213 protein-coding genes, 3 rRNA genes and 1 pseudogene (1 of these 217 running past the window's edge) are annotated in these 225582 nt (G+C 70.6%); 77 read left to right on the top strand and 140 right to left on the bottom strand.

Annotated features, from left to right (window positions below; all coding sequences use genetic code 11):
• The 8 genes in view from MDN94_RS10665 to MDN94_RS10630 are tightly spaced (at most 2 nt apart) and all read right to left on the bottom strand, a layout consistent with a single transcriptional unit that may run on beyond the window.
• Window positions 1–435: the 5' portion of an NADH-quinone oxidoreductase subunit 5 family protein gene (locus MDN94_RS10665; RefSeq protein WP_482725617.1), read on the bottom strand. 1566 nt of this gene lie to the left of the window's left edge; the window shows 435 of its 2001 coding nt (coding positions 1–435); it begins with the start codon at window positions 433–435; the stop codon falls past the left edge of the window.
• The gene (gene nuoK / locus MDN94_RS10660) at window positions 432–806 is read right to left on the bottom strand and encodes an NADH-quinone oxidoreductase subunit NuoK (protein WP_482725616.1); all 375 of its coding nucleotides are present in this window, start codon (window positions 804–806) and stop codon (window positions 432–434) included. The genes MDN94_RS10665 and nuoK (MDN94_RS10660) overlap by 4 nt, the downstream gene beginning before the upstream one ends.
• The gene (locus MDN94_RS10655; RefSeq protein ID WP_482725615.1) at window positions 806–1450 is read right to left on the bottom strand and encodes an NADH-quinone oxidoreductase subunit J family protein; all 645 of its coding nucleotides are present in this window, start codon (window positions 1448–1450) and stop codon (window positions 806–808) included. The genes nuoK (MDN94_RS10660) and MDN94_RS10655 overlap by 1 nt, the downstream gene beginning before the upstream one ends.
• Complete coding sequence (locus MDN94_RS10650) at window positions 1447–2094, bottom strand: NuoI/complex I 23 kDa subunit family protein (protein WP_482725614.1); 648 nt, start codon at window positions 2092–2094, stop codon at window positions 1447–1449. Before MDN94_RS10650 ends, MDN94_RS10655 begins: the two co-directional genes overlap by 4 nt.
• 2 nt (window positions 2095–2096) lie before the next feature.
• Window positions 2097–3062, bottom strand: coding sequence for a complex I subunit 1/NuoH family protein (locus MDN94_RS10645; RefSeq protein WP_482725613.1), 966 nt, complete (start codon window positions 3060–3062; stop codon window positions 2097–2099).
• Window positions 3059–4345 (bottom strand): NADH-quinone oxidoreductase subunit C, encoded by a 1287-nt coding sequence (locus tag MDN94_RS10640; RefSeq protein ID WP_482725612.1) that lies wholly within the window; start codon window positions 4343–4345, stop codon window positions 3059–3061. The genes MDN94_RS10645 and MDN94_RS10640 overlap by 4 nt, the downstream gene beginning before the upstream one ends.
• Complete coding sequence (locus MDN94_RS10635; RefSeq protein WP_482725611.1) at window positions 4342–5058, bottom strand: NADH-quinone oxidoreductase subunit B; 717 nt, start codon at window positions 5056–5058, stop codon at window positions 4342–4344. The genes MDN94_RS10640 and MDN94_RS10635 overlap by 4 nt, the downstream gene beginning before the upstream one ends.
• Window positions 5049–5447 (bottom strand): NADH-quinone oxidoreductase subunit A, encoded by a 399-nt coding sequence (locus MDN94_RS10630; RefSeq protein WP_482727053.1) that lies wholly within the window; start codon window positions 5445–5447, stop codon window positions 5049–5051. The genes MDN94_RS10635 and MDN94_RS10630 overlap by 10 nt, the downstream gene beginning before the upstream one ends.
• Before the next feature lie 297 nt (window positions 5448–5744).
• Here MDN94_RS10630 and MDN94_RS10625 point away from each other — a divergent pair, with 297 nt between their 5' ends.
• From MDN94_RS10625 to MDN94_RS10605, 5 genes are all read left to right on the top strand, one after another.
• Window positions 5745–6944 (top strand): sensor histidine kinase, encoded by a 1200-nt coding sequence (locus tag MDN94_RS10625; RefSeq protein ID WP_482725610.1) that lies wholly within the window; start codon window positions 5745–5747, stop codon window positions 6942–6944.
• Window positions 6945–7407: 463 nt separating this feature from the next.
• Window positions 7408–8739 (top strand): sensor histidine kinase, encoded by a 1332-nt coding sequence (locus MDN94_RS10620; RefSeq protein ID WP_482727052.1) that lies wholly within the window; start codon window positions 7408–7410, stop codon window positions 8737–8739.
• 226 nt (window positions 8740–8965) lie between these two features.
• Complete coding sequence (locus MDN94_RS10615; RefSeq protein ID WP_482727051.1) at window positions 8966–9625, top strand: response regulator; 660 nt, start codon at window positions 8966–8968, stop codon at window positions 9623–9625.
• Between the two features lie 270 nt (window positions 9626–9895).
• Window positions 9896–11842, top strand: a complete 1947-nt coding sequence (locus MDN94_RS10610; protein ID WP_482725609.1) for a 2-oxoacid:acceptor oxidoreductase subunit alpha — start codon at window positions 9896–9898, stop codon at window positions 11840–11842.
• Window positions 11835–12884 carry a 2-oxoacid:ferredoxin oxidoreductase subunit beta gene (locus MDN94_RS10605; RefSeq protein WP_482725608.1) on the top strand — a complete coding sequence of 350 codons (1050 nt, stop codon included), beginning with the start codon at window positions 11835–11837 and terminating at the stop codon, window positions 12882–12884. Before MDN94_RS10610 ends, MDN94_RS10605 begins: the two co-directional genes overlap by 8 nt.
• Window positions 12885–12896: 12 nt before the next feature.
• Here MDN94_RS10605 and MDN94_RS10600 read toward each other — a convergent pair whose 3' ends face one another.
• Window positions 12897–13298, bottom strand: a complete 402-nt coding sequence (locus tag MDN94_RS10600; RefSeq protein WP_482725607.1) for a winged helix-turn-helix transcriptional regulator — start codon at window positions 13296–13298, stop codon at window positions 12897–12899.
• 95 nt (window positions 13299–13393) lie between these two features.
• Between MDN94_RS10600 and MDN94_RS10595 the strand changes: the two genes are divergently transcribed.
• From MDN94_RS10595 to MDN94_RS10585, 3 genes are all read left to right on the top strand, one after another.
• Window positions 13394–14254 (top strand): SDR family oxidoreductase, encoded by an 861-nt coding sequence (locus tag MDN94_RS10595; RefSeq protein ID WP_482725606.1) that lies wholly within the window; start codon window positions 13394–13396, stop codon window positions 14252–14254.
• A 112-nt stretch (window positions 14255–14366) separates the two neighbouring features.
• Window positions 14367–15365, top strand: coding sequence for an EamA family transporter RarD (rarD, locus tag MDN94_RS10590; RefSeq protein ID WP_482725605.1), 999 nt, complete (start codon window positions 14367–14369; stop codon window positions 15363–15365).
• A gap of 190 nt (window positions 15366–15555) precedes the next feature.
• Window positions 15556–16467, top strand: coding sequence for a mechanosensitive ion channel family protein (locus MDN94_RS10585; RefSeq protein WP_482725604.1), 912 nt, complete (start codon window positions 15556–15558; stop codon window positions 16465–16467).
• Between the two features lie 298 nt (window positions 16468–16765).
• Here MDN94_RS10585 and MDN94_RS10580 read toward each other — a convergent pair whose 3' ends face one another.
• A complete protein-coding gene (locus MDN94_RS10580; protein WP_482725603.1) occupies window positions 16766–17119 on the bottom strand; it encodes a DUF6401 family natural product biosynthesis protein in 354 nt (117 codons plus the stop codon).
• Window positions 17120–17207: 88 nt separating this feature from the next.
• A complete protein-coding gene (locus MDN94_RS10575) occupies window positions 17208–17819 on the bottom strand; it encodes a CGNR zinc finger domain-containing protein (RefSeq protein WP_482725602.1) in 612 nt (203 codons plus the stop codon).
• 22 nt (window positions 17820–17841) lie between these two features.
• Here MDN94_RS10575 and MDN94_RS10570 point away from each other — a divergent pair, with 22 nt between their 5' ends.
• Window positions 17842–18291: a VOC family protein gene (locus tag MDN94_RS10570; RefSeq protein ID WP_482725601.1), complete on the top strand. Its 450-nt coding sequence runs from the start codon at window positions 17842–17844 to the stop codon at window positions 18289–18291.
• A 227-nt stretch (window positions 18292–18518) separates the two neighbouring features.
• Window positions 18519–19835: a M28 family metallopeptidase gene (locus MDN94_RS10565; protein ID WP_482725600.1), complete on the top strand. Its 1317-nt coding sequence runs from the start codon at window positions 18519–18521 to the stop codon at window positions 19833–19835.
• A gap of 102 nt (window positions 19836–19937) precedes the next feature.
• Here MDN94_RS10565 and MDN94_RS10560 read toward each other — a convergent pair whose 3' ends face one another.
• The 4 genes from MDN94_RS10560 to MDN94_RS10545 form a co-directional block, all read right to left on the bottom strand.
• Entirely contained in the window at window positions 19938–20894 is a 957-nt protein-coding gene (locus MDN94_RS10560; protein ID WP_482725599.1) for an ABC transporter permease, read from the bottom strand.
• Window positions 20881–21819, bottom strand: coding sequence for an ABC transporter ATP-binding protein (locus MDN94_RS10555; protein ID WP_482725598.1), 939 nt, complete (start codon window positions 21817–21819; stop codon window positions 20881–20883). Before MDN94_RS10555 ends, MDN94_RS10560 begins: the two co-directional genes overlap by 14 nt.
• Window positions 21820–21955: 136 nt before the next feature.
• The gene (locus MDN94_RS10550; RefSeq protein ID WP_482725597.1) at window positions 21956–23191 is read right to left on the bottom strand and encodes a LolA family protein; all 1236 of its coding nucleotides are present in this window, start codon (window positions 23189–23191) and stop codon (window positions 21956–21958) included.
• 163 nt (window positions 23192–23354) lie between these two features.
• Window positions 23355–24365, bottom strand: coding sequence for a polyprenyl synthetase family protein (locus MDN94_RS10545; RefSeq protein WP_482725596.1), 1011 nt, complete (start codon window positions 24363–24365; stop codon window positions 23355–23357).
• A 207-nt stretch (window positions 24366–24572) separates the two neighbouring features.
• Between MDN94_RS10545 and MDN94_RS10540 the strand changes: the two genes are divergently transcribed.
• Together MDN94_RS10540 and fahA are read left to right on the top strand one after the other, a co-directional pair.
• A complete protein-coding gene (locus MDN94_RS10540; RefSeq protein WP_482725595.1) occupies window positions 24573–26624 on the top strand; it encodes a CocE/NonD family hydrolase in 2052 nt (683 codons plus the stop codon).
• Between the two features lie 83 nt (window positions 26625–26707).
• Entirely contained in the window at window positions 26708–27940 is a 1233-nt protein-coding gene (fahA, locus tag MDN94_RS10535; protein ID WP_482725594.1) for a fumarylacetoacetase, read from the top strand.
• 92 nt (window positions 27941–28032) lie between these two features.
• Here the strand turns inward: fahA and MDN94_RS10530 are convergent, their stop codons facing one another.
• The 15 genes from MDN94_RS10530 to MDN94_RS10460 form a co-directional block, all read right to left on the bottom strand.
• Complete coding sequence (locus MDN94_RS10530; RefSeq protein WP_482725593.1) at window positions 28033–28335, bottom strand: hypothetical protein; 303 nt, start codon at window positions 28333–28335, stop codon at window positions 28033–28035.
• Between the two features lie 321 nt (window positions 28336–28656).
• Window positions 28657–30312 carry an NADH-quinone oxidoreductase subunit NuoN gene (nuoN, locus tag MDN94_RS10525; RefSeq protein ID WP_482725592.1) on the bottom strand — a complete coding sequence of 552 codons (1656 nt, stop codon included), beginning with the start codon at window positions 30310–30312 and terminating at the stop codon, window positions 28657–28659.
• The gene (locus MDN94_RS10520; protein WP_482725591.1) at window positions 30309–31880 is read right to left on the bottom strand and encodes an NADH-quinone oxidoreductase subunit M; all 1572 of its coding nucleotides are present in this window, start codon (window positions 31878–31880) and stop codon (window positions 30309–30311) included. Before MDN94_RS10520 ends, nuoN begins: the two co-directional genes overlap by 4 nt.
• A 1-nt stretch (window position 31881) precedes the next feature.
• Window positions 31882–33825, bottom strand: a complete 1944-nt coding sequence (nuoL, locus tag MDN94_RS10515) for an NADH-quinone oxidoreductase subunit L (RefSeq protein WP_482725590.1) — start codon at window positions 33823–33825, stop codon at window positions 31882–31884.
• Window positions 33826–33840: 15 nt separating this feature from the next.
• Window positions 33841–34140 carry an NADH-quinone oxidoreductase subunit NuoK gene (gene nuoK / locus MDN94_RS10510; protein WP_069927518.1) on the bottom strand — a complete coding sequence of 100 codons (300 nt, stop codon included), beginning with the start codon at window positions 34138–34140 and terminating at the stop codon, window positions 33841–33843.
• Window positions 34137–34976 carry an NADH-quinone oxidoreductase subunit J gene (locus tag MDN94_RS10505; protein ID WP_482725589.1) on the bottom strand — a complete coding sequence of 280 codons (840 nt, stop codon included), beginning with the start codon at window positions 34974–34976 and terminating at the stop codon, window positions 34137–34139. The genes nuoK (MDN94_RS10510) and MDN94_RS10505 overlap by 4 nt, the downstream gene beginning before the upstream one ends.
• Window positions 34973–35671 (bottom strand): NADH-quinone oxidoreductase subunit NuoI, encoded by a 699-nt coding sequence (gene nuoI, locus MDN94_RS10500; protein WP_482725588.1) that lies wholly within the window; start codon window positions 35669–35671, stop codon window positions 34973–34975. The genes MDN94_RS10505 and nuoI overlap by 4 nt, the downstream gene beginning before the upstream one ends.
• Window positions 35625–36986 carry an NADH-quinone oxidoreductase subunit NuoH gene (gene nuoH, locus MDN94_RS10495; RefSeq protein WP_482725587.1) on the bottom strand — a complete coding sequence of 454 codons (1362 nt, stop codon included), beginning with the start codon at window positions 36984–36986 and terminating at the stop codon, window positions 35625–35627. Before nuoH ends, nuoI begins: the two co-directional genes overlap by 47 nt.
• Window positions 36983–39469, bottom strand: coding sequence for an NADH-quinone oxidoreductase subunit G (locus MDN94_RS10490; RefSeq protein ID WP_482725586.1), 2487 nt, complete (start codon window positions 39467–39469; stop codon window positions 36983–36985). The genes nuoH and MDN94_RS10490 overlap by 4 nt, the downstream gene beginning before the upstream one ends.
• Window positions 39466–40842 (bottom strand): NADH-quinone oxidoreductase subunit NuoF, encoded by a 1377-nt coding sequence (nuoF, locus tag MDN94_RS10485; protein ID WP_482725585.1) that lies wholly within the window; start codon window positions 40840–40842, stop codon window positions 39466–39468. Before nuoF ends, MDN94_RS10490 begins: the two co-directional genes overlap by 4 nt.
• Window positions 40842–41672 carry an NADH-quinone oxidoreductase subunit NuoE gene (gene nuoE / locus MDN94_RS10480; protein WP_482725584.1) on the bottom strand — a complete coding sequence of 277 codons (831 nt, stop codon included), beginning with the start codon at window positions 41670–41672 and terminating at the stop codon, window positions 40842–40844. Before nuoE ends, nuoF begins: the two co-directional genes overlap by 1 nt.
• On the bottom strand, window positions 41669–42991 hold the full coding sequence (locus MDN94_RS10475) for an NADH-quinone oxidoreductase subunit D (RefSeq protein ID WP_482725583.1): 1323 nt from the start codon (window positions 42989–42991) through the stop codon (window positions 41669–41671). The genes nuoE and MDN94_RS10475 overlap by 4 nt, the downstream gene beginning before the upstream one ends.
• The gene (locus MDN94_RS10470; protein WP_441265682.1) at window positions 42988–43716 is read right to left on the bottom strand and encodes an NADH-quinone oxidoreductase subunit C; all 729 of its coding nucleotides are present in this window, start codon (window positions 43714–43716) and stop codon (window positions 42988–42990) included. Before MDN94_RS10470 ends, MDN94_RS10475 begins: the two co-directional genes overlap by 4 nt.
• Window positions 43713–44267 (bottom strand): NuoB/complex I 20 kDa subunit family protein, encoded by a 555-nt coding sequence (locus MDN94_RS10465; RefSeq protein WP_018528252.1) that lies wholly within the window; start codon window positions 44265–44267, stop codon window positions 43713–43715. Before MDN94_RS10465 ends, MDN94_RS10470 begins: the two co-directional genes overlap by 4 nt.
• Before the next feature lie 18 nt (window positions 44268–44285).
• On the bottom strand, window positions 44286–44645 hold the full coding sequence (locus MDN94_RS10460) for an NADH-quinone oxidoreductase subunit A (protein WP_003974383.1): 360 nt from the start codon (window positions 44643–44645) through the stop codon (window positions 44286–44288).
• A 700-nt stretch (window positions 44646–45345) separates the two neighbouring features.
• Between MDN94_RS10460 and MDN94_RS10455 the strand changes: the two genes are divergently transcribed.
• Entirely contained in the window at window positions 45346–46149 is an 804-nt protein-coding gene (locus MDN94_RS10455) for a C40 family peptidase (RefSeq protein WP_482725582.1), read from the top strand.
• A gap of 101 nt (window positions 46150–46250) precedes the next feature.
• Here the strand turns inward: MDN94_RS10455 and MDN94_RS10450 are convergent, their stop codons facing one another.
• Both MDN94_RS10450 and MDN94_RS10445 read right to left on the bottom strand, forming a co-directional pair.
• Complete coding sequence (locus MDN94_RS10450) at window positions 46251–46805, bottom strand: GNAT family N-acetyltransferase (RefSeq protein WP_482725581.1); 555 nt, start codon at window positions 46803–46805, stop codon at window positions 46251–46253.
• Entirely contained in the window at window positions 46802–48088 is a 1287-nt protein-coding gene (locus MDN94_RS10445; RefSeq protein ID WP_482725580.1) for a geranylgeranyl reductase family protein, read from the bottom strand. Before MDN94_RS10445 ends, MDN94_RS10450 begins: the two co-directional genes overlap by 4 nt.
• A gap of 122 nt (window positions 48089–48210) precedes the next feature.
• Between MDN94_RS10445 and MDN94_RS10440 the strand changes: the two genes are divergently transcribed.
• Window positions 48211–48741 (top strand): GNAT family N-acetyltransferase, encoded by a 531-nt coding sequence (locus MDN94_RS10440; RefSeq protein ID WP_482725579.1) that lies wholly within the window; start codon window positions 48211–48213, stop codon window positions 48739–48741.
• 57 nt (window positions 48742–48798) lie between these two features.
• On the opposite strand, the gene MDN94_RS10435 is transcribed toward MDN94_RS10440, so the two are convergent.
• From MDN94_RS10435 to MDN94_RS10420, 4 genes and pseudogenes are all read right to left on the bottom strand, one after another.
• Window positions 48799–51129, bottom strand: coding sequence for a hypothetical protein (locus MDN94_RS10435; protein WP_482727122.1), 2331 nt, complete (start codon window positions 51127–51129; stop codon window positions 48799–48801).
• Window positions 51130–51333: 204 nt separating this feature from the next.
• A pseudogene (locus MDN94_RS10430) lies at window positions 51334–51402 on the bottom strand (zinc-ribbon domain-containing protein); the annotation flags it as partial.
• A gap of 140 nt (window positions 51403–51542) precedes the next feature.
• Window positions 51543–52454, bottom strand: coding sequence for a glutaminase (locus MDN94_RS10425; RefSeq protein ID WP_482727050.1), 912 nt, complete (start codon window positions 52452–52454; stop codon window positions 51543–51545).
• A 31-nt stretch (window positions 52455–52485) separates the two neighbouring features.
• On the bottom strand, window positions 52486–53181 hold the full coding sequence (locus MDN94_RS10420) for a demethylmenaquinone methyltransferase (RefSeq protein ID WP_453455219.1): 696 nt from the start codon (window positions 53179–53181) through the stop codon (window positions 52486–52488).
• Between the two features lie 207 nt (window positions 53182–53388).
• Between MDN94_RS10420 and MDN94_RS10415 the strand changes: the two genes are divergently transcribed.
• Window positions 53389–53889, top strand: a complete 501-nt coding sequence (locus MDN94_RS10415; RefSeq protein ID WP_482725578.1) for a SigE family RNA polymerase sigma factor — start codon at window positions 53389–53391, stop codon at window positions 53887–53889.
• Window positions 53890–53897: 8 nt separating this feature from the next.
• Entirely contained in the window at window positions 53898–54749 is an 852-nt protein-coding gene (locus tag MDN94_RS10410; protein WP_482725577.1) for a hypothetical protein, read from the top strand.
• Between the two features lie 70 nt (window positions 54750–54819).
• Here MDN94_RS10410 and MDN94_RS10405 read toward each other — a convergent pair whose 3' ends face one another.
• The 4 genes from MDN94_RS10405 to MDN94_RS10390 all read right to left on the bottom strand — a co-directional run bounded on the left by MDN94_RS10405 (window position 54820) and on the right by MDN94_RS10390 (window position 59362).
• On the bottom strand, window positions 54820–55419 hold the full coding sequence (locus MDN94_RS10405; RefSeq protein ID WP_482725576.1) for a hypothetical protein: 600 nt from the start codon (window positions 55417–55419) through the stop codon (window positions 54820–54822).
• A 7-nt stretch (window positions 55420–55426) separates the two neighbouring features.
• Window positions 55427–56626 carry a cyclic dehypoxanthinyl futalosine synthase gene (gene mqnC, locus MDN94_RS10400; RefSeq protein WP_482725575.1) on the bottom strand — a complete coding sequence of 400 codons (1200 nt, stop codon included), beginning with the start codon at window positions 56624–56626 and terminating at the stop codon, window positions 55427–55429.
• A 75-nt stretch (window positions 56627–56701) separates the two neighbouring features.
• The gene (locus MDN94_RS10395; RefSeq protein ID WP_482725574.1) at window positions 56702–58399 is read right to left on the bottom strand and encodes a protein kinase domain-containing protein; all 1698 of its coding nucleotides are present in this window, start codon (window positions 58397–58399) and stop codon (window positions 56702–56704) included.
• Window positions 58400–58486: 87 nt separating this feature from the next.
• A complete protein-coding gene (locus MDN94_RS10390; protein ID WP_482725573.1) occupies window positions 58487–59362 on the bottom strand; it encodes a menaquinone biosynthetic enzyme MqnA/MqnD family protein in 876 nt (291 codons plus the stop codon).
• A gap of 294 nt (window positions 59363–59656) precedes the next feature.
• Between MDN94_RS10390 and MDN94_RS10385 the strand changes: the two genes are divergently transcribed.
• Together MDN94_RS10385 and MDN94_RS10380 are read left to right on the top strand one after the other, a co-directional pair.
• A complete protein-coding gene (locus MDN94_RS10385) occupies window positions 59657–59860 on the top strand; it encodes a cold-shock protein (RefSeq protein WP_003967102.1) in 204 nt (67 codons plus the stop codon).
• A gap of 296 nt (window positions 59861–60156) precedes the next feature.
• The gene (locus MDN94_RS10380) at window positions 60157–60582 is read left to right on the top strand and encodes a MaoC family dehydratase (RefSeq protein WP_482725572.1); all 426 of its coding nucleotides are present in this window, start codon (window positions 60157–60159) and stop codon (window positions 60580–60582) included.
• Here MDN94_RS10380 and MDN94_RS10375 read toward each other — a convergent pair.
• From MDN94_RS10375 to MDN94_RS10350, 6 genes are all read right to left on the bottom strand, one after another.
• Window positions 60551–61228: a TetR/AcrR family transcriptional regulator gene (locus MDN94_RS10375; RefSeq protein WP_482725571.1), complete on the bottom strand. Its 678-nt coding sequence runs from the start codon at window positions 61226–61228 to the stop codon at window positions 60551–60553. The genes MDN94_RS10380 and MDN94_RS10375 overlap by 32 nt on opposite strands.
• Before the next feature lie 439 nt (window positions 61229–61667).
• The gene (locus tag MDN94_RS10370; RefSeq protein WP_482725570.1) at window positions 61668–63041 is read right to left on the bottom strand and encodes a dicarboxylate/amino acid:cation symporter; all 1374 of its coding nucleotides are present in this window, start codon (window positions 63039–63041) and stop codon (window positions 61668–61670) included.
• A 296-nt stretch (window positions 63042–63337) separates the two neighbouring features.
• Entirely contained in the window at window positions 63338–63634 is a 297-nt protein-coding gene (locus MDN94_RS10365) for a DUF4229 domain-containing protein (RefSeq protein ID WP_307707720.1), read from the bottom strand.
• Between the two features lie 64 nt (window positions 63635–63698).
• Complete coding sequence (locus MDN94_RS10360) at window positions 63699–64223, bottom strand: GNAT family N-acetyltransferase (RefSeq protein WP_482725569.1); 525 nt, start codon at window positions 64221–64223, stop codon at window positions 63699–63701.
• Window positions 64224–64298: 75 nt separating this feature from the next.
• A complete protein-coding gene (mqnE, locus tag MDN94_RS10355) occupies window positions 64299–65462 on the bottom strand; it encodes an aminofutalosine synthase MqnE (RefSeq protein WP_482725568.1) in 1164 nt (387 codons plus the stop codon).
• Window positions 65463–65512: 50 nt separating this feature from the next.
• On the bottom strand, window positions 65513–65968 hold the full coding sequence (locus tag MDN94_RS10350; protein ID WP_005313883.1) for an Lrp/AsnC family transcriptional regulator: 456 nt from the start codon (window positions 65966–65968) through the stop codon (window positions 65513–65515).
• Between the two features lie 130 nt (window positions 65969–66098).
• On the opposite strand from MDN94_RS10350, the gene MDN94_RS10345 reads away from it, so the two are divergent.
• Window positions 66099–66245 (top strand): hypothetical protein, encoded by a 147-nt coding sequence (locus tag MDN94_RS10345; protein ID WP_482725567.1) that lies wholly within the window; start codon window positions 66099–66101, stop codon window positions 66243–66245.
• Here the strand turns inward: MDN94_RS10345 and MDN94_RS10340 are convergent.
• A complete protein-coding gene (locus MDN94_RS10340) occupies window positions 66242–66904 on the bottom strand; it encodes a UbiX family flavin prenyltransferase (protein ID WP_373465422.1) in 663 nt (220 codons plus the stop codon). The genes MDN94_RS10345 and MDN94_RS10340 overlap by 4 nt on opposite strands.
• A 110-nt stretch (window positions 66905–67014) precedes the next feature.
• On the opposite strand from MDN94_RS10340, the gene MDN94_RS10335 reads away from it, so the two are divergent.
• Window positions 67015–67605, top strand: a complete 591-nt coding sequence (locus MDN94_RS10335; protein ID WP_482725566.1) for a rhomboid family intramembrane serine protease — start codon at window positions 67015–67017, stop codon at window positions 67603–67605.
• Between the two features lie 13 nt (window positions 67606–67618).
• Here the strand turns inward: MDN94_RS10335 and mqnP are convergent, their stop codons facing one another.
• From mqnP to MDN94_RS10320, 3 genes are read right to left on the bottom strand one after another with little or no spacing between them, the layout of a single operon-like run.
• On the bottom strand, window positions 67619–68542 hold the full coding sequence (gene mqnP, locus MDN94_RS10330; RefSeq protein ID WP_482725565.1) for a menaquinone biosynthesis prenyltransferase MqnP: 924 nt from the start codon (window positions 68540–68542) through the stop codon (window positions 67619–67621).
• Window positions 68539–69012: a hypothetical protein gene (locus MDN94_RS10325; protein WP_482725564.1), complete on the bottom strand. Its 474-nt coding sequence runs from the start codon at window positions 69010–69012 to the stop codon at window positions 68539–68541. Before MDN94_RS10325 ends, mqnP begins: the two co-directional genes overlap by 4 nt.
• Window positions 69009–70460, bottom strand: a complete 1452-nt coding sequence (locus tag MDN94_RS10320; protein WP_482725563.1) for a menaquinone biosynthesis decarboxylase — start codon at window positions 70458–70460, stop codon at window positions 69009–69011. Before MDN94_RS10320 ends, MDN94_RS10325 begins: the two co-directional genes overlap by 4 nt.
• Before the next feature lie 90 nt (window positions 70461–70550).
• Between MDN94_RS10320 and MDN94_RS10315 the strand changes: the two genes are divergently transcribed.
• On the top strand, window positions 70551–70940 hold the full coding sequence (locus tag MDN94_RS10315; RefSeq protein WP_189467092.1) for a PLD nuclease N-terminal domain-containing protein: 390 nt from the start codon (window positions 70551–70553) through the stop codon (window positions 70938–70940).
• A gap of 1 nt (window position 70941) precedes the next feature.
• Entirely contained in the window at window positions 70942–71835 is an 894-nt protein-coding gene (locus MDN94_RS10310) for a LysR family transcriptional regulator (RefSeq protein WP_482725562.1), read from the top strand.
• Here MDN94_RS10310 and MDN94_RS10305 read toward each other — a convergent pair.
• Entirely contained in the window at window positions 71792–72751 is a 960-nt protein-coding gene (locus tag MDN94_RS10305; protein WP_482725561.1) for a DMT family transporter, read from the bottom strand. The genes MDN94_RS10310 and MDN94_RS10305 overlap by 44 nt on opposite strands.
• 108 nt (window positions 72752–72859) lie before the next feature.
• Here MDN94_RS10305 and MDN94_RS10300 point away from each other — a divergent pair, with 108 nt between their 5' ends.
• Window positions 72860–73309 (top strand): nucleoside deaminase, encoded by a 450-nt coding sequence (locus tag MDN94_RS10300; RefSeq protein ID WP_482725560.1) that lies wholly within the window; start codon window positions 72860–72862, stop codon window positions 73307–73309.
• Window positions 73310–73317: 8 nt separating this feature from the next.
• On the opposite strand, the gene MDN94_RS10295 is transcribed toward MDN94_RS10300, so the two are convergent.
• The 8 genes from MDN94_RS10295 to hemL form a co-directional block, all read right to left on the bottom strand.
• The gene (locus MDN94_RS10295; protein WP_482725559.1) at window positions 73318–73833 is read right to left on the bottom strand and encodes an SRPBCC domain-containing protein; all 516 of its coding nucleotides are present in this window, start codon (window positions 73831–73833) and stop codon (window positions 73318–73320) included.
• Between the two features lie 37 nt (window positions 73834–73870).
• The gene (gene ccsB / locus MDN94_RS10290; protein ID WP_482725558.1) at window positions 73871–74956 is read right to left on the bottom strand and encodes a c-type cytochrome biogenesis protein CcsB; all 1086 of its coding nucleotides are present in this window, start codon (window positions 74954–74956) and stop codon (window positions 73871–73873) included.
• The gene (gene resB / locus MDN94_RS10285; RefSeq protein ID WP_482725557.1) at window positions 74953–76626 is read right to left on the bottom strand and encodes a cytochrome c biogenesis protein ResB; all 1674 of its coding nucleotides are present in this window, start codon (window positions 76624–76626) and stop codon (window positions 74953–74955) included. The genes ccsB and resB overlap by 4 nt, the downstream gene beginning before the upstream one ends.
• Before the next feature lie 4 nt (window positions 76627–76630).
• Window positions 76631–77368 (bottom strand): cytochrome c biogenesis CcdA family protein, encoded by a 738-nt coding sequence (locus MDN94_RS10280; RefSeq protein WP_482727049.1) that lies wholly within the window; start codon window positions 77366–77368, stop codon window positions 76631–76633.
• Between the two features lie 31 nt (window positions 77369–77399).
• Window positions 77400–77999, bottom strand: coding sequence for a TlpA family protein disulfide reductase (locus MDN94_RS10275; protein ID WP_441265655.1), 600 nt, complete (start codon window positions 77997–77999; stop codon window positions 77400–77402).
• A gap of 68 nt (window positions 78000–78067) precedes the next feature.
• Window positions 78068–79315, bottom strand: coding sequence for a polysaccharide deacetylase family protein (locus MDN94_RS10270; RefSeq protein WP_482725556.1), 1248 nt, complete (start codon window positions 79313–79315; stop codon window positions 78068–78070).
• 149 nt (window positions 79316–79464) lie between these two features.
• Window positions 79465–80112, bottom strand: a complete 648-nt coding sequence (locus MDN94_RS10265; RefSeq protein ID WP_482727048.1) for a histidine phosphatase family protein — start codon at window positions 80110–80112, stop codon at window positions 79465–79467.
• A 146-nt stretch (window positions 80113–80258) separates the two neighbouring features.
• The gene (gene hemL / locus MDN94_RS10260; RefSeq protein WP_482725555.1) at window positions 80259–81575 is read right to left on the bottom strand and encodes a glutamate-1-semialdehyde 2,1-aminomutase; all 1317 of its coding nucleotides are present in this window, start codon (window positions 81573–81575) and stop codon (window positions 80259–80261) included.
• 116 nt (window positions 81576–81691) lie between these two features.
• Between hemL and MDN94_RS10255 the strand changes: the two genes are divergently transcribed.
• Window positions 81692–82246 carry a hypothetical protein gene (locus MDN94_RS10255; RefSeq protein WP_482725554.1) on the top strand — a complete coding sequence of 185 codons (555 nt, stop codon included), beginning with the start codon at window positions 81692–81694 and terminating at the stop codon, window positions 82244–82246.
• Window positions 82247–82393: 147 nt separating this feature from the next.
• Here the strand turns inward: MDN94_RS10255 and MDN94_RS10250 are convergent, their stop codons facing one another.
• Entirely contained in the window at window positions 82394–82972 is a 579-nt protein-coding gene (locus MDN94_RS10250; protein WP_482727047.1) for a DM13 domain-containing protein, read from the bottom strand.
• 471 nt (window positions 82973–83443) lie between these two features.
• On the bottom strand, window positions 83444–84025 hold the full coding sequence (locus MDN94_RS10245; RefSeq protein WP_482725553.1) for a TIGR03086 family metal-binding protein: 582 nt from the start codon (window positions 84023–84025) through the stop codon (window positions 83444–83446).
• Between the two features lie 96 nt (window positions 84026–84121).
• Here MDN94_RS10245 and MDN94_RS10240 point away from each other — a divergent pair, with 96 nt between their 5' ends.
• The 3 genes from MDN94_RS10240 (at window position 84122) to MDN94_RS10230 (ending at window position 86374) form a co-directional block, all read left to right on the top strand.
• Entirely contained in the window at window positions 84122–84973 is an 852-nt protein-coding gene (locus tag MDN94_RS10240; RefSeq protein WP_482725552.1) for a DUF6597 domain-containing transcriptional factor, read from the top strand.
• Between the two features lie 45 nt (window positions 84974–85018).
• Window positions 85019–85561, top strand: a complete 543-nt coding sequence (locus MDN94_RS10235) for a GNAT family N-acetyltransferase (RefSeq protein WP_482725551.1) — start codon at window positions 85019–85021, stop codon at window positions 85559–85561.
• Window positions 85562–85648: 87 nt separating this feature from the next.
• Window positions 85649–86374, top strand: coding sequence for a Mut7-C RNAse domain-containing protein (locus MDN94_RS10230; protein WP_482725550.1), 726 nt, complete (start codon window positions 85649–85651; stop codon window positions 86372–86374).
• Between the two features lie 116 nt (window positions 86375–86490).
• Here the strand turns inward: MDN94_RS10230 and MDN94_RS10225 are convergent, their stop codons facing one another.
• Window positions 86491–87111: a TetR/AcrR family transcriptional regulator gene (locus MDN94_RS10225; protein WP_482725549.1), complete on the bottom strand. Its 621-nt coding sequence runs from the start codon at window positions 87109–87111 to the stop codon at window positions 86491–86493.
• 153 nt (window positions 87112–87264) lie between these two features.
• Between MDN94_RS10225 and MDN94_RS10220 the strand changes: the two genes are divergently transcribed.
• Window positions 87265–88767, top strand: a complete 1503-nt coding sequence (locus MDN94_RS10220; RefSeq protein WP_482725548.1) for an FAD-dependent monooxygenase — start codon at window positions 87265–87267, stop codon at window positions 88765–88767.
• Window positions 88768–88791: 24 nt separating this feature from the next.
• On the opposite strand, the gene MDN94_RS10215 is transcribed toward MDN94_RS10220, so the two are convergent.
• Window positions 88792–88974, bottom strand: coding sequence for a hypothetical protein (locus tag MDN94_RS10215; RefSeq protein WP_482725547.1), 183 nt, complete (start codon window positions 88972–88974; stop codon window positions 88792–88794).
• A gap of 512 nt (window positions 88975–89486) precedes the next feature.
• Here MDN94_RS10215 and MDN94_RS10210 point away from each other — a divergent pair.
• Window positions 89487–90251 (top strand): SDR family oxidoreductase, encoded by a 765-nt coding sequence (locus MDN94_RS10210; RefSeq protein WP_482725546.1) that lies wholly within the window; start codon window positions 89487–89489, stop codon window positions 90249–90251.
• Entirely contained in the window at window positions 90248–90790 is a 543-nt protein-coding gene (locus tag MDN94_RS10205) for a GNAT family N-acetyltransferase (protein ID WP_482725545.1), read from the top strand. Before MDN94_RS10210 ends, MDN94_RS10205 begins: the two co-directional genes overlap by 4 nt.
• 66 nt (window positions 90791–90856) lie before the next feature.
• On the opposite strand, the gene MDN94_RS10200 is transcribed toward MDN94_RS10205, so the two are convergent.
• Window positions 90857–92050: an RtcB family protein gene (locus MDN94_RS10200; RefSeq protein WP_482725544.1), complete on the bottom strand. Its 1194-nt coding sequence runs from the start codon at window positions 92048–92050 to the stop codon at window positions 90857–90859.
• A 184-nt stretch (window positions 92051–92234) separates the two neighbouring features.
• Here MDN94_RS10200 and MDN94_RS10195 point away from each other — a divergent pair, with 184 nt between their 5' ends.
• The 3 genes from MDN94_RS10195 (at window position 92235) to MDN94_RS10185 (ending at window position 95558) form a co-directional block, all read left to right on the top strand.
• Window positions 92235–93086, top strand: coding sequence for a DUF3558 domain-containing protein (locus MDN94_RS10195; protein ID WP_482725543.1), 852 nt, complete (start codon window positions 92235–92237; stop codon window positions 93084–93086).
• 222 nt (window positions 93087–93308) lie between these two features.
• Window positions 93309–94025 carry a DUF3558 domain-containing protein gene (locus MDN94_RS10190; RefSeq protein ID WP_482725542.1) on the top strand — a complete coding sequence of 239 codons (717 nt, stop codon included), beginning with the start codon at window positions 93309–93311 and terminating at the stop codon, window positions 94023–94025.
• Window positions 94026–94157: 132 nt separating this feature from the next.
• On the top strand, window positions 94158–95558 hold the full coding sequence (locus MDN94_RS10185) for a DUF2637 domain-containing protein (RefSeq protein ID WP_482725541.1): 1401 nt from the start codon (window positions 94158–94160) through the stop codon (window positions 95556–95558).
• A 72-nt stretch (window positions 95559–95630) separates the two neighbouring features.
• On the opposite strand, the gene MDN94_RS10180 is transcribed toward MDN94_RS10185, so the two are convergent.
• Window positions 95631–95828: a hypothetical protein gene (locus MDN94_RS10180; protein ID WP_482725540.1), complete on the bottom strand. Its 198-nt coding sequence runs from the start codon at window positions 95826–95828 to the stop codon at window positions 95631–95633.
• 130 nt (window positions 95829–95958) lie between these two features.
• Window positions 95959–97692, bottom strand: coding sequence for a lysine--tRNA ligase (lysS, locus tag MDN94_RS10175; protein ID WP_482727046.1), 1734 nt, complete (start codon window positions 97690–97692; stop codon window positions 95959–95961).
• Window positions 97693–97892: 200 nt separating this feature from the next.
• Here lysS and argS point away from each other — a divergent pair, with 200 nt between their 5' ends.
• A complete protein-coding gene (gene argS, locus MDN94_RS10170) occupies window positions 97893–99656 on the top strand; it encodes an arginine--tRNA ligase (RefSeq protein WP_482725539.1) in 1764 nt (587 codons plus the stop codon).
• A 30-nt stretch (window positions 99657–99686) separates the two neighbouring features.
• Here argS and MDN94_RS10165 read toward each other — a convergent pair whose 3' ends face one another.
• Window positions 99687–101078, bottom strand: a complete 1392-nt coding sequence (locus MDN94_RS10165; RefSeq protein WP_482725538.1) for a helix-turn-helix domain-containing protein — start codon at window positions 101076–101078, stop codon at window positions 99687–99689.
• A gap of 205 nt (window positions 101079–101283) precedes the next feature.
• Here MDN94_RS10165 and MDN94_RS10160 point away from each other — a divergent pair, with 205 nt between their 5' ends.
• Window positions 101284–102036, top strand: coding sequence for a DUF4232 domain-containing protein (locus tag MDN94_RS10160; protein WP_482725537.1), 753 nt, complete (start codon window positions 101284–101286; stop codon window positions 102034–102036).
• Window positions 102037–102096: 60 nt separating this feature from the next.
• Here MDN94_RS10160 and MDN94_RS10155 read toward each other — a convergent pair whose 3' ends face one another.
• Window positions 102097–102369, bottom strand: coding sequence for a DUF1876 domain-containing protein (locus MDN94_RS10155; RefSeq protein ID WP_441265632.1), 273 nt, complete (start codon window positions 102367–102369; stop codon window positions 102097–102099).
• A 203-nt stretch (window positions 102370–102572) separates the two neighbouring features.
• Between MDN94_RS10155 and MDN94_RS10150 the strand changes: the two genes are divergently transcribed.
• The 3 genes from MDN94_RS10150 to MDN94_RS10140 all read left to right on the top strand — a co-directional run bounded on the left by MDN94_RS10150 (window position 102573) and on the right by MDN94_RS10140 (window position 108104).
• Window positions 102573–104078 (top strand): carboxylesterase/lipase family protein, encoded by a 1506-nt coding sequence (locus MDN94_RS10150; protein ID WP_482725536.1) that lies wholly within the window; start codon window positions 102573–102575, stop codon window positions 104076–104078.
• Window positions 104079–104257: 179 nt separating this feature from the next.
• Window positions 104258–105127, top strand: coding sequence for a glycoside hydrolase family 19 protein (locus MDN94_RS10145; protein ID WP_482727045.1), 870 nt, complete (start codon window positions 104258–104260; stop codon window positions 105125–105127).
• A gap of 247 nt (window positions 105128–105374) precedes the next feature.
• Window positions 105375–108104 carry an alpha/beta hydrolase family protein gene (locus MDN94_RS10140; RefSeq protein ID WP_482725535.1) on the top strand — a complete coding sequence of 910 codons (2730 nt, stop codon included), beginning with the start codon at window positions 105375–105377 and terminating at the stop codon, window positions 108102–108104.
• A 10-nt stretch (window positions 108105–108114) separates the two neighbouring features.
• On the opposite strand, the gene MDN94_RS10135 is transcribed toward MDN94_RS10140, so the two are convergent.
• Entirely contained in the window at window positions 108115–108513 is a 399-nt protein-coding gene (locus MDN94_RS10135) for an ATP-binding protein (RefSeq protein ID WP_482725534.1), read from the bottom strand.
• Between the two features lie 152 nt (window positions 108514–108665).
• Between MDN94_RS10135 and MDN94_RS10130 the strand changes: the two genes are divergently transcribed.
• Window positions 108666–109451: a helix-turn-helix domain-containing protein gene (locus tag MDN94_RS10130; RefSeq protein ID WP_482725533.1), complete on the top strand. Its 786-nt coding sequence runs from the start codon at window positions 108666–108668 to the stop codon at window positions 109449–109451.
• The gene (locus MDN94_RS10125; RefSeq protein WP_482725532.1) at window positions 109448–109684 is read left to right on the top strand and encodes a DUF397 domain-containing protein; all 237 of its coding nucleotides are present in this window, start codon (window positions 109448–109450) and stop codon (window positions 109682–109684) included. The genes MDN94_RS10130 and MDN94_RS10125 overlap by 4 nt, the downstream gene beginning before the upstream one ends.
• Here MDN94_RS10125 and hemB read toward each other — a convergent pair.
• From hemB to MDN94_RS10090, 7 genes are all read right to left on the bottom strand, one after another.
• Window positions 109668–110669 (bottom strand): porphobilinogen synthase, encoded by a 1002-nt coding sequence (gene hemB / locus MDN94_RS10120; protein ID WP_482725531.1) that lies wholly within the window; start codon window positions 110667–110669, stop codon window positions 109668–109670. The genes MDN94_RS10125 and hemB overlap by 17 nt on opposite strands.
• Before the next feature lie 63 nt (window positions 110670–110732).
• Complete coding sequence (locus MDN94_RS10115) at window positions 110733–111587, bottom strand: class I SAM-dependent methyltransferase (RefSeq protein ID WP_482725530.1); 855 nt, start codon at window positions 111585–111587, stop codon at window positions 110733–110735.
• 83 nt (window positions 111588–111670) lie between these two features.
• Window positions 111671–113338, bottom strand: coding sequence for a bifunctional uroporphyrinogen-III C-methyltransferase/uroporphyrinogen-III synthase (locus tag MDN94_RS10110; protein WP_482725529.1), 1668 nt, complete (start codon window positions 113336–113338; stop codon window positions 111671–111673).
• Window positions 113335–114294, bottom strand: coding sequence for a hydroxymethylbilane synthase (gene hemC / locus MDN94_RS10105; RefSeq protein ID WP_482725528.1), 960 nt, complete (start codon window positions 114292–114294; stop codon window positions 113335–113337). The genes MDN94_RS10110 and hemC overlap by 4 nt, the downstream gene beginning before the upstream one ends.
• Window positions 114291–116012, bottom strand: coding sequence for a glutamyl-tRNA reductase (locus tag MDN94_RS10100; protein ID WP_482725527.1), 1722 nt, complete (start codon window positions 116010–116012; stop codon window positions 114291–114293). The genes hemC and MDN94_RS10100 overlap by 4 nt, the downstream gene beginning before the upstream one ends.
• Window positions 116009–116734: a redox-sensing transcriptional repressor Rex gene (locus MDN94_RS10095; RefSeq protein WP_159688926.1), complete on the bottom strand. Its 726-nt coding sequence runs from the start codon at window positions 116732–116734 to the stop codon at window positions 116009–116011. The genes MDN94_RS10100 and MDN94_RS10095 overlap by 4 nt, the downstream gene beginning before the upstream one ends.
• A gap of 360 nt (window positions 116735–117094) precedes the next feature.
• Window positions 117095–117370: a glutaredoxin family protein gene (locus tag MDN94_RS10090; protein ID WP_482725526.1), complete on the bottom strand. Its 276-nt coding sequence runs from the start codon at window positions 117368–117370 to the stop codon at window positions 117095–117097.
• A gap of 104 nt (window positions 117371–117474) precedes the next feature.
• Here MDN94_RS10090 and MDN94_RS10085 point away from each other — a divergent pair, with 104 nt between their 5' ends.
• The 3 genes from MDN94_RS10085 to MDN94_RS10075 all read left to right on the top strand — a co-directional run bounded on the left by MDN94_RS10085 (window position 117475) and on the right by MDN94_RS10075 (window position 121134).
• A complete protein-coding gene (locus tag MDN94_RS10085) occupies window positions 117475–118416 on the top strand; it encodes an HAD family hydrolase (protein WP_482725525.1) in 942 nt (313 codons plus the stop codon).
• 410 nt (window positions 118417–118826) lie between these two features.
• Window positions 118827–119675: an ECF subfamily RNA polymerase sigma factor, BldN family gene (locus MDN94_RS10080; RefSeq protein WP_482725524.1), complete on the top strand. Its 849-nt coding sequence runs from the start codon at window positions 118827–118829 to the stop codon at window positions 119673–119675.
• Window positions 119676–119937: 262 nt separating this feature from the next.
• The gene (locus MDN94_RS10075; RefSeq protein WP_482725523.1) at window positions 119938–121134 is read left to right on the top strand and encodes a DUF5667 domain-containing protein; all 1197 of its coding nucleotides are present in this window, start codon (window positions 119938–119940) and stop codon (window positions 121132–121134) included.
• A 135-nt stretch (window positions 121135–121269) separates the two neighbouring features.
• Here MDN94_RS10075 and MDN94_RS10070 read toward each other — a convergent pair whose 3' ends face one another.
• The 11 genes from MDN94_RS10070 to MDN94_RS10020 form a co-directional block, all read right to left on the bottom strand.
• On the bottom strand, window positions 121270–122448 hold the full coding sequence (locus MDN94_RS10070; RefSeq protein WP_482725522.1) for a lysophospholipid acyltransferase family protein: 1179 nt from the start codon (window positions 122446–122448) through the stop codon (window positions 121270–121272).
• Between the two features lie 15 nt (window positions 122449–122463).
• Entirely contained in the window at window positions 122464–123570 is a 1107-nt protein-coding gene (locus MDN94_RS10065; RefSeq protein WP_482725521.1) for an NAD-dependent epimerase/dehydratase family protein, read from the bottom strand.
• 199 nt (window positions 123571–123769) lie between these two features.
• Complete coding sequence (locus MDN94_RS10060; protein ID WP_003948845.1) at window positions 123770–123868, bottom strand: 30S ribosomal protein bS22; 99 nt, start codon at window positions 123866–123868, stop codon at window positions 123770–123772.
• 122 nt (window positions 123869–123990) lie between these two features.
• Window positions 123991–124203: a helix-turn-helix domain-containing protein gene (locus MDN94_RS10055; protein WP_482725520.1), complete on the bottom strand. Its 213-nt coding sequence runs from the start codon at window positions 124201–124203 to the stop codon at window positions 123991–123993.
• Between the two features lie 128 nt (window positions 124204–124331).
• Window positions 124332–125135, bottom strand: coding sequence for a phosphatase (locus MDN94_RS10050; RefSeq protein WP_482725519.1), 804 nt, complete (start codon window positions 125133–125135; stop codon window positions 124332–124334).
• Window positions 125136–125232: 97 nt separating this feature from the next.
• A complete protein-coding gene (locus MDN94_RS10045; protein WP_482725518.1) occupies window positions 125233–126411 on the bottom strand; it encodes an acetoin utilization protein AcuC in 1179 nt (392 codons plus the stop codon).
• The gene (locus MDN94_RS10040) at window positions 126362–127603 is read right to left on the bottom strand and encodes an MFS transporter (RefSeq protein WP_482725517.1); all 1242 of its coding nucleotides are present in this window, start codon (window positions 127601–127603) and stop codon (window positions 126362–126364) included. The genes MDN94_RS10045 and MDN94_RS10040 overlap by 50 nt, the downstream gene beginning before the upstream one ends.
• Window positions 127604–127721: 118 nt before the next feature.
• On the bottom strand, window positions 127722–128366 hold the full coding sequence (locus tag MDN94_RS10035) for an HAD family hydrolase (RefSeq protein ID WP_482725516.1): 645 nt from the start codon (window positions 128364–128366) through the stop codon (window positions 127722–127724).
• 72 nt (window positions 128367–128438) lie between these two features.
• Window positions 128439–128555, bottom strand: a 5S ribosomal RNA gene (gene rrf, locus MDN94_RS10030).
• Between the two features lie 75 nt (window positions 128556–128630).
• Window positions 128631–131755: ribosomal RNA gene (locus MDN94_RS10025) — 23S ribosomal RNA — on the bottom strand.
• A 280-nt stretch (window positions 131756–132035) separates the two neighbouring features.
• A 16S ribosomal RNA gene (locus MDN94_RS10020) occupies window positions 132036–133563 on the bottom strand.
• The 16S, 23S and 5S rRNA genes sit together here, the layout of an rRNA operon.
• An 821-nt stretch (window positions 133564–134384) precedes the next feature.
• Here MDN94_RS10020 and trpS point away from each other — a divergent pair.
• Window positions 134385–135383 carry a tryptophan--tRNA ligase gene (trpS, locus tag MDN94_RS10015; RefSeq protein ID WP_482725515.1) on the top strand — a complete coding sequence of 333 codons (999 nt, stop codon included), beginning with the start codon at window positions 134385–134387 and terminating at the stop codon, window positions 135381–135383.
• A 34-nt stretch (window positions 135384–135417) separates the two neighbouring features.
• On the opposite strand, the gene proC is transcribed toward trpS, so the two are convergent.
• From proC to MDN94_RS09990, 5 genes are all read right to left on the bottom strand, one after another.
• On the bottom strand, window positions 135418–136227 hold the full coding sequence (gene proC / locus MDN94_RS10010; protein ID WP_482725514.1) for a pyrroline-5-carboxylate reductase: 810 nt from the start codon (window positions 136225–136227) through the stop codon (window positions 135418–135420).
• 112 nt (window positions 136228–136339) lie between these two features.
• Complete coding sequence (locus MDN94_RS10005) at window positions 136340–137125, bottom strand: ABC transporter permease (RefSeq protein WP_482725513.1); 786 nt, start codon at window positions 137123–137125, stop codon at window positions 136340–136342.
• Window positions 137122–137889: an ABC transporter ATP-binding protein gene (locus tag MDN94_RS10000; RefSeq protein WP_482725512.1), complete on the bottom strand. Its 768-nt coding sequence runs from the start codon at window positions 137887–137889 to the stop codon at window positions 137122–137124. The genes MDN94_RS10005 and MDN94_RS10000 overlap by 4 nt, the downstream gene beginning before the upstream one ends.
• A gap of 96 nt (window positions 137890–137985) precedes the next feature.
• Window positions 137986–138501, bottom strand: a complete 516-nt coding sequence (locus tag MDN94_RS09995) for a hypothetical protein (RefSeq protein WP_482725511.1) — start codon at window positions 138499–138501, stop codon at window positions 137986–137988.
• A 32-nt stretch (window positions 138502–138533) separates the two neighbouring features.
• On the bottom strand, window positions 138534–138872 hold the full coding sequence (locus MDN94_RS09990; protein WP_482725510.1) for a peptidase: 339 nt from the start codon (window positions 138870–138872) through the stop codon (window positions 138534–138536).
• Window positions 138873–139003: 131 nt separating this feature from the next.
• Between MDN94_RS09990 and MDN94_RS09985 the strand changes: the two genes are divergently transcribed.
• Window positions 139004–141178: a protein kinase domain-containing protein gene (locus tag MDN94_RS09985; RefSeq protein WP_482727044.1), complete on the top strand. Its 2175-nt coding sequence runs from the start codon at window positions 139004–139006 to the stop codon at window positions 141176–141178.
• A 33-nt stretch (window positions 141179–141211) separates the two neighbouring features.
• Here the strand turns inward: MDN94_RS09985 and ilvD are convergent, their stop codons facing one another.
• The 4 genes from ilvD to MDN94_RS09965 all read right to left on the bottom strand — a co-directional run bounded on the left by ilvD (window position 141212) and on the right by MDN94_RS09965 (window position 145555).
• Window positions 141212–143062, bottom strand: coding sequence for a dihydroxy-acid dehydratase (ilvD, locus tag MDN94_RS09980; protein WP_482725509.1), 1851 nt, complete (start codon window positions 143060–143062; stop codon window positions 141212–141214).
• A gap of 93 nt (window positions 143063–143155) precedes the next feature.
• Window positions 143156–143785, bottom strand: a complete 630-nt coding sequence (locus MDN94_RS09975) for a TetR/AcrR family transcriptional regulator (RefSeq protein WP_482725508.1) — start codon at window positions 143783–143785, stop codon at window positions 143156–143158.
• Complete coding sequence (locus MDN94_RS09970) at window positions 143782–144600, bottom strand: sugar phosphate isomerase/epimerase family protein (RefSeq protein ID WP_482725507.1); 819 nt, start codon at window positions 144598–144600, stop codon at window positions 143782–143784. Before MDN94_RS09970 ends, MDN94_RS09975 begins: the two co-directional genes overlap by 4 nt.
• 22 nt (window positions 144601–144622) lie before the next feature.
• A complete protein-coding gene (locus MDN94_RS09965; RefSeq protein WP_482725506.1) occupies window positions 144623–145555 on the bottom strand; it encodes a Ppx/GppA family phosphatase in 933 nt (310 codons plus the stop codon).
• A gap of 40 nt (window positions 145556–145595) precedes the next feature.
• Here MDN94_RS09965 and MDN94_RS09960 point away from each other — a divergent pair, with 40 nt between their 5' ends.
• Entirely contained in the window at window positions 145596–146402 is an 807-nt protein-coding gene (locus MDN94_RS09960) for a DUF3109 family protein (protein ID WP_482725505.1), read from the top strand.
• Window positions 146403–146507: 105 nt separating this feature from the next.
• Here the strand turns inward: MDN94_RS09960 and MDN94_RS09955 are convergent, their stop codons facing one another.
• Entirely contained in the window at window positions 146508–148208 is a 1701-nt protein-coding gene (locus tag MDN94_RS09955) for a BACON domain-containing protein (protein WP_482725504.1), read from the bottom strand.
• Between the two features lie 172 nt (window positions 148209–148380).
• Here MDN94_RS09955 and radA point away from each other — a divergent pair, with 172 nt between their 5' ends.
• Together radA and disA are read left to right on the top strand one after the other, a co-directional pair.
• On the top strand, window positions 148381–149823 hold the full coding sequence (gene radA / locus MDN94_RS09950; RefSeq protein WP_441263682.1) for a DNA repair protein RadA: 1443 nt from the start codon (window positions 148381–148383) through the stop codon (window positions 149821–149823).
• Between the two features lie 44 nt (window positions 149824–149867).
• Complete coding sequence (disA, locus tag MDN94_RS09945; protein ID WP_005314096.1) at window positions 149868–150992, top strand: DNA integrity scanning diadenylate cyclase DisA; 1125 nt, start codon at window positions 149868–149870, stop codon at window positions 150990–150992.
• Window positions 150993–151064: 72 nt separating this feature from the next.
• Here disA and MDN94_RS09940 read toward each other — a convergent pair whose 3' ends face one another.
• Window positions 151065–151901, bottom strand: a complete 837-nt coding sequence (locus MDN94_RS09940; RefSeq protein WP_482725503.1) for a hypothetical protein — start codon at window positions 151899–151901, stop codon at window positions 151065–151067.
• Between the two features lie 175 nt (window positions 151902–152076).
• On the opposite strand from MDN94_RS09940, the gene MDN94_RS09935 reads away from it, so the two are divergent.
• The 6 genes from MDN94_RS09935 (at window position 152077) to cseC (ending at window position 157441) form a co-directional block, all read left to right on the top strand.
• A complete protein-coding gene (locus tag MDN94_RS09935) occupies window positions 152077–152730 on the top strand; it encodes a phosphatase PAP2 family protein (RefSeq protein WP_482725502.1) in 654 nt (217 codons plus the stop codon).
• Between the two features lie 215 nt (window positions 152731–152945).
• Window positions 152946–153860, top strand: a complete 915-nt coding sequence (locus tag MDN94_RS09930; protein ID WP_482725501.1) for an HhH-GPD family protein — start codon at window positions 152946–152948, stop codon at window positions 153858–153860.
• Window positions 153861–154062: 202 nt separating this feature from the next.
• Entirely contained in the window at window positions 154063–154635 is a 573-nt protein-coding gene (locus MDN94_RS09925; RefSeq protein ID WP_453466886.1) for a SigE family RNA polymerase sigma factor, read from the top strand.
• On the top strand, window positions 154623–155288 hold the full coding sequence (locus MDN94_RS09920; RefSeq protein ID WP_482725500.1) for a hypothetical protein: 666 nt from the start codon (window positions 154623–154625) through the stop codon (window positions 155286–155288). The genes MDN94_RS09925 and MDN94_RS09920 overlap by 13 nt, the downstream gene beginning before the upstream one ends.
• A gap of 20 nt (window positions 155289–155308) precedes the next feature.
• Window positions 155309–156013 (top strand): two-component system response regulator CseB, encoded by a 705-nt coding sequence (gene cseB / locus MDN94_RS09915; protein ID WP_482725499.1) that lies wholly within the window; start codon window positions 155309–155311, stop codon window positions 156011–156013.
• Window positions 156014–156064: 51 nt separating this feature from the next.
• Window positions 156065–157441 (top strand): two-component system sensor histidine kinase CseC, encoded by a 1377-nt coding sequence (gene cseC / locus MDN94_RS09910; protein ID WP_482725498.1) that lies wholly within the window; start codon window positions 156065–156067, stop codon window positions 157439–157441.
• Window positions 157442–157539: 98 nt separating this feature from the next.
• Here cseC and MDN94_RS09905 read toward each other — a convergent pair whose 3' ends face one another.
• Complete coding sequence (locus MDN94_RS09905) at window positions 157540–158217, bottom strand: M23 family metallopeptidase (RefSeq protein ID WP_482725497.1); 678 nt, start codon at window positions 158215–158217, stop codon at window positions 157540–157542.
• 564 nt (window positions 158218–158781) lie between these two features.
• Here MDN94_RS09905 and dacB (MDN94_RS09900) point away from each other — a divergent pair.
• Window positions 158782–160380, top strand: coding sequence for a D-alanyl-D-alanine carboxypeptidase/D-alanyl-D-alanine endopeptidase (dacB, locus tag MDN94_RS09900; RefSeq protein ID WP_482725496.1), 1599 nt, complete (start codon window positions 158782–158784; stop codon window positions 160378–160380).
• An 800-nt stretch (window positions 160381–161180) separates the two neighbouring features.
• Here the strand turns inward: dacB (MDN94_RS09900) and MDN94_RS09895 are convergent.
• A complete protein-coding gene (locus MDN94_RS09895) occupies window positions 161181–163706 on the bottom strand; it encodes an ATP-dependent Clp protease ATP-binding subunit (RefSeq protein WP_441263672.1) in 2526 nt (841 codons plus the stop codon).
• A 431-nt stretch (window positions 163707–164137) separates the two neighbouring features.
• Here MDN94_RS09895 and MDN94_RS09890 point away from each other — a divergent pair, with 431 nt between their 5' ends.
• Entirely contained in the window at window positions 164138–164704 is a 567-nt protein-coding gene (locus MDN94_RS09890) for an SCO3374 family protein (protein ID WP_482725495.1), read from the top strand.
• Here MDN94_RS09890 and MDN94_RS09885 read toward each other — a convergent pair.
• The 11 genes from MDN94_RS09885 to MDN94_RS09835 all read right to left on the bottom strand — a co-directional run bounded on the left by MDN94_RS09885 (window position 164683) and on the right by MDN94_RS09835 (window position 174334).
• Window positions 164683–165018 carry a histone-like nucleoid-structuring protein Lsr2 gene (locus tag MDN94_RS09885; protein ID WP_005314111.1) on the bottom strand — a complete coding sequence of 112 codons (336 nt, stop codon included), beginning with the start codon at window positions 165016–165018 and terminating at the stop codon, window positions 164683–164685. The genes MDN94_RS09890 and MDN94_RS09885 overlap by 22 nt on opposite strands.
• 145 nt (window positions 165019–165163) lie before the next feature.
• Window positions 165164–165691 carry an amino-acid N-acetyltransferase gene (locus tag MDN94_RS09880; protein ID WP_005314113.1) on the bottom strand — a complete coding sequence of 176 codons (528 nt, stop codon included), beginning with the start codon at window positions 165689–165691 and terminating at the stop codon, window positions 165164–165166.
• Between the two features lie 10 nt (window positions 165692–165701).
• Complete coding sequence (locus tag MDN94_RS09875; RefSeq protein ID WP_005314115.1) at window positions 165702–166097, bottom strand: BlaI/MecI/CopY family transcriptional regulator; 396 nt, start codon at window positions 166095–166097, stop codon at window positions 165702–165704.
• A 104-nt stretch (window positions 166098–166201) separates the two neighbouring features.
• Window positions 166202–166375: a hypothetical protein gene (locus tag MDN94_RS09870; protein ID WP_482725494.1), complete on the bottom strand. Its 174-nt coding sequence runs from the start codon at window positions 166373–166375 to the stop codon at window positions 166202–166204.
• A 14-nt stretch (window positions 166376–166389) separates the two neighbouring features.
• Entirely contained in the window at window positions 166390–166977 is a 588-nt protein-coding gene (locus tag MDN94_RS09865; RefSeq protein ID WP_441263719.1) for a hypothetical protein, read from the bottom strand.
• Between the two features lie 172 nt (window positions 166978–167149).
• Window positions 167150–168745, bottom strand: a complete 1596-nt coding sequence (locus tag MDN94_RS09860; RefSeq protein WP_482725493.1) for a hypothetical protein — start codon at window positions 168743–168745, stop codon at window positions 167150–167152.
• Window positions 168746–168857: 112 nt separating this feature from the next.
• On the bottom strand, window positions 168858–169655 hold the full coding sequence (locus MDN94_RS09855) for a type III pantothenate kinase (RefSeq protein WP_441263669.1): 798 nt from the start codon (window positions 169653–169655) through the stop codon (window positions 168858–168860).
• The gene (gene nadC, locus MDN94_RS09850) at window positions 169655–170659 is read right to left on the bottom strand and encodes a carboxylating nicotinate-nucleotide diphosphorylase (RefSeq protein WP_441263668.1); all 1005 of its coding nucleotides are present in this window, start codon (window positions 170657–170659) and stop codon (window positions 169655–169657) included. The genes MDN94_RS09855 and nadC overlap by 1 nt, the downstream gene beginning before the upstream one ends.
• Window positions 170660–170661: 2 nt before the next feature.
• Complete coding sequence (locus MDN94_RS09845) at window positions 170662–172374, bottom strand: L-aspartate oxidase (RefSeq protein WP_482725492.1); 1713 nt, start codon at window positions 172372–172374, stop codon at window positions 170662–170664.
• Window positions 172371–173417, bottom strand: coding sequence for a pantoate--beta-alanine ligase (gene panC / locus MDN94_RS09840; protein ID WP_482725491.1), 1047 nt, complete (start codon window positions 173415–173417; stop codon window positions 172371–172373). Before panC ends, MDN94_RS09845 begins: the two co-directional genes overlap by 4 nt.
• Window positions 173414–174334, bottom strand: coding sequence for a Rossmann-like and DUF2520 domain-containing protein (locus tag MDN94_RS09835; protein ID WP_482725490.1), 921 nt, complete (start codon window positions 174332–174334; stop codon window positions 173414–173416). The genes panC and MDN94_RS09835 overlap by 4 nt, the downstream gene beginning before the upstream one ends.
• A gap of 207 nt (window positions 174335–174541) precedes the next feature.
• On the opposite strand from MDN94_RS09835, the gene MDN94_RS09830 reads away from it, so the two are divergent.
• Window positions 174542–175693 (top strand): threonine aldolase family protein, encoded by a 1152-nt coding sequence (locus tag MDN94_RS09830; RefSeq protein ID WP_482727043.1) that lies wholly within the window; start codon window positions 174542–174544, stop codon window positions 175691–175693.
• 150 nt (window positions 175694–175843) lie between these two features.
• On the opposite strand, the gene MDN94_RS09825 is transcribed toward MDN94_RS09830, so the two are convergent.
• A complete protein-coding gene (locus MDN94_RS09825) occupies window positions 175844–176518 on the bottom strand; it encodes a response regulator (protein ID WP_482725489.1) in 675 nt (224 codons plus the stop codon).
• Window positions 176519–176547: 29 nt separating this feature from the next.
• Entirely contained in the window at window positions 176548–177747 is a 1200-nt protein-coding gene (locus MDN94_RS09820; protein WP_482725488.1) for a sensor histidine kinase, read from the bottom strand.
• 87 nt (window positions 177748–177834) lie between these two features.
• Between MDN94_RS09820 and MDN94_RS09815 the strand changes: the two genes are divergently transcribed.
• Both MDN94_RS09815 and MDN94_RS09810 read left to right on the top strand, forming a co-directional pair.
• Window positions 177835–178827 carry an SAM-dependent methyltransferase gene (locus MDN94_RS09815; protein ID WP_482727042.1) on the top strand — a complete coding sequence of 331 codons (993 nt, stop codon included), beginning with the start codon at window positions 177835–177837 and terminating at the stop codon, window positions 178825–178827.
• The gene (locus MDN94_RS09810; protein WP_482725487.1) at window positions 178824–179966 is read left to right on the top strand and encodes an NADH-quinone oxidoreductase subunit D; all 1143 of its coding nucleotides are present in this window, start codon (window positions 178824–178826) and stop codon (window positions 179964–179966) included. Before MDN94_RS09815 ends, MDN94_RS09810 begins: the two co-directional genes overlap by 4 nt.
• A gap of 11 nt (window positions 179967–179977) precedes the next feature.
• On the opposite strand, the gene MDN94_RS09805 is transcribed toward MDN94_RS09810, so the two are convergent.
• The 4 genes from MDN94_RS09805 to MDN94_RS09790 all read right to left on the bottom strand — a co-directional run bounded on the left by MDN94_RS09805 (window position 179978) and on the right by MDN94_RS09790 (window position 183588).
• Entirely contained in the window at window positions 179978–181069 is a 1092-nt protein-coding gene (locus MDN94_RS09805) for a hypothetical protein (RefSeq protein ID WP_482725486.1), read from the bottom strand.
• An 83-nt stretch (window positions 181070–181152) separates the two neighbouring features.
• Entirely contained in the window at window positions 181153–182130 is a 978-nt protein-coding gene (locus MDN94_RS09800; RefSeq protein ID WP_482725485.1) for an ABC transporter substrate-binding protein, read from the bottom strand.
• A 64-nt stretch (window positions 182131–182194) separates the two neighbouring features.
• Complete coding sequence (locus MDN94_RS09795) at window positions 182195–182875, bottom strand: ABC transporter permease (protein WP_482725484.1); 681 nt, start codon at window positions 182873–182875, stop codon at window positions 182195–182197.
• Entirely contained in the window at window positions 182872–183588 is a 717-nt protein-coding gene (locus MDN94_RS09790) for an ABC transporter permease (RefSeq protein ID WP_482725483.1), read from the bottom strand. Before MDN94_RS09790 ends, MDN94_RS09795 begins: the two co-directional genes overlap by 4 nt.
• A 129-nt stretch (window positions 183589–183717) precedes the next feature.
• Here MDN94_RS09790 and MDN94_RS09785 point away from each other — a divergent pair, with 129 nt between their 5' ends.
• Complete coding sequence (locus tag MDN94_RS09785; RefSeq protein ID WP_482725482.1) at window positions 183718–184890, top strand: ABC transporter ATP-binding protein; 1173 nt, start codon at window positions 183718–183720, stop codon at window positions 184888–184890.
• Here MDN94_RS09785 and MDN94_RS09780 read toward each other — a convergent pair.
• Entirely contained in the window at window positions 184877–185986 is a 1110-nt protein-coding gene (locus MDN94_RS09780) for an alpha/beta hydrolase (RefSeq protein WP_482725481.1), read from the bottom strand. The two genes, MDN94_RS09785 and MDN94_RS09780, sit on opposite strands and share 14 nt — an antisense overlap.
• Window positions 185987–186130: 144 nt before the next feature.
• Between MDN94_RS09780 and MDN94_RS09775 the strand changes: the two genes are divergently transcribed.
• From MDN94_RS09775 to MDN94_RS09750, 6 genes are all read left to right on the top strand, one after another.
• Window positions 186131–187966 (top strand): phosphatidylglycerol lysyltransferase domain-containing protein, encoded by a 1836-nt coding sequence (locus MDN94_RS09775; protein ID WP_482725480.1) that lies wholly within the window; start codon window positions 186131–186133, stop codon window positions 187964–187966.
• 162 nt (window positions 187967–188128) lie between these two features.
• Window positions 188129–188986, top strand: a complete 858-nt coding sequence (gene folP, locus MDN94_RS09770) for a dihydropteroate synthase (protein WP_482725479.1) — start codon at window positions 188129–188131, stop codon at window positions 188984–188986.
• Window positions 188983–189429: a nuclear transport factor 2 family protein gene (locus tag MDN94_RS09765; RefSeq protein ID WP_159689081.1), complete on the top strand. Its 447-nt coding sequence runs from the start codon at window positions 188983–188985 to the stop codon at window positions 189427–189429. Before folP ends, MDN94_RS09765 begins: the two co-directional genes overlap by 4 nt.
• A 191-nt stretch (window positions 189430–189620) precedes the next feature.
• The gene (gene folB, locus MDN94_RS09760; protein ID WP_482725478.1) at window positions 189621–189980 is read left to right on the top strand and encodes a dihydroneopterin aldolase; all 360 of its coding nucleotides are present in this window, start codon (window positions 189621–189623) and stop codon (window positions 189978–189980) included.
• Window positions 189977–190576 carry a 2-amino-4-hydroxy-6-hydroxymethyldihydropteridine diphosphokinase gene (gene folK / locus MDN94_RS09755; protein WP_482725477.1) on the top strand — a complete coding sequence of 200 codons (600 nt, stop codon included), beginning with the start codon at window positions 189977–189979 and terminating at the stop codon, window positions 190574–190576. The genes folB and folK overlap by 4 nt, the downstream gene beginning before the upstream one ends.
• Window positions 190577–190652: 76 nt before the next feature.
• Window positions 190653–191141, top strand: a complete 489-nt coding sequence (locus MDN94_RS09750) for a DUF3180 domain-containing protein (protein ID WP_482725476.1) — start codon at window positions 190653–190655, stop codon at window positions 191139–191141.
• A gap of 47 nt (window positions 191142–191188) precedes the next feature.
• On the opposite strand, the gene MDN94_RS09745 is transcribed toward MDN94_RS09750, so the two are convergent.
• From MDN94_RS09745 to dacB (MDN94_RS09715), 7 genes are all read right to left on the bottom strand, one after another.
• Complete coding sequence (locus tag MDN94_RS09745; RefSeq protein WP_482725475.1) at window positions 191189–192184, bottom strand: aldo/keto reductase; 996 nt, start codon at window positions 192182–192184, stop codon at window positions 191189–191191.
• Window positions 192185–192261: 77 nt separating this feature from the next.
• Complete coding sequence (gene folE, locus MDN94_RS09740; RefSeq protein ID WP_441263651.1) at window positions 192262–192867, bottom strand: GTP cyclohydrolase I FolE; 606 nt, start codon at window positions 192865–192867, stop codon at window positions 192262–192264.
• Between the two features lie 118 nt (window positions 192868–192985).
• Window positions 192986–195028: an ATP-dependent zinc metalloprotease FtsH gene (gene ftsH / locus MDN94_RS09735; protein WP_482725474.1), complete on the bottom strand. Its 2043-nt coding sequence runs from the start codon at window positions 195026–195028 to the stop codon at window positions 192986–192988.
• Window positions 195029–195190: 162 nt separating this feature from the next.
• Window positions 195191–195730 carry a hypoxanthine phosphoribosyltransferase gene (gene hpt, locus MDN94_RS09730; protein ID WP_159689106.1) on the bottom strand — a complete coding sequence of 180 codons (540 nt, stop codon included), beginning with the start codon at window positions 195728–195730 and terminating at the stop codon, window positions 195191–195193.
• Window positions 195731–195768: 38 nt separating this feature from the next.
• On the bottom strand, window positions 195769–196812 hold the full coding sequence (gene tilS / locus MDN94_RS09725; protein ID WP_482725473.1) for a tRNA lysidine(34) synthetase TilS: 1044 nt from the start codon (window positions 196810–196812) through the stop codon (window positions 195769–195771).
• 237 nt (window positions 196813–197049) lie between these two features.
• Window positions 197050–198198, bottom strand: coding sequence for a zinc-dependent metalloprotease (locus tag MDN94_RS09720; RefSeq protein ID WP_482725472.1), 1149 nt, complete (start codon window positions 198196–198198; stop codon window positions 197050–197052).
• A gap of 85 nt (window positions 198199–198283) precedes the next feature.
• Window positions 198284–199726, bottom strand: coding sequence for a D-alanyl-D-alanine carboxypeptidase/D-alanyl-D-alanine endopeptidase (gene dacB, locus MDN94_RS09715; RefSeq protein ID WP_482725471.1), 1443 nt, complete (start codon window positions 199724–199726; stop codon window positions 198284–198286).
• A gap of 66 nt (window positions 199727–199792) precedes the next feature.
• Here dacB (MDN94_RS09715) and MDN94_RS09710 point away from each other — a divergent pair, with 66 nt between their 5' ends.
• Together MDN94_RS09710 and MDN94_RS09705 are read left to right on the top strand one after the other, a co-directional pair.
• Window positions 199793–200287 (top strand): inorganic diphosphatase, encoded by a 495-nt coding sequence (locus MDN94_RS09710; protein ID WP_005314187.1) that lies wholly within the window; start codon window positions 199793–199795, stop codon window positions 200285–200287.
• A 138-nt stretch (window positions 200288–200425) separates the two neighbouring features.
• Window positions 200426–202099, top strand: a complete 1674-nt coding sequence (locus MDN94_RS09705) for a threonine/serine exporter family protein (RefSeq protein WP_482725470.1) — start codon at window positions 200426–200428, stop codon at window positions 202097–202099.
• A gap of 23 nt (window positions 202100–202122) precedes the next feature.
• Here the strand turns inward: MDN94_RS09705 and MDN94_RS09700 are convergent, their stop codons facing one another.
• Window positions 202123–202824 (bottom strand): DedA family protein, encoded by a 702-nt coding sequence (locus MDN94_RS09700; protein ID WP_482725469.1) that lies wholly within the window; start codon window positions 202822–202824, stop codon window positions 202123–202125.
• A gap of 131 nt (window positions 202825–202955) precedes the next feature.
• Between MDN94_RS09700 and MDN94_RS09695 the strand changes: the two genes are divergently transcribed.
• Complete coding sequence (locus MDN94_RS09695; RefSeq protein WP_482725468.1) at window positions 202956–203321, top strand: YbjQ family protein; 366 nt, start codon at window positions 202956–202958, stop codon at window positions 203319–203321.
• Window positions 203322–203399: 78 nt separating this feature from the next.
• On the opposite strand, the gene MDN94_RS09690 is transcribed toward MDN94_RS09695, so the two are convergent.
• The gene (locus MDN94_RS09690; RefSeq protein WP_482725467.1) at window positions 203400–204158 is read right to left on the bottom strand and encodes a MerR family transcriptional regulator; all 759 of its coding nucleotides are present in this window, start codon (window positions 204156–204158) and stop codon (window positions 203400–203402) included.
• A gap of 84 nt (window positions 204159–204242) precedes the next feature.
• Here MDN94_RS09690 and gad point away from each other — a divergent pair, with 84 nt between their 5' ends.
• Window positions 204243–205667, top strand: coding sequence for a glutamate decarboxylase (gene gad / locus MDN94_RS09685; RefSeq protein ID WP_482725466.1), 1425 nt, complete (start codon window positions 204243–204245; stop codon window positions 205665–205667).
• Window positions 205668–205715: 48 nt separating this feature from the next.
• On the opposite strand, the gene MDN94_RS09680 is transcribed toward gad, so the two are convergent.
• The 6 genes from MDN94_RS09680 to MDN94_RS09655 all read right to left on the bottom strand — a co-directional run bounded on the left by MDN94_RS09680 (window position 205716) and on the right by MDN94_RS09655 (window position 211302).
• A complete protein-coding gene (locus MDN94_RS09680) occupies window positions 205716–206495 on the bottom strand; it encodes an ABC transporter permease (RefSeq protein ID WP_482725465.1) in 780 nt (259 codons plus the stop codon).
• Entirely contained in the window at window positions 206492–207421 is a 930-nt protein-coding gene (locus MDN94_RS09675; RefSeq protein WP_482725464.1) for an ATP-binding cassette domain-containing protein, read from the bottom strand. The genes MDN94_RS09680 and MDN94_RS09675 overlap by 4 nt, the downstream gene beginning before the upstream one ends.
• An 85-nt stretch (window positions 207422–207506) precedes the next feature.
• On the bottom strand, window positions 207507–208148 hold the full coding sequence (locus MDN94_RS09670) for a PadR family transcriptional regulator (protein WP_482725463.1): 642 nt from the start codon (window positions 208146–208148) through the stop codon (window positions 207507–207509).
• A gap of 44 nt (window positions 208149–208192) precedes the next feature.
• Entirely contained in the window at window positions 208193–208744 is a 552-nt protein-coding gene (locus MDN94_RS09665; protein ID WP_482725462.1) for a DinB family protein, read from the bottom strand.
• A 117-nt stretch (window positions 208745–208861) separates the two neighbouring features.
• Window positions 208862–210319: an aldehyde dehydrogenase family protein gene (locus MDN94_RS09660; protein WP_482725461.1), complete on the bottom strand. Its 1458-nt coding sequence runs from the start codon at window positions 210317–210319 to the stop codon at window positions 208862–208864.
• Between the two features lie 62 nt (window positions 210320–210381).
• On the bottom strand, window positions 210382–211302 hold the full coding sequence (locus MDN94_RS09655) for a helix-turn-helix domain-containing protein (RefSeq protein ID WP_356620710.1): 921 nt from the start codon (window positions 211300–211302) through the stop codon (window positions 210382–210384).
• Between the two features lie 315 nt (window positions 211303–211617).
• Between MDN94_RS09655 and MDN94_RS09650 the strand changes: the two genes are divergently transcribed.
• Window positions 211618–212130: an ATP-binding protein gene (locus MDN94_RS09650; protein WP_482725460.1), complete on the top strand. Its 513-nt coding sequence runs from the start codon at window positions 211618–211620 to the stop codon at window positions 212128–212130.
• A gap of 66 nt (window positions 212131–212196) precedes the next feature.
• Here the strand turns inward: MDN94_RS09650 and MDN94_RS09645 are convergent, their stop codons facing one another.
• The 4 genes from MDN94_RS09645 to rpmG all read right to left on the bottom strand — a co-directional run bounded on the left by MDN94_RS09645 (window position 212197) and on the right by rpmG (window position 214254).
• Window positions 212197–212439 carry a DUF397 domain-containing protein gene (locus MDN94_RS09645; RefSeq protein ID WP_005314214.1) on the bottom strand — a complete coding sequence of 81 codons (243 nt, stop codon included), beginning with the start codon at window positions 212437–212439 and terminating at the stop codon, window positions 212197–212199.
• A gap of 267 nt (window positions 212440–212706) precedes the next feature.
• A complete protein-coding gene (locus tag MDN94_RS09640) occupies window positions 212707–213843 on the bottom strand; it encodes a CobW family GTP-binding protein (protein ID WP_482725459.1) in 1137 nt (378 codons plus the stop codon).
• Window positions 213840–214088, bottom strand: coding sequence for a type B 50S ribosomal protein L31 (locus MDN94_RS09635; protein WP_482725458.1), 249 nt, complete (start codon window positions 214086–214088; stop codon window positions 213840–213842). Before MDN94_RS09635 ends, MDN94_RS09640 begins: the two co-directional genes overlap by 4 nt.
• A 1-nt stretch (window position 214089) precedes the next feature.
• Window positions 214090–214254, bottom strand: a complete 165-nt coding sequence (gene rpmG / locus MDN94_RS09630; protein ID WP_005314221.1) for a 50S ribosomal protein L33 — start codon at window positions 214252–214254, stop codon at window positions 214090–214092.
• Window positions 214255–214560: 306 nt separating this feature from the next.
• Here rpmG and MDN94_RS09625 point away from each other — a divergent pair, with 306 nt between their 5' ends.
• A complete protein-coding gene (locus MDN94_RS09625) occupies window positions 214561–215046 on the top strand; it encodes a hypothetical protein (protein WP_482725457.1) in 486 nt (161 codons plus the stop codon).
• A 61-nt stretch (window positions 215047–215107) separates the two neighbouring features.
• Here the strand turns inward: MDN94_RS09625 and MDN94_RS09620 are convergent, their stop codons facing one another.
• Entirely contained in the window at window positions 215108–217228 is a 2121-nt protein-coding gene (locus MDN94_RS09620) for an FUSC family protein (RefSeq protein ID WP_482725456.1), read from the bottom strand.
• A gap of 93 nt (window positions 217229–217321) precedes the next feature.
• Between MDN94_RS09620 and MDN94_RS09615 the strand changes: the two genes are divergently transcribed.
• Window positions 217322–217978 carry a hypothetical protein gene (locus MDN94_RS09615; RefSeq protein WP_482725455.1) on the top strand — a complete coding sequence of 219 codons (657 nt, stop codon included), beginning with the start codon at window positions 217322–217324 and terminating at the stop codon, window positions 217976–217978.
• A gap of 82 nt (window positions 217979–218060) precedes the next feature.
• On the opposite strand, the gene MDN94_RS09610 is transcribed toward MDN94_RS09615, so the two are convergent.
• Window positions 218061–219203 carry a DUF2786 domain-containing protein gene (locus MDN94_RS09610; protein ID WP_482725454.1) on the bottom strand — a complete coding sequence of 381 codons (1143 nt, stop codon included), beginning with the start codon at window positions 219201–219203 and terminating at the stop codon, window positions 218061–218063.
• Window positions 219204–219330: 127 nt separating this feature from the next.
• Here MDN94_RS09610 and MDN94_RS09605 point away from each other — a divergent pair, with 127 nt between their 5' ends.
• Together MDN94_RS09605 and MDN94_RS09600 are read left to right on the top strand one after the other, a co-directional pair.
• Window positions 219331–220056, top strand: coding sequence for an ABC transporter ATP-binding protein (locus tag MDN94_RS09605; RefSeq protein ID WP_482725453.1), 726 nt, complete (start codon window positions 219331–219333; stop codon window positions 220054–220056).
• Window positions 220050–222200, top strand: a complete 2151-nt coding sequence (locus MDN94_RS09600) for an FtsX-like permease family protein (protein ID WP_482725452.1) — start codon at window positions 220050–220052, stop codon at window positions 222198–222200. The genes MDN94_RS09605 and MDN94_RS09600 overlap by 7 nt, the downstream gene beginning before the upstream one ends.
• Before the next feature lie 136 nt (window positions 222201–222336).
• On the opposite strand, the gene MDN94_RS09595 is transcribed toward MDN94_RS09600, so the two are convergent.
• Window positions 222337–223038 (bottom strand): lipoprotein, encoded by a 702-nt coding sequence (locus MDN94_RS09595; RefSeq protein WP_482725451.1) that lies wholly within the window; start codon window positions 223036–223038, stop codon window positions 222337–222339.
• A gap of 113 nt (window positions 223039–223151) precedes the next feature.
• On the opposite strand from MDN94_RS09595, the gene MDN94_RS09590 reads away from it, so the two are divergent.
• Window positions 223152–223712: a sugar O-acetyltransferase gene (locus MDN94_RS09590; protein WP_482725450.1), complete on the top strand. Its 561-nt coding sequence runs from the start codon at window positions 223152–223154 to the stop codon at window positions 223710–223712.
• Between the two features lie 81 nt (window positions 223713–223793).
• Window positions 223794–225479 (top strand): bifunctional 3'-5' exonuclease/DNA polymerase, encoded by a 1686-nt coding sequence (locus tag MDN94_RS09585; RefSeq protein WP_482725449.1) that lies wholly within the window; start codon window positions 223794–223796, stop codon window positions 225477–225479.
• Window positions 225480–225582 lie beyond the last annotated feature (103 nt).

The raw sequence follows: 225582 nt of genomic DNA, 5'->3' as shown, positions 1-225582 counted from the left end.
CATGATCTCCCAGCCGACCAGCAGCACCATCAAGTCGCCGGAGTAGACGACGAGCAGCATGGCGGAGGTGAACAGCGAGACGAGGGCGGCGTACGAGGGGTAGCGGGGGTCGTCGCGGAGGTAGCCCGTCGAATAGATCTGCACGCAGGAGGCGACGACCCCGACGAGGATCGCGGCGAGCGCCGCGAAGCCGTCGATGTGAAGGGCGAGGTCGATCGGGACCGAGCCGGTCGGGGTGAGCTGCGTGGACGCGTCGATCGCCCTGCCGCCGTCCTGGCGCACGGCGACGACGACGGCCAGCACGGCCGCGGCGAGCGTCGGCAGGACGGCGAGCGGACGGACGAAGCCGGGCGCGGTGCGGCCGAGGAGCAGTCCGGCCGCGGCGCCCAGGAACGGAAGGAGGGGGACGAGGACGGCGAGGGTCGTGGTGGTCACGCGGTGGCCTCGGCCTTCTCCTCGCGGTCGGTGGATGTCTCGCCGGGCGAATCCGGCCCGTGCGCCCTCTCCGCGGTGTCACGCAGGCGGTCGACGTCGGAGCTGCCGCGGTTGCGGTAGACCATCAGCACGATCGCCAGTCCGATGCCGATCTCGGCGGCGGCGATGGCGATGATGAAGAGGGTGAGGGCCTGGCCGGCGTGCAGGGTGTCGCGGAGCCAGACGTCGAAGGCGACGAGGTTGAGGTTGACGGCGTTGAGCATCAGCTCGACGGACATCAGGACGAGGATCGCGTTGCGGCGGGCGAGCACCCCGTACAGCCCGATGCTGAAGAGGAGCACCGCTAGCACGGCTGGATAGGCGAGGTGCATCAGCTGTTCCCCTCTCGGGCCGGTCGGTCCGCACGGCCCGCCGGGGTCTCCTTGCCCCTGCCTGCGGTCGGGGCTGTCCGGGACGCCGGGACCGGGCCGGGCTCCTCATCGTTCTTGCGGGACAGGACGATCGCGCCGATGAGGGCGGCGAGCAGCAGTACGGACAGTGCCTCGAACGGCAGCACCCAGTGCCGGAAGAGGATCTCGCCGGAGACCTTCGTGGAGCCCTGGGCCGGTCCCTCCAGGTCGATCCAGGTGGTGCGGAAGGCATCGACCACGACCCACACGAGGGACACGGCGGCGACGGCGGCCACGCCCAGGGCGACCCACCGGTTGCCCGAGTCGGCGTCCGGTGAACGGCCGATGGGCGCCTTGGTGAGCATCAGTCCGAAGAGCAGGAGGACGACCACGGAACCGACATAGATCAGGACCTGCACCCAGGCGATGAACTCCGCGGTGAGCAGGAGGTACTCGACGGCGAGGCCGCCGAGCGCCACGACCAGCCAGAGGGCGGCGTGCACCAGTTGCCGGGTCGTGACGGTTATGACGGCCGCGCCGAGCGTGACCACGCCGACGAGCATGAAGGCGATCTCGACACCGGCGGGGGAAAGGAAACCGTGCGTCGCGGCTGCGGCGAACGTCATGCCGGACCTCCCTGGCCCGATGCCGGGCCGCTTTCGTCAGCGGGGCGGTCATCACCGGCCGGCCGAGCGCCGCCGGCGCCAGGCGGAGTGGCGGCGCCAGGCGGAGTGGCGGCATCCGCCTCCGCGGCCGCGAGCTTCTCCGCCGTCTTGCGGGCGGCGCCGATCTCCTTCGGTTCCTCTGCGCCCGGGTCGAGTGCCGGCGGTGCCGGCACGGTCCACATCCACTCGCGGAGCTTGTCGCGCTCGTGGGTGAGGTCGCGGATGTCCGTCTCCGCGTACTCGAACTCGGGCGACCAGAACAGCGCGTCGAAAGGACAGACCTCGATGCAGATACCGCAGTACATGCAAAGGGAGAAGTCGATGGCGAACCGGTCGAGGACGTTACGGCTGCGCTCGCGGCCACCGGGTACCGCGGCCGGCACTGTCTCCTTGTGGGAGTCGATGTAGATGCACCAGTCGGGGCACTCACGGGCGCAGAGCATGCAAACCGTGCAGTTCTCCTCGAACAGGCCGATGACGCCACGGGAGCGGGGCGGGAGTTCGGGCTGGACATCGGGGTACTGGGCGGTGACGGTCTTCTTCGTCATCGTCCGCAGGGTGACGGCCAAGCCCTTGGCGAGGCCGGATCCAGGGATGGGAGACACGTCTAGATCACCACCTTGACGATGCCGGTGAGGGCGATCTGGGCGAGAGCGAGCGGGATGAGGACCGTCCATGCGAGCTTCTGCAACTGGTCCTCACGCATACGGGGATACGTCACGCGCAGCCAGATGACGATGAACGCGAGCACGGCGGTCTTGAGCAGGGTCCACACCCAGCCGAGGCCGTCGGCGCCGAACGGACCGTGCCAGCCGCCCAGGAAGAGGACGGTGGTGAGCCCGCACAGCACGACGATGCCCGCGTACTCGGCAAGGAGGAACAACGCGAAACGAAGCCCGGTGTACTCGGTGTACGCGCCGAAGATGATCTCGGAGTCGGCGACGGGCATGTCGAAGGGCGGCCGCTGAAGCTCGGCGAGACCGGCGACGAAGAAGACGATGGCGCCCACGATCTGCCAGGGCAGCCACCACCACTCGAAGGCGTTGAGGATGCCGGGCAGCGACACCGTCCCGGCCGCCATGGCGACGGAGGCGGCGGTCAGGAGCATCGGCAGCTCGTACGCGAGCAGCTGGGCGGCGGTGCGCAGGCCGCCGAGCAGGGAGAACTTGTTGGCCGAGGCCCAGCCGGCCATGAGGGAGCCGAGCACACCGACGCCCATGACGGCGAGGACGAAGAAGATGCCGGCGTCGACGACGATCCCGACCGCGCCCTCGCTCGGGCCGATCGGGATCGCGACGAGGACGAGGAGGTAAGGCAGGAGCGCCACGGCGGGAGCGAGCTGGAAGACGCGGCGGTCCGCCTCCGCCGGCACCACGTCCTCCTTCTGCGCGAACTTCACACCGTCCGCGACGAGCTGGGCCCAGCCGTGGAACCCACCGGCGTACATGGGGCCGAGACGGCCCTGCATGTGGGCCATCACCTTGTGCTCGGTCTGTCCGATGACGAGGGGGAGGACGAGGAACACGGCGAAGACGACGATGAGCCGGAGGGCGACGTCGAGTGCGTCGTTCACGCGGGGTCGCCTCCGGCAGGTCGGTTCGCCTCGTCGTCGTCCGGTCCGTCGGCGGATCCGGGCGCGGGCGTGGCTGTGGATGGGGGTGTCGACGTTGGTGTGGGTTTGTCCGGTTCGGAGTCAGGTTCGGCTCCGGATCCGGGTTCCGCGTCGCGTTCGGCTCGCGCCTCGCGCGCGGGTCCAGCCCCGGGCTCGGGACCTGCTTCCGGCCCGGGGGCCGCTGCGGGCTCGGGTGCCGCGTCGCGCTCGGCTCGCGCCTCGGGCGCGGGCCCAGCCCCAGGGACGGCCCCGGGCTCGGGGGTCCTGTCCTTGCGGGCGGTCGGCTCGGTGCCGGTCTCCGTGTCCTCGAAGGCAGGGCGGGCGTGGTGCCACGGCGCGTCGGAGCTTCGGGAGCGCGGCGGCGTCGTGGACTCGGCCGGTTCGGTGGGCCGGGCCTCGTCCGTAGCGCCCGGTGCGCCCGACGCCTCCGGTGCCGTGGACGGCTCGTGTGCCTTGGTTTCCCCCGCCGTCGGCGTGGGCCTCGTGCCGGCCTGCGAGGCCGAGCCCTCGCTCGCACTGCGGGACCGCCGCGGGGCCGCCGCGGGCGTCTCGCCCTGCGAGGCCGAGCCCTCGCCGGCGGTGCGGGTGCGGCGCGGCGGACGCTCGCCCGCGGCCGCCGCGGCCGCGCCGGCGCGGGGTGTGCGGGCGGGTCGGGCGGGGGCGGGCGGGAGCTGGCCCTTGAGGGGGCCCCACTCGTTCGGGTCCGGGACACCCGGCGGCAGCATCTGGCGGCGCTTCGGCCCGCCGTGCTCGGACTCCCCCGGCTCCTTGGCGCCGGGCCAGGCCTTGGCGACCCGGGCGGCGAGCACGAAGTCCTTGCGCAACGGATGTCCCTCGAAGCCGTCCGGCAGCAGCAGTGGCGCCTGGTGCGGATGGCCGGTGAAGTCGACGCCGAACATCTCGTGCGTCTCGCGCTCGTGCCAGCTCGCGCCGGCGTAGACGTCGACGGCCGACGGCAGGGACGGGGAGCCGTGCGGAACGGTCGTGCGCACCAGCAGCCGGCGGACCGTACGGCCCTCCAGCGAGACGACGTGCGCGCAGATCCGGAATCCGGTGCCCGGCTCGTCGACGGCGCTGAGCCAGTCGAAGTAGGTGCAGCCCAGCTTGTCGCGGGCGATCTCCAGGGCAGCGATCCAGGAGCCGACGGGGACGTCGACGGTGAGCAGTTCGTAGGTCCGCTCGGCGGTCGCCTCCTCGCCGAAGATCTCGGTGACGGCGTCGGGGAGGCTGTCGTACAGGTTCACCGCTCCCCCTCCGGCCCGGATTCGGCGCCGGACCCGGCACTCCGGCCGGTCCCGGCCCCGGCAGGCGGCGGCGGCGGAGTGATCAGGCCGCTCCGCAGGGCCGTGGCGGAGGGACGGCCGGCGCCGGTCTTCTCCCGGCCGTGTCCGTAGCGTTCGTCGAGCGACTCGCGGGCGATCTTCTCCTGGAGCTTGAGGATGCCCTGGAGCAGCGCCTCGGGGCGTGGCGGACAGCCGGGCACGTAGACGTCGACGGGGATGATCTGGTCGACGCCCTTCGTCACGGAGTACGAGTCCCAGTACGGGCCACCGCAGTTCGAGCAGGCGCCGAAGGAGATGACGTACTTCGGCTCGGGCATCTGCTCGTACAGGCGCTTCACCGCGGGGGCCATCTTGTCGGTCACCGTGCCGGAGACGATCATCAGGTCCGCCTGGCGGGGGCCCGGCGCGAAGGGGATCACGCCGAGCCGGATGAAGTCGTGCCGGGCCATCGACGCGGCGATGAACTCGATGGCGCAGCAGGCCAGTCCGAAGTTGAAGACCCACAGGCTGTAGCGGCGTCCCCAGTTGAGGATCACCTTCATCGGTTCCGGGGCGAGGCGGGCGAGGGCTCCCAGTCGCCGGGGCTCCGGCAAGAGCTCCGGGGCCGGGACCGGAGTGGGGACCGGGCTCGAAGCCTGGTTCGACGTCTGGTTCGAGGTCGGGGTCACGTCCATGTCAGGACCCCCTTCTTCCATGCGTAGAGCAGTCCCACGGCCAGGAAGCCGAGGAAGATGAACATCTCCACGAGGGTCGTCGCGCCGTAGCCGTCGGCGGCGAACACCGTCGCCCACGGGAAGAGGAAGATCGAGTCGACCGCGAAGATCACGTACAGGAAGGCGTAGACGTAGTAGCGGACCTGGGTGTGCGCCCAGCCCTCGCCCACCGGGTCGACACCGCACTCGTAGGTCAGCAGCTTCTCGGGCGTCGGCACGACGGGGCGCAGCAGCCGGCCCGCGGTGAACGCGACAGCGACGAACAGCACGCCGATCAGCGCGAGCAGCCCTACGACGGAGTAGCTCCGGAAGTACTCCGTCGCGAGCACGACTCCGGTCGGTTCCGACACGTCCGTCCCCTCGCTCCCTGACCCGGTCGGCCTTGTCGGTGCGTTGTCGTCGTCGTTGCCACGTCGCTGCGTCGCCACGTCACGCTTCGGCACGCTTCGTTTCTTCGCTACGACTGTGCTTGTCACCGCTCCGACGATCACTACGCACGATCTGTACGCACGGGAGTCTAGGCCCTGCTAAAGAGAGCGTAAGCAGTCGTGTCACGCATTGGCCGGCCGCCGGGTGGGGTTATCCCTACTTCGCCCCACCCATGTACCCCATGGCGTACGGCGGTCCGGCCCGGCAGGCTTGCGCTCATGACCGCGAGCATCACCGCCCCCGACAACGACCGGCCGCCACCCGCGCGCTTCGCCTACGACCGCCACACGTGGAAGGAGATCGCGCATCTGCTCGCCAACCTGCCGATCGCGCTGCTCGGGTTCGTCTATGTGACGGTAACGGTCAGCGTCGGCGCCGGGCTCTCCGTGACGGTGATCGGCCTGCCTCTGCTGGCCCTCGGCCTCATGGGGGCCCGCGGCGTCGGCAAGGCGGAGCGGGCACGGGCCCGCGCGCTGCTCGGGGTACGGATCGACGAGCCGAGCCCACTGCCCGGTCCGGCGCACGGTGTGGGCGTGATCGCGTCCGTGTGGTCCCGTCTGAAGGACCCGGTGGCCTGGCGTTCGGTGCTGTACTCGTTCATCCGGCTGCCGTGGGGCGTCCTCACCTTCACGGTCATGGTGGTGGGCCTCTTCGTCCTGTGGCCCGTGCTCCCCTTCGTCGCGCGCGGGCTGTCCAACGCGGACCGGGCGATGGTGCGGGGACTGCTGTCGCCGTCCGACGAACTGGAACGGCGCATCGCCGAGTTGGAGTCGGACCGCGGAGTCGTCGTGGACACGGCCGCGGCGGACCTGCGCCGTATCGAACGGGACCTCCACGACGGCGCCCAGGCCCGGCTTGTCGCGCTCGCGATGGGGCTCGGCCTTGCCAAGGAGAAGCTCCTCGAGGACCCGGACGCCGCGGCCGCGATGGTGGACGAGGCACACGGCGAGGTGAAGCTCGCGCTGCAGGAACTGCGAGACCTGGCCCGGGGTATCCACCCCGCCGTACTGACCGACCGCGGCCTGGACGCGGCGCTCTCCTCGGTCGCGTCCCGGTGCACGGCGCCGGTGACGGTCACCGTCAACCTGGACGAGCGGCCGGCGGCCGCGATCGAGGGCATCGCCTACTTCACCGTCTCCGAGCTGCTGCAGAACGTCAGCAAGCACGCGGGCGCGACCCGCGCCTCCGTGGACGTGTGGCGGTCCGGGGAGCGCCTGTTGCTCCAGGTCATGGACGACGGCAAGGGCGGTGCCCGGCTCGACGGCGGTACCGGCATGGCCGGTCTCGCAGAACGGCTCGGCGCCGTGGACGGCCTCTTTGTCCTGGACTCGCCGCCGGGCGGTCCGACGACGGTCACGGCGGAGCTGCCGTGGCGTGTCAGGGAGGCGAGCGAGGCGCGCGGAGCGCGCACCCGCTGACGCTTCGTGGGGACACGAGGCGTCCCCGCGCAGCGGGCCGCGTCGTGCCCCCGCAGGCAGGCCGCTCCTGGCCTGCGGGGGACGCGTCGTCCCAGGGATCCCCACCGACCCCCTCCCCTGCCGGTCACTCACGGGCCGTCACAGCCGCCGAGCAGCGGTTGCGGCGGCCCGTCCTGGGCTCCGCGCCGCCCCCACCGTCGCCGGAGCCGAGAGGACGGGGTTCGGCGGTGTGGTGCGGCTCCGCGCCCCCGCCGACTCCCACCACCGGTGCCGGAGAGGATCGGGTGCCCGTCGGATGGGGGCTCCACGCCGCCCACCACCGGCGCCGGCGAGGACCGGCGTCGGCGGTACCGGTGGTGGGGAAAACCCCCGCCCAAGACGGATACCGCCCTCATGGTGCGGAACCGGCCGCCACAGCAGGCTTACGGGTATGACAGCCCGCTTCGCAGATCGGACGACTTCGATGGCCACGGACCACGGATACGGCTCTCCGGCGCGCCGGGACCATGTCCTCCCTCCCGTACTGCGCGCGCCCTTCGAGGGCCGTACCTGGCGCGAGTTCGGTTACCTCGTGCTGAACCTTCCGCTGGCGACCGCGGTCTTCGTGTTCGCGGTGACCATGACGTCGCTCGGCGCCGGGCTCCTCGTCACGTTCCTCGGCGTCCCCGTGTTCGCCGCCTCCCTCGCCGCCCTCCGCGGTTACGGAGCGCTGGAACGGACCCGCGCACGGGCCCTGCTCGATCTGGACGTGGCGGCGCCCGAGCCGGTGCTCAGCAGCGGGCGGGGACGCAAGAACGGCGTGGCCGCGTGGATCGGCGGCATCCTCAAGAGCGGCGTGTCCTGGCGCCACCTGCTCTACGCGTTCCTCCACTTCCCCTGGGCGGTCTTCGGCTTCTCGGTCTCCGTGACCCTTTGGGTGACCGGCTGGTCGCTGCTGCTCTACCCGCTGTGGCAGTGGGTCTTCCCGATGTGGGGCGGTGTCGACGGCCTTCAGCTGTACGGGGACGGGACGCACGACTTCTACCTCGACACGCCCCTGGAGATCGCCGCCACCAGCGTCGTCGGCCTGCTGTTCACGCTCATGACGCCGTGGGTCATGAGGGGCCTGACGAGCGTCGACCGCCTGATGGTGGCCGGGCTGCTCGGGCCGTCGCGGCTCGCGACCCGTGTCGTGGAGCTGGAGTCGGACCGTGGCGTTGTGGTGGACACCGCGGCGGCCGACCTCCGTCGTATCGAACGCGATCTTCACGACGGCGCGCAGGCCCGGCTCGTGGCGCTCGCGATGGATCTCGGCCTCGCGAAGGAGAAGCTGGCGGAGGACCCCGAGGCCGCGGCCCGGATGGTCGACGAGGCGCACGGCGAGGTGAAGGTGGCGCTCCAGGAGCTGCGGGATCTCGCCCGTGGGATCCACCCGGCGGTCCTGACGGACCGCGGTCTGGACGCCGCGCTCTCCGCCATCGCCTCACGCTGCGCCGTCCCCGTGGCGGTGGAGGTGGACCTGGACTCGCGGCCGGCGCCCGCGATAGAGGGCATCGCCTACTTCACCGTCTCCGAGCTGCTGCAGAACGTCAGCAAGCACGCGCGGGCAACCCGCGCCTCGGTGGACGTGTGGCGTTCTGAGGACCGGCTGATGCTCCAGGTCAGGGACGACGGCAGGGGTGGCGCCGGGCTGTCCGCGGGCAGCGGTCTCGCCGGGCTCTCGGAACGGCTGGGCGCCGTGGACGGCATCCTGGCGGTCGACTCCCCGACAGGCGGTCCGACCACGGTGACCGCGGAACTCCCCTGGCGCGGCTGACCCAGGAGCATCCGCTCCCCCGGAGCCCCCGCCCTGGCGGGGGCTCCGGGGCTGCCTGGGCCCCGCCCCCGCCCCGCCGTGGCAACCCCCTGCCCCACTTCTGCGTCCCCCGGTGCGGTGACCGGGAAAACGCGAGCCGGGCCCGAGGGCGCTCCGGTCCTGGGATGCTGGGACGGGCAGGGTGGGAAACACATCAACAGGGGGACACGGGACTGTGGAGGACAGCGTGCGGGTGGTCATCGCCGAGGATTCCGTACTGCTTCGGGAGGGCCTGACCCGGCTGCTGACCGACCGGGGACACGACGTGGTCGCCGGAGTGGGTGACGCGGAGGCCCTGATCAAGACGATCGATGAGTTGGCCGCGCAGGGCGCGCTGCCGGACGTCGTGGTCGCGGACGTCCGTATGCCCCCGACGCACACCGACGAGGGTGTGCGGGCGGCGGTGCAGCTGCGCCGCGACCATCCCGCGGTCGGGGTGCTGGTCCTGTCCCAGTACGTGGAGGAGCAGTACGCCACGGAACTGCTGGCCGGGAGCAGCCGGGGAGTGGGCTACCTGCTCAAGGACCGGGTAGCGGAAGTACGAGAGTTCGTCGATGCCGTGGTGCGGGTCGCGCAGGGCGGTACCGCCCTGGACCCGGAGGTCGTGGCGCAGCTGCTCGGCCGCAGCCGTAAGCAGGACGTGCTGGCCGGTCTCACCCCGCGTGAGCGTGAGGTGCTGGGTCTGATGGCCGAGGGCCGTACGAATTCGGCGGTCGCCAAGCAGCTCGTCGTGAGTGACGGGGCGGTGGAGAAGCATGTCAGCAACATTTTCCTGAAGCTCGGGCTCTCTCCCAGCGAGGGCGACCACCGGCGCGTACTGGCGGTGCTGACGTACCTCAATTCGTGACCGTCCGGCGGCCGGGGGATCCCGGCCCGCCGGCGCTCTGCCGGTCCTCGAGCGATGCGGTAGGCCGGGGGCCGGAGTATGAGGGGGGAGCGGCTTCCGGGAAGGCCGAGGGCAGGAAAGCATGACGAACCAGGGCGTCACGGCGTCACTACTGGGCGTCCGACATGCGAGCGGTCCGGGGAAGGCGACCCTTACGGTCGTAGGGTGGCCAGTGGGACGGCCGGTGGGCCGGTCGGGCCCGAGGAACCGCCTCGAGGGAGGTCCAGTTCAGTGACCAGCAAGGTCAGTAGCCCGGCCGAGCAGGCCGATGAGGTCAACGGGGCCGATGAGGCCCTCGTCGGTGAGCAGCGCAGGCGCGCCGGCGAAAAGGAGATCCGCCGTCTGGACCGGGTGATCATCCGTTTCGCGGGTGACTCCGGCGACGGCATGCAGCTCACGGGTGACAGGTTCACCTCGGAGACGGCGTCGTTCGGCAACGACCTCTCCACACTTCCCAATTTCCCCGCCGAGATCCGGGCGCCCGCCGGCACCCTGCCGGGCGTCTCCAGCTTCCAGCTTCACTTCGCAGACCACGACATCCTCACCCCCGGTGACGCACCGAACGTCCTGGTCGCCATGAACCCGGCGGCCCTGAAGGCGAACATCGCCGATGTGCCGCGCGGCGGCGAGATCATCGTCAACACCGACGAGTTCGCGAAGCGGGCCATGGCGAAGGTGGGCTACGAGACGTCGCCGCTGGAGGACGGGTCGCTCGACGGCTACAGCGTCCATCCGGTGCCGCTGACGACGCTGACGATCGAGGCCCTGAAGGACTTGGGGCTGTCCCGCAAGGAGGCCGAGCGCAGCAAGAACATGTTCGCGCTCGGGCTGCTGAGCTGGATGTACCACCGCCCCACGGAGGGTACGGAGAGCTTCCTACGGCAGAAGTTCGCCAAGAAGCCGAACATCGCCGAGGCGAACATCGCGGCGTTCCGGGCCGGCTGGAACTTCGGAGAGACCACGGAGGACTTCGCGGTCTCCTACGAGGTGGCCCCGGCGAGCACGGCGTTCCCGACGGGCACGTACCGCAACATCTCCGGGAACCTGGCCCTGTCGTACGGGCTGATCGCGGCGAGCAAGCAGGCGGACCTGCCGCTCTACCTGGGCTCCTACCCGATCACCCCCGCTTCCGACATCCTGCACGAGCTGTCGAAGCACAAGAACTTCGGCGTGCGCACCTTCCAGGCCGAGGACGAGATCGCCGGGATCGGGGCGGCGCTGGGCGCCGCGTTCGGCGGCTCTCTCGCCGTCACGACGACCTCCGGTCCCGGTGTGGCGCTCAAGTCGGAGACCATCGGGCTCGCGGTCTCGCTCGAGCTGCCGCTGCTGGTGGTGGACATCCAGCGTGGTGGTCCCTCGACCGGGCTGCCGACGAAGACGGAGCAGGCGGATCTGCTGCAGGCCATGTACGGGCGCAACGGTGAGGCACCGGTGCCTGTCGTCGCGCCGCGCACGCCCGCGGACTGCTTCGACGCGGCGCTGGACGCGGCCAGGATCGCGCTGACGTACCGGACGCCGGTGTTCCTGCTCTCCGACGGCTATCTCGCCAACGGCTCGGAGCCGTGGCGCATCCCGGAGGTGGACGAGCTGCCTGACCTGCGGGTGCAGTTCGCCACCGGACCCAACCACGAACTTGCCGACGGCACCGAGGTGTTCTGGCCCTACAAGCGCGACCCGCACACCTTGGCCCGCCCCTGGGCGGTGCCGGGCACCCCGGGACTGGAGCACCGTATCGGCGGCATCGAGAAGCAGGACGGCACCGGCAACATCTCGTACGACCCGGCCAACCACGACTTCATGGTCCGCACCCGCCAGGCCAAGATCGACGGCATCGAGGTCCCCGACCTCGACGTCGACGACCCCGACGGCGCGCGCACCCTCGTCCTGGGCTGGGGCTCCACCTACGGGCCGATCACGGCGGCGGTGCGCCGGCTGCGCACCACCGGCACCCCGATCGCCCAGGCGCATCTGCGCCACCTCAACCCGTTCCCGAAGAACCTCGGGACGGTGCTGAAGCAGTACGACAAGGTCGTCGTGCCCGAGATGAACCTCGGCCAGCTCGCCGGCCTCGTCCGGGCGAAGTACCTCGTCGACGCACGCTCGTTCAACCAGGTCAACGGCATGCCGTTCAAGGCGCAGCAGCTCGCCCACGTCCTCCAGGAGGCCATCAATGACTGAGGCGCTCTCGCTGGTACCCAAGGCCGAGGCCAAGCAGTCCATGAAGGACTTCAAGTCCGACCAGGAAGTGCGCTGGTGCCCCGGCTGCGGCGACTACGCCGTCCTCGCGGCCGTGCAGGGCTTCATGCCGGAACTGGGGCTGGCGAAGGAGAACATCGTCTTCGTCTCCGGCATCGGCTGCTCGTCACGTTTCCCGTACTACATGAACACCTACGGGATGCACTCCATCCATGGCCGCGCCCCCGCCATCGCCACCGGCCTGGCCTCGTCCCGCCGTGATCTGTCCGTCTGGGTGGTCACCGGCGACGGTGACGCGCTGTCCATCGGCGGCAACCACCTCATCCACGCCCTGCGCCGCAACGTCAACCTGAAGATCCTGCTGTTCAACAACCGGATCTACGGGCTCACCAAGGGCCAGTACAGCCCCACGTCGGAACTGGGCAAGATCACCAAGTCCACGCCGATGGGCTCCCTCGACGCCCCGTTCAACCCGGTGTCGCTGGCGATCGGCGCGGAGGCCTCGTTCGTGGCCCGCACCGTCGACTCCGACCGCAAGCACCTCACCGAGGTGCTGCGCCAGGCCGCGGACCATCAGGGCACGGCGCTGATCGAGATCTACCAGAACTGCAACATCTTCAACGACGGCGCCTTCGAAGTCCTCAAGGACAAGGAGCAGGCGCAGGAGGCGGTCATCCGGCTGGAGCACGGGCAGCCGATCCGTTTCGGCGCCGAGGGCGGCAAGGGCGTGGTCCGCAACCGTTCCACCGGCGACCTCGAGGTGGTGGCCGTCACCGCGGAGAACGAGGCGGACATCCTGGTCCACGACGCGCACGCGGCGTCCCCGACCACGGCGTTCGCGCTCTCGCGGCTCGCCGACGCGGACACGCTCCACCACACCCCGATCGGTGTGCTCCGCAGTGTTCGGCGCCCGGTCTACGACACGCTCATGGCCGAACAGCTCGACACGGCCGTCGAACAGCACGGCAAGGGTGACCTGGCCGCCCTGCTCACCGGCAACGACACCTGGACGGTCGTCGGCTGACGACCGTCGGTCTCACAGGGAGGCGGCGGCGCGTGCCTTCTCGTCGTCGTACGAGACGCGCGCCGCCTCCACGTCCGTCACCCGCCGCTCGCTCCAGCGGGCCAGCCCCCACACCTGGTCGGCGGCCTCCTTGCCGAGCGGGGTGAGCGAATAGTCCACGCGGGGCGGGATGACGGGCTTGGCGTCCCGGTGCACGAAGCCGTCGCGCTCGAGGGTCTGGAGGGTCTGGGCGAGCATCTTCTCGCTGACCCCGCCGATCTGCCTGCGCAGTTCGCTGAAGCGGTACGAGCGCTCCAGCAGCGCGGCCAGCACGAGGACTCCCCACCGGCTGGTGACGTGCTCGAGGATCAGCCGGGACGGGCACATCTCGCGGTTCACATCGGGGACGCGGAGCCGGTCATCACTTACAGCCATATCAGTACCTTACTTCAAAGTGGGTACTTACGAATAGTTAGTGGGTTCCCTAGGGTCGATCCGGAGCACGCCCCCGTGAAACGGAGAAACCCCGCATGAACATCGTCGTGACCGGTGCCACCGGAGCCCTCGGCCGTCTCGTCGTCGAAGAACTGCTCGCCACAGTCCCCGCGGACCGGGTCGCCGCCGTCGTCCGCGACAAGGAGAAAGGCGCGGACCTCGCCGACCGCGGGGTCGAGCTGCGCGTCGCCGACTACGACCAGCCGGCCACCCTCGACGGGGCTTTCCGCCCCGGCGATCGCGTCCTGCTCGTCTCCGGCAGCGACGTGGGGCGCCGGGTGCCGCAGCACACCGCGGTGATCGAGGCGGCGAAGGCGGCCGGCGTCGCCCAGCTCGCGTACACCGGCGTCCTCGGCGGGCCCGACGCGGACTTCGACCTGGCCGCCGAGCACCGGGCGACCGAGCAGCTGATCCTCGACTCCGGCGTCCCGTACACCTTCCTGCGCAACGGCTGGTACACGGAGAACTACACCGCCGCCCTCTCCTCGGTCCTGGAGCACGGGGCGGTCGTCGGCAGCGCCGGCGACGGCCGGATCGCCTCCGCCACGCGCGCCGACTACGCGGCCGCCGCCGCGGCCGTGCTGACCGGCGACGGACACCTGGGCCGGGCGTACGAGCTGAGCGGTGACACGGCATGGTCACTGACCGATTACGCGGCCGAACTGTCCCGGCAGACCGGCCGCACCATCACCTACAACGAGGTGCCGGCCGAGACCCATCTGTCGATTCTCACCGGGGCCGGGGTGCCGGAGCCGTTCGCCCGCATCCTCGTCGACGTCGACGCCGCCATCGCGCGCGGCCTTCTGGCACGGACCACCGGCGACCTGTCCCGGCTCGCCGGACGACCCACCACTCCGCTTGCCGACACGGTCTCGGCGGCACTGACCGGCGTCTGATCGGACCGACCCCCTCACCAAGATCCGTCATGACCGTATGGCGATACGCGCATGACATCCGCCCCTGCCGGGCGTACCTTCTTCGAGGGACGCGCGCACGGCGGGAGGGTCAGTGAAGTCGGACAAGGAACAGCGGGCAGGACTGCTGTACGGGATCGGTGCCTACGGGATGTGGGGCCTGGTCCCGCTCTTCTGGCCACTGCTCAAGCCGTCCGGCGCCATGGAGATCCTCGCCCACCGGATGGTCTGGTCCCTCGCCGTCGTGGGCATCGCCCTCCTGGCCCTCCGGCGGTGGGGCTGGATACGCGAACTGGTCCGGGAGCCGCGCAAGCTGGGGCTCATCGCCCTCGCCGCCGCGGTGATCACGGTCAACTGGGGCCTCTACATCTGGTCCGTGAACTCGGGCCATGTCGTCGAGGCCTCGCTCGGCTACTTCATCAACCCGCTGGTCACCATCGCCATGGGCGTGCTGCTCCTGAAGGAACGGCTCCGCCCCGCACAGTGGGCCGCGGTCGGCATCGGCCTCGCCGCGGTGCTGGTCCTGGCCATCGGCTACGGGCAGCCGCCATGGATCTCGCTGACACTCGCCTTCTCCTTCGCCACGTACGGACTCGTGAAGAAGAAGGTCAACATCGGCGGGCTGGAGTCACTGGCCGCCGAGACCGCCGTCCAGTTCCTGCCGGCGATGGCGTTCCTCGTCTGGCTGGGCACGGACGGCTCCGCGACCTTCGGCCTCCACGGCGCCGGGCACGCGGCGCTGCTCGCCGCGACCGGGCTGGTGACGGCCGTACCGCTGGTCTGCTTCGGCGCCGCGGCGATCCGGGTCCCCCTCTCCACGCTGGGGCTCCTCCAGTACCTGGCCCCGGTCTTCCAGTTCCTGCTGGGCATCCTCTACTTCCACGAGGCGATGCCGGCGGAGCGCTGGGCGGGCTTCGCCCTGGTGTGGCTGGCCCTGACCTGCCTGACCTGGGACGCGCTGCGCACCGCGCGCCGCAACAAGGCCGAAGCCCTGCGGCTGGCGGCGCAGGCGGCCGCCTCCGGCGCGGCGCCCGTCACCACCGGACATGCCGGCGCGGCCGCGGCCCGCGCCGCGGACGGTCCCGCCTCCTGATACGGACAGCGCTTTACACGCCCCGATCCCGTCATGCGGCCGGGCCACGCCCACCAGGGGCCAATAACCACTCGAACGGCTCAGCTCCCGCTCCCGGCGCAGGCCGGGACCTGCCGACCGGTGCTACCACCGGAAGTTCAGGCCCCGGTCGGACGGACCGCGGTAGTCCACAGAGCGGAGTGAGTGCGCCATGCAGCAACCCCTCGCGCTATCGGTCGACTTCGGCCAAGGCTTCAGCGACGCGTGGTCCGCCGTGGCCGAGTTCATCCCGAAGTTCATCGCTTTTCTGGCGATCCTGGTCGTCGGCTGGTTCATCGCCAAGGCGATGGCCAAGGTGGCCGACAAACTGCTGCGCAGGGTCGGCTTCGAGCGGATGTCGGAACGCAGCGGCCTCTCGAACACCCTCAGGAACTCGAACTACGACGCCACAGGGATCCTCAGCAAGATCCTCTACTACGCAATCCTGCTGGTCGCCCTGCAACTGGCTTTCGGGGTGTTCGGACCGAACCCGATCAGCAACATGATCAACGGGGCGGTTTCCTGGATCCCGAAGGCAATCGTCGCCTGTGTCATCGTCGTCGTGGCCATGGCCATCGCGCGTGCCGTCCGCGACATCGTCCAGGGCGCCCTGTCCGGCACCGCCTACGGTCGGACGCTCGGCACGATCGCCTGGGCATTCATCGTGTCGCTCGGGGTGATCGCCGCGCTCAGCCAGGCCCAGATCGCGACCTCCGTCACCGGTCCGGTGCTCTGGGCTGCGCTCGCCGCGATGGCGGGCATCCTGATCGTCGGCGTCGGCGGCGGCCTCATCGATCCGATGCGGCAGCGCTGGGAGCGGTGGCTCGCGACGGCGGAGGCCGAGTCGGGCCGCGCCAAGGACACCATCAGCGCTTACCAGCGCGGTCGGGCGGACGCCGCCGCGGGCCAGCCCGCGGGCGAGCGGCAGGCGGCGCGACCGGGCATGGGCGGCCAGGAGGCGGGCCGCCAGGGCAAGGGTCCCGACTTCGGGCGGGAGCCCGGCCCGGAGCAGCGGCGCGACCGGGGCCGCGGCCCGGACTCCGGTCCGCTGCCGCCGCTGGGCAACGGCCGCGACCCCATGTGACGGGCGCGGGACGAACCCGGGCGCTTCCTCGACGGCCACCGCCGCGAGGAAGCGCCCGCGGCACGTCCCGGCGGGTCACGCTCACGAATCCAGGCCCACCAGACCGGCTCCGGGACCAGCGCCCGGCAGGTCCGGCCGCCGCTGACGGCCGGCAGGCTCGCGGCCGGCCGCCTGGCCTGCCCGCGGCTCAGCCCCCGGCAGGTCCGACCCGCCGCACACGGCTCGGCCGGTCGTGCTCATCTCGTGGCCCGGCACGTCGCGCTCGGGGAATCAGCTGACCAGGGGATCCGCGAGCGGATCAGCCGGCCAGCAGGTCGTGCTCACGGATCAGCCAGCAGACGGCGGTGAGCCGCAGCGTCGCGAAGTCGTAGCCGACCGGTTCCGACCAGTCGATCTCCGCCAGCCAGTCGGTGAACCCCAGGACGTAGTCCGCGAGATCATCCCGCCGCACCATGCCGGCCGACTCCTCGCGGGGCGCCCCCCGGGGGCCGGGGACCAGCGGCACCAGGGCGTCTCGCACCGCCGCCGCGTGCTGGTCGACAGCAGCGACAAGCCCCGGTTCGAAGGAGAACTCCGAGAGCCGGGGCATGTATGCGGCGGCAACGCCGACCAGCGGGCAGCCGGGCGGCCCGCTGTGGGGCAGAGCGTCCATCCCTACACGTTAGACGCAGAGCGGTCGCCCAAAGACGTGACATCGGTCCCAGGACGCCCCTCGGGCCGACCGCCGCGGCGGCCGGCGTTCATCGGTCTTCCTCCGAGTGGCGGGCGCGGTGTGCCCGCACCTTGTTGCGGTTGCCGCAACGCTCCATCGCGCACCAACGGCGGCGTCCCGGCCGTGAGGTGTCGACGAAGACCAGCCGGCAGTCGTGCGATCCGCACTCACGGACCCGGTGCGCGTAGGGACCGGTGAAAAGGTCCACGGCGTCCCGGGCCACGGTGGAGAGCAACTGCCCGGCCGTCGCGTCCGGCGACCACTGTCTCGATCCGTCCGCGCCGATACGGGGCACGAGCGCGGGGGCCGCGGCCGCCGCGTTGACCACGGACACGTCGGCAGGGTCCATGTCGTCGCCGTGCGCCGTCGCGGCGGCCATGCCCCACACGGCGTTCCGCAGGGTGCGGGCGGCGGCCACCCCCGCGTCGTCCACGCTCAGGCGCAACTCCCCTGGCAGCCGGCAGGCCGCCACCCAGCGCAGCAGCGCGGCCGGGTCGTGCAGCACCTCGTAGACCGCGAGGCTGCCGGGGCCGCCGGTGGTGAGCAGTTCCAGGCACAGCGCGCCCGGGTCGAAGCGGAACGCGCCGCCGGAGGGGGGCTCCAGCAGCATGCCCGGCGTGTCCGTTGCCCTGTTCACCATGTAACCACTATAACTGGTTTCCATGACGCTGCATTGGAAGCTCGTGATCGACTCCACGGATCCGCACGCTCAGGCCGACTTCTGGGCGCAAGCCCTCGGCTACGTGGTCGAGGACCACAGCACGCTCATCGAGCAGCTCCTCGCGCAGGGAGCGGCACCGGCGGAGGCGACCCAGGAAACCCGCGGTCGCCGCGCGTGGCGCGATCTGGCCGCGGTCCGGCATCCGGACGACGAGCGCGACAAGGTGAGCGACGCCGGACTCGGCCGCCGTGTGCTGTTCCAGCGGGTGCCGGAGCCGAAGACGGTGAAGAACCGGGTCCACATCGATCTGCACTCCGCCCCGGGGGAGATGGAGGCGGAGACCGCGAGGCTGGAGTCGCTGGGGGCGACCGTGCTGCGCCGGGTGAACGAGCAGGGCGGGCAATGGGTGGTGATGAGCGACCCGGAGGGCAACGAGTTCTGCGTCCAGTGACCGTCCACCAGGTGTCCGGGGGCGGGCCCGTGCATGTCCGTTGAGCGAACGGCCATGACCGATTTCTGCCCTTGACGCGTTGTCAGATCGTCACTGAACATCAGCACGCACAACGCACAAGCACACGCATCGCGTTCGACAAGCACGCTCCAGCGCCCCGGGGACCGCCAACCCCGGGGCGTCACGCACGTTCCGTCCTGTCCCCGTACGGAATCCGGAGCCCCCACATGAAGCTCTCCGTTCCCAGATGTTCCGCCGTGGCCGCCGCGTTCGCCCTGGCAGGGCTGCTCGCATCCGGCGCGCCCACGGCGTCCGCCGCTCCCGCGGCCACGGTGTCCGCCCTCGCGGCACCCGACATACCGCTCGCCAACGTCAAGGCGCACCTGAACCGCCTCCAGACGATCGCCACCGAGAACGGCGGCAACCGGGCCCATGGCCGGGCCGGCTACAAGGCCTCCGTCGACTATGTGAAGGCCCAACTGGACGCTGCCGGATTCACCACCTCCGTCCAGCAGTTCAGCTACAACGGCACCACGGGCTACAACCTGATAGCCGACTGGCCCGGCGGTGACGTCAACCGCACTGTGATGGCCGGCGCGCACCTCGACTCCGTCAGCTCCGGCGCCGGCATCAACGACAACGGCTCCGGTTCCGCTGCCGTGTTGGAAGCCGCGCTCGCCGTCTCCCGCGCCCAGCTCCAGCCCGCGAAGCATCTGCGCTTCGGCTGGTGGGGAGCGGAGGAGCTGGGGCTGGTCGGCTCGAAGCACTACGTCAACAGCCTTCCGTCGACGGAGCGTTCGAAGATCTCCGGCTATCTGAACTTCGACATGATCGGCTCCCCGAACCCTGGCTACTTCGTCTACGACGACGACCCGACGATCGAGCAGACCTTCAAGAGCTATTTCGCGGGTCTCGGAGTCCCCACCGAGATCGAGACCGAGGGCGACGGCCGCTCGGACCACGCGTCGTTCAAGAACGTGGGCATACCGGTCGGCGGACTGTTCACCGGCGCGAGCCGCACGAAGACCAGCGCCCAGGCCCAGAAGTGGGGCGGCACGGCCGGTCAGGCCTTCGACCGCTGCTACCACTCCTCGTGCGACTCCCTGTCGAACATCAACGACACCGCACTGGACCGCAACAGCGACGCGGTCGCCCACGCGCTGTGGACGCTGTCCGCGGGAACGACGGAGCCTCCCGGCGAGCTGTACGAGAACACCACCGACGTCGCCGTCCCTGACGCCGGCGCCGCCGTCACGTCCACCGTGTCCGTCACCGGCCGCACCGGCAACGCGCCCGCCGCGCTCAAGGTCGGCGTGGACATCAAGCACACCTGGCGCGGCGACCTGGTCGTGGACCTGGTGGCACCCGACGGCACGGCCTACCGGTTGAAGAACTCGAGCGGCAGCGACTCCGCGGACAACGTCATCACCACCTACACCGTGGACGCGTCCACCGAGGCGGCCAACGGCGACTGGAAACTGCGCGTACAGGACGTCGCGCGCTACGACACCGGGTACATCGACAGCTGGAAACTGACCTTCTGACCCCGCCGTCGGCGGGCCGTCACCAGCGACCTGCCGCATGCGCGTGCCTCCGGCTTCCCGGGCACGCGCATGCGGTCGTCGTACGTCCGGCGCGTGCCGGGCTCAGGACGTGATGTCCCTAGAGGTGAAACGGGCCCACGCCGCCGAGCCGAACACCGCCGCGTACGCGGCCTGAAGGCCCAGGTTGCGCAGCACCCCGTCCCACAGGAACGGTTCGCGCATCAGGTCCGCGAAGGACATCCAGTGGTGCGTGAAGAGATACGGGTGGACGGCGTCCAGTTGCGGGACCGACTGAAGGATCTGAACGGTGATCAGCAGCCCCACCGTGGTCGCCATCGCCGAGATGCCGCTGCTCGTCAGCGTCGACACGAACAGGCCGATCGCTGCCAGTCCCACCAGCGATCCCGCGACGACCGCCGCGATCAGCACGGCCCGCCACAGTCCCTCCGCGAACGGGACGGGAACGCCCGAGATGGTCGTGACGTCGCCGACCGGGAAGAGCAACAGCCCCACAGCGAGCGCCGACAGAGCCACCGTCAGCGTGGCCGCCAGACAGAAGGCCATCACGGCGGCGAACTTGACGAGCAGCAGCCGGGCCCGTCCGGCGGGCGCCACCAGCAGGTACCGCAGGGTGCCGGCGCTCGCCTCGCCCGCGACCGCGTCTCCGGCGACGACCCCGACCGCCATCGGCAGGAAGAACGGCAGGGTCGCCGCCAGGGCCGCGAAGACCAGGAACAGCCCGTTGTTGGTGATCTGGGAGACGAAGGCGACCCCGGCGCCTCCGTCGGGAGCGCCACCGCCGCCCACCGCGCCGCCGTCGCTCGTCTCGATCTTCACGGCGACGCCGATGAGCACCGGCACGGCGGCCAGCACCCCCAGCAGGGCCAGGCTGCGCCAGCGGCCGAAGGTGAGCTTCAGCTCGGAACGGAACAGGCCCGGCCGGAGGAACAGGCGGGGTGGACGGAAGGGACGGGCCGCCGGAGAGCCCGGCGGCGCGGCGGCCGGGCTCTCCGGCGGCTCGGCCTTCTCCACCGTCTCGGCGGTCTCAGCCTGCGACATCGAAGCCCTCCCCGGTCAGTGCCACGAACGCGTCCTCCAGAGAGGCGCGTTCCACCCCGAAACCCCGTACCCGCACACCGCCGTGGACCAGTGCGGCGTTGAGCCCGGCCAGTTCCGCCTCGTCCGCCGGCCCTTCCGCCGTCACGCGCTCTCCCTCCCGGACCACACCGGCGATGCCGTGTTCCGTGAGGATCCGCGCCGCCTCCGCCGGGTCCGGCGTGAGGACGGCGAGCCGTCCTCTGGCCCCTGCCGCGAGCTCCGCCACCGGTCCCTGGGTGATCAGGCGTCCCTGGGCCATCACCGCCGCGTGGGTGCAGACCTGCTCGATCTCGTCCAGCAGGTGCGAGGAGAGGAAGACGGTGGTGCCGTCCGCGGCCAGTTCCCTCACCAGGGTGCGGATCTCCCGCATGCCCTGCGGATCCAGGCCGTTCGTCGGCTCGTCCAGCACCAGCAGCTTCCGCGGCCGGAGCAGCGCCGCGGCCAGGCCCAGGCGCTGCTTCATGCCGAGGGAGTAGGCCTTTGCCTTCTTGCCGGACGCCTGGGTCAGCCCCACGCGGCCCAGCGCGGACGCCACCCGTGCCTCGCGGGTACGGGGATCGGCGGCCGGATCGGCCGAGTCGTAGCGCAGCAGGTTGTCCCGGCCGCTGAGGAACCCGTACAGCGCCGGGCCCTCGATCAGTGCGCCGACGTGCGGAAGCACCGAGCCGGCCGAGCGGGGCATGGGCAGGCCGAGGACCGTGGCAGTGCCGGCAGTGGGCCCGATGAGGCCCATGAGCATGCGGATCGTGGTGGTCTTTCCCGAGCCGTTGGGCCCGAGGAAACCGAAGACGCTGCCTGCCGGCACGCTGAGATCGAGCCGGTCGACCGCCGGCCGGCCGCCCCGGTAGCGCTTGGTGAGCCCGCGTGTCTCGATGACGGCGGTCATCGACTCTCCCGTTCGTCCGTGTCCGCCCGGTCGGCCGTCCGCCCCGCCGCACGGTGCGTACGACGGGGCGGACGGCCGGGGTGATGCCTGCTGGTGTTCCGTACGGCGGCGGTACGCCGCCCGCCGGTACCTCCTGCTACTTGCCCTCGTTCGCGGCCTTCACCAGGGCGTCCTTGGTGACGGCACCGACGTAGACCGTGCCGTCGTCGGTCATCAGGGCGTTGACCAGGCGGGTCTTGAAGACCGTGCCGGAGCCGAACTTCCCTTCGACCTTGTCGCCGAGGGCGTCGAGGAACTGCTGTGCCTCGGCCGGGACATCGCCCTTCTCGTTCTTCGTCCCGCTGTCGCCTGGGCCGCCCGCGGGCCCTTCGATCTTGGCGATGGACGTCCAGCCCTCACCGATCACGTCGAGCCCGCCCATGTCCCCGAGGCCCTTGAACTCCTCGTGACCCTCGGGCGCGCGGGTGCCCTTGCCGTCCGCGTGCTCGTCGGCCTCGGTCACCTTGGCGCCCTTCGGCGGGGTGAAGTCGAAGGTGGAGGCGGCCGGCCGGGAGAAGTCGACCTTGGTGAAGCCCACGTCGACCACGGCCTTGCCACCGCTGCTCGGGTTGAGGGTGAACTTCAGCGGCACGCCGTTCTTCGCGTCCACCGCGATGACGATCGAGCCGACCGTCGAGCCCTCCTGCTTGGGCTTGACGACCAGCTTGTACGCGTCGCGCCCGGCGACCTGGGACGTGCCGTCGACGGTGACGGACGTGGTGTCGTCGGCGGCCTTCAGCACCTCGTCGGCGAGGTCCTTGGGGGTGGTGGGCAGGCCGTCCGGCGTCCGGCCGTCCTTGCCGTGCCCGCCTTCTCGGTGCCCGTCACCCTCGGCGTGGAAGACTTCGTTCGTGGCGCTGTCGTAGCCCCACACGTCGTCGCCGTTGTGGATGAGGCTGTACTCGGAGGAGTCCTCCAGGATGGACACCTTCTGCCGGTCGGGGCCGTCGGCCGCGATGCGCAGGGTGTGGGTGCCCGTGGCGAGCTCGGTCAGCTTGGCGTCGGGAGCCGCGGAGGAATCCTCGCCCTGACCGCCTGCGCCGGCGAGCGAACCGGCGAGACCGCCGAAGGACGGCAGCCCGAGGTCGGTATTGATCTTGACCGTGCCGGAGAGCTGCTGGGTCTCCGAAGCGGCCATCTTCTCGATGAGTTCCTGCGCGCTGATCTTCGGCAGATCGGGGTCACCGGAGGCAGCGAGCGCCGGGACGAGCCCGATGGTCGCGGCCGCCACACCGGCCACCGCGACCGGGACGAGGTAGCGGGCCGTCTTGCGACGCCCCGCCGCGAGGTCCTTGGCCTCTTCGGTGGTCCGTGTGCTGTCGTTCGGTGCCATGGTGTGCCCTACCTCCGTGGTTGGTCAGGGGTGGTGCTCTCCATATGACCAAATCGGCCGGACGGAAGCGTCAGACCGCGGGCGCAACTTCCTCTACCCCTCTGGGATGAGAAGGGGCCCCGGCAACTCACCCGTCCCGTAGGGGGTTCGGGGCGTGACCGGATCAACCGGCGCGGTGGACCACCGCGTCGCACAGCTCTTCCAGGGCGGCCTTGGCCGAGCAGTCCGGCAGCGGGGCGAGCAGCGCCCGCGCCTCCTGGGCGTACCGCACGGTGTCCTTGCGGGCCTGCTCGAGCGCGGGGTGCTCACGCAGCCGCCGCAGTGCTTCCGCGTGCCGGTCGTCGTCGGTCAGGTCGCTCTCGAGGAGCGCCACGAGCTCGAGATCCTCCGGCCGGCCGTCGGCGTCCGCCATGGCGCGCAGCCGCAGGACCGGCAGCGTGGGGACCCCTTCGCGCAGATCGGTGCCGGGTGTCTTGCCGGACTCGTGGGAGTCGGAGGCGATGTCGAGCACGTCGTCGGCGAGCTGGAAGGCGACACCGAGCCGCTCGCCGTACTGGGTGAGGGTGTCGACGACCCGCTCGTCGGCCCCGGCCATCATCGCGCCGAAGCGTACGGAGACGGCGACGAGCGAGCCCGTCTTGCCCGCCATGACGTCGAGGTAGTGGTCCACCGGGTCACGGCCGTCGCGGGGCCCCGCGGTCTCCAGGATCTGTCCCGTCACCAGCCGCTCGAACGCCTCCGCCTGGATGCGCACGGCCTCCGGGCCGAGGTCGGCCAGAATGTGGGAGGCCCGGGCGAAGAGGAAGTCGCCGGTGAGGACGGCCACCGAGTTGCCCCAGCGACTGTTCGCGCTGTCCACACCGCGCCGTACGTCCGCCTCGTCCATGACGTCGTCGTGGTAGAGCGTCGCGAGATGGGTGAGCTCGACGACCACGGCGGAGGGCACGATCCCCGGCGCGTACGGGTCGCCGAACTGGGACGCCAGCATCACGAGCAGCGGGCGGAAACGCTTGCCGCCGGCCCGCACCAGGTGCTGGGCGGCCTCCGTGATGAACGGGACCTCGCTCTTGGTGGCATCGAGCAGGCCCGCCTCGACGGCCGACAACCCGGTCCGGACATCGGCCTCAAGAGCCTGGTCCCGCACGCTCAGCCCGAACGGCTCGACGACGGTCACGAGGAGATCTCCTGTCTGATGACGATCACACGGATTGTCGATGTGTCGCTGGATTCACTCAAGTCAGCGTATCCGGTCGCCTTTCGATCACCATGAGCGCCTTCCCGCCACCCCCGGTATGTTCGCGATCGGACTCAATGGTAGGAAATGCACCATTTGACGGTTACCGTCGGACCGCCACTCCTCACGCGCCGCCGAGGTCCCGCCATGCGTATCCGCACCGACTTCCCGTACGAAACCGTCCACACGGATCTCCGCATCACGCTGCCCGGACCGCCGGGGATTCCCGAGGACTCCGCGGACGCCGGCGGGCCCGTCGATCTGTACGCGCGGGTGTGGCGGCCGGTCACCGAGGAGCCCGTGCCCGCGCTGCTCGAGTACGCGCCGCACCGGCTCACCGACGCGACGGTCGTCCGCGACGGTGAACGCCACCCCTGGTACGCGGGCCACGGCTACGCCTCCGTGCGGGTCGACGTACGCGGCCACGGGAACAGCGGCGGCGTCCCCGGCGGGGAGTACGACGCGGTCGAGCTCGCCGACGGCGTCGCGGTGATCGAGTGGCTGTCCCGGCAGCCGTGGTGCAGCGGCCGGGTCGGCATGTTCGGAATCGGCACGGGCGGCCGGAGTGCGCTGCGGATCGCGGCGCTCGCGCCAAAACCGCTGCGGGCGGTGGTGGTCGTGGACGCGAGCGACGACCCGTACGACAACGACGGCCTCTACGTCGGCGGCGCCGTCGCCGCCCAGGGGCTGCACTCGACGGCCGCGGGCAGGCTGGCGCTCGCGGCCCGGCCGCCCGACCCGCTCCACACGGGCGACGGATGGCTCGCGATGTGGCTCGCGCGGCTGGAGGCCCTCACCCCCGCGGCCCCGACCTGGCTGGCCCATCCGCTGCGCGACGAGTTCTGGCGCAGTGCCGGCGTCAGCGACGACACCGCGGCGGTCAGGGCCGCCGTGCTGGCCGTGAGCGGACTGCACACGCCGTATCGGGACACGGTCCTGCGGCTGGTCGGAGAACTCCCCGCGGACCGGGTGCGCGGACTGATCGGGCCGTGGCCGCACCAGTACCCGGACCGGAATTCCGATGAGGATCGCGGACAGGAGCATCCTCGACGGGGCCCGGCGATCGGCTTCCTCCAGGAGACGCTCCGGTGGTGGGACCACTGGCTCAAGGACAAGGACACCGGCGTGCTGTCGGAGCCGCTGCTGCGGTGCCGGCTCGCAACGGCCGACCCTGCGCGGGGCCACTGGACCGGGACGGACGCGTGGCCGCCGCCGCAGGTCACCGTCGTCCCGTACGCGCTCGGCGGCGGCCCCGTCGTCGTCGACTCGCCGCTCCGCACCGGGACGGACGCGGGGCGGTTCCTGCCGGTCGGCCACGACGGCGATCTGCCGCCGGACCAGCGCGAGGAGGACGCACGGTCGGTGTGCTTCGAGTTCCCCGCCGGAGACGACGCCCTCAGCGTGCTCGGCCGCCCCCGGGTCACCCTGCGGCTGCGCCCCGCCGCCGCGGGCGGGGTCGTCGTGGCGCGGCTCTGCGACGTCGCCCCCGACGGCCTCTCCACACTCGTCACCCGCGGGGCGCTGAACCTCGCCGCGCGCCGCGGACCGGAGCGCGCGGTGCCCTGGCCCGGCGGCACGGCGGAGGACGTGACGTTCGAGCTGTCCGCGGCCTGCCACGTCTTCGAGCCGGGGCACCGCATCCGGCTCGCCGTCTCCTCGGCGTACTGGCCGTGGATCTGGCCGCACCCGGTCCCCGGGGGCTTCACCCTCGACCCGGCGGGCTCCCGGCTCGACCTCCCGGTCCGGCGACGGCCCGGGGCACAGGAGCGGGATGAGACCGTCCGCTTCGCCGAGCCGGAGCACTCCGCGGCGCCCCCGGTCACCGTCCCGCAGACGCTGGACGAGCAGCAGCCGCGGCTGCTGCTCACCCGCGACGTGCCGGCCGGCCGCTGGATCGTCACGGCGACGCCCCACCGCGGCGGCACCCATGTGCACCCGGACGGCCTGGAGTACACGGAGGAGAGCCACGAGACGTACACGATCGAAGACGGCGACCCGCTGTCCGCCCGCGCCCGCGCCGAGTGGACGATCCGGCTGCACCGGCCGGAGGCTGCCTGGGACGTGCGCGTCGAGACGCGCTCCGGGATCAGCCGCGAGGGGGCCGGCTTCGTCACCTCCGACGAGCTGGTGTGCCGGTACGGCGACGAGATCGTCTTCCACCGCACCTGGGAGAAGCGCGTCTCCCGGCCGGCGGACTGAACCGGCTGCCCGGCGCGGTGCCATGACCGTGGGGCGGCCACGTAACGTGTCACCCACATCCGTGGAAAGCGAGGCAAGCACCGATGCCCGAGCAGAGCCCGCTCGATCTCGCCGAGGGCGATCCCTTCGGCCCGCACAACCTTCCGTACGGCGTCTTCACCACGGCCGGCGAACCCGACCGCAGGCGGCTCGGTGTCCGGATCGGGAACCACGTGCTCGACGTCGGCGCCGCCGCGCACGCGCTCGGCTCCCCCTATGCCGGACTGCTGGCCCGGCCGAGTCTCGACCCGCTGCTGGCGGCCGGGCGCACGACGTGGCGCGATGTGCGCAGGGCCGTCACCGCATGGGTCACCGTGCCGGCGCACCGGCCCGACATAGAGCCGCTGCTGCACCCCTTGGACGCCGTGACGATGCACCTCCCGTACGAGGTGGCGGACTACGTCGACTTCTACGCGAGCGAGCACCACGCCACCAACGTGGGCCGGATCTTCCGCCCCGACGGCGAGCCGCTGACGCCCAACTGGAAGCACTTGCCGATCGGTTACCACGGCAGGTCCGGCACGGTCGTGGTCTCCGGCACCGATGTCGTACGCCCCTCGGGGCAGCGCAAGGCGCCCACCGACCCCGCGCCCGTCCACGGGCCCTCCGTGAAGCTCGACATCGAGGCCGAGGTCGGCTTCCTCGTCGGTACGCCCTCGGAGCAGGGGAAGCCCGTGGCCCTCGCGGACTTCCGCGACCACGTCTTCGGCCTCTTCCTGCTCAACGACTGGTCGGCGCGCGACATCCAGGCCTGGGAGTACGTGCCGCTCGGCCCGTTCCTCGGCAAGTCCTTCGCAACGTCCGTCGCCGCCTGGGTGACCCCGTTGGAGGCACTGGACGCGGCCAGGACCGCCCCGCCCGCCCGTGACGTCGAGCTGCTGCCCTACCTCGACGACTCGGCGGAGGAGGAGCCGGGCGGCTTCGACGTACGGATCTCGGTGGCGATCAACGGCCAGGTCGTCGCGGAGCCGCCGTTCGACACCATGTACTGGACGGCCGCCCAGCAGTTGGCCCACATGACGGCCAACGGCGCCTCCCTTCGTACGGGCGACCTCTACGGCTCCGGCACCGTCAGCGGCCCCGAGGTGAACCAGCGCGGTTCGCTGCTCGAGCTCACCTGGAACGGCCGCGACGCTCTCGAACTGCCGGAAGGCAAGCGGACGTTCCTCGAGGACGGCGATGTAGTCACGCTGACTGCCTGGGCCCCGGGCCCGGACGGTGTACGGGTCGGGCTCGGAGAGGTCACCGGGCGGATCGTCCCCGCTCGCACGCCCTGACCCCTCCCCGTGGTGTCGAAGGCCCGGCCCCCCGCTCGGCGGTTTCGGGGGGACGCCGGGCCTTCGCCTGCTCCTGGGTGCCGCGCCCCGACTCAGCGGTCGAGGAGTCGGGAAAGGACGGAGAAGCAGGCGCCGATCAGCAGCAGACCGACGCCGGCGGCACGCCATCGCCGGTGCCCGCGCAGCAGGTCCCGAGCGCAGCCGGTGAGGGCGACGGCGGCTGCGGCGACACCGAGCACGCCGATCACGGCAGCGGTCCAGTACGCCCAGGAGTGCTCGCCCAGGAACCTGAGCAGCAGCATCGACGGTACGAGCAGCGCCAGCGGCCAGGTGCCGACGTCGTCCGTTCGTTCCGGCGCGCTCGCCGTCTCCGTCGTGGTGTTCTGGCCGTTCATGGCTCCCCCAGGAGTTCGCATCGGTCGGTCGTCGACAGTGCCGGACGTCCGGCACTTCCGCTGCGAGTCAACACGAAGTGACTCGTTCACACGTGCGCAGGGTGTTGATCCGTTTCTGCCCGTTACGCTGGAACGGGCCCGCGAGACTCCGTCCCATGGGAGCACCTTCCGCGACCGGCTGAAGGCCGACGTCCCGTTCCCCGTCGACCTCGATCTGACCGCGATCGTCCCGGAACGCGGACGGTCCCGCGAGCAGTAGGACACGCCGAAGGTCCGGCCTCTCCCCCGAGGAGACGCCGGACCTTCTCGCCGTGCCGTCCGTCAGCGGACGAACACGCCCGCCTGGCTCGCGAGATCCAGGAAGTACTGCGGTGCGAGACCGAGCGCCAGCGTGACCGCCACGCCGACCCCGATCGTCGTCATCGTCAGCGGCGACGGCACCGCCACCGTCGGGCCCTCCGGCTTCGGTTCGCTGAAGAACATCAGCACGATGACCCGGATGTAGAAGAACGCGGCGATCGCCGACGAGATCACACCGACCACGACCAGCACCCCGGCGCCGCCCTCCGCCGCAGCCTTGAAGACCGCGAACTTGCCCGCGAAACCGGAGGTCAGCGGGATGCCCGCGAAGGCCAGCAGGAACACCGCGAAGACGGCGGCCACCAGCGGCGAACGCCGCCCGAGCCCCGCCCACTTGGACAGGTGCGTGGCCTCGCCGCCCGCGTCGCGGACCAGGGTGACGACTGCGAACGCGCCGATCGTCACGAAGGAGTAGGCCAGCAGGTAGAAGAGGACGGACGAGATGCCCTCGGGAGTCGTGGCGATGACACCGGCGAGGATGAACCCGGCGTGCGCGATCGACGAGTACGCCAGCAGCCGCTTGATGTCGGTCTGCGTGATCGCGACGATCGCACCGCCGAGCATGGTGACGATGGCGATCGCCCACATGACCGGCTGCCAGTCCCAGGCGAGGCCCGGCAGCGCCACGTAGAGCAGCCGCAGCAGCGCGCCGAAGGCGGCGACCTTGGTGGCCGCCGCCATGAAGCCGGTGACCGGGGTGGGCGCACCCTGGTAGACGTCCGGCGTCCACATGTGGAACGGCACCGCGCCGACCTTGAACAGCAGGCCCATGAGGATCAGCGCGCCGCCGATCAGCAGCAGCGCGTCGTTGCCCATGGTGTCGGCGAGCGCCGGGTCGATGGTGCGCACGCTGCCCTCGACGACGTCCGCGATCCGGGCGTACGAGACGGAGCCCGCGTAGCCGTAGACCAAGGCGATACCGAAGAGCAGGAACGCGGAGGAGAACGCCCCCAGCAGGAAGTACTTCACCGCGGCCTCCTGCGACATGAGCCGCTTGCGGCGGGCCACGGCGCACAGGAGGTACAGCGGGAGGGAGAACACCTCGAGGGCGATGAACAGCGTCAGCAGATCGTTCGCGGCCGGGAAGACCAGCATGCCCGTGATCGCGAACAGCACGAGCGGGAACACCTCTGTGGTGGTGAACCCCGCCTTGACCGCGGCCTTCTCGTGCTCGCTGCCCGGTACGGCGGCGGCCTCCGCGGCGAACGAGTCGATGCGGTTGCCGTGCGCCGCCGGGTCGAGCCGGCGTTCGGCGAAGGTGAACACCGACACCAGCGAGGCCAGCAGGATGGTGCCCTGAAGGAACAGCGCCGGGCCGTCGACGGCGATGGCGCCCATCGCCGCGATCTGCTTCTCGGTGGTGCCGTAACCGCCGGCCGCGAGCCCGACGACCGCGGCGAAGGCGGCCGCGAGCGCGACGGTCGTGAGGAACAGCTGGGTGTAGTAGCGCGCCCTGCGCGGGACGAAGGCCTCCACCAGGATGCCCAGGACGGCCGCGCCGACGACGATCAGCACGGGCGCCAGTTGTGCGTACTCGATGTGGGGCGTGGGGATCTTGCCGAGGGGCTCGACCTCCGCCGCCGTTGTCCACAGGCTGTGGACAGCTGTAGCGCTCACTTGGCCGCCTCCACATCGGGCCGGGGGTCCTGCTTCTGTACGTCGGACATCGTGTGCTCCACGGCCGGGTTGATGATCTCCGTCAGCGGCTTCGGGAAGACACCGAGGAAGAGCAGCAGGGCGATCAGCGGTGCGACCACCGCCAGTTCACGCACCCTGAGGTCCGGCATCGCGCGCACCTCGGCCTTCACCGGACCGGTCATCGTCCGCTGGTAGAGGACCAGGGTGTAGAGCGCGGCGAGCACGATGCCGAAGGTCGCGATGATCCCGGCCACCGGATAGGCGGCGAACGTGCCCACGAGGACCAGGAATTCACTGACGAACGGCGCGAGTCCCGGCAGCGAGAGGGTGGCCAGGCCGCCGATCAGGAATGTGCCGGCGAGCACCGGGGCGACCTTCTGCACACCGCCGTAGTCGGCGATGAGCCGCGAGCCGCGCCGCGAGATCAGGAAGCCGGCCACCAGCATCAGCGCCGCCGTGGACAGGCCGTGGTTGACCATGTAGAGCGTCGCGCCGGACTGGCCCTGGCTGGTCATGGCGAAGATGCCGAGGATGATGAAGCCGAAGTGGGAGACCGACGCGTAGGCGATCAGGCGCTTGATGTCGCGCTGGCCGACCGCGAGCAGCGCGCCGTAGACGATGCTGACCAGCGCCAGCACGATGATCGCCGGGGTCGCCCACTTCGACGCCTCCGGGAAGAGCTGGAGGCAGAACCGCAGCATCGCGAAGGTGCCGACCTTGTCGACGACCGCCGTGATGAGCACGGCGACGGGAGCCGTCGCCTCGCCCATGGCGTTGGGCAGCCAGGTGTGCAGCGGCCACAGCGGCGCCTTGATCGCGAAGGCGAAGAAGAAGCCGAGGAACAGCAGCCGTTCGGTGGTGGTCGCCATCTCCAGCGAGCCGCTCGCCCTGGCCTCCGCGATCTCGGAGAGCGAGAAGCTGCCCGCGACCACGTACAGCCCGATGACGGCGGCGAGCATGATCAGGCCGCCGGCCAGGTTGTACAGCAGGAACTTGACCGCCGCGTACGACCGCTGCGCGGCGGCGTTCTCGTCGGTGCCGAAGTGGGCGCGGTCGCCGAAGCCGCCGATGAGGAAGTACATCGGGATGAGCATGGCTTCGAACAGGATGTAGAAGAGGAAGACGTCGGTGGCCTCGAAGGACAGGACCACCATCGCCTCGACCATGAGGATCAGGGCGAAGAAGCCCTGAGTGGGCCGCCAGCGTGACGACTTGTTCTCGAGAGGATCGGCGTCGTGCCAGCCCGCGAGGATGACGAACGGGATCAGCAGCGCGGTGAGCGCCACCATCACGACCCCGATGCCGTCCACACCGAGCTCGTAGCGGACGCCGAAGTCGGCGATCCAGGCGTGCGATTCGGTGAGCTGGTACCGGTCGCCGCCGGGCTCGAACCGTACGAGCACGATCGCGGCCATGACCAACGTGGCGAGCGAGAAGAGCAGGGCCACCCATTTGGCGGCGGTCCTGCGCGCGGCGGGGACGGCGGCGGTGACGATGGCGCCCACCGCCGGGAGCACCGCCGTGGCCGTCAGGATCGGGAAGGACATGTCAGACCGCCCTCATCAGCAGGGTCGCGGCGATCAGGATCGCCGTACCGCCGAACATCGAGACCGCGTAGCTGCGGGCGTAGCCGTTCTGCAGCTTGCGCAGCCGGCCGGAGAGCCCGCCGAACGAGGCGGCCGTGCCGTTCACCACTCCGTCGACCAGGCTGTGGTCGACGTAGACCAGGGACCGCGTGAGGTGCTCGCCGCCGCGGACCAGGACCACATGGTTGAAGTCGTCCTGGAGCAGGTCGCGGCGGGCGGCCCGGGTGAGCAGCGAGCCGCGCGGCGCGGTGACCGGCACGGGCCGGCGCCCGTACATCAGGTAGGCGATCAGAGCGCCGGCCAGCAGGACGACCATGGTCGCGGTCGTGATGGCCGGGACGCTGATCACCGGGTGCGGGTGCTCGAACTCGGTCACCGGGGCGAGCCAGTTGGCGAACCGGTCGCCGATGGAGAAGAACGCTCCCGCGAAGACCGACCCGAAGGCGAGCACGATCATGGGGATCGTCATCGACTTGGGCGACTCGTGCGGGTGCGGCATCTCGCCGGGGGTCACCTCGATGCCGGGCTCGACACTCGCGTCCTTGTCCGGGTCGGGCGCCGGCTGCCAGCGCTTCTCACCGAAGAAGGTCATGATCATCACGCGCGTCATGTAGAACGCGGTGATGCCCGCGCCGAGCAGCGCCACACCGCCGAAGATCCAGCCGCGGATCCCGTCGTCGTACGCGAACGCCGCCTCGATGATCTTGTCCTTGGACCAGAAGCCGGACAGGCCGGGGAAGCCGATGATCGCCAGGTAGCCGAGACCGAAGGTGACGAAGGTGATCGGCATGTACTTGCGCAGACCGCCGTACTTCCTCATGTCCACCTCGTCGTTCATGCCGTGCATGACCGAACCGGCCCCGAGGAAGAGCCCGGCCTTGAAGAAGCCGTGCGTCACCAGGTGCATGATCGCGAAGGCGTAGCCGATCGGGCCGAGGCCGGCCGCGAGGACCATGTAGCCGATCTGCGACATCGTGGAACCGGCCAGCGCCTTCTTGATGTCGTCCTTCGCGCAACCGACGATCGCACCGAAGAGGAGCGTGACCGCGCCGACGATGACGACGGCGAGCTGCGCGTCCGGGGCGGCGTTGAAGATCGCGCCGGAGCGGACGATGAGGTAGACACCGGCGGTGACCATGGTGGCCGCGTGGATAAGGGCGGAGACGGGGGTCGGGCCCTCCATCGCGTCCCCGAGCCAGGACTGCAGCGGCACCTGGGCCGACTTGCCGCACGCGGCGAGCAGCAGCATCAGGCCGATGGCCGTCAGCGTGCCCTCGCTGGTCTCCCCTGTCGCACCCAGCACCGGACCGAAGGCGAAGGTGCCGAAGGTGGTGAACATCAGCATGATCGCGATCGACAGGCCCATGTCGCCGACGCGGTTGACGAGGAATGCCTTCTTCGCCGCGGTCGCCGCGCTGGGCTTGTGCTGCCAGAAGCCGATGAGCAGGTAGGAGGCGAGACCGACGCCTTCCCAGCCGACGTACAGCAGAAGGTAGTTGTCGGCGACGACGAGCAGGAGCATCGCCGCGAGGAAGAGGTTGAGGTAGCCGAAGAAGCGGCGGCGCCGCTCGTCGTGCTCCATGTAACCGATCGAGTAGATGTGGATCAGGGTGCCCACACCGGTGATCAGCAGGACGAACGTCATCGACAGCTGGTCGAGCTGGAAGGCGATGTCCGCCTGGAAGCCCTCGACGGGGATCCAGCTGAACAGCTTCTGGTGCAGGGCCCGTTCCTCCGGACCCTTGCCCAGCATGTCGATGAACAGCACCGCGCCGACCACGAAGGACGCGGCGGCGAGCAGGGTGCCCAGCCAGTGGCCGGTCCGGTCGAGGCGGCGACCGCCGCACAGCAGGACCGCCGCTCCGAGCAGGGGCGCCGCGACGAGCAGCGCAATCAGGTTCTCCACGATTCTTCCGACCCCTTACAGCTTCATCAGGCTGGCGTCGTCGACCGAGGCCGAGTGGCGGGAGCGGAACAGCGACACGATGATCGCGAGCCCGACCACGACCTCCGCCGCGGCGACGACCATCGTGAAGAACGCGATGATCTGGCCGTCGAGATTGCCGTGCATACGGGAGAAGGCGACGAACGCGAGGTTGCAGGCGTTGAGCATGAGCTCGACGCACATGAACACCACGATCGCGTTCCGCCGGATCAGGACACCCGCCGCGCCGATGGTGAACAGCAGGGCGGCGAGATAGAGGTAGTTGACCGGATTCACCGTTTGGCCTCCTGTCCGTCCCGGTCCCGGGCGTCCCGGTCGCGTCCCAGGCGCTCCTCGGAGCGCTGCTCCAGGGCCTTGAGGTCGTCGAGCGCCTCCGTCGAGACGTCCCGGATCTGACCGCGGTCGCGCAGCGTCCTGTTGACCGTGAGCTCGGACGGGGAGCCGTCCGGCAGCAGACCGGCGATGTCCACCGCGTTGTGCCTGGCGTAGACGCCGGGCGCGGGCAGCGGAGGCAGATGCTTGCCCTCGCGGACGCGCTGCTCGGAGAGTTCGCGCTGCGTCCTGGCCCGCTCGGTGCGTTCCCGGTGGGTGAGCACCATCGCGCCGACGGCCGCGGTGATCAGCAGCGCGCCGGTGATCTCGAAGGCGAAGACGTACTTGGTGAAGATGAGCGCCGCGAGGCCCTCGACGTTCCCGCCGTGCGCGGAGTTGGCGGCGCCCAGTCCGTTGAAGTTCTTCAGGGAGGCGTTGCCGATGCCGGCGATCAGCAGGATGCCGAAGCCGAGGCCGCAGGCCGCGGCGAGCCAGCGCTGTCCCTTCAGCGTCTCCTTGAGCGAGTCGGCGGCCGTGACGCCGACCAGCATGACGACGAAGAGGAACAGCATCATGATCGCGCCGGTGTAGACGACGATCTGCACGACGCCCAGGAAGTACGCGCCGTTGGCCAGGTAGAACACCGCGAGGATGATCATCGTCCCGGCCAGGCACAGGGCGCTGTGCACGGCCCGCTTCATCAGGATCGTGCAGAGCGCCCCGATCACGGCGATCGTGCCGAGGACCCAGAACTGGACGGCCTCGCCGGTGGAGGTGACGGATGCGGCGAGCGTGTTCATGCGCCGATCACCTTCTTCGATGCGGGCTCGTCCTCGCCGAAGCTGGACTCGCCCTCCTGCGGCTGGTCCTTGGAGACGGCGGCCTGCTGGACCGTGCCGGGTGCGGCCTCGGTGACCAGGCCCCGGTAGTAGTCCTGCTCGTCCATGCCGGGGTAGATCGCGTGAGGCGAGTCGACCATGCCCTCCTCCAGACCCGCGAGCAGCTGCTCCTTGGTGTAGATGAGGTTCTCGCGGCTCGAGTCGGCGAGTTCGAACTCGTTCGTCATCGTCAGCGCGCGGGTCGGACAGGCCTCGATGCACAGACCGCACAGGATGCAGCGGGCGTAGTTGATCTGGTAGACGCGGCCGTACCGCTCACCCGGGGAGTAGCGCTCCTCCTCGGTGTTGTCCGCGCCCTCCACATAGATCGCGTCCGCCGGGCAGGCCCAGGCGCACAACTCGCACCCGACGCACTTCTCGAGTCCGTCCGGATGACGGTTGAGCTGGTGCCGGCCGTGGAAGCGCGGCGCCGTGACCTTCTGCTGCTCCGGGTACTGCTCGGTCAGCCGCTTCTTGAACATGGCCTTGAAGGTCACGCCGAAGCCGGCAACCGGATTCAGGAACGTGCTCTCGGATTCCTTGCCACCGGATTCCTTGCGCTGGGATTCCTCAGACACCGTCAGCCTCCTTTCCGTCCCGAGGACCATCACTGTCATTGGGGCCGCCACTGACGATCAGCTCACGCTCGTGCCGGGGCCGCCTGCGTGGCACCGGCGGCAACTCCTGGCCGGGCAGCGGCGGTACGGGGAAGCCGCCCGCCATCGGGTCGAAGGCCGCGGGCGGCGGCGCGGCCGCTTCCTCGGCCTTCTCCTTGCGGCCGCGGAACATGTCGGCGACGAGGGAGAGCAGCAGCACCGCGATCACAGCGCCGCCTACGTACAGCACGATCTGCTGGAAGTCGTAGTTCTCGTTGCGCAGCGCGCGCACGGTCGCCACCAGCATCAGCCAGACCACGGAGACCGGGATCAGGACCTTCCAGCCGAGCTTCATCAGCTGGTCGTAGCGGACCCGGGGAAGCGTGCCGCGCAGCCAGATGAAGAAGAACAGCAGCAGCTGCACCTTGAGGACGAACCAGAGCATCGGCCACCAGCCGTGGTTCGCCCCCTCCCAGAAGGTGGAGATCGGGTACGGCGCCCGCCAGCCGCCCAGGAAGAGCGTCACGGAGACGGCGGAGACGGTGACCATGTTGACGTACTCGGCCAGCATGAACATCGCGAACTTGATGGAGCTGTACTCGGTGTTGAAGCCGCCGACCAGGTCGCCCTCGGACTCCGGCATGTCGAACGGAGCGCGGTTGGTCTCACCGACCATCGTGACGACGTAGATGATGAAGGAGACCGGCAGCAGGATGATGAACCAGCGGTCGGCCTGAGCTTCCACGATCGCCGAGGTCGACATCGACCCGGAATAGAGGAAGACGGAGGCGAACGCCGCGCCCATCGCGATCTCGTACGAGATCATCTGCGCGCAGGAGCGCAGACCGCCGAGCAGCGGGTAGGTCGAACCGGAGGACCAGCCGGCGAGCACGATGCCGTAGATGCCGACGGAGGCGACCGCGAGGATGTAGAGCATCGCGATCGGCAGGTCGGTCAGCTGCATCGTGGTGCGCTGGCCGAAGATCGAGACCTCGTTGCCGGACGGGCCGAAGGGGATCACCGCGATCGCCATGAACGCGGGGATCGCGGCCACGATCGGCGCCAGGACATAGACGACCTTGTCGGCGCGCTTGACGATGACGTCTTCCTTCAGCATCAGCTTGATGCCGTCGGCGAGCGACTGGAGCATGCCCCAGGGGCCGTGCCTGTTCGGGCCGATGCGCAGCTGCATCCAGGCGACGACCTTGCGCTCCCACACGATGGAGAAGAGCACGGTCACCATCAGGAAGGCGAAGCAGAACACGGCCTTGATGAGGACGAGCCACCAGGGGTCGCGTCCGAACATCGACAGGTCTTCCAATGCCAGGACGGTCATGCCTCCACCTCCGTCGCGCCCGTCGCCGCCGCGATACGGACCAGCTCGCCGGGGCGGGCCCCGGTGTCCGTGGTGACGCCGCCGCCGACGGAGTTCACCGGCAGCCACACCACCCGGTCGGGCATCTCGCTCACCTGGAGCGGCAGCCGCACGGAGCCGGCCGGTCCGCAGACCTCCAGCTCGTCGCCGTCCTTGACGCCGGTCTCGGCCGCCGTGGCCGCCGACAGCCTGGCGACCGCGGCGTGCCGGGTGCCGGCCAGCGCCTCGTCGCCCTGCTGGAGCAGGCCCTGGTCGAGCAGGAGCCGGTGCCCGGCGAGGACCGCCTCGCCGGAGCCCGGCCTCGGCAGCGGTTCGGCGCTCTGCGCCGGCTCGGTGGCCCGGGGGCCGTCCCAGCTGCCGAGTCGGTCCAGTTCGGTGCGGACCGACCTGAGGTCCGGCAGGCCGAAGGGCACGTCGAGCGTGTCGGCCAGCATGTGCAGCACTCGTGCGTCGGTCGGCGCGAGGGTCCGGGTCATCTGCTCGGGCTTGAGCGCCGCCTCGAACATCCGGGCCCTGCCCTCCCAGTTGAGGAAGGTGCCGGGCTTCTCCACGACGGCCGCGACGGGGAAGACGACGTCCGCCCGCTCGGTGACCTCGCTGGGGCGCAGCTCCAGCGACACGAGGAACCCGACCGCGTCGAGCGCTTCTCGCGCCCGCGCCGGGTCGGGCAGGTCCGCGACCTCGACGCCCGCGACGAGCAGCGCGCCCAGTTCGCCGGTGGCAGCGGCCTCGATGATCTGGCCGGTGTCGCGGCCGTAGCGGTGCGGGAGTTCACGTACCCGCCACACCTCCGCGGTCTCCGTACGGGCCCGCGGGTCGGTCGCCGGGCGGCCGCCCGGCAGCAGCGACGGCAGCGCGCCCGCCTCGACGGCGCCCCGCTCTCCGGCGCGGCGCGGGATCCACACCAGCTGTGCGCCGGTAGCGGCCGAGGCGCGCACGGCGGCGCTGAGACCGCCGGGCACGGCCGCGAGCCGTTCGCCGACCACGATCACCGCGCCTTCGGCGCGCAGCGCCTGTGCCGCCTTCGCACCGGCCTCGTCGAGGCCGGTGCCCGAGGTGAGGGCGTTCAGCCACTCTGTCTCGGTGCCGGGGGCCGCGGGCAGCAGCGTCCCGCCCGTCTTCTCGAGGCCGCGCGTGGCGTGCGTGGCGAGGGAGAAGACGTGCTGTCCGTGCTTGCGGTGGGCCTTGCGCAGCCGCAGGAAGACGCCGGGGGCCTCCTCCTCCGACTCGAAGCCCGCGAGAAGCACCGCCGGGGCCTTCTCCAGCGACGTGTAGGTGACTCCGGTGCCGGACAGGTCCCTGCCCTGCCCCGCGACCCGCGCCGCGAGGAAGTCGGCCTCCTCCGCGGAGTGCGCCCGCGCACGGAAGTCGATGTCGTTGGTGTCGAGGGCGACCCGGGCGAACTTGGCGTACGCGTAGGCGTCCTCGACGGTCAGCCGGCCGCCGGTGAGGACACCGGTACGGCCCTTGACGAGACCGCGGGCCGCGGCCTCCAGCGCCTCCGGCCAGCTCGCCGGCTCCAGCACACCCTGCTCGTTGCGGACGAGCGGCGTGGTGAGCCGGTCACGCTGCTGGGCGTAGCGGAAGCCGAAGCGGCCCTTGTCGCACAGCCACTCCTCGTTGACCTCCGGGTCCTCCGCGGCGAGGCGCCGCATGACCTTGCCGCGGCGGTGGTCGGTGCGGGTGGCGCAGCCGCCCGCACAGTGCTCGCACACGCTCGGCGAGGACACCAGGTCGAAGGGGCGGGAGCGGAAGCGGTACGCGGCCGAGGTCAGCGCGCCCACCGGGCAGATCTGGATGGTGTTCCCGGAGAAGTACGACTCGAACGGGTCGCCCTCACCGGTGCCGACCTGCTGGAGCGCGCCGCGCTCCAGGAGCTCGATCATCGGGTCGCCCGCCACCTGGTTGGAGAAGCGGGTGCAGCGGGCGCAGAGCACGCACCGCTCACGGTCGAGCAGCACCTGCGTGGAGAGCGGGACCGGCTTCTCGAAGGTGCGCTTCTTGCCCTCGAACCGCGATTCGGCCTGGCCGTGCGAGACGGCCTGATTCTGAAGGGGGCACTCGCCGCCCTTGTCGCAGACCGGGCAGTCCAGCGGATGGTTGATCAGCAGCAGCTCCATCACGCCCTTCTGCGCCTTCTCGGCGACGGGCGAGGTGAGCTGCGACCTGACGACCATGCCGTCCGTGCAGGTGATGGTGCAGGAGGCCATCGGCTTGCGCTGGCCCTCCACCTCGACGATGCACTGGCGGCAGGCGCCGGCCGGGTCGAGGAGCGGGTGGTCGCAGAAGCGCGGGATCTCGATGCCGAGGAGTTCGGCGGCCCGGATGACCAGCGTCCCCTTGGGGACGGAGATCTCGATGCCGTCGATGGTCAGCGTCACGAGGTCCTCGGGCGGGACCGGGGCCTCGGAGCCCCCGGAGGGGGCAGACGTCGTGACCGTCATGCGTTCACCTCCATGTGCTTGTCCGCCCAGGCCGTCGACCTGGCAGGGTCGAAGGGGCAACCGCCCTGCGTGATGTGCTGCTCGTACTCGTCGCGGAAGTACTTGAGCGAGGAGAAGATCGGCGAGGCGGCGCCGTCGCCGAGGGCGCAGAACGACTTGCCGTTGATGTTGTCGGCGATGTCGTTGAGCTTGTCGAGGTCGGACATGAGGCCCTTCCCCGCCTCGATGTCGCGGAGCAACTGGACGAGCCAGTAAGTCCCTTCGCGGCAGGGCGTGCACTTGCCGCAGGACTCGTGGGCGTAGAACTCCGTCCAGCGGGTGACGGCCCGCACCACGCAGGTCGTCTCGTCGAAGCACTGGAGCGCCTTGGTGCCGAGCATCGAACCGGCGGCGCCCACGCCCTCGTAGTCCAGTGGTACGTCGAGGTGCTCGTCGGTGAACATCGGGGTCGACGAACCGCCGGGCGTCCAGAACTTCAGCCGGTGGCCGGGCCGCATCCCGCCGCTCATGTCGAGGAGCTGGCGCAGGGTGATGCCGAGCGGCGCCTCGTACTGGCCGGGGCTCGCGACATGACCGCTGAGCGAGTACAGCGTGAAGCCCGGGGACTTCTCGCTGCCCATGGACCTGAACCAGTCCTTGCCCTTGTGGAGGATCGCGGGAACCGAAGCGATGGACTCGACGTTGTTCACCACAGTGGGGCAGGCGTACAGGCCGGCGACCGCGGGGAAGGGGGGCCGCAGCCGGGGCTGGCCGCGGCGGCCTTCCAGGGAGTCCAGCAGCGCGGTCTCCTCACCGCAGATGTAGGCGCCCGCGCCCGCGTGCACGGTGAGTTCCAGGTCGAGGCCGCTGCCGAGGATGTTCTTGCCGAGGAATCCCGCCTCGTACGCCTCGCGCACGGCCTCGTGCAGCCGCCGCAGGACGGGGACGACCTCGCCGCGCAGGTAGATGAAGGCGTGGCTGGAGCGGATCGCGTAGCAGGCGATCACGATTCCCTCGATGAGGGAGTGCGGATTGGCGAAGAGAAGGGGGATGTCCTTGCAGGTGCCGGGCTCCGACTCGTCGGCGTTGACGACGAGATAGTGCGGCTTGCCGTCGCCCTGCGGGATGAACTGCCACTTCATACCGGTGGGGAAGCCGGCGCCGCCGCGGCCGCGCAGACCGGCGTCCTTGACGTACGCGATCAGGTCGTCGGGCGACATGGCGAGCGCCTTGCGCAGTCCCTCGTAGCCGTCGTGCCTGCGGTAGGTCGCGAGCGTCCACGACTGCGGATCGTCCCAGAAGGCCGACAGGACCGGGGAGAGGAGCTTTTCAGGGCTGCTCTCTCCCCCGACCTCCGGCCGGGAGCCGCCGTCGTACTCGGTGGACAAGGTCATCACTCACCCTCCGCGACAGGTCCGGCCGGGTTGTCCGGGTCGGATGCCGAAGTCTTCTGCGGTGCGTCGTGCGAGCTGAGGTGCTCGGATCCGGCCTGCGGACGGTCCTTCGGGTACTCGCCCCGCGGGTGGACCACGCGCGCCGGAGCGGCCTCGCCCTTGGCGAGCTTGAGCCCGACGAGCGACGCGGGCCCCGCGCCGCCGCCGGCCTCGACCGCGCCGGGCCGCTGGTCGGGGAAGCCGGCCAGGATGCGGGCCGTCTCCTTGTAGGTGCACAGCGGCGCGCCACGGGTGGGGACGACCTGCTCGCCGGCGCGCAGGTCGTCGACGAGCTGCTTGGCGGACTCGGGCGTCTGGTTGTCGAAGAACTCCCAGTTGACCATCACCACGGGGGCGAAGTCGCAGGCCGCGTTGCACTCGATGTGCTCGAGGGTGATCCTGCCGTCGTCGGTCGTCTCGTTGTTGCCGACGCCGAGGTGCTCCTTCAGCTCCTCGAAGATCGCGTCGCCGCCCATCACCGCGCAGAGCGTGTTGGTGCAGACGCCGACCTGGTAGTCGCCGGACGGCTTGCGCCGGTACATCGAGTAGAAGGTGGCGACCGCGGTCACCTCGGCCGTGGTCAGGTCCAGCATCTCGGCGCAGAAGCGCATGCCGGTGCGGGAGACATGACCCTCCTCCGACTGCACCAGGTGCAGCAGCGGCAGCAGGGCGGACCGGCTGCCGGGATAGCGGGCGATGACCTCCTTCGCGTCCGCCTCGAGCCGCGCGCGCACCTCGGCCGGATAGTCCGGGGCCGGCAGCTGCGGCATGCCCAGCGATACGTCCGTCATCGGTCGACGCCTCCCATCACGGGGTCGATGGACGCGACGGCGACGATGACGTCGGCCACCTGGCCGCCCTCGCACATGGCCGCCATGGCCTGCAGGTTGGTGAACGACGGGTCGCGGAAGTGGACCCGGAAGGGGCGGGTCCCGCCGTCGGAGACGACATGGACACCGAGTTCGCCCTTCGGTGACTCGACCGCGGCGTACGCCTGCCCGGCCGGCACCCTGAACCCCTCTGTCACCAGCTTGAAGTGGTGGATCAGGGCCTCCATCGAGGTGCCCATGATCTTCTTGATGTGGTCCAGGGAGTTGCCGAGACCGTCGGGACCGAGCGCGAGCTGCGCGGGCCAGGCGATCTTCTTGTCGGCGACCATCACCGGGCCCGGTTCGAGCCGGTCCAGGCACTGCTCGACGATCCGCAGCGACTGCCGCATCTCCTCGAGGCGGATGAGGAAGCGGCCGTATGAGTCGCAGGTGTCGGCGGTCGGTACGTCGAAGTCGTACGTCTCGTAGCCGCAGTACGGGTCGGTCTTGCGCAGGTCGTGGGCGAGGCCTGTCGAGCGCAGGATCGGTCCGGTCGCGCCGAGCGCCATGCAGCCGGTCAGGTCCAGGTACCCGACGTCCTGCATACGGGCCTTGAAGATCGGGTTGCCGGTGGCGAGCTTGTCGTACTCCGGCAGGTTCTTCTTCATCGTCTTCACGAACTCGCGGAGCTGGTCGATCGCGCCGGGGGGCAGGTCCTGCGCGAGTCCGCCGGGCCGGATGTACGCATGGTTCATGCGCAGGCCGGTGATCAGCTCGTAGATGTCGAGAATGAGTTCACGATCACGGAATCCGTAGATCATGATCGTGGTGGCGCCGAGCTCCATGCCTCCGGTGGCGATGCACACCAGGTGCGAGGAGAGGCGGTTGAGCTCCATCAGCAGGACGCGGATGACGGTCGCGCGGTCGGGGATCTGGTCCTCGATGCCGAGCAGCCGCTCCACGCCGAGGCAGTACGCCGTCTCGTTGAAGAACGGCGTCAGGTAGTCCATGCGCGTCACGAAGGTGGTGCCCTGCGTCCACGTCCGGTACTCGAGGTTCTTCTCGATGCCGGTGTGGAGGTAGCCGATGCCGCAGCGGGCCTCGGTGACCGTCTCGCCGTCGATCTCGAGGATCAGGCGGAGCACTCCGTGCGTGGAGGGGTGCTGCGGGCCCATGTTGACGACGATGCGCTCGTCGTCGGCCTTGGCTGCGGACCGGACGACCTCGTCCCAGTCGCCACCGGTGACCGTGTAGACGGGGCCTTCGGTGGTTTCGCGTGCGTGTGCAGACGGTGTAGTCACGAGTACGACCTCCGCTGGTCCGGAGCCGGGATCTGGGCGCCCTTGTACTCGACGGCGATGCCGCCGAGCGGATAGTCCTTGCGCTGCGGGAAGCCCTGCCAGTCGTCCGGCATCATGATCCGGGTGAGGGCGGGGTGGCCGTCGAAGACGAGCCCGAAGAAGTCGTAGGTCTCGCGCTCGTGCCAGTCGTTGGTGGGATAGACCGACACCAGTGACGGGACGTGCGGGTCACGGTCCGGGGCGGAGACCTCGAGCCGGATCAGCCGGCCGTGGGTCAGCGAGCGCAGGTGGTAGACGGCGTGCAGCTCCCGGCCCTTGTCCTCCAGGTAGTGCACGCCGCTGACCCCGGTGCAGAGCTCGAAGCGCAGCGCCGGGTCGTCACGCAGTGTCCTCGCCACGTGCAGCAGGTGTTCGCGCGCGATGTGGAAGGTCAGTTCGCCGCGGTCGACGACGGTCTTCTCGATGGCGTTCTCGGGGACGATGCCCTGCTCCTCGAGCGCGCCCTCGAGTTCGTCGGCCACCTCGTCGAACCAGCCGCCGTAGGGGCGGGTGGCCGGCCCGGGCAGCCGTACGGAGCGGACGAGCCCTCCGTAGCCGGACGTGTCCCCTCCGTTGTTGGCGCCGAACATGCCGCGCTGGACGCGGATCTCCTCGCCGTGCTCGCCGCGCTGGCCGGGAAGGTTCTGCGCGGAGAGGTCCTTCTCGGGATTCGGCTGGTCCGTCATCGCAGCAGCCCCTTCATCTCGATCGTCGGGAGCGCCTTGAGGGCCGCCTCCTCCGCCTCGCGGGCCGCTTCCTCCGCGTTCACACCGAGCTTGGAGCTCTGGATCTTTTGGTGGAGCTTGAGGATCGCGTCCATCAGCATCTCTGGGCGCGGGGGGCAACCGGGCAGATAGATGTCAACAGGGACAATATGATCAACACCCTGCACAATCGCGTAATTGTTGAACATTCCGCCCGACGATGCGCAAACACCCATGGAGATGACCCACTTGGGGTTGGGCATCTGGTCGTAGACCTGGCGCAGGACGGGCGCCATCTTCTGGCTCACCCGGCCGGCCACGATCATCAGGTCGGCCTGGCGCGGCGATCCGCGGAAGACCTCCATGCCGAAACGCGCCAGGTCGTACCGGCCGGCTCCGGTCGTCATCATCTCGATGGCGCAGCAGGCCAGACCGAACGTGGCGGGAAAGACGGATGACTTGCGCACCCAGCCCGCGGCCTGTTCGACGGTGGTCAGCAGGAAACCGCTCGGCAGCTTCTCTTCGAGTCCCATGGTGTGCCCCTCAGCCCCTCAGTCCCATTCCAGGCCGCCGCGCCGCCATACATACGCGTAGGCGACGAAGACGGTGAGCACGAAGAGCAGCATCTCCACGAGCCCGAAGATCCCCAGGGCGTCGAAGGTGACGGCCCAGGGATAGAGGAAGACGATCTCGATGTCGAAAATGATGAAGAGCATCGCCGTCAGGTAGTACTTGATCGGAAAGCGTCCGCCTCCGGCGGGCGTAGGTGTGGGCTCGATGCCGCACTCGTACGCTTCGAGCTTTGCCCGGTTGTACCGCTTGGGGCCGATAAGCGTGGCCATGACCACGGAGAAGATCGCAAACCCTGCCCCGAGGGCGCCGAGCACAAGGATGGGCGCGTAAGCATTCACCCTCCCCGCTCCTTCCAGTCGTCCTTGACCGTTGGACCGCACCCGGGCGATCACTCGCCGCCTCGAAGGCCGTGCCGAAGATCGTGCACATGTGAGGCAGTTCACAAGCCCGGAACCCGCATCCTATGCCTGTCGGTCTGTGATCTGCGACACGGGGTCGGGCATCGAGTTTGTGATCTCCACCACCCGACGAAGGATCATGAAGCCGGATGAGCAGTGATCTTCGTACGCGAAGCTCCCGGGTGATCACCAGACGTGACATCTGGAGCCGTTACCGCTGGTCGGAGGCGGGGTGCCCTATCAAGCCGAGGCGGGTGCACGCAAATTCGAGATGGACCGCATCGGGTGATATTGGACCGCCGGGTCACTCGGCAGTGGGATCGGGCGGATCACGGTGGACGGGAGTGCCGACCCACGGCCTCCCGAGCCTGCGGACGTTGACCATTCTGTGACCTGCGCCACTCATTCAAGAGTTCAACAAAAGCGGGCTTGGCCAACGATGCGGAGGGGTGGTAAGCCCACGGCAATTCGGACCTTTTACGGAAAGCCCATGATCACAGCTGTGATCACCTCTGACCGGTTTGCCCGTTACGGCGTCAATAAGGTTCCATGCCCGGCGGATTCACAGGTTCCGGTCGTAACTGTGGCGCAACACACGTTTCTTGAAGGGAACCGTCCCGCCCTGATAGCGGTTGTACTCATGTCCCACACCGCTCACATACCCAGCCACCGGAAGCCCCGCCGCAGCGCCTCGAAAATGGCGATACGGGCCGGAGTTGCCGGTGGCTTCCTCAGCACCATCGCGGTGGCCGGTGCTGCCGGGCCGGCGAACGCCGAGCCGGTGACCGAGACCATCGAGATGCCCTTGCTCACCGCCGACTCCCTGGCTGCGGTCGCCCAGTCCGCCGAGGCCACCCAGCAGGTCGCCCTCGACCTCGAGCTCCAGGCGCAGCTGCAGGCCCAGGAAGAGGCCGCCGCCGCCAAGGCCGCGAAGGCCGCCGAGAAGGCCAAGGCCGAGGCGGACCGCGCGGCCGAGGCCAAGGAGAAGGAAGAGGCGCGCAAGCGCGCCGAGGCCGCCGCCCAGGAGCGCGCGTCCCGCACCTCCGAGCGCACCACGCTCTCGGCCTCCGCCTCCACCGGCACCGCCACGGGCAGCGCCGCCACCGTGGTCGCCTTCCTCAAGGCACAGCTCGGCGACGCGTACATCATGGGCGCCACCGGCCCCAACGCCTGGGACTGCTCCAGCCTGGTCCAGGCCGCGTACCGCACCGTCGGCATCGACCTGCCGCGTGTCTCCCAGGACCAGTCGCTGGCCGGCACGCAGGTCGGCACCTCCAACCTTCAGGTGGGCGACATCCTCTACTGGGGCGGCGCCGGTTCCGCCTACCACACGGGCGTCTACATCGGTGACGGCCAGTACCTGGACGCCGCGAACCCGAGCAAGGGCGTCGTCATCCAGGATCTGTCCGGCTACCCGGCGAGCGGCGCGGTTCGCGTGCTCTGACGTTCCCTCAGTGCCTGGAAGGGCCGTCGTTCCCCGCGGGGAGCGGCGGCCCTTCGACGTGCCGGACGGGGCCGCCGCCGGTGACGCGGCCGGCACGGCCGTCAGGCGGGCGGGGCGTCGTGCAGGATGCGCTGGAACAGCCGGTGGTCGCGCCACCGGCCGTCGATGTGCAGATAGCGCGGCGCCATGCCGATGGGTTCGAAGCCGCACCGCTCGAGCACGCGCTGCGAACGCACGTTGTCCACCAGTGTCGTCGCCTCGATCCGGTGCAGGCCGAGCTCGCCCGCCGCGATGCCGCACACCGCCTCCACGGCCGCCGTCGCCAGCCCCCTGCCCTGCCGGTCGGCCGCCGTCCAGTAGCCGAGGTAGGCGCTGCAGAAAGGGCCGAGGGTGATGCCGGAGAGCGTGATCGTCCCCACGACGCGCCCGTCACCGGCGACGAGCAGCCAGGGCGCCGTGCGGCCGGCCTCGTACTCACGGAGCCGTTCGGCGAGCCGGACGGCCTGCCCCTCGACCGTGAAGAAGCCTTCGTCGCGGCGCGGCTCCCAGGGGGCCAGGTGCTCCCGGTTGTCCACGTACGCCGCGCACAGCGCCTCCGCGTCGGCGGGCGTCGCCGTCCGCAGCACCGTGCCATCGGACAGCACCGCGGTACTCACGCCTTCGGGGCCACCTTCGACAGGCCGTTGATGATGCGGTCCATCGCGTCGCCGCCCGACGGGTCGGTCAGGTTCGCCAGCATCTTCAGGGTGAACTTCATCAGCAGCGGGTGGGTCAGACCACGCTGCGTCGCGATCTTCATGACCTTCGGGTTGCCGATCAGCTTCACGAACGCGCGGCCGAGGGTGTAGTAGCCGCCGTAGGTGTCCTTGAGGACCTTCGGGTAGCGGTGCAGCGCCAGTTCGCGCTGGGCCGGGGTCTGCCGGGCGTGTGCCTGGACGATGACATCGGCCGCGATCTGGCCGGACTCCATCGCGTAGGCGATGCCCTCGCCGTTGAACGGGTTGACCAGACCGCCCGCGTCGCCGACCAGCAGCAGGCCCTTGGTGTAGTGCGGCTGGCGGTTGAACGCCATCGGCAGGGCCGCGCCGCGGATCGGGCCCGTCATGTTCTCTTCTGTGTAGCCCCAGTCCTCCGGCATGGAGGCGCACCAGGCCTTCAGGACCTCGCGCCAGTCCAGTTCCTTGAAGGACGCCGAGGTGTTCAGTACGCCGAGGCCGACGTTGGACGTGCCGTCGCCCATGCCGAAGATCCAGCCGTAGCCGGGCAGCAGCCGGTCCTCGCCCGGACCGCGCCGGTCCCACAGCTCCAGCCACGACTCGAGGTAGTCGTCGTCGTGACGCGGTGAGGTGAAGTAGGTACGGACCGCCACGCCCATCGGGCGGTCCTCGCGGCGGTGCAGGCCCATCGCGAGCGAGATCCGGGAGGAGTTTCCGTCGGCGGCGACCACCAGCGGGGCGTGGAAGGTGACCGGGGTCTTGTCCTCGCCGAGCTTGGCGTGCACGCCGGTGATCCGGCCGGTGCGGTCGTCGATGACGGGGGCGCCGACGTTGCAGCGCTCGTACAGCCGCGCGCCCGCCTTCTGGGCCTGGCGGGCCAGCTGCTCGTCGAAGTCGTCGCGCTTGCGCACCAGCCCGTAGTCCGGGTACGAGGCGAGGTCGGGCCAGTCGAGCTGGAGACGCACACCGCCGCCGATGATCCGCAGGCCCTTGTTCCGCAGCCAGCCCGCCTCTTCGGAGATGTCGATCCCCATGGAGACGAGCTGCTTGGTGGCACGGGGGGTGAGGCCGTCGCCGCAGACCTTCTCGCGGGGGAAGGCGGTCTTCTCCAGCAGCAGCACGTCCAGCCCGGCCTTGGCCAGGTAGTACGCGGTGGTGGAGCCGGCCGGGCCCGCCCCGACGACGATCACATCGGCAGTGTGCTCGGTGAGGGCTTCGGTCACGGCGGCTTCTCCCGAGTATTCGATGGGGCATTCCGATATTTGCGTACCGAACGGCACAGGACCTGTGCAGTCTTGTGCAGTCTAAGGTGGCGTACCGATCAACCGACCGAAGGGCTCCGTCTATGAGCAGCAGGCCGCTTCCCGTCATACAGCTGCGGGTGCCCACGGACGAGGACGCCGTCATCTGGCACCGGGTCTTCGACGACCCGGAGGTCATGGAGTTCCACGGCGGAAGAGCGGCCGAGCTGTCCGTGTACGAAGAGCTGACGGCCCGGCAGCGCAGACACGACGCCGAGCACGGGTTCTGCCTCTGGACGATGCTCGACGAGGACGGCGATGTCGTCGGTTTCACCGGCGCCCAACCCTGGCCGCACGAGGACTTCGGCCCTGTCGGCGAGATCGAGATCGGCTGGCGGCTGGCCCGTTCCGCCTGGGGCCGCGGCTACGCGACCGCCGCCGCCCGCACCACGCTGGAGCGGGTACGGGCGGCGGGGGTGGAGCGGGTCGTGGCGATGGTGAACTCCCGCAACGAGCGGTCCATCGCCGTGGCGAGGCGGCTCGGCATGGAGCTCGCGGAGACCTTCACGACCCCGGTGTCCCGGCAGAGCGGGTACTGCTTCCGGCTGGAACTCGGCGCCCCCGGCCGCCCCTGAGCGCCGGCGGGGCGCTCCGGGGCCGCGGCGGGGCGCTCCAGGGCCGCGGCGGCGGGCTCAGCCGACCTCGAACGTGCTGATGGCGGTGGAGAAGACGACGTCCTCGGCCGGATCCCAGGTGTCGGCGCGCCCGGCGGCGAGGATCGCGTACTCGGTCCCGTCCGCGGCGACGAAGGCCTGGTCGATCACATGACGTCGCAGGTCGCTCTCCTCGGGCTCGGGAACGTGCGTGAACTCCCAGATCGCGCCCGGACGGCCCTGGTAGGTGTTCTCCTCCAGGCGCAGCCGCTCGTAGTCGCTCCCGGCCTTGGCCAGATGCTTCCGCTCCAGCCCGGTGAAGTTGTCGTACGAACTCATCGGCGTGTTCCTCACGATGCCGATCTGGATGTAGTCGCCGCCGGTGGGCGCCTCGTAGAAGACCTGGCTGCCGGCCTGCCTGCGTGACCAGCCCTCCATCACGCCGACGGTGAACCCGGCGGGGTCGTGCTTCAGCACGAAGCCGGCCGGGAGCACCGGGTCGGCGCTGGGCGACGGCCCCGTCGCGCTCGGGGAGGGAGCGGTGGTCGGCGTGGTGGACGCCGCCGGGGGCGGCGGGGTCGGCGAGGGTGACGTGGAGCCCTTCGCGTCGCCGTCCGGCGTCCCGACGATCTCGATCGACGGATCGGCCGGGTCGTCCCCGTCCTGGAGCATCAGCAGCCCCGCGGCCGCGCCGCCTCCGATGACGAACGCGGCGGTGAGGGTCGCCGTCCACAACAGGACGCGGCGCTTGCCGCCCCCGCCGCCGGCGGGCTTGTCGTACGCCCCGGGGAGCTGGGGCTGCGGCACGTACGGTGCGGGCACGTGGGCCGCTGCGCCGCCGTCCACGGCGGTGGGCGTGGGCACCAAGGCGGCCGGGCCCGGTTCGGGCCCGGGCCCGACGGGCCCTGCGGCGTGCGGAGTCGCCCCCGCGGGGGCGGCGTGGTGCGGTGTCGCCTCTACAGGTCCTGCGGCGTGAGGCGTCGCCCCCGCGGCCGGGCCCGGCTCGGGCGCGGACCCCGCGGGACCGGGCGGACCGGCCGGGTACACACCGGCAGGTCCGGCAAGGTGTGGTGCCGGGGCGGCGGCGGGACCGGGCCCGTAGGGCGGCTGGTTGTGCCCCATGGGCGGCTGCCCGGGCGTGGGCCGCACCGGCGCCTGCGGGGCGGGGCCCGTGCCCCGCGGCGCGGGCCCGCCGCCCGTGAGACGCAGCAGCACGGGGCCGAGCAGTAGCGCTCCGCCCACCCACAGCAGCCCGAAGAGCAGCGCGTCCGGCACGCTCGGGGCCACCTCGGTCCTGCCCATGCCGCCGAAGTCGCCCAAGGCGCCGGCGAGATCCGTGGTGACGCCGCTGACGCCGGTGAACATCAGGATCAGCGCCAGCGCGAACCCGCCCGCCAGCACCTGCTCACGGCGGTCGGCCGAGCGGCGGGCCGTCCAGAGGCCGATGGCCAGCGCGCACACGACGCCGAGCACCAGGACACCGGCCACGGCGCCGCCGCCCCACTCGTCGGAGATCTCCCCGAGCCCGATGCTGCCGCGCTCCACAGCGGAGTCGCCCCAACCGACCCTTCCCCGGAAGCTGTACTCCACGGGAACGCCCCAGCTCAACCCCAGCACGGCGAAGCCGATGTTGGGCAGGATCGGCAGGGCGAGCAGCAGTGCCGTGCCGTCCACGTCGTCGGTGCGGGCGTGGACCACGAAGCCGACCAGCGAGCACAGCGCGACCACCGCGCCCACCACGCCGACGGCCGTGCCCAGTGCGCGGACCGCCGACCGTGCGGCCGGACGCTGCGCGAGCACGGCCGCGAGCTGGTCCCGCTGGAGCACCCCCGCGGTCACCACCAGGGAGATCACGAGGGCGCCGAGCGCGGCCAGCACGGGCGAGGAGGAGACCTGCACACCCACGATCTCGGGCTGGGCGAACAGGCCGAGGACCAGTACCGCCGCCGTCACCAGCAGGGAGACGCGCACCGCCGCCTCCAGGGCCTCGCCGCGCCGGCGCAGCGTCCGGGCGCCCAGCCAGAGCGCGGCGATCCACAAGGCGGTCACGGTCAGCGGTACGAGCGACAGGGTCGCCGCTCCCTGCGCGAGTTCGTCCAGGTCCGGGCCGTAGGAGCCGTCGGACCCGAAGCCGGACCCGAAGCCCGAGCCGTCCGGTCCGTACGGTGACGATCCGGCCGCCTTCAGCTCGAAGCCGCCGCCGACGCCTTGGAGCAGCAGGGCGAGGGCGATGCGGAGCCGCTCGCTCCAGCCGACGAACACCTCGTCGTCCTGGCCGTAGGACGGAATCGCCAGCCCGATCGCCAGCACCAGCAGCAGTCCGGTCGGCCACGCGGCGGCCTTGGCGGCCGACAGCCAGTCGCCTCGCATCGCCCGACCGAGGAACGCGCCGACGGGCGACGGCTGTATGGGGCCGGGCCCGTACAGCGGCGGCGGCACGGCGGGGGCGGGTGGGGCCGCAGGTGCCGAAGGGGTCGGGGGGGCGGAGGGGGCGGAGGGAGCCGGTGGGGCGGCAGGTACGGGCGGGGCCGGCGAGCCGGCCGGCGCGGACGGAACTTCGGGCAGCCGTTCCTTCCCGCATTTCATGCAGAAGCGCGCCTCGTCCGGGAACGGGGTGCCGCAGTGCAGGCAGTACGACGCCATGGGGAGACTCCGAAAGGGCAAGCGGTGACGGGGAGACGGGGGTGCGACACGATCCGTGAGCGGTCGTAGACGACTGACTCATCTTCACCACCCGGCGGTTCCCGTCAACTCTCCCTTCCACTAAGGAAGTGGACGCCGCCTCAGAACACGGACAGACCCGTCAGTGTCGTGAAGCGGTCCAGCGCCGCCACGCCCGCCACCGAGTTGCCCCGTGCGTCCAGCCCCGGGCTCCACACGCACAGCGTGCACCGACCCGGCACGACCGCGACGATCCCTCCACCCACCCCGCTCTTGCCGGGCAGCCCGACCCGGTAGGCGAAGTCCCCGGCCGCGTCGTAGGTGCCGCACGTGAGCATCACGGCGTTGATCTGCTTGGCCTCGCTGCGGGTCAGCAGGCGCGAGCCGTCGGCGCGCAGCCCGTGCCGGGCCAGGAAGCGGGCCGCCAGGGTCAGATCGGCGCAGCTCATCTCGATCGAGCACTGCCAGAAGTAGTGGTCGAGCAGAGTCGGCACGGGGTTGGCGATGTTGCCGTACGAGGCCATGAAATGGGCGAGGGCGGCGTTGCGGTCGCCGTGCGCGGACTCCGACTCGGCGACCTCGGGGTCGAAGGCAAGTTCGGGGTTGCCGCTCTCCTGCCGCAGGAACTCCAGCAGCTCGCTGCTCGCGTCCCCGGTCAGGGTCTGCAGCCGGTCGGTGACGACGAGCGCCCCGGCGTTGATGAACGGGTTGCGCGGGATCCCGTTCTCGTACTCCAGTTGGACCAGCGAGTTGAAGGGGTTGCCCGAGGGTTCACGGCCGACGCGTTCCCAAAGGCTCTCGTCGTCCGCGGCGAGGGCGAGCGCGAGGGTGAAGACCTTGGTGATCGACTGTACGGAGAAGGGGTGTTGCCAGTCCCCCACTCCGTACACCTTGCCGCTGACGTCGGCGATCGCCATGCCGAAGCGCCGCGGGTCGACCGAGGCGAGAGCCGGGATGTACTCGGCGGGCGTGCCACTGCCGATCAGCGGGGCGATGTCGGCCGCGATCTGCTCCAGGACCGCTTGGTAGTCCACGGCGATCCCCTGGTGCTCCATGTCCGGTTGCCTACCCGGCCTTGGTACCGCGGTGCAGCGCCACGATGCCGCCGGACAGGTTGCGCCAGGCGACCTTCGACCAGCCGGCCCGCTGGAGGCGGCCGGCGAGCGCGGGCTGGTCGGGCCAGCTCTGGATCGACTCGGCGAGGTAGACGTAGGCGTCGGGGTTGGAGGAGACGGCACGCGCCACCGGCGGCAGGGCGCGCATCAGGTACTCCTCGTACACGGTGCGGAACGGCGCCCAGGTCGGGTGCGAGAACTCGCAGATGACCACGCGCCCGCCCGGTTTGGTCACCCGGTACAGCTCACGCAGCGCGGCGTCGGTGTCCTGCACGTTGCGCAACCCGAAGGAGATCGTCACGGCGTCGAAGACGCCGTCGGCGAACGGCAGCTTCGTCGCGTCGCCCGCGGTGAGCGGCAGCCAGGGATTGCGCTTCTTGCCCTCGCGCAACATCCCCAGGGAGAAGTCGCACGGCACGACGTACGCGCCGGTGGCCGTGAAGGGCAGGGACGAGGTGCCGGTGCCCGCGGCGAGGTCGAGGACCTTCTGCGCGGGGCGGGCGTCGACCGCCTTTGCGACCTCCTTGCGCCACAGCCTGGCCTGGCCGAGCGAGAGCACGTCGTTGGTGAGGTCGTACTTGGCCGCCACGTCGTCGAACATCGAGGCGACTTCGTGCGGCTGCTTTTCCAGGGAGGCTCGGGTCACGGACCCATTGTGCAACCCGGCCCGGCCCTGGGAGGGACCAGGGTTGCGCCCGCGCGCCACGGGTGGGTCCGATTGCCGAACGGCCCGGTGGGCCGGAAGGCGATGAATCCGTCCTCCCCGGATCCGCACGCAACCTTTTCCGCCCGCCGGTGCTCAAGGAACGGTTGACAGCGGGGACGGATGATCATCACCACGGAGGGGCGGCCGATGCCACCCGACAGCGAGCAGGACTTCGAGGAATTCGCCCGGGCGAGCCAGCAGAGGCTCTACCGGACGGCGTATCTGCTGTGCGGCGACGCCGACGCGGCACGCGACCTCACCCAGACCACTCTCGCCAAGTTGTTCCAGCACTGGCGACGGGTCGCCGCCGCCGATCACCCGCACGCCTACGCGAAGACCGTGCTGACGCGGACCTTCCTGTCCGAACGGCGCCGCGGTCTGCGGGCCCTGGTGGCCCACCGGCACGTCGACACGCCGCCCCCGCCGCGCAGCACGGAGCTCCGGGTGACGCTGCTGGCCGCGTTGTCCACGCTGCCGCCGCGCGGCCGGGCCATGGTCGTCCTGCGCTACTGGGAGGACCTGAGCGTGGAGGCGGTCGCCGCCTTGATGCGGTGCAGCGAAGGCACGGTCAAGAGCCAGTGTTCACGGGCGCTCTCCCGGCTGCGCGGCGAGCTGGGCGAGGCCGAGATCTACACGTCGGAGAGGTGACGCACGCCATGAACGATCAGGAACACACCGAGGACCGGACCATCCTGCTGGTACGGGACGTCATGGACCGCGCGTCCGCCGACCTCCCCCCGCTGCCCGACCTCAGCGGCCCCGCCCTCGCCGAGGGGCGGCGCCGCAAGGGCCGCACGCGGCTGGCGATCGTCTCCTGCGTGCTCACGGTGGCGGTGATCGGCACGGCCGGTGCCGTGGCCCTGTCCGCAGGCGGGCCTTCGGCGGCACCGCCGGCCGCCTCCCCGCCGGCCGCCTCGGCCTCCCCGTCACATCCACCGGCCGCGTCGGCGTCCCCGTCGCTCCCCCTCCACGTCGAGCCGACCCCGGGGGAGGAGTCGATGGCCGATCTGCCGGCGGCGGAGCGGACGCGTCAGGAGCATTTCCAGCAACGGGCCGTCGGCGTCCTGCGGGAGTTGCTGCCCGAGGGGATCGGCGCCGTACAGCGAACGGACCTCAACGTCACGCGGTACCAGGTGACGAAGGGCGACAAGGAGTTCGTCCTCATCTTCTCGGTCCGCCCCCACGACCCGGGCCGATCGCAGAAGCCGTGCCTCGACGCCGTCAAGGGCATGGTGTGCGAGGAGGCGACGCTGCCGGGCGGCATCGAGGCGCAGGCGACGACCATGCCCATGAACTCGGGAGCGGTGACCGGCACCGCGGTGAACTTCCGGTACGGCGACAGCGATGTGTCACTGTCGCTGAACCCCCACGACGCGTCGAACACCTCCGCTCCGGTGACCAATGACCAGCTGCTGGCCGTGGCCGCCGCCCCGGCCTTCCTCGACCTGGTCCGGATCGCGGACGAACAGCCGATGCAGGAGAGGCAGACGTCGATCCCGGGCGGCTGAGGTCACCGGACGGCTCGCGGTCCCGCAGGCCGAGGCCGGCGGGCGGCCGACCCGGGCAGCCCCGCCCCGGCTACCTGCCCCGGTGGACCAGCCGCCCGCCGATGACGGTGGCCACGCACGTCGACGCCCCGCGCCGCACCAGTTCGGCCCGGTCCGGTACGTCGAACACGGCGAAGCGGGCGGGCCCGCCGGGGTTCGGCATGGGGAGCAGGACGAGCGGCACGGGCGAGAAGGACGGGGGTCCGGGCAGCTTCGCCGGGCGTCCGCCGATGACCAGTCCGGCACGGCGCACCGCGTCGAGCGCGGGCCGGCTGCGCAACTCACCCGCGATTGCGACCGTTCCGTGCGCCAGCAGCCGCTGGACACCGCGACGCGCGCTCGCGCCCCGCCGTGACGCGTCGGCGCGGAAGACGGCCTGCGCACGCTCCCCGGTGATCGGCTCGGTGCCCAGCTCGGCGGCCTCGCGCGGGTCGGGGTGGTAGGTGGCTTCCAGCAGCTCGGGCCCATAGGGGTTGAGCAGCCCCGGGGTGAGGATGCCGGGCCACCGCCGTACCCGCGCCTGCGGGCGGACGGCGGCCAGCTCCTCGTACGGGCCGACGGCCGCGACCTGCGCGCCGTCGACGAGGACGGCGAGCTCGGGCGAGGCCTCGGCCACGTGAATGGTCAGCACGGCGACCTCAGTTCGACGCGAGCAGCTTCAGCTCTGGGTGCGCCGTCCCGCCCTCGATCGCCGTGGACGAGATGTGCGACACGACCCGCTCGTCGACCGGGTCGGCGGCCGGGTCGTCGTGCACCACGATGTGCTCGTACGTCGTGGTCCGCTGCGCCGGGACGCGACCGGACTTGCGGATCAGGTCGATGATCTCCATGCGGTTGGAGCGGTGCTTGGCGCCCGCCGAGGAGACGACGTTCTCCTCGAGCATGATCGAGCCGAGGTCGTCCGCGCCGTAGTGCAGCGACAGCTGGCCGACCTCCTTGCCGGTGGTGAGCCAGGAGCCCTGGATGTGCGCGACGTTGTCGAGGAAGAGCCGTGCGATCGCGATCATGCGCAGGTACTCGAAGAGCGTGGCCTGCGTACGGCCCTTCAGGTGGTTGTTCTCGGGCTGGTAGGTGTACGGGATGAACGCGCGGAAGCCGCCCGTGCGGTCCTGCACGTCGCGGATCATGCGCAGGTGCTCGATGCGCTCGGCGTTGGTCTCGCCGGTACCCATCAGCATGGTGGAGGTGGACTCCACGCCCAGGTTGTGCGCGATCTCCATGATCTCCAGCCACCGCTCGCCGGACTCCTTGAGCGGCGCGATCGCCTTACGGGGACGCTCCGGCAGCAACTCGGCGCCGGCGCCCGCGAAGGAGTCCAGACCGGCGGCGTGGATGCGCGTGATCGCCTCCTCGACGGACACCCCGGAGATCCGGGCCATGTGCTCCACCTCGGACGCGCCGAGCGAGTGGATCACCAGCTGCGGGAACTCCTTCTTGATGGCCGCGAAGTGCTCTTCGTAGTACTCGACGCCGTAGTCCGGGTGGTGGCCGCCCTGGAACATGATCTGCGTACCACCGAGCTCGACGGTCTCCGCGCAGCGGCGCAGGATGTCGTCGAGGTCTCGGCTCCAGCCCTTCGCGGTGTCCTTCGGCGCGGCGTAGAAGGCGCAGAACTTGCACGCCGTGACACACACGTTGGTGTAGTTGATGTTGCGCTCGATGATGTACGTCGCGATGTGCTCGGTGCCGGCGTACCGGCGCCGGCGCACGGCGTCCGCCGCCGCGCCAAGGGCGTGCAGCGGAGCGGAGCGGTAGAGCTCGAGCGCTTCCTCTGCCGTGATCCGCCCGCCTTCTGCGGCACGGTCCAGGACGGGCTGAAGATCGGCCTTCTCGGTCACCGGGCGTCACCCTTCGGCGGTTTTTCGGTGGATCTACGGACCGATCCAGGCTACGCCACCGCCTGGGCCGGGCCGTCAGCCGGTCTTCTTGGTGAGTGTGGCGGTGGGCCGGCCCGCGGCGTCCTCGTCGGACCGGTAGCGCAGTGTCCCGTCGTCGTCGAGCGTGAAGACCAGTCCGGCCTTCCCCGAGGTGCACTGGCCCTGCTGTCCCGGCCGTTCGGGGTCGGTGCGCTCCTCGACGTGCAGGGACCGCTGCGTGCTGCCCGCGGCGAGCTTGCCGACGCCGTGGCACTCGATGCTCACCCCCAGCACGGAGATCGAGGTGGTCGTCCGCACGATGTCCTCCCCCGTGCCGCCCTCGGTGAACGTGACGGTCAGCGTGCCGTGCGGCAGACCGGTCCGCTCGACCGCCGGGCCGCTCCAGGTGCCGACGAACGCCTTGGGCACCTCGTCGACGGGCTCGGCGCCGCCCGCGGCCGGCGGTGACTTGGAGGCCGTCGCGGAGGGCGGGGGCTGTGCCCCGACGTCCCCCTTGTCCGCGTCGCCCTTTCGCCAGGTGTCCTGGAGGATCCCGGCGCCGACCGTGACAGCGGCGAGCGCGCCCGCGACGGTGAGCGCGAGAGTGCAGCTCACCCTCCGGCCACCGCTCGCGGAGAACGAGAGGCCGCTCCTCGACGCCTGCGTCGGACCGGACGGTTGCGGACCCTGCTGCGCCGGGGTGCCCGCCGCACCGCCGGGCGGCGGCCCCCATCCTGCCGGGGCCGCCCCCGGCGCATCCGGGTCGATCGGCGGGCCGAAGACGCCGACGGCGGGGCTGCTGAACGCCACCGGCCCCGACGCACCCGGCTCGGCGGCGGACACGGGCCCCGGCCCGGTCGGCTCGTCCGGCAGCGATTCCAGATGCAGCAGTTCCACCGCCGCGCGGCTGATCTGCTCGACAAGCGGCCCCGGCAGCCACCCCGACGGCCCCGCGGCGACGGCGAGGCCGTCCGCGATCTCGCCGGGGACCGGCCGGGCGGCCGGGTCCTTGGCCAGGCAGGCGCCCACCAGGTCCCGCAGTTCGCCGTCCAGCGCGCTGAGTTCGGGCTCCTCGTGCACGACTTTGTAGAGAAGCGCTGCCGAGGAGTCGCCCTGGAAGGGGGCGGTGCCGGTCGCCGCGTACGCGAGGACCGCGCCGAGCGAGAAGACGTCGGCGGCGCCCGTGACGCCCTTGCCGAGGATCTGCTCGGGAGACATGTAGCCGGGCGACCCGACGGAGACACCGGTGGAGGTGAGGGACGCGGTGCCGTCCGTGGCACGGGCGATCCCGAAGTCGATCAGCCGCGGTCCCTCCAGCGTCAGCAGGACGTTGGAGGGCTTCACGTCCCGGTGCACCAGTCCCAGCGCGTGGACGGCGACCAATGCTTGTGCCAGTCCCTCACCCAGTACCCGGACCGAGTGCGCGGGGAGCGGCCCGTGGTCCGTGACCGCCTGGGTGAGTGAGGGTCCGGCGATGTAACCGGTCGCCACCCACGGGACCGGCTCGTCGGGGCCGGCGTCGAGGACCGGGGCGGTCCACTCCCCACCGACCCTGCGTGCGGCCTCCACCTCGCGCCGGAAGCGGGCACGGAACTCGTCGTCGAGCGCGAAGTGCGGGTGGACGACCTTGACCGCGACGGTGCGCCCGCCGGAGCTGCGCCCCAGATAGACACGCCCCATTCCGCCCGCCCCGAGCCTGCCCAGCAGCCGGTACGCGCCGATGCTGCGCGGCTCGCCGGGATCAAGCGGCTGCATCTGAACTCCCCCGTTCGGCATCCTGTGCCAGTCGGCCACAGCCTAGGGGTTGCCCGGGGCGACCGGCCCGCGGCGCCGTGACGCCGGTCAGCTGCCCAGGAGTTCGACCTTCACGTCAGCCGGGAAGCCGGTCGTCGGGCCGGTCCTGCGGGCGAATTCCGTGACGCCGGCGAGCTGGTCGGGACCGAAGCGGAAGTCCAGCGTCGTGAAGTACCGCTCCAGCAGCTCCGCGTCGAAGGCCTCCCAGCGCGCCGCCTGCTCTGCGACCTTGGCGACCTCTTCGAGGGAGAGGTCCCGCGAGGCGAGGAAGGCCTCGTGCACCTTGCGCACCACGCGGGGCTCACGGGCCAGATAGTCCTTGCGCGCGGCCCAGACGGCGAAGACGAACGGCAGTCCCGTCCAGTCCTTCCACATCTGCCCCAGGTCGTGGACCTGGAGACCGAGGCGGGGAGCGTCATGGAGGGACGCGCGCAGCGCGGCGTCGCCGATCAGGACGGCCGCGTCGGCCTCCTGCATCATCAACCCGAGGTCGGGCGGGCACGTGTAGTAGTCGGGGGCGACCCGATACTGCTCGGCCAGCAGCAGCTGGGCCAGCCGTACCGATGTGCGGGAGGTCGAGCCGAGCGCGACCCGTGCCTTGTCGAGCTGCTCCAGCGGAAGCTGCGACACGATCACACAGGACATCACCGGGCCGTCGCAGCCCACCGCGAGGTCCGGAAAGGCGACGAGTTCGTCGGCATTGCGAAGGAATTCGACGAGCGTGACGGGGGCGATGTCGAGTTCACCCCTCACCAGCCGTTCGCTGAGCTTCTCCGGGGTGTCCTTCGTCAGTTCGAGATCGAGGAGAGTTCCGGTCCTGGCGAGCCCCCAGTAAAGGGGCAGACAGTTCAGGAACTGGATGTGCCCGACACGCGGCCGGCTGCGTCGGAGGTCGGTTGCTGCGCTTTCTCCAAGACTGTCCACATCGTGAGGCTAGACCTGTCCCCCGGATCCCTCCGCGTCGGGTCGCCGCGAGCTCCGGCGCGACCCGTCCGAGCTGGGCTTCGTCAGCGCGACGAGGGGCCGGTCAAACGTCCGGGTGACGTGATCTTTCCCTCTACCGCTGCGCACACGCTGCGTGCTAGGCTCGACGCAAGTTGCAGTTTGGTTTCCCTTGCAGTACAGAGCCTGCGGAGCATGTAACCCGCAGGCTTTTGTAGTTTTCAGACTTCTTGCAGGTTCTGGAGCAGGGCAACCCTTTGGCCCATAGGAGGGCTTATGGCTACCGGAACCGTCAAGTGGTTCAACGCTGAAAAGGGCTTCGGCTTCATCGCCCAGGACGGCGGCGGCCCGGATGTCTTCGTCCACTACTCCGCGATCAACGCGTCCGGGTTCCGCTCCCTCGAGGAGAACCAGGTCGTGAACTTCGACGTCACCCAGGGCCCGAAGGGCCCGCAGGCGGAGAACGTCACCCCGGCCTAGTCAGCCAGGGTCGGCGATCGCGCACGACTCAGCAGTACCCAAGGAGCCCCGCCCCGTACGTCGTACGGAGCCGGGGCTCCTGCCTTTCCCGGGCCTTTCCCGGGCCTTTCCCGGCTCTTTTCCGCCTCTTTTCCGCCTCTCCGCACATCTGCCGCAGCTCCGGGGCGGACCCGCGGCCTCCCGAGAGGGCCCTCAGTCCCTCCCGCCGTCGTACAGGGCTTCGATCTCGGTCCCGAAGTCGTGGGCGATCGCCGCGCGCTTCAGCTTCAGCGACGGCGTCAGACGCCCGCTCACTGGTGTGGGAGTCCCGCAGCTCCTGTCTCGCCCGGCACCGCACCGGTGACGACGGTCCGCGGGAAGGCGCCCCCGCCGCCGAGCCGTTGCCCGCCGTCACCGTGTGGCGCGTCCCCGGTGACCTGGGACGCCGCTACGGCGCCGTCTCCGGGGACCGCAATCCGATCCATCTGCACCCGCTCACGGCGAGGCTCTTCGGATTCCCCCGCGCCATCGCCCACGGCATGTGGACGTTCGCCCGCTGCCTGGCGGAGGCCGAGCGGACCGGGGGGCCGGCGGCGGGCGCCCGGGCCGAGTTCCGGGCGCCCGTGCTGCTGCCGGCCGATGTCACCTACGCGGCACGCACCGCCCCGGGCGGCACCCGCTTCGAACTGCGCAGCGGCGACCGCGTGCACCTCACCGGGGAGACCAGCGCTCCCCGCGCATGAGGCCCCCCAGGCCGGTCCAGGCGAAGTTCATCAAAAGGCCGGCGGCCTCCTTCGCCGAGATGCCTCCGGAGTCGTTCGCCCACCCCGCGAGCGACTCCGCGGCCCCCACGAGCGCCTGAGCGAGGCCTTCGATGTCCCGGTCGGCCAGCTCGGAACTGCGGTGCGAGCCCGCCGTTCCCGGCGCCGGAGGCACACCCTGTTCGGCCGCCGCGCCGATCAGCACGGTCACGAAGGCGGCGATCTCCGCCCGCATCCGCGCGACCTCCGCCGCGAACGGCTCGCCGTGGGTACGCGCCTGGCGGTGCAGCACCGACCAGCCGTCAGGGTTCTCCCGCGTGTGACGGAAGAAGGCCTCCAGCCCCGCCCACATCTGCTGATCCGCCGTCAGCCCCGGCTGGATGGCCGCCTGGACGGCCGCGGTCAGCCGCTGCGCCTCTCGCCTGATGCAGGCGGTGAAGAGCTCCTCCTTGGAGTTCAGGTACAGGTACACCAGGGGCTTGGAGACACCGGCGAGCTCCGCGATCTCGTCCATCGAGGCGGCCCGGTAGCCCAGCTGCCCGAAGGTCCGCACGGCGGCGTCCATCATCTGCTGCTCGCGCACGGCCCGCGGCATGCGCTTGGTCCTCGCGCTCTTCACCGCACTCATCTCAGTGTTCCTCCCGCCCCGTGCCCTTACTCAGCAGTAAGCCTACGACCCTGGCAGTTGACTCCGTCATAGCGGCGTTCATGGCCCGCATTAAGGTCCACTCCGCGCGACGGGGTCAACCGCACGCGACGGGTCTCGGCCGTATCCGGGCGGCCCCGGACATGCGTGTGCTGTGCCCGCGGCGAGGCGGACACAGCACACGGTCGGCGTTCTGGGCTTCACCAGGAGCCGGTCCATCGGCGGATCAGGGCCGGATCTGCTTCATGCCCTCTCGATCACTGTGCCCGACCTGCCGGAAATCCACCGGCGGCAGTCCGTGGCGAACCGGGTTCGCCGCATCGCCCCGCGGAAGACCCGCGGAAGACCGTGGGCCTCGCCCGCTGACGGGAGAGGCCCACGAGGAGAGGCGGTCGCACGGACCGCCGGACGCGGTGCGACGTCAGGCGGGGACCGGCACGGTCCCCTTCTCTTCGACCGTCACGGCGTCGGTGCCGGCGTCGGACCCACCGTCGGCGTCGTCGATCGGCGAGGAAGTGGCGCTGTTGTACGCGTCGTGGTCGAGGATCTGCTCACGCGCCGCGACGATGACGGGAACGAGCGCCTGTCCCGCGACGTTGGTGGCGGTGCGCATCATGTCCAGGATCGGGTCGATCGCCATCAGCAGGCCGACGCCCTCCAGCGGGAGGCCCAGGGTGGACAGGGTCAGCGTCAGCATGACCGTGGCGCCGGTCAGACCGGCGGTGGCGGCGGAGCCGACCACGGAGACGAAGGCGATCAGCAGGTAGTCCTGGATGCCGAGCTGCACGTCGAAGATCTGCGCGATGAAGATCGCGGCGAGCGCCGGGTAGATGGCGGCGCAGCCGTCCATCTTGGTGGTCGCACCGAACGGGACCGCGAAGCTCGTGTACTCCTTCGGGACGCCGAGACGCTCGGTGACCTTCTGGGTGACCGGCATGGTGCCGACCGAGGAGCGGGACACGAACGCCAGCTGGATGGCCGGCCAGGCGCCTCTGAAGAACTGGACGGGGTTGACCTTGGCGACGGTCGCGAGCAGCAGCGGGTAGACGCCGAACAGGACAAGGGCGCAGCCGATGTAGACGTCGGCGGTGAAGGTGGCGTACTTACCGATGAGCTCCCAGCCGTAGTCGGCGATGGCGAAGCCGATGAGGCCGACGGTGCCGATGGGGGCGAGGCGGATGACCCACCACAGGGCCTTCTGGAGCAGCTCGAGCACCGACTCGCTCAGGTCGAGTATCGGCTTGGCGCGGTCACCCAGCTTGAGCGCGGCAATACCCGCGACGGCGGCCATGAAGACGATCTGGAGCACTTCCAGCTCGGTGAACGGCGTGATGATGTCCGTCGGGACGATGCCGGTGAGGAAGTCGATCCAGGTTCCGGCGTTCTCCGGCTTCTGGCCGTCCTTCGGGGTGAGGCCCGTGCCCGCGCCCGGGTTCGTGACCAGTCCGATGACGAGGCCGATGGCCACGGCGATCAGCGAAGTGATCATGAACCACAGCAGCGTGCGGCCGGCCAGCCGTGCGGCGTTGTTGACCTTCCGCAGGTTAGTGATCGACACCAGGATGGCGAAGAACACGAGCGGTGCGACGGCCAGCTTCAGCAGCTGGACGAAGATCGAGCCGACCTGGTCGAGGGTGTCCTTCAGCCAGCCGATGTCCTGGCTGCGGGCAAGGGCGCCGAGCAGGACGCCGAGCGCCAGACCGGCGACGATCTGGGCCCAGAAGGGGACCTTGGGTATACGGAATCCGGAGCCGGACGGATTTCCGGCAGGGGTGGACGCGGTGTTCGCGGACACGGACGCACTCCAGTGGTGGCGCTCGGGAAAGACAGGGGACGGGGGTGCGGCGCCCGTGCGCGCGAAGGCGCGGCGCCGCTGCGTGATGCCGGGTTGTCAGATGTGGCGGCAACAGACCGCGGACATGCAGCGGCACAGATCGACATGCAGGCGCGCCACGAGCAGGAGGCTCGCGGCGTCTGGGTGGCGCACTGCTGTCTTCACGCCGAACACGTTAACACTTGAACTTATCGAAGCTCAAAGCTCCCCTTTGGGGCCCCTGTCGGCCCGCCCTGCCGGGTGACCGTCGGCCCGCCCTACTGGGTGACGCCGTCCTCCTGCTTGCGGTTGGCCTCGAGACGGGCCTTGGCGCTGTCCACCTTGGTGACGATCTGGGCTGACATCGCGTCACGCTGCTTGCGCAGCAGCACGAAGCTGAGCGGCGCGGAGAGCACGAGCGCGAGCAGCACGACCCAGACGAAGTTGGAGTCGCCGAGGCCCTTGGGGAGAGCGCCGACCTGGACCAGTCCGGCGACGACGACGAAACAGCCGACGAAGATCGCCAGACGCAGTGCGGTGTACTTGATCGCGGCACTCGTCCTTGCAGCGGACACGGCGGGCCTTCTTCCTTGCGTACGACGTGGGTGCCTGTCCAGTGAAGCACGCCGCCCGGAGGCGCTAGCCGAGGGGCAGCAGCATGATGACGTCGTCGCGGTCGTCGCCGTCTCCGACCCGGATCGCCCCCGGCACCCGGCCGACCTCCTTGTAGCCGCAGGCGGCGTAGAAGTGGTCGGCGCCGGTGCCGCCGCGGCAGGTCAGACGTATCGCCTCGATGCCGTCGAACCCGCGGGCGGCGTCGGCGGCGGCCGCCATCAGATCGCGCCCGTAGCCCCTGCCCTGGTGGCAGGGGTGGACCATCACCGTGTAGAGCCAGATCCAGTGCTTCATCAGGCGGTGGGTGTTGAAGGCGAGGAAGGCGGTGGCCGCGATCGCGCCGGCCTCGTCGCGGCCGACGAGCAGCCGCATCCGACCGTCGGCGATGGCGGTGAGGTGGCCGAGCCACCCCGGCCGGACGTCCTCGGCCGACACGGGCGGGACGAAGCCGACGGCGCCGCCGGCGTTGCTGACGTCCGTCCAGAGCGCGACGACACCGTCCCGCAGCTCGTTCGTGAGGGCCGGGTCGAGTTCGAAGGTGAGGGCCATGCCAGCCAGCGTAGAAAACGGCGAACCCCGGTCGGGGCCGGGGTTCGCAGAGCGAGACGGACGCGGTCCGGGGTCTCAGACTCGCATGGGCTGCGGCGACTCGCGACGGTCGGCGTCGGGGCCCGGGTACTCGCGGATGATCTCGTAGCGGGTGTTGCGCTCCACGGGACGGAAGCCGGCGTCGCGGATCAGGTCGAGCAGGTCGTCACGGGTCAGCTTGTTCGGCGTCCCGTAGTTGTCCGCGTCGTGCGTGATCTTGTACTCGACGACCGAGCCGTCCATGTCGTCCGCCCCGTGCTGAAGGGCGAGTTGGGCGGTCTGCACACCGTGCATCACCCAGAAGACCTTGACGTGCGGCACGTTGTCGAACAGCAGCCGCGACACGGCGAAGGTCTTGAGCGCCTCCGCCCCGGTCGCCATCGTGGTGCGCGCCTGGAGCTTGTTGCGGACCTTGCCGTCCTGCATGTCCACGAAGTCGTGCTGGTAGCGCAGCGGGATGAAGACCTGGAAACCACCGGTCTCGTCCTGGAGTTCACGCAGCCGCAGCACATGGTCGACCCGGTGGCGCGGCTCCTCGATGTGCCCGTACAGCATGGTGCACGGGGTCTTGAGGCCCTTCTCGTGCGCCAGGCGGTGGATGCGCGACCAGTCCTCCCAGTGGGTGCGGTGGTCGACGATGTGCTGGCGGACCTCCCAGTCGAAGATCTCCGCGCCGCCGCCGGTCAGCGACTCCAGACCGGCCTCGATGAGCTCGTCGAGGATCTCGGAGGCGCTGAGCCCGGAGATCGTCTCGAAGTGGTGGATCTCGGTGGCTGTGAAGGCCTTCAGCGAGACGTTCGGCAGGGCCTTCTTGAGCTCGGAGAGCGAGCGCGGGTAGTAGCGCCAGGGCAGGTTGGGGTGGAGCCCGTTGACGATGTGCAGCTCGGTGAGGTTCTCGCCCTCCATCGCCTTCGCGAGGCGGACGGCCTCCTCGATGCGCATGGTGTACGCGTCCTTCTCGCCCGGCTTGCGCTGGAACGAGCAGTAGGCGCACGACGCGGTGCACACGTTGGTCATGTTGAGGTGCCGGTTGACGTTGAAGTGGACGACGTCGCCGTTCTTGCGGGTGCGCACCTCGTGCGCGAGACCGCCGAGCCATGCCAGGTCGTCCGACTCGTAGAGGGCCATGCCGTCCTCACGCGTCAGCCGCTCACCGGCCCGGACCTTCTCCTCGAGCTCGCGCTTGAGTCCTGCGTCCACTTCGGGCCGCCTCCCATACGTCTACCAATCGGGCTCCACCCACGGTATCCCTAGCTCTCCTCCGGCAGGTCGCCGACCCGGTTCTCCCACTTGGTGGAGAGCACGATGGTGGTCCGTGTGCGCGAGACGCCGCGCGTCCCGGAGAGCCGGCGGATCGTCTTCTCGAGGCCGTCCACGTCGCTCGCGCGCACCTTGAGCATGTACGAGTCGTCGCCGGCGATGAACCAGCAGTCCTCGATCTCCGCAAGGTCCTTCAGCCTGCGCGCCACGTCCTCGTGGTCCGCGGCGTCGGAGAGCGAGATGCCGATCAGGGCCGTGACGCCGAGGCCCAGGGAGCGGGCGTCGACGGTGGCGCGGTACCCGGTGATGACGCCCGCCGCTTCCAGGCGGTTGATGCGGTCGGTGACGGAGGGGCCCGAGAGCCCCACGAGCCGGCCGAGCTCGGCGTACGAAGCCCTGCCGTTCTCGCGCAGGGCCTGGATGAGCTGCCTGTCCACGGCGTCCATATGCCTGAGCCTTCCATTATTCAGCGATACCGCAAGTTTACGTGTAGAATCTAAGGTACACAGGGCCGACACCCTGCGATTCACTCAAATGATCAGAGTTGATCCCACAGGATCACGATCCATACAGGAGATGACACTTACCGTGTACACGATCGAGATGGCCTACGCCCACATGCGACAGCTGCAGGAGCTGGCCAACCGCTCGCGTGCCCACCAGCCCGCTGCCGCCCGCAAGGCCACCACGGCCCGCGCACCGCGCACCGGCAAGAAGCGCTAATCGCCTCCGGAGCCACCACCCAGCTCCCCCTTCCAGCGGCGGTACAGCCGATGCGGCACCCCTGCCGCATCGAGCACCCGCCCCGCGACGAAGTCCACCAGATCCTGGATGTGCGTCGCCCCCGCGTAGAACGCCGGAGAGGCGGGCAGCACCACTGCGCCCGCCTCGTCCAGCGTCACCAGGTGCTTCAGGGTCTGTCCGTTCAGCGGGGTCTCCCGCACGGCGACCACCAGAGGGCGCCGTTCCTTGAGCGTCACGCTCGCCGCCCGCTGCAGCAGATCCTTCGAGAGCCCGAGCGCCACACCCGCCACACAGGCGGTCGACGCCGGCACGATCAACATCCCCTTCACCGGGTACGACCCCGACGACGGCCCGGCGGCGAGGTCCCCGGCCGCCCAGTGCCGCACGTCGCTCACATCGACGTCGAAGCTGTCCGGCTTCCCGTCGGCTCCCCTGGCCAGCCACTGCCGCAGGTCCTCCTGCCAGTGCGCGTCCCGGAAGGCGATACCGGTCTCGTCGAGCAACGTCAGCCGCGAGGCCCTGCTGACCACCAGGTCCACGCTCTCGCCGGCGGCCAGCAGACCGCGCAGCACGGCGGCCGCGTACGGCGTGCCGGAAGCACCGGACACCCCCACGACCCAGGGCCGTCGACTGTTCACTTCTCGCTGCTCCACACCGCCGAGCCTATCCGGCCGCGCGAACGCGGAACCGGGCACGGTGCGCGGGACGTTCCCGTCACACAAGCGCGTGCACACCGCAGGGGGCGACGATGACCCGTACAGAGGTCAAGGAGTGGGGCAGATCGGAGCGGGCCGGGGCCGCGGCCAAGCTGGTCCTCGCCTTCGTCGCCCTGCTGTGGCTGCTGGAAGCGGTCGACGTGGCGACGGGACACGCCCTCGACTCCTACGGCGTGGTCGCCCGTGAGCCGGACGAACTGGTCGACATCGTGCCGTCGGCGTTCATGCACTTCGGCTTCGCGCATCTCGCCGCCAACAGCGTCCCGCTGCTGGTCTTCGGCTTCCTGGCGGCGCTGGCCGGCGTGCGCCGCTTCCTCGCCGTGGCGCTGATGATCATCCTGGTGGCGGGCATCGGCGTCTGGCTGTTCTCCCCCTCGGGGGCCAACACCGCCGGGGCCTCCGGCCTGGTCTTCGGGCTCTTCGGCTACCTCGTGGTGCGCGGCTTCGTGGAGCGCAAGCTGCTGGACGTGTGCGTGGGCCTGCTGATCGGCGCGGTCTGGGGCAGCTCGATCCTGTTCGGTCTCTCCCCCGCGAACACGGGCGTGAGCTGGCAGGGCCACCTCTTCGGCCTGCTGGCGGGCATCGGGGCCGCGTTCGTCTTCCGCGCCCGCGCCCGCGCCTGAGCGGACGGGGCGGTCAGACCGTCAGGCCCCGCACCACGAGATCGAGCAGGGCGCACACGAAGAGCGAGATCCCGATGAAGCCGTTCGTCGTGAAGAAAGCCCTGTTCAGACGGGACAGGTCGTGCGGCCGGACGATCGTGTGCTCGTAGAGGAACGCCGCCGCAACGATCACCAGGCCCGCCCAGAACAGCACGCCCGCGTCCGTCGCCAGCGCGAACCAGACGAGCAGGCCCGTCGTCACGACGTGCGAGGCGCGGGCGCCGTACAGCGCGGCCGGGATGCCGAAGCGGGCCGGGACGGACTTCACCCCATGGGCGCGGTCGGCCTGCACGTCCTGGCAGGCGAAGATCAGGTCGAAGCCGCCGATCCACACGCCCACGGCCAGACCCAGGATCACCGCGTCCCACGACCACTCGCCCGTGACCGCGATCCACGCGCCGACGGGGCCGATGGCCTGCGCGAGACCGAGGATGGCGTGCGGGAAGTCGGTGAACCGCTTGCCGTACGGATAGACCACCATCGGCACGACCGCGACGGGCGCGAGCGCCAGGCACAGCGGGTTGAGCAGCGCCGCCGCGCCGAGGAAGACGACCAGCGCGATCAGCGCGCCGGTCCACGCGGACCGTACGGACACCGCGCCCGTGACCAGTTCGCGCCCCGCGGTGCGCGGGTTCCGTGCGTCGATCTCGCGGTCGATGATCCGGTTGCAGGCCATTGCGAAGGTCCGCAGACCCACCATGGCGACGGTGACGAGCAGCAGGTCCGTCCAGTGGACCCGCCCGTCCAGCTGGAACATCGCGGTGAGGGCGGCGATGTAGGCGAAGGGCAGCGCGAATACCGAGTGCTCGATCATCACCAGCCGCAGGAAGGCCTTCACCTTCCCGGTGGGCTGCGGTGCCGGGCCGGAACCCACGACCCCGTCGGCGGTCGTCATCATGCGAGGCTCCCGAGGAACGCGTCGAGGTCGGCCAGCAGCCCGGCGACGGGCAGCGGCCCCGTCTCCACGGTCAGCGGCGTCCCGGTCTCGTCGTCGGGCGGTGTGACGCGCGCCGTGAAGGCGTACGCGTCCGCACCGGCAGGACGCGCGTCCAGACTCAGCACGGCCCCGCCGTCGACGGTGAACGGCCCGGACGCCGCGGCGAGCTCCGAGCGCAGCCGCTCCGCGAAATCGGCGGGCTCCGCGTCGCGTACACCGGGCAGCTCGAAGCCGTCGCCCTCGCCGTCGTTCTCCACAAGGACCGCCCAGGTGTCGCCGGCGCCCGCGAACTCCTCGGGCGCGACGCCCGCCTGCTCGGCGGCCAGCCGGACACCCGGGTCGGCGGGGTCGAGCTCGGGGCGTACCAGGGCCACGTAGTCGGTGTCGGTGCCGATGTAGAGGGCGGGGCCGCCCACGGCGATGGGACTCACAGGCCGTACTCCTTCCAGCGGCGGTCGACGAGCGCCGCCGTCGAGGGATCGGACTCGACCATCTCCGGCCAGCCTCCGTCCCGCGTGTACCCCTCCTCCGGCAGTTTGCGCGTCGCGTCGATGCCTGCCTTGCCGCCCCAGAACTGCTGGTAGGACGCGTGGTCCAGATGGTCGACTGGGCCTTCGACGACGGTGAGGTCGCGTGCGTAGTCGGTGTTGCCGAGCGCGCGCCAGGAGACTTCGTGCAGGTCGTGGACGTCGCAGTCCTTGTCCACCACCACGATGAGCTTGGTCAGCGACATCATGTGCGCGCCCCAGATGGCGTGCATCACCTTCTGGGCGTGCTTCGGGTACTTCTTGTCGATCGAGACGATGGCGCAGTTGTGGAAGCCGCCCGACTCCGGCAGGTGGTAGTCCACGATGTCCGGCACGATGATCTTCAGCAGCGGCAGGAAGAAACGCTCGGTCGCCCGCCCCAGCGGCCCGTCCTCCGTCGGCGGCCGGCCCACCACGATCGACTGGAGCAGCGGCCGCTTGCGCATCGTGACGCAGTCGATGGTCAGGGCCGGGAAGGGTTCCTGCGGCGTGTAGAAGCCGGTGTGGTCGCCGAAGGGGCCCTCGGGCAGCATCTCCCCCGGCTCCAGCCAGCCCTCCAGGACGACCTCGGCGTTCGCCGGCACCTGGAGCGGCACCGTCTTGCAGTCGACCATCTCGATCCGCTTGCCCGCGACGAAACCGGCGAACAGGTACTCGTCGATGTCGCCGGGCAGCGGCGCGGTCGAGGCGTACGTCACGGCCGGGGGGCAACCGAACGCGATGGCGACCGGCAGCCGCTCGCCCCGCTCCGCCGCCACGGCGTAGTGGTTGCGGCTGTCCTTGTGGATCTGCCAGTGCATCCCGATGGTGCGCCGGTCGTGGCGCTGGAGGCGGTACAGGCCGAGGTTCCGTACGCCCGTCTCCGGGTGCTTGGTGTGGGTGAGGCCCAGGTTGAAGAAGGAGCCGCCGTCCTTGGGCCAGGTGAACAGCGCGGGCAGAGCGTCCAGGTCGACGTCGTCCCCGCGCAGGACGACCTCGTGCACGGGCGCGTCCTTCACCTTCTTCGGCGGCACGTGGACCATCGACCCGAGCTTGCCGAACGCCTCGCGCACCCCGATGAAGCCGTGCGGCAGCTCGGGCTTGAGCAGCCCGCCGATCTTGTCGCTGATCTGCGCGTAGGACTTCAGCCCGAGCGACTTCAGCAGCCGGCGGTCGGTGCCGAACACGTTCATCGCGAGCGGCATCGCGGAGCCGCGCACGTTCTCGAACAGCAGGGCCGGACCACCTGCCTTGTTCACCCGGTCGACGATCTCCCCGACCTCGAGATACGGGTCGACTTCGGCCTTGATGCGCTTGAGGTCGCCCTCGCGCTCCAGCGCCCGGAGCAGGGAGCGAAGATCGTCGTAAGCCATGGGGTCAAGTATCGGTCACCCGCTACCCTGGCCCCGTCACCGGGGCCGGGGAAACGCCGCCCCGCCTAAGTCTCCAGGGGGCTGTCCCACATGCTCAGGGCGCTGATGTACATCCTGCCGCTGGCGCTGACGATCTACGCGTTCGTCGACTGCCTGAACACCCCCGAGGACGAGGCGAAGCATCTCCCCAAGCTGGCCTGGGTGTTCATCATCCTGCTTTTCTGGATCGTCGGCCCGATCGTCTGGTTCGCCGCCGGCAAGATGCGCCACGCCCCGGCCGGCGGCCGCACCCCCTCCGAATGGCACCGCAACCACCGCACGCAGTGGGTCGCCCCCGACGACAATCCGGACTTCCTGAAGTCCCTCAAGGACGAGAACGAGAAGGACGAGGCGGTCCTCAAGGACTGGGAGGCCGACCTGCGCCGCCGCGAGGATGAGCTGAAGAAGCGCGAGCAGGGCGGCGAGGGCGACAAGTCCTGACGTGGAGATCCGCCTGCTGGTCACCTTCGAGAAGGTCGCGGCACACCTCAGCTTCACGCAGGCCGCGGCCGAGCTGAAGTACGCCCAGTCGAGCGTCACCAGCCAGATCCGCTCGCTGGAGAGCTCCCTGGACACCGAGCTGTTCGACCGGCTCGGCAGCCGCATCCGGCTCACGGAGGCGGGCGAACGACTGGTGCCCTACGCCCGCAGGATCATCGAACTGTCGGAAGAGGCGCGGGCGGCCGTCGTCGAGACCGACGAACCGGCGGGCGCCATCACCATCGGCACCATGGAGTCGCTCACCTCCTACCGGCTCCCGGAACTGCTCGAGCTGTTCCACCACCGCTATCCCCGGGTCAAACTGTCGCTGCGCCCCACCCTGGGCGACGAGACCCGCCAGGCGCTGCGCCACGGCGTGTACGACATCGGCTTCCTGATGGAACGGGAGACGGAGCACCCGGGCCTCGAGAGCGAGGTCCTGGCTCCGGAGCCGCTGGTACTGGTGGCCGCGCCCGGCCATCCGCTGGCGGGCGCCGGGCAGCTGACCACCGCCGACCTGGCGGACGCCCAGCTGGTGGGCACCGAACCGGGCTGCCCGTACCGGGACCTCTTCGAGGGCGAACTGCGCGAGCGGACCGGGGCGCCGCCGCCGTTCATGGAGTTCGGCACGATCGAGGCGACCAAGCGGGGTGTGGCCGCAGGTCTCGGCGTCGCGCTGCTGCCCCGGATGACGGTCGATGCGGAGCTGGCGTCCGGGGCGCTGGTGGCGCTGCCGTGGGAGCCGCCGTTCCGGCTGCACACGCAGGTGGCGTGGCGGGAGGGGAAGCGGCTGCCCCGGCATGTGCGGCTGTTCATCGACGAGACGGTGCGGCTGGTGCGGGAGCAGGAGTCGTAGCGGAAGCCTTGGTCGTGGCGGAGCGGGCCACGGTGCGCGGTTGCCGGGCGCGGTTGATCCGCAGCGAGGCCAGGAGGATCAGCGGGACGCCGAGCGCCTGCACCAGCCCGATGTGGTGCCCGTACACCGCCCAGTCGGCGACCATGGCGACGGCCGGGTAGACGAAGGCCAGCACGGCGATCTTCGCGGTGGCGAGCTTCTGGTAGGCCGAGTACATCAGCACGTACATGAGGCAGGTGTGGATCAGGCCGAGGCCCACCAGCCAGGCCCAGCCGACGTCGAGACCGCTCACCGCCGCGAAGTCGGCGAAGGGCAGCAGCAGCGGGATGCCGACCAGCACCTGCACCAGCGCGACCAGATGCGGCTTCACACCGGTGACGCGCTTGGTGATCACCGTGGAGACGGCGTAGAACAACGCGGCCAGCAGGGCGAATCCCAGCCCGGCGAGCGGGCCGGGGTCCGTGGGGCTCACGCCGGAGACGAGGACGAGACCGGCGAACGCGACGCCGAGCCAGCCGAAGGTCGCGGCGGTCAGCCGCTCCTTGAACAGCAGCGCGCCGAGCAGCACCACGTAGAACGGCTGGGTGTGGTAGACGACGGTCGCGAGCGAGATGGACGACTCCTCGTACGCCTCGAAGAGGAACACCCAGTTGAAGACGATGAATACGCCGCCGAGCGCGGCGAGCCCCAGCTTCTTCGGTGTGAAGGCGTGGTCGGTGAAGTAGCCGCGGGCCAGGCAGTAGGCGCCGAGGGCGAGGGCGCCGAACAGGCAGCGGAAGAACACGACCTCGAACGGGGAGGCGCCCGACTCGACGACGAAGATGCCGAGGGTGCCGGAGAGCACCATGGCCAGGGTGAGTTCGACGGTACCGCGCCTGGTGGCGTCCGCGGCGGTCTGCACGGTCTCGGTTGTCATGTCTGTGAAGCTACGAGCGGCATACCGGGGCGGTCCACGCGCCAGTGGGGCGTCCTGCCGATGGGCCCATAGGCGCGTCCGATGGGTCCCGGAGCGGAGAGGAAGCGCATGGCACAGGACAGGTACGGGACATGGCTGGAGACGGCCCTGGCGGAGGCCCGGGCCGGCCTCGCGGAGGGCGGCATCCCCATCGGGGCCGCGCTCTACGGCGCGGACGGCACCATCCTCGGCCGTGGCCGCAACCGCCGTGTGCAGGACGGTGATCCGTCGGCGCACGCCGAGACGGAGGCGTTCCGTGCCGCGGGGCGGCAGCGTTCCTACCGCGGCACGACGATGGTGACGACCCTGTCGCCGTGCTGGTACTGCAGCGGTCTGGTGCGGCAGTTCGGCATCTCGCGGGTGGTGATCGGTGAGGCGGAGACATTCCACGGCGGCCACGACTGGCTGGCCGGGAACGGCGTGGAGATCGTGCTCCTCGACGACCCGTCGTGCCGGACGATGATGCGTGACTTCGTCGCCGCGAGCCCCGGTCTCTGGCAGGAGGACATCGGCGACTGAGGGCGCCGCTACGCCGCGGCGTAGGAGTCCCGCAGTTCCTGCCGGCGCTTCGGCGTCCAGCGGGCCCAGTCGGTCGTCGGCCTGCCGCCGAGGGCGTCGTCGAGCAGTTCGAAGTGGTTGTGCCAGCAGGCCAGGCAGTCCGGCAGCACGTCGTCGTCGCAGCGCAGTCCGTTGGTGAAGCGCACCACGGTGCTGCCCTCTCGGTGCGGTTCGAGGTGGAAGCGGATACGGCCGTGGACGGAGACGGTGTACTCGGCGACCCGCTCCACGTCCCAGGCGGTGACACGTCCTTCGGCGACGGTGTGCCGGCCCTGGGCGTCCGCGTCGAGACGGCGGAACCGCACCGCGCCGCCGACTCTCGGTTCGAGTACGTCGGCGGCGCACAGCCAGCTAGGCAGCCCTTCGGGCGTGGCGACGGCGGCCCACACCGAAATCACCGGATGCGGCAGGTGGAGTTCGTACCGCAGCAGGTGAGTGCCGTCGTCCCGGGTCTCGACAGTGCCGTGGGGGATTACGTCACTCATGCCTCCAGCGTCACCCCTCGGCGGCGCGGGCGCTACCTCACTCCACGCCCGCGTACGAGTGCAGGCTGTTCACGAACATGTTCACGCCGTAGTAGTTGAACAGCCAGCAGGCGAAGGCGATCAGCGCCAGGTACGCGGCCTTGCGACCCTTCCAGCCGGCCGTCGCGCGGGCGTGCAGATATGCGGCGTAGGCGACCCAGGTGATGAACGACCAGACCTCCTTGGCGTCCCAGCCCCAGTAGCGGCCCCACGCGTCGCCGGCCCAGATCGCGCCGGCGATGATCGTGAACGTCCACAGCGGGAAGACGGCCGCGTTCACGCGGTAGGAGAACTTGTCGAGCGACGCGGCGGCGGGCAGCCGCTCCAGGACCGAGGAGGCGAAGCGGCCGGGCTTGCCGCCGCGGTCCAGCTTGGCCTCGTAGGAGTCGCGGAACAGGTAGAGCACGGTGCCCACGGCGCCGAGGTAGAAGACCGCGCCGCAGAAGATCGCGGTGGAGACGTGGATCCACAGCCAGTACGAGTCCAGGGCCGGGACGAGCTGGTCGCTCTCCGTGTAGAGCCAGGTGACGGCGATGCCCAGGTCGAGCAGCACCGTGGTGACCAGCGGCAGTCCGGCCCAGCGGACGTTCTTCTTGGCGAGCAGCAGCGCCAGGTACACACCCACGACAACGGTCGAGAACGTCGTGGAGAACTCGTACATGTTGCCCCACGGCGCCCGCTGCACCGACAGGGCGCGGGAGGTGACGCCTGCGGCCTGGATCAGGAACGCGAGCGTGGTCAGGGACACGGCGATGCGGCCGTACAGGTCACCGCTCTCCGTGCCGCCGTGCGCGCCCGGGCCGTCGGGTACGTCACGGGCGCCGCTCGCGGTCCGGGTGATGACCTCGGGCTTCTCCAGAACGGCGGTGCCGCCGCCCTTGACCTGGATCTTCGGGGCGTCGGCCGGGGTCTTCCGGTCGGGGGAGGTCAGTGCGGCGGCCGTACGGGCCACCTTGCTGCGGCTGCCGAGCGTCCACTCGGCGATGTGCGCGAAGAAGGCCAGCGTGTAGACGGCCATCGACGAATAGATCAGATAGTTGCTGATCTCCGCCAGGTTCGCGTTGGTTGCGGCGGCGAGCGTCACTTCTCAGCCCCTTCGGCAGGAACTTCTACGGGTTCAGGCGCGGTCGGCGCCTGTGCATGGAGGGTCGCGGCCAGCTCCGCCAGCTCCTCGGGGAGCTTCGCGGACTCAGCTCGGCCGAGGCCGGCCATCTCGACCACGGTCACACCGTCCGCGCTGCGAACCGCGCGCACCCAGACGCGGCGGCGCTGGATGAAGAGTGAGCCGATCAGACCGGTGATGGCGGCGATCGCGCCGGCCAGGGCCCAGCCGTTGCCGGGCTGCTGAGAGATCTGGAAACTCGCCCACTCCTTCACCTCGTTCTCGAAGGTGATGGAGCCGGCGCCGTCGGGGAGCTTCATGGTTTCGCCTGGCCGCAGACGCTGCTTGAGGATCTCACCGTCCGCGTCCTTGAACTGCTCCATCTTGCGGGTGTCGAGCTGGTACACGTTCTGCGGCAGGCCGGCGTCGACGCCGAGGCTGCCGTGGTAGCCGGTCAGCGCGAGCACCGGGTACTCGAGCCCGGGGAACTGGGAGAACATGTCGCCGTGTCCCGCGCCCGCGAACGTCGGCACGAAGAAGGCCTGGAAGCCGAGCTGGTCCTTCTTGCCGTCCTTGTCGCGGTAGCCGTCCATCACCTTGATGGCGCCGGTCGACGTGACGTTGGAGTCGATCGGCAGCAGCGGCACGGCGCCGCTGGAGACGACCTTGCCCTTGCCGTCCCTGACAGTGACGACGGGTGCATAGCCGTGCGACAGCAGATAGACCTTGGTGCCGTCGACCTCGAGCGGCTTGTTGACCTCGATGACCGACTTCCGCGCGGGACCGTCGCCCTTGGACCAGGTGACGGCTGCCTCATAGGTGCGCGGAGTGCCCCGCTGCGGGCCGTCCTTCGCGTACGTCCCGGTGAAGCTGTCCAGGCTGAAGCTGAACGGCACGAGTTCGTCGGTGTCGAACAGCGACCCGGACTTGAAGTCGTCGTACTGGATGAGCGTGTTGGAGAAGCCGTCGCCCTCGACGATCAGCTTCCCGCCCTCGGACTTGAACAGCGTCCCCGTGGCGAAGGCCACCAGCATCACGATCAGCGACACATGGAAGACGAGGTTGCCCGCCTCGCGCAGGTAGCCCTTCTCCGCGGCGACGGCGTCGCCTGCCGCGTCGGCACGGAAGCGGCGCTTCTTGAGGATCGCCAGGGCCGCCTCGCGCACCTGCTCCGGATCGGTCCCTGTGCGCCAGGTGGTGTACGCGGGCAGGCGGGTGAGCCGCTTCGGCGCGCCCGGCGGCCGGCTGCGGAGCTGGCCGACGAACTGCCAGCTGCGCGGCACGATGCAGCCGATGAGGGAGACGAACAGCAGGATGTAGATCGCGGAGAACCACACCGAGCTGTAGACGTCGAAGAACTGGAGCTTCTCGTAGACCGGCGTCAGGAGGTCGTGCTGCTTCTTGAACGCCTGCACCTTGAGCTCGTCCACGCTGTTCTGCGGGACGAGGGATCCCGGGATGGCGCCGAGCGACAGCATGAACAGCAGGATCAGCGCGACCCGCATGGAAGTCAGCTGGCGCCAGAACCAGCGGACCCAGCCCATGACGGAGAGCGTGGGCCCGCCGATCGCCTGGTCGGCCGGATTCTCCACGGGGGCGGTGGACAGCTGCGCCCCGGCGTCGCCGAGGTCGCGCTCTTCGGTCTTGCTCATGAACTCAGATCCCCACCGTGAAGCCGTTCGACCATCCCTGCATCTCTCGCACCAGGGTGTCCCATGCACCTGTGAGCAGCAGCAGACCGGTCGCGATCATCATGACCCCACCGATCCGCATCACCCATGTGTAGTGCCGCTTGATCCAGCCGAAGGCGCCGAGCGCCTTGCGGAAGGCGACCGCGGCGACGATGAACGGCAGCCCGAGACCGAGGCAGTACGCGACAGACAGTACGGCCCCGCGGCCCGCGCTTCCCTCGTTGAGCGCGAGGGCCTGCACCGACGCGAGGGTCGGGCCGATGCACGGGGCCCAACCCACTCCGAACAGCGCGCCGAGCAGCGGCGCGCCGACCAGGCCGGTCGCGGGCTTCTTGTGGAAGCGGAACTCGCGCTGGGTGAGCCAGGGCATCAGCCCCATGAAGAACACGCCCAGCAGGACCATCAGCACGCCGAGGACCTTGGACAGCACGTCCCGGTGTCCCAGCAGGGTGTTGCCGAAGTAGCCGAAGAAGGCGCCGCCTGAGACGAAGACGACGGTGAACCCGAGGACGAACAGCGACGCGCCGACGACCATCCGGCCGCGCCGGGCGTCGGCCAGGTCGGTGCCGGTGACGCCGGTCACATAGGAGAGGTAGCCGGGCACCAGAGGCAGGACGCACGGCGAGAAGAAGGAGACGAGTCCGCCGAGCACGGCGATGGGCAGCGCGAGGAGCAGTGCGCCGCCGAACACCGTCTCGTTCATGCCGGACGCTGCGGCCAGAACTTCCACAGGATCACTTCTCCGCGATCAACGGGTCGATCATCTTGCGGAGTTCCTCGTCGTCGAGCGCCTTGAGCGAGCGCGCCGCGATCTTCCCTTCCCGGTCGAGGACGATCGTGGATGGAATGGCCTGCGGGTTGAGGCTGCCCTTGGGGAAACCGTTGACGATCAGCTTCCCGATCGGGTCGTAGAGGCTCGGATATCCGACGCCGTAATCCTTCTCGAAGGCGAGGGCGGGGCCCTTCTGCGGGTCGCGGGTGTTGATCCCGACGAACTCGACTCCGTCCGCCTCGGTCTCCTTGGCGACCTTCGCGAAGTAGGGCGCCTCGGAACGGCAGGGGGCGCACCACGATCCCCAGACGTTCATCACGACGATCTTGCCCTTGAGGTCGGCGATGTCGAGGCGCCCGCCGTCGAGGGTCTCGCCCGCGAGCTTCTTGGGGGCCCGGCGCTCGCCCTTGGCGACCGTGTCGATGCCACCGGTTCCGGTGACGAAGTTCGTGTCACCGCCGCCTCCGGACTTCCCACCGTCGCCGCAGGCCGACAGGGTGAGCGCACCTGCGGCGACCAGGGCGGTCAGCAGGGCGGCGCGGGGGGCACGGCTAAGGCTCATGTGAAAAGTTTCGCATGGGCCTGGCGGGGATCTTCCGCACCCCCCTGCGTGCCCGTTTAGGGCCGTTGTCAAGCGGCCTTAAAGAATGCGTTCCAGCCGCCCGCCGGCGCCTGACCGGTCCCGAGCGTACGCAGCTTGGCGAGCACCTGCGGATCCTGCACATCGAGCCAGTCGCAGAACTGCCGGAAGGACACCAGCCGTACGTCCTTCTTGCCTGCCATGCCTTTGAGTGCTTCCTCCACGGCGTCCATGTAGATGCCGCCGTTCCACTGTTCGAAGTGGTTGCCTATGAAGAAGGGTGCGCGATTGGTCTCGTAGGCCCGCTGGAATCCGGCGAGATAGGCGTCCCGCGCCTGCTTCTTCCAGCCCGGATAGCGGGAGGGCATGCCGTTGGTCGAGTTCTTCGACTGATTGGCCAGCATGTTGTAGTCCATCGACAGGACTTCGAAGGTGTGGCCGGGGAACGGGACGGACTGGAGCGGCAGGTCCCAGAGGCCCAGCTTCTTCCCGGGCCACATCTGGTGGCCGCCGGGTGAACTGGCGTCGTAGCGCCAGCCGAGCCGCTTGGCGGTCGGCAGCAGATTGTCCTGGCCGAGCAGGCAGGGGGTGCGGCCGCCGACGAGTTCCTTGCGGTAGTCGAAGGGCAGCGGGTCGATGTCGTGCCAGCCGCTGTTGGTCCGCCATTCGGTGACGAACTTCACAGCCTGGTCGATCTCGCTCTGCCAGTCCGCGGAGGTCCAGTTGCCGACGGAACCGGAGCCGCCGCAGAAATGCCCGTTGAAGTGGGTGCCTATCTCATGGCCGTCGAGCCACGCCTGGCGTATGCACTTCAGGGTGTCCTTGATGTGGTCGTCCGTGAGATAACCGATGTCGGACGCGCCGATGGTGTTGTTGGGCGGCCGGTAGAGCGACTTCTTCGATTCGGGCAGCAGATAGATACCGGAAAGGAAGAAGGTCATTCCCGCGCCGTGGTCCCTGGCCAGTTCCAGGAAACGGGGGAAGAGGCCGTTGCCGACTTCGCCCGCGCCGTCCCAGGAGAAGATCACGAATTGCGGCGGTGTCTGGCCCGGTTCCAGCGGGACGGGCTTCGGCGGCTGGTGCGGCTGCTTTCCCGTGTCGGCGGTGGAGCCGTCGCCGATCAGCCGTACGGGGTTCTTCGACGGGGAGGGGCTGCTGCTGCCCTTTCCCTGGCCGACCCCCTCGGCCGGGTCGGTACGTCCGCCGCCGAAGCCGTTGGAGCCGCAGCCCGCCACCCCGATGGCCGCTGCGGCCCCAAGTCCCGCTCCGAGCAATCCCCTTCGGCTGATCTCCCGCATATCGCCCCCATCCGCGCTCTCCTGGTCACGAGAGCAGTTGCTCGAACCGGCGAACAAACCGGCACAAGCTGAGATGCGCTGTGGAACTCGCGGGTTCCGGGTAACTCTGCTTATTTTTCTTGAATACGGGTGATCGAATACGGGACCGGCTATGCGCCGAATGCCTTGCTCTTCCCCTTCACCGGCTTGGCGCCGGCGAGGAGATGAGGCGGCACAAGATCGCGGGCCGGTTCCGTGTATCCCACGGAGACGATCCGGTCGCCCATGTACGTGAAGGTGGTCAGCGAGGCGAGTGTGCACTGCCGGCGCCGCGGGTCGTGCCACAGCCGGCGGCGCTCCACGAAGCTGCGCAACGTCCAGATGGGCAGCTGGTGGCTGACGCACACGGCCTCGTGACCGCGCGCCGCGTCCCGTGCCGCGTCCAGCGCAGCCATCATCCGCACGACCTGGTCCATGTACGGCTCGCCCCACGACGGGCGGAACGGGTTGGTCAGGTGCCGCCAGTTGCCCGGTTTGCGCAGCGCGCCGTCGCCGACGCCGAATGTCTTGCCCTCGAAGACGTTGCCCGCCTCTATCAGCCGCTCGTCCGTCTCGAGAGCGAGGCCGTGCCCCTTGGCGATGGGCGTGGCCGTCTCCTGGGCGCGCTCCAGCGGCGAGGCGACGACATGGGTGATGTCCCGGCCTGAGAGGTGCTCGGCGACCCGGTCGGCCATCTGCCGCCCGAGTTCGGAGAGGTGGTAGCCGCTGCGGCGGCCGTAGAGGACACCGTCGGGGTTGTGCACTTCACCGTGGCGCATCACGTGCACGACGGTGATCTCGCCGGCCTCGCGCCGGACGTCGCCGTCCGTCGCCGCGACGCGCTCCAGCGCTGCCTCGACGGCGCCGGCCCGGGGCGTCAGGGCGCCGGAGTCGGCGCCCCCCGTGGGGCGGTGGCTGCCGGCGCTCATGCCGTGGCCTCCGCGGCGGCGCGGGCGGCGGCGGGCAGGGCCGCGGCGATCCGCTCGATCGCCCGCTCGTCGTGCGCCGTCGACACGAACCAGGACTCGAAGGCGGACGGCGGCAGGTAGACGCCCTGGGAGAGCATCGAGTGGAAGAAGGCGTTGAAGCGGAACGCCTCCTGCTTCTTGGCGTCCTCGTAATCCCTGACCTCGGTCGGGGTGAAGAAGACGGAGAACATGTTGGACGCCGTCTGCAGCCGGTGGGCGACGCCCTCCTTGGTCAGTGCCTCCGTCACCAGGGCGCGGATCTCCTTGGAGACCGCGTTCACCTTGTCGTAGGCGGCGTCGTCGAGGAGCCGCAGCTGCGCGAGACCGGCGGCGGTGGCGACCGGGTTACCGGACAGGGTGCCCGCCTGGTAGACCGGGCCCGCCGGGGCGAGGTGCGCCATGACGTCCTTGCGGCCGCCGAACGCCGCGGCGGGGAAGCCGCCGCCCATGACCTTGCCGAAGGTCATCAGGTCGGGCGCGACACCGTCGACGCCGTACCAGCCGGCCTTCGAGGTGCGGAAACCGGTCATCACCTCGTCGGAGATGTAGAGCGCGCCGTTCTGCGCGCACGCCGCCTTGAGACCCTCGTTGAAACCGGGCTGCGGCGGGACGACACCCATGTTGCCGGGCGACGCCTCGGTGATCACACAGGCGATCTGGCCGGCGTTGGCGTGGAACGCGGTGTGCACGGCCTCGAGGTCGTTGTACGGCAGCACGATGGTGTCACCGGCCTGCGCGCCGGTGACACCGGGCGTGTCGGGCAGGCCGAACGTCGCCACTCCCGAACCGGCGGCCGCCAGCAGGGCGTCCACGTGCCCGTGGTAGCAGCCGGCGAACTTGATGATCTTGGGTCGGCCGGTGAAGCCGCGGGCCAGCCGGATCGCCGACATGGTCGCTTCCGTACCGCTGGAAACCAGCCGAACCTGCTCGACGGGCTCGACACGGGCCACGATCTCCTCGGCGAGGGCGACCTCTCCCTCCCCCGGCGTGCCGAACGACGTGCCGCGCGCGACCGCGGCCTGCACCGCCTCGATCACGGCCGGGTGGGAGTGCCCGAGGATCATCGGCCCCCACGAGCACACGAGGTCGACATACTCGCGCCCGTCGGCATCGGTGAGGTACGGACCGGTACCGGACACCATGAACCGGGGCGTACCGCCCACAGCACGGAAGGCACGGACGGGAGAGTTCACGCCGCCGGGCGTCACGAGGGACGCGCGGTCGAAAAGCGTCTGCGAAACTGGGGCGTCATAGGGAAAGCTCACGGAATCCATGGTCTCAGAGGCTCGGACGTATCTGCGGACAGGTGTTTCACCACACGTTCGTGGGGGAGGTCACTGTCACGATGATCGGGTTGCGCGGCGGGGGCTGCGAGTGGTCGGGTGGAGATATGCATCGCGGTGGCGGACTGGGCGAGGGGACCGACGACCTGGGTCCTGAGCCTGCCCGGCGCGGAAAGCACCGGCGAGGCGAAGGCGACGAGCCCGTGGGAGGCAGGAGCGGCCGAGTGGGGGTGACCTACAAATACTTCGGCGCGCCCGACGGAGCCACCGCGGCCCGGGTGCCGATCTCGATGCGCCCCGAGGAGCTCGGCGGCGACGAGCTCGGCATGGGCGGAATGTTCACGAAGATCAAGCCGGAGACCATAGCGGCCATGGTTCTCACCGGCATCCAGGGCATGCCGCTGAACAAGGTGCCGCCGCTGGAGCTCGTCGTACTGCACCCCGACTACGCGGTGGTGAAGCTGCCGATGACCGTGGTCGACCCGCTGCGTGGCATCGGCGAGGAGTCGGTGGGCGCGGCGGCGTTCATATGGTCGACGGTCCCCGACCGGGGCGGGCCCAGGGACGCGTTCAACGTGTACCAACTGCTCCACGAATGGCAGGACTTCTCCCACCGACTCCACGAGGCAGGGCATCAGCCGTATTGCCTCGTCTGGCCCTGAACGGGCGTTTTGCCGGGGGTCGGCCGGATGTCCGAGCGCGCCCCGACCCCGACCGCGGTTCCTGACCTGGCCCTGACCGTGCCCGGCCGCCTGCTCACTGCCCTGACCTGTCCTGGCGTGCCCCGCCCTTGACCTGTCCGGTCGGCGTCAGACGCGGCCGAGTTCCGCCGCGCCGAAGGACACGTCGAACCGGTCGCACCAGATGGTGACGCTGTTGTAGCGGGCCGGGTCGGTGCCGGCGGGCAGGGCGTAGTTCTGGTCGCCCTTGTTCCCCTTCAGCTTGCCGAGGCTCACGTGGGCCCCGTCGTCGAAGACGTGCCAGCCGGCCCGGCCTGCCTTGACCGGAGCGTCGGTCAACCAGACGTACAGGTCGGGGCCGTTGCTCGTGTCCAGGTTCTCCAGCCGGACGGTGTAGGAGCCGTCGGGCAGCCGGAGCAGCCGTACGGAGCCGGACGTCTCGTGCTCGTGGCTGATCAGCTCACCGGCCGCCACCTTCGCCGGACCGGGCGGAGTCGACGGCGACGCGGGCGCCGCCGAGGGCCCGCTCGGTGCGGCGGACGGCGGCTCGGCATCGGCCGACGTCCCCGGCAACGCCTCCTGCACCGTCTCGTCCTGCCAGAGCTTCCACGGCTGGAACCAGTACAGCCCCACGACGGCCGCCATCACGACCACGATCACCACGGCGATACCGGCCGGCCTCGCGAGTACTGAGCGCATGCGTCCCATTGCCATCCCCACCTCCTAGAACAGCTGTTACAGGTCCCATTCAACGAGATCCCGCACCGCCATGGAGCCGGGAAGTCATGACGGTTCCCTTACGCCACGGCACGCACCGGCCCGACGGCCGGCGGCACTGCCCTTCTGTCGTCCGTCCGCTCCACCGTTCCCGCGTTCTTCCGCGGCCCGAGCGCGCCACATGGCGGAGGCGTGCCCGGGGCGGGCGCTCACCCGGTCGGCATCATCGGCATCCAGCCGACCACGGGAGTTCGCCGCCGTGCCGCCGCGCATCGGAGTCGGTGTGGCGCATGACCCGACCCGGCCGGCCTCCGGTCATCCAGCCCGGCCCCGGCCGAACGTCGCCTCCGACGTCCCGCCGCCGGCCGAGCGTGTCCGGAGAGGTCCCGCGGGGGGAGCCGCTACGGCAGTCACTTCCGGTCGTCCGGCCGCGCGTGTCGGGGGAGGTCGAGGAGGAAGCCGCTACGGCCGCCGCCATTCCGGGTCGCGGCCGGTCAGGGCCAGCAGGCGGTCGAGGTCCGACGCCCCGGCGCCGCTGTCGGGCAGGGGGAACTCCTCGCCGAAGGCGCCCATCTTGCGGCCGGTGGGGGCGAGCTCGGCGCAGGACCGGAGCGCTTCGGCGACGACGACCGGGTCGGGCTCGTACTCCTGCCCCGTGGCGCGGGCGAGATCCCAGGCGTGCACGGTGAGGTCGTCGAGGGCCATCCGGCCGACGGTGCCGGCCGGCAGCCCCATCGCTCCCGACGTGCCCTCCTCTGCGCCGGGTTCCCCCCATGCCTTCACCAGTGCGGCGGTCTCCCTCTCGAAGGCGGCACGCCAGTCGCCGTGCCCGACATAGTCCGGTGCCACGGAGAAGTCCGCTTCCTTCTTCGCCGCCAGCGCCTGGAAGTTGACCATGACCTGGAACAGGTGGTTCGCGAGACCGCGCACGTCGTACTCGGCGCACGGGGTGGGCTGGTCGAGCTGTTCGTCGGTGATGCCGCACACCACCGGAACGGAGCGCTCCGCGGCCGCTGCCAGCAGTTCACTGAGGGGTTTCGTCATGGGGTCACGGTAGGCAGCGTCACCATGGCCGCGTATTGAAAAAACGCGACACCCCGCTCGGAGGAACACGCCACCTGGCGGTCCTAGGATCGAAGAATGACCGGTCCGCGACGCGACACGAGAGGCATCGTGGAGGCTCGTGAACTCTTCGCGCGGGTCCGTTTCCGGCGGCGCGAGCCCGCGCCCGCCCTTCGCCCGTATCTCGAGCACTACTGGTTGATCGACTGGGATCTGACCGAACCGTACGCCTCCCATGTGGTTCCCCATCCGTCGGTCAACATGGTCTTCCAGCGGTACGACGACGAGCCCGCCCTCGCCGAGGTCGCCGGCATAGGGCTGGAGCTGTTCACACACAAGCTGGCCGGGCGGGGCCGGGTCTGCGGGGTGCAGTTCCGGCCCGGCGGCTTCCGGCCGTTCGCGCCGGACCGACCGGTGTCGGACTGGACGGGGCAACGCCTGCCGTTCGGTGACGTACTGCTGCCGGGCCGGGACGAGGAGACGCTGCGCACCGCCGCGCACGCCGTCGTGGACCCGGACGGCGAGGACGCCCGGGTGGCCGCGCTGGACACCTTCCTGCTCGGGCTCGACCCGCGGCCGGACCCGCGGGCGGAACACGCCATGGAGCTCGTCGAACTGGTCCGTACCGACCGTTCCGTGCGGCGCGTGTCCCAACTCTCCGGCGCTGCGGGCCTGTCGGTCCGGTCCCTGCAGCGTCTCTTCGCCGGCTGGGTGGGCGTGGGGCCCAAGTGGGTCATCCTGCGCTACCGCATCCATGAGGCACTGGAGCGCGCCGAACAGGCCGACGAACGGACCGGTGGACCGGCCGGCGGTGTCGACTGGGCCGCACTCGCCGACGACCTGGGGTACAGCGACCAGGCGCATCTCGTAAGGGACTTCACGGCGACCGTCGGCGTCCCCCCGTCGGCGTACACCAGGGCAGCGCGGTAGCCGCACGGCCGGGCCGCTGTCGTACCCGGGCCCTACAGTGCGGACATGGACGGCAAAGCGATCCCGGTACGAATCGAGCCCTGGTCCGAGGACGACCTCGAACTGCTCCGCGCGGCGAACGCCCCCGAGCTGATGGACCACCTCGGCGGCCCGGAGACGGAGGAGCAGCTCCTCAACCGCCACCGGCGGTACGTCGACCTGAGCGCCGACCGCACCGGGCGCGGCCGGATGTTCCGCATAGTCCTGGAGACCGGCGGGCGCCGCGGCGGCGAGGCCGCGGGCACGGTCGGTTTCTGGGAGCAGACCTGGGAGGACGAGCAGGTCTACGAGACGGGCTGGAGTGTGCTGCCCGCGTTCCAGGGCCTCGGGATCGCGACGGCGGGGACACTGGCGGTCGTCGAGGCGGCGCGAGCGGAGCGCAAGCACCGGTTCCTGCACGCCTTCCCGTCCGTCTCCAACGGCCCGTCGAACGCGGTGTGCAGGAAGGCGGGCTTCTCCCTCGTCGGCGAGTGCGACTTCGAGTACCCGCCGGGCAATCTGCTGCGCAGCAACGACTGGTGCCTCGACCTGGGGCCGACGGGCGGGTGAGCCGGCCGCGGCCGGTGCGCGGGCCGGTGAGGGCCGGCAGGGGAAAGCGCTGGCCGCTCCACCGCGGCCTTTGACATGCTGGGCGCTGTGAACGGACCGGAGATCACCATCGACGTCGCCCCCGAGCTGCGTCTTTTCGTGCCGTCGGACTACCGCCGGGGCCGTACGACCCTGACCACCGACGGCTCCTCGACGCTCGGCCATGTCGTGGAGTCCCTGGGCGTGCCGCTCACCGAGGCGGGCCGGCTGACGGTCGACGGCCGCGAGGTCCCCACCTCGCACATCCCGGGCGCGGGAGAGCACGTCGAGGTGCACGGCGTGGACCGTCCGCAGCACGTGCCCGGCGCCCCGCTCCGCTTCCTCCTCGACGTCCACCTCGGCACGCTGGCCCGGCGGCTCCGTCTGCTCGGCGTCGACGCGGCGTACGAGAACGAGGACATCGGCGACCCGGCCCTCGCCACGCTCTCCGCCAAGGAGCGGCGGGTGCTGCTCTCACGCGACCGGGGCCTGCTGCGCCGCCGCGAGATCTGGGCCGGGGCGTATGTGTACAGCGACCGGCCCGACGATCAACTGCGGGACGTGCTCCAGCGTTTCGCCCCCGCGCTCGCGCCGTGGACGCGCTGCACGGCCTGCAACGGCCCCCTGAAGGAGGCCGACAAGGACTCCGTCCAGGAACAGCTTCAGCACGGCACACAGCGTTCGTACGACGTGTTCGCCCAGTGCACGGCCTGCGGCCGGGTGTACTGGCGCGGCGCGCACCACGCCCGCCTCGAGGCGATCGTCACCGACGCCCTGCGCACCTCGGGCGCGTAGGCCCGGCAGGCTTCGGAGCAGGACCGGCGGGCCTCAGGGCCGCCCCTGCGTCGCCCGCGCCACCGGCCCTGTTCCCGGCCCGCGCCCGACAATGACGCCGCGCCCACTCGCGACCGTCAGGACGGCCTCGGTTCCGCTGCCGACCGCTCCGACGGCCTCACCTCGGCGTACGGCTCCGTGAGATAGCGCTGCACGGTCGGGGCCAGCCAGCTGACGACCTCGTCGCGGCTCATGTCCACGGCGGGTGGGAACCGCAGCACGTACCGGGCCATCGCCATGCCGAGTATCTGGGAAGCGATGAGCGCCGCGCGTCGGGGAGCCTCCGCGGGATCGGGGCACAGAGCGACGGCGACCGGGCCCAGCTGTTCGCGGAAGATCGCGCGGGTCCGCTCCGCGGCCGCCTCGTTCGTGACGGCCGCGCGCAGCAGCGCCGTCAGGACCTCGTCCTGCTCCCAGCGGTCGAGAAAGTGCGTGACGAGAACCGCTCCCGCATGCCGGGCCGGGAGCGCGCCCAGTTCGGGCAGGCGCAGGTCGAACTCGGAGGCGACCGCGAAGAGCCCTTCCTTGTTGCCGTAGTAGCGCATCACCATCGACGGGTCGATCCCCGCGTCACGGGCGATAGCGCGGATCGTCGCCCGCTCGTACCCGTCGGCGGCGAAGCGCTCGCGGGCGGCTCCGAGGATCGCGGCCCTGGTCACGTCCGACCGGCGGGGTGCGCCGGGTGCTTCCATCGTCATGCCAACAAATGTAGGCCAACAAGTGTTGACAAGCCAGTGCCGGGCTCTCTAAAGTTGCCAACAAGCGTTGACCAACAGATGTTGGCCCACAAGCGTTGACCGCAAGCGTTGACCATCGGCGCAGCCCTTCGGCGCCCGGATCAGGAGGCAGCCATGACCGGCAGGCCCAGCACCGGAAGCACGAACGTTCACCGCACCTCGCCAAAGACCACTCCGGCCACCGACCCCACTCCTGTCGGCCCGGACTCCGGGTTCGACACCGATGTGCTGGTCGTAGGGGCAGGCCCCACCGGGATGCTGCTCGCCGGCGACCTGGCCGCCGCGGGCGTCAGCGTCACACTCCTCGAGCGCCGCTCCCACGAGAGAAGCAACATCACCCGCGCCTTCGGCGTGCACGCACGCACGCTGGAGTTGCTCGACGCCCGCGGTCTCGCCGACGAACTGGTGCGCCACGGCACCCCGATCACCGGCCTCAGACTGTTCCGGCACCTCTCCCTCGACCTGTCCCGGCTGCCCTCCCGCTTCCCGTTCCTCCTCATCACCCCGCAGTACGAGGTGGAGAAGCTCTTGGAGCGCCGCGCCTTGGCCGCCGGCGTCGACTTCCGGTACGGGACCGAGCTCACGGGCCTGGAGCTTTCCGACTCCTCCGTCACCGCGCTGGCTACGGACGCGACCGGCACGCGGACCCTTCGCGCGCGTTATGTGGTCGGTGCCGACGGCGTGCGCAGCGCCGTGCGCGAAGCCATCGGCCTGCCCTTCCCCGGCGTTTCGGTGATCAGGTCCATCGTGCTCGCCGACGTGAAGCTCGCGGAAGAGCCCGCCGGCCTCCTCACGGTCAACGGCGTGGGGGACGCCTTCGCCTTCATCGCCCCCTTCGGCGACGGCTGGTACCGAGTCATGGGCTGGAACCGCGACCGCCAGGTGGCCGACGACGAACCCGTCGACCTCGACGAGGTCCGCGACATCGCCCGCCGCGCCCTCGGCACCGACTTCGGGATGCACGACGCCCGCTGGATCTCCCGCTTCCACAGCGACGAACGCCAGGCGCCGTCCTATCGCAAGGGCCGCGTCTTCCTCGCCGGCGACGCCGCGCACGTCCACTCCCCCGCCGGCGGTCAGGGCATGAACACCGGCCTCCAGGACGCGGCGAACCTCTCCTGGAAGCTCGCCTCCGTCGTCCTGGGCCGCGCCCCCGACCCCGAAGTCCTGCTCGAAAGCTACGAGTCGGAGCGCCATCCGGTCGGCGCGGCGGTGCTGCGCAGCAGCGGCGCCATCGTGCGCCTCGCCATGGCCCGCACCCCGCTCCACCGCGCGGCACGCTCACTGGCCGCCGCCTTCCTGAGCGCCGTCCGCCCCGCCGCCGCAAAGGCGATGGGCATGGTCTCGGGCATCGGCATCTCCTACGGCGCGCCTCGCGGCTCCCACCGCCTGACCGGGCGGCGCGCACCCGACCTGCAGCTCGCGGAGGGCCGGCTCTACGAACTGCTCCGTGAGGGCGACTTCGTCCTGGTGGGCCCTCAGGGCAGCGAGCCCGACGTCCCGCCCGTCCCCGGCCGCGTCATACGGGCGCACTGGGCGACGGACCGGCGCACCGCGCTCCTCGTCCGCCCCGACGGCTACATCGCCTGGGCGACGGGAGCCGGCACCCCGCGGTGACGCGGCAGGCCGGGGGCTCGGCCGTCAGAAGACGTACGGGTCCCCGGTGGCCGGCACCAGCACCCGGTGCCCGGCGTTCACCGGGTTCCGGTCGCTCGCCCCGCCGTTCCACGCGGTGGCGACGTGCAGCACGACCTCGTGCGGGCTGCCGGCCGTGCCGAGTTCCAGTCCGAGCGTCCGGCCAGGTCCGTCCGCCGGCAAGAACACCCGTCGCGCACAGCAACTCCCGCTCGGCGGCCCGCAGGCACCCGTGCGGCAGCTTCGGCGTACCGGCCGGCGGCACCGAAAGGGTGAGCCGCACGGTCACCCCGGCGAGGGCGGAGGGACCGTGGTTCAGCGTCGTCACAGAGATCGCGACCCGCCCGTCGGTCAGCGGCACGCGGCCGTGGTGCGCCACATCGGCCTCCGGCGCGATACCCGCGACGCGACGGCCGTCCACGCCCCGGTCGCCCACACCGCTGTCCGGGCCCCCGCCGACGCCCGCGACGTTCCCGCCGTCCACACCGCCGCCATCCGCGCCCGCACTCGCCGCCCCCGCGCCGATCAGCAGCAGCCCGGCCGCGGTCCCCGCCGGCAGGGCCCTTCGCATCGCACACATGAGCCAGAAGATACCTATTGCCCGAAAATACGAGTGATTGCGCGGGAGCTCCGGCGGGTCCTGCCGATCTATTCTGGCGGCGTCGCGATCACCATCGATCACACGCGCGAGGAGCTACGACATGAGCACCGCTGGGACACCCGTCGCCGTCGTCACCGGGGCCAGTAGCGGCATCGGTGCGGCCACCGGGCGCCAACTGGCCGCCGCCGGCTATCACGTGGTCCTCACCGCCCGCCGCAAGGACCGCATCGAGGCGCTGGCCGCCGAGCTCACCGCCGCCGGCCACCGCGCCACCGCCCACCCCCTCGACGTCACGGACCGCCCTGCCGTCGACTCCTTCGCCGCCGGCCTCGAGCGTTGCGACGTCCTGGTGAACAACGCGGGCGGTGCCCTGGGCGCCGACCCGGTCGCCACCGGCGATCCGGCCGACTGGCGCCGGATGTTCGAGGTCAACGTCATCGGCACGCTCAACCTCACCCAGGCACTGCTCCCGGCGCTCACCGCGAGCGGTGACGGCACGGTCGTGATCCTCTCGTCCACCGCGGGCCTCAGCACATACGAGGGCGGCGGCGGATATGTCGCGGCCAAGCACGGCGAGCACGTCCTCGCCGAGACCCTCCGGCTGGAGATCGTCGGCAACCCGGTCCGGGTGATCGAGGTCGCCCCAGGCATGGTCAGGACGGAGGAGTTCGCGACCACCCGCTTCCGCGGGGACACCGACAAGGCCGCCAAGGTCTACGCGGGTGTGGCTCAGCCGCTCACCGCAGACGACGTGGCGGACACCATCACCTGGGCCGTCACCCGCCCACCGCACGTCAACATCGATCTCCTGGTCGTCAGGCCCCGCGCCCAGGCGTCCAACTCGAAGGTGCACAGGGAGCTGTGACGACCGACGGCCCCACCATCACCCGGCTGACCCCGGACGCCATGCCCGCCGCCGCCCCCGATCTCGCCGCACTGCTCCTCGACGCGGTGGACGACGGCGCCTCCGTGGGCTTCACCTCGTCCCTCACCTCCGCACAGGCCGAGGCCTGGTGGCGCTCCCTCGCCCCCGACCTCGCCGACGAACGCGTGGTCCTCTGGGCCGCTCACGACGGCGGCCGGCTCATAGGCACCGTCCAGCTCAGACTCGAGACGTCCGCCAACGGCCGGCACCGCGCGGAGATCGCCAAGCTCCTGGTCCACCGTGCGGCCCGTGGGCGCGGCATCGCCCGCCGTCTCCTCGCCACGGCCGAGGCCTTCGCCGCCGCGTCCGGCCGCACCCTGTTGATGCTGGACACCCAGACCGGCAGCGCGGCGGAGAGCCTCTACCGCACCTCGGGCTGGTCGGCCCTCGGCACGCTTCCCGACTACGCCGCCGACCCGTCCGGCACGCTGCGCCCGACGACGTTCTTCCACAAGTCCCTGCCGGTAGCGCGCGGCTGAGACATACGGCGGGCGCCGGACCGATCCGGTCCGGCGCCCGCCGGGAGGGCATGGAGCCAGGGGCCCTCAACCCTTCACACAGATGACCTGCTTCAGCTTGGCGACGACCTCGACCAGGTCCCGCTGCTGGTCCATCACTTGCTCGATCGGCTTGTACGCGCCCGGGATCTCATCCACGACGCCGGAGTCCTTGCGGCACTCCACGCCTCGCGTCTGCTCCTCCAGGTCACGCGCGGAGAATCGCCGCTTCGCCGCGTTCCGGCTCATCTTGCGGCCGGCGCCGTGCGAGGCCGAGTTGAAGGACGCCTCGTTGCCGAGGCCCTTCACGATGTACGAGCCTGTGCCCATGGAGCCTGGGATGATCCCGAAATCACCACTGCCGGCCCGGATCGCGCCCTTGCGCGTGACCAGCAGGTCCATGCCCGCGTACCGCTCCTCCGCCACGTAGTTGTGGTGGCAGCTGATCTCCTGCTCGAAGCTGACCTTGGCCTTCCTGAAATCCTTGCGGATCACTTCCTTCAGGAGCCCCATCATGACCGCGCGGTTGTACTTGGCGTACTCCTGCGCCCAGAAGAGGTCGTTGCGGTAGGCCGCCATCTGTGGGGTGTCCGAGACGAACACCGCCAAATCGCGGTCGATCAGCCCCTGGTTGTAGGGAAGCTTCTGCGCCTCGCCGATATGGTGATCGGCGAGCTCCTTGCCGATGTTCCGAGAACCGGAGTGCAGCATGAGCCATACCGAGCCGGATGTGTCGATGCACACCTCGACGAAGTGATTCCCTGAGCCGAGCGTCCCCATCTGCTTCGTCGCCCGCTCCCGGCGGAACTTCACCGCGTCGGCCACAGAGTCGAACCGCTCCCAGAGCCCGTCCCAGCCGCCGGCCTGGAGGCCGTACACCTTCCCGGGGTCGACCATCTCGTCGTGCATTCCGCGCCCCACCGGGATGGCCTGCTCGATCCGGGTACGGAGCCGCGAGAGGTCGCCCGGCAGGTCGTTGGCCGTCAGCGACGTCCGCACCGCCGACATACCGCAGCCGATGTCCACACCGACGGCGGCCGGACAGACCGCACCGTGCATCGCGATCACCGAGCCCACGGTGGCGCCCTTGCCGTAGTGCACGTCCGGCATCACGGCGAGGCCCTTGATCCACGGCAGTGTGGCCACGTTCCGCAGCTGCTGCAGCGCGACGTCCTCGACCGTCGAAGGGTCGGTCCACATACGGATCGGGACCTTGGCGCCCGGCATCTCCACGTACGACATATTTACTCGATTCCCCCGAAACGGCGTGAAACGCAAATGACGTGACCAATGACAGTGAAAGACTCGACAGACCGGCGGCCACGGCAGCGTGTGCGATAGACATTGTGTCCATCGGCCTCCGAACGGCGGCAACCAGTTTTCGCCGTAACAGCGGCGCGGAGCACAGACAGAAGGGAGCCCGGGCGTGCAACGAAAGGCGTACGTGCCCGGCGTGGCGGCGCTTCTCGCGGCGCTCGTGACCGGCTGCACCGCCGGCGACGGCACCGAGGGCTCCGACATCGACGCCAAGGTCAACGGGGCCAAGGCCTCCGCGGCACCCCCCGGCAAGTACCGCACGCTTCTCGAGCCGTGCGGGTCCGTCGAGCGTTCCACGCTGACGGACCTGCTGCCGGGCACCGTGACGCTGCCCGAGGAGCAGCAGCAGAAGGTCCTGCGTGGCACCGCCGCCGTCACCTACGACACGGACCGCCGCGTCGCGTGCAGCTGGAAGGGCGACGCCCCGGACGCCTCCCACCAGCTGCGGGTCGACTTCGAACGCGTCGTCTCCTACGACCCGGCCGTCAGCGACGACGACCGCGCACAGGAGGTCTTCGAGACGAAGCAGGATTCCGCTTCCGTTCCGATCGCGCCCCTGAAGGACGAGCCGGAGACCGACGGCGCCTCGCCGTCGGCCACCCAGATTCCCGCGGCCGGGAGTTCGAGCGGCGCCGACCCGGCCGCCGGAGCGTCCACGGACACGGCGGCCGGAGCCTCCGCGTCCACCGGTACGTCCTCCTCCGCTCCCGGGCTCGAGGGCCTCGAGCCCCGGGCGCTGGACGGGCTCGGTGACGCGGCGTTCCTGGACGACGTGCTCGGCCGCGCCGGTTCCACGGTTCAGCGCCGCACCGTGAGCGTGGTGTTCCGCACATCCAATGTGATCGTCACCGTCGTCTACGGCGAGCAGCCGGCCGTGACGGGAGGAGTGCCCGACAGCAAGGAACTGCAGGAAAAAGCGCGGAGTCTGGCCCGGAAACTGGCGGAGCAGTTCAACGAGTGAGCGGCCTCGCGGCCCGGGTTGCGCCGTTTTCGCGTTCAACGGTCCGGCACACAGTTGTGGCGGGTCCGCGTACGGTGGCCTCGCCGGTGCGTCCGGCTGCCGCCCCGACGGACCGGCTGCCCGGCCACCGACTGCCTGACCGATCGACCGAGTGCCTGATCGACCACGTACCCGACCGACCGGGTACCTGACCGACCGGGTACCTGACCGACTGAAGGAACCATGCACCGTTCAGCCCCGCGACTCACCCGCATACTCGCCTGCGCCGCCGTCCCGGTGATGCTCGTCGTCGCAGGCTGCTCCTCGGACTCCGACAGCGCTTCCAAGGGCTCCGCCTCCTCCGCCTCCGCCACCCCTGAGGCCAAGAAGTCCCCGACCGTCGCTCCCGCCAAGTTCAGCAAGCTGCCGAGTCCGTGCGACTCGATCGCAAAGAAGACGATCGAGGACCTGGTGCCCGGCACCAAGTCCAAGGGCGGCACGGCCGGCAAGTCGTCGGACATCGCGCGGCGCGGCAGCTGCTCCTGGAACGGCCTGGACGACAACGGCGTGAAGGGCTCGCAGTACCGCTGGCTCGATGTCTCTTTCCTGCGCTACGACTCCGACGCCTCGCTCGCCGTGAGCGGCGAGCAGCGCGCCGTGGAGTCGTACGCCAAGGAGATCGCGAAGGCCAAGGGCACCGAGGGCGCCAAGAACGTCAAGACGTCACCGGCACCGGGTGTGGGCGACGAGGCGACGACGGTCAACTACACGCTGCGCAAGACCGACGAGGACTTCACCTACGTCACGATCGTGGCCCGCACCGAGAACGGTGTGGTGACACTCACGTACAACGGCACGGGTTACGCGGGCGCGAAGAATCCCTCCGCCGCCGATCTGTCGAAGGACGCCCTCAGGGCCGCCAAGGAGGCAGTGGCCTCGGTCGCCACGGCCAACAAGTAGTACACAAGTACGTAACGCCGGGAGCCCGGAGGACCGGACTCCGGTGGCATGTGCCAGGCTGTGCCCGCCGGTTCAGGATCCGCGCAGGGGCCTGTGCGGAAATCCGGTCCAGGAATTGGGGAGGGGTCGCGGGTGGCCGCGATGCAGCTGACACGCACGCACCGAATACTCATCGGGGTCGTCGTCGCGGGCGCGTTGATCATCGCCGCGATCGGCTTCGCCGGGTCGTACGCCGCCGTGCGCGAGCTCGCGGAGCAGAAGGGCTTCGGCGACTTCTCCCTGGTCTTCCCCATCGGCATCGACGCCGGCATCTGTGTGCTGCTGGCGCTCGACCTGCTGCTGACGTGGATGCGGATACCTTTCCCGCTGCTGCGCCAGACGGCCTGGCTGCTGACCTTCGCGACGATCGCGTTCAACGGCGCGGCCGCGTGGCCGGATCCGCTCGGTGTCGGCATGCACGCCGTCATCCCGATTTTGTTCGTCGTGGCCGTCGAGGCGGCCAGGCACGCGGTGGGCCGGATCGCGGACATCACGGCCGACAAGCACATGGAGGGCGTGCGGCTGACCCGCTGGCTGCTCTCGCCCGTCCCGACGTTCAAGCTGTGGCGGCGGATGAAGCTGTGGGAGCTGCGCAGCTATGAGCAGGTGATCAAGCTCGAGCAGGACCGGCTGATCTACCAGGCCCGTCTTCAGGCGCGTTTCGGCCGGGCGTGGCGGCGCAAGGCCCCGATCGAGGCGCTGATGCCGCTGCGGCTGGCGAAGTTCGGCGTGCCGCTGGCGCAGACCGCCCCGGCCGGCCTGGCGGCCGCCGGCATCGAGCCGGTCCTGCTGCCCCCGTCGCCGGTGGCGCAGGCCGCGGCGCAGCCGGAGCTGCCGGTGGGCGGCGAGGCGGAGGAGCCGGCCCGGCGCGAGCCGGAGCGAGCGGTCGCCTCCCGGCGTGACGAGCCGGCTTCCGAAGTTCCCGGCGAGGAGCCGTACGAGGGTCCGGGCTCCCATGAGAGCCCCTGGTTCGCGGCTCCGCAGGTTCCGCAGGACGCGTACGAGCGGGCGTACAACCCGACGTACGTGGAGGGCCTGGAGCCTCACCCGGTGCCGGTCCCGGCAGGTCCCGGCCGCACGCGTCCGCTCGGTTCCGGGCCGTCGCCCGAGTCGCAGGCGCAGGACGGGCCGTACGAGCAGCAGGTTCCCTACGCCCCGCAGCAGGTGGCGCCGTACCAGCAGCCTTACGCCCGGCAGGAGCCGGCCGAGACCTACGCGGACAGCGTCGAGGGCCCCGTGCCCTTCGAGGAGCCCGCGTCCGAGCCCGCCCCCGACTACACGGCCGAGGACAAGGAGTTCGCGGAGCTCGCGTACCCGGTGTTCAGGACGTACGTCAAAGAGAACAACGATTGGCCGAAGGCCGACCACCTCGACATACTGCTCGCCGACCGCCACGGGGTGAACCACCCGCGCAGTGGGGCGCTGCTGCGCCGCCTGATGCCCGAGTTCAAGAACCGCCACCAGGCCGACCTGGAGGCCGAGCACATCGCGTGACCGGGCGGGGCCTCACGTCGCAGCCGCTTCGAGGCGGCCTCCACGTCCCGCCCGCTTCTTGGCGGCCGCGGGTCACGCCCGCTTCTTCGCGGCCTCCGCCGCGAGTGCGAGCGCCACGCCCGCCACGGCCACGGCGATGTAGCCGGCCGACGGGATCTCCCACCATTTGTGGAGCAGGCCCCAGGGCTTGTCGGCGAAGGTCGGGCCGGCCCAGCCCAGTACGCCCTGGACGCCGGTCACCCGGCCGATGATTGCCGCGATTTCCTTCACGCCTCCACCGTCTCCCGGTTCCGTGACCGCTTCCTCGTGCGCACGGCGGATCCCGGGGCGGGCAGAAGGATGCAGAAACGCCGCAGGGCCCTCACCCCTCATGGGGCGAGGGCCCTGCCGGGCACGGTCGTCAGGCGGCCAGCAGTTTGCGGACCCGGTCCGCACCCACTGCCAGCAGCAGCGTGGGCAGACGCGGTCCGGTCTCACGGCTGACGAGCAGGCGGTACAGCAGCGCGAAGAAGGAGCGCTGGGCGATCTTCAGTTCCGGCGTGGGCTTGGCGTCCGGCTCCAGACCGGCCATCACCTTCGGTACGCCGTAGACGAGCGTGGTCAGGCCGTCCAGGGACCAGTGCGTGTCCAGGCCCTCCAGCAGCAGCCGAAGCGACTCACGGCCCTCGTCGTCCAGGGTGGCGAGCAGCTCCGTGTCGGGCTCGGCGCGGACCACGGTGCGCTGGTCGGCCGGGACCTGGGTGGTGATCCAGTTCTCGGCGCGGTCCAGCCGCGGCCGTGCCTCGTCGAGCGAGGAGAGCGGGTTCGCCGGGTCGAGGTCGCTGAGGATGCGCAGGGTCTGCTCGTCGTGGCCGCCGGTGATGTCGACGACGGAGGCGAGCGTGCGGTAGGGCAGCGGGCGCGGGGTGCGCGGCAGCTCGCCGGCGGCCGTGCGAACGGCCCGCGAGTACGCGGCGGCGTCGGCCGGCAGCGCGCCGCCGTCCTCGACCTTCGCGGCGAGCTTGTCCCACTCGTCGTAGAGCCGCTGGATCTCCTGGTCGAAGGCGATCTTGAAGGACTGGTTGGGCCTGCGGCGGGCGTACAGCCAGCGCAGCAGCGGCGCCTCCATGATCTTCAGCGCGTCGGCCGGGGTCGGCACACCGCCGCGCGACGACGACATCTTGGCCATGCCGCTGATGCCGACGAACGCGTACATGGGGCCGATCGGCTGGACGCCGTCGAAGATCTCGCGGACGATCTGCCCGCCGACGACGAAGGACGAGCCCGGGGAGGAGTGGTCGACGCCGCTCGGCTCGAAGATCACTCCTTCGTAGGCCCAGCGCATCGGCCAGTCGACCTTCCAGACGAGCTTGCCGCGGTTGAACTCGCTCAGCCGGACGGTCTCGCTGAAGGTGCAGGCGGTGCAGGTGTACGCCAGCTCGGTGGTCGTGTCGTCGTACGAGGTGACCGTGGTCAGGTCCTTGCCGCACTGCCCGCAGTAGGGCTTGTACGGGTAGTACCCGCCGGCGCCGCCGCTGCCGTCGTCCTCCGCGGCCGCGCCGGAACCCTCCGCCGCTTCGAGCTCGGCCTCGTCGACCGGCTTCTGCGACTTCTTCGCGGGGGCCTTCTTGGTGCGGTACTGGTCGAGGATCGCGTCGATGTCGCCGCGGTGCTTCATCGCGTGCAGGATCTGCTCGCGGTAGGCGCCCGACGTGTACTGCTCGGTCTGGCTGATCCCGTCGTACTCGACGCCCAGCTCGTCCAGGGCGGCGGTCATCGCGGCCTTGAAGTGCTCGGCCCAGTTCGGGTGGGCCGAGCCGGCGGGCGCGGGGACGGAGGTCAGCGGCTTGCCGATGTGCTCCGCCCAGGACTCGTCGATGCCCTCGACACCGGCCGGCACCTTGCGGTAGCGGTCGTAGTCGTCCCAGGAGATCAGATGGCGGACCTCGTGGCCCCGCCGCCGGATCTCGTCGGCGACCAGGTGCGGTGTCATGACCTCGCGGAGGTTGCCCAGGTGGATGGGGCCGGAGGGGGACAGGCCGGACGCGACGACGACCGGTTTGCCAGGCGCACGTCGCTCCGACTCGGCGATGACCTCGTCCGCGAAACGGGAGACCCAGTCGGTCTCGGTGCTGCTCTGAGCCACGGTCGGCACGTCCTTCTTTCTCGAAGCTTCTCGAAGCTGGCTGAAGCTGGGGCGGAGCTGGGCGGAGCCGGAGCTCTCAGTCATTCTCCCAGACGGAGCAGATCGCTCCGGGCTCTGCGGGGCGCGGCTCATTGTTCCGGGAAACCGCTTGTGTCTCCATGGGATACTTGACAACCGCAACAGACCTTCTCCTATCGGAACGGAAGCTCATGGCCTCGGTCCCTTCCCTCGCTTCGAATGTGCAGCAGCGCCTCGCGGACGCCCTCACGGCAGCCCTGCCGGAGGCCGGTGCCGCCGACCCCCTGCTGCGACGAAGCGACCGGGCCGACTTCCAGGCCAACGGCATCCTGGCGCTGGCCAAGAAGCTGGGGGGCAATCCCCGCGAGCTGGCGGCCAAGGTCGTGGACGCCATCGGCCCGAACGACGTCCTGGGGGACATCGAGGTCTCCGGCCCCGGCTTCCTGAACATCACGATCACCGACAAGGCGATCACGCGGACGCTGGCCGCGCGTGCGGCCGACGACCGTCTCGGCGTGCCCTTCGCCGCGGAGTCCGGCACCACGGTGATCGACTACGCGCAGCCGAACGTGGCCAAGGAGATGCACGTCGGGCATCTGCGGTCCGCCGTGATCGGTGACGCGATGGTGCAGATCATGGAGTTCACCGGCGAGAAGGTGGTCCGTCGCCACCACATCGGCGACTGGGGCACCCAGTTCGGCATGCTCATCCAGTACCTGATCGAGCACCCGCACGAGCTGGACCACAAGGACGGCGTCTCCGGCGAGGAGGCGATGTCCAACCTGAACCGCCTCTACAAGGCCTCGCGCACCCTGTTCGACTCCGACGAGGAGTTCAAGGACCGGGCCCGGCGCCGTGTGGTGGACCTCCAGGCCGGCGACGAGGAGACCCTCGCGCTGTGGCAGAGGTTCGTCGACGAGTCGAAGATCTACTTCTACTCGGTCTTCGAGAAGCTCGACATGGAGATCCGTGACCCCGACATCGTCGGCGAGTCCGGGTACAACGACATGCTCGACGAGACCTGCCGCATCCTCGAGGAGTCCGGCGTCGCCGTGCGCTCCGAGGGCGCTCTGTGCGTGTTCTTCGACGACGTGAAGGGCCCCGACGGCAATCCGGTCCCGCTGATCGTGAAGAAGTCCAACGGCGGCTACGGCTACGCCGCGACCGACCTCTCCGCGATCCGCGACCGTGTGCAGAGCCTCGGCGCTGACACCCTCGTGTACGTCGTCGACGCCCGCCAGTCCCTGCACTTCAAGATGGTCTTCGAGACCGCCCGCCGGGCCGGCTGGCTGAACGAAAAGGTCAAGGCGGTCCAGCTGGCCTTCGGCACCGTGCTGGGCAAGGACGGCAAGCCGTTCAAGACCCGTGAGGGCGAGACGGTACGGCTGGTGGACCTGCTGGACGAGGCGATCGACCGTGCGACCGCGGTGGTGCGCGAGAAGGCCGAGAAGGTGGGCCTGAGCGAGCAGGAGATCGTCGAGAACGGCCGGTACGTGGGCGTGGGCGCGGTGAAGTACGCCGACCTGTCGACGTCCGCGGTGCGCGACTACAAGTTCGACCTGGACCAGATGGTGTCGCTGAACGGCGACACGTCCGTGTACCTGCAGTACGCGTACGCCCGTATCCAGTCGATCAAGCGCAAGGCGGGCGACCGCAGCCCGGTCGCGCACCCGGAGCTCGCGCTCGCCCCGGCGGAGCGTGCGCTCGGTCTCCACCTGGACCAGTTCGGTGAGGTGCTGGCCGAGGTGGCGTCCTCGTACGAGCCGCACAAGCTGGCCGCGTACCTGTACCAGCTGGCCTCGCACCTGACGACGTTCTACGACCAGTGCCACGTGCTGAGCGCGGACAATCCGGCGGAGGTCGTGGAGAACCGCCTCTTCCTCGTCGACCTCACCGGGCGGACGCTGCACCAGGGCATGGCGCTGCTGGGCATCCGGACGCCCGAGCGTCTCTGATCACACGGTTTCACCCACTGGCCGGACGAGTCAGCGAGCCACCCACTCGCCCTTGTCCGGCCAGTAGTCGTACATGGGACGGCCTTCCGCGGCACTGGTACGGAACGGCCTGCCGCCGTCGTCCACCCGGACGGTCCCGCTCCGGTCACCGCTGCTCCAGGCGACCTCCAGATACCAGCTGACGTCGTGCCCCTCGGTGTGCACGTCGAAGTTGAGAACCTGCGGATCGTTCGACGCCACCTTGTACGGGAAGTCCTTGGCGGGCACGGTCAGATCGCCGTCCGTCCCCGCGACGGGCTTCACGACGGGGCGGCCCGCGTCGAGGTCGATGTCGAAGGTCTGCGGGGTGACGCCGCTGCCGCACCCCTCGCCCATCGAGTACGCGTTCCAGGCGAGCGCCGCGCCCCGGGCAACGGTCCGTACGTGCACGGCGTTGATGACGACCGAATCCTCGGTCCTGCCGGTGGCGGTCAGCTGGAGCTGCATATGGCCGGCGTCGACGCCGCCGAGCACGCGGGCCCAGCGCCGGCGGTCCTGCGGGGCGGGCGGCGGGGGGACTCCGTCCGACTTCCCCTCGAACAGGTAGTACTGCCCGCACGGCGACGCCCAGTTGTACGAACTGACCCCCACGCGCAGCGGCACACCGCCGACCGGGGCCTTGCCGTCGCGGGACGCCTCCGCGGACGGGGTCGCGCTGCGAGGGGAGGCACTCGGGTCCTCGCTGCTGTTCGGTGAGGCGCTCGTCGAGGGCGGGGCGGAGCCGGTGGCTGAGGCGGAACGGGACACGGCCCCGGTCGGCGCCCCAGCTCCGGCAGACCCGTCGGCCGAGGCACCCGTGGCCGCCGTGTCCCTGGAGTCGCCGGAGTCGCTCGCGACGACTGCCACGGGGACGGCCAGCGCGACGACGGCGGCTGCGGACAGAGCCATGAGAAGGGCCTTGCCCCGGGAGCGGTCGACGGTGCCGGGCCGCGGTCCGCCCTCGACGGTGGCGCCGGTGGCGGCCTGCGGAGCGGGCTCGTCCGCGGCGGGGGCGGGGGCCGCCTCGGCCGTGCCGCCGGTGCTCGCGCCGCCGTCCGTGACGCCGGTGCCGCGTCCCGTTTCCTCGTCGGTCGCGGCCCCCACGGCCGGCGCGGCGGCCGGGGCTGCCGGCTCCGATCCGGCGCGTCCGCGTCGACGGGCCTCGTCCGCGACGATCCACCGCCGATGCAGATCGACCAACTCCTCGCGCTGCGCACCGCACAGCCGCGCGAGCCGGTCGACGGGGGCGAACTCGGCCGGAACCGCGTCGCCGTTGCAGTAGCGGTGCAGCGTCGACGTGCTGACGTGCAGCTTGGCGGCCAGCACTCCGTAGCTGAGTCCGGAGCGGTCCTTCAACTGCCGCAGCACGGACGCGAGCTGGTCGGCCTCCGGCGTCGTCGCCACTGCTGTTCTCCCCCGCGTCGCCGGTGCCACGTCCCGGAACGGCGTTCCAGGGAAGGGCTTTTCACCCAGGTCAGAGTACTCACAGGCATTCCGGCATCCCCAATGGTCCGGTGGGCGTTGCGGCCGGAATCCGCCCCTCGCCAACCTGTGACCACGCCGCAAGGCACCGACAGAGAACGACCTTTCAACGGGGAGAACGCCCACCATGCGCACCAACCTGATCCGCACGACGGCCGTCGCCGCCACCGCCCTGATCGCGGCCCTCTCGCTCACCGCCTGCCAGGGCGACGACGGCGCCCGGGACGAGGGCGCGGCCCCTTCCGCGAGTGCTCCCGCCCCGCAGAAGCCGACCCAGGACCCGACCGCGGACCCGAAGGCGTCCCCGGCTTCGGACCCGGCCGGGTCCGCGAGCCCGTCGGCCGGCAAGCCGGCAGGCGACGGCAAGGGGAGCAGCGCAGGCAACACCGGCGGCACGGGTGGCTCCGGCGGTCCCGCCGCCGGCTCCGGTGGCGGGAGAGAGGATGCGGGCCCGGTCACGACTGCCTGCGGCGCGGACGTGAAGGTCACCTACAGCACGGTGCGCCGGCCCATCAACCACGCGCTGCTCACCATGACCAACACAGGCTCGAAGCCGTGCAACGCGTACCACGCGCCGCTGCTCCGCTTCGACGACGCGCAGGCCGCCACGGCCGTCAACCAGGACAGCAGGCCGCAGGCCGTCGTCACCATCGCCCCGGGCGAGTCCGCCTACGCCTCGATCATGCTCGCGGCGGCGGACGGCAGCGGGAGCGACGGCCGTACGGCCGCCGGGCTCGCCGTGCATTTCGCCCCGCGCAGCGGTTCCGGCTCGACCGACGCCGCCCCGGCCGTGATCAGCCTGCCGGCCGACACGTACACCGACACCACCACGACGGTCAGCTACTGGCAGGGCTCGATGGACGACGCCCTCATGTACTGATTGCTGTGCAGGCGATCGGGGACCCCGGGACTGCCGGGGCCCCCGATCAGCGACTCCCGCTCACCGCAGGAGCTGGTGGGACTGCCTTCCTGATGCCTGGTCGATCTCCGTGTGCGCCTTCTGCAGGAGCTGGGAAGCGAGGTCCATCAGCGCACGGGCGCCGGCGATCTCCTCACCGACGAGCAGTTGTGGCTGGTCGGAGTGGTGCCGATTTGCGTTTCCGTGCCCGCGGTACTCCGTCCCGTCACCGAGCCTCACCATGGCGGCCGCCCTGGTCCGGTCGCCCTCCTCCTTGAACTCCATCTCGATGTGCCATCCGACGAGTGTCTGCATGGCGGTTCACCTCCAGCGGTACCCCTTCAAGGGTGCGCCGCACGGTCCCTGAACGCGAGTGCGCGCCCCGGAAACACCGGCGGGCGCACGGCCCGCGGCCCTGCCGGTGGGCCGGCCCCCCACCCCGGGTGCATCTGACGACACCCGCGGTACGGGGGTGCGCCGGCTGCCCGCGGCTCCGCCGTCTCCGTAGCGTCATGCGCATGTCGAAAACAACCGTGGTGATCGCCACCGTCGCCGCCCTCGCGGCCGGTGCCCTGACCGGCGCAGGCGCCCCCGGCGGGGCAGCCGCCGACCCGCCCACCGGTACCTCCCCCGTCGTGCGCACGGCGGACGGCGCGGTACGCGGCACCGTCACCGAAACCGCCCGCGTCTTCCAGGGCATCCCGTACGCCGCCCCGCCCACGCGCTGGGAGCCGCCCGGGCCCGTGCGGGCATGGCGAGGCATACGGGACGCGACCGGGCCGGGAGCGGCGTGCGCGCAGTCCGGCGCCATCCCGGTCAAGGGCCCGCGGAGCGACGCCGAGGACTGCCTCTTCGTCAACGTCACGACTCCGCGCGCCGCCGCGCCGTCGCCCCGTCCGGTCATGGTCTGGCTGCACGGCGGGGACCACGAGGACGGCGAGGGGGCGATGTACGGGGCGGAGCCTCTCGCGGCGGGCGGCGATGTCGTGGTCGTGACGGTCAACTACCGGCTCGGGGCCCTCGGCTACCTGGGCGACGGCAACTTCGGTCTCCAGGACCAGCAAGCGGCCCTGCGCTGGGTCCGGGCGAACGTGGCGGCCTTCGGCGGCGACCCACGCAATGTGACGCTGTTCGGCGAGTCGGGCGGCGCCCGCAGCGTCTGCGCGAACCTGGTCTCGCCCGCGTCGGCCGGCCTGTTCCACCGGGCGGTCCTGCAGAGCGGCCCGTGCCTGGACGAGGACGAGACCCTGACCCGCGCCGAGGCCCTGCGTCACGCGCGGCACCTGGAAGGCAAGTTCGAGCAGCCCCTGCGCACGGTGTCCGCGGCGAAGCTGGTGGCGGCGGACGACGAGGAGACGCGCTACGGCCCTGCCTACGGCACCCGGCTGCTGCCCCGCACCCCCCGCGAGGCGTTCGCGTCCGGACGCTTCAACCGCGTGCCCGTACTGCACGGCATCAACCGCGACGAGGAAACGTTCCGCGTGTACGGCCTGGAGTTGGCCCGGCAGCGCCTGCTCGACGAGCAGGACTTCCGTGCGTACGTGGCCGGCGTTTACGGCGCGGAGGTCGCAAAGAGGGCTCTCGCGCGGTATCCGGCGAGCGCGTACGGCGGCTCGTACGGGCGGGCGCTCGCGGCGGCCATGACGGACGCCGTCTGGGGACGTCCGGCGATCGTCACCAATGACGCCCTGGGCGCGCGGACGCCGACGTACGCCTACGAGTTCTCCGAGCAGGACAACCCGTGGTTCAAGGGCTTCCCGCGGGCGAGCTTCCCGGTCGGCGCACCGCACCTCGCCGAGCTGCCATATCTGTTCGACCTCGACTGGTCCGAACCACTGACGGCGGAGCAGCGGCGCCTGGCCGCCGCGCTGACCGGAATCTGGTCGGACTTCGCGCGCACCGGCCGCGCACCGTGGAAGCCGTACACGCCGGTCGCGCCGCACACCGCGGCCGTCTCGTCCGAGGGCGTCCGCCCCGCGGATCTCGCGAAGGAGCACAACTACTCCTTCTGGAAGGACCTCTGAGACCGCTGAACCGGATGGACTTACCCGGAAGTCACATTGGTCTATACCTTGACTCGATCACGACAATCACGCTTGAGTGTGCGCACAGCCCCCCACCGCGGCCGCGCCCGGAGAGCAACTACCGCTCCGGGTAAAGCCGTTGCGCTCAAAGGAGTGATCGAGTGCTGAGAACCCGCCTCATGGCACTGCTGACCGCCATCCTCATGGCCACCGGTCTGGCCGTCGCCCTGACACCCTCCGCGTCCGCCGCCGGCCCGTGCGACACCGCCACGGACTGGCGCCAGGGCGCCTGGTACACGGCTGGCAACGTTGTCAGGTACAACGGCTCCTACTACATAGCGGAGCACGACAACCCGGGCTACAGCCCGACCATCAGCACCTGGTACTGGGACCCGTACACCTGCAGCGGCGGCGGCACCCCGTCCCCGTCCGGCTTCGTGGTCAGCGAGTCGCAGTTCAACCAGATGTTCCCGAACCGGAACCCCTTCTACACATACAGCGGCCTCACCGCGGCCCTGAGCGCCTATCCGGCGTTCGCCAACACCGGCAGCGACACGGTGAAGAAGCAGGAGGCGGCGGCGTTCCTCGCCAACGTCAGCCACGAGACCGGCGGCCTGGTCCACATCGTCGAGCAGAACACCGCCAACTACCCGCACTACTGCGACTGGAGCCGGCCCTACGGCTGCCCGGCCGGACAGGCGGCCTACTACGGCCGCGGCCCGATCCAGCTCAGCTGGAACTTCAACTACAAGGCCGCGGGCGACGCGCTCGGCATCGACCTGCTGAACAACCCGTGGCGGGTGGAGCGCGAGGCGGCCGTCGCCTGGAAGACCGGCCTCTGGTACTGGAACACCCAGAACGGCCCGGGCACGATGACCGGCCACAACGCCATGGTCAACCAGGCGGGCTTCGGTCACACGATCCGCTCGATCAACGGCTCCCTGGAGTGCGACGGCAAGAACCCGGCGCAGGTCCAGAGCCGGGTGACCAAGTACCAGCAGTTCACGCAGATCCTTGGCGTACCGACCGGCTCCAACCTCTACTGCTGATCCGCCGGACCCCATGAACGGGCCGCGGACCGGGGAGACGACGTCCCCCGGTCCGCGGCCGCACCATGTCACGGGCCTCCGACCGCACAGATCCGGCCGAAACGTTCCGACCAGGCAGCCCCCACGCTCTTCCTCCCGTCCTCCGAGGTCGAGGCACTCGGGACAACCGGGCGCCCGAAACACGGGGTTGAGGAGGGGAACGTTGATACGTGCCCGGAGGATATGGGCCACCGCGACAGCGGTGCTCATGGCGGTAGGGGCGGCGCCGGCGGCGGCGCAGGCCGTCCAGCCGCCCGAAGTTCGCCCCGCCACGGCGGCGAACGGCAACGACGCTCTGCCGCCCGGCTGGCGGATCACCCATGACGACGGACAGAGCGCACTGGAATGGCGCTCGCCGCGTCCCGTCCCCCCGGGTGACGCGCGCGTCGAGTTCCACGCGGACGACAGGATCGTCGGCGTGCCCGAGGCCGGCAAGGACGGACGGACCTTCCGACTGCCCCTCGACGACGCACGTACGGCCGACCCTGCGGACCTGAAGAACCTGAGCGTGCTGGCGGGCGGCCGCCGCCTGGACCAGGAGCCCGGCGGCGACTCCGGCGCCCGCGGGACCGCTCCGGCCGCGAAGCCGCCGGCCGAGTTCCCGCCGGGGGCCGTCGACCCGGGTCGGCCGGGCACCTACCGGACGACCACGGGCGAGTACACGCTCGACCCGGTCCGCCTGCCCGGTTTCGCGAACCCGGTCGAGATGCGCGCCGTCGTGGTCGCCCCGAAGGGCGCCCCCGGCAAGCGCCCCCTCGCCCTGTTCCTGCACGGCCGGCACGCCACCTGCTACGTCCCGGGCAAGGACGACGAGGTGACGATCGACTGGCCCTGCGCCAAGGGCGCGAAGCCGATCCCCAGCCACCGTGGCTACCTGCGCGATCAGCAGTTGCTGGCCTCCCAGGGCTATGTGACCGTGTCCGTCTCCGCGAACGGCGTCAACGGCCAGGACGGGGACGCCGAGGACGGCGGCGCGCAGGCGCGCTCCTCGCTCGTGCGGTCGCATCTGGCCCGCTGGGCGGACTGGGCCGCGAAGCCCGCCACCGCCCCGGGACCGGTACGCCAGGCCCCGAAGGCCGACCTGTCCCGTGTCCTGCTCGTCGGCCACTCGCGCGGCGGCGAGGGCGTCAACCGCGCGGCCATGGACAGTCTGTATCCCCCCGCCCCCGCCCAGGACGGCTACCGCGGCAAGGTGCGCTGGCACATCCGCGGGACCGTGCTCATCGGCCCGACGATCTTCGGCCACAACCCGGTGCCGGACGTCCCGTCGCTGACGATCCTGCCGGGCTGCGACGGCGACGTCTCCGACCTCCAGGGCCAGGTGTACGCGGACGGGACCCGCGGCGTCAGCCGGGGCAAGGCCCTGCACAGCGCGGTCTACATGGTCGGCGCGAACCACAACTACTTCAACAGCGAGTGGACCCCGGGCCAGGCCCAGGCCCCCGCCGACGACGACTTCTGGCCCGACCCCGAGCAGCCGGACCCGGTCTGCTCACCGGGGACCGCGACCCGGCTGACCGCCGACCAGCAGCACCGCGCCGGCGCCACCTACATCGCCGCCGCCGCACGGCTGTTCGTCGCCGGGGACGACCGGGTGCGCGAACTGCTCGACGGCACGGGCCGCCGGGCCCCCTCCGCCGACCCCGCCCGTGTACTGACCCACGCCGTCGGCGCGAACCGCGGCGCCGGGTTCCTTCCCGACGGAGCCGTGACCGTGACCGGCGGCCGGCTGTGCGACGCGATCGACCCGCAGACCCCCTGCCTGGACAGCGAAGTGGGCTCCTCGCCGCACTTCGCGCACTGGCAGCCGGAGCGCGAGACCGGCCGCCGCGCGGTGGCGTTGAACTGGTCCGCACCGGGCTCGGCGGTGACCGTCAGGCCCGCAAAGCCGCTCTCCCTCAAGGGCGCCGACAGCCTCGCGCTGCGCGTCTTCGTGCCGCCGAACACCACCGGCACGCAGCTGGACGTGTCCGTCACCGACGCCTCCGGCAAGCGGGCGAAGCTGGGCGGTGTCCGGGTGGACGGGCTGCCGGGCAGCGACCGCACGGCCTCCTACTGGGCGCGCGAGGTGCGTGTTCCCCTCACCGCGGCCGCACGCGCCGGGCTCGATCTGCGCCGGGTCGCCGCCCTGGAGCTGACCCCGCGTACCCGCTCCGGCAAGGCGTGGCTGATGGACGCCTGGGCCTGGAGCCCCGGCACGCCCGCCGTCCGTGAGGCCCCACTGACCCGGATCGACCTCGGCCGTCTCAAGGTCAAGGAAGGCGACTCCGGCGTCCGCACGTACCAGGTGCCCGTCCGGGTGTCCGGCAAGAGCAGCGGCACGGTGCGCGTGTACGTCGTCGACCCTGCCACCGGCCGGGCGAAGGACCGGCTGGTGACGGTCCGGCCCGGCGCCGGCGGCATCGACGTGCCGGTGAAGGTGAAGGGCAACACGCGCTACTCCTGGGACACCTCCCACGACGTGCTCGTGAAGGCGGTCCGCGGGACCGTCGTCGGCGCGTACTCCGGCGGGGTCACCGCGGAGAACGACGACCCGATGCCCGAGATCACCGTGAAGCCGGTCGCCGACAAGGTGACGGAGGGGCAGCCGCTGACGTGGCGGGTCGCTCTCTCCGCGCCCGCCGACGTGGACCTGTCGTCGACGCTCCGGTTCGTCGGCGTCCCGGGCCGCCCCGAGCTGTCCACCAAGGACGTCGACCGGCAGTGGCTGCTCGACATGATCGGCGAGGTCCCCGACGGTGACCTCCCGCTGTCCCGGCTGGAGTACGCCTACCTCTGGGCCTCCGTACCGGCCGGGAGCACCAGCGCGGAGGTGACCGTTCCCACGGTCACCGACCAGGTGAAGGAACCGGCGGAGCACATCGGCCTGCAGTCCGTCGACGACGAGGGCGAGCCGCACGGCCCCGTCATGACAGGAACGGTGCTCGACGCGCCGTAGGCGTCGTAGATCAAGGCCGCGCGAACTCGCACCACACCACCTTGCCGGGTTCGCGCGGCCCCACCCCCCACCTGTCGGCCAGCGCGTCCACCAGCAGCAGGCCGCGCCCCGACCCGTCGTCCGGGTCGCGCAGGCGCGGCTTCCCGTCGCCGCTGTCGTGCACCTCGACGCGCAGCGTCCCGTCCTCCGACAGCCGGAGCCGCAGCAGATACCCGCGGCCGGGTGGCACACCGTGCACCAGCGCGTTCGTCGCGAGTTCGCTCACGCAGAGCGTGACGTCGTGGGCCTGCGCGACCCAGCCCCACGCCGCAAGCGCCTCGCGCGCGAACTTCCGTGCCAGGCGCACGGATCGCCGCTCCCGGCGGCAGAACAGTTCACGCAGGTCCTCGTGTTGCATCGTCTTGTCCACGGGAGGAGCGTCGCGGCGCGTGACCGGGCGGCAGCACTCCGTCCACCCGTACATTTCTTTTGTACGGGTGGTGGAGGCGTAACGTACGGGGCTGCCTGGGGAGTTGGTCGGGCATGCACCCCAGGAGACGCCACCGGAAGAACGCGTCGGCGATGCGGCTGGTCGGCCGCCAGCTCGCCCGCTTCCGCGAGGCCTCGGGCCTCACACAACGCGAACTCGCGACGGAGTTCAACCTCGCCGAGGAGACCGTCGCCTCCATGGAACAGGGCCGCCGCCCGCTGAAGCCGGACCTCGCGCAGAGACTCGACGACCGCCTCGACACGAAGGGCGCGCTGTCGGTCGCGGTGGAGCACATGCCGGAGGTGGATCTGATCCCGGCGTGGGCGGAGGAGTACATGGATCTGGAGCGGGAGGCGCTGACCTTGTGCTTCTACGCCAACCAGGCCCTGCCAGGCCTCCTCCAGACGGAGGAGTACGCCAAAGCTGTGTTCCGCAGCCGGGTTCCAGCCTTCAGCGAAGGGGAGGTCGAAGCGCAGGCGGCAGCGCGCTTGGGTCGCCAGGCGATACTGCGGCGCGACCCTCCGCCCAACCTCAGCTTCATCATCTGGGAGGCCGTGCTCAGAGACCACCTTGGCGGAGCAGCCACCTACCGAGAGCAGTTGGACCATCTGCGCACGTGTTCCGGGCTGACCGGCATCGCGCTCCAGATCATGCCGCTCGGCAGAGAGTCACATGCGGCACTTGACGGGCCGTTCGTCCTCCTGGAAACGCCCGACCACCAACAGCTCGCGTACAGCGAAACTCAACGCGGCAGTCAGTTGGTGTCCGACCAGGACGAGGTGTCCATCCTCTCCCAGAAGTATGCGATGCTGCGAACTCAGGCCCTCAACGCGGAGGACTCAATGGCCCTGTTGAACCGGCTGCTGGGAGAGCAATGAGCACCGCACTGAAGTGGTTCAAGTCGAGCTACAGCGGCAGCGAGGGCGGCGAATGCCTCGAAGTGGCCTACGACTGGCGCAAGTCGACCCACAGCGACGGCCCCGAAGGGGCCTGCGTCGAGGTCGCCACCCACCCCGCCGCGATCCATGTCCGCGACTCCAAGAACCCCGGCGGCCCGAGCCTCACGCTCGCCCCGGCCGCCTGGGAGTTCTTCGTCAGCGACCTGAGCTGAGCCCCTGGGCCACCTCGGTCGCCCAGTAGGTGAGGATCATGCTCGCGCCGGCGCGCTTGATGCCGAGCAGGGTCTCGGCGATCGCCTTGTCCCGGTCGATCCAGCCCTTCTCCGCCGCGGCCTCGACCATCGCGTACTCGCCGCTGATCTGGTACGCCGCGACCGGCACGTCCACCGACTCCGCGACCTTCGCCAGGACGTCGAGGTAGGGGCCCGCGGGCTTGACCATGACCATGTCCGCGCCCTCCTCGAGGTCGAGCGCCAGCTCGCGCATCGACTCGCGGACGTTGGCCGTGTCCTGCTGGTAGGTCTTGCGGTCGCCCTTGAGCGACGAGCCGACGGCCTCGCGGAAGGGGCCGTAGAAGGCGGAGGAGTACTTCGCGGTGTACGCGAGGATCGACACATCCTCCTTGCCGATGGTGTCGAGCGCGTCGCGGACGACCCCGATCTGGCCGTCCATCATTCCGCTCGGGCCGACGACGTGGACGCCGGCGTCCGCCTGGACCTGCGCCATCTCGGCGTAGCGCTCGAGGGTGGCGTCGTTGTCGACGCGGCCGTCAGCCGCGAGGACCCCGCAGTGGCCGTGGTCGGTGTACTCGTCCAGGCACAGGTCGGACATGATCACGAGCTCGTCGCCGACCTCGGCCTTCACGTCCCGGATCGCGACCTGGAGGATGCCCTCCGGGTCGGTGCCGGCGGTGCCGAGCGCGTCCTTCTTCGCGTCCTCCGGCACGCCGAAGAGCATGATCCCGGCCACGCCCGCCTCCCGGGCCTCCACGGCGGCCTTGCGGAGCGTGTCGCGGGTGTGCTGGACGACTCCGGGCATGGCCGAGATGGGCACGGGCTCGCCGATGCCCTCCCGGACGAACGCGGGGAGGATCAGGTCGGCCGGGTGCAGGCGCGTCTCCGCGACCATGCGCCGCATCGCGGGGGTGGTCCGGAGCCGCCGGGGGCGGGCACCGGGGAAGGATCCGTACGCAGTCATACGGCCACGCTACGCCTGTGGGACGGGTGCCAATGCCGACAGTGCGTCGGTGGGACCGGGCTCCTACGGCTTGGTCGCGGTGACGATCCAGGCAGCGGACTCGTAGCGGACGCCTTCCGGGGTCAGATGACAATCGAGGTCCGCGCGGAGCGACCGCAGGGCCCGCTCCCTGTCCTGCTCATCGAGCCCTTCCAGCGCCCACTCCAGCATGCCGGAGACGAAATGCCCGGCGTGCTCGATGTCGCGTCCGAAATTCATGGGCAGGGCGCGCCCGTCGAAGTGAGGCGCATCGAATCCGGCCGCCACGAGCACGTCGCCCACGACATCCGGGTCGGCCATGGAGAACGGGCCGGGCGCACCGGGAGGCGGCATGGGAAGGTCACGGCCGACCGCGACGGCGCCCAGGAAGGACATGAACCATTCGTTGCGCTCCGCGTCCTGCCAGACGAGCAGTGCCAGCCGCCCGCCGGGCCGCAGGGCGCGGGCGATGTTGCGGAACGCGGTGACCGGCTCGGCGAAGAACACGCACCCGTTGCGGCTGACGGCCACGTCGAAGGCGCCGGTGGGGAACGGGTACGTCTGGGCGTCACCCTGCTCGTAGCGGACGCTGTCGAGCCCTTCGCGCTCCGTCTCCTGCCTGGCGGCGCGCAGCATCGCCGCGGACAGGTCGATGCCGAACACGGGCCCGCCGACGGTGAGCCGGGCGGCCGCGCGGGAGGTCAGGCCGTTGCCGCAGCCGATGTCGAGCACCCGCTCGCCCCGCTGGAGCCTCGCGGCGTCGAGGAACGGGCGCTGGTAGGCGTGGACGGCGCGGTCGAAGTCCTCCGCGTGTGCCGCCCAGTAGGCGCCCTGGTCGCCGTCCCAGGCGCGTGCCTGTTCGGCGTTGGACGGATCGACGTGGAGAGTGCTGGCGCTCACAGCGGGTCACCCACTTGCCTGCCCGGAAGGATCCTTGTGCTTCCGGTGTACGCCTGTCTGCCCCCGCCTCCGGATCACGTCACTCAGGTCGTCGTGCGACGCCTCCGGCCGCCCGGACGGCGCTCCGACGGGCGCGTCACGTGCTCGCCCGCCTCGACCGCGGCGGCGCGGCGGGCCGCGCCGAACTCGGCCAGCGCCTCGGCCAGCCGGTGCACGGACGGCTCGGGGGACAGCACGTCCACCCGCAGTCCGTGCTCCTCCGCGGTCTTCGCGGTGGCGGGACCGATGCAGGCGATCACGGTCACGTTGTGCGGCTTGCCGGCGATGCCGACCAGGTTCCGCACCGTCGACGACGAGGTGAAGAGCACGGCGTCGAAGCCGCCGCCCTTGATCGCCTCGCGGGTGTCCGCCGGCGGCGGCGAGGCCCGCACGGTCCGGTAGGCGGTCACGTCGTCGACCTCCCACCCGAGCTCGATGAGGCCCGCGACCAGCGTCTCGGTCGCGATGTCGGCGCGCGGCAGGAAGACGCGGTCGATCGGGTCGAAGACCGGGTCGTAGGGCGGCCAGTCCTCCAGCAGGCCGGCCGCGGACTGCTCACCGCTCGGCACGAGGTCCGGCTTGACGCCGAAGTCCACCAGCGCGGCCGCCGTCTGCTCGCCGACCGCCGCGACCTTGATCCCGGCGAAGGCGCGGGCGTCGAGCCCGTACTCCTCGAACTTCTCCCGCACCGCCTTCACGGCGTTGACCGACGTGAAGGCGATCCACTCGTAACGGCCGGTGACCAGGCCCTTGACCGCTCGCTCCATCTGCTGCGGCGTGCGCGGCGGTTCGACGGCGATCGTCGGGACCTCGTGCGGCACGGCGCCGTAGGAACGAAGCTGGTCGGAGAGCGAGGCCGCCTGCTCCTTCGTACGCGGCACGAGCACCTTCCAGCCGAACAGCGGCTTGGACTCGAACCACGCGAGCTGCTCACGCTGTGCCGCGGCGCTGCGCTCACCGACCACGGCTATGACCGGCTGGTGGCCGTCGGGGGACGGCAGCACCTTCGCCTGCTTCAGCGTCTGCGCGATCGTGCCGAGCGTCGCCGTCCAGGTCCGCTGCCGCGTGGTCGTGCCGGCGACGGTGACGGTGAGCGGGGTGTCCGGCTTACGGCCGGCCGCGACCAGCTCGCCGGCCGCCGCGGCGACCGTCTCGAGCGTGGCGGAGACGACGGCCGTGCCGTCACTGGCGCCGACCTCGCTCCAGCAGCGGTCGGAAGCGGTCCGCGCGTCGACGAACCTGACGTCGGCGCCCTGCTTGTCGCGGAGCGGGACACCCGCGTAAGCGGGCACGCCCACCGCGGTCGCCACACCGGGCACGACCTCGAAGGGAATCCCCGCCGCGGCGCAGGCGAGCATCTCCTTGCCTGCGTCGGTGTCCAGACCGGGGTCACCGGTCACCGCACGGACGACCCGCTTGCCGCCCCGTGCGGCCTCCATGACAATATTGGCCGCATCCCTGAGTACGGGGATTCCGGCGGTTGTTGACACATCGTCAACAACCGTCAGTTCAGGCGTGCTCACGCTCGCCCGCGCATGGCCGCGAACGACGTCGAGCACCTGCGGCTCGGCGACCAGCACGTCGGCGCCGGCAAGCGCCTCGACGGCGCGCAGAGTCAGCAGACCGGGATCGCCGGGACCGGCACCCAGGAAGGTGACGTGCCCGTGTCCGTGTGCCGGAAGGGGCGGACGGTTCGAGGTGGTGGGGCTCAAAGTGCTCGCTCCCCCATAAGACCAGCCGCACCCTTGGCCAGCATCTCGTCCGCGAGTTCGCGTCCGAGCGCCGCCGCGTCGTCGTGCGACGTGGGTACGGGACCGGTGGTGGACAGCTGCACCAGCGAGGAGCCGTCGGTCGTGCCGACGACGCCGCGCAGGCGCATTTCGGTGAATTCCTGGCCGTCGCCCAACAGGTCGGCCAGCGCACCCACAGGTGCGGAGCAGCCGGCCTCCAGGGCGGCGAGCAGGGATCGCTCGGCGGTCACGGCGGCCCGCGTGTGCGGGTCGTCGAGCTCGGCGAGCGCGGCGGTGAGGTCCGCGTCGGACGCGGAACACTCGATCGCCAGTGCTCCCTGGCCGGGAGCGGGCAGGACGAAGTCCACCGACAGGAAGTCGGTCACCTCGTCGGTCCTGCCGATGCGGTTGAGTCCGGCCGCGGCGAGCACGACGGCGTCGAGCTCCCCGTTCCGTACGAACCCGATACGGGTGTCGACGTTGCCGCGGATCGGCACCGTCTCGATCGTCAGGCCGTGCGTGCGGGCGTACGCGTTCAGCTGCGCCATCCGGCGCGGCGAACCGGTCCCGATCCGGGCGCCGTTCGGCAGCTGTTCGAAGCTGAGGCCGTCGCGTGCGATCAGCACGTCGCGCGGGTCCTCACGCTTCGGCACGGCCGCGAGCGCCAGCTCGTCGGGCTGGGTCGTGGGCAGGTCCTTCAGCGAGTGAACGGCGAAGTCGACCTCCCCGCGCGCCAGCGCCTCACGCAGCGCGGCGACGAACACGCCGGTGCCGCCGATCTGCGCGAGATGCTCACGGGACACGTCCCCGTACGTGGTGATCTCGACGAGCTCGACGGCGCGGCCGGTCTGCCGACGCACCGCCTCGGCCACTTGCCCGGACTGGGCCATGGCCAGCTTGCTGCGCCGGGTTCCGAGCCTCAGTGCCCTCTCGGTCATACTCGCCCTCGGTTCTTGACATCTGCGTCATTCAGGTCGGCCCGGCTGACGGAGGCGACCGTCTCCGGGTCGAGGTCGAAGAGTGTCCGCAGCGCGTCCGCGTACCCGGCGCCGCCGGGTTCACCGGCCAGCTGCTTGACCCGCACGGTGGGCGCGTGCAGGAGCTTGTCCACCACGCGGCGCACGGTCTGGGTGATCTCGGCCCGCTGCTTCTCGTCGAGTCCGGTCAGCCGCCCCTCGAGGCGGGCCATCTCGCCCGCCACCACGTCGGCGGCCATGGTGCGCAGGGCGACCACGGTCGGCGTGATGTGCGCGGCACGCTGGGCGGCGCCGAAGGCGGCGACCTCGTCGGAGACGATCGAGCGGACCTGGTCCACGTCGGCGGCCATGGGCGCGTCGGCCGAGGCCTCCGCGAGGGACTCGATGTCGACGAGGCGTACGCCCGCGAGGCGGTGGACGGCTGCGTCGATGTCCCTCGGCATCGCCAGGTCCAGCAGCCCGAGCCGTACCGGGCTGGCGCCGTGCGCGACCGTGCGGTCCGCCTCCCGCGGGGCGCGTGAGCCGTTGTCGACCCAGGCGCCGTGCTGGACGAGGGAGTCGTCGAGCCCGACGGGGCACTCGGCGGCGTCCGTGACGGCGGGCTCGGTGCCCGGGGCAACATCCGCGGCGGCGAAGGCCACGGCGCTGTCCGCGCCCTGTTCCACGGCGGAGACCGGCGCGTCGGCGTCGACGGCGGCGGGCGGCACCCCGGGAAGGCCCGCAAGGTCGTCGTGGCGTCCGGGCAGCTCGGCCACCCGTCCGTCGCGCGCCGCGACGGCGGCGAGGCGCGCGACCAGGCTTCCTTCCGGCGCACGCAGGTCCTCGAGGACCGCCGCGCCGGGCACCACGTGCTGCGCGAACGCCGCCGCGACCGACTCGGCCGTCAGCACCAGGCCCGTCGCACCGGTGCACGACACTGCCACGTCGGCCAGGGCCAGTTCGGCGGGCACGTCCGACATGCGCACGGCGCGCGCGCTCACGCCGCCCTCGGACAGCACCGCGGCCAGCCGCTCCGCGCGTTCCATGGTCCGGTTGGCGACGACGAGTTCCCGCACGCCGAGGCGCGCCAGCGTCGCGGCGGCCAGCGAGGACATCGAGCCGGCACCGATGACGAGCGCCTTACGGTCCCGCGCCCAGGTCTCGATCGGCTCCCCCGCGGCGAGCTGCTCGAGACCGAAGGTGACGAGCGACTGTCCGGCCCGGTCGATCCCGGTCTCGCTGTGAGCGCGCTTGCCGACCCGCAGCGCCTGCTGGAACAGGTCGTTGATCAGCCGTCCGGCGGTGTGCAGTTCCTGCCCGAGCGCCAGCGCGTCCTTTATCTGGCCGAGGATCTGCCCCTCGCCGACGACCATCGAGTCCAGGCCGCAGGCCACCGAGAAGAGGTGGTGGACGGCCCGGTCCTCGTAGTGCACGTAGAGATAGGGGGTGAGCTCCTCGAGGCCCACGCCGCTGTGTCGGGCGAGCAGCGTGGACAGCTCGGCGACACCGGCGTGGAACTTGTCCACGTCCGCGTACAGCTCGATGCGGTTGCACGTGGCGAGCACCGTCGCCTCGGTGGCGGGTTCCGCGGCCAGGGTGTCCTGGAGAAGCTTGCTCCGCGCGTCAGGGGGCAGGGATGCCCGCTCCAGCACACTCACGGGTGCGCTGCGGTGGCTCAGCCCTACGACCAGGAGACTCATGCCGGCATCACCGCGGACATGTCACCGTCGGGGCCCTTGCGGTTCGCGGCCTCGGCTTCTTCGCCGGCCTTGCGCTGCTCGTGGAAGGCGAGGATCTGGAGCTCGATCGAAAGGTCGACCTTGCGCACGTCCACGCCGTCCGGCACGGACAGCACGGTGGGCGCGAAGTTCAGGATGGAGGTGACACCGGCGGCGATCAGGCGTTCGCACACTTGCTGCGCGGCGCCGGCGGGCGTGGAGATGACGCCGATCGAGACCCCGTTGTCGCTGATGATCTTCTCGAGCTCGTCCGTGTGCTGCACCGGGATGCCCGCGACGGGCTTTCCGGCCATGGTGGGGTCGGCGTCGATCAGCGCGGCGACCCGGAAACCACGGGACGCGAAGCCGCCGTAGTTGGCGAGCGCGGCGCCGAGGTTACCGATTCCTACGATCACAACCGGCCAGTCCTGGGTCAGGCCCAGTTCCCGGGAGATCTGGTAGACGAGATACTCCACGTCGTAGCCCACGCCCCGGGTCCCGTACGAGCCGAGGTAGGAGAAGTCCTTGCGCAGCTTCGCGGAGTTGACGCCCGCGGCCGCGGCGAGCTCCTCGGACGAGACCGTGGGTACGGAACGCTCCGACAGCGCGGTCAGTGCGCGCAGGTACAGCGGAAGCCGGGCGACGGTGGCCTCGGGGATTCCTCGGCTACGGGTCGCCGGTCGGTGATTTCGGCCAGTTGCCACGGTGCTCCTGGGGGATGAGCGAGGCTGCAGGCGGCCGTGTGTCCCAGGACCGCCCCGTCGACAGCAGGCTATGTCTTTGTGAACGCGTGCACAAAGATGGTGTCCGCTTTGTCCGTCCAAAGTGACCGGGGTCACGCGATTCGGCGGCCGTATCGAGGAACCGCGAACCGATCGTGACCGCAGGGCTACCGAAGGGCGCAAAATCGGACACTCTCCTCTCGAATACGCCCCCGAGACCGCCTGATTCCCGCCTACTGTGCCCTGCCGTCATCGAATGCCGATAGGGCCGCGACGGCGCGCCGCGCACTTCCGTCGGAGCGGGACCGGGCGGGGCCCGGGTCCTGTCGGGGCGGAGAGGACCTAGGCGCCCAGCGCGCGTCGCAGCCGGGCCGCGTCAACCTTCCAGAAGGTGTGCTGCTCGCCGTCGACGAGCACCACCGGGATCTGCTCCCAGTAGGCGCGGTGCAGCTCCTCGTCCTGGTTGATGTCCTTCTCCTCCCAGGGGACGCCCGCCTCCGCGCACACCTGCTCCACCACGGCGCGCGCATCGTCACAGAGATGACATCCGGGCTTCCCGATGAGGGTCACCATGCGTTCCCCGGAGTTCTTCTTCGTATGCCGCAGCAGTGGACTCATACGCCCATTCTCGCCGGTCCGCTTAACAGCGCGGTTGCGGACTGTTCACGCCGCCGCATCCTGGTGCGTCAGGAAGAGCCGAACAGACTGGCTATGCTCACGACATGGCCGCACTGGGATGGCTCACCCCGCGCAGGCGCTCCGCCACGGCACGCAGCGTGCTCGCGGGCGAAGCCGCAGCCGAGGCAGCACGGAAGTCCTCGCAGACGATCGAGGCACTCGAGGCACAGGACGTCACCGCCCCTGCCGTGGAACCGGAGTTCCCCGTCGCGGGCGACGAGCGCGCCGCCGCCTTCTTCGACCTCGACAACACGGTCATGCAGGGCGCCGCGATCTTCCACTTCGGCCGCGGGCTCTACAAGCGCAAGTTCTTCCAGCGCCGTGAACTGGCTAGGTTCGCCTGGCAGCAGGCGTGGTTCCGGCTGGCCGGCGTCGAGGACCCCGAGCACATGCAGGACGCCCGCGACAGCGCCCTCTCCATCGTCAAGGGCCACCGCGTCTCCGAGTTGATGAGCATCGGCGAGGAGATCTACGACGAGTACATGGCCGACCGCATCTGGCCGGGCACCCGCGCGCTCGCCCAGGCCCACCTCGACGCCGGCCAGAAGGTATGGCTGGTCACGGCGGCACCCGTGGAGACCGCGACGATCATCGCCCGCCGCCTCGGCCTGACCGGTGCGCTCGGCACCGTCGCCGAGTCGGTCGACGGCGTCTACACGGGCAAACTCGTCGGCGAACCGCTGCACGGCCCGGCGAAGGCAGAGGCCGTGCGCGCGCTGGCCGCGGCGGAGGGCCTCGACCTGTTCCGCTGCGCGGCGTACAGCGACAGCCACAACGACATCCCGATGCTCTCGCTCGTCGGCCATCCGTACGCGATCAATCCGGACACCAAGCTGCGCAAGCACGCCCGGCAGCGGGACTGGCGGCTGCGCGACTACCGCACCGGCCGCAAGGCGGCCAAGGTCGGCATCCCCGCGGCGGCCGGGGTGGGGGCCCTGGCGGGCGGCACCGCGGCCGCGGTCGCGCTCCACCGCCGCCGGCGCTGACGCGGTCACGCCCCGGAGTCGCCGCAACCGACCCCGCGCGGCCTTTCACCGACGGCCTTCGGCCGTCGCACGCTTCCGAACACGTGCTCCCCGCGCGTGTCGGGCGCCCAATCCACGGGTGTTGCCCCTCCGGGCCCCCGGCCGGTCCTCTTGTCACGGCCGGCTACAACTCACCGCTCGATAAGACAGTTCTCGACGTAATTCGATCAACAAGTGCTCACAATGTGCGACAAGTTGCGGCCCTTAGACGTAACAGAAGCGACGGAAACGACGATTTTAGCAACTGGGTGTAGCGCTGCCTGTACGAAGCGTTATTCTCCTCAGACGCATGACGGACCACCCCACCAGTCATCACGACGGGTGAAAGGTCCCGCACTGCTCGTGATGGAAGCTCTGCCTCTGGGAGTCCCGTGTACCCACACGTCGGGGTTGACGCCTCGGGCCTGGCTACGCTGCGCGCAGCGGTCCTCGACCACTTGCGCGGCCTTGTCCCCGCCGCGTACACCGTCCCCGCATATGCCACCCCCGGCCTCGCCGCCGGCGGTCCGGCAGCACCCTGCTACGCCCTGACCGACGGCCTGCAGAAGGGTCCCGCACGCAGCGCCGTCGACGAGGGGCGGCGGTCGGACGACGGACGGGCCGCGGGCAGAAGGGCGGGCCGGGGCAGCTCAGGCGCTCACGCCGCCACCCGCCGACCCACCGCCGACAGCGACAGCGCCCGCATGATGGACCTGGTCGAGCGCGCCCAGGCGGGCGAGGCCGAGGCCTTCGGCCGGCTCTACGACCAGTACAGCGACACCGTCTACCGCTACATCTACTACCGCGTCGGCGGAAAGGCCACGGCGGAGGACCTCACCAGCGAGACCTTCCTGCGCGCGCTGCGCCGCATTTCCACCTTCACCTGGCAGGGCCGGGACTTCGGCGCCTGGCTCGTCACGATCGCCCGCAATCTGGTCGCCGACCACTTCAAATCGAGCCGCTTCCGCCTGGAAGTGACCACCGGCGAGATGCTCGACGCCAACGAGGTCGAGCGCAGCCCGGAGGACTCGGTCCTGGAGTCCCTCTCCAACGCCGCGCTGCTCGAAGCCGTCCGCAAGCTCAACCCCCAGCAGCAGGAGTGCGTCACGCTCCGCTTCCTGCAAGGCCTGTCCGTCGCGGAGACGGCCAGGGCGATGGGCAAGAACGAGGGCGCGATCAAGACCCTTCAGTACCGGGCGGTCCGCACGCTCGCCCGACTGCTGCCCGACGACGCACGCTGAGCCGTTCCCCCCGCGACAGAGCCCCACAGTTCCCCCACGGCCCCCGTCCCCAACTGACAATCGGTGACGCCTCGATGACGCACTGGTCCGATCATCTTTCGCGCGTAACCCAAGTGCCGCGACGCTCGTTGTGCGGAATGCAGGCTCCCTCTGGACGCGCCATGCCCGCAGCCACTCACTCGTTCGTGTGGATGTGCTCAAGGTGTGCAACCCTCCAGACCCTCAGGGGAGTCGATCGTCATGACGAGAGGAGGTGCCGCCAGTGATCGCGAACGTTTCGGCGCACCGGCGGGCGAACGCCTTCGCCCAGGCCTTGGAAGACCAGGCGGCCGAACAGCCCGACGAATCGGTCGAGTCCGTCGAACCGCCCGAGCACGAACGGCTGTTGACCCTGGCCCACGGTCTCGGCGAACTGCCGAAGCCGCAGCTGGACCCCGAGGTCAAGGTGGTGCAGCGGGCACAGCTCGTGGCGGCGATGGAATCGCTGCTCCAGGAAGGCAGAGGGGGTGCGTCCACGGGCCCTACGGTGCCCGAGCAGCGGACCTCCGGCCGCGGCGCGCACCGGGCGTCCCCGCTCCGGAAACTGCGACCGCGTTCGCGCTGGTCCAAAGGGCTCGCCGCCGGCGGGCTGACCGTCGGTGTGGCGGCCGGAGCATTCGGCGGAGTGGCCGCTGCAAGTACCGACGCCCTCCCCGGTGACTCGCTGTACGGGCTGAAGCGCGGCATGGAGGACTTCAAGCTCGGCCTCGCGGACGGTGACTCCGACCGCGGTGAGCTCTACCTCGACCAGGCGTCGACCCGCCTGAGCGAGGCGCGCCGGCTGATGGAGCGGGACCGCGGCGGCGCACTTGACCACGAGTCCCTGGGCGAGGTCCGCCGCACGCTCAACGGCATGCGGCACGATGTCACCGAAGGCCACCGCCTGCTCAGCGCCGCATACGAGCGCGACGGGTCGCTCGCCCCGATGGCCGCGCTCAATTCCTTCTCCCGCTCGCACCGCGACACGTGGGACGGACTGCGCGACCGGCTGCCCGCCCAGCTGACCGACGTCGGCAACGACGTCGACTCCGCCTTCGACGCCATAGACCAACAGGTCGGCCCGCTCGAGTCGATGCTGCCCCGCACTCCCGAGAAGCAACGCGACTCCCAGGGCCCGGGCGCCTCACAGGACTCGGGACGCACCGCCGACCCGGACCGTACGGCATCGAGTTCGCCCGGCACCGACGGCGGGCACGGGAGCGGGGACACCAGTCCCAGTCCGTCCGGCTCCACTTCGGGTTCGCCGAACGACGGCCTGCTCGGGGGCAACACCGGAGGCCTCCTCGATCCGCCGAAGGGGCAGACGAGTCCCTCCCCGTCCGGCAAGGGCTCGGAGCCACCGCATCCGGAGATCACCATCCCGCCACTGCTGCCGGGCATCCTCCCGGGTCTCGGTCTCGAGGCCGAGGACGACGGCTGACGTCGGCGGCAGCACCACGCGCGGCTGAGGGGTGGGTCCAGGTCGGGACCCACCCCTCACCGGTGTCCATGGCGCTCCGGCAGCACCGGCACGGCCAGGCGCTGCCCGGGCGGTCTTCTCGGGCCCGGGCAGGACCTAGAAGAAGACCGATCGGCGCTGCACCAGCAGCTTGTAGAGCGTGTGCTGGATCTGCTCGCGCACCTGGTCCGTCAGGTTGAACATCAGCATCGGGTCCTCCGCCGCCTCCGGCGGGTACCCGTCCGTCGCGATCGGCTCCCCGAACTGGATCGTCCACTTCGTCGGCAGGGGCACCGCGCCCACCGGTCCGAGCCACGGGAACGTCGGAGTGATCGGGAAGTACGGGAAGCCCAGCAGCCGCGCCAGCGTCTTCGCGTTGCCGATCATCGGGTAGATCTCCTCCGCCCCGACGATCGAGCACGGCACGATCGGCACGCCCGCCCGCAGCGCCGTGGAGACGAAGCCGCCCCGGCCGAAACGCTGAAGCTTGTAGCGCTCGCTGAACGGCTTGCCGATGCCCTTGAAGCCCTCCGGCATCACACCGACGACCTCACCGCGCTGGAGCAGCCTTTCCGCGTCCTCCGTGCACGCCAAGGTGTGACCGGCCTTCCGGGCCAGTTCGTTGACCACCGGCAGCATGAACACCAGATCCGCGGCCAGCAGCCGCAGATGGCGGCCCGCGGGATGGTTGTCGTGCACGGCGACCTGGAGCATCAGCCCGTCCAGCGGCACGGTGCCCGAGTGGTTCGCCACCACCAGCGCCCCGCCCTTTGACGGGATGTTCTCGATGCCCTTGACCTCGACGCGGAAGTACTTCTGATACATCGGCCGCAGCATCGACATCAGGACCTGGTCGGTGAGCTCGGCGTCGTAGCCGAACTCGTCGACCTCGTAGTCGCCCGTGAGGCGGCGCCGCAGGAACGCCAGCCCGCCGGCGATCCTCCGGTCCCAGCCGCTGTCCGCCGGCCCCGGCGGCCGCCCGGCGGCCGTCACGGGGGTCTCGGCGGCCGTCCCGTCCTGCGGGGAGCCGCCGACGCCGCCTGCCTCACCCGGCATGCCGGAAGCCGCGGAGACGGCGCCACGGACCGGCTCGGCAGGGGCCGCCGGGCCGCTGTCGGGGCCCGTACCGCCCTCACCGGCCTGCGGGCCGGGCAGCGGACTCAGCGCGGCGTCCCGCATCGCCGCCGGTTCCGCCTTGCGCCGGCCGCCGGACGCGGAGCGCCGCCGTGCCGGGCGCTGCGCCGCGCCACCGCGCGACCGGTCGTCGTCGAACGGAATGACCTTGGCGTCCGCCATCGTCGGTTGCGCTCCTTATCCGGGCTGTCCGCTGCTGTGCGTCGTCTGGGTGACCGCTCGCCCGCCGGCCTCGACGGGCACCGCGTCGAGGACGCCGAGCGACAGAGCCTCCGCGACCCGGTCCACCGCCTCGGCGACCGCCTTCGGCGGCAGCAGCCCCGGGCCACGGCTGCGTGCGAAGTCCGCGAACGTCTCCGCGGTCGTGTACTTCGGCCGGAAGCCCAGTGTCTCGCGCATCTGAACGGTGCTCACCACCCGTCCGTGCGTGAGCAGCCGGATCTGCTCGGGCGAGAAGTCGGTGAAACCGACCGTCCGCAGCGCCGAGCCCACCCAGGTGACCGCGGGGAGCAGCAGCGGCATCGTCGGCCGCCCCAGCCGCCGCGAGCACTGCGACAGCGTCAGCACGCCGTCACCCGCGATGTTGAAGGTACCGCTGTTGAGCGTCCCGCGGCGGGGCTCGTGGAGGGCGATCCGCAGTACGTCGATCACGTCGTCCTCATGGACGAACTGGAGCCGGGGGTCGTAGCCGAAGACCGTCGGCATCACCGGCAGCGAGAAGAACTCGGCGAGAGGCGAGTCCGCGCACGGTCCGAGGATGTTGGCGAAGCGCAGCACGCACACCGCCACGTCGGGCCGGCGGCGGGCGAAGCCGCGTACGTATCCCTCGACCTCGACGGCGTCCTTGGCGAATCCACCGCTCGGCAGCGACTTGGGCGGGGTGGTCTCCGTGAAGACCGCCGGGTCTCGGGGGGCGGAGCCGTACACGCTCGTACTCGATTTGATCACCAGCCGCTTGACGGTCGGTGACTTCTGGCAGGCGCCGAGCAGCTGCATGGTGCCGATGACGTTGGTCTCCTTGACGGCCGTGCGGCCGCCGGCGCCCAGCGGCGTCCCGGTGACGTCCATATGGACCACCGTGTCCACGGCGTGCTCGGCGAGGACCCTCGCGATCGCGGGCCGGCGGATGTCGGCACGCACGAACTCGGCCCCGCCCAGATGGTGTCCGGGCCCCTCGGCGTCGACCCCGATCACCCGGTCCACCTCGGGATCCCGCTGGATCCGCCGCACCAGACGGCCGCCGAGCTGCCGGGCCACTCCGGTGACGAGCACGACCTTGCCCAAGATCAGCGCCTTCCCTAGCTCCTGGCGTCACCGTAGCGCGTCACCGTTGCGCTGTGATGACCGCACGACGGACTTTTGCCACGTCGTGTCCACCAGTGCTCCACCTTTGCTCCGTAAGGAGTCCGTCCCGGACCCGGAGAAGCACCTCGGCCCCCCCACCGGACTGGTGGAGGGGCCGAAGGACACGCTCAGCTGCCGCTTACTTCTTGTTGCGACGCTGAACGCGGGTGCGCTTGAGCAGCTTGCGGTGCTTCTTCTTGGCCATCCGCTTACGCCGCTTCTTGATAACAGAGCCCACGACTACCCTCGCTCACTTCTCTTCACTCGGTGCGGGGCGTCTGGGCCCACACGACCTACGTCGGCCTAGCCTACCTGCCGCCGAGTGAGGGACGTAATCCGAGGGCGGCCGTCCCTCCTCCGTTACGCGGATTCCACCCCCACGAAGGATTCGCGGAGATATTCGTGAACCGCTTGCTCCGGTACCCGGAAGGACCTCCCCACCCGAATCGCCGGCAGATGACCGCTGTGCACCAAGCGGTACACGGTCATCTTCGACACCCGCATCACCGAGGCGACTTCCGCCACGGTAAGGAACTTGACCTCGTTGAGAGGCCTCTCGCTGCCAGCATCCATGACCCACCTGTACCTTCCGCACCCGACGCGCACCGGCTTCCCCTCCGGTGACTCTTCGTCGCTGTGCGCTCACTGCCCAGACTAGGGGCGGGTGATGCGAGTGGGGAAGAGGAGCAGCGATCGGCCGCCTACTGTGACAGACACGCCCGATTGAGCACATAGCGCGCCAACGGCCGGTAGTAATCGGACCTTACGGCGTCGTCGAGCGGAACGGCGACGGAGACCTGCCCCTCCGCCTCACCGACGAACAGCGCCGGATCATCGGTGTCGGCCAGCCCGATGGCCTCGATACCCAGTTGACCTGCTCCGCATACCCAGCCGTGATCACCGACGACGAGGTCGGGCAGCCGCCGTCCGGCGTCCGCGGCCGCCCCCAGCGCGACCCTGACCGGCAGCGGGGAATGACTGTGGGCTCCCGCGCCGCCGGCGCCCGCCTCCCGGAGCCGAGCCACTCCCCGTACGTATTCGAGCCGGTACGTACGTACGCCGAACCGGGTCGTTATGTCGACACATCGCCCCTGCGCGGGTGTGAGTACGGAACACCCCGCCGCCGACAGCGCGTCTGCCAGATCGGCGTAGAAGCCGAGCAGCCGGTGCGGATGTCCGGTGCCGAACAGCACCGCCCCGCCCCGCGCGACCACCGCACCCAGCCGCTCCGCGAACGCGGCGAGCCTGCCGAGGGTCCGCTCCGGGTCGATGACGTCCGCCCCGGTCACCTGCTCGGGATCGGCCGAGACCCCGCACCTGTCCGCCATGAGGGCGATGAGGTCCCGCACGCTCCAGGCCCACCGGGGGTCCAGTCCGAGGGTGACCCGCGGATCGCGGGCGACGAACGCGCGGTAGCTCCGCAGACTCGTCTCGCGAGAGGTGGCGACATCACCGGCCAGCCGGGACGCCAGCAGATGCGCCCGCAACGCCTCGGTGCTCAACACCCTCCCGATGCTGACGCAGCAAGACACCCACCACGCGAAAACCCCGAACAACGCGCACAGTTGGCCTAACGTCCGTCAGGCACCCGGTCGACCGTCCTCAGGCCAGCAGTCCCCGCAGCGGGAAGACCGCCCGTCGCGTCGCCAGCACGGCCTGGTCCAGCCGGTCCGCGGGGTCGTAGCCCTCTTCCCAGCCGCGCCAGGTGACCGGCCACCGGCCGTCCGTCATCCGGGCCGGAGCCAGCTGCCGCGTCCGCGCGTACACCTCGTCCCGCCACGACGAGGGAATCACCGACTCGGGCTCGACCGGCTGGTGCGCCGCGATCCCCACCAGATGCGTCCACGACCGGGGGACCACGTCGACCACCGCGTAACCGCCGCCGCCGAGGGCGACCCACCGGCCGCCCTCCACATGCTCGTGCGCCAGGGCGTGGCACGCCTCCTGGACGGCGCGCTGCGCATCGAGCGACACCGCCAGGTGCGCCAGCGGGTCCTCGAAGTGTGTGTCCGCCCCGTGCTGTGTCACCAGGATCTGCGGCCGGAAGTCGGCCAGCAGTTCGGGCACGACCGCGTGGAAGGCCCGCAGCCAGCCCTGGTCCCCCGTGCCCGCAGGCAGCGCCACGTTGACCGCGGAGCCCTCCGCGGGACCGGCCCCGCCCGTCTCCTCCGGCCGGCCGGTCTGTGGGAACAGGGTCTGCGGGTGCTCGTGCAGCGACACCGTCAGGACCCGCGGGTCGTCCCAGAACGCCGCCTGCACGCCGTCCCCGTGATGGACGTCCACGTCGACGTAGGCCACGCGTTCCGCGCCGAGCTCGAGCAGCCGCGCGATGGCCAGCGACGCGTCGTTGTAGATGCAGAACCCGGAGGCGCTCCCCGGCATCGCGTGGTGCAGCCCGCCGGCGAAGTTGACCGCATGATCGGCCTCTCCGCGCCACACGGACTCCGCCGCGCCGACGGACTGCCCGGCGATCAGCGCCGACGCCTCGTGCATCCCCTCGAACGCCGGGTCGTCGACCGTGCCGAGCCCGTACGACTGGTCCGCGGCCTTCGGGTCGGCCGAAGCCGCCCGCACCGCGTCCACGTAGTCCTCCCGGTGCACGAGCCGCAGCGTCGACTCCCCGGCCGGCCTGGCTGCGACCACCCGCATCGCCCGGTCGAGCCCGTAGGCCCGCACCAGCCCCATGGTCAGTGCGAGCCGCACCGGATCCATCGGATGGCCGGAACCGAAGTCATACCCGGTTACCGCCTCGTCCCACATCAGCAATCCGCGGCCGCTCATGCCCGACACCGTATCGGGCGCTCCCGTCGCCGAACGATCCGGCGTACACCAGCGTCAACAACACGAGTGCCATCGGTACGAGCATCGCCCCGCGGTAGCTCCAGGCGTCCCCCAGCGCCCCGACCAAGGGCGACCCGATGAGGAAGCCGACATAGTTGAAGACGTTCAGCCGCGCCACGGCCGCGTCGCTCCGGCCCTCGAACAGCCGGCCCGCGGCCGCGAAGGTCTGCGGCACGATCACGCACAGGCCGAGCCCCAGCACCGTGAAGCCCGCCATGCCCGTCCACGCCCCCGGTGCGGCCGCCACCACGGCGAACCCGGCCGCCGCCAGCACCGCCCCGCACCGGACGACGGCCACGGCCCCGAAGCGCCGCACCCCGAGGTCCCCGACGGCCCGGCCCACCAGCGTCGTCACCATGTAGGCGTTGTACGGGACGGTGGCCAGCTCCTCCGAGCTGCCGAGGACGTCCTGCAGATATTTGGCGCTCCAGTTGGAGACGGTCGAGTCGCCGATGTACGCGAAGGTCATCACCAGCGCGAGCGGCAGCAGCATCCTGAACGCCACCCGGCCGCCGTCGCCGACCGCCCTGTCCTTGCCGCCGTCGCCGGTATCCGGGCGGCCCGGCGGGCGCTCCCCGCCGTAGTACCACCGGCTGCCCACCAGCGCCGCGGGCACCAGCACCACGACCACCGGGAAGTAGGAGACGACGAGCGCCAGGTCCCAGTGCGCGCCCGCCCAGGCGAGCGAGGCTCCGACGATCCCGCCGAGGCTGTACGCCGCATGGAAGCCGAGCATGATGCTGCGCCCGTACACCGCCTGGAGCCCTACGCCCAGCATGTTCATCGACGCGTCGAGCGCGCCCACCGACAGTCCGAACACCCCGAGTGCGACGGCCACGTGCCACATCTCGTCGCCCGCGGCCACACCGAGCAGCGCGAGCAGCACCACCGGCTGGGCCCAGCGCAGCACCGCACTCACGGGCGCCCGCCGCACGATCCGCTCGGTCAGCACGCTGCCCACCCCGGCAAGGACGGGCACCGCCGCGAGGAACAACGGCAGCAGGGCGTCGGATATCCCGTACCGCTCCTGGATGGCGGGTATTCGGGTCACGAGGAGAGCGAACGCGACACCCTGCGAGAAGAAGCTGAACGCGAGGGAGGTGCGCCCGTGGCGCAACCGCGGTTCTGTCATGGCCGCACAGCGTAGGCCCGGTCCCTACCGGGTGGTAGACGCGTCACACGGGCAGCGTCGTACGAGCCGCTTCACCGCGAACGGCGCCGCCGACCTGCCGGCGTCGTCCGGGCAGCGTTCACGCGAGCAGTGCGGGCAGCTCCGCCATGGTGGCGAAGTGTCCGTCGGCGCCCGCCAGTTCGGCCGCAGGGGTCATGGCCGTGAATCCGTACACGTCCATCCCGGCCGCGAGCGCCGCCTGCACGCCGAGACGGCTGTCCTCGACGACCACGCACCGCTCGGGCGCCACACCCATCCGCTCGGCGGCATGGAGGAACAGGTCGGGTGCGGGCTTGCCCCTGCCGACGTCCTGCGCGCTGAAGACGGTCCCTTCCCTGAACCACCGGTCGAGTCCGGTCGTGCGGTGCCCGATCCGGATGCGCTCATGACTGCCGGACGACGCGACGCAGTAGGGGACGGCATCGGCGCGGAGCTTCTCGAGCACTTCGGTCACCCCGTCGACAGCCGCCAACTCCCCTTCGAACGCGGCGAAGACGCGGGCATGGAACGTGTCGTCGAAGTCCGCCGGCAGGTCCTGCCCGGTCCGCTCCCGGACGACGTCGTGCACCCGGTGCATCGCGGCGCCCATGTAGTCCCGCAGGGACTCCTCGTACGTGGTGGGGTGTCCCAGCTCGGTGAGATAGGCGGCCAGGAGGGTGTTGGACAGGGGCTCGCTGTCGACGAGCACTCCGTCGTTGTCGAAGATGACGAGGTCATAGCGCATGCGGCCGACCTTAATCGACCCTGAACGCAGGAAAGCCCCGCACCAGAGGTGCGGGGCTTTCCCACAATGATTGTTCGGCGGCGTCCTACTCTCCCACAGGGTCCCCCCTGCAGTACCATCGGCGCTGAAAGGCTTAGCTTCCGGGTTCGGAATGTAACCGGGCGTTTCCCTAACGCAATGACCACCGAAACACTATGAAGTTGGAACTCAAGCCGACAAGGCGAGTTCGTTACTTCAGAACTAACACAGTGGACGCGAGCAACTGAGGACAAGCCCTCGGCCTATTAGTACCGGTCAACTCCACCCCTTACAGGGCTTCCATATCCGGCCTATCAACCCAGTCGTCTACTGGGAGCCTTACCCTCTCAAGGAGGTGGGAGTCCTCATCTCGAAGCAGGCTTCCCGCTTAGATGCTTTCAGCGGTTATCCTTTCCGAACGTAGCCAACCAGCCATGCCCTTGGCAGGACAACTGGCACACCAGAGGTTCGTCCGTCCCGGTCCTCTCGTACTAGGGACAGCCCTTCTCAAGACTCCTACGCGCACAGCGGATAGGGACCGAACTGTCTCACGACGTTCTAAACCCAGCTCGCGTACCGCTTTAATGGGCGAACAGCCCAACCCTTGGGACCGACTCCAGCCCCAGGATGCGACGAGCCGACATCGAGGTGCCAAACCATCCCGTCGATATGGACTCTTGGGGAAGATCAGCCTGTTATCCCCGGGGTACCTTTTATCCGTTGAGCGACGGCGCTTCCACAAGCCACCGCCGGATCACTAGTCCCGACTTTCGTCCCTGCTCGACCCGTCGGTCTCACAGTCAAGCTCCCTTGTGCACTTACACTCAACACCTGATTGCCAACCAGGCTGAGGGAACCTTTGGGCGCCTCCGTTACCCTTTGGGAGGCAACCGCCCCAGTTAAACTACCCATCAGACACTGTCCCTGATCCGGATCACGGACCCAGGTTAGACATCCAGCACGACCAGAGTGGTATTTCAACGACGACTCCACCTGAACTGGCGTCCAAGCTTCACAGTCTCCCACCTATCCTACACAAGCCGAACCGAACACCAATATCAAACTGTAGTAAAGGTCCCGGGGTCTTTCCGTCCTGCTGCGCGAAACGAGCATCTTTACTCGTAGTGCAATTTCACCGGGCCTATGGTTGAGACAGTCGAGAAGTCGTTACGCCATTCGTGCAGGTCGGAACTTACCCGACAAGGAATTTCGCTACCTTAGGATGGTTATAGTTACCACCGCCGTTTACTGGCGCTTAAGTTCTCAGCTTCGCCACCCCGAAGAGTGACTAACCGGTCCCCTTAACGTTCCAGCACCGGGCAGGCGTCAGTCCGTATACATCGCCTTACGGCTTCGCACGGACCTGTGTTTTTAGTAAACAGTCGCTTCTCGCTGGTCTCTGCGGCCACCCCCAGCTCACCGAGTAAATCGGATCACCAGTGATGGCCCCCCTTCTCCCGAAGTTACGGGGGCATTTTGCCGAGTTCCTTAACCATAGTTCACCCGAACGCCTCGGTATTCTCTACCTGACCACCTGAGTCGGTTTAGGGTACGGGCCGCCATGAAACTCGCTAGAGGCTTTTCTCGACAGCATAGGATCATCCACTTCACCACAATCGGCTCGGCATCAGGTCTCAGACTATGTGTGAGGCGGATTTGCCTACCCCACGTCCTACACCCTTACCCCGGGACAACCACCGCCCGGGCTGGACTACCTTCCTGCGTCACCCCATCGCTTACCTACTACAAGTCTGGTTCGTCGGCTCCACCACTCCGACCTCGTCCGAAGACTCAGCCGGCGGCTTCACGGACTTAGCATCGCCTGATTCGATATTGGGCGTTTCAAAGCGGGTACCGGAATATCAACCGGTTGTCCATCGACTACGCCTGTCGGCCTCGCCTTAGGTCCCGACTTACCCTGGGCAGATCAGCTTGACCCAGGAACCCTTAGTCAATCGGCGCACACGTTTCTCACGTGTGTATCGCTACTCATGCCTGCATTCTCACTCGTGAACCGTCCACAACTCGCTTCCGCGGCTGCTTCACCCGGCACACGACGCTCCCCTACCCATCCCAGCGGGCGTTGGCCCTCATGCTGGAATGACACGACTTCGGCGGTACGCTTGAGCCCCGCTACATTGTCGGCGCGGAATCACTTGACCAGTGAGCTATTACGCACTCTTTCAAGGGTGGCTGCTTCTAAGCCAACCTCCTGGTTGTCTCTGCGACTCCACATCCTTTCCCACTTAGCGTACGCTTAGGGGCCTTAGTCGATGCTCTGGGCTGTTTCCCTCTCGACCATGGAGCTTATCCCCCACAGTCTCACTGCCGCGCTCTCACTTACCGGCATTCGGAGTTTGGCTAAGGTCAGTAACCCGGTAGGGCCCATCGCCTATCCAGTGCTCTACCTCCGGCAAGAAACACACGACGCTGCACCTAAATGCATTTCGGGGAGAACCAGCTATCACGGAGTTTGATTGGCCTTTCACCCCTAACCACAGGTCATCCCCCAGGTTTTCAACCCTGGTGGGTTCGGTCCTCCACGAAGTCTTACCTCCGCTTCAACCTGCCCATGGCTAGATCACTCCGCTTCGGGTCTAGAGCGTGCAACTCGATCGCCCTGTTCGGACTCGCTTTCGCTACGGCTTCCCCACACGGGTTAACCTCGCTACACACCGCTAACTCGCAGGCTCATTCTTCAAAAGGCACGCAGTCACGACTGCATGTGCAAGCACATACAGCGACGCTCCCACGGCTTGTAGGCACACGGTTTCAGGTACTATTTCACTCCGCTCCCGCGGTACTTTTCACCATTCCCTCACGGTACTATCCGCTATCGGTCACCAGGGAATATTTAGGCTTAGCGGGTGGTCCCGCCAGATTCACACGGGATTTCTCGGGCCCCGTGCTACTTGGGTGTCTCTCAAACGAGCCGCATGAATTTCAGCTACGGGGGTCTTACCCTCTACGCCGGACCTTTCGCATGTCCTTCGCCTATTCATACGGTTTCTGACTCGTCTCATTGCCGGCAGACAATGAAAGAGAGATCCCACAACCCCGTATGCGCAACCCCTGCCGGGTATCACACGCATACGGTTTGGCCTCATCCGGTTTCGCTCGCCACTACTCCCGGAATCACGGTTGTTTTCTCTTCCTGAGGGTACTGAGATGTTTCACTTCCCCTCGTTCCCTCCACACTGCCTATGTGTTCAGCAGCGGGTGACAGCCCATGACGACTGCCGGGTTTCCCCATTCGGAAACCCCCGGATCAAAGCCTGGTTGACGGCTCCCCGGGGACTATCGTGGCCTCCCACGTCCTTCATCGGTTCCTGGTGCCAAGGCATCCACCGTGCGCCCTTAAAAACTTGGCCACAGATGCTCGCGTCCACTGTGTAGTTCTCAAGCAACGACCAGCCACCCATCACCCCACCCTTTTCAAGGTGAGTTCACTGGGGCCGGCATCCCGAAGGACGAGCAACGCTCGCACCCTCAGACACCCAACAGTGTGCCCGGAACAGTCCCGGATGGTGATCACGTTCCACGCCGAAGCAGTACTGGTGAATTCATCCATCAACTGTGCCGAATAATCAACGTTCCACCCATGAGCAACCGTGCGAGTCATTCGCTCGCAGTCGGCCATGTGCTCCTTAGAAAGGAGGTGATCCAGCCGCACCTTCCGGTACGGCTACCTTGTTACGACTTCGTCCCAATCGCCAGTCCCACCTTCGACAGCTCCCTCCCACAAGGGGTTGGGCCACCGGCTTCGGGTGTTACCGACTTTCGTGACGTGACGGGCGGTGTGTACAAGGCCCGGGAACGTATTCACCGCAGCAATGCTGATCTGCGATTACTAGCAACTCCGACTTCATGGGGTCGAGTTGCAGACCCCAATCCGAACTGAGACCGGCTTTTTGAGATTCGCTCCGCCTCACGGCTTCGCAGCTCTTTGTACCGGCCATTGTAGCACGTGTGCAGCCCAAGACATAAGGGGCATGATGACTTGACGTCGTCCCCACCTTCCTCCGAGTTGACCCCGGCAGTCTCCTGTGAGTCCCCATCACCCCGAAGGGCATGCTGGCAACACAGAACAAGGGTTGCGCTCGTTGCGGGACTTAACCCAACATCTCACGACACGAGCTGACGACAGCCATGCACCACCTGTATACCGACCACAAGGGGGGCACCATCTCTGATGCTTTCCGGTATATGTCAAGCCTTGGTAAGGTTCTTCGCGTTGCGTCGAATTAAGCCACATGCTCCGCTGCTTGTGCGGGCCCCCGTCAATTCCTTTGAGTTTTAGCCTTGCGGCCGTACTCCCCAGGCGGGGAACTTAATGCGTTAGCTGCGGCACCGACGACGTGGAATGTCGCCAACACCTAGTTCCCAACGTTTACGGCGTGGACTACCAGGGTATCTAATCCTGTTCGCTCCCCACGCTTTCGCTCCTCAGCGTCAGTAATGGCCCAGAGATCCGCCTTCGCCACCGGTGTTCCTCCTGATATCTGCGCATTTCACCGCTACACCAGGAATTCCGATCTCCCCTACCACACTCTAGCCTGCCCGTATCGAATGCAGACCCGGGGTTAAGCCCCGGGCTTTCACATCCGACGCGACAAGCCGCCTACGAGCTCTTTACGCCCAATAATTCCGGACAACGCTTGCGCCCTACGTATTACCGCGGCTGCTGGCACGTAGTTAGCCGGCGCTTCTTCTGCAGGTACCGTCACTTTCGCTTCTTCCCTGCTGAAAGAGGTTTACAACCCGAAGGCCGTCATCCCTCACGCGGCGTCGCTGCATCAGGCTTTCGCCCATTGTGCAATATTCCCCACTGCTGCCTCCCGTAGGAGTCTGGGCCGTGTCTCAGTCCCAGTGTGGCCGGTCGCCCTCTCAGGCCGGCTACCCGTCGTCGCCTTGGTAGGCCATCACCCCACCAACAAGCTGATAGGCCGCGGGCTCATCCTTCACCGCCGGAGCTTTCAACCGCAGACCATGCGATCCGCAGTGTTATCCGGTATTAGACCCCGTTTCCAGGGCTTGTCCCAGAGTGAAGGGCAGATTGCCCACGTGTTACTCACCCGTTCGCCACTAATCCCCTCCCGAAGGAGGTTCATCGTTCGACTTGCATGTGTTAAGCACGCCGCCAGCGTTCGTCCTGAGCCAGGATCAAACTCTCCATGAATGTTTACCCGTGATCGGGTGCACATCCGAAGAGCGGAACAACCGGTCGGAATAAGACCGGTCGTTCACAGCGTCCTCGCTGTGATTGCCACCCCGCAAGCGGGATGGACTTTTTCAAAGGAACCTCGACCATCCGAAGATGGACGGGGTATCAACATATCTGGCGTTGATTTTTGGCACACTGTTGAGTTCTCAAGGAACGGACGCTTCCTTTGTACTCACCCTCTTCGGGCTTTCCTCCGGGCGCTTCCCTTCGGTCTTGCGTTTCCGACTCTATCAGATCTTTCCGATCCGATTTCCTCGGTGTGCTTTCCGGCCTTCCGGCGGTTCCGACTCTATCAGACTCTTTCGGGCCTGATTCCCGGTCAGCGGGAGTTGCCTTCCCGGCTGTTGGGCCGTTCCGACGAGTGAGACTTTAGCGGAATCCCCCGCCCCGAAGCTAATCGGGGCCGGCGTCCTTTCGAACGTGGATTCTTCATTTCGCAAAGGCGCACGAAAGACAGACGACACAGAATGCCGTTCATCGAAGTGGGTCTTACGGAATGGCTGTCCGGGGCCGACCGGGGTCGGTGCTCACGTCGGACAACTCGGAGAACACTACGGATGCCGGTACCTGATGTCAACCCGCCCCCTGGCGGCCCCTGGCGGCGTACTGTTGGGCCCATGACATCGCGCATGTGCCTCCACCAGTGGTGGGCCGCCTGACGGCGGCCGGCGCCTTCGCATGCACCCACGGCCGCCGCCTCGGCGGCCGTTCGCGTATCTCCCTCCGGGAGCCCGGCCGCTGAGCGCGGCGGCTTCGATCAGGAGACGGAGAACGGGATGAAGCGGATCTTCAGCGGGATCAAGCCGACAGGGCATCTGACCCTCGGAAACTACCTGGGCGCGATGCGCAGGTGGGTCGAGGTGGACCAGCACCAGGCCGAAGCGCTGTTCAGCGTGGTCGACCTGCACGCGCTCACGGTCGAGCACGACCCGGCGCGGGTGCGCAGACTCAGTCGCCAGGCCGCGACTCTGATGCTGGCGGCCGGCCTGAACCCTGATCTGTGCACCGTCTTCGTGCAGAGCCACGTGGACGAGCACGCTCGGCTGTCGTACCTCCTCGAGTGCACGGCCACCGACGGCGAGCTGCGGCGCATGATCCAGTACAAGGAGAAGAGCGTCCGGGCACACGCGGCCGGGCAGAGCGTGCGGCTGTCGCTGCTCACCTATCCGGCGCTGATGGCGGCGGACATCCTGGCCTACCAGGCGGACGACGTGCCGGTGGGTGACGACCAGACGCAGCATGTGGAGCTGACCCGCGACCTGGCGGTGCGGTTCAACCAGCGCTACGGGCACACCTTCACCGTCCCCCGGGCCACGGCCCCGCCGGTCGCGGCCCGGGTCATGGACCTTCAGGACCCCATGTCGAAGATGGGGAAGTCGCACGACTCCGGGGCTGGGATCGTCTACCTGCTGGACGAGGCCGACGTGGTGCGCAAGAAGATCATGCGGGCTGTCACGGACAGCGGGCATGACGTCGAGTACGACCCCGGCACCCGGCCCGGCGTCGCGAATCTGCTCGAGATCCTCTCGGCCTGCTCCGGCGAGAGCCCCAGGGAGCTGGCCGGTGCGTATCAGTCGTACGGGGCCTTGAAGAAGGACACGGCCGAGGCGGTACTCGAGGTGCTGAGGCCGATCAGGGAGCGGCACGCCGAGCTCGCGGCCGATCCGGGACACGTCGACGAGGTGCTGAGGAAGGGAGCGGAACGGGCCAGGGGCATGGCCCGTCCGACGGTGGACGCCGCCTACCGGGCGATCGGACTGCTGCCGGCTGCATGACGGACGCGGAACACGGAGAACCGCGGCGGGCCGGTCAGCCGTTGCCGGAGGCCAGTTCGCGGCTGCGGTCGCGGGCGGCCTCGAGAGCGGCGATCAGGGCCGCGCGTACGCCGTGGTTCTCCAGTTCGCGGATGGCGCTGATGGTGGTGCCCGCCGGCGAGGTGACCGCTTCCCGCAGTTTCACCGGGTGCTCGCCGCTGTCCCTGAGCATCACGGCCGCGCCGATGGCGGCCTGGACGATCAGATCGTGGGCCTGGGCGCGCGGAAGGCCGAGCAGGATTCCCGCGTCCGTCATGGCCTCGACGAGGAAGTAGAAGTACGCCGGACCCGAGCCGGAGAGGGCCGTCGCCGCGTCCTGCTGCGACTCGGGGACGCGCAGCGTCTTGCCCACACCGCCGAAGATCTCCTCGGCATGGGCGACGTGGTCGCCCGTGGCATGGCTGCCGGCGGAGATCACGGACATGCCCTCGTCCACGAGCACAGGGGTGTTGGGCATGACCCGGACCACGGGTGTGCCCGCGGCCAGGCGCTCCTCGATGAAGGACGTGGTGATACCGGCCGCCGCACTGATGACGAGTCGGTCCGCGGTGATGTGCGGGCCGAGCTCGTCGAGGAGCTTGCCCATGTCCTGCGGCTTGACGGCGAGGATCAGGGTGTCGGCACGCTTGGCGGCTTCCGCGTTGGTGACGGGCTCGACGCCGTACCGGGTGCGCAGTTCGTCGGCGCGGTCGGTGCGACGGGTGGTGACCAGCAGGTCCGCGGGGCGCCAGCCCGCACGGATCATGCCGCTGAGCAGCGCTTCACCGATCTTGCCCGTACCGAGGACTGCGACTGTCTGGGTCATGGCTGAAGTTCACCTCGCCGGTGGGGATACGTGCGCACATCCTGTCACCGGAGGCGGGCTCGTGCCGTGGTCGTCCGAGTGTCGGTACGGGCGCTGCCCGTGGTGGCGGTGGTCAGGCGGTGCGGCGGCGCAGGGTGGCGGCGCCGAGGGCGAGGACGACCAGCGCGCAGAGTGCGACGACCAGGACGTCCCGCACGAAGTCGCCGGTGACGTCGGGATGGCGCAGGACCTCGCTCATGGCGTCGACGGCGTAGGACATGGGGAGCACGTCGGAAATTGCTTCGAGGACGGGCTGCATCGTGTCGCGGGGTGCGAACAGGCCGCACAGCAGCAGCTGGGGGAAGATCACGGCCGGCATGAACTGGACCGCCTGGAACTCGGAGGCGGCGAAGGCGGAGACGAACAGTCCGAGCGCCGTGCCCAGCAACGCGTCGAGCAGCGCGACGAGGAGCAGCAGCCAGGGCGAGCCGACGACGTCGAGGCCGAGGACCCAGAGGGCGAGTCCGGTGGCGAGCAGTGACTGGATCACTGCGACGAGACCGAAGGCGAGTGCGTAGCCGGCGATGAGGTCGGCCTTGCCGAGCGGCATGGCGAGGAGTCGTTCCAGGGTGCCGGAGGTGCGTTCGCGCAGGGTGGCGATGGAGGTCACCAGGAACATGGTGATCAGCGGGAAGATGCCGAGCAGCGAGGCGCCGATGGAGTCGAAGGTACCGGGGCTGCCGTCGAAGACGAATCGGAGCAGGAAGAGCATCAGGCACGGCACGAGCAGCATCAGGGCGATGGAGCGGGGGTCGTGGCGGAGCTGCCGCAGGACCCGTGCGGAGGTCGCGAGGGTGCGGGACACGGAGGGCGCGAGGGCCGGCCGCGGAAGGGTGGCGGGATTCGGGCGGGAGCTCATCGGCGGCTCTCCTGAAGGGCCTCGGCCTCGTCCACGAGGTGGAGGAAGGCCTGTTCGACGGTTTCCGAGCGGGTGCGGACGCGCAGGTCGTCCGGGGCGTCCTCGGCGAGGATCTCCCCTTCGCGCATGAGGAGGAGGCGGTGACAGCGTTCGGCCTCGTCCATCACGTGGGAGGAGACGAGGATTGTCGCTCCGCGTTCGCCGGCGAGGCGGTGGAAGAGGTCCCACAGGTCGCGGCGGAGGACGGGGTCGAGGCCGACGGTGGGCTCGTCGAGGACGAGCACCTCAGGGGTGCCCAGCAGGGCGACCGCGAGCGAGACCCGGCTGCGCTGGCCGCCGGAGAGCCGTCCGGCGAGCGAGTCGGCGTGCGAGGCGAGATCGACGTCCTCGACGGCTCGCGTGACGTACTCGCGGCGGGCGTCGCGGTTGCGGCGGCCCGGGAGGAGGATGGAGGCGAAGTAGTCGAGGTTCTGCCGGACGGTGAGGTCGTCGTAGACGGACGGGGCCTGGGTGACGTAGCCGATGCGGGAGCGGAGCTCGGCGGCGCCGGCGGGTCGGCCGAGGATCTCGAGGGTGCCGCCGACCTTGGCCTGGGTGCCGACGACCGCGCGCATCAGCGTCGACTTCCCGCAGCCGGAAGGCCCGAGGAGCCCGGTGATGCGGCCGGACAGGACCGAGAAATCGAGGCCGCGCAGGACGGTGCGGTCTCCTCGCAGCACGGTGAGGCCGCGGGCGACGACGGCGACGCCAGATGAATTCATCATGTGATGAATAATGCTCCGGCCGATACGGGCCGTCAAGCACGAACGCCCGGCCGCACCCCTGTAGGGGCATGACCGGGCGTTCGTGTGACTGTCGCGTCAGCGGCGCTTGGGGCGGCCCTTCGTCCCGCGGGCGGCCGGGTTGCCCGAGCGGGTGCCGCGGCGCTTCTCGTACTGCCTGAGCGCCGACTCGTACTCGGCGCGGCGCAGCTTTTCGCCCGGCGCCTCAATGAGGCAACGCAGGGCGTACGCGATGAGCGAGCCGATGAAGCCGATCGTCTTGAGGCTGCGCAGCGAGTCCTCCGACGGCGAGCCGTCGGGCCGGCGGGAGAAGCTCTCCCAGGTCTTGCGGAACGCTATGGCGCTGCACACCGCGAACATCACGACGACGAGGACGTTCACGAAGCTGCCGACCTCGGCGATGGCCAGCCCTTGATAGGCGAAGCGCAGGAGCAGGGCGGCCGCGAAGGCCGTGATCAGCGAGCCGGCGGCGACAGCGGCCCGGCGCAGCCCGTACCCCCCGTCGTGGCCGACCCATGTCGTGCCGAAGAAACGGATGGGCTCGGGCTCCGGGCCGCCGCCGCTCGCCGTCGGGTTCTCGCTCTGCTCGCTCACGGGGTCGATTATCCCCGTACGCGGGCGGAGGGTCAGGCGCAGCGCCGGGCGACGTAACCGTCGCTGCCGGTCTGCACGTACGCGTCCGCGACGAACTCGCCGTTGGCGATGTTGTCCCAGATGTTGCTCGTGCCGTAGGTGCCGGTGACGGTCTCGCCGGCCTTCTGGCAGTTGATCGGGACGGTGGCGCCGTACGGCAGGATCCTGACCAGCCGGTAGTCGGTCCCCGGCCCGCTGCGCACATTGAGACGCACGCCGGGGGCGACCGGGTAGCGCTTGACCGTCATGGTGCCGACCGATTCGGCCTCGGTCGCGTCCGCCTCGGCGGCCGCGTTCCCGGCCGCTGTGTTCTGAGCCTCTTCAAGAGCCATCGGACTTCCCCCCGTTGACATGGACGATTGGAGTTGCGCCGCGCGCAGGCTAGCAAGCCATGGCTGGATCGCAAGCATCATCGACTAGGCTCCGTGCGTCGCGCGTGCGCACCATCAGACGGGGGTGGGAGATGCCACCGCTGCGCAGCACCGGGCCGTTCCCGGAAGCGGAGCATCCGGAATATGCAGGGCAGTACCGCCTCGAGGCGGTATTGGGCAACGGCGGGATGGGCGTCGTCCATCTGGCCGCCTCCGCCTCGGGTCTACGGCTCGCGGTCAAGGTCATCCATGCCGAGCACGCCCTGGACCCGGAGTTCAGAGCGCGTTTCCGCCAAGAGGTCGCCGCCGCCCGACGGGTCAGCGGAGCTTTCACCGCGCCGGTCGTCGACGCCGACCCGGACGCCGGCCGGCCCTGGATGGCCACCTTGTTCATCGAGGGCCCGACCCTCGCGGACCGGGTGAAACGGAACGGCCCGCTGAATCCGGCCGAACTCGTGCGGGCGGGCGCCGGGCTCGCGGAGGCGCTCCGCGACATCCACCGGGCCGGCGTGGTGCACCGCGATCTCAAACCCAGCAACGTGCTGCTGGCCGCGGACGGGCCGAAAGTCATCGACTTCGGCATCTCGCGTCCCGCCGACAGCGATCTGCGCACCGAGACCGGAAAACTGATCGGCACACCGCCGTTCATGGCACCCGAGCAGTTCCAGCGGCCCCGCGAGGTCGGGCCGGCAGCGGATGTGTTCGCGCTGGGCGCGGTGCTCGTCCACGCGGCGACCGGGCGCGGGCCGTTCGACTCCGACAGCCCGTACATCGTGGCGTACCAGGTCGTGCACAACGAGCCGGACCTGACGGGTGTGCCGGAGCGGCTCGTACCGCTGGTGGCGCGGTGTCTGGCGAAGGACCCGCAGGCGCGGCCGACGCCGTACGAGCTGATGGTGGCGCTGCGGGCGTCCTCGCCGTCCTCCGCGTACGACACCCAGGCGTACATACCGGCGCAGCGCGATCCCGCTCCCGGTGAGATCCGCGCGGCCGTGCCGGAACCGTCCGCGGGCTCCGATCCGGCCGGCGACCCACCCGCCGCCGCTTCCCCCGCGCGCCGGGCCAAAAGGCGCTGGGCCGTCGCCGTCGCCGCGGTCGCCGTACTCGCCGCCGCCGGCACCGCCGCCGTCGTCCCGGACGACGGCTCCCCCGCCGGCGGGCGCACCACGCCCTCCGCCGAACAGCGCTTCCGCCCGTGGAACGTCCCCCTGCGGGACGGCGCCGTCTCCGGTGTCCCCGTGTGCACGGCCGGCGACGGCGACGCCCTCTACTGTGCGGCCCCCGGCGTCGGGACCACCCGGCTGGACCCGGCCGACGGCTCGACGGTCTGGACGGCGGAGGACCGGGCCGCCGGTGACGCCGCCGCGCAGAGCGACGAGGGCCTGGCGCCCCACCCCGCCGGCGGACTGCTGCACATGGTGACGCGCGACGGTGACCGCTACCAGGCGCTCGACCCGGGGACGGGCGAGGTGCGCCGGGAGCTGGACGCGTCCGGACATCCGACCGTACGAGTCGTCGGCGACACCGTCCTGCTGGTGTCGGACGCCGGGACGGTCCGGGCGATCGACGCGACCACCGGCGAGGAGCGCTGGCGGAAGCGGCACGGCGGGCCCGGTACCCAGTGGCTGTCCGACCCGGGCGGCGACGGCCCGGCGCTCGCCGCCACGCCGTCGGCGAGTGGGACCTCGACCCTCGTCAGCGCCGTCGGCCCCATGAGCGGCGAGCTGCTGTGGACCGAACGCGTGCCGGGTTCGCTGACGCCGGTAACGCTCGCCGGCGGCGTGCTGTATCTCCTCTCGGCCGGCACCGACGGCTTCACCGGCGCGGTCGTCACGATCGACACCGCGACCGACGGCCGGGCCGTGCGCACCATGCCCCTGACCGTCCCGGTCGACCAGGCGCAGGCGACGGTCGCGGGGAGGACCGTCTACATCTCCGGTTCCGGCGGCTCGCTCCTCGCGTTGGACACGGCCCGGCCGGGTACCGACGGTCCCGAGCTGTGGCGCCTGGAGACCGGGGTCGCCCACCTTTCGCGCCCGGTCACCGACGGACGGGCGGTCTACCTGTCCGCCGCCGACGGGCGGCTGCTCGCCGTCGACGCGCGGCTCGGCAGGATCACCGGCCAGACGGGCCTGCGGATGTCCGACGACGGTTCGACCTTCTCCGCGCTGCTGCCCGCACCCGTCACCGTGGACGGCAAGGTGTACGCCAGCGCCCCGGACGGCTCCGTCTTCGCCGTGGACGCGAAGGACCCGGCGCGCTGGTGAGCGCACCGGGTCCGCGAGCAGTCGGGCGGCGGGTCAGCCCAGCTTGGACACGTCCCTGACAGCGCCCCTGTCGGCGCTCGTCGCCATCGCGGCGTAGGCGCGCAGGGCGGCGGACACCTTGCGTTCCCGCGACTTGGGGGCGTAGACGCCGTTCAGGGCCTCGCGCCGGGCCGCCAGCGTGGCCTCATCGACGAGGAGTTCGATGGTGCGGCCCGGGATGTCGATGCGGATACGGTCGCCGTCCTCGACGAGCGCGATCGTGCCGCCGGAGGCCGCCTCCGGGGAGGCGTGGCCGATCGACAGGCCCGAGGTGCCGCCGGAGAACCGGCCGTCGGTGATCAGGGCGCAGGTCTTGCCGAGGCCGCGGCCCTTGAGGAAGGACGTCGGGTAGAGCATCTCCTGCATGCCGGGGCCGCCCTTGGGGCCCTCGTACCGGATGACCACCACATCGCCGTGGGTGACCTCCTTCTTGAGGATCTTGTCGACGGCCTCTTCCTGCGACTCGCAGACCACGGCCGGGCCCTCGAAGGTCCAGATCGACTCGTCCACGCCGGCGGTCTTCACGACACAGCCGTCGACGGCGAGGTTGCCGCGCAGCACGGCGAGTCCGCCGTCCTTGGAGTACGCGTGCTCGGCGGAGCGGATGCAGCCGTTCTCCGCGTCGTCGTCCAGCGCCTCCCAGCGCTCGGACTGGGAGAAGGCCGTGGCGGAGCGGACGCAGCCGGGCGCCGCGTGCCACAGTTCGACGGCCTCGGCGGACGGCGAACCGCCGCGCACGTCCCAGCTCTTGAGCCAGTCCGCGAGCGAGGGGCTGTGCACGGAGTGCACGTCCTCGTTCAGCATGCCGGCGCGGTGCAGCTCGCCCAGCAGGGCCGGGATGCCGCCGGCGCGGTGGACGTCCTCCATGTAGTACGTGCGGTTCTTGGCGACGTTCGGCGCGACCTTTGCCAGGCAGGGCACCCGGCGGGAGACGGCGTCGATCTCGTCGAGGCCGAACTCGACGCCCGCCTCCTGGGCGGCGGCCAGCAGGTGCAGGATCGTGTTCGTCGAGCCGCCCATGGCGATGTCGAGCGCCATGGCGTTCTCGAAGGCCGCGAAGGTGGCGACGTTACGCGGCAGGACGGACTCGTCGCCCTGCTCGTAGTACCGCTTGGTGATGTCGACGACCGTGGCGGCGGCGTTCTCGTACAGCGCCTTGCGGGCGGTGTGGGTGGCGAGGACGGAGCCGTTGCCCGGCAGGGACAGGCCGATGGCCTCGGTCAGGCAGTTCATCGAGTTGGCGGTGAACATGCCGGAACAGGAGCCGCAGGTCGGACAGGCGTTCTCCTCGATGCGGAGGATGTCCTCGTCCGAGATCTTCTCGTTGACCGCGTCCGACATGGCGTCGACCAGGTCGAGCGTGCGGACCGTGCCGTCGACGAGCGTCGCCCGGCCGGACTCCATCGGGCCGCCGGAGACGAAGACGGTCGGGATGTTCAGCCGCAGCGCGGCATTGAGCATGCCCGGGGTGATCTTGTCGCAGTTGGAGATGCAGATCAGGGCGTCCGCGCAGTGCGCCTCGACCATGTACTCGACCGAGTCGGCGATGAGGTCGCGGGAGGGCAGTGAGTAGAGCATGCCGCCGTGGCCCATGGCGATGCCGTCGTCGACGGCGATCGTGTTGAACTCGCGGGGCACGGCGCCCGCGGCCTTGATCGCCTCGGACACGATCCGGCCCACCGGGGCCAGGTGCGTGTGCCCGGGGACGAACTCGGTGAAGGAGTTGGCGACGGCGACGATCGGCTTGCCGATGTCCTCGCTCGCTACGCCCGACGCCCGCATAAGGGCGCGGGCACCCGCCATGTTGCGGCCGTGGGTGACAGTGCGGGACCTCAGCTCGGGCATCGTCGCTCGCTCCTCGTGACGGGTGTACCTGCCTCGAGCGTACGCCGCCGCTCCAAGATCTGGACAGGTTGTCCGAAATGCGGGATGCCCGGCTCAGTCCTCGGTCGGCCGTTCGATGTCCTCGGTCAGGTAGCGCTGCAGCGACGGCGCCACCATCCGCACGATCTCCTCCGGATCCACCGAGGCCAGCGGCTCCACCTGGACCACGTACCGAAGGATCACGATGCCCACCATGTGGGAGGCGGCGAGCTCGGCCCGGAAGCGCGGATCCGGTACGTCCAGCTCACCCGCCACCCGCTCCAGCAGGCGCCGCAGCACGAAGCCCCGCAGCACCTTGGCCGCCGCCTCGTGGGTCAGCGCGGAACGGACGATCGCGAGCAGGGGCGCGCGGGTCACCGGGTTCTCCCAGATGCCGATGAAGTAGCGCGCCAGGCGTTCACCGATCCCCGCCTCACCCTGGCCGAGGATCTGCGGAAGCACCATCGCCGGTTCGAAGGAGACCTCGATCGCGGCCGCGAAGACGTCGTCCTTGGTACCGAAGTAGTGGTGGACGAGCGCCGCGTCGACCCCGGCCGCCCGGGCGATCCCCCGCATCGTCGTCTTGTCGTAACCGCGCTCGGCGAACTCGGCACGGGCAGCCTCGAGGATGCGTTCCCGCGCGCCCGGCCCCTCGTCGGCCGCCTTGCGGGCCGGACGGCCGCGCCGCCTGCGTTCCTCCGTCACGGGATGCGGGAGGCCGACGCCAGGTGCAGCCGGGTGAAGGCCAGCGCCTCCGCCAGATCGGCCTCGCGTTCGGCGGCGGACATGGCGCGACGGGTGTTGACCTCGATGACGACATGGCCGTCGAAACCCGATCGCGCGAGCCGCTCCAGCAGTTCCGCGCAGGGCTGGTCGCCGCGGCCGGGCACCAGGTGCTCGTCCTTCGCGGACCCCTTGCCGTCGGCCAGGTGCACGTGGCCGAGCCGGTCGCCCATGCGGTCGACCATCGCCATGGTGTCGGTGCGGGACGTCGCGGTGTGCGAGAGGTCGATCGTGAAGTGGCGGTAGTCGTCCTTGGTGACGTCCCAGTCGGGGGCGTAGGCGAGCATCTCGCGGTCCCGGTAGCGCCACGGGTACATGTTCTCCACCGCGAACCGCACGTCCGTCTCGTCCGCCATCCGCCAGATCCCGCGGACGAAGTCGCGTGCGTACTGGCGCTGCCAGCGGAACGGCGGATGCACCACGACCGTCGACGCCCCGAGTTTTTCCGCCGCCGCCTTCGCCCGCTGGAGCTTCACCCACGGGTCCGTGGACCAGACCCGCTGGGTGATCAGCAGACACGGCGCGTGAACGGCGTGGACCGGCATCCGGTGGTAGTCGGAGAGCCGGCGGAGCGCCTCGATGTCCTGGCTCACGGGATCGGTCCACACCATGACCTCGACCCCGTCGTAGCCGAGGCGCGCGGCGACCTCGAAAGCCGTCGCCGTCGACTCCGGATAGACGGAAGCCGTCGACAGGACAACCTTCGCATCCGGGATACGCACGACTGGTTCTGCCACGGGGACAGGGTACGGGGCCGGACTAGTCGGCAGGGAGGTGATCCAGGCGGCGGAGGATCACGCCCTCACGCAGAGCCCAGGGGCAGATCTCGAGTTCGTCCGCGCCGAAGAGGTCCATCGCACCCTCCGCCACCAGCGCTCCCGCGAGGATCTGGCGGGCCCGCCCCTCCGACACGCCGGGCAGTCCGGCGCGCTGCTCGACCGTCATGGCCGCCAGCTTGGGGACCCACTCCTCCAGTGATTTACGACTCAGTTCCCTCTGCACGTACAGCCCTTCGGTCGAGCGTGCCGCGCCGGTTATCCGGGCGAGCTGCTTGAAGGTCTTGGAGGTCGCGACTATGTGGTCCGGCTTGCCGAAGCGGGTGAATTCGCCGACGACCCGGGCGATCTGGGCCCGCACATGGCGGCGCAGAGCCTTGACGTCGTGCGTGTCCGGCGGATCGCCGGGCAGCATGCCCGCGGTGAGCCGGCCCGCGCCGAGCGGCAGGGACACGGCCGCGTCGGGCTCCTCGTCCATGCCGTACGCGATCTCGAGGGAACCGCCGCCGATGTCGAGGACGAGCAGCTTCCCGGCCGACCAGCCGAACCATCGGCGGGCGGCGAGGAAGGTGAGCCGCGCCTCTTCCTCGCCGCTCAGCACCGTCAGGGTGACACCCGTCTCCTCCTTCACCCGGGCCAGCACGGCGTCCGCGTTGGTGGCCTCGCGCACCGCGGAGGTGGCGAACGCCAGCACCTCTTCGCAGCCCTTGTCCTCGGCGGCCTGGAGGGCGTCGGTGATCGTGTCGATGAGACGGTCGACGCCCTCGTCACCGATCGCCCCGTCCTCGTCGAGCAGCTCGGCGAGGCGCAGTTCCGCCTTGTGCGAGTGGGCGGGCAGCGGCCGTGCGCCGGGGTGCGCATCCACTGCCAGCAGATGCACCGTGTTCGAACCGACGTCGAGGACTCCGAGTCTCATGGGCGGAACGCTACTGCGGCCGCCCGCATACGCTGGACCCGTGCCAAAGACGAAAAAGGCGAAGCCGGGCAAAGCCAGCCCTCCGCAGAAGACCGAGACCGACGAGAAGGGCCTGGACTTCGCCCGCGCCTGGGTCGAGTTTCCCGACCCCGCCGACGACGAACAGGTCTTCCGCTGCGACCTGACCTGGCTGACATCGCGCTGGAGCTGCATCTTCGGCAGCGGCTGCCAGGGCATCCAGGCGGGGCGCGCGGACGACGGCTGCTGCACGCTGGGGGCGCACTTCTCCGACGAGGACGACGAGAAGCGCGTCGCGGAGCATGTGGCCCGTCTCACGCCGGACCTCTGGCAGTTCCACGACGTCGGCACGAGCACGGGATGGGTGCAGAAGGACGACGACGGTGAGCGTCAGACGCGGCGCTGGGAGGGCTCGTGCATCTTCCAGAACCGCCCGGGTTTCGCGGGCGGCGCCGGGTGCTCGCTGCACATCCTGGCGCTGCGCGAGGGCCGCGAGCCGCTGGAGACCAAGCCGGACGTGTGCTGGCAGCTGCCGGTGCGGCGCACCTACGAGTGGATCGACCGGCCCGACGACTCCCGCGTCCTCCAGGTGTCCATCGGTGAGTACGACCGCCGCGGATGGGGCCCCGGCGGTCACGACCTGCACTGGTGGTGCACGTCGGCGACGTCCGCGCACGGCGCCGGCGAGCCGGTGTACGTGACCTACCGCCCGGAGCTGACGGAGCTGATGGGCAAGGCGGCCTACGACGTCCTGGCCGGCCTGTGCGAGGCCCGCCTGGCGTCCTCGCTCCCCCTGGTCGCCCCCCACCCGGCCGATCCGGCCGTCTGAGACCTGCTGCGGGGTCGGGCGCACGCGCCGGTCCCGAGGGCGGCCGCCCGGCCGTGGAGCACGGGCGGGGCGGCCGCGTTCCCGGCAGCGTCGGGCCCGTGCGCCTCAGTTCGCCGGCGGCGGTGTCGCGGGCTCCGTCGGCGGGTCCGACGGGGTCGGGTCCGGCGCGGGCGACGACGGCGGGTCGGAGGGCGGCGGGCTCGACGGCGGCGGGCTCGACGGCGGTGTCGGGTCCGGCGAGGACGGGGGCGGGTCGGAGGGCGAGGTCGGGGGCGGGTCGGAGGGCGAGGTCGGGTCGGGGTCCGGCGACGACGGCGGCCTCGTGGCGTCACCGTGACCGCGGATGAAGACGACCGCCCCGGACGGATCGACGCCCACCCGTGCCCGCCACGGCCCGGCCGGCTCCCGCGAACGGTCGACGGTCACATACAGGGTGATCGTTTCGCCGGGGTCCAGCGTGCCGGACGACCGGCTCAGGTGGAGCCAGGACGCACCCGTCCAGGCCGACCAGCGGACCGGCGAGCCGCCGGACGCCGCGAGCGTGATGCGGGTGCCGTCCCCGGCCGGCTCCGCCTCGACGGTGATCCGGCCCGGCCCCACCCGGCCCGCGACGGACGGCGACGTGATCCTTTCCTCGCTGACGACCTCGACCGAGACATCGGGCGAGCTCCGGTTCGCCGTGAACCTCGGGTCCGGCGTCGTGCTCGCGTTGCCCGCGTTCTCGTAGTGGTCGTACGGGTCGGCGGCCGAGCCGCCGGCGCCCGCCCGCTCGTCCGCGCTGGCCGCGGGACCGCGGGCCTCCCCGGTCAGCGGCGCCCCTCGGTACGCGGCCCACAGGGCGAACACCGGAGCGGCCACGACCGTGGCCACGACCGTCGTCGTCACCGCCCGCGCGCGCAGCCGGCCCCGCCGCGCCGCATGGTCCTTCGGGTCCAGCGGGAAGCCCTGGGGGCCGAACCGCGGCCCTCCGGCCCGCGCCCTCGGTACGTGGAGCATCGCCATGTAGGCGGCCGCCCTGGGCGCCTCGACCAGCGGCAGCACGGCGGGGGTGACAGCGGAGCCCGGCCAGGGCCCTCCCGCGCCGGCGCGCTCGGCGGCGCGCCGGCAGCGCGGGCAGTCGTCGACGTGCCGTACGAGCTCCTGGCGCAGCGCCGCGGAGAGCAACACGCGGTTGTCGCCGGTGAGCCGGCCGACCGCGGGGCAGTTGCCCGTCTCGACGACAGCGAGCGCGGCGCGGGTCCGCTCGACCTCGCACGCGGCTGCCGCGAGCAGGTCGCGCGTGGCCGCGGGCTCCGCCCCGAGGACGGAGGCGACCTGGCCGGCGTCGAGCCCGTGCCGGACGGCGAGTTCGAGTGCCTCGCGCTGCTCGGGGGTGGTGCCGGCGGCCTCCGGCCAGGCCAGCAGGGCGAGTTCGGCGCGATGACGCTCCGCGATCCTCGGACTCGTCCCGGGATCGCGCTCCTCCGCGGCGGCGGGCCGCCCGGTGTGCGCGCCGTGGCGCCTGCGCCGCTGTTCCGTCAGCCGGCGCAGGCAGGCCCACCGTGCGAGCGCGTACAGCCAGGCCTTCCGCTCGGCCGTGCCGCCGGGGCAGCGCCCCTGCTGGCGTTCGGCGATGGCGAGTACGTCACCGAGCACCGCCGTGGCCGCGTCGTGATCGCAGAGCACGGACAGGCAGTAGGTGAACAGGCCGTCCAGGTACGGCTCGTAACGTGCGGGCGGCCGCCCGGGCGACATTCGGGGGGCGCGTCGGTGCGCCCGGTGTCCGCCGGTGGTGTGGGTAGGGGATTCCAGCCTGCTGCTCGTCACTCCGTGACCGTAGGGGCAGGACCGCGACCCCTTCGCACCCCTTGAGCACTTTTAACCCCTACGGGTGAACAGTTCGCTCGAAGGGGGACAGTGGTAGTGAAATCAGGGCCGAATGCCATCCCCCTTTCGGTCGAGTCGCCGCGCTGTCGGTGGCCCCGGTTACGGTTTGCGCATGGCTGCCCGTACGAAATCCGCGAAGGACCGGCCGTCCTACCGCTGCACAGAGTGCGGCTGGACGACCGTCAAGTGGCTCGGCCGCTGCCCCGAATGCCAGGCGTGGGGCACGGTCGAGGAGTACGGCGCACCCGCCGTCCGCACGACCGCCGCCGGCCGTGTGTCCACGGCCGCGCTGCCCATCGGCCAGGTCGACGGCCGGCAGGCGACCGCCCGCTCCACCGGCGTCGACGAGCTCGACCGGGTGCTCGGCGGGGGGCTGGTGCCCGGCGCCGTCGTCCTCCTCGCGGGCGAACCCGGCGTCGGTAAGTCGACGCTGCTGCTCGACGTCGCGGCGAAGGCGGCCAGCGACGAGCACCGCACTCTCTATGTGACGGGCGAGGAGTCCGCGAGTCAGGTGCGGCTGCGCGCCGACCGGATCAAGGCGCTGCACGACCACCTCTACCTCGCCGCTGAGACCGACCTCTCGGCCGTGCTCGGCCACCTGGACGCGGTCAAGCCCTCCCTGCTGGTCCTCGACTCGGTGCAGACCGTGGCGTCCCCCGAGATCGACGGGGCCCCCGGCGGCATGGCTCAGGTCAGGGAGGTGGCGGGCGCGCTCATCCGCGCCTCCAAGGAGCGCGGCATGTCCACGCTGCTCGTCGGCCACGTCACCAAGGACGGCGCCATCGCCGGTCCCAGGCTGCTCGAGCATCTGGTGGACGTGGTGCTCTCCTTCGAGGGCGACCGGCACGCCCGGCTGCGTCTGGTCAGAGGCGTGAAGAACCGCTACGGAGCGACCGACGAGGTCGGCTGCTTCGAACTGCACGACGAGGGCATCACCGGCCTCGCGGACCCGTCCGGGCTGTTCCTCACCCGCCGCGCAGAGCCGGTCCCGGGCACGTGCCTGACGGTGACCCTGGAGGGCCGCCGCCCCCTGGTCGCCGAGGTGCAGGCCCTCACTGTCGACTCCCAGATCCCCTCCCCGCGGCGCACCACGTCCGGTCTGGAGACCTCCCGCGTGTCGATGATGCTGGCCGTGCTCGAGCAGCGCGGCCGGATCACCGCCCTCGGCAAGCGCGACATCTACAGCGCCACGGTCGGCGGGGTGAAGCTCTCCGAACCGGCCGCGGATTTGGCGATCGCGCTCGCCCTGGCCTCGGCTGCCAGCGACGTGCCCCTGCCGAAGAACCTGGTCGCGATCGGCGAGGTCGGCCTCGCGGGCGAGGTGAGGAGGGTCACGGGCGTCCAGCGCAGACTGGCGGAGGCGCACCGCCTGGGCTTCACGCACGCCTTGGTCCCCTCCGATCCGGGGAAGGTCCCACCCGGTATGAAGGTCACCGAAGTCGCCGACATGGGTGACGCCCTGAGGGTGCTGCCAAAGGGCCGTCAGAGGTCCTCCGGCGACGGCTCGCGCAGAGAGCGGGCGGAGGCCCCACGGGAGGCGGAAGCTCGCCGGTAGACTTTGCCCTGGTCTCGCCCACCCGTACGAGCCGGAGGAGTGCAGTGGCAGCCAAGGACGGGGCATCAGCACCCGGAAAGTCCGGCGGAGGCTCCGGCAACGAAGCGCTGATCCGCGCCGCCCTGAGCGCCGTCGCACCGGGCACCGCCCTGCGCGACGGACTGGAGCGCATCCTCCGGGGCAACACCGGAGGTCTGATCGTTCTCGGCATGGACAAGACCGTCGAGTCGATGTGCACCGGCGGTTTCGTGCTGGACGTGGAATTCACCGCCACCAGGTTGCGCGAGCTGTGCAAGCTGGACGGCGCGCTCATCCTCGACAAGGACATCTCCAAGATCCACCGGGCCGGGGTGCAGCTGGTCCCGGACGCCTCGATCCCCACGGAGGAGACGGGCACCCGGCACCGCACCGCGGACCGGGTCTCACGTCAGTGCGGCTTCCCGGTCGTGTCCGTGTCGCAGTCGATGCGCCTGATCGCGCTGTACGTGGACGGCGAGCGCCGGGTCCTGGAGGAGTCGGCGGCGATCCTGTCCCGCGCCAACCAGGCCCTGGCCACCCTCGAGCGCTACAAGCTCCGCCTCGACGAGGTCGCGGGCACACTGTCGGCCCTGGAGATCGAGGACCTGGTCACCGTCCGCGACGTCACCGCGGTCGCGCAGCGCCTCGAGATGGTGCGCCGCATCGCGACGGAGATCGCGGAGTACGTGGTCGAGCTGGGCACCGACGGCCGTCTGCTGGCCCTGCAGCTCGACGAGTTGATCGCGGGTGTCGAGCCGGAGCGTGAACTGGTCGTGCGCGACTACGTACCGGAGCCCACCGCGAAGCGCTCGCGCACCGTGGAGGAGGCACTCGCGGAGCTGGACGCGCTCAGCCACGGCGAGCTGCTCGAACTGCCCACCGTGGCCAGGGCGCTCGGCTACAGCGGTTCGCCGGAGACGCTCGACTCGGCTGTCTCGCCGCGCGGTTACCGGCTGCTGGCGAAGGTTCCGCGGCTGCCGGGCGCGATCATCGAGCGGCTCGTCGAGCACTTCGGCGGGCTGCAGAAGCTGCTCGCGGCGAGCGTGGACGACCTTCAGGCCGTGGACGGCGTCGGCGAGGCGCGGGCCCGCAGCGTGCGGGAGGGCCTGTCGCGGCTCGCGGAGTCCTCGATCCTCGAGCGGTACGTCTAGGTCTTTCGCCGGATCGCGGCCGTACGCCCCCCGCGCGTTGTCGTGCCCGGAACCTCCGGAGGAGCCCTGGGCTCAGACCTTGTCGAGACGGAACGAGGCCGGCAGCACCGTCGCACCCGGGAACGTCGCCTCCACCAAGTAGGTGCCCGGACCTACTGCGCCCGCCGTCGGCGTCGCGCACTGCGGCGCGCTCCGCTTGCGGTCCCACTCCACGGTGTGCGTGATCGTGGACTTCGCCGGGACCTGGAGCAGCCGGCTCCCGGCCGGGCGCGGGCAGTCCTTGGTGGACCAGACGGACTCGTCCTCGGCGTCCGTGACGGTGAACACGGCCGCCTTCGGGCCGAAGTCGGCCTTGCACGTCGTCGCTGAGGAGTTGGTGACGACGAGCCGGAACGAAGGGTTCTCCCCCGGCTCGTAGGCGACCTTCGCGCTGCGCAGCGTCAACTTCAGTGACCCCGGGGCGCAGCTCGGGAGCGTGGAACCCGCCGGTACGGGTCGGCCGGCCGAGCCGCCGACGTCCGTGCCGCCGGCGCCGCCGTCCGTGCCGCCGTCGGACGAGCCGCCGGTCGTGCCGTTCGTCGCTCCGCCGGAAGCACCGCCCGAGGAGTCGCCGGTACCGCTCGAACTCCCCGACCCGCTACCGCCGTTGTCCGCACCGGCGTCCGATTCGTCACGCCCGCCCGGCTGTTCGCTGATCGCGGGCCCCGACTGGCCGGGCCCCGGCGTGATCGAGGGAACGGGAGATGTACCCCCGGCACCCTTGTCGTCGGTGCCGCCGCCCTCTCCCGCCGAACCGACCACCCAGAGGATCAGCACCGCGATGAGCGCAACCAGCGACGCCGCGACTGCCCTCCGTCGCCAGTAGATGGAGGAGGGGAGCGGCCCGATCGGATTGCGCAGAGATCCCACGGCTCAAACTCTACGAGAGATCCGGCCCAACTCCCGCCGCACCCGCCGCCATACTTCCTAACTCTGCCGATCATCATCACGGACCCCGCCCCGCAAGGCGGTTACGTTCGTCGGGAGTGACCCTGTCCGATGGCCCCGGGTGACCGCCGACGCAGGGAAGGTACGGTCCCTGACCATGGACAGCAGCATCACCCGCGATCTCTACCGGGACATCATCGACTTCGCCCACACGACTCCTTCCTGGGTGCAGCACGTCGCCGAACTCTGGACGGAGGCGGGGCTGTTGCTCTTCGGAGTGCTGTACGTAGTGGCCTGGTGGCGGTCGCGGGCGGGCGACAACCGTGCCGTCGCCCTCGCGGTGCTCGCACCGCTCGCTACGGCCGCCGGCTACGTCGTCAGCGAGTCCCTGAAGTCGGTCGTGGACGAGGAACGCCCGTGCCGCACGGTCGCGGACGCTGCGGCGGCACTGGTGCCCTGCCCGCCGACCGGCGACTGGTCGTTCCCCAGCAACCACGCTGCGATCGCGGGCGCTGCGGCCGTCGCCCTGGCCCTCGCTCGGCCCCGGATCGCGCTGCTCACTGTGCCGATGGCCCTGCTGATGGCGTTCTCCCGGGTCTTCGTCGGCGTGCACTACCCGCACGACGTGCTGGTGGGGTTGGTGGTCGGCGCCCTCGTCGCGACCGTTTTCACCCTGGTGCTGGTCCGTGCGGCGGCGGCGCTGCTGGGCACGATGCGGATGAGCCGCACACCGCTCGTTGTCTGGTTCGCCGGCCCCGGCCAGGCACCGGCGCAGGCGGCCGCGCCGCAGGAGTACGAGCCCCGCGCTTGACACTTTCCGGGCGCCTGCGCCCTGGGGAGCGGCCCCGCTCCCGCGTGGGAGGAGCGCGCCCGGCGGCTTCCGGGCCACCTGGGCGCCACATGGCGGCACACCCGGGACCCGCCGGCCGCCGCGCCCCCGCGGCCGGCGTCGGACACGCCCCGTGGGCTTGCCCGAGCCCGTGTATGCGGCGTGCACAGCGGCGGACGTGCCAGGATCGGTGTGCCATGACTGTCACTCACGAAACCCAGACGTCCGTAGCCGTCGACCCCGCCTCCCTCCACACCCCCGTCATCGCCTGGTTCGACCAGCACGCCCGTGACCTGCCCTGGCGCCGCCCCGAAGCAGGCGCATGGGGCGTGATGGTGAGCGAGTTCATGCTGCAGCAGACCCCGGTGACGCGGGTCCTGCCCGTGTACAAGCAGTGGCTGGACCGCTGGCCGCGCCCCGCCGACCTGGCCAGGGATGCCCCCGGTGAAGCCGTCCGAGCCTGGGGCCGGCTCGGCTACCCCAGGCGGGCCCTGCGCCTGCACGGCGCCGCGCAGGCGATAACGGAGCGGCACGGCGGTGAGGTCCCGACCGACCACGCGCAGCTTCTCGCGCTGCCGGGGATCGGCGAGTACACGGCGGCGGCCGTTGCCTCCTTCGCGTACGGGCAGCGGCACGCCGTCCTGGACACCAACGTCCGGCGGGTGTTCGCGCGCGCCGCGACGGGCATCCAGTATCCGCCGAACGCGACGACGGCGGCCGAGCGCAAGCTTGCCCGCATGCTGCTCCCGGAGGAGGAGCGGACGGCGGCCCGCTGGGCGGCGGCCTCGATGGAGCTGGGCGCGCTGGTGTGCACCGCCAAGAACGAGGACTGCGCGCGCTGCCCGATCGCGGGGCAGTGTGCCTGGCGGCTGGCCGGCAAGCCGGCGCACGTGGGGCCCGCACGACGCGGCCAGACGTACGTCGGCACGGACCGGCAGGTCCGCGGCAAGCTGCTCGCCGTGCTGCGCGAGGCCGTGACACCGGTGCCGCAGTCGGCCCTGGACGCGGTCTGGCACGAGCCGATGCAGCGGGGCCGTGCTCTGGACGGGCTGGTCGCCGACGGACTGGTCGAGCCGCTGGAGAACGGTCATTACCGTCTCCCGTTGACCTGAGCGGGCACGGGGCCAAAGCCTCTACCCCCCTCACCCCTCACCTGAAACATCCGCTGTTACACAACCGATGGATGGCCGTGCGCCCTCCGACGGCTGCTCCGCACAGTGCCGTGACAACACCTCCGTAGCTTCTTGTGACGCAGGAGAAACACAAGAGCGGCAAAGCACGTAGAGCTTGGTCACGGGGACGGAGGCGGTTGGAATGGCGCACGGCGAGGTGCTCGACTTCGAGGAGTACGTACGCACCAGGCAGGAGGCGCTGCTGCGCAGCGCCCGCCGCCTCGTCCCCGACCCGGTCGACGCGCAGGACCTGCTCCAGACCGCGCTCGTACGCACCTACGGCCGGTGGGACGGAATCGCGGACAAGTCGCTCGCCGACGCGTACCTTCGCCGCGTGATGATCAATACGCGCACAGAGTGGTGGCGGGCCCGCAAGCTCGATGAGGTCCCCACCGAGCAGCTGCCCGACGCCAGCGTCGAGGACGGCAGCGAGCAGCGTGCGGACCGGGCTCTGCTGATGGACGTGCTCGGAGTGCTGGCGCCCAAGCAGCGCAGCGTCGTGGTGCTGCGGCACTGGGAGCAGATGAGCACCGAGGAGACCGCCGCCGCGCTCGGAATGTCGGCCGGTACGGTGAAGAGCACGCTGCACCGGGCGCTCGCCCGGCTCCGCCAGGAACTCGAGGCACGGGAGCTGGACGCCCGCACCCTGGAGCGGTACGAGGCGCGGCGTGCCGATCGGCATGACGGACGGGAGCGGGAGCGGTGCGCGGCCTGAGAGGCAGGGGCAGCAGCAGGACCATGGCGGCGAGCGGCACGGCGACGGCCGGGCTCGTCGCCGCGGCGCTGTTCGCCGCCGGCTGTTCCACCGGGGGCACGGGGGTGGAGGACGAGGGTGCGGCGCCCTCCCAGGCCACGAGCAGGGCGGCCCCGGTGCCGCCCGCCGGTGACGCGGGCCATTTCACGGAGTCGGTGGACGCGGTCAAGCTGCTGATGGCCGACCCGAAGGTCAGCGCCCGGGTCAAGGCGGATCTGCGGCCGTGCGCGAAGGACTCGTACCCCGTCGACACCTCGTACGCGGTACTCACCGGAAATGACGCACCCGACGTCATCGTCAACGTGCTGACCTGCGGTGACGCGGTCGGCATGGGCACGTATGTGTACCGGGAGACCGGAAAGACCTACGAGAACGTGTTCTCCGTCGAGGAGCCGGCGGTCTATGCGGCGGTCGACCGGGGCGATCTGGTGGTGACCAAGCAGGTTTACGCCAAGGACGACCCGGTGGCGGAGCCGTCCGGCGAGGAAGTGAGCACCTACCGCTGGTCGGCGGGCAGGTTCACCCGGGAGTTCTGGGTGCGCAACGAATTCAGCAGGGCGGTCGGCGAGGGCGAGGTGGTCGCCTCCGAGGCTCCCGCGCCGAGCGGCAACTGAGAGAACTGAGAGAGCGCCGGATGGCCGAGACCCATGTCCTGTTCGTCGAGGACGACGACGTCATCCGCGAGGCCACGCAGCTCGCCCTCGAGCGCGACGGCTTCGCGGTCACCGCTGTGCCCGACGGGCTGCTCGGCCTCGAGGCGTTCCGGGCGGACCGGCCCGACATCGCGCTGCTGGACGTGATGGTGCCCGGCCTCGACGGGGTGAGCCTGTGCCGACGGATCCGCGACGAGTCGACGGTCCCCGTGATCATGCTCTCGGCACGTGCCGACTCGATCGACGTGGTCCTCGGCCTGGAGGCCGGGGCGGACGACTACGTCACCAAGCCCTTCGACGGCGCCGTGCTCGTCGCCCGTATCCGTGCCGTGCTCCGCCGCTTCGGCCATGCCGGCGGCCCGGCGGGCGACGGCGGACCCGCGGGGCGGCAGGAGCAGGGCGGCGCGCTGACCTTCGGCGACCTCGAGGTCGACACCGAGGGCATGGAGGTGCGCAGGGCCGGCACGCCGGTGTCGCTGACGCCGACCGAGATGCGGCTCCTGCTCGAGTTCTCGTCCGCCCCCGGCACCGTGCTCTCCCGCGACAAGCTGCTGGACCGGGTCTGGGACTACGGCTGGGGCGGCGACACCCGGGTCGTGGACGTCCATGTCCAGCGTCTGCGCACCAAGATCGGCCAGGACCGGATCGAGACGGTCCGCGGCTTCGGCTACAAGCTCAAGGCCTGAGGCACGCCATATGAGTGCCGCAGCACCTTTCGCCGAGGAGAGTTCCACCGCATGAGGCGTCTCGTCCTGCGCACCGGCGTCCGCTGGAAGATCAGCATTGCGATCGCGGCGGTCGGCGCCCTGATCGCCATGGCGCTCAGCCTGGTCGTGCACAACGCCGCCCGGGTCTCCATGCTCGACAACGCCCGCGACGTCCAGATGGACCGGGTCCTGCTGGCGCAGCGCTGGTACGAGACGTCCAAGAACAGGGACCCGCGCTTCAACAGCAAGATCAACGATCCCGCACTGCCGGACGAGCTCCAGCGGCTGATGCGTGAGAAGCGGCGCGGCTCGTACATCGACGAGGGCCACGACGGGACGCCCGAGATCTGGGCCGCAGTGCCTTTGGCCGGCGGTGACGTGCTCTCCCTGCACACGGCGTTCGCCGGGCGCGGCGCCGAGATCATGCAGGACCTGGACCGGGCGCTGATCATCGGTTCGGTCTCGGTCGTACTGGGCGGTTCCGCGCTGGGTGTCCTGATCGGCGGGCAGCTCTCACGCCGGCTGCGCAAGGCGGCCGCGGCGGCGGGCAATGTCGCCGAGGGCAACCACGAGGTCCGGGTGCGGGACGCCATCGGCGGCGTGGTGCGCGACGAGACCGACGATCTGGCGCGGGCCGTCGACGCGCTCACCGATGCCCTCAACGAACGGATCGAGGCCGAGCGCCGGGTCACCGCGGACATCGCCCACGAACTGCGCACACCGGTGACGGGGCTGCTCACGGCGGCCGAGCTGCTGCCGCCCGGGCGCCCGACCGAGCTCGTACGGGACCGGGCGCAGGCCATGCGGACGCTGGTGGAGGACGTGCTGGAGGTGGCCAGGCTCGACAGCGCCTCCGAGCGGGCCGAACTCCAGGAGATCCAGCTGGGCGAATTCGTCGGGCGCAGGGTCGCCGTGTTCCACCCCGAGGCGGAGGTCCGGGTGGTGCACAACTCCTGGGTGAGCACCGACCCTCGGCGTCTCGAGCGCATCCTCGGCAATCTGCTCACCAACGCGGCCAAGTACGGCAAGGGCCCGATCGAGGTCACCGTCGAGGGCCGGGTGGTGCGGGTAAGGGACCACGGACCCGGATTCCCGGAGTCGGTGTTGCGGGAGGGACCGAGCCGGTTCCGCACGGGTGCCAGCGACCGTGCGGGTACGGGGCACGGTCTGGGCCTCACGATCGCGGCCGGTCAGGCGCGGGTGCTCGGGGCGAGGCTGACGTTCCGGAACGCCGCGCCGGAGGGCTCGACGCCGCTGGGGGCCTGTGGCGGGGCGATCGCGGTGCTCTGGCTGCCCGAGCACGCGCCGACGAACACCGGGAGCTTCCCGGTGCTGACACCGGCGGAGAACCGGGAGCCGGAGCGGCCGAAGAGGCTGAAGCGGCCCCGGCTGAAGCGTCGCGGCTGAGCCCCTGCCGTGTCCGGGGCGCACAAAGGCCCCACCCGGGTAGGGCGGGGCCTTCTGATCACCCCGGCGCTGTGCGACGGGGCGGGCTCAGGCGTGCGTCACAGGTTGACGCCGGCGGAGCGCAGGAACGACATCGGGTTGAGCGCAGAGCCGTAGTTCGGCGTCGTGCGGATCTCGAAGTGGAGGTGCGGGCCGGAGGAGTTACCGGTGTTGCCGGACTTGGCTATGTTCTGGCCGGTCTTCACCTTCGCGCCCACGTTCACGTTGATCTTCGACAGGTGGGCGTACTGGGAGTACTTACCGTTGTTGTGCTTGATCACGATGGCGTTGCCGTAGGCGGGGCCGTCGCCGCCGCCGTTCGGGCCCGCCTTGACGACGGTACCGGCGCCGACCGCCTTGACCGGCGTGCCGATCGGCACGGCGAAGTCCTGGCCGGAGTGCTTGGCGGCCCACATGGCGCCACCCTGCGCGAAGCTCGCGGTCAGCGTGTACTTGGCGACCGGCTTGACCCACGCCGGGGCCTTCTTGACGGGCTTCTTCTTGGCGGTCTTCTTGGCGGCCTTCGCCTTCGCGGCGTTCGCCTGTGCGTCGGCCTGGGCGGCGACGGCAGAGGCGGCGTCAACGACGACCGGCTTGGCCGGCTTGCCCGCGTCGGCGGAGGCGACACCCGCACCGGCTCCGACGACCATCACGGCACCCATTCCGGCGGCCACGACAGCACCACGGGTACGGAGCACGGACGGGCGGAGCTGGTGGATCATGGTGCGCTTCGACATACGGGAGAACCTCCGGGCATGAATGGACCCGATGCATCCGCACCGGGCTGGCTCCACATTGGTAACCCGTGGCCCCAAGTCGTCTCAAACCCCCCAACTACGACATTGCGTCGTAGTGGCATCCGCGGAAATACGCCTCTTGACTCCCGGCCGAGATGTGCGCACCGACGGAAAACGGGGCCTCTTATGCCCGGGACCGACCGGTTTAACCGCATGTCCTGGCCACGAGCCCCGGGAGCGACGCCCTGCAACCGAACCCGCGGACGAGGAGCCCGGACGCCTCGGGCCGACCGGATCCCCCATGAGGGGCAAAACGGATATTCCGATCACTAATCCACCTAGTAGTACCCAAAACGCCTGTGCGCCTTGTCACGGAGGGGCCCCTTTCGGGGGTCCGGAATCGTGAGCCAGGCCACGCGCGACGGCCATGGGAAAGTGCTCCGGACCACACCGGAAAAGGGGCCGCGAGGTGACCGGGGCCACAGAATTCGGCCCTTTTCATCTACCGGAAGGCCCGCCGCGCGTCCTTCCGGGAAGGATCCGCTTCCGGGATCCTCCTGTGCCATGAGTAGACCCGTGGTTCGTATCCGTCACCGCGCGCTGCGCCGCGCCTGGATCTGGCCGCTCGCCGCCGGCCTCGTCTGCACGCTCACCTGGAGTTCGCCGGCCGGGGCCGGCCCGTCCGACACCGGCCTCAAAGGCGCCCTCGACAAGGTCCTCGCGGACCCCAGGATCGACGGCGGCGCCCTGAGCGTCGTGGTCGCCGACGCCGATACCGGTGAGCGCCTCTACCAGCGCGACAGCGGCGACCGTCTGATGCCCGCGTCCAACACCAAGCTCGCCACCTCCGCCGCCGCCATGGCCGTACTGGGCCCGGGCCACCGCTTCAGCACCGACGTGCTGACCACCGGCCGCCGCGACGGCGCCACTCTCACCGGCGACCTGTACCTGCGCGGCAGCGGCGATCCCACCCTGCTCGCGGCCGACTACAGACGCCTCGCGGCGGACGTCGCGGCGTCCGGCATCAAACGCGTCACCGGACGCCTCGTCGCCGACGACACCCGCTTCGACGACAGGCGCCTCGGCCGGTCCTGGGCGGCCGACGACGAGTCCGCCTACTACTCCGCGCAGATCTCGGCGCTCACCCTCGCTCCCGATACCGACTACGACTCCGGCACCGTCGTCGTCGAGGTCGCCCCGGGCACCCGGCCGGGCGAGCGCCCCCGCGTGACGCTGACCCCGCCCACCGACTACGTACGCCTCGACGTCAGCGCCACCACGGTCGAGGCGGGCCGGCCGGACACCCTGGCCGTCTCCCGTGACCACGGCACGAACAGGCTCACGATCAGCGGTGACGTCCCCGTCGGCTCGGCAGCCGCCAAGGAGTGGATCGCGGTCTGGGAACCGACCGGCTACGCGGCCGCCGTGTTCGCCGACGCACTCGCCGAGCACGGCGTACGGGTCTCGGGCACTCCCCGCCTGGGCCGCCCGACCCCCGCCGGGGCGCGCATGCTCGCCTCGCACCGCTCCATGCCGCTCAGCGAACTGATGCACCCGTTCATGAAGCTCTCCAACAACATGCACGCGGAGGCGCTCACCAAGGAGATGGGACACCGGGCGTCCGGCCGGGGCACCTGGGACGCCGGCCTCGCCGCGATCGGCGCCCAGCTGAAGAAGGAGGGCGTCAGGACCTCCACCCTCCGCCAGGCCGACGGCTCCGGACTGTCCCGGATGAACATGTTTCCGGCCGCCGAGCTGGCGACCCTCCTGCTCTCCGTCCGCGACGCCCCCTGGTTCGCCGACTGGTACGAGTCCCTGCCGGTGGCCTGCGCCCCCGACCGCGCCGTGGGCGGAACGCTGCGTTCCCGTATGTGCGGCACCCCGGCCGCCCTCAACGCCCGGGGCAAGACCGGCTCGCTGACGGGTGCCTCCGCGCTGTCGGGATACGTCACCGACGCCGCGGGACGCGAACTCGTCTACAGCGTCGTCCTCAACAACTACCTCGCCTCCTCGGTGAAGAGCATCGAGGACGCGCTGGTCGTCACCCTGGCGTCCTCGGACACCGCGGCGGGCACGATCGTGCCCGCGTCGCCCCCGCGTGCCCGCACGGCGGAACCCGAGGCCTCGCTGGAATGCTCTTGGCGCAAACCCGCCTCCTGCTGACCCCGCGGGGGTCAGCCTGGATGCCGGCGTGCCCCCTGGCCCACCGGCACCAGGTTGGGGCCCCCTGGCCCACCGGCACCAGGTTGGGGCCCTGGCACGGCGCGCACGCCGCGGCATTGAAGCGACCCAAGCCCTGACAGGGCGCCGACCGGGGGGCCTGGCCCTCCTGTGCGCCAGCAGCGCCACAGTGCCTCGGCAGGCAGCCCTGCTGACCCTGTCGGACCCGCCGGACAACAGCGGGCGGGCCGGTGCTCCGGCCCGCCAGAGCACCGGTCAGCCCACGCAGGGCCCCGGCACTGCGTGTGCTGCTGCCAGGGTCCGCCGACGACAATGCGGGCGCCCCAGCTCACGAGGACGCCCACACAGCCTCGGCATGGCACGCCACCCGAGCCCTGACAGGCCCCGCCGCGGGCTGCGGCAGGGCCCTGGCGGGCCAGAGCCCCCTGGCGCGTACGCAGGGCCTCGGCGCGGCACGCCTGCTGCCGACCGGGCCTGACGGCGGCAGCAGGAGCGCACGGGCCCACCCAGGGCAGCACGCAGCACCCGCATGGGACGTCCCGGCCGCCTCCTGACACGGTCGCCGCCTGCTGACACGGTCAGGGCCGGCGACGACGGCGGTCGGCCACGACGCACCTGGGCACCAGGCGGCGCAAGGTCTGGGACGCGTCTCGCGGACCCTGGGCCCCGGCAGGGCACCAGGCAGCTCACGCACGGCGCGTCGCGGCACGCGAAAGAGGCGGGCCCCGGACCTTTGTGGGTCCGGGGCCCGCCCCGTCACGTCAGCCGGCCCGGCAGGGCCGTTACGCGTCCTTCGACAGGTTCGGACCGGTGCCACCGGCCGCCTGCTCGATCGGCGGGACGTCGGGCAGAGCCGACTTCTCCTCGCCGCGGAAGGTGAACTTCTTCTCCTCACCCTCGCCCTCGGTGTCCACGACCACGATGTGACCGGGGCGCAGCTCGCCGAAGAGGATCTTCTCCGACAGGATGTCCTCGATCTCGCGCTGGATCGTCCGGCGCAGCGGCCGGGCGCCCAGGACGGGGTCATAGCCCTTCTTGGCGAGGAGCGACTTGGCCGTGGCGCTGAGCTCGATGCCCATGTCGCGGTCCTTCAGACGCTCGTCCACCTTGGCGATCATGAGGTCGACGATCTGGATGATGTCTTCCTCGGTGAGCTGGTGGAAGACGACCGTGTCGTCGACGCGGTTGAGGAACTCGGGCCGGAAGTGCTGCTTCAGCTCTTCGTTGACCTTGACCTTCATCCGGTCGTAGTTCGACTTGACGTCGCCCTGGGCGGCGAAGCCCAGGTTGAAGCCCTTGGAGATGTCCCGGGTCCCGAGGTTGGTCGTCATGATGATGACCGTGTTCTTGAAGTCCACGACGCGTCCCTGGGAGTCGGTCAGACGACCGTCCTCCAGGATCTGCAGAAGGGAATTGAAGATATCGGGGTGGGCCTTCTCGACCTCGTCGAAGAGGACGACGGAGAACGGCTTCCGGCGGACCTTCTCGGTGAGCTGGCCGCCCTCTTCGTAGCCCACGTATCCGGGGGGCGAACCGAAGAGACGGGAAACCGTGTGCTTCTCGCTGAACTCCGACATGTCGAGGGAGATCAGTGCGTCCTCGTCACCGAAGAGGAATTCGGCGAGCGTCTTGGAGAGCTCGGTCTTACCCACACCGGACGGGCCGGCGAAGATGAACGAGCCACCGGGGCGCTTCGGGTCCTTCAGACCGGCCCGCGTACGGCGGATGGCCTGCGAAAGGGCCTTGATGGCGTCCTTCTGTCCGATGACGCGCTTGTGGAGCTCGTCCTCCATGCGCAGCAGACGCGAGGACTCCTCCTCGGTCAGCTTGAAGACCGGGATGCCGGTGGCGGTCGCGAGGACCTCGGCGATCAGCTCACCGTCGACCTCGGCGACGACGTCCATGTCGCCGGCCTTCCACTCCTTCTCCCGCTTGGCCTTCGCCGCCAGCAGCTGCTTCTCCTTGTCGCGGAGCGAAGCTGCCTTCTCGAAGTCCTGGGAGTCGATCGCGGACTCCTTGTCGCGGCGGACGCCGGCGATCTTCTCGTCGAACTCGCGCAGGTCCGGCGGCGCGGTCATCCGGCGGATGCGCATCCGGGAGCCGGCCTCGTCGATCAGGTCGATCGCCTTGTCCGGCAGGAAGCGGTCCGAGATGTACCGGTCGGCCAGGGTGGCGGCCTGGACCAGCGCCTCGTCCGTGATGGAGACTCTGTGGTGGGCCTCGTAACGGTCGCGCAGACCCTTGAGGATCTCGATGGTGTGCGGCAGCGACGGCTCCGCGACCTGGATGGGCTGGAAGCGGCGCTCGAGCGCCGCGTCCTTCTCCAGGTGCTTGCGGTACTCGTCGAGCGTGGTGGCGCCGATGGTCTGCAGCTCGCCTCGCGCCAGCATCGGCTTGAGGATGCTCGCGGCGTCGATCGCGCCCTCGGCGGCGCCCGCACCCACCAGGGTGTGGAGCTCGTCGATGAACAGGATGATGTCGCCGCGGGTGCGGATCTCCTTGAGGACCTTCTTCAGGCGCTCCTCGAAGTCACCGCGGTAGCGGGAGCCGGCGACCAGCGCGCCGAGGTCCAGGGTGTAGAGGTGCTTGTCCTTGAGGGTCTCGGGCACCTCGCCCTTGACGATGGCCTGCGCCAGGCCCTCGACGACCGCCGTCTTACCGACGCCGGGCTCGCCGATGAGGACCGGGTTGTTCTTGGTACGGCGGGACAGCACCTGCATGACCCGCTCGATCTCCTTCTCGCGCCCGATGACCGGGTCGAGCTTGGACTCACGAGCGGCCTGGGTGAGGTTCCGGCCGAACTGGTCGAGGACCAGGGAGGTCGAAGGAGTGCCCTCGGCCGGGCCGCCTGCCGTGGCGGCCTCCTTGCCCTGGTATCCGGAGAGCAGCTGGATGACCTGCTGCCGCACCCGGTTGAGATCGGCGCCCAGCTTCACGAGGACCTGGGCGGCGACGCCCTCGCCCTCGCGGATCAGGCCGAGCAGGATGTGCTCGGTGCCGATGTAGTTGTGGCCCAGCTGAAGAGCCTCCCGGAGCGACAGCTCCAGGACCTTCTTGGCACGGGGCGTGAAGGGGATGTGACCGGACGGGGCCTGCTGGCCCTGGCCGATGATCTCCTCCACCTGCTGGCGGACCGCCTCGAGCGAAATCCCGAGGCTCTCCAGGGCCTTAGCGGCGACACCCTCACCCTCGTGGATAAGGCCCAGGAGGATGTGCTCGGTGCCGATGTAGTTGTGGTTGAGCATCCGGGCTTCTTCCTGAGCCAGGACGACAACCCGCCGCGCGCGGTCGGTGAACCTCTCGAACATCGTTAATCGCTCCTCAGAGCGGTCAGGCAGTAAGGGGTCGGTCCCCTCCCTGTCCTTCCGCAGCTTAGTCCCGCAAGCGGGGACCGCTCATTCCAACTGCCGACACCCGTCTGTGGCCTCCTGACCCCTGAACGCCGACAACTGCTCCAACCCGATGGTGCGAGACGATGTTCCCGCAGGCCAGGCAGTTACCCCCACCGCCACTACGCCGATGGCGAACGTGAGACTGCCCTGCGAGCGTGTCGCCCCTCCCCACTAGGAATGTCTTACCCGCTGCCACCGACAGTCCATGCAGCGTGCACCCCGTCCCTCAGCTACGGGCGAACAACCTTGCGCCGTTCCATGCGCGTGCGCGCCCCCGAATTCGCCACGTTCAGCAATGCCTCTAGTACGTTGCGTAACCATCATCGTGGCCGCGCAGTTTGCGGAACATGCCCTTCACCGTGCCGTCCCCCCGCGCGCCCTTCGAGGGCGGCGCCGCGCAGTGGTACCGCAGCGAACTCGGCTGGGCGGCGACGGAGGGCAGTCCCGTGCTGCTCACGACGGGGGTGCGGTTCGATGTGCTCGACCTGCCGGCGGACGCCGGAGCGGCGGCGCTCCGCCGGGTCGCCCGCACCGGGCCGGTCGCCCTCGTGGGGCAGCGAATGCGGCTGCTGGTCGCTCCGGGAAGCGCGGAGGAGCTGCCGGGGCTGCTCGACTGGCTGGAATGGGGCGGCGTCGATCTGGATCTGACCGCCCTCGGCGCGGGCGGATCGATGACCGCCCCGCCGCCGCCCGGGCGTCCTCGTGCCGGTCGGGCCGCCATGTGGCTGCGGCCCCCCGCGCCGGGGCGCGAGGCACAGCTGCCCGCTCTCGCCGGCCTCGGGGGCAGTGGGGATGCCCCCGATCTCGTACGGCTGGTGGACACGGCGGCCACCGAGTGCCACCGCGCCCGACTGACGCGTACGGCGCGTACGAATACGCGACGGGCGACGACTCAGCCGTTGGCCTTCTCGTAGGCCTCACGGACCGTCGCGGGGACACGGCCGCGGTCGTTGACCTCGAAGCCGTTCGCCTTCGCCCAGGCGCGGATCTCGGCGGTGTCCTTGTTGCCGCCCGTCGTCGCACGGCCCTTGCCGCGCCCGGTCGCCGCACGGCCACCGGTGCGCCGGCCGTTCTTCGTGTACGGCTCGAGCAGACCCCGGAGCTTGTCCGCATTGGCGGTGGTGAGGTCGATCTCGTAGGTCTTGCCGTCCAGTGCGAACGTCACCGTCTCGTCCGCCTCGCCGCCGTCGAGGTCATCGACAAGAAGGACCTGAACCTTCTGTGCCACCGGGATTTCCTTCATCGAAAATGCAGTACGCGGAAAGGAAACCGCTTTTCCTTGGAAAACACAAACCCTTGACAGAGGTTCAGAACCGCGAGAACGCGGGAAACGTGCGCGATTCGGACATAGGGATCCGGGGCTCTAGAGGCGATCACAGGTGCAGAAGCATCCGGCTGTTGCCCAAGGTGTTCGGCTTCACTCGTTCGAGACCCAGGAACTCTGCGACACCCTCGTCATAGGAACGCAGGAGCTCGGCGTAGACATCGGTGTCGACGGGCGTCTGAGTCTCCCCGATCTCGACGAAGCCGTGCTTACCGAAGAAGTCCACTTCGAAGGTGAGGCAGAAAACTCTGCGCACTCCCAGCCTGCGCGCGGTGGCCACCAGCTTCTCGAGAACCTGGTGACCGATGCCGTGACCCTTGAAGGCCGGGTCGACGGCGAGAGTTCGCACTTCCGCCAGGTCCTCCCACATGACGTGGAGAGCGCCGCAGCCGACCACCAGGCCGTCCTCGTCGCGTTCGGCGACCCAGAACTCCTGGATGGCTTCGTAAAGAGTCACCGTCGCTTTGTCGAGCAGGATGCCTTCACCGACGTACGGGTCCACGAGCCGGCGCACGTCCGGCACATCGCCGGTCCTCGCGCGCCGGACGGTGAAGGCATTTGCTGCGGCATAAGGCATGGGCCCGACGCTATCGCTCCGCTGCTCCGGGGTCCTCGGCGGCCTCGTTGCCCTGAACGAGACGCACTGCGGCTTGCAGCGACTCGCGCTGCTCGGGGGACATCATGCCGAAGAAGGCGACAAGAGCCGCCGCGGGGTTGTCGCTCTTGGACCATGCTTCGTTCATCAGTGCGGCCGCGTAGGCGGCGCGGGTGGAGACGGCTCTATATCGATAGGCCCGGCCCTCGACTTCCCGGCGGACCCAGCCCTTCTGATGGAGATTGTCCATTACCGTCATGACGGTGGTGTACGCGATGGACCGTTCCTTCTGGAGGTCTTCCAGGACTTCCCTGACCGTCACCGGCCGGTTCCATTGCCAGATCCGTGTCATGACGGCGTCTTCGAGCTCTCCCAATTGGCGGGGCACACCACCACCATAGTGGGAGATCAGGGATCAACTGCCCTTTGACGTGACAAAAAGGACGCACGGCGGGAATTCCACCGTGCGTCCTCGGCCGTCGGGGACGGCCCTCAGTTGTCGCGTCCGGTCTGCGGACCGGACTTCGTCCGGGCCAGCGCCGCGTCCACGGCGGCGTCCTCCTTGGCCTTGTTCGGACCGCCCTGGCTCTTGACGATCGTCACGACCAGGCCGATGAAGAACGCGGCCATCACCACGGGAGGCACAAGCGCGGAAACGTAGTCCATGCCGTCCAGGGTAACTAGCCGACGGCCCACTGCTCCGGCGGGGGCACAGGCTTACGGCGCGGCGGGAACACCTCGGAGGGCTTGGGCACGGGGCGCTCGTCCGGCGCGGGCGGCTTCGGCTGTGGCTGCGGTTGCGGTCTGGGCTTCGGCGCGTCGGCGGCACGGCCCCCGGGGAGCGCGAGGAGCCGGGCACGCCGGGGCGCCTGGGCGGGCGCCGGGACGTGGACGACGCGGCCGGCGAGCCGGTCGCGCACCGACTGCTCCGCCAGGCCCTGACAGCGCCGCAGCACGGCCGCGGCGGCCGGATTGCCGCGCAGGGCGCGCAGCGCCGCCAAATCGTCCGGGCGGGGGTCGTAACCGGCGGCGAGGGCGTCCTGGAGGCGCTCCAGGTAGCTGGTGGCCGTGCCGGGCAGGGCGTCGCGGTAGCGGGCGAGGTCGGCGACGAGGAACGCACGCAGCCGGCCTGCCTCGCGGACCGCCTCGTCGACGGAGTCGGCCAGGCGCAGACATTCCCGGACGTCGTCGTCGGCCAAGGGGACGGGGTGAAGGGCGACGGCGAGGGCGCGTCGGAGCACACGCAGCTCGTCCGCACCGAACGCCATGCCGCCACGGGATCCGTATGGCGTGGGCATGTCCCGACAGTACGTCCTAATTGCCCAAAATCCGCTTAACGCCCACCCGTGGGCGCGGCGTGGCTCCACGCGGTCCGGGGGTGCGGCCGGGCAACGCCCGCCGGCACCTCCGGACCACGTCACCGTGTCCCCGCGCCCTGGTTCAGGCCCGGCGGCGGCGCAGGAGCAGAGCGGCTCCCAGAGCCACGGCCACGGCGGACGCCGTACCGATCAGCACGACCGCGGAGGTACCGGTGGAGGCCAGCTTCCCGTTCGGCGATCCCGCAGCGGCGGAGGGACCGGCGCCGGTCGCCGGCGAGGCCGAGAGGCTCGGGCTCGGGTTCGGCCCCGGCGAGGCGCTCGGCGCCGGAGACGGGCTCGCCGACGGAGACGCGTCACCGGTCACCTCGAGCCTCACCGGAACGGTGTTGTTCGACAGGTCCGGATCGTTCACGCCGCCCGGCAGGACCAGCGACAGAGTGCCCGGCCTGCCCTGCTCGGGCTTGCGGTCGATGTGCACCCGAAGGACGTTGTAGTAGTTGTTCAGCCCGCAGCGGATCGGCTCGTCCGCGGAGCGCCCCGCGGTGCAGTAGCCGATGTCCGAAGGATGGCTGCCCGGTTCGGGCGCAGCGAGGGACACTCCGTCAGGCAGGGTCACGACAGCTTGACGCACAAGTGTTTCGCCGGCCTGGTCGGGCCCCAGGTTGAGGGCCTGCGGCAGCTCGACCTCCGCATAGCTGCCGACCGCACCCTCGAGCGTCACCCCGGAGGCATCGCCCGGTGCATCCCCGTCCTGGAACGACCAGTCGGTCGTCCACTCGCCCTCCGTCACGAACGGCAGTTGGCCGCCCTCCGTGCTCAGCGTCCCGATGTCCACGGGCTTCAGACCGAGCACACGGCCGTTCCCCCTCGGTTCACGACGGTAGTCCGTGTATTGGAGCGGGTTCCCGACGGGACGGACGCTGTAGCCGTAGGCCCCCTTCACACGGCGCTTCGTCTCGGTGACGGCATCGAAGTCGCCGTCCGTCTCGTACGCCGTGCCCGGCATCAGCGGCCCGGGGAACTCGCAGTGGGCCACGGCCTTTCCGTAGTAGCAGTTGCTGTACCTCTCCCCGGTGAAGTCGAGCGCGTCGCCCACCGCGACTCTCATCACCACGCCGGTCGGCATCTCCACCTGACCGGCATTGCCGAAGGCAGGGGTGACGGCGGGCAGCGAACCCCGCTCCGATTCCGGCACGGTGTACGGGGCATGGGACCGGTAGACCGGCTGGTGCTCCCCGATGAACACCCGGGTCGACCTGGTCAGCGTGCCGGCGTTGTCACTGGTGACCGTGACCTTGATCGGCCCCGCCTCGCCGATCTCCGCTCCCGCGACCGCCTTGATCCTGAACGGCGTCACATAGGTGCGCTCGTAGAAGTCCCCCTGAGGGCAGGTGACCACATGGTCCTGCCGTGTGCAGCGGTATCCGAGGCCGGAGAGGGTGACCTTGCCCTTGAGGGCGGACGCGTCGTAGACGGCCACCACGTTCTTCGCGTTGCGCTCCTCGCCGCCCCCCGGCTGCCGCACGGCGAGGATCGTCTGGAACCGGTTGTTGACGTCGGTGCCGTCGGGCCGCGCGAAGTAGGACTCCTGCGCGTCCATTTCGATCAGCGTGAAGTCGCTCGCGGCCTGAGCGGCCTGGGCCGGCGCGCCCAGGGCCGTGCCGAACAGGGCCGTCGTCGCCAGAGCCGCCATCAGGCCGGCCTTGCGTCCACTCATGTTGGATACCCCCTCCACGGGCGGACCGGTGCACCGCCCGCGGAGCAAGACCCCTGCCGGGCAGGAAGGGTTGTACGGTCCCGCAGGCCGCCCGGACGTCACCGGGCGGGCCTCACATGCGGGAGACGTTGCGCTCGTACACCAGCCGCAGTCCGATCAGCGTCAGCCACGGCTCGTGCTCGTCGATCGCCGTCGCCTCGCCGAGGATTATCGGGGCGAGACCGCCCGTCGCGATCACCGTCACGTCGTCCGGGTCCTCCGCCAGCTCGCGCTTCATCCGCTGGACGACACCGTCGACCTGGCCGGCGAAGCCGTAGACGATGCCGGACTGCATGGCCTCCACGGTGTTCTTGCCGATCACGCTCCGCGGGCGGGCCAGCTCGATCTTGCGCAGCTGCGCGCCCTTGACACCGAGCGCCTCGACGGAGATCTCTATGCCCGGAGCGATCACACCGCCGGTGTACTCGCCCCGTGCGCTGACCGCGTCGAACGTCGTCGCCGTACCGAAGTCGACGACGATCGCGGGACCGCCGTAGAGGTCCACCGCGGCGACCGCGTTGATGATGCGGTCCGCGCCGACCTCCTTCGGGTTGTCCATCAGGATCGGCACGCCGGTCTTGATGCCGGGCTCCACCAGGACCGCCGGGACGTCGCCGTAGTAGCGGCGGGTCACCTCGCGGAGCTCGTGCAGCACGGAAGGGACCGTGGAGCAGATCGCGATGCCCTCGATGCCGTCGCCGAGTTCGTCGCCGAGCAGCGGGTGCATGCCCATCAGGCCCTGGAGCAGGACGGCGAGTTCGTCGGCGGTGCGCCGGGAGTCGGTGGAGATGCGCCAGTGCTCGACGATCTCCTCCCCGTCGAAGAGGCCCAGGACGGTGTGGGTGTTGCCGACGTCGATGGTGAGCAGCATCAGCTCTCGACCTCGCGGAGGTCGAGGCCGATGTCGAGGATCGGCGAGGAGTGCGTGAGGGCGCCCACGGCGAGGTAGTCGACGCCGGTCTCGGCGTAGGCGCGGGCGTTGTCGAGCGCGAGCCGGCCGGAGGACTCAAGGACCGCGCGGCCCGCGACGACTGTGACGGCCTCCGCCGTCGCCGCCGGGGTGAAGTTGTCGAGGAGGATCAGGTCGGCGCCGGCGTCCAGGACCTCGCGCACCTGGTCGAGGGTGTCCACCTCGACCTCGATCGGGAGGTCCGGGAAGCGGTCCCGCACGGCCTTGAAGGCCGCCGCGACGCCGCCGGCCGCGATCACGTGGTTGTCCTTGACCAGCGCGGCGTCGGACAGCGACATGCGGTGGTTGACGCCGCCGCCGCAGCGCACCGCGTACTTCTCCAGTGCCCGCAGGCCGGGCGTGGTCTTGCGGGTGTCGCGGACCTTCGCCCTGGTGCCCTCGAGGGCGTCGGCCCAGGCGCGGGTGGCCGTGGCGATGCCGGAGAGACGGCACAGGATGTTGAGTGCGCTGCGCTCGCCGGTCAGCAGGTCACGGGTGCCCGCGGTGACGGAAAGGAGCTTCTGGCCCGCCTCGACGCGGTCGCCGTCCTCGACGTGCCGTTCCACCTCGAACTCGGTGGTGCAGACGATCGAAAGGATCGCCTCCGCGACCCGCAGACCGGCGACCGTGCCCGCCTCGCGGGCGGTGAAGTCGCCGGTCGCGACGGCGTCCTGGGGGACGGTCGCGACGCTCGTCACGTCGACGCCGCCGTCCAGGTCCTCCTCGATGGCAAGGTGCGCTATGTCCTCGACCTGGACGGGGTCGAGCCCGGCCTCTGCGAGGAGCGTGGCGAGCGCCGGGTCGAGACCGCACTCGTACACCTCTTCGGCGCAGCCGCAGTCGTCCCCGCAGCCGCCGCCGGCCGGGGCGCCGATCTGGATCAGCGGTACGTCCACGGGGCTCGGGCGTTCATCGGGCGTGCTCACGGTTACGGCTCCCTGGGTGCGTCGGGGACGGACAAGGTATCGGTGGACGGGAAGGCTGTCCCGTCGGTGTGCCGGACGACGAGCCGGCGGTCCGGCGCGAGCCGTACGACGAGATGGCGGCGCCACTCGGCGTCGTCCCGCTCCGGACGGTCCTCGCGCCAGTGGCAGCCGCGGGTCTCCTCGCGCTCCAGGGCAGCCGCGGTCAGCACGCGGGCCACGCACAGGAGGTTCGAGGTCTCCCACGACTCGACGCCGGGCTCCGCCGTCTTCCCGGATCCTTCGCGCTCCTGCACGGCGGTCACGTACACCGACTCGAGGGCTGCGGCCGCGGCGGCGAGCGACGCGGCCGAGCGCAGCACGCCGGCGCCGTGGGACATGATCCGCTGGATCTCCGCGCGCTCCTCCGGGGCGATGAGCGGCAGCAGGGACGGCTCACGCGGTGCGGCGGGCGCGACGCAAGGCCACGGCCGCCTGGCGGCGATGTCGGCGGCGATGCGCTCCGCGAAGACGAGCCCTTCGAGCAGCGAGTTGGACGCGAGGCGGTTGGCGCCGTGGACTCCGGTGCAGGCGACCTCGCCGCAGGCGTAGAGGCCGGGAACGGTGGTGCGGCCCTGCAGGTCCGTGCGTACGCCGCCGGACGCGTAGTGGGCGGCGGGAGCGACCGGGATCGGCTCGGTCACCGGGTCGAAGCCGTGGGCCCGGCAGGCGGCGAGGATCGTGGGGAAGCGCTGCTCCCACATCTCGGCGCCGAAGTGGCGGGCGTCCAGGAGCATGTGGTCGGCGCCCTGCTCCTGCATGCGGCGCATGATGCCCTTGGCGACGATGTCGCGCGGGGCGAGCTCGGCCAGTTCGTGCTGTCCGACCATGAAGCGGACGCCGTCCGCGTCGACCAGGTGGGCACCCTCGCCGCGTACCGCCTCGGAGACCAGCGGCTGCTGGCCCTCGCTGTCCGGGCCGAGGAACAGCACCGTCGGGTGGAACTGCACGAACTCGACGTCCGAGACCTCCGCGCCCGCGCGGAGCGCGAGCGCCACGCCGTCGCCGGTGGAGACGGCGGGGTTGGTCGTCGCGGAGAAGACCTGGCCCATGCCGCCGGTGGCGAGCACGACCGTCGGGGCGTGGACCGCGCCCACGCCGTCGTGCTGGCCCTCGCCCATGACGTGGAGCGTGATGCCCGCCGTCCGCCCGTCCGCGTCGGTGAGCAGGTCGAGGACCAGGGCGTTCTCGATGGTCCGCAGCCCCTGGTCGCGGACCGCGTCGACCAGGGCGCGGGAGATCTCGGCGCCGGTCGCGTCGCCGCCGGCGTGCGCGATGCGGCGCCGGTGGTGGCCGCCCTCACGGGTCAGCTCGATCTCACCGGACGCCGGGTCGGTGTCGAAGTGCGCACCCGTGGCGATCAGCCGGCGCACGGCGTCGGGCCCCTCGGTGACGAGGGCCCGCACCGCCGCCTCGTCACACAGGCCGGCACCCGCCACCAACGTGTCCTCCAGGTGCTGTTCCGGGGTGTCGCCGTCGCCGAGCGCCGCGGCGATACCGCCCTGCGCCCAGCGCGTGGAACCGTCGTCGAGGCGGGCCTTGGTGACGACGACCGTATCCAGACCGGCCGCCGCGCAGCGCAGTGCCGCCGTGAGCCCGGCGACTCCCGAGCCGACCACGACGACATCCGCGTCGATGGCCCAGCCCGGGGCGGGGGCGGTCAGCCGTATTCCGGTCACTTGGCGGCTCCGTCGTTCAGTGCGGTCCCGGGATGCGCGGTTCCGAAGTCCAGCGGGATGTTGTCGATGAGGCGGGTCGAGCCGACCTTGGCCGCGACGGCCAGGACCGCCTCGCCCCTGTGGTCGTCGGGCACCTCCTCGAAGGTCGCCGGGTCGACGAGTGCCACATAGTCCAGCGCGAGCGGCGGCTCGGCCTTCGCCGCCTCGTCCAGGACGGTCCGGGCCGCGGCCCGGACGGCGTCGGCGCCGACGGGCGGCCATGCCTGGGCCACCGCGTGCGCGTCCGCCGCCGCACGGGCCTCGCCGAGCTTTGAGAGCGCGGCGGCGCGGGTGGGCGCTGCCGGAACCACTTCGGCCCTCGCGTGCAGGGCCTGCTGGGCGGCGAGCCGGTCGGCAGCCGCGAACAAGGCGCGGGAGAGGGCCAGGGCGGTCCGCCGCTCGCCGGCGGACAGGTAGCGGTTGCGGCTGGAGAGCGCGAGGCCGTCGTCCTCTCGGACGGTGGGCACGCCGACGATCTCGACCGGGAAGTTCAGGTCGCGCACCATCCGGCGGATCAGGGCCAGCTGCTGGGCGTCCTTCTGCCCGAACAACGCCACGTCCGGGCCGGTGAGATGCAGCAGCTTGGCGACGACGGTGAGCATGCCGTCGAAGTGGCCGGGACGGGTCCGGCCTTCGAGGCGCTCCCCCATCGGGCCTGCCGTGATGCGGACCTGCGGCTGCCCACCCGGGTAGACCTCCTCGACGGACGGGGCGAACACCACGTCGGCGCCCGCCTCTTCGGCGGTCCGGAGGTCGGCGTCGAGGGTGCGGGGGTAACGGTCGAGGTCCTCTCCCACGCCGAACTGAAGGGGGTTGACGAAGACCGTGACGATGACGAAGCCCTTGCGGCCGACGCGCTCACGGGCGGTACGGATCAGGGAGGCGTGTCCCTGATGGAGGGCGCCCATGGTCATCACGACGGCGGTGCGGCCGGGGACGGCGTGGTGCTCCACCACGTACCGCAGGTCCTCCCTGGTCGGTACGAGCTCGAAGTCGCGGCTCATCGCAGGTCCCCCTCGGCCAGCACGCCCAGCAGATCCTCCGCGAGCTCCGGCTTGAGCATGCCGTGCGCGAGGGCGCGGTCGGCGGTCGTACGGGCCATCGCCAGATAGCCGGCGACGGCGGCGGGAGCGTGTTTGCGCAGCTCGGCGACGTGCGCGGCGACGGTGCCCGCGTCGCCCCTGGCGACCGGCCCGGTCAGGGCGGCGTCACCGGAACGCAGGGCGTTGTCCAGCGCGGCGCCGAGAAGGGGGCCGAGCATCCGGTCGGGGGCGCCGACGCCCGCGGCGCGCAGCAGTTCCATCGACTGGGCGACCAGCGTGACGAGGTGGTTCGCGCCGAGCGCGAGGGCCGCGTGGTAGAGCGGGCGGTTCTGCTCCTCGATCCACTCGGGCTCGCCGCCCATCTCGATGACCAGCGCCTCCGCGGCGAGCCGCAGCTCCGCGGGCGCGGTCACGCCGAAGGAGCAGCCGGCCAGCCGCTGCACGTCGACCGCCGTGCCGGTGAAGGTCATCGCGGGGTGCAGGGCCAGCGGCAGCGCCCCGGCCCGCAGCGCGGGCTCGAGCACCTTGGTGCCGTACCGGCCGGAGGTGTGCACGAGCAGCTGCCCGGGCCGTACGGCGCCGGTCTCGACGAGACCCTCCACCAGGCCGGGGAGCGCGTCGTCTGGCACGGTCAGCAGCACCAGTTCCGCGCGGGCCAGCACGTCCGCGGGCGTCACCAGCGGGACGTCCGGGAGCATGGCGGCGGCACGGCGGACGGAGGCGTCGGAGACTCCCGACGCGGCGACCGGCCGGTGACCGGCGAGTTGCAGGGACGCGGCGAGCGCGGGCCCTACCCGGCCCGCTCCGACCACGCCGACGGTCAGCCGGGCGGGGCGGTCCCGCGGGTCGAGCGGTTCCTGTGGTGCTGTGGGATTCACGCGGCGGTGCCTTCCGTTCCAGTCCGCACGGGTACCGGACGATTTCTCGTCCACGATGCTACGCCAGCGTTTCCGGCACCCCGCAGTTGTCCACAGGCTGTGGGCGATGATCGGAACGTGACGGACACGAACGGAACGAACGAGTACGGCAAGCAGACGGAGCACGACGACCGGCACCACCGGACAGAGCCGGACGTCCCGGACGCCCTGGACGAGCAGGACGAGCAGGACGAGCAGGACGAGCGGCGCCGCCGCCTCGCCGCGTGGCGCGCGTCGGACCGTGTGCTGTCGCGCGTCTCCGCCGACCGGCGGATCGGCGAGCGCCTCGCGGCGCTGGCGGAGGCCGCGGGCGAGGTGCACGACCTGGACGACTGGACCGACGTGTACGGGAACGGGGTCGTGGCGGAGCTGGAGCGACGTACGGCCTCGCTGCTCGGTTTCCCGGCCGCCGCGTTCTTCCCGACCGGCACGATGGCGCAGCAGGTGGCGCTGCGCTGCTGGGCGGCGCGCACCGGGAACGCGACGGTCGCGCTGCACCCCCAGGCGCATCCGGAGGTGCACGAACGCTCCGCCTTCTCCGTGGTGAGCGGCCTGCGCACGGTCCACCCCACGACGGAGCCCCGGCTGCCGACGGCCGACGAGGTGCGCGAGTGCGACGAGCCCTTCGGCGCGCTGATGCTCGAACTGCCGCTGCGGGACGCCGGCTTCGTACTGCCCACCTGGGAGGAGCTGGTGGCCGTCGTGGAGGCGGCGCGGGAACGTGATGCGGTGGTGCACTTCGACGGCGCGCGCCTGTGGGAATGCGCCCCGCACTTCGGCCGCCCGCTCGACGAGATCGCGTCCCTGGCGGACAGCGCGTACGTGTCGTTCTACAAGTCCCTGGACGGCATGTCGGGGGCGGTGCTCGCCGGTCCGGCGCCCCTGATCGACGAGGCACGGGCCTGGCGGCACCGGTACGGGGGCCAGCTGTTCCAGCAGTACCCGGCAGCCCTGTCGGCGCTGCTGGGCCTCGAAAGGGAGCTGCCCCGGCTGCCGTCGTACGTGGCCCACGCGAAGGTCGTCGCCGCGGCACTCACGGACGCGCTGCGCGAGCCGGCCGTCCCCTGGGCGCGGATCCACCCGCCCGTTCCGCACACGCACCAGTTCCAGGTCTGGCTGCCGTACGACAAGGACGTTCTCAACGAAGCGGCGCTGACGCAGGCGGAGGAGACCGGCGTGACGCTCTTCCGACGCTGGTTCTCGGAGGGCTGCCCGCCGGGCGTCTCGGTCACCGAGGTGACCGTCGCGTCCGAGGGCCTCGAGTGGACACCTCAGGACGTGGCGGAGGCGGCCTCGGAGTTCGCACGCCGCCTCCGGTAGCCCGCACACACCTCCGCGCGACCCCCGGCCGAACGCGTCATGGCCACCGGCCGGACGCGCGGCGTGACGAACCGGTGCCGGCCGGGGCGGGCGGCGGGACAAACGGCGGCGCTCAGCAGGGCGAACGGTGGGCGTCGGCGTGCCGACCGGTCAGGCCGTCCCGCCGCCGGCCCGGACCAGCCCGGTCTCGTAGGCGAGCACCACCACCTGCACACGGTCTCGGAGGCCGAGTTTGGTCAGGATGCGGCCGACGTGCGTCTTGACGGTGGCCTCCGACAGCACGAGGCGGCCGGCGATCTCCCCGTTGGACAGGCCCTGGGCGACGAGCATCATCACTTCCCGCTCCCGCTCCGTCAGCCTGGCCAGCTCCTTCTGCCGCGGCTCCGGGCCGGCGCTCGGCAGCATCGGGGAGAAACGGTCCAGGAGCCGCCGCGTCGTCGACGGCGCCACGACCGCGTCACCGCTGTGCACGGAACGGATCGCGGCGAGTAGTTCGCCGGGCGGCACGTCCTTGAGCATGAAGCCGCTGGCGCCGGCCTTCAGACCCGAGAAGGCGTACTCGTCGAGGTCGAAGGTGGTCAGGATCAGCACCTTGGGGGCGTTCGGCTCCGCGCAGATGCGCCGCGTCGCCTCCACCCCGTCGAGCCTCGGCATGCGTACGTCCATCAGCACGACGTCGACAGCGGCGGACCGCAGGTTCTCGATCGCCTCCGCGCCGTCCCCGGCCTCCGCGACGACCTCCATGTCCGGTTGGGCGGCGAGCACCATGCGGAAGCCGGTGCGCAGCAGCACCTGGTCGTCGACGAGCATCACGCGGATGGACATGTGGGTTCCGTCCCTCGGTTCTGTGGGCACTAGTGGGCGGGCTTGAGCGGCAGCAGCGCACTGATACGGAAGCCTCCGCCGGGCCGGGGTCCCGCGTCCAGGGTGCCGCCGACCATGCCGACGCGCTCCCGCATGCCGATGAGGCCGTGGCCTCGGCCGTCAGCGCCCCCGTCCTCGTACAGCTCGTGCGAGGCGCCGCGGCCGTCGTCCTCGACGAGCAGCCCGAGCCCGTCGTCGAAGTAGACGAGCCGCACGCTGGCGCCGGCGTCCGGGCCACCGTGCTTACGGGTGTTGGTGAGTGCTTCCTGCACGATCCGGTAGGCGGTGAGCTCGACACCGCTGGGCAGCGTGCGCGGCGTTCCCTCGACCTTGAAGTCCACGGTCAGACCGGCCCGGCGGACGTGCTCGACCAGTTCCTCGATCTGCTCCACATCCGGCTGGGGAACGTACTCGCCGCTCTCCGGCCCGTCGCCGGTGCGCAGCACGCCGAGCAGCCGGCGCATCTCCGCGAGCGCCTGGCGGCCGGTGCTCGAAATGGTCTCGAGGGCCTGCTTGGCCTGGTCGGGCGCGGCGTCCATGACGTAGGCGGCGCCGTCGGCCTGCACGACCATCACGGACACGTTGTGGGCGACGACGTCGTGGAGCTCGCGGGCGATCCTGGCGCGCTCGGCCGCGACCGCGACCTTGGCCTGCGCCTCGCGTTCCTTCTCCAGGCGGGTGGCGCGCTCCTCGAGCTGGTCGAAGTAGGCGCGCCGGGTGCGTATGGAGTCGCCGAGCACCCAGGCCAGGACGAACGGCAGGCTCATGACGACGGTGATGAAGATCCGCTCGGAGACCGCGGACGCCTCCTCCGGCCAGCGGATCTGCGCCAGCGACGCCGCTGACAGACCGCCGATCAGGGCCAGCCGCGAGGCCCACCGGGGCGAGCCGACCGCCGCGACGGTGTAGATGATGACCATCATCGCGAAGTCCGCAGGATTGACGCCGATGTCGAACACGAGCTGCGCGACGCCCGCCAGCGCGGCAAGGACCAGCATGTGTTCGGGCATCCGCCGGCGCATCGCCACGACAAGGCTCAGTGCCGTGACGATGACGGCGGCCGCGATGGTGCGGCCGGCGCCGTCCGGCACCTCGACCACCCACAGCATGGCGAATCCGAAGAGCGCGACGGCCCAGAAGGTGTCGACGCCCGTCGGGTGTCTGCGGATGAAGTCGTAGAGGCGCTGCACGTAACCCAGAGTAGGGAAGGCAGATAGGTGCAGGGGTCAACCGGAGGGGCGATCCGGGCAGCGGAGGCGTACTCCGCAAGGTGGAGACTGGTGCCCGTGACGTATGAGACCGGCGATTGGCGCGGCTGGCGGGAGGCGGCGGAGACCGCGCTCTACGGGCCTCGGGGGTTCTACCGGCGGCCGGAAGGTCCGGCGGGCCATTTCCGTACCTCCGTCCACGCGTCCGGGCTGTTCGCCGCCGCGGTGGCCCGCCTGCTGACCTCGACGGCCGGGTCGCTGGACCTCGCCGAGCCGGCGCTGATCGACGTGGGGGCGGGCCGCGGCGAACTGCTGACCGGTGTGCTCGCCGCGCTGCCGCCGGGCCTGCCGGTTCGCGCCTACGCGGTCGAGCGGGCGGACCGGCCCGCGGGCCTCGATCCGCGGATCGAGTGGACCGCGGAGATCCCCGAGGATCTGAACGGGCTGCTGTTCGCGAACGAGTGGCTCGACAATGTTCCCGTGGACGTGGCGGAGATGGACGCCCACGGGGTGGTCCGCCGCGTGCTGGTCCGCGACGACGGCGAAGAGCGGCTCGGCGACGAGGTCACCGGGGCGGACGCCGACTGGCTCGCCCGCTGGTGGCCGCTGGGCGAACCGGGAACGCGTGCGGAGATCGGCCGGCCCCGGGACGAGGCGTGGGCGGCGGCGGCAGGCTCCCTTGCGTCGGGTCTCGCGGTCGCCGTGGACTACGCGCACACGGCGGGGGCCCGGCCGCCGTTCGGCACGCTGACCGGCTTCCGCGACGGCCGCGAGGTGCGCCCCGTGCCGGACGGAAGCTGTGACATCACGGCCCACGTGGCGCTGGACGCGTGCGCCGCGCCGGGGGGCGCCGAGCTGGTCGGCCAGCGGGAGGCGCTGCGGAGGCTGGGCGTGAGCGGGGAGCGGCCGCCGCTCGCCCTCGCGTCGTCGGACCCCATGGGCTATGTGCGTGCCCTGTCACGGGCCGGGGAGGCGGCGGAGCTGACCGCGAAGGGCGGCCTCGGCGACTTCACCTGGCTCATGCAGAGGGTGGGGCGGCCTCTGAGAGACTGGTCGGCATGACGGAGACGACGGTCGGCATCGGCGGTGCGGCGGAGAACACCGACATGGTGCTCAACATCGGGCCCCAGCACCCCTCCACGCACGGCGTGCTGCGTCTTCGTCTGGTGCTCGACGGCGAGCGCATCCGGGAGGCGGAGCCGATCGTCGGCTACATGCACCGCGGTGCGGAGAAGCTCTTCGAGGCCCGCGACTACCGGCAGATCGTGGTGCTCGCCAACCGGCACGACTGGCTGTCCGCCTTCTCCAACGAGCTCGGTGTCGTCATGGCCGTGGAGCGGATGCTCGGCATGGAGGTCCCGGAGCGCGCGGTCTGGTCCCGTACGCTCCTCGCCGAGCTGAACCGGGTCCTCAACCACCTGATGTTCCTGGGCTCCTACCCCTTGGAGCTGGGCGGCATCACGCCGGTGTTCCACGCGTTCCGCGAGCGTGAAGAGCTGCAGACCGTGATGGAGGAGATCTCCGGCGGCAGGATGCACTACATGTTCAACCGGGTCGGCGGTCTCAAGGAGGACCTGCCCGCCGGCTGGCTCGGCCGCGCCCGGCACGCGATCGCGGACGTCCGCTCCCGCATGGACGTGTACGACCGCCTCGTCCTCGGCAACGAGATCTTCCGCGGCCGGACGCGTGACGTGGGAGTGCTCTCCGCGGAGGCCGTCCACGCCTTCGGCGTCAGCGGTCCGATCGCCCGCGCCTCCGGTGTGGACTTCGACCTGCGCCGCGACGAGCCCTACCTCGCCTACCCCGAACTGCAGGACACCCTCCACGTGGTGACCCGGCAGGAGGGCGACTGCCTGGCCCGCTTCGAGGTGCTCCTCGAGCAGACGCACAACGCCCTGGACCTGGCGGACGCCTGCCTCGACCGGATCGCCGAACTGCCGCCGGGCCCGATCAACCAGCGGCTGCCGAAGGTCCTCAAGGCACCCGAGGGCCACACGTACGCCTGGACCGAGAACCCGCTCGGCATCAACGGCTACTACCTGGTCTCCAAGGGTGAGAAGACGCCCTACCGGCTCAAGCTCCGGTCGGCGTCCTACAACAACATCCAGGCGCTCACGGTGCTGCTGCCCGGGACGCTGGTCGCCGACATGGTCGCCATCCTCGGGTCGCTGTTCTTCGTCGTCGGCGACATCGACAAGTAGCGTCCGTCGCTTCAGGAGACGGCGTTGCGCAGCCCGGCGACGTCCAGCTGCTCCGTCTCGTCGTGCGCGGTCAGGTCGATGACCTTGCCGACCGCGCGGGGCCCCCTGACGCGCTGGGCGGCGAGGGCCTCTTCGCCCACGACGTCCGCCAGGTCCTCGTGCTGGACCGCTTCGATCGCCTTCTGTGTGTCCGGCGCCTCGATGGCCCTCAGGGCGGTGGCGCTCTCGACGGCCTTGACGCCTTCGACGGCCTTGGCAGCGGACCCGGCCTCGCCGCCGTCGCCCGTGACGCCGTTCGCCGGGCCGCCCGTGCCGAAGAAGTCGAAGCCGCCCTCAGGGCGCTTCACGCGGGAGCGCTGCTGACCGTACGGGACGATCGCGGCGGCGGCAGGAACGGTTCGGCGGGCGGGGAGGGCGGACGACGGGCGTACGTCCTGCTCGGCCCCGGCGCCCGCCGCGTGCTTCCCCTGCGGCTCGTCCGCCTCACGGGAACGCTCCGCGAGGTCCCGGCGGCGCGCTTCCTCGACCGTGTGTCTCGCCTCCTGCGCCGCGGCATTGCGCGACAGGTCCTCCAGCGCCTTGGCCGCACGCAGAAACGTCGAGGGCGTCGGCGTGGAACCCGCGGGCAGCAGCACCTTCGCCGGTGCCGCCGCCTCGATCGCGAGCTGCCTGCGGCCCTCGAGGGCGCTGGCCCGCTCCGTCTCGGCGTTCGCGTACCGCCGCAGCAGTGCCGCGTGCTCGCCGCGCAGCGCGGCGAGTTCGACCCGCTTGGCGCGCAGCTTCGCGTCGAGCTTCAGCCGCAGCTCGCGGGACTCCTCGACGTCCGTCTCGAGCTCCGCTATGCGTTCCTCGAACTTCCACTGGTCACTGGCCCGGCCGCGCGTCAGCTCCGCGACCCTGCGCCCGGCCCCTCGGTCCCAGTTGCGCATGAGGACCGCACCGGTGACGGCGGCGGCCGCCGCGGCGGCGACCAGCACCCGGAGCGCCACGGTATCGCCGACGAACCACGCGCCGGCGGCGCACAGGACCGACGCTCCGGCGACCGCCGAGGGAGGCAGCAGCTTGTGCAGGGGCGGGGAATGGCGGTGGCGTCCTCGTGGCATGGCCCGAAATTTACCGTGCGTAGGCACGGAATGGGGCATCGGCCCGGCAAATCTCTGGGAGAGAATGCCGGGCCCGGCGGCCGCTACTTCCGCAGCAGTCCCTCCGACTCCAGATAGGCCTTCGCGACGTCCGCCGGCTTCGCGCGTTCGGAGTCCACCTTGCGGTTCAACTCGGCGAGATCCTCGGTGGTCAGTGCGTTGGTCAACCCGGCGAGGACATCGGCGATCTCCGCGCTCCCGGCGTCCTTCGCATTGACGACCGGAAGAATGTTGTCGGCGTTCTGGAGCTTCTTGTCGTCCTCCAGGACCACCAGGCCGTAGCTCTCGAGCGTGCCGTCGGTCGTGTAGGTGAGCACCATGTCGTCCTCACCGTCCTTGACGGCCTGCTTGGCCTGCGGGGTCCCGACGCCCTTCGGGTCGATGCCCGCGACGTCGATGCCGTAGGTCTTCTTCAGACCCGGCGCGCAGAAGGGCCGCACCTCGCACTCGTCGCCGGCCGCGATCTTCACCGGACGCTTGGACCTGCCGAGATCACTGAGCGTCTTCAGTTTGTTCTTCTCGGCGAATTCCTTCGTGACGGCGAAGGCGTTCTGGTCGACGGCTTCTCCGACGGGCAGCACCTTCAGTCCGAGCGGCTCCGCGAGCTTCGTGAGCTCCTGAACGGTCGAGGTGACATCACCCGACGCGACGGGCTTCTCCTCCGGCGCCTTGGGTCCGTTGACCTTCGCGTTGAGGAATTCGGCGAGGGTGGCCGCGTATTCCGGTACGACGTCGATCTCGCCCTTCTCCAGGGACGGTTCGTACAACTCGCGGTTCTTCACGGTGGTGATCGACGTCTTGTAGCCGGCGTCGCCGAGCAGCTGTGCGTACAGCTCGGCGAGGACCTTGGACTCGGTGAAGGCAGCGGCCCCGACGACCAGGGTGCCCTTCTTGCCCGATCCGGTCCCCGGTGACGTGCCGGCCTTCTCCTGCTCGAGGGATCCACCGCCGCACGCGGCGAGGGAACCCGTCAGGGCCACCACACCGAGTACCGCACCGGCGATGCGAGAGGTCTTGCTCATCAAGGTTCTCCGTCCACAGCGACATGGGAAGCGAATCGGCGGCACGCGCAGTCGGCGCGTGCCGTCAGGCGGACGACGGCACGGTCCTGCGCAAGGGACTCAGCAGCCGGTCGGCGGCCACCAGAACCCCTTCCACGACAAGGGCCAGCAGCGCCGCGAGCAGCGCCCCCGCCACAACCTGCGGGGTGTTGTACGTGTTGAACCCGGCGGTGATGATGCGGCCGAGGCCGCCCTGGCCGACCATCGAAGCGATCGTGGCCGTCGCCACGACCTGGACCGCGGCGGACCTCAGCCCGGTCATCAGCAGCGGATACGCGAGGGGCAGCTCGACCCGCAGGAAGACCTGCCCGCCCGACATGCCCATCCCCCGCGCGGCCTCCACCACGGCCCGGTCGACCTCCCGCATGCCCACGTACGCGTTGGTCAGCAGCGGCGGCACGGCGAACAGCACCAGGGCGATGATGGTCGGCACATAGCCGGCGCTGCGCAGCGGCGTGAGCATGAACAGCGCGAGGACCGCGAAGACCGGCACGGCCCGGCCCGCGTTGGAGATGTTGACCGCGAGCGCGCCGCCCTTGCCGATGTGCCCGAGCCACAGGGCTACGGGCAGCGCGATCGCGCAGGCGAGGAGGAGCGCGACACCGCTGACGTAGACATGTTCGCCGAGCCGGTGCCAGGCGCCGCCCTCCCCGGACCAGTTGGCGCCGGTGGTGAGCCACGTCCAAGCACCCGGGACCACACTCATCGGACCTTCGCCTCCGCCGTCCGTACCCGGCTCCAGGGGGTGAGCAGCCGCTGCAGGCCGAGGAGCAGCAGATCGGCGACGGCCGCCAGCAGCACGCACAGCACGGACGCGGTGAGCACCTGGGCCTTGAACGTGGTCTGCACGCCGTCGTCGATGAGATTGCCGAGACCGCCCTTGCCGACGAGCGCGCCCACCGTCGTCAGCGCGATCGTCGACACGGTCGCGATGCGGATACCCGCCATCAAGGCCGGCAGGGCCAGCGGCAGTTCCACCTCCCACAGCAGGCGCGCGGGGCCGTAGCCCATGCCGCGGGCGGCCTCACGCGCCTCGGTCGGGACCGCTTCCAGCCCGGCCATGATGTTGCGCACGAGGATGGTGAGGGAGTAGAGCACGAGCCCTGTCACCACCAGGGCGGCAGACAGCCCGAAGAACGGCAGCAGCAGCGAGAACATGGCCAGCGAGGGGATCGTGTAGAGCAGGGTGGTCAACCCCAGCACGGGACCGGCGAACCGCGGCCTGGCACGGGCCAGCAGCGCGAGCGGGAAGGCCACCGCCAGCCCGATCAGTACCGACGCGACGGTGATCCAGACGTGCTGGACCGTCGCTTCGGTCAACTCCTGACCGCGGGAGCGGATGTACTCGCCGCAGATCCAGTCGTTCGCCGCGAGACAGCCCCCCGCCGCCTGCTTTGTGCCCGCCCACCACGTACTCATCCACCCCCACCTCCCCCGCAACCGCCGAACATATGTCTGGCGACCATAACCCTGGGCACCGACAATGCCCCGGAACGGCCACAGTGCAGCAACACGGCTTTCACACAGCACCCGTCACAATGGGGAGTCATGATCCGGTTCGAGCACGTCACCAAGCGGTACCCGGACGGCACGACGGCCGTCGACGATCTCTCCTTCGAGGTCGCGGAGGGTGAACTGGTCACGCTCGTCGGACCGTCCGGCTGCGGCAAGACCACCACCATGAAGATGGTCAACCGCCTCATCGAACCGAGCAGCGGGCAGATCTTCATGGACGGCCGGGACATCGCCGGCACGAACCCGGTCGAACTGCGCCGCCGTATCGGCTATGTGATCCAGCAGGTCGGTCTGTTCCCGCACCGGACGGTCCTGGAGAACACCGCGACCGTCCCCCGCCTCCTCGGCGCCAAGCGGTCCGCAGGCCGGGCGCGCGCCGCTGAACTCCTCGACCTGGTGGGCCTCGACCCGTCCGTGTACGGCGACCGCTACCCGGACCAGTTGTCGGGCGGCCAGCGCCAGCGGGTCGGCGTGGCCAGGGCACTGGCCGCCGACCCGCCCGTGCTGCTGATGGACGAGCCCTTCGGCGCGGTCGACCCCGTCGTACGCGAGCATCTGCAGAACGAGTTCCTGAAGCTCCAGGCACAGGTGCGCAAGACGGTCCTGTTCGTCACCCACGACATCGAGGAGGCCGTGCGCCTCGGGGACCGCATCGCGGTCTACGGGCAGGGCCGCATCGAGCAGTTCGACGCCCCGGCGGCCGTCCTCGGCGCCCCCGCCACCCCCTACGTGGCCGAGTTCGTCGGCGCGGACCGCGGACTCAAGCGTCTGTCCGTCACCCCCATCGAGCCCGCGGACCTGGAGCAGCCGCCGGTCGTCCACCTGGACGATCCGCTCCCCCGCGACCTCGGCGCCCGCTGGGCCGTCGTCCTGGACGGCGAGGAGAACCTGCACGGCTGGATCTCCGAGGAGCGGGCCCGGCAGAGCGGTTCGGTGCGCGACCATTCCCGCCGTATGGAGGCCTGGCTGCCGGTGGGCGCCTCGCTCAAGCAGGCGTTCTCCACGATGCTCCAGCACGACGCGGGCTGGATCGCGGTGATCGACGAGGAGGAGACCGGGCGGTTCCTCGGTGTCCTCACCCCGGCCCGGCTGCACGAGGCGCTGCGGCGCTCGATCGACGCGGACGCCCAGGACATCTCCCGTGCGGAGGTGGCCCTGGAGTCCATCGCGACCGTCCCGCCGGCGGGCCCCGTCACGAAGGACTGAGCCGGCCGGCCAGCCACTGAAGGGCCGGCGGGATCTCTCGCCGCCACGTGTTGAAGTTGTGCCCGCCGCTGTCGAGGACGATCGACGACACCCGCGCCGGCGCCTTCACCTTCTTGACGAAGGCGCGCGTTGCCGCCAGATTGCCTTCGCCCTGCCGGGAGGTGGTGACCAGGAACGACGAACGGCCCTGCGGCAGATGGTCCAGGCTCCACAGCAGGTCGGCCCGCTTGCGCTCCCGGTCGTCGCCGTGGAACAGGTCGCCGGTCGTCGGGTCCTCGGCCGCCTTGTAGTACGCCGAGAGCCCGACACCCGCCGAGAACCGCTCCGGATGGTGCAGCGCGATCTTCAAAGCGCAGTAGCCGCCCGTGGAGTTGCCCATGAAGCCCCAGTTACGCGCATGGGTCCCCACCCGGTACGTCTCGGAGACGGCCCTCGGCAGGTCCTCGGCGAAGAAGGTCTCCGTCTTCGGTCCCCCGGGCACGTCCACGCACTCGGTGTCCCTCGGCGGCGCCACCGTCGGCCGCAGCATCACCAGGATCATCGGCTGCATCCGCCCGTCCTTGCCCTGCTCGTACGCGGTCCTCGGGTACTTGAGTCCCTTGAGCAGGTTCTCCGCGGTGCCCGGGTACCCCGTCAGCACGACTGCCGCCGGAAAGGTCCGCTCCCGGTGCTCGGCATGGAAGTACTCCGGCGGCAGATAGACGTACGCGGGGCTGTCGATCCCCGACTTCGCGCCCGACACGACCACCTTGTGTATCTGGCCGCCCGTCTCCGGGCGGGACGCGCCCGGCACACCGGGTCTCTGCTTCTCGACGACCCTCAGATGGGTGCCCTGCGAATGGTCCACGACCACGCCCATGTCCTGCTGCTGCCCGAAGAGGTCGGCCCACGAGCCGTAGAACAGGAAGGAGTTGTTGGCCGCGAGCCCGACCGCGGCGAAGAGCGAAAGCTGTGTGGCGAGCAGCAGACCGACACGCCCCGCCACGGCCCGCGGCCCGCGGCCCGCCAGCCTCGGCCACAGCCATACCGTGGCGGCGAACAGCAGCACGGCCGCCGCGACGGCCAAGGCCAGGACTTTGTTACTGGTCAGACCCATGAGTCGGGTGTGCCTTCCGTATCGTCGAATTCCGGGTGCGGATGAACCCGCCTCCCCGAAGTCCCGTCCTAGAGGGCGCAAATCGTCCGGGCCGACCGACCTGAGGCCTTGGGCACGGGATCTCATCCGAAATCACGGGAAGCGATGTCTGCAACAGTAGATGGGGACAAATCAGGATCGGTTCCGAACCGGGTGCGCCGCATGCTGCACGGCCCACGGCCCGAGACGGTCCCGGCCCTGGTCGGCACGGCCTGCACGTTCGTCGGTCTGATCGACATCGCGGCAGGGATCTTCCCGCGTTTCCGGCACAGCCGGATGCACACGATCGCCGAGGTACTGCCGGGCGCCACCGGCCCGTTCGCCGCCGCGCTCTCGCTGAGCGCCGGCATGCTGCTGCTCCTGCTGGCGCACGGGATCAAGCGCCACAAGCGCCGGGCCTGGCGGGCGGCCGTCGTACTGCTGCCGGCCGGGGCCGTCGCGCAGTTCGTCTACCGGCACTCCGTCATCGGCGTGCTGCTCTCCCTCGCGCTGCTGGCGCTGCTGCTGCGCCACCGGGGTGAGTTCGCCGCGCTGCCCGACCCGCGCAGCCGCTGGCGGGCGCTCGCCAACTTCGTTTCGATGGGCGCCGGTTCACTCGTCATCGGGCTGGTGGTCGTCAGCGCCCACCCCGGCCGGGTCGTCGGCGACCCCGGGCTCACCGACCGCCTGGAGCACGTCATCTACGGGCTCTTCGGCTTCGAGGGCCCCATCGAGTACACCGGCACAGTCTCCTGGACCGTCGGCTACTGCCTCGGCGCACTCGGCCTGCTGACCGCCGTCACCACCATCTACCTCGCCTTCCGTCCCGAGCACCCCGCCGCCCGCCTCACCGAGGACGACGAGCGCCGGCTGCGGGACCTGCTCGCCGTCCACGGCGGGCGTGACTCGCTCGGCCACTTCGCGCTCCGCCGCGACAAGGGCGTCGTCTTCTCCCCCAGCGGCAAGGCCGCCGTCTGCTACCGCGTCGTGTCCGGTGTGATGCTCGCGAGCGGCGACCCGATCGGCGACGTCGAGGCATGGCCCGGCGCCATCGAACGCTTCATGGACGAGGCGAAGGCCCACTCCTGGACCCCGGCGGTGATGGGGTGCTCGGAGACAGGGGGCGAGGTCTGGACCCGCGAGACCGGCCTCGACGCCCTGGAACTCGGGGACGAGGCGGTGGTGGATGTCGCGGATTTCTCCCTCACCGGGCGCGCCATGCGGAACGTGCGCCAGATGGTGAAGCGCATCGAGCGGGGCGGCTACCGTACCCGCGTGCGCCGCGCCCGTGATCTCACCGACGAGGAGGTCGGGCAGATCCGCCGCGCCGCCGCCGACTGGCGCGGCACCGACACCGAGCGCGGCTTCTCCATGGCCCTGGGCCGTATCGGCGACCCCGCCGACGGCGAGGCCGTGATCGCCACCGCCCACAAGGCCGACGAGAGCGGAACGTCGCCTTACGGCGACCTGAAGGCGGTCATTCACTTCGTCCCGTGGGGCACGGACGGCATGTCGCTGGAGCTGATGCGCCGCGACCGGTCCGCCGACCCGGGCATGAACGAGCTGCTGATCGTCGCCGCCCTCCAGGCGGCGCCCGGCCTGGGGGTCGAGCGTGTCTCCCTCAACTTCGCGATGTTCCGTTCGGCGCTGGCCAGGGGCGAGAAGATCGGGGCCGGGCCGGTGCTGCGGATGTGGCGCGGGCTGCTCGTGTTCCTCTCCCGCTGGTTCCAGATCGAGTCGCTGTACAAGTTCAACGCCAAGTTCCGGCCCCGCTGGGAGCCCCGGTTCGTGGTCTTCCCCGCCACCCGCGATCTGCCCCGAATCGGCTTCGCCGCGATGCAGGCCGAGGGATTCGTCAATCTCTCGCTGCCGCGCCCCTTCGCCCGCCGACGCACGCGGGTTCCGCGCCCCTGCGCCCATCTGCCCGCCCGGCCGGAACCGCGCGAGGCCCACGCGGCATGACGGGGTCCGCCCCTGTGCGCCCCCGGCCCCGCAGGGGCCGTGGACGCCCGGTGCGGCGCGAGCGCGGCCCGAGCCGGGCCCGGGCGCCGCACAACTCGCGCACGAGCCGCACCCGGCCACGAGTGGCATGGACGCGGTCCGTACGGGCCTAGGCTGGGTTCCATGAGTACGTTGCGCGGACGGGGCACGGCCGACGGCCTGCCGGAGTGGGATCGCTGTGCGGTCATGGGAGTCGTCAATGTGACGCCGGACTCCTTCTCCGACGGCGGGCGCTGGTTCGACACCACGGCCGCGATCAAGCGCGGTCTCGAGCTGGTGGCCGAGGGCGCCGACCTCGTCGACGTGGGCGGCGAGTCCACCAGGCCAGGAGCCAGCCGGGTCGACGAGGACGAGGAGCTCCGCCGGGTCGTGCCCGTCGTGCGGGGCCTCGCCGCGGAGGGCGTCACCGTCTCCGTCGACACGATGCGCGCCGTCGTTGCGGAGCAGGCGGTCGCGGCCGGCGCGGTGCTCGTCAACGACGTCAGCGGCGGCCTCGCCGACCCCCGGATGGTCCCCGTCGTGGCCGCGACGGGTGCCCCGTTCGTGGTCATGCACTGGCGGGGCTTCAGCGAGGACATGAACAGCCGCGCCGTGTACGCGGACGTGGTCGCCGAGGTGGTCGCCGAACTGCGCGCCCGTATGGAGGCCGTCGTCGAGGGCGGGATCGCGCCGGAGCGCATCGTCGTCGACCCGGGCCTCGGCTTCGCGAAGCGGGCGGAGCACGACCTCGCGCTCGTGGCACATCTCGCGGAACTGCGGGCGCTCGGCCGGCCGGTCCTGGTCGCCGCGTCCCGCAAGCGCTTCCTCGGCCGCGTACTGGCCAAGGACGGGCCGCCGCCGCCCGCCCGCGAGCGGGACGCCGCCACCGCCGCGGTCTCCGCCATCTCCGCCCACGAAGGCGCCTGGGCGGTCAGGGTCCACGAGGTGCGGGCCACGGCCGACGCCGTAAGGGTCGCGCGTGCCGTCGAGGGCGCCCGGTGAGCCTGACCGACACCGAGCTCGTCGAGCAGGCCAACACCGCCTTCTACGAGACGATGGAACGCGGTGACTTCGACGAACTGTCCGACCTGTGGCTGGACGACGACATCTCGTGCATCCACCCCGGCTGGCCGGTGCTCTCCGGCCGCGGCGAGGTGCTCCGCTCGTACGCCCTGATCATGGCGAACACCGAGTACATCCAGTTCTTCCTCACCGACGTGAAGGTGCACCTGGCCGGTGACACGGCGCTGGTCACCTGTACGGAGAACATCCTCAGCGGCGGTCCCGCGGAGGACGGCGGCGAGCTCGGGCCACTCGTCGGCCAGCTGGTCGTGGCGACCAATGTCTTCCGCCGCACAGCCGACGGCTGGAAGATCTGGTCACACCACGGCTCGCCGGTGCTCACGGAAACCGACGGCGAAGAGGACGAGAACAGCCCCTCATAAGTGGGTAGGGGGCCAACACAGGGTTCGTCGCCGCGCATGCGCGGGTATACGCGCCTACCCGGCCTCTCGTGAGTCCTCCACGGCCCCATGGGCAGGTCCTGTCGGTGCTCGCAGGTAGATTCGAACGCGGGCACCACGCCATCCGCATGTGGCCGCGTGCCCGCAGACCTACAGAAGCAGGAGTGATTCGCGTGGATCGTGTCGCGCTGCGCGGCCTCAAGGCCCGTGGGCACCACGGCGTTTTTCCCAAGGAACGGGAAGAGGGCCAGACCTTCATCGTCGACCTGGTGCTCGGTCTGGACACCCGCCCCGCGGCTGCCGACGACGACCTGGCGAAGACCGTGCACTACGGAGTGGTCGCGGAGGAGGTCGTCGCCGTCGTCGAGGGCGACCCGGTGGACCTGATCGAGACGCTGGCGGAGCGGATCGCCCAGGTGTGCCTCAAACACGACCCTGTCGAGGAGGTCCAAGTGGTGGTGCACAAGCCGGACGCCCCGATCACGGTGCCCTTCGACGACGTCACCATCACGATCACCCGGAGCCGAGTATGAACCAGGCAGCGAGCGACCCGACCGTGCAGCCGGTGCCGTCGTCCGTCACGGAACAGGTCGACGCGGCCGACGTCACCCTGTCCAACCCCAAGGACGCCGTGCTGTCCCTCGGATCCAACCTCGGCAACCGCCTGGAGACCCTCCAGGGCGCCATCGACGCCCTCGAGGACACTCCCGGCCTCCGGGTGAAGGCCGTGTCTCCCGTGTACGAGACGGAGCCGTGGGGCGTCGACCCCGGCAGCCAGCCGTCGTACTTCAACGCGGTGGTCGTGATCAGGACGACCCTGCCGCCGTCGTCGCTGCTGGAGCGCGGACAGGCCATCGAGGAGGCGTTCGACCGCGTCCGCGAGGAGCGCTGGGGCCCGCGCACCATCGACGTCGACATCGTCGCCTACGCGGACGTCGTGTCCGACGATCCGGCCCTCACCCTTCCGCATCCGCGCGCCCATCAGCGCGCCTTCGTCCTAGCCCCCTGGCACGACGTGCAGCCGGAGGCACAGCTGCCGGGCCGCGGCGCGGTGGCCGAGCTGCTGGCCGGTGTGGGCGCGGGCGGCGTCCAGCCGCGCGGCGACCTGGAACTGCGGCTGCCCGAGTAGTCGTTAGGCTCGTACGGAACGATCTCCCGCGGCGGGTCCGCGGGGCACGGACGACAGGCGAAGGGCGGCTTACTCGGTGAAGCAACTACGGCTCGGTGTGCTGGCCGGTCTCTTCGCCGTGGCAGGAGTCCTTTCCTGGGGCGGCGCCCGCCTGTGGGACTCACTGGGCACCCTGCCGAGCGTGCCGCTTGCCGCGCCGATCGTGCTCGCCGCGATCGCCGTCGTCCTCGCCGCGACCGCGCTCTCCCTGCGCGCCCGCCTGCGGGCCCAGCGCGAACGCCGGCCGGGCGCCAAGGGCGTCGAGCCCCTGATGGCCGCCCGCGCGGTGGTCTTCGGTCAGGCGAGCGCCCTGGTGGCGGCCCTGGTCAGCGGCATGTACGGCGGCACGGGTGTGTTCCTGCTGGGCTCCCTCGACGTCCCGGCCCGCCGCGACCAGGCGATCTACGCCGGTTTCGCCGTGGTGACCGGCATCGCCGTGATCGCCGCCGCCATCTTCCTGGAGCGGGTCTGCAAGCTCCCGGAGGACGGCGACGACGAGAACGGCGACGGCGCGGCCAGGGCCTGACCCCGAACCGCCGCGCCAGGCGGGCCGCTGGGCGGCCGGCCCTCCGGTCAGAGCAGCGTGCCACCCTCCACCTCGGTGGACGACAGGATCGCCGAGAGCCGCTCGAGAACCTCTCCGGGCAGCTTCACCCTCCCCGCCGCCAGGTTCTCCTCGATGTGCGCGGGCGTCCGGCTGCCCGGAATCGGGACCACGTGCTCGTCCTGGTGCAGCAGCCATGCCAGCGCCAGCTGGGCGGGCGTGATCGACAGCTCGGCCGCGATGCCGCGGACCGGGGCGAAACGGTCGTTGTTGGCCTTGAGGTTGGCGGCGGCGAAGCGCGGCGCGTTCTGCCGGAAGTCGCCCTCCTTCACCTCACTGACGGCGCCGCTGAGGAACCCGCTGCCCAGCGGGGACCACGGCACGATGCCCACCCCCAGCTCCCTCGCGGCCGCCAGCAGCTCCGGATCGATAGGCCGCCACATCGACCACTCCGTCTGCACGGCCGCCACCGGGTGCACGGCATGCGCGGCGCGCAGTTGCGCGGCGGTCACGTTGGACAGACCGAGGTGCAGGACGAGACCGTCCCTGATCAGCTCGGCGACGGCGCCGACCGTGTCCTCCAGCGGCACCTGCGGGTCCGGGAAGTGCGGGTAGTAGAGGTCGATCCGGTCGGTGCCGAGGCCGCGCAGGCTCGCTTCGGCGTAGCCGCGGACATGCTCCGGCGCGGCGTTGACGGCCAGCTCGCCGAAGGCGAAGCCGACGGGGAACGGATGCGGTTCGACACCGTCCGGAAGTCGGAAGCCGAACTTCGTGGCGATGGCGATCTCGTCCCGCCGGCCACGCAGGGCCCTGCCGATGAGCTGCTCGTTGTGCCCGTCGGTTCCGTAGCCGTCGGACGTGTCGATGAAGGTGGCGCCGGCGTCGACGGCGGCGAGCAGTGCCCGCTCGCCGCGCTCGTCGTCGATCTCGCCGTACACACCGGGGGAAAGGACCATCGCGCCGAAGCCGAGTGCGGAGACCTCGAGGTCACCGAGGCGGCGCGTGGGCAGCAGTTGTTCGGTCATACGGCCGATCCTTGCAGCAACTCCAGGCTGTCACCGGGGAGTTGATGAAGAACGCGGACACTGTCGGGAGTGTGGGATCAGCGCGCCATGATCAGGCTCATCGCCTCGTTGCGCGTCGCGGGGTCACGCAGCTGACCGCGGACCGCGGAAGTGATCGTCTTGGCGCCGGGCTTGCGGATACCGCGCATCGACATGCACATGTGCTCGCACTCGACGACGACGATGACGCCCCGGGGCTCAAGGATCTCCATCAGGGAGTCGGCGATCTGAGTGGTCATCCGCTCCTGCACCTGCGGCCGGCGCGCGAAGACGTCCACCAGCCGGGCCAGCTTGGACAGGCCGGTGATCTTGCCGCTGGTGGACGGGATGTAACCGACATGCGCCACGCCCCTGAAGGGGACCAGGTGGTGCTCACAGGTCGAGTACACCTCGATGTCCTTGACGAGCACCATCTCGTCGTGGCCGAGGTCGAACGTCGTCGTCAGGACGTCCTCCGGCTGCTGCCACAGACCCGCGAATATCTCCTTGTACGCCCGCGCCACGCGTGCGGGCGTCTCACGCAACCCCTCGCGGTCCGGGTCCTCGCCGACCGCGATGAGCAGTTCACGAACGGCGTTCTCCGCGCGCTTCTCGTCGAACTCGGCGAGATAGCCCTCGCCGTCCAGCGTCACCGGGTCGGTCATCAGTGCCTCGTTCCTCTGCTCCAAGCGTGGCGCGAAAACGCCGCACTTCCCAGGCTAGAACCTGGGAAGTGCGGCGTTCATTCCGGGGCCGGTGGCCCTGGGGCGACGAATGCCCTGGTCAGGCCTCCGGACGCTCCTCCGGGACCGGCTCGGCGGACGACTTGGTGACATCGGTCACCGTGGTCGCCGTGGCCGAGGCCGACGTCGCACCGTTCGCGGCGCCGTTGGTCAGCGCCAGCTCCTTGGGCGAGAGCACCGGCGGGCGGGTGGAGGGGGTACGCCGCGAGGAGCCGGTCCACGCCGGGCGGGCCGGGCGCTTCACGATCGGCGCGAAGATCTCAGCGATCTCCTCCTTGCCGAGCGTCTCCTTCTCCAGCAGCTGGAGGACCAGGTTGTCGAGAACGTCCCGGTTCTCGACGAGAATCTCCCAGGCCTCGTTGTGCGCGGCCTCGATGAGCTTCTTGACCTCTTCGTCGACCAGCGCCGCGACCTCTTCCGAGTAGTCGCGCGGGTGGGACATCTCGCGGCCGAGGAACGGCTCGGTGTTGTCACCGCCGAACTTGATCGCGCCCAGCCGCTCGGTCATGCCGTACTGCGTGACCATCGCGCGGGCCGTGGCGGTGGCCTTCTCGATGTCGTTCGCAGCGCCCGTGGTCGGGTCGTGGAAGACGAGCTCCTCGGCCGCACGCCCGCCCAGCATGTAGGCGAGCTGGTCGAGCATCTCGTTGCGGGTGGTCGAGTACTTGTCCTCTTCCGGGAGCACCATCGTGTAACCGAGGGCACGCCCCCGGGAGAGGATCGTGATCTTGTGGACCGGATCGGAGTTGGGTGAAGCCGCCGCGACCAGGGCGTGACCGCCCTCGTGGTACGCGGTGATCTTCTTCTCCTTGTCGGACATGATCCGGGTCCGCTTCTGCGGACCGGCCACGACACGGTCGATCGCCTCGTCCAGCGCGTGGTTGTCGATCAGCTTCTTGTCGCTGCGCGCGGTCAGGAGCGCGGCTTCGTTCAGCACGTTCGACAGGTCGGCGCCGGTGAAGCCGGGCGTGCGCCGGGCAACCGCGCCCAGGTCCACGTCCGGAGCGACCGGCTTGCCCTTCTGGTGGACCTTGAGGATCTCGAGCCGGCCCTGCATGTCCGGACGGTCGACCGCGATCTGCCGGTCGAAGCGGCCCGGGCGCAGCAGCGCCGGGTCGAGGATGTCGGGCCGGTTGGTGGCGGCGATCAGGATGACGCCGCCCTTCACGTCGAAGCCGTCCATCTCGACGAGCAGCTGGTTCAGCGTCTGCTCGCGCTCGTCGTGGCCACCGCCGAGACCCGCACCACGGTGCCGGCCGACGGCGTCGATCTCGTCGACGAAGACGATCGCCGGGGCGTTCGCCTTGGCCTGCTCGAAGAGGTCGCGGACCCGGGAGGCACCGACACCGACGAACATCTCGACGAAGTCGGAACCGGAGATCGAGTAGAACGGGACGCCCGCCTCGCCGGCGACGGCGCGTGCGAGCAGCGTCTTACCCGTACCGGGCGGGCCGTAGAGCAGCACACCCTTCGGGATCTTGGCGCCGACGGCCTGGAACTTCGCCGGCTCCTGGAGGAACTCCTTGATCTCGTGGAGCTCCTCGACGGCCTCGTCGGACCCCGCCACGTCGGCGAAGGTCGTCTTCGGGGTGTCCTTGGTGATCAGCTTGGCCTTGGACTTCCCGAAGTTCATGACTCGGGAGCCGCCGCCCTGCATCTGGTTCATCAGGAACAGGAAGACCACGACGATCAGCACGAAGGGCAACAGGGAGAGCAGGACCGAGACGAACGGGCTCTGCTTCGACGGCGAGACCGTGTAACCGTCCTCGATCGCGCCGGCCTCGAACTTGTCCTGCAGCGTGTCGGCCAGGTCGGCACCCTGGGTGCCGATGTAGCTGGCCTGCACCTTGCTGCTGTTGTCGACCTTCTGGCCCTCCTTGAGCTCGATCTTGATGATCTGCTCGTCACCAGTGGTCAGTTTTGCCTGCTTGACCTGGTCTTTTGCGATCGCCTGGACGACCTCGCCGGTGTCAACCGTCTTGTAGCCACCGGACGAGCCGACGACCTGCATCAGCACGACCACGGCGAGGACGGCCAGCACGATCCACATGACCGGCCCACGGAAGTATCGCTTCACGTCCATCCATACGGGGCGGTGTCGCCCCGTCCCTCCTGCCCGTAGGTAAATGCTGCTGTGAGAAAAGACAACTGTTCTTCGGACGGTACCTCAGCATCGACGCCGACGACCGCCTTCCCCTGCTCCAACGGCGAAAAGGCGGGCTTGGTTCCCCGGCGTGCCGTTGCTTCAGCCTCCGTAGACGTGCGGCGCCAGCGTGCCCACGAACGGGAGGTTCCGGTACTTCTCCGCGTAATCAAGGCCATATCCGACGACGAACTCGTTCGGGATGTCGAACCCGATCCACTTCACGTCGATCGCGACCTTGGCCGCGTCCGGCTTCCGCAGCAGGGTGCAGACCTCGAGTGAGGCCGGCTCCCGGGAGCCCAGGTTCGACAGCAGCCACGACAGGGTCAGCCCCGAGTCGATGATGTCTTCGACGATCAGTACGTGCTTGCCCTTGATGTCGGTGTCCAGGTCCTTGAGGATGCGGACCACACCGGACGACTGCGTGCCGGCGCCGTACGAGGAAACCGCCATCCAGTCCATCGTGACGGGGGTGGACAGCGCGCGCGCCAGATCCGCCATCACCATCACCGCGCCCTTGAGGACTCCGACGATGAGCAGGTCCTTGCCCGCGTACTCTGCGTCGATCTTCGCGGCCAGCTCGACGAGCTTCGCGTCGATCTCTTCCTTGGTGATGAGCACCGACTGAAGGTCGGTGCCCATGTCCTTCTCGTTCACCCGCGTCGCTTTCTCTCGGCGGTTCAGCCTTGCCGAATGACCAGTCTGCCACCCTGGCGTCGCGCTTCGACCCGGCCGGGCAGGTTGATGGTGCCCTGACCGCGCCATCCGGTGATGAGACGGTCGACTTCCTCGACGTGCCGGGCAAACAGCGATCCGGCGGGCGCCCCGGCCTCGATCACGGCCCGGCGCAGCACCCGGCGGCGCACCGCGGGCGGCAGGACGTAGAGCTTGGCGCATTCCAACCGACCGCTCTCGTCCCGCACGGTGGCCTCCACGTCGGCGGCCCAGCTGTCGAGGGCGTCGGCATCGTCGCGGGAGAGCTGGGCGGTACGGGCCAGTGCCTCGACGACGCCCTTTCCGAGCGCCTTCTCCAGGGCGGGCAGCCCTTCGTGGCGCAGCCGGGAGCGGGTGTAGGCCGGGTCGGCGTTGTGCGGGTCGTCCCACACGGGCAGCGACTGGACCATGCAGGCCTTGCGGGCGGTCTGCCGGTCGATGTGGAGGAAGGGCCGGCGGTAGCGGCCGGCGGTGCCCGACACGGCGGCCATTCCGGACAGTGAGCGGATGCCGGAGCCTCTGGCGAGTCCGAGCAGCACGGTCTCCGCCTGGTCGTCGCGAGTGTGGCCGAGCAGCACGGCGGCGGCTCCGTGGCGCTCGGCGGCGTCGTCCAGGGCGGCGTAGCGGGCGTCACGGGCCGCGGCCTCGGGTCCGCCCTCGCGGCCGACCCGGACGGCGATGGCCTCGACCGGGTCCAGCTGCATCGCGGTGAGGCGTGCGGCGACCTCGGCGGCGCGCATGCCGGAGCCGTCCTGGAGGCCGTGGTCGACGGTGACGCCGCCGGCCCGGACGGAAAGTTTGCGGGCCTCGAAGGCGAGGGCGGAGGCGAGCGCCATGGAATCCGCACCGCCGGAGCACGCCACGAGGACGAGCGGGGGTTCGCTCGCGGGCGCCGGGCCCGGGGCGGAGTGCGCGAAGCGTGCGGCGTTTTCTGTCTGGTCGGTGAGGACGTCGTGGAGTACGCGGCGGACCGCCAGGCGTATCGCCGCGACCGCAGGATGGGGACCCATGTCCGGTGCCCTTCGTGAACGGTTCGGGAGTGGGGTGACTCGGTCGAGTCGGACGATCAGGACGGCCCACATGACGAAGACCGTCACTCCGAGAGCAGTCACTCAGAGTGCGTCGATGGTGACAGAACCGAGCCAATACCCGAGCATTGCACGCCTATCCACAGCCCACGGTCCCTCGGACGGGTGATTGGAGGGGCGCCCTTCTGCCGATGCCCGCCTGTCTTTCGCGACTCTCCTCTACGGCGCGCCCTCCCCCTTGCGGTGCACCCTCGCGACCCAGTCCGCCGGTTTGGCGATCTCCGCCTTGGTCGGGAGCGTGTTCGGTGAGGTCCAGACGCGGTTGAAGCCCTCCATCCCCACCTCCTCCACCACGGCGCGCACGAAGCGCTCGCCGTCGCGGTACTGGCGCAGCTTGGCGTCGAGCCCCAGCAGCTTGCGCAGCGCGAGGTCCAGCCGGCTCGCGCCCCGTGCCCTGCGCTGCTGGAACTTCTCCCTGATCTCCGCGACCGACGGCACCACCGCGGGGCCGACGCCGTCCATCACGAAGTCGGCGTGGCCCTCCAGCAGGGACATCACCGCGGTCAGCCGGCCGAGGATCTCCCGCTGGGCGGGGGTCTGCACGATCTCGACGATGGAGCGGCCTTCCTCGTCCTGCTCGCCCTCCGGACGCGCCCCGACGAGGGACTGCGCGGCCTCCCGGAACCGCTCGAGGACGGTCATGGGATCCATCTCGGTCTCACTGAGGAACGACTGGATCTCGCCCTCGAGATGGTCGCGCAGCCAGGGCACGCCGGTGAACTGCGTGCGGTGGGTCTCCTCGTGGAGGCAGACCCAGAGCCGGAAGTCGTGCGGCTCCACTTCCAGTTCGCGTTCGACGTGGACGATGTTGGGCGCGACCAGCAGCAGCCGTCCGCCGCCGTTACCCTCCGCGGGGTCCGCGGACGGCAGGTCGCGACCGCCCGGCGCGAAGGTCTCGTACTGTCCCAGCACCCGTGAGGCCAGGAACGACAGCAGCATGCCGACCTCGACGCCGGTCACCTTGCCGCCCACGGCGCCGAGCACCGCGCCGCCGGGCGTGCCGGAGCGCCGTTCCTGCATCTTGTCCAGCAGCGGGCGCAGCAGTTCGCGGAAGCCCGCGACGTTCGCCTTGATCCAGCCGGCACGGTCCACCACAAGGACCGGGGTGTCCCGTGGCCGGGCGCCCTCCGGAATCATCCGGGTGAACTCCCGGACGTGCTCCTCCGAGGCCTTGGCGTGGCGGCGGAGCTCGGCGACGACGGCGCGCGCCTCGTCCCGGCTCACTTCGGGACCCGGCCGCACGAAGCGGGTCGCGGTCGCCACGGCGAGGTTCCAGTCGACCATCTCGGCACCACCGATGCTCGTCATGCGTCAACCGTACGTTCTCGGCCCGCGCCGCGGAGAGGTGTCGTCGTCCGCCGATCCGGTCCCCCGGCCGGTTCGGGCCCCTGCCTCAGGAGACCAGGGCTGCCGCCAGCCGGTCCAGAGCGGGCTGCGCCTCGTAGGGGGAGGGTGTGTCCGCGGCGAGGAACGCGAAGCCGAGGAGTCGGCCGCCCGGGGCAACGACGGTGCCGGCCAGGGAGTTGATGCCGGTGAGGGTGCCGGTCTTGGCCCGGACGAAGCCGGTGCCGGCGGAGGTGTCGGAGTAGCGGTCCTCGAGTGTGCCGCTGAAGCCGGCGACGGGGAGTCCGGTGAGGATCGGCCGCAGCTCGGGGTGGGCCGCGTCCGCCGCCCGCGCCAGAACCGTCGTGAGCAGCGCCGCCGACACCTTGTCGCGGCGGTTCAGCCCGCTACCGTCGGCGAACCGGGTACCGGCCAGCGGCAGCTGGAGCCGGCGGAGCTGCTCGGTCACGGCCCGCTCCGCGCCGGCGAACGACGCCTTGTCGCCGGTGGCGACGGCGGTCTGGCGGGCGAGTGACTCCGCGATGTCGTTGTCGCTGTCGGTGAGCATCCGCTCGACGACGGTCGACAGGGGCTCGGAGAGCACCTGGGCGAGGGGGACCGCGTCGGCCGGCGCGCGCCCGGGTGCGGGCGGCGTCGTGCTGATCCCGCGTTCCGAGAGCTGCTCGCGGAAGACCCGGGCCGTTTCGCCCGCCGGGTCGGCGCTGCGGGTGGCGGGCCCCCTCGTGCGGTCGTCGAGCCGGCCCTGTCCGACCATGAGGGCGGTGACCGGGGCGATGTTGTCGTTGGGGCCGATGGGATGCAGGACGGGGCCCTGGTAGAGCGAGGCGTCGTACACGAGCCGGACCGTGGCGGCCTTCCGGGAGCCCTCGGCTCGCGCCCGCAGGGAGTTCGCGGTCAGGTCGGCCAGTTCGGCGAGACGGGCCCGGTCGAGGGTCGCGTCGCCGCCTCCGACCAGCGTGATCGCGTCTGCGTCCGGAGCGGCGACGACCGTGGTGGGGATGCGGTGGTCCGGTCCGAGTGCGGTGAGGGCCGCCGCGGCTGTGGCGATCTTGACGGTCGACGCCGGGACCATGGGGGTCTCCGCCCGCTTCCCGTACAGCCGCTCGCCGGTGGTGAGATCGACGACGCAGACGGCGGGCGCCGGTCCGAGGCCGGAGTCGGCGAGCAGCGGCCCGAGCGTCCCGGCCAGGCCGTCCGCCCGGGCGGGGACCTCCGCGGACACGGTCCGCGGGCCGCCGAGGGCCTCGAGCACCGAGGCGGCGGAGGGCGCCGGCGCCGGGCTCTTCGGTGCGGGCGCTTGGTGATGTGCGCCACCCGTGGGGCCGTGGGCCGCCACCCGCTGCTTCTCGGCCTTACGCTGACCGTTGTCCCAAGGTCCCGCCGCGGCCACCGCCCCGGCGGAGAGGGTGAGGCCGACCACGGCAGCACCTGCTGCGAGCTGCCACGTCCTGACCTTCGGCACCTCGCACCAGCCCCTTTCGCGATCACACATGTGCGTGAGGGACACTTAATCACCAGTACTGCGTCTTGCTATGTGTTGATCATGGAGGAGCCACCCGTGGAGTTCGACGTCACCATCGAGATCCCGAAGGGTTCGCGGAACAAGTACGAGGTGGACCACGAGACCGGTCGGATCCGCCTTGACCGTCGACTCTTCACCTCGACCAGCTACCCCGCCGACTACGGTTTCGTCGAGAACACCCTCGGCGAGGACGGCGACCCGCTGGACGCGCTGGTCATCCTCGACGAGCCGACCTTCCCGGGCTGCCTCATCAAGTGCCGCGCCATCGGCATGTTCCGGATGACGGACGAGGCGGGCGGCGACGACAAGCTGCTCTGCGTGCCGGCGTCCGACCCGCGCGTGGAGCACCTGCGGGACATCCACCACGTGTCGGAGTTCGACCGCCTGGAGATCCAGCACTTCTTCGAGGTCTACAAGGACCTGGAGCCGGGCAAGTCCGTCGAGGGCGCCGACTGGGTCGGCCGCGCCGAGGCCGAGGCCGAGATCGAGGCCTCCTTCAAGCGCCTCGAGGCGCAGGGCGGCGCGCACTGACGCGGTACCGCTGACGTACGCGACGCGGGCGGGACACCATCTGGTGTCCCGCCCGCGTCGCGTTTGGGCCCATGCCCGCGGCCATACTGGGCAGAAGCGCCGGTCAAGGGGCGGTACGAGAGGGAGCGAGGAACACGAGTGGTGGCGGAACCCGAGGGTCCGGAAGACCGGAAGCCTCAGTCCGACGAGGCGCACAGCGCTTTCGTCCCGCCGGCGGGGGTGGAACAGCCCGGGGCGCCGGAAGAGGACCACCCCAGTTCCGAGTTCGCCGTCCCAGAAGGTCTGGCCCCCGAGCCGCCCGCGGAGCCCGAGGGCTCCGCGTTCGCTCCGCCGCGCACCTACAGCGCCAGGACCTCGCCGCCCGCCTTCACCCCCGCGCACGGCATCCCGATGGTGCGGCTCACCAAGGACGCGCCCTGGCAGGACCGCATGCGGGCGATGCTGCGGATGCCCGTGGGCGAGCGGCCGGTGCCGGAGACACCGCACCGGCACGACGAGGCGGGTCCGGCCGTGCCCCGGGTGCTCGACCTGACCCTGCGTATCGGCGAGTTGCTGCTCGCAGGTGGCGAGGGCGCCGAGGACGTCGAGGCGGCCATGTTCGCCATCTCCCGCTCGTACGGGCTGGACCGCTGCGAGCCGACGGTCACCTTCACCCTGCTGTCGATCACCTATCAGCCGTCCCTGGTCGACGACCCGGTGACCGCGAACCGGACCGTCCGGCGGCGCGGCACCGACTACACCCGGCTCGCCGCCGTCTACCGGCTGGTCCACGACATCAGCGCCGAGGAGTCGGACGTCACGCTGGAGGAGGCGTACCGGCGTCTCGCCGAGATCCGCCGGAACCGGCACCCCTACCCCGGCTGGGCGCTGACTCTGGCCGGCGGGCTGCTGGCGGGCTCCGCCTCCGTGCTCGTCGGCGGTGACACGGTGGTGTTCCTCGCCGCCGCGGTCAGCGCGATGCTCGGCGACCGGCTGGCGTGGCTGTGCGCCGGGCGCGGGCTGCCCGAGTTCTACCAGTTCGTCGCCGCGGCGATGCCCCCGGCGGCGATGGGCGTGGCGCTGAGCCTGTCACCGCTGGAACTGCGGGCGTCCGCCGTCATCACCGGTGGACTCTTCGCCCTGATCCCCGGACGAGCACTCGTGGCCGGCGTGCAGGACGGACTGACCGGCTTCTACATCACCGCGGCCGCGCGACTGCTCGAGGTCGGCTATCTGGTGGTCGGCATCGTCGTCGGCGTGCTCGGCGTGCTCTATCTCGGTGTCGCTCTGGATGCCGGACTCAGTCCGGAGACCGCGATCCACAGCGTGCCGCGGCCGGTCACGCAGACCCTAGCGGCGATGGGCCTGTCGCTGTGCTTCGCGGTGATGCTCCAGCAGGAGCGCCGGACCGTGGCCCTGGTGACCTTCAGCGGCGGTGTGGCCTGGGTGGTGTACGGCGCGGTCGCGGACGTCGCCGGTGGCTCGCCTGTGGCCGCTACCGCCCTCGCCGCGGGGCTCGTGGGCCTGTTCGGCCAGATGCTCTCGCGATTCCGGTTCGAGTCGGCGCTGCCGTACGTGACGGCCGCGATCGGCCCGCTGCTGCCCGGTAGCGCCACGTACTTCGGACTGCTGGAGGTCGCCCGCGGCAATCTCAACACCGGACTCGCCTCGCTGAGCAAGGCGGCCGCCCTGGCGCTGGCCATCGCGATCGGGGTGAACCTCGGTGGCGAGATCTCCCGGTTGTTCCTGCGGGCGCCGGGGGTCACCGGCGCCCTGCCGGGCGAGGAGACGCCGGGCGGACGCCGCGCGGCCAAGCGGACGCGCGGCTTCTAGGGTCTCCGCGTCTGCGGTCGGGGTCAGCGCTTGGCGTGACGGCCGCCACGGGACGACGGCGGGATCTCGCCCTCCGGCGCGGAGGCTGCGGCTGCCTCCGACTTCTTGTTCTTGGAGCGGGCCCGCAGGAACTCGATCACGATCGGGACGACCGAGAGCAGGACGATCAGGATCAGGATCGCCTCGATGTTCTTGTGGACGAACTCGACCTTGCCCAGCGCGGCACCGAGCAGCGTGACGCCGGCGCCCCACAGGACGCCGCCGATGACGTTGAAGGTGACGAACGAGCGGTAGTTCATCCGGCTCACACCGGCGATGATCGGCGTGAACGTGCGCACGATGGGTACGAAGCGGGCCAGGACCAGGGACTTCGGGCCGTACTTCTCGAAGAAGTCGTGCGCCTTCTCCACGTTCTCCTGCTTGAAGAGGCGGGAGTCGGGGCGCTTGAAGAGGGCCGGGCCGACCTTGCGGCCGAAGAGATAGCCGACCTGGTCACCGATGACGGCGGCCATCACGATCAGCGTGCAGACCAGCCACAGCGGCATGTCGATCGCGCCCGTGGTCACCAGGAGACCCGTGGTGAACAGCAGCGAGTCGCCGGGCAGGAAGAACCCGATCAGGAGGCCCGACTCGGCGAAGACGATCACCAGGACGCCGATCAGCCCGAACGTGGTGATCAGGTAGTCCGGGTCGAGCCAGCTCGGTCCGAGCGCAAGGGTGTTCACGAGGTCCGGGCTCCTGTGGTGATAGTCGTCGGCAGGGTCGGCTGCCCAAAGCTATCAACGCATACGGGTGACACCCGGTTCCACCTGCCCCTGCGGATGCGAGGTGGACGCAGGGCCCCGAAGCTTTCACCATGGGAATCGATGATTACGGCGGCGGGCAGGGCCCGCAGGCCGATGTGCTGGTCGTCACGACGAACGACCTCCCCGGCCACCGTGTGGAGCAGGTGATCGGCGAGGTCTTCGGCCTGACGGTGCGCTCGCGGCATCTGGGCAGCCAGATCGGGTCCGGCCTCAAGTCGATGATCGGCGGCGAGCTCAAGGGTCTGACCAAGACGCTCGTGGAGACCCGCAACCAGGCCATGGAGCGCCTGGTCGAGCAGGCCCGGTCACGGGGGGCGAACGCGGTGCTCGCCTTCCGCTTCGATGTGACGGAGGCCGCGGACGTCGGCACGGAGGTCTGCGCGTACGGCACGGCGGTGACGGTGGCGAAGGTGTGACGGCGCGGGACGCGGCGCTCCCGGCCGTCGCCCGGCCCGTCCGGTCCCCCTCGCCCGGTCCGTGCCCGCCCGCGGGGCTCAGAGGTGCCGGACGGCGTTCGCGAGGATCGCCTCCCGCTCGTACGCCGCGAGCCCGGGCCTGGCCTTGTCGATGTTGCGGGTGAACCGCTCGTCGGCGACGTACATCTCGGCCAGGCCCGTGTGGATCTCGTACGTGCAGGTGTAGTGGTGGCTCGAGATCCACCGGCGGTGGTCCTCCGCCACGTCCATGGCGGCCCGGGACTCCGGCTCCTCGCCCGCGTCCATCAGCGCCACGAAGCGCCGGGTGATCTCGTCGGCCTCGCGCTGGATGCGCAGCCAGTCCTCCTTCGTGTACGAGGCCGTGCGCCGCCGGGACTCCTCGTACGCGTCGGTGCCGCCCCAGCGCTGCTCGGTCTCCTCGGCGTACTCTTCGGGGTCGAAGTCCCCGAAGACCTCGAACTTCTCCTCGGGCGTCAGGTTGATGCCCATCTTCTTCGCCTCCATGGCTCGTTCCACGGCCGCGGCCATCTCCTTGAGTCCGGTGATCCGGGCGGAGAGCAGTTCGTGCTGCCGCCGCAGGTGGGCCTGCGGGTCCGCGTCGGGGTCGTCCAGGAGTGCCGCCACCTCTTCGAGGGGAAAGCCGAGCTCCCGGTAGAACAGGATCTGCTGCAGCCGGTCCAGGTCTGCGTCGTCGTAACGCCGGTGGCCCGACCCGCTGCGGCCGCTCGGACGCAGCAGTCCGATCTCGTCGTAGTGGTGCAGCGTGCGCACAGTGACTCCGGCGAAACGGGCGACCTGTCCCACGGAGTAGCTCATCGCCTTCGCTCCTTCCTTCGCTTTACGGACCCAGACTGCTGCCTCACGTTGCGTGAGGTGCAAGCCCGTACGAGCCTGTGGGCTATGGCACTCCACCAGGGCACCACCGGGACCGAGGACCACACACCGGAGCGGCGCAGGCTCGCGGTCAACCCCTTCTTCGGTCCGGCCGACCCGGTCGGCGGGATGACGGCCGCCCCGCCCACGCACCGCCTCCCGGACGGCCCGATGCCGCCTCTCACGGCGTATCAGCTGGTGCACGACGAGCTCATGCTCGACGGGAACTCCCGTCTCAACCTCGCCACCTTCGTCACCACCTGGATGGAGCAGCAGGCGGCGGAGCTGATGGCCGAGTGCCGCGACAAGAACATGATCGACAAGGACGAGTACCCGCGCACGGCGGAGCTGGAGCGCAGGTGTGTGGCGATGCTCGCCGACCTGTGGCATGCGCCGGAACCGGCCTCGGCCGTCGGCTGTTCGACCACCGGCTCGAGCGAGGCCTGCATGCTCGCCGGGATGGCCCTCAAGCGGCGGTGGGCGAAGCGGAACGCCGACCGCTATCCGGCGACGGCCCGGCCCAACCTGGTGATGGGCGTCAACGTGCAGGTCTGCTGGGACAAGTTCTGCAACTTCTGGGAGGTCGAGCCACGGCTCGTGCCCATGGAGGGGAACCGCTTCCATCTTGACCCCCAGGCCGCCGCCGAGTTGTGCGACGAGAACACCATCGGGGTGGTGGCGGTGCTCGGCTCGACCTTCGACGGCTCCTACGAGCCGGTCGGCGAGCTCTGTGCCGCGCTGGACGACCTCCAGGAGCGCACCGGCCTGGACGTCCCGGTCCATGTCGACGGCGCGTCGGGCGCGATGGTCGCCCCGTTCCTCGACGAGGACCTCGTCTGGGACTTCAAGCTGCCGCGGGTGTGCTCGATCAACACCTCGGGGCACAAGTACGGGCTGGTCTACCCCGGTGTGGGGTGGGCGCTGTGGCGGTCGCCCGACGAACTCCCCGAGGAGCTGGTGTTCCGGGTGAACTATCTCGGCGGCGACATGCCGACGTTCGCCCTCAACTTCTCCCGCCCCGGCGCGCAGGTGGTGGCGCAGTACTACACGTTCCTGCGGCTCGGGCGCGAGGGATACCGGGCCGTCCAGCGGACGGCCCGCGAGGTGGCGACGCAGCTCGCCGATCGGATCGGGGCGCTGGACGACTTCCGGCTGCTCACCGCGGGCGACCAGTTGCCCGTCTTCGCCTTCACGACCGCGCCCGAGGTGAAGTCGTTCGACGTCTTCGACGTGTCGCGGCGGCTGCGGGAGAAGGGGTGGCTGGTGCCCGCCTACACCTTCCCGGCGAACCGCCAGGACCTCTCGGTGCTGCGGGTGGTCTGCCGCAACGGCTTCTCCGCGGACCTCGCCGAACTGCTCCTGGAGGATCTGCGGCTGCTGCTTCCCGAACTGCACGCCCAGTCGCACCCTTTGACCAGGAGCACCGCGGAGGCCACGGCCTTCCACCACTGAGCGGGGGCGGCCCGGCACCGGCACCGGCCGGTGCCGGGCCCCGCCGTCTCAGCGGCCCAGACGCCGGAAGCGGGAGACCGCCAGCGGGAAGAAGACCGCGACCAGCGCCAGAGGCCAGGCCACCGCCAGCAGGTCCGCGTGCTCCGCGGCCCAGGAGCCCGTGGTCACGTCGGGGATGCCCGCGAGGTCGCGGACCGTCGTCGCGGTCGCCGAGATCGGGTTCCATTCGACGGCCGCGCCCAGCCAGCCCGGCATCGATTCGGGCGTCGCGAAGGCGTTGGACAGGAAGCCGACCGGCCAGACGAGGATCTGCACGGCCTGTACCAGTTCCGGCTTCCCCGCGACCATCGCGAGGTGGATGCCGGCCCACAGCATCGCGAAGCGCAGCAGCAGGAGCAGCCCGACGGCCCCGAGCAGCGCGCCGAAGCCGCCGTTCCAGCGCCAGCCGATGGCATGGCCGACGCCGATCATGACCAGCAGGCCGAGCGCCGACTGGAGCATGTCCGCGAAGCTGCGCCCGACCAGCACCGCGGACGACGCCATGGGCATGGACCTGAAGCGGTCGATGACGCCCTTGTTGAGGTCCTGGGTGACCGCGAGCATCGTCGCCTCGAGACCGAAGGCCATCGTCAGCGCGAGCATGCCCGGAATCAGGAAGTCGACGTAGGCCCCTTCCACGCCCCGGCCGCCGCCGATCAGGTAGCCGAACATCAGCAGCAGCATCACGGGGAACACGAGCCCGACCACGACCTGCACGGGCTGCCGTGCCCAGTGCGCGAGTTCGCGCCGGGTCATGGTCCAGGAGTCGGTCAGTACGTAACTGCTCATGCCGCGTGCTCCTTCGTCAGGTGGAGGAAGACCTCGTCGAGGGTGGGGCGGCGGACGGACAGGTCCTCGGCCTCCACCCCGGCCGCCTCCAGTGCCCGCACGGTCTCGGTCAGGGCGGCCATCCGGTCGCTCACCGGCGCGCTGACGAGCCGCCGGTCGGGGTCCACGATCGCCTCGCCGGGGAGCAGGGAGGCGACGAGTGCGAGGCGGTCCGCGTCCCGCAGGACCACGTCGATCCGGTCGCCGCCGGTCTTGGCCTTCAGCTCGTCCGCCGTGCCCTCCGCGATCACCCGTCCGGCGTCGACGACCGAGATCCGGTCGGCCAGCTGATCGGCCTCCTCCAGGTACTGCGTGGTCAGCAGCACCGTGGTGCCGGCGCCGACGAGGGAGCGCACCGAGGCCCACACCTCGGCCCGGCCGCGCGGGTCGAGTCCTGTCGTGGGCTCGTCGAGGAACAGCACCTCGGGCTCGGTGATCAGCGAGGCCGCGAGATCCAGCCTTCTGCGCATGCCGCCGCTGTAGAGCTTGACGGCCTTGCGTCCGGTGTCCACGAGGTCGAACCGCTCGAGCAGCTCGTCGGCCCTGGCGCCCGCCCGGCGTGCGCCGAGGTGGTACAGCCGCCCGAACATCTCGAGGTTCTGCCGTCCGCCGAGCTCTTCGTCGACCGCCGCGTGCTGCCCGAGCAGGCCGATCCGCTTACGGACCTCGCCGGCCCTGGTGCGCACGTCGTGACCGGCGACGCGCACCACGCCCTCGTCGTGCCGCAGCAGTGTCGCCATGACCCGCACGGCGGTGGTCTTGCCCGCTCCGTTGGGACCGAGCACGCCGTGCACGGTGCCGCTCGCCACCGTCAGGTCCAGGCCGTCCAGAGCGTGCTTGTCCCCGTACCGCTTCCGTACACCCTCGACGACGATCGCGTCCGTCATCCGTCTCCTCCAGCAGCCTTGGGACAGTAGTCAAATTTGACCACTGCCGTAGGGTAGTCCCCTGAAATCGATTGGTCAAACTTGATTAGCCGAGATCGCCCTCATGAGGCTCGCCCGTCGCGTAAGGGTTCTCGTCGCCCTCCGCCCGCACCCCGATGAACGGTTCCCCCTCACCGGCGAAGGTGTAGGCGCCGTCCTCGATCCGGCTGATCAGGCCGCGTGTCCACTCCGCGCCGAAGTCCGCGGACGAGACCCACATGTTCATGATCTCGCCGATGTGGCCCAGCGACTGGGGGCCCTCCTCCGGCGTGTAGTACTCGGTGACCGCCGCCCGCCACTGCTCCAGACCACGCACCCTCTCCTTGAGCAGCGCCACCGCCTCGTCCCGGGGCAGATCGACGATGAAACCGATCGCGGCCGAGAGCACGTCCGTCTTCTGGTCGTGCGCCGTCAGGGACTCCCGCAGGAGCGCGAAGAACTCCTCGGTGCCCCGCTCGGTGATCTCGTACTCGGTCCGCGGCGGCCCGCCCGCCGTCGAGGGGGCGATCTCATGGGCGTGCAGCAGTCCCTGCTTCGCCATCTGCTTGAGCGCGTGATAGATCGACCCCGGCTTGGCGTTGGACCACTCGTGGGCGCCCCAGTACTCGAGATCGTTGCGGACCTGGTAGCCGTGCGCCCGTCCGTGCTGGCGCACGGCCCCCAGGACGAGAAGCCGGATCGCTGACATCCGCGTACCTCCTAATCAACTTTGACCAGGGTACGCAGCGGTCGTCACGCCCCCCAGTCCCCACCCTGTTCCAGCGCGATCAGGTCGAACGCGCCCTTGCCGTCCAGCGACTCGCGGATGATGTCCGCGTGGCCCGCGTGCCGGGCGATCTCCTCGACCAGGTGCATCATCAGCCACCGCATGGAGACCCGCGCGTCCTTGGGGTACCAGGGCGCCGGGGGCAGCGGGAAGGTGTCGTCGAGGCTCGGCACCGAGCGGATGAACTCCTCCGTCTCCTTCGCGACCGACTCCCAGAGGGCCAGCACACCCGGCACGGTCTCGCCGTCGACCAGGCGGAAGCTGTCGCCCCAGGTCTCCTCGCTGCGCTGCCTCTCGCTCGGCCGCTGCTGCGCCAGCCGCAGCCAGTTCAGCTCCGTCTCCGCCACATGCTTGACCAGCCCCGACAGCGACAGCTCGCTCGCGCTCGGCCGGCTCGCCGCCTGCTCCTCCGTCAGACCGAGGACGGAGCGCCGGATCGCGCCCCGCTGCGCCTCGACGAAGGACAGGAGCGCGCCGCGCTCGTCGCCGTGGGCCTCCGCGGGAACGTGGGTGACCATGGTGTGTCCGCCTTCCGGATCGTGGGGAAGGGCCGTCCGCCCTCCTGCCGACACCTCAGAAGCTACGGGCCCTTGCGGTCAGCTTCTGTCCGCAAGGGCCCTACGGAGGAAGATTCGTCAGAACGGGAACCGCGAGCGCCCGTGCTGGACCGAGATCCACTTCTGGGTCGTGAACGAGTCGAGCATCGAGTCGCCGTTCAGCCTGCCGAGACCCGACTGCTTCTCGCCGCCGAAGGGCACGATCGGCTCGTCGTGCACGGTGCCGTCATTGATGTGGATCATGCCGGTGTCCACCCGCCTGGCGAGCCGCACACCCCGCTCCACGTCACCGGTGTGCACGGCGCCGCTCAAGCCGTACGGCGTCTCGTTGGCGATCCGGACCGCCTCGTCCTCGCCGTCGAAGGGGACGATCAGGGCCACCGGACCGAAGATCTCCTGCGTCAGCACCGGCGAGTCGGCGGGGATGCCGGTCAGCACCGAAGGGAAGACGAGATTGCCGTCCGCGGCGCCGTGCAGCAGCGCCGTCGCACCCGCCTCCACCGTCTGCTCGACCAGCGCGGAGACCGCGTCCGCCTGGGAGGAGTTGATGAGTGGGCCGATGTGGGTCGCCGGGTCGGCCGGGTCGCCCACCTTGAGGGTCCGCACCTTGGCGACGAACTTCTCGGTGAACTCCTTCTCGACCGAGCGGTCCACCAGGACGCGGTTGGCGGCCATGCAGACCTGGCCCTGGTGCACGAACCGGCTGAAGACCGCGGCGTCCACCGCGTAGTCGATGTCGGCGTCGTCGAGGACGATCAGGGCGCTGTTGCCGCCGAGTTCGAGGATCGCGTGCTTGAAGTTGGCCGCGCAGACGGTGGCCACGTGCCGGCCCACCTTGTCGGAGCCGGTGAAGGAGATCACCTTCGGTATCGGGTGCGCGATGAGCGCGTCGCCTATCTCGGCTATGTCCGTGATCACGACGTTCAGCAGGCCGGCAGGCAGTCCCGCTTCCTCGAACACCTTGGCCACGAGGGAGCCGCCGCAGATCGGGGTGTTCTGGTGCGGCTTGAGGACCACGGCGTTGCCGAGGGCGAGAGCCGGGGCCACCGACTTGACCGACAGCAGGAAGGGGAAGTTGAAGGGGCTGATGACGCCCACCACTCCGACCGGAACCCGGTAGACGCGGTTCTCCTTGCCGTCGACCGGCGAGGGCAGGATGCGCCCCTCCGGCCGCAGCGCCAGGTGCACCGCCTCGCGCATGAACTCCTTGGCGAGATGCAGTTCGAACGCCGCCTTGAGCCGGGTGCCGCCGAGCTCGGCGACGATCGCCTCCGCGATCTCCTCCTCGCGGTCCTCGATGATCCGAAGGGCCCGCTCGAAGACCGCCCGTCGGGAGTACGGGTTGGTGTCCGCCCACGCCCGCTGAGCGCGGTCCGCCGCGCGGTACGCCTGGTCCACCTCGTCCGCCGTGGCCACGGCGATCGAGGCGAGCTTCTCACCGTCGTAGGGATTGAAGTCGATGATGTCCCAGGAGCCGCTGCCGGGCCTCCACTCGCCGTCTATGTACTGCTGGGCCAGATCGGTGAAGAAGGACATGTGATCCCTTACTCCAGAGGCATGAGCACGGACGTCTGATGTTGCGTCATCGTACTTATGTTTCAGATGAGTTGGAGGAGACCCCGAAGAAGGTCACGGGTCTCGGCCGGATCAGGACTGTCCTCGGTCAGCCGTTCCATCACCCGCTCGTACTGGGCGACCTCCTCGCGCTTGTCCAGATACAGGGCGCTGGTCAGCTGCTCGAGGTAGACGATGTCGGAGAGGTCCGACTCCGGGAAGCGCAGCATGGTGAACGCGCCGCTCTCGCCCGCGTGGCCGCCGAAGCTGAAGGGCATGACCTGAAGCGTGATGTTCGGGTGCTCCGAGACCTCGATCAGATGGCGGAGCTGGGCCTGCATCACCGCCCGGTCGCCGTACGGGCGGCGCAGGGCCGCCTCGTCCAGCACTGCGTGAAGGTGCGGGGCGCGTTCGGAGACGAGCGTCTTCTGGCGCTCCAGGCGCAGCGCGACCCTGCGGTCGATCTCTGCCCGCGGCGCGTCGGGCATTCCGCGGGTGACGACGGCGTGCGCGTACGACTCGGTCTGCAGCAGCCCGTGCACGAACTGCACTTCGTAGATGCGGATCAGCGAGGCGGCACCCTCGAGGCCGATGTATGTCTGGAACCAGCCGGGCAGTACGTCACCGAAGCTGTGCCACCAGCCGGCGACGTTGGCCTCCTTGGCGAGCCCGAGCAGCGCATCGCGTTCGCTGTCGTCGGCGACGCCGTAGAGCGTCAGCAGGTCCTCCACGTCGCGCGCCTTGAAGCTCACCCGGCCCAACTCCATACGGCTGATCTTGGATTCGGACGCGCGGATCGAGTAGCCGGCAGCCTCTCGCGTGATGCCACGCGATTCCCTCAGCCTTCTGAGCTGTGACCCCAGCAGGATGCGCCGTACCACCGAACCCCCGCCCGGGCCCTCGGCACGGGACTGTTCCCACGACCACGCTGACTCGCCTGCTGCCACGACTTCGACCCTCCCCATCCCTGCTGTGCACGCTCTGTTCGCTCGACACCGATGCTTCCGGAGGTCCCCCCGAACCCCAAGAGCCGGATTCTGCCACCAAAACGCTTCAGCCCGTACTCGTTCGATTACGGAAATGAGAAGGCGCGCAGGGCCGAGCGCGCAAGATATTGGTGGAAGAAATGAGCAAGAACCGGCACGGGCGCGGACAGGTCCGGCGCGTGCACGTGCATCTGCCCTTGCATCTGCCCTACGCATTCGGAACCATGGTCCTCGCGCACCTGCGTGCTCGTTCGTGTTGTAGCGTCACAGCCGCGATTCCCGGGAGTGCCTCGCATGGGACCGAATGGATCCACCATGCTCGAGCCGTTACGGCAGGGCCTTCCCCCCTTCGACCCCGCGGCCGTCTCGAGTTCGGCCTCGTGCGCCCTGCCCGCCCGCTTCGAAGCGGTGCGCGGCGCCCGGATGTTCACCAAGAACACGCTGGGCCAGTGGCAGCTGGACGAACGCTTCGACGATGTCGCCCTGGTCGTCTCCGAGCTCGTGACCAACGCCCTGCGGCACGCTCTGCCGTCCGACGGTGCCCCGCACGAGCCCACCAAGGAAGCCCCGGTCCGGTTGCACCTGATGCGGTGGACCGGCCGGCTGGTGTGCGCGGTGCGTGACCCCAGCCACGACGGCCCCCGGTCGCGAGAGGCCGAGGAGGACTTCGCCGCCGAGTCCGGCCGCGGGCTCTTCCTGGTCGACTCCTTCAGCGACGGCTGGGGCTGGCACCCGCTCGCCGGGTCGCTGCGCGGCAAGGTGGTCTGGGCGCTGTTCCGTCTGAACCAGGCGCCTCCATCGGTCTGAACCGGTCGCCCACGCCCGGGACACGGTCGCGTGTCCCGGCCCGGCGTGCGCCGGAGCGGCCGGGCCTCACGCCCCCGCGATCAGGTGATCGAACTCCCCGTCCTTGACGCCCAGAAGCAGCGCTTCTATCTCGGCGGGCGTGTAGACGAGCGCGGGCCCGTCGGGGTGCCGCGAATTGCGCATCGCCACGTCGCCGTCCGGAAGTCTGGCGAGTTCCACGCACGAACCCTGCGAATTGCTGTGACGGCTCTTCTGCCAGACGACCCCGCGAAGCTCCGTCGCCGCCATGCCGTTGTAGACCTGGTGCACAAGTCGCTCCCGGGGTGCAAGGTGCAAGTGTCAACTATCCGGGATCATAGCTGTGTTCACATGCAGATGCATGAGGCCGATGCGCGAGCAGATGCACGTGCACGCGGGGTGTCCCCGCGGTTACAGCAGCGACGGCCTCACCCATGGAGACGCATGCCACCGCCGATCGGTGCCATCTGTCGCGGCCCGGTTCCGGGCGCCCCCGGTGGATACGGACGGGCCGTGCCCGTCCGTTCAGCCGGACGAGCCGAGACGCGGGCTGACATGTCAGACCTCGAGCAGGGAGTCGAAGGCGGGCGGCAGCCGCTTCCAGGCCTCGCGGCCCGCGGCGTACTCGGCGTCGGTCAGCAGGCACGACTCGAGGAGCTGTTGGAGTCCGTCGCGGTCGAGGCCCGGCGAGGTGAACACCAGGTGCTGGCAGCGGTCTCCGTGCTCGGGGTGCCAGTTGAGCGCGGCGGCCGCCCGGCGCACGGGCGGGACCATCTCCCAGGCGGCGTCCGGCAGCGAGGCGAGCCAGGGCCCCGCGCTCTCGACACAGAGCGCGCCGCCTGCCGCGTCCCAGGCCAGCAGGGTGTCCGGCCGGTCGGCGAGCCAGAACCGGCCGCGGCTGCGGGCCGCCGCGCAGGTCAGGTCCTCCAGCGCCTGGTAGAGACGTTCCGGATGGAAGGGCCGGCAGCTGTGCCACACATAGGTGGCGACGCCGCAGTCGTCGGCCTCCTGCGGCAGCCGTGCGCAGGCCGGATGCTGCGCGGCGGCGGCCGCGTCCACGTCGAACCCGGCGACGGCCGCGGCGGCCAGCCCCTCGCCGTCCACGGCGATCCGCCTGGCCGTCGGGTGCAGTTGTGCCAGCAGGGCGCGGTCCTCGTCGTCCGCCTCCTCGCTGTCGACGAGGGCGAGGACCGGCGCGTACTCGAGCTGACGCGCCCAGGTGTCCGCGATCGTGCGCCGGTCCGTGGCCGCCGCGGCCAGCCCCGCGTCCGTCAGGTCGTCGCCGTTGGCGAGATACGGCAGCAGCAGCGCGGGGTCCACGGCGGTCATCACCGATGTCAGGGCGAGACCTTCGCCGCCGTGCGCCGCGATCACTTCCGCCATGGCCTTGGGCTCGACCGAGTCCCACAGCTCGACGACCGCGAGACCGGTGGCGCCGTCCGCGGCGAGCCGCGCCAGTTCGGGCACCAGATCCTCACGCAGTGCGCAGCAGGCGCAGTCGTTGACGAGCGGCGTCTCCCCCGTGTCGCGGACGCCCCGTGCGTCGCGGACCGTCCTGACGACCGTGCCCCGTTGGGCGGTCGAGAGGTCGTGGTGAAGGGCGACGCTGCCGGGCACCGTGGTGAGCAGCCGCTCCACGGCTGCCCGGCGGGCGTCGGCGTGCAGTCCGCCGACGAGTACGACGGGCAGCGTCACCTTCCGCCTCCGTACCTGCGCTCGAAGCGCTCGACGCGGCCGGCCGTGTCGAGGACGCGCGCCGTCCCTGTGTAGAAGGGGTGGCTCGCGGAGGAGATCTCCACGTCGATGACCGGGTAGGTGTGGCCGTCCTCCCAGTCGACGGTCCTCGCGCCGGTGGCCGTCGACCGGGTCAGGAAGGCGAAGCCGGCGGCCTTGTCGCGGAAGACGACAGGCCCGTAGGGCGGGTGGACACCGGACTTCATGTCAGCGCTCCTCTCGGAAGTCGACGTGCCGGCCGGCGACCGGGTCGTACTTGCGAAGGGTCAGCCGGTCCGGGTCGTTACGGCGGTTCTTGCGGGTGACGTAGGTGTAGCCGGTGCCCGCGGTGGAGCGGAGCTTGATGACCGGGCGGATGTCGTTGCGAGCCATGACGCGCAGTATATGGAAATGATTTCCATTATCAAAGTCATCGCCCGCGCAGGCCGGGCACGTGCGTGCCGGAGCAGCGGTCGCGCAGGCCGGACGACGCCACCGGCCGCGGGACGCCGGTCCGGCGCGCGTCCGCGACATGGCGACGGTGGCGCGACGGGCAGGCGAACCGGGGGGCCGCCTGCGGAAGTTCCGGCTGCCCAGGTCGCCGAGGCGTGAGCAGGCGCACGCCGGCGTCCTCCCTGGTGTGGGCACGTCCTGCTGGTAACTTGGCGCGGTCTTGCTATCGATCAGGGGGACAGATCAGTGCTCAAGCTCGTACGTACATCGGCCGTCGCGGCGGGCCTCGTCGCCGCCCTCGCGCTGACCGGATGCGGCAGCGGCGACAGCGACGACGCAGGCAAGGGCAAGGGCAAGGCCACGGCCTCGCCCACCGAGGCCGGCGGCGACAGCGGCGGCGGCGAGGGCAGGGCCCGTGACATCGAGGGCACCTGGACCGGCCTGAGCGACGGGAAGCCGGTCGCGCTGTCCGTCCAGGGCTCCAACGCCGCGATCGTCGCCGACGGTCATGCCTGCACGGGCGAGGTGCAGGACATGGGCGAGCAGATGCTGTCGCTGAAGTGCGCGGACGGGAACACCGACCGCACGATGGGCTCGATCGAGTCCAACGACGGTACGACTCTGGTCATTTCGTGGGACGCCGGCAAGAAGGACACCCTCAAGAAGAGTGAGGCGGGCGCGCTGCCCGACGGTCTGCCGACCGGCCTGCCGTCGGACTTCCCGACCCCGTGACGGCTGCGGTTCACCGCCGGCCGGTCGCCGGGGGCGAGCCGCTCCGCACGTCACTCCTGCGTCACCGGGCCGCGGGTCCCTCGTGGACTCGCGGCCCGTCCTCGCCCGGCCTCGCGGCCATGGCGTCGGCCAGGTCGTCCAGCGCGGCGAGGAGTTGGACGGCGCCGCCGCGAAGTACGGCGTCGGACGTCTCCTTCGTTCCCCAGCGGTCCACGACCTCGTGCACCGGATCCCAGTCCGGCACCCGGTTCTCGCGTACCGCCTCCGCGCCCTCCTCGACGGCGTGGCGCAGTACCTCGGCCAGCGCGGCGGCGGCGGGCACCGGCGCGGCACCCTGCCCGCCGCCGTACTCGGGCAGGTGCGCCTCGATGAGCATGGCGACCCTGCCCGCCTGGGCGAGTGCCCGGCCCGCGTCCTCCGCCGTTCTCCGTGACAGCACACGGGAGGGCACCGGCTCGTGCTTGGCCTTCGACAGGGCGTCCCGCCAGGCGATACGCGCGTCCCGCGAGTCGAGCAGCGTCCCCCGGACGTCCGCGGACCCGGAGGTCCCGGCGGTGTCCGTCTTCTCGGCGGGATCGGCGTAGCGGTCGAGGACGGCCGCGGCATAACGGCCGTTCGCTAGCAGCCAGTCGGCGAGCCGGTGGTGCAGGCGGGGGGTCTCCCAGGCCGGGTAGAGCGCGTAGGCGAGCATCGCCAGCAGCCCGCCGAGGAAGGTGAGCACCACCCGCTGGGGAACCGTCTGGGCCCAGTCCTCACCGCCGGTACCGAGCAGGAAGACCACATAGGCGGAGATGAAGACGCTGGCCACCGCGTACCCGGTGCGCATCACCAGGTACATGCCGAAGGCGCACAGGACGGCGATGCCCGCGCTGACATAGGTGCCGGGCCGGGCCGTCTGCACCACCGCCGTCGCCACGCCCACACCGACGAGGGTGCCGCAGAAGCGGGCGACGGAACGGCCGTAGGTCTGCGAGAAGTCGGGACGCATGACCATGACCGCCGTCAGCGGCGCCCAGTAGCCGTGGCCCAACGGCAGCGCGGTACCCAGCAGATAGCCCGCGGCCACGACCGCCGACGAGCGGATCGCGTGCCGCAGCACCGGCGAGTCGGGCCGCAGCTCGTCGCGCATGGCCCGCACGGCACCGGGGATCAGCCGCACCAGCCCGTGCCGTGTGCGGTGGTCGGACTCGGCGGCGCCCGCGCCGCGCACCGTGCCGACGACCTCGTCGAGCAGCGCGGTCAGCCGCACGGCCGCTCGTCGGGGCGGCCCGGAGAGAATGGCTCCGGTGTCGGGCGTCCGCAGGGCGGCGGCCGCGGCCGGCGGCACCCGGACGGCCTCCCCATGACGTACGGCGCTCGCGACGGCGTCGAGCACCGTCCCCGCGGCGTGGAGGAGTTCGCGCACCCGGTCGCGGGCCGGGCCCTCCGCGGGGACGCCGACCGCCGGGTCGGCCAGTGAGGCGAGCACGGGCCTGATGCGCTCGGCGACGCCGCGGGTGCCGTGCAGCTCCGCCGGCCTGCGCCTGGCCTGGCGAGCGGTGACGGCAGCGGCACTGCGGGCGTGCATCAGGGGGGCCGGGTCGAAGGACGCCGTCGGGTCCTCGCGGAGCCTGCGGGCGTAGTCGGCCTCAGCCGCGAGCGCGTCGGCGAGCGCGTCGCGCTGCGCACCCCAGCGGCGCACGGGGAACAGGACGACGAGCAGGGCCTGTACGACGCCTCCGACGGCGATCATGGCGGCATGGCCCGCGGCGGCGGCGACCGACGTGGGCAGTGTGACGGTCACCAGCATGATGGCGATGTTGGAGGACGCCATGATCCCGGCGGTCGGTCCCACCGCCCACAGGAGACCGCCGAGGAAGGTCCACAGCGTCAGCAGGGCGAGGAACAGGACGACATGGGCGCCGGTGAGGTACCCGAGGAAGGTGGAGACGGCGAGCGTCGCTCCCGACAGCAGCGCGAGGACCGGCCGCGGCCGCCAGCTGCGCTGGAACGTCGCGAGGGCGGACTGGAACGCGCCGAAGGCGGAACTCACGGCGACGGCGGGCCCGAAGAGCGTGAGCCCCGCGCCGACGACGAGCGCCAGCCCGGCGGCGCCCCGGACGGCGATGAGGGGTTCCAGCCGCTTCCGCTCGATCTTCAGCCCCGAAAGGGCGGTCTCCTTCAGCGCCCGGAGCCAGCTCATGGGCCGAGCGTAACGACCTTTCCCGGCATTTCGCCCGACCTCCGGGCGGAGGGCACCGCCCGGAGGGGCGACGCCGGGCCATACGCTCCGACCATGTCGAACATACGCACGGCGCGGGTGTCGTCGGACGGGCTTTGGGTCGCCTTCGCGTTGCTGCTGTGCGCGTCCGTCGTCGTCTGGCTGGCGGCGGGCCTGCTGGCGGCGATCTCCGAACTGGACGAGCGGTGCAGCCACGGGATGGTCGGCCCCGGCGGGCCGTTCACCGTCGAGCGGAGCAGCCTGCCGCCGGACGTGCGGTGCGTGTTCGCGGACGGCACCACCATTTCCACCGCCGGCGCGCTGGTCCGGGTGATGTGGGCGTGCATCGCCGCCACGGCCGCCTGCGCCGTCGCCGCGACGGCACTGGAGTTCGTCCGGCCCGATCACGAGAAGGCGGCCCGGCGGATGGGGGCGACCGCCGTGGGCGCGGGATTCGCCCTCGCTCGCGTCCACGCCGGCGGCACGGCGCTGACCTCGCCCGGTAAGGAGCCCCTCCGGTCCTGTTCGGCGTTCGTGACCGGTGTCCACGAACGCGCCACGCGCGTGGATCGCGACATCTTTCCCGCACAGGCCGCCTGTGTGTACCGGGACGGCACCACGTACCGCCTCCTGCCGGAATGGCTCGGCATCCTCGAATGGCTGCTGCTCGGCGCGGTGGTCGTGTGCATGGGGGGCATGGCCGCGGCGCGCACGAGGCAGCGCGCCGGTTGACGGGCGTGGCGGGGGTGCGGAGGCGTACCGCGTCGGGCCGAGGTGACAGCCGGCGCCGCCGACCGGTGTGCGGCCGTCGTGGCTAGTGGCGGGGTCTGCGCGGGATGCGTCCCGCCGACGGCGCCGGGCCCCGACGCTCCGCGCGGTCCGCCGCGGCCCGGCCGTCCTGCCAGCCGTCGAGGTCCGTGGCGCCGCGCACCCGCGTGGTCGTCGTCTCGGGGAACATCCGGTCGGTGTGCGAGGCCACCGCCACGTCCCGCGATGCCAGGACCGGCAGCAGGTCGGCGGTGACCACCTCGTCGGCGACGGCGGTCAGATGTTCGCCGAGGCGGCTCGCGTACGCGGTCCAGAACGACTGGCGGAAGGTCTTGGTCCGCCGGCGGCCGCCCGCACGCTGCGCGGACTCCGCCTTGGTGAGGGCCGTCGCGCCTTGGACGAGCAGGGAGGTGTGCAGCAGCTCGACCGACTCGAGGTCGCTCTCGAAGCCGACGACGGTCGAGAAGCCGAACGCGCTGTTCCACACCGCTCGGCAGCGGTTCGCGGCGGCGACCGCGTCGAGCAGGACCGCCTTAGACGCCTCGTACGGGGCGTCCACACCGATCCGGCACGCGGACGGGGCGTCCGGGCTGTGCGCACGGGTGGCCAGCAGGGCCTCGTCGACGCTGTGCCGGGCCATCAGCTCCTGTGCCTTGGCGGTGAGCGCCTCCGCCTCCTCCGGGTAGCCGGTGGCCTCCGCCTTCGCCAGAAGCGCGCGGATCCGCCCGAGCATGCGCGGCTCGTACGGTGACGCCGGCACCGAGGCCAGGGACGCGCCCGGGACGGGGCCGACCGGTTCGATCGCGGGGAGGCGGGAGAGCAGCCGGTACAGCTCCAGCAGGGCGGTGGCGTGCGAGAAACGGTCGGCCCTGGGCGGTTGCAGACCGGCGAGTTCGTCGAGCTGGGCACGGAAGCGGGGGGCGAGCCGCGGGCCGTAGCGCTTGGTCTCCGCCGTGATCAGCCCCGCCGCCAGCAGCTCGTGCGTGTCGTCGAGGTCCCGCCGGACCAGCCGCACGACGTCGGCCGGCTGCCAGCCGCGTTCCCACGCCCGCCGCACCAACTCCTCGCCGCGAAGGCGCAGCTCGCCGTCGGCGGAGGGGTCGGCGGCGAGAAGGGACGCGCCGGTGTCGAGCGCCTCGTCGCCCTCCCCGTACAGCGCCGCCGCCAGCGCCTTTTCGACCGTACTCATACTTCGGATGGTCCCACGGACGGGGCGGCCGGTCCCGCGGGGTGCTTCAGGGGGTAGGGCAGGCCATACCCCCGGAACACCCTCCAGTGGTCGTGATCACGGCGCCGGGAGACGGAAGCCTGGCGGCATGACCACAACAGCCGTACGGCTCACCGGCCTCCGCCGCGTCCACCGTGACGTCACCGCACTCGACGGCGTCGACCTGGAATTCCCGCAAGGGTCCTTCACCGCCGTCATGGGGCCCTCCGGATCGGGCAAGTCCACCCTGCTCCAGTGCGCCGCCGGGCTCGACCGGCCCACGTCGGGGAGCGTGGAGATCGACGGCTTCAGGCTGGACGGGCTGAGCGAACGGCGGCTGACGCTGCTGCGGCGCGACCGGATCGGCTTCGTCTTCCAGGCCTACAACCTGATCCCGTCGCTGACCGCGGCGCAGAACGTCGCCCTGCCGCTTCGGCTGGCCGGGCGGCGGCCGTCGCGTGCCGATGTGCGCCGGGCGCTCGCCGAGGTGGGCCTCGAGGGCAGGGCGGGACATCGGCCGGGCCGGATGTCGGGCGGGCAGCAGCAGCGGGTCGCCCTCGCCCGTGCCCTGATCACCCGGCCGGCCGTGCTGTTCGCGGACGAGCCGACCGGCGCGCTCGACACCGTAACCAGCAAGGAGGTGCTCGGACTCCTGCGCGGGCTGGTGGACCGCGAAGGGCAGACGATCGTGATGGTCACCCATGATCCGGTGGCCGCGTCGTTCGCCGACCGGGTCGTCCTCCTGGTCGACGGGCGGGTCGGCGGAGAGCTCACGTCGCCCACCGCCGAGCAGGTCGCGGCGCGTCTCGCGGGGCTGGAGGCGGTCCCGTGCTGACCGTCGCCTGTGCCGCACTGCGGGCACGCTGGGCCACCTTCGTCGCCGGCTTCGTCGCACTCGCGCTGGGCGTCGGCCTGCTCACGACGATGGGCCTCGGCCTGGCCTCCACCTTGGAGGCGCCACAGCGCCCGCCGGAGCGGTTCGCCTCCTCGCCGGTGGTCGTCATGGGGCAGGACAGGCTCACCGTGGAGGTCCGTCGGGGGCCGGCGACCGAGACGGTGTCGAAGCCGCTCGCTCATCCACACCCTGTGGACACCGCACTGGTGCGGGAACTGGCCGCGCTCGGCCGGGTGACCCGCGACGGCGGCCCTGACGCCGTCGGCGTCGACGCCCCCGCCGACGAAGTGAGAGAAGTGGTGGGCCGCAGGGCACAGGTCCTCACCGGGGACGAACGGCGGCGCGCCGATCCCGGGACCGAGCGCGACGCCCAGGCCCTCGTCTCGGTGAACTCGCTGCTCGGCACTGCCGGCGGCGTGTCAGCCTTCGTCTCCGTCTTCGTGGTCGCCTCGACGTTCGCCTTCGCGGTGGCCCTGCGGCGACGTGAGTTCGGGCTGCTGCGGACAGCGGGGGCGACACCCGGCCAGATCCGCCGCCTGCTGCTCACCGAATCACTGGTCGTCGGTGTGCTCGCCTCGGCCGCGGGCTGCGCACTCGGCGCGTGGGGAGCGCCGCGGCTGGCCCGGGCCCTCGTGGAAGGACGGGTGGCGCCCGCCTGGTTCGGGATCCGCGAGGACGTGAACTGGCCCTTCCACGTGGCGTTCTGGACCGGGCTGCTGGTCGCCGTCACCGGAGTGTGGGCCGCCTCGCGCCGGGCAGGGCGCATCGGTCCGGCGGAGGCACTGCGTGAGGCGGACGTGGACACGGGCGTGCTGCCGCGCGGCAGGCTGCTGGCCGGCGTCGTCCTCGCGGTGGCCGGTGCGGCGCTGCTGGCCTGGGGGCTCGCCACGGACCCGGCCGACCTGCTGAAACGCAAGACCTACCTGACCCGGCCGATGATCCTGATCACCGCCGTCGCGCTGCTGGCTCCGCTGCTCGTGCGGCGCACCGCGAGGCTGCTGCCCCTGCCCGGCGCGGTGGGGATGCTCGTACGGGAGAACACCGCCGCGTCCGTGCGCCGCACGGCCGCCGTCGCCGCGCCCGTACTCGTCACCGTGGCACTCGCCGGCTCGATGACCGGGACCGCCGAGTCGGTGACGGCGGCGCGGGCGGCGGACGCCCGGGAAAGGACGGCGGCCCAACTGGTCGTGACCGGGGAGCGGTTGCGCGTGCCGGAGCGCTCCGACAGCACGCCGGTGATGAAGACCGCGACTCTCTCGCCGTCCGCGTCCACCGCCGTGTACGTACGGGAGGAGGGCACCGCGCTCGTCGAATTCGAGGCGCGTGCGGTGACCGACCCCGCGGCGTTCGCGAAGCTGGCGCGGCTGCCCGTCACGGCGGGCGACCTGCGCGATCTTGACGACCGTTCCATCGTCGTCACCGAGGAATGGATGCGGCACGAGGTGGGGCGGACCATGGACGTGTGGCTGGGCGACGGCCGCCCGGCCAGGCTGCGTATCGCCGCCGTCCTTGCGGTCGGGACCGGTGGCGACGGCGCTTTCGTCACGGCGGCCAACGCGCCCACCGCCCCGGTCGACCGGATCGACGTACGGGCCGGCGCCGGGGTCCCCCCGGCCGCACTCGACGCCCTCGCCGGCGAACTGCGGCGCTCCTTCGGCGGAACGGTCCGCGACGTCCACGAGTGGACCGCGGCGACGCATCCCCGTACGAGCCCGCAGACGCGTCTCGGAATGCTCGTGGTCCTCGGGATCGCCCTTGTCTACACCGCGATCGCCCTCGCCGGAACGCTGCTGATGGCCACGTCGGCACGCGCCGGCGAACTCGCTGCGCTGCGACTCGCGGGAGCGACCCGCGCGCAGGTGCTGCGGGTGGTCACAGGAGAGGCGCTGCTCTCCGTCGCGGTGGGAGCCGTGCTGGGGGCGGCGATCACCGCGGTGAACCTGGCCGGGCTGGGGACGGCGCTGGCCGCACTGTCGGCGCCCGTGACCGTGGTGGTGCCGTGGGGCACGGCCGGAGCGGCACTCGGGTCGTGTGCGGCGGTCGCGGTCCTGGCGTCGCTGGTGAGCTGCCCGCGGACAAGGTGAGGGCGGCGGGACTCCGGGGCGGGGCGAGGGACAAGGTCGCGGGACTCCGGGGCCCGGGAGCCCGGTCCCCCGCCCCCGGTCCCTTCCCGGGACGGCGCGCGCCAGGTCGGGAAACGACCCGGTCAGGAACAGCCCGTCAGGAGATGCGCAGCGTCCGCTTCGCGAGTTCGTACGCGGGGAGCATCTGCTCGTGCTCCTGCGAGTCGAAGCCGCCGAGGTCCACGACCACCAGACCCTGCGGCGTGGCCACCGCGAAGGCACGCTCCTTCTTCGGGTCGTCGAAGAACTCGTTCTTGTTGATGTACGTGACCTCGGTGGCGGCGAGCTTCCCCGCCTTGGTCTCCTTGTACACCTCGTCCGTCCGCTCCTTCGCCCCGTCGGCGACGAACGCCTGGAGCGCCTTGCGGGTGTCGTCCCCGGCCCCGGCCCCGACCCACACCCGGATGAAGCCGATGTGGCCGGCGGGCTTGGCGTCGATCTCGCACACGAGCGTGACCGGGCCCTGGTCGAGGACCGCGGCGAACTCGCTGTCCTTGTCGTTCTCGAGGAGTTCCGGCTTCCAGTTCGCGGCGAGCGAGAAGGTGACGGGCATCGGGCAGGTGGAGCCGGGGGCGCCCACCGAGCCCGCCTCCGCCGGCCCGTCGGCCGCCTTGTCCTGCTCCTTGCTCTCTTCTTCGGTCTTCTCCTTCTGCGTCTCTTCCTTGCCCGCGTCCTGCCGGCTCGCCGGACCGCCCGCGTGATCGTCCGAGCCGGCCTTCGACGAGCAGCCGCTGGCCAACCCCGTCGCCAGTACCGCCGCCACCACCCCGAGAGCCGCGCCGCGCGCACGTCCCCGCATCACACTCCGCACCGAAGGATCCCCACCCTGTCTGTCCGTGAACCCGCCACCGCCGTCGGCGGCGTAGCAGGATCGATCCTACGGAGAGCCGCTGTCGAGGAAGGGTTCGAGCAATGGGCGAGAACAAGGACCGGATGCTGGCCGGCGAGTGGTACCTCCCGGACGACGAGGAGTTGGGCGCGGACACCCGGCGCCGTTCCGAACTCTGCGCCGCCTACAACCAGAACGGTGGCGCCTCGCCCGACGAGCGGACCGCGATACTCCGCGAACTGCTCGGCTCGCTGGGCGAGGACGTACGCATCCGGCCGCCGTTCCACTGCGACTACGGGCGCTGCATCAGCATCGGGGACCGTACGTTCGTCAATTTCAACGCGGTCTTCCTTGACGCGGCCCCCATCACCGTCGGCGCCGACGTGCAGATCGGACCGAACGTGCAACTCCTCACCCCGGCGCACGAGATGGACACGGAGCGACGCCGAGCGGGCTGGGAGAAGGCGGTCCCCATCGTGATCGGTGACAACGTATGGCTCGGCGGCGGCGTGATCGTCTGCCCCGGCGTCACCATCGGGGAGAACACCGTCGTCGGCGCGGGCTCCGTGGTCACCAGGGACCTGCCTGCCGGGGTGCTCGCCGTGGGCAACCCCGCCCGCGTCGTCCGCTCCCTCACGGGCTGAGCCCGCCCCGCGCCCGCGTCCCGTGTCGCCGCCCGGCCCGTCGACCGGCCGTTGTCGTACCCGGCTGCCACACTCGAACCCATGGGCGAACGATGGGCTCTGGCAGCGACGGAGGGGGACGGGGCCAGGCTCGTCCCCCTCCTTCCCGACGGCCTGCCCGCTGGGCCCGTGGTGGAGGAGCCCGACCTGGTCGAGGCGGTCCGTTCCCGTCCCGCGGTGGACCGGTGGGTGTGGCGGTCGACCACCGGGATCTATCCTCGGCTGCTGGCCGCCGGTGTCCGGGTCGAGAGGTGCTACGACATCGAGGACGCCGAGCTGCTGCTGCTCGGCCACGAGGGACGGCTCGGCGAGCCCCGCTCGGCGGCCGCCGCCTGGGCGCGGCTGCGCAACGCTCCCGTGCCGCCCGATCCGCCGGCCCGCGCGGCAGAGCCCGGCTCCCAGTCCTCACTGTTCGAGCCGCAGCCCGTCGCCGTGCCCCTGGAGGCGCTGCTCGAGGTCTACGCCGACCAGCAGCGCAGGCATCTGGCCGCCGAGCACCCCGGCCGGATGCGGCTGCTCACGGCCGCGGAGTCCGCAGGCATGCTGGTGGCCGCCGAGATGAACCGCGCGGGGCTCCCGTGGCGGGCCGATGTGCACCGGGCGGTGCTGCACGAACTGCTCGGCGAGCGGTACGCGGGCGGTGGCGAGCCGAAACGTCTGGCGGAGCTCGCGGACGAGGTGTCGGCCGCCTTCGGCCGGCGCGTGCGGCCCGACCTGCCGGCTGATGTGGTGCGGGCGTTCGCACAGGCGGGGATCAAGGTGCGCTCGACCCGGCGATGGGAGCTGGAGGAGATCGACCACCCGGCCGTGAAGCCGTTGATCGAGTACAAGAAGCTGTACCGCATCTGGACCGCACACGGCTGGAGCTGGCTACAGGACTGGGTGCGGGACGGCCGTTTCCGGCCCGGGTACCTGCCCGGCGGCAGCGTTTCCGGCCGTTGGACGACCAACGGTGGCGGTGCACTTCAGATACCGAAGGTGATCCGGCGGGCCGTCGTCGCGGACGACGGCTGGCGTCTCGTGGTCGCCGACGTCGACCAGATGGAGCCGCGGGTGCTCGCCGCGATCTCGCGGGACCACGGCCTGATGGAGGTCGCGGGGCACGACGGCGACCTCTACACGGCGCTGTCCGACCGGGCGTTCTCCGGTGACCGCGACCACGCCAAGATCGCGCTGCTCGGCGCGATCTACGGCCAGACGTCGGGCGACGGCCTGAAGAACCTGGCGGCGCTCCGGCGCAGGTTCCCGAGGGCGGTGGCCTATGTGGACGACGCGGCGAAGGCGGGCGAGGAGGGCCGGCTTGTACGGACATGGCTCGGGCGCACCAGTCCCCGGGCGGCCGGCGCGGGCGACGACGACGAGGCGGGCATCCCCCAGGAGCCCGTCGAAGCCGCTCCCGCCGACGGCGAGTTCACGCCCGGCTACGCGTCGACCAACGCCAGGGCACGGGGCCGCTTCACCCGGAACTTCGTGGTGCAGGGCAGCGCCGCCGACTGGGCGCTGCTGATGCTGGCGGCACTGCGGCAGGCGACCGCGGGGATGCGGGCGGAGCTGGTGTTCTTCCAGCACGACGAGGTGATCGTGCACTGCCCTGCCGACGAGGCCCGCGACGTGGCGGAGGCGATCCGCTCGGCCGGTGAGCTGGCCGGGCGGATCGCCTTCGGTGAGACGCCGGTGCGGTTCCCGTTCACGATCGCGGTGGTGGAGCGCTACTCGGACGCGAAGTGACGCGAGCGGCCCGCCTGCGGTTCCGGTTCCGGCGCCGCGGAGACGAGGCCCTGGGTTCGCGCCGAGGCCGGCTGCCGGAACTCGCCGTCAGGGAGCCCCTCGG

This window comes from Streptomyces sp. WAC00040 (assembly GCF_056835925.1).
This window is presented reverse-complemented; position numbering and strand designations above follow the sequence as displayed.

Bases quoted from the DNA above. Each gene is read 5' to 3' on its own strand.
- nuoK (WP_482725616.1), bottom strand. From the start codon at position 806: ATGCACCTCGCCTATCCAGCCGTGCTAGCGGTGCTCCTCTTCAGCATC.
- MDN94_RS10655 (WP_482725615.1), bottom strand. From the start codon at position 1,450: ATGACGTTCGCCGCAGCCGCGACGCACGGTTTCCTTTCCCCCGCCGGT.
- MDN94_RS10635 (WP_482725611.1), bottom strand. From the start codon at position 5,058: ATGGACGTGACCCCGACCTCGAACCAGACGTCGAACCAGGCTTCGAGC.
- MDN94_RS10625 (WP_482725610.1), top strand. From the start codon at position 5,745: ATGACCGCGAGCATCACCGCCCCCGACAACGACCGGCCGCCACCCGCG.
- MDN94_RS10620 (WP_482727052.1), top strand. From the start codon at position 7,408: ATGGCCACGGACCACGGATACGGCTCTCCGGCGCGCCGGGACCATGTC.
- MDN94_RS10605 (WP_482725608.1), top strand. From the start codon at position 11,835: ATGACTGAGGCGCTCTCGCTGGTACCCAAGGCCGAGGCCAAGCAGTCC.
- MDN94_RS10600 (WP_482725607.1), bottom strand. From the start codon at position 13,298: ATGGCTGTAAGTGATGACCGGCTCCGCGTCCCCGATGTGAACCGCGAG.
- MDN94_RS10595 (WP_482725606.1), top strand. From the start codon at position 13,394: ATGAACATCGTCGTGACCGGTGCCACCGGAGCCCTCGGCCGTCTCGTC.
- MDN94_RS10585 (WP_482725604.1), top strand. From the start codon at position 15,556: ATGCAGCAACCCCTCGCGCTATCGGTCGACTTCGGCCAAGGCTTCAGC.
- MDN94_RS10580 (WP_482725603.1), bottom strand. From the start codon at position 17,119: ATGGACGCTCTGCCCCACAGCGGGCCGCCCGGCTGCCCGCTGGTCGGC.
- MDN94_RS10575 (WP_482725602.1), bottom strand. From the start codon at position 17,819: ATGGTGAACAGGGCAACGGACACGCCGGGCATGCTGCTGGAGCCCCCC.
- MDN94_RS10570 (WP_482725601.1), top strand. From the start codon at position 17,842: ATGACGCTGCATTGGAAGCTCGTGATCGACTCCACGGATCCGCACGCT.
- MDN94_RS10565 (WP_482725600.1), top strand. From the start codon at position 18,519: ATGAAGCTCTCCGTTCCCAGATGTTCCGCCGTGGCCGCCGCGTTCGCC.
- MDN94_RS10560 (WP_482725599.1), bottom strand. From the start codon at position 20,894: ATGTCGCAGGCTGAGACCGCCGAGACGGTGGAGAAGGCCGAGCCGCCG.
- MDN94_RS10555 (WP_482725598.1), bottom strand. From the start codon at position 21,819: ATGACCGCCGTCATCGAGACACGCGGGCTCACCAAGCGCTACCGGGGC.
- MDN94_RS10550 (WP_482725597.1), bottom strand. From the start codon at position 23,191: ATGGCACCGAACGACAGCACACGGACCACCGAAGAGGCCAAGGACCTC.
- MDN94_RS10540 (WP_482725595.1), top strand. From the start codon at position 24,573: ATGCGTATCCGCACCGACTTCCCGTACGAAACCGTCCACACGGATCTC.
- fahA (WP_482725594.1), top strand. From the start codon at position 26,708: ATGCCCGAGCAGAGCCCGCTCGATCTCGCCGAGGGCGATCCCTTCGGC.
- MDN94_RS10530 (WP_482725593.1), bottom strand. From the start codon at position 28,335: ATGAACGGCCAGAACACCACGACGGAGACGGCGAGCGCGCCGGAACGA.
- MDN94_RS10520 (WP_482725591.1), bottom strand. From the start codon at position 31,880: ATGTCCTTCCCGATCCTGACGGCCACGGCGGTGCTCCCGGCGGTGGGC.
- MDN94_RS10505 (WP_482725589.1), bottom strand. From the start codon at position 34,976: ATGAACACGCTCGCCGCATCCGTCACCTCCACCGGCGAGGCCGTCCAG.
- nuoI (WP_482725588.1), bottom strand. From the start codon at position 35,671: ATGACAGTGATGGTCCTCGGGACGGAAAGGAGGCTGACGGTGTCTGAG.
- nuoH (WP_482725587.1), bottom strand. From the start codon at position 36,986: ATGACCGTCCTGGCATTGGAAGACCTGTCGATGTTCGGACGCGACCCC.
- MDN94_RS10490 (WP_482725586.1), bottom strand. From the start codon at position 39,469: ATGACGGTCACGACGTCTGCCCCCTCCGGGGGCTCCGAGGCCCCGGTC.
- nuoF (WP_482725585.1), bottom strand. From the start codon at position 40,842: ATGACCTTGTCCACCGAGTACGACGGCGGCTCCCGGCCGGAGGTCGGG.
- nuoE (WP_482725584.1), bottom strand. From the start codon at position 41,672: ATGACGGACGTATCGCTGGGCATGCCGCAGCTGCCGGCCCCGGACTAT.
- MDN94_RS10470 (WP_441265682.1), bottom strand. From the start codon at position 43,716: ATGACGGACCAGCCGAATCCCGAGAAGGACCTCTCCGCGCAGAACCTT.
- MDN94_RS10465 (WP_018528252.1), bottom strand. From the start codon at position 44,267: ATGGGACTCGAAGAGAAGCTGCCGAGCGGTTTCCTGCTGACCACCGTC.
- MDN94_RS10455 (WP_482725582.1), top strand. From the start codon at position 45,346: ATGTCCCACACCGCTCACATACCCAGCCACCGGAAGCCCCGCCGCAGC.
- MDN94_RS10440 (WP_482725579.1), top strand. From the start codon at position 48,211: ATGAGCAGCAGGCCGCTTCCCGTCATACAGCTGCGGGTGCCCACGGAC.
- MDN94_RS10435 (WP_482727122.1), bottom strand. From the start codon at position 51,129: ATGCGAGGCGACTGGCTGTCGGCCGCCAAGGCCGCCGCGTGGCCGACC.
- MDN94_RS10415 (WP_482725578.1), top strand. From the start codon at position 53,389: ATGCCACCCGACAGCGAGCAGGACTTCGAGGAATTCGCCCGGGCGAGC.
- MDN94_RS10410 (WP_482725577.1), top strand. From the start codon at position 53,898: ATGAACGATCAGGAACACACCGAGGACCGGACCATCCTGCTGGTACGG.
- MDN94_RS10395 (WP_482725574.1), bottom strand. From the start codon at position 58,399: ATGCAGCCGCTTGATCCCGGCGAGCCGCGCAGCATCGGCGCGTACCGG.
- MDN94_RS10385 (WP_003967102.1), top strand. From the start codon at position 59,657: ATGGCTACCGGAACCGTCAAGTGGTTCAACGCTGAAAAGGGCTTCGGC.
- MDN94_RS10375 (WP_482725571.1), bottom strand. From the start codon at position 61,228: ATGAGTGCGGTGAAGAGCGCGAGGACCAAGCGCATGCCGCGGGCCGTG.
- MDN94_RS10360 (WP_482725569.1), bottom strand. From the start codon at position 64,223: ATGGCCCTCACCTTCGAACTCGACCCGGCCCTCACGAACGAGCTGCGG.
- MDN94_RS10350 (WP_005313883.1), bottom strand. From the start codon at position 65,968: ATGGACGCCGTGGACAGGCAGCTCATCCAGGCCCTGCGCGAGAACGGC.
- MDN94_RS10345 (WP_482725567.1), top strand. From the start codon at position 66,099: ATGACACTTACCGTGTACACGATCGAGATGGCCTACGCCCACATGCGA.
- MDN94_RS10335 (WP_482725566.1), top strand. From the start codon at position 67,015: ATGACCCGTACAGAGGTCAAGGAGTGGGGCAGATCGGAGCGGGCCGGG.
- mqnP (WP_482725565.1), bottom strand. From the start codon at position 68,542: ATGATGACGACCGCCGACGGGGTCGTGGGTTCCGGCCCGGCACCGCAG.
- MDN94_RS10320 (WP_482725563.1), bottom strand. From the start codon at position 70,460: ATGGCTTACGACGATCTTCGCTCCCTGCTCCGGGCGCTGGAGCGCGAG.
- MDN94_RS10315 (WP_189467092.1), top strand. From the start codon at position 70,551: ATGCTCAGGGCGCTGATGTACATCCTGCCGCTGGCGCTGACGATCTAC.
- MDN94_RS10305 (WP_482725561.1), bottom strand. From the start codon at position 72,751: ATGACAACCGAGACCGTGCAGACCGCCGCGGACGCCACCAGGCGCGGT.
- MDN94_RS10300 (WP_482725560.1), top strand. From the start codon at position 72,860: ATGGCACAGGACAGGTACGGGACATGGCTGGAGACGGCCCTGGCGGAG.
- MDN94_RS10295 (WP_482725559.1), bottom strand. From the start codon at position 73,833: ATGAGTGACGTAATCCCCCACGGCACTGTCGAGACCCGGGACGACGGC.
- resB (WP_482725557.1), bottom strand. From the start codon at position 76,626: ATGAGCAAGACCGAAGAGCGCGACCTCGGCGACGCCGGGGCGCAGCTG.
- MDN94_RS10280 (WP_482727049.1), bottom strand. From the start codon at position 77,368: ATGAACGAGACGGTGTTCGGCGGCGCACTGCTCCTCGCGCTGCCCATC.
- MDN94_RS10275 (WP_441265655.1), bottom strand. From the start codon at position 77,999: ATGAGCCTTAGCCGTGCCCCCCGCGCCGCCCTGCTGACCGCCCTGGTC.
- MDN94_RS10270 (WP_482725556.1), bottom strand. From the start codon at position 79,315: ATGCGGGAGATCAGCCGAAGGGGATTGCTCGGAGCGGGACTTGGGGCC.
- MDN94_RS10265 (WP_482727048.1), bottom strand. From the start codon at position 80,112: ATGCGCCACGGTGAAGTGCACAACCCCGACGGTGTCCTCTACGGCCGC.
- hemL (WP_482725555.1), bottom strand. From the start codon at position 81,575: ATGGATTCCGTGAGCTTTCCCTATGACGCCCCAGTTTCGCAGACGCTT.
- MDN94_RS10255 (WP_482725554.1), top strand. From the start codon at position 81,692: ATGCATCGCGGTGGCGGACTGGGCGAGGGGACCGACGACCTGGGTCCT.
- MDN94_RS10250 (WP_482727047.1), bottom strand. From the start codon at position 82,972: ATGGGACGCATGCGCTCAGTACTCGCGAGGCCGGCCGGTATCGCCGTG.
- MDN94_RS10245 (WP_482725553.1), bottom strand. From the start codon at position 84,025: ATGACGAAACCCCTCAGTGAACTGCTGGCAGCGGCCGCGGAGCGCTCC.
- MDN94_RS10240 (WP_482725552.1), top strand. From the start codon at position 84,122: ATGACCGGTCCGCGACGCGACACGAGAGGCATCGTGGAGGCTCGTGAA.
- MDN94_RS10235 (WP_482725551.1), top strand. From the start codon at position 85,019: ATGGACGGCAAAGCGATCCCGGTACGAATCGAGCCCTGGTCCGAGGAC.
- MDN94_RS10225 (WP_482725549.1), bottom strand. From the start codon at position 87,111: ATGACGATGGAAGCACCCGGCGCACCCCGCCGGTCGGACGTGACCAGG.
- MDN94_RS10220 (WP_482725548.1), top strand. From the start codon at position 87,265: ATGACCGGCAGGCCCAGCACCGGAAGCACGAACGTTCACCGCACCTCG.
- MDN94_RS10210 (WP_482725546.1), top strand. From the start codon at position 89,487: ATGAGCACCGCTGGGACACCCGTCGCCGTCGTCACCGGGGCCAGTAGC.
- MDN94_RS10200 (WP_482725544.1), bottom strand. From the start codon at position 92,050: ATGTCGTACGTGGAGATGCCGGGCGCCAAGGTCCCGATCCGTATGTGG.
- MDN94_RS10190 (WP_482725542.1), top strand. From the start codon at position 93,309: ATGCACCGTTCAGCCCCGCGACTCACCCGCATACTCGCCTGCGCCGCC.
- argS (WP_482725539.1), top strand. From the start codon at position 97,893: ATGGCCTCGGTCCCTTCCCTCGCTTCGAATGTGCAGCAGCGCCTCGCG.
- MDN94_RS10160 (WP_482725537.1), top strand. From the start codon at position 101,284: ATGCGCACCAACCTGATCCGCACGACGGCCGTCGCCGCCACCGCCCTG.
- MDN94_RS10155 (WP_441265632.1), bottom strand. From the start codon at position 102,369: ATGCAGACACTCGTCGGATGGCACATCGAGATGGAGTTCAAGGAGGAG.
- MDN94_RS10150 (WP_482725536.1), top strand. From the start codon at position 102,573: ATGTCGAAAACAACCGTGGTGATCGCCACCGTCGCCGCCCTCGCGGCC.
- MDN94_RS10145 (WP_482727045.1), top strand. From the start codon at position 104,258: ATGGCACTGCTGACCGCCATCCTCATGGCCACCGGTCTGGCCGTCGCC.
- MDN94_RS10140 (WP_482725535.1), top strand. From the start codon at position 105,375: ATGGCGGTAGGGGCGGCGCCGGCGGCGGCGCAGGCCGTCCAGCCGCCC.
- MDN94_RS10130 (WP_482725533.1), top strand. From the start codon at position 108,666: ATGCGGCTGGTCGGCCGCCAGCTCGCCCGCTTCCGCGAGGCCTCGGGC.
- MDN94_RS10125 (WP_482725532.1), top strand. From the start codon at position 109,448: ATGAGCACCGCACTGAAGTGGTTCAAGTCGAGCTACAGCGGCAGCGAG.
- hemB (WP_482725531.1), bottom strand. From the start codon at position 110,669: ATGACTGCGTACGGATCCTTCCCCGGTGCCCGCCCCCGGCGGCTCCGG.
- hemC (WP_482725528.1), bottom strand. From the start codon at position 114,294: ATGACCGAGAGGGCACTGAGGCTCGGAACCCGGCGCAGCAAGCTGGCC.
- MDN94_RS10100 (WP_482725527.1), bottom strand. From the start codon at position 116,012: ATGAGTCTCCTGGTCGTAGGGCTGAGCCACCGCAGCGCACCCGTGAGT.
- MDN94_RS10090 (WP_482725526.1), bottom strand. From the start codon at position 117,370: ATGAGTCCACTGCTGCGGCATACGAAGAAGAACTCCGGGGAACGCATG.
- MDN94_RS10085 (WP_482725525.1), top strand. From the start codon at position 117,475: ATGGCCGCACTGGGATGGCTCACCCCGCGCAGGCGCTCCGCCACGGCA.
- MDN94_RS10070 (WP_482725522.1), bottom strand. From the start codon at position 122,448: ATGGCGGACGCCAAGGTCATTCCGTTCGACGACGACCGGTCGCGCGGT.
- MDN94_RS10055 (WP_482725520.1), bottom strand. From the start codon at position 124,203: ATGGATGCTGGCAGCGAGAGGCCTCTCAACGAGGTCAAGTTCCTTACC.
- MDN94_RS10045 (WP_482725518.1), bottom strand. From the start codon at position 126,411: ATGAGCGGCCGCGGATTGCTGATGTGGGACGAGGCGGTAACCGGGTAT.
- MDN94_RS10040 (WP_482725517.1), bottom strand. From the start codon at position 127,603: ATGACAGAACCGCGGTTGCGCCACGGGCGCACCTCCCTCGCGTTCAGC.
- MDN94_RS10035 (WP_482725516.1), bottom strand. From the start codon at position 128,366: ATGCGCTATGACCTCGTCATCTTCGACAACGACGGAGTGCTCGTCGAC.
- trpS (WP_482725515.1), top strand. From the start codon at position 134,385: ATGAAGCGGATCTTCAGCGGGATCAAGCCGACAGGGCATCTGACCCTC.
- proC (WP_482725514.1), bottom strand. From the start codon at position 136,227: ATGACCCAGACAGTCGCAGTCCTCGGTACGGGCAAGATCGGTGAAGCG.
- MDN94_RS10005 (WP_482725513.1), bottom strand. From the start codon at position 137,125: ATGAGCTCCCGCCCGAATCCCGCCACCCTTCCGCGGCCGGCCCTCGCG.
- MDN94_RS10000 (WP_482725512.1), bottom strand. From the start codon at position 137,889: ATGATGAATTCATCTGGCGTCGCCGTCGTCGCCCGCGGCCTCACCGTG.
- MDN94_RS09990 (WP_482725510.1), bottom strand. From the start codon at position 138,872: ATGGCTCTTGAAGAGGCTCAGAACACAGCGGCCGGGAACGCGGCCGCC.
- MDN94_RS09985 (WP_482727044.1), top strand. From the start codon at position 139,004: ATGCCACCGCTGCGCAGCACCGGGCCGTTCCCGGAAGCGGAGCATCCG.
- ilvD (WP_482725509.1), bottom strand. From the start codon at position 143,062: ATGCCCGAGCTGAGGTCCCGCACTGTCACCCACGGCCGCAACATGGCG.
- MDN94_RS09965 (WP_482725506.1), bottom strand. From the start codon at position 145,555: ATGAGACTCGGAGTCCTCGACGTCGGTTCGAACACGGTGCATCTGCTG.
- radA (WP_441263682.1), top strand. From the start codon at position 148,381: ATGGCTGCCCGTACGAAATCCGCGAAGGACCGGCCGTCCTACCGCTGC.
- MDN94_RS09935 (WP_482725502.1), top strand. From the start codon at position 152,077: ATGGACAGCAGCATCACCCGCGATCTCTACCGGGACATCATCGACTTC.
- MDN94_RS09930 (WP_482725501.1), top strand. From the start codon at position 152,946: ATGACTGTCACTCACGAAACCCAGACGTCCGTAGCCGTCGACCCCGCC.
- MDN94_RS09925 (WP_453466886.1), top strand. From the start codon at position 154,063: ATGGCGCACGGCGAGGTGCTCGACTTCGAGGAGTACGTACGCACCAGG.
- cseB (WP_482725499.1), top strand. From the start codon at position 155,309: ATGGCCGAGACCCATGTCCTGTTCGTCGAGGACGACGACGTCATCCGC.
- cseC (WP_482725498.1), top strand. From the start codon at position 156,065: ATGAGGCGTCTCGTCCTGCGCACCGGCGTCCGCTGGAAGATCAGCATT.
- MDN94_RS09905 (WP_482725497.1), bottom strand. From the start codon at position 158,217: ATGTCGAAGCGCACCATGATCCACCAGCTCCGCCCGTCCGTGCTCCGT.
- dacB (WP_482725496.1), top strand. From the start codon at position 158,782: ATGAGTAGACCCGTGGTTCGTATCCGTCACCGCGCGCTGCGCCGCGCC.
- MDN94_RS09895 (WP_441263672.1), bottom strand. From the start codon at position 163,706: ATGTTCGAGAGGTTCACCGACCGCGCGCGGCGGGTTGTCGTCCTGGCT.
- MDN94_RS09890 (WP_482725495.1), top strand. From the start codon at position 164,138: ATGCCCTTCACCGTGCCGTCCCCCCGCGCGCCCTTCGAGGGCGGCGCC.
- MDN94_RS09880 (WP_005314113.1), bottom strand. From the start codon at position 165,691: ATGCCTTATGCCGCAGCAAATGCCTTCACCGTCCGGCGCGCGAGGACC.
- MDN94_RS09870 (WP_482725494.1), bottom strand. From the start codon at position 166,375: ATGGACTACGTTTCCGCGCTTGTGCCTCCCGTGGTGATGGCCGCGTTC.
- MDN94_RS09865 (WP_441263719.1), bottom strand. From the start codon at position 166,977: ATGGCGTTCGGTGCGGACGAGCTGCGTGTGCTCCGACGCGCCCTCGCC.
- MDN94_RS09860 (WP_482725493.1), bottom strand. From the start codon at position 168,745: ATGAGTGGACGCAAGGCCGGCCTGATGGCGGCTCTGGCGACGACGGCC.
- MDN94_RS09855 (WP_441263669.1), bottom strand. From the start codon at position 169,655: ATGCTGCTCACCATCGACGTCGGCAACACCCACACCGTCCTGGGCCTC.
- panC (WP_482725491.1), bottom strand. From the start codon at position 173,417: ATGAGCCGCGACTTCGAGCTCGTACCGACCAGGGAGGACCTGCGGTAC.
- MDN94_RS09825 (WP_482725489.1), bottom strand. From the start codon at position 176,518: ATGTCCATCCGCGTGATGCTCGTCGACGACCAGGTGCTGCTGCGCACC.
- MDN94_RS09810 (WP_482725487.1), top strand. From the start codon at position 178,824: ATGACGGAGACGACGGTCGGCATCGGCGGTGCGGCGGAGAACACCGAC.
- MDN94_RS09805 (WP_482725486.1), bottom strand. From the start codon at position 181,069: ATGCCACGAGGACGCCACCGCCATTCCCCGCCCCTGCACAAGCTGCTG.
- MDN94_RS09800 (WP_482725485.1), bottom strand. From the start codon at position 182,130: ATGAGCAAGACCTCTCGCATCGCCGGTGCGGTACTCGGTGTGGTGGCC.
- MDN94_RS09795 (WP_482725484.1), bottom strand. From the start codon at position 182,875: ATGAGTGTGGTCCCGGGTGCTTGGACGTGGCTCACCACCGGCGCCAAC.
- MDN94_RS09790 (WP_482725483.1), bottom strand. From the start codon at position 183,588: ATGAGTACGTGGTGGGCGGGCACAAAGCAGGCGGCGGGGGGCTGTCTC.
- MDN94_RS09785 (WP_482725482.1), top strand. From the start codon at position 183,718: ATGATCCGGTTCGAGCACGTCACCAAGCGGTACCCGGACGGCACGACG.
- MDN94_RS09780 (WP_482725481.1), bottom strand. From the start codon at position 185,986: ATGGGTCTGACCAGTAACAAAGTCCTGGCCTTGGCCGTCGCGGCGGCC.
- MDN94_RS09775 (WP_482725480.1), top strand. From the start codon at position 186,131: ATGTCTGCAACAGTAGATGGGGACAAATCAGGATCGGTTCCGAACCGG.
- folP (WP_482725479.1), top strand. From the start codon at position 188,129: ATGAGTACGTTGCGCGGACGGGGCACGGCCGACGGCCTGCCGGAGTGG.
- folK (WP_482725477.1), top strand. From the start codon at position 189,977: ATGAACCAGGCAGCGAGCGACCCGACCGTGCAGCCGGTGCCGTCGTCC.
- MDN94_RS09745 (WP_482725475.1), bottom strand. From the start codon at position 192,184: ATGACCGAACAACTGCTGCCCACGCGCCGCCTCGGTGACCTCGAGGTC.
- folE (WP_441263651.1), bottom strand. From the start codon at position 192,867: ATGACCGACCCGGTGACGCTGGACGGCGAGGGCTATCTCGCCGAGTTC.
- ftsH (WP_482725474.1), bottom strand. From the start codon at position 195,028: ATGGACGTGAAGCGATACTTCCGTGGGCCGGTCATGTGGATCGTGCTG.
- hpt (WP_159689106.1), bottom strand. From the start codon at position 195,730: ATGGGCACCGACCTTCAGTCGGTGCTCATCACCAAGGAAGAGATCGAC.
- tilS (WP_482725473.1), bottom strand. From the start codon at position 196,812: ATGGGTCCCCATCCTGCGGTCGCGGCGATACGCCTGGCGGTCCGCCGC.
- MDN94_RS09720 (WP_482725472.1), bottom strand. From the start codon at position 198,198: ATGACGAGCATCGGTGGTGCCGAGATGGTCGACTGGAACCTCGCCGTG.
- dacB (WP_482725471.1), bottom strand. From the start codon at position 199,726: ATGTGTGATCGCGAAAGGGGCTGGTGCGAGGTGCCGAAGGTCAGGACG.
- MDN94_RS09695 (WP_482725468.1), top strand. From the start codon at position 202,956: ATGGGAATCGATGATTACGGCGGCGGGCAGGGCCCGCAGGCCGATGTG.
- MDN94_RS09690 (WP_482725467.1), bottom strand. From the start codon at position 204,158: ATGAGCTACTCCGTGGGACAGGTCGCCCGTTTCGCCGGAGTCACTGTG.
- gad (WP_482725466.1), top strand. From the start codon at position 204,243: ATGGCACTCCACCAGGGCACCACCGGGACCGAGGACCACACACCGGAG.
- MDN94_RS09680 (WP_482725465.1), bottom strand. From the start codon at position 206,495: ATGAGCAGTTACGTACTGACCGACTCCTGGACCATGACCCGGCGCGAA.
- MDN94_RS09675 (WP_482725464.1), bottom strand. From the start codon at position 207,421: ATGACGGACGCGATCGTCGTCGAGGGTGTACGGAAGCGGTACGGGGAC.
- MDN94_RS09670 (WP_482725463.1), bottom strand. From the start codon at position 208,148: ATGTCAGCGATCCGGCTTCTCGTCCTGGGGGCCGTGCGCCAGCACGGA.
- MDN94_RS09665 (WP_482725462.1), bottom strand. From the start codon at position 208,744: ATGGTCACCCACGTTCCCGCGGAGGCCCACGGCGACGAGCGCGGCGCG.
- MDN94_RS09660 (WP_482725461.1), bottom strand. From the start codon at position 210,319: ATGTCCTTCTTCACCGATCTGGCCCAGCAGTACATAGACGGCGAGTGG.
- MDN94_RS09655 (WP_356620710.1), bottom strand. From the start codon at position 211,302: ATGGGGAGGGTCGAAGTCGTGGCAGCAGGCGAGTCAGCGTGGTCGTGG.
- MDN94_RS09650 (WP_482725460.1), top strand. From the start codon at position 211,618: ATGGGACCGAATGGATCCACCATGCTCGAGCCGTTACGGCAGGGCCTT.
- MDN94_RS09635 (WP_482725458.1), bottom strand. From the start codon at position 214,088: ATGAAGTCCGGTGTCCACCCGCCCTACGGGCCTGTCGTCTTCCGCGAC.
- rpmG (WP_005314221.1), bottom strand. From the start codon at position 214,254: ATGGCTCGCAACGACATCCGCCCGGTCATCAAGCTCCGCTCCACCGCG.
- MDN94_RS09620 (WP_482725456.1), bottom strand. From the start codon at position 217,228: ATGAGCTGGCTCCGGGCGCTGAAGGAGACCGCCCTTTCGGGGCTGAAG.
- MDN94_RS09615 (WP_482725455.1), top strand. From the start codon at position 217,322: ATGTCGAACATACGCACGGCGCGGGTGTCGTCGGACGGGCTTTGGGTC.
- MDN94_RS09610 (WP_482725454.1), bottom strand. From the start codon at position 219,203: ATGAGTACGGTCGAAAAGGCGCTGGCGGCGGCGCTGTACGGGGAGGGC.
- MDN94_RS09605 (WP_482725453.1), top strand. From the start codon at position 219,331: ATGACCACAACAGCCGTACGGCTCACCGGCCTCCGCCGCGTCCACCGT.
- MDN94_RS09595 (WP_482725451.1), bottom strand. From the start codon at position 223,038: ATGCGGGGACGTGCGCGCGGCGCGGCTCTCGGGGTGGTGGCGGCGGTA.
- MDN94_RS09590 (WP_482725450.1), top strand. From the start codon at position 223,152: ATGGGCGAGAACAAGGACCGGATGCTGGCCGGCGAGTGGTACCTCCCG.
- MDN94_RS09585 (WP_482725449.1), top strand. From the start codon at position 223,794: ATGGGCGAACGATGGGCTCTGGCAGCGACGGAGGGGGACGGGGCCAGG.